Annotated in this window: 199 protein-coding genes and 7 pseudogenes; 69 read left to right on the top strand and 137 right to left on the bottom strand. The window is 68.4% G+C overall.

The genetic code is table 11. The features are described from left to right. Positions 1-216 (bottom strand): annotated as a pseudogene (locus ACXDF8_RS09835) (IS21 family transposase); the annotation flags it as partial. A 79-nt stretch (positions 217-295) separates the two neighbouring features. Beyond that, complete coding sequence (locus ACXDF8_RS09840) at positions 296-1,324, bottom strand: oxidoreductase (protein WP_457223070.1); 1,029 nt, start codon at positions 1,322-1,324, stop codon at positions 296-298. A 53-nt stretch (positions 1,325-1,377) separates the two neighbouring features. Here ACXDF8_RS09840 and ACXDF8_RS09845 point away from each other — a divergent pair, with 53 nt between their 5' ends. Then, on the top strand, positions 1,378-1,803 hold the full coding sequence (locus tag ACXDF8_RS09845; RefSeq protein WP_457223071.1) for a MerR family transcriptional regulator: 426 nt from the start codon (positions 1,378-1,380) through the stop codon (positions 1,801-1,803). A 58-nt stretch (positions 1,804-1,861) separates the two neighbouring features. Here the strand turns inward: ACXDF8_RS09845 and ACXDF8_RS09850 are convergent, their stop codons facing one another. Then, entirely contained in the window at positions 1,862-2,656 is a 795-nt protein-coding gene (locus ACXDF8_RS09850; RefSeq protein ID WP_457223355.1) for a trypsin-like serine peptidase, read from the bottom strand. Between the two features lie 174 nt (positions 2,657-2,830). Between ACXDF8_RS09850 and ACXDF8_RS09855 the strand changes: the two genes are divergently transcribed. From ACXDF8_RS09855 to ACXDF8_RS09865, 3 genes are read left to right on the top strand one after another with little or no spacing between them, the layout of a single operon-like run. Then, positions 2,831-3,805: a proteasome assembly chaperone family protein gene (locus ACXDF8_RS09855; protein WP_457223072.1), complete on the top strand. Its 975-nt coding sequence runs from the start codon at positions 2,831-2,833 to the stop codon at positions 3,803-3,805. Between the two features lie 33 nt (positions 3,806-3,838). After that, complete coding sequence (locus ACXDF8_RS09860) at positions 3,839-4,861, top strand: alpha/beta fold hydrolase (RefSeq protein WP_457223073.1); 1,023 nt, start codon at positions 3,839-3,841, stop codon at positions 4,859-4,861. Between the two features lie 35 nt (positions 4,862-4,896). Further along, positions 4,897-5,583 (top strand): PhzF family protein, encoded by a 687-nt coding sequence (locus tag ACXDF8_RS09865; RefSeq protein WP_457223074.1) that lies wholly within the window; start codon positions 4,897-4,899, stop codon positions 5,581-5,583. Positions 5,584-5,586: 3 nt separating this feature from the next. On the opposite strand, the gene nrdR is transcribed toward ACXDF8_RS09865, so the two are convergent. Together nrdR and ACXDF8_RS09875 are read right to left on the bottom strand one after the other, a co-directional pair. Further along, on the bottom strand, positions 5,587-6,051 hold the full coding sequence (gene nrdR / locus ACXDF8_RS09870; RefSeq protein WP_457223075.1) for a transcriptional regulator NrdR: 465 nt from the start codon (positions 6,049-6,051) through the stop codon (positions 5,587-5,589). Positions 6,052-6,217: 166 nt separating this feature from the next. Continuing rightward, entirely contained in the window at positions 6,218-6,697 is a 480-nt protein-coding gene (locus tag ACXDF8_RS09875) for a LysM peptidoglycan-binding domain-containing protein (RefSeq protein WP_457223076.1), read from the bottom strand. A gap of 261 nt (positions 6,698-6,958) precedes the next feature. Here ACXDF8_RS09875 and lexA point away from each other — a divergent pair, with 261 nt between their 5' ends. After that, positions 6,959-7,651, top strand: coding sequence for a transcriptional repressor LexA (gene lexA / locus ACXDF8_RS09880; protein ID WP_457223077.1), 693 nt, complete (start codon positions 6,959-6,961; stop codon positions 7,649-7,651). A gap of 27 nt (positions 7,652-7,678) precedes the next feature. On the opposite strand, the gene ACXDF8_RS09885 is transcribed toward lexA, so the two are convergent. Continuing rightward, the gene (locus ACXDF8_RS09885; protein WP_457223078.1) at positions 7,679-9,871 is read right to left on the bottom strand and encodes an LGFP repeat-containing protein; all 2,193 of its coding nucleotides are present in this window, start codon (positions 9,869-9,871) and stop codon (positions 7,679-7,681) included. A 355-nt stretch (positions 9,872-10,226) separates the two neighbouring features. Further along, entirely contained in the window at positions 10,227-11,387 is a 1,161-nt protein-coding gene (locus ACXDF8_RS09890) for an acyl-CoA dehydrogenase family protein (protein ID WP_457223079.1), read from the bottom strand. Positions 11,388-11,495: 108 nt separating this feature from the next. On the opposite strand from ACXDF8_RS09890, the gene ACXDF8_RS09895 reads away from it, so the two are divergent. Then, positions 11,496-13,784, top strand: a complete 2,289-nt coding sequence (locus ACXDF8_RS09895) for a molybdopterin guanine dinucleotide-containing S/N-oxide reductase (RefSeq protein ID WP_457223080.1) — start codon at positions 11,496-11,498, stop codon at positions 13,782-13,784. Here the strand turns inward: ACXDF8_RS09895 and hflX are convergent. The 5 genes from hflX to ACXDF8_RS09920 all read right to left on the bottom strand — a co-directional run bounded on the left by hflX (position 13,781) and on the right by ACXDF8_RS09920 (position 18,731). Beyond that, positions 13,781-15,196: a GTPase HflX gene (gene hflX, locus ACXDF8_RS09900; RefSeq protein ID WP_457223081.1), complete on the bottom strand. Its 1,416-nt coding sequence runs from the start codon at positions 15,194-15,196 to the stop codon at positions 13,781-13,783. The genes ACXDF8_RS09895 and hflX overlap by 4 nt on opposite strands. Positions 15,197-15,262: 66 nt before the next feature. After that, positions 15,263-16,132, bottom strand: a complete 870-nt coding sequence (dapF, locus tag ACXDF8_RS09905) for a diaminopimelate epimerase (protein ID WP_457223082.1) — start codon at positions 16,130-16,132, stop codon at positions 15,263-15,265. Between the two features lie 15 nt (positions 16,133-16,147). Further along, a complete protein-coding gene (gene miaA, locus ACXDF8_RS09910) occupies positions 16,148-17,074 on the bottom strand; it encodes a tRNA (adenosine(37)-N6)-dimethylallyltransferase MiaA (protein WP_457223356.1) in 927 nt (308 codons plus the stop codon). Between the two features lie 2 nt (positions 17,075-17,076). Then, on the bottom strand, positions 17,077-17,763 hold the full coding sequence (locus ACXDF8_RS09915) for a class III extradiol ring-cleavage dioxygenase family protein (protein WP_457223083.1): 687 nt from the start codon (positions 17,761-17,763) through the stop codon (positions 17,077-17,079). A gap of 20 nt (positions 17,764-17,783) precedes the next feature. Continuing rightward, a complete protein-coding gene (locus tag ACXDF8_RS09920; RefSeq protein ID WP_457223084.1) occupies positions 17,784-18,731 on the bottom strand; it encodes a DMT family transporter in 948 nt (315 codons plus the stop codon). 216 nt (positions 18,732-18,947) lie between these two features. On the opposite strand from ACXDF8_RS09920, the gene ACXDF8_RS09925 reads away from it, so the two are divergent. Further along, positions 18,948-20,273 carry a DUF349 domain-containing protein gene (locus ACXDF8_RS09925; RefSeq protein WP_457223085.1) on the top strand — a complete coding sequence of 442 codons (1,326 nt, stop codon included), beginning with the start codon at positions 18,948-18,950 and terminating at the stop codon, positions 20,271-20,273. 20 nt (positions 20,274-20,293) lie between these two features. Here ACXDF8_RS09925 and ACXDF8_RS09930 read toward each other — a convergent pair whose 3' ends face one another. Further along, on the bottom strand, positions 20,294-20,911 hold the full coding sequence (locus tag ACXDF8_RS09930) for an Rv2732c family membrane protein (RefSeq protein ID WP_457223086.1): 618 nt from the start codon (positions 20,909-20,911) through the stop codon (positions 20,294-20,296). After that, positions 20,899-22,428, bottom strand: a complete 1,530-nt coding sequence (gene miaB, locus ACXDF8_RS09935) for a tRNA (N6-isopentenyl adenosine(37)-C2)-methylthiotransferase MiaB (RefSeq protein ID WP_457223087.1) — start codon at positions 22,426-22,428, stop codon at positions 20,899-20,901. The genes ACXDF8_RS09930 and miaB overlap by 13 nt, the downstream gene beginning before the upstream one ends. A 118-nt stretch (positions 22,429-22,546) precedes the next feature. On the opposite strand from miaB, the gene ACXDF8_RS09940 reads away from it, so the two are divergent. Genes ACXDF8_RS09940 through ACXDF8_RS09960 form a run of 5 tightly spaced genes read left to right on the top strand, consistent with a single transcriptional unit; the run spans position 22,547 to position 27,028 of the window. Next, positions 22,547-23,275, top strand: coding sequence for an amino acid ABC transporter ATP-binding protein (locus ACXDF8_RS09940; RefSeq protein WP_457223357.1), 729 nt, complete (start codon positions 22,547-22,549; stop codon positions 23,273-23,275). A gap of 18 nt (positions 23,276-23,293) precedes the next feature. Continuing rightward, entirely contained in the window at positions 23,294-24,118 is an 825-nt protein-coding gene (locus ACXDF8_RS09945; RefSeq protein ID WP_457223088.1) for a glutamate ABC transporter substrate-binding protein, read from the top strand. Positions 24,119-24,130: 12 nt separating this feature from the next. Next, on the top strand, positions 24,131-24,811 hold the full coding sequence (locus ACXDF8_RS09950; protein WP_457223089.1) for an amino acid ABC transporter permease: 681 nt from the start codon (positions 24,131-24,133) through the stop codon (positions 24,809-24,811). Positions 24,812-24,870: 59 nt separating this feature from the next. Further along, positions 24,871-25,674 (top strand): amino acid ABC transporter permease, encoded by an 804-nt coding sequence (locus ACXDF8_RS09955; RefSeq protein ID WP_457223358.1) that lies wholly within the window; start codon positions 24,871-24,873, stop codon positions 25,672-25,674. A 52-nt stretch (positions 25,675-25,726) separates the two neighbouring features. Continuing rightward, entirely contained in the window at positions 25,727-27,028 is a 1,302-nt protein-coding gene (locus ACXDF8_RS09960) for a DUF1254 domain-containing protein (RefSeq protein WP_457223090.1), read from the top strand. A 60-nt stretch (positions 27,029-27,088) separates the two neighbouring features. Here the strand turns inward: ACXDF8_RS09960 and recX are convergent, their stop codons facing one another. The 4 genes from recX to ACXDF8_RS09980 form a co-directional block, all read right to left on the bottom strand. After that, entirely contained in the window at positions 27,089-27,619 is a 531-nt protein-coding gene (gene recX / locus ACXDF8_RS09965; protein WP_457223091.1) for a recombination regulator RecX, read from the bottom strand. After that, complete coding sequence (gene recA / locus ACXDF8_RS09970; protein ID WP_457223092.1) at positions 27,576-28,628, bottom strand: recombinase RecA; 1,053 nt, start codon at positions 28,626-28,628, stop codon at positions 27,576-27,578. Before recA ends, recX begins: the two co-directional genes overlap by 44 nt. A gap of 144 nt (positions 28,629-28,772) precedes the next feature. Beyond that, positions 28,773-28,967: a DUF3046 domain-containing protein gene (locus tag ACXDF8_RS09975; protein WP_457223093.1), complete on the bottom strand. Its 195-nt coding sequence runs from the start codon at positions 28,965-28,967 to the stop codon at positions 28,773-28,775. A gap of 9 nt (positions 28,968-28,976) precedes the next feature. Further along, on the bottom strand, positions 28,977-30,149 hold the full coding sequence (locus ACXDF8_RS09980; protein ID WP_457223094.1) for a glycosyltransferase: 1,173 nt from the start codon (positions 30,147-30,149) through the stop codon (positions 28,977-28,979). Positions 30,150-30,191: 42 nt separating this feature from the next. Here ACXDF8_RS09980 and ACXDF8_RS09985 point away from each other — a divergent pair, with 42 nt between their 5' ends. After that, on the top strand, positions 30,192-30,632 hold the full coding sequence (locus tag ACXDF8_RS09985; protein ID WP_457223095.1) for a limonene-1,2-epoxide hydrolase family protein: 441 nt from the start codon (positions 30,192-30,194) through the stop codon (positions 30,630-30,632). A gap of 13 nt (positions 30,633-30,645) precedes the next feature. Here ACXDF8_RS09985 and pspM read toward each other — a convergent pair whose 3' ends face one another. The 5 genes from pspM to pgsA form a co-directional block, all read right to left on the bottom strand. Next, entirely contained in the window at positions 30,646-31,476 is an 831-nt protein-coding gene (pspM, locus tag ACXDF8_RS09990) for a phage shock envelope stress response protein PspM (protein ID WP_457223096.1), read from the bottom strand. A 15-nt stretch (positions 31,477-31,491) separates the two neighbouring features. Then, the gene (gene pspA / locus ACXDF8_RS09995; RefSeq protein WP_457223097.1) at positions 31,492-32,313 is read right to left on the bottom strand and encodes a phage shock protein PspA; all 822 of its coding nucleotides are present in this window, start codon (positions 32,311-32,313) and stop codon (positions 31,492-31,494) included. 109 nt (positions 32,314-32,422) lie between these two features. Beyond that, entirely contained in the window at positions 32,423-32,758 is a 336-nt protein-coding gene (clgR, locus tag ACXDF8_RS10000; RefSeq protein ID WP_457223098.1) for a transcriptional regulator ClgR, read from the bottom strand. Positions 32,759-32,846: 88 nt separating this feature from the next. Further along, positions 32,847-33,335, bottom strand: a complete 489-nt coding sequence (locus ACXDF8_RS10005; RefSeq protein ID WP_457223099.1) for a CinA family protein — start codon at positions 33,333-33,335, stop codon at positions 32,847-32,849. Further along, complete coding sequence (gene pgsA, locus ACXDF8_RS10010; protein ID WP_457223100.1) at positions 33,313-33,918, bottom strand: CDP-diacylglycerol--glycerol-3-phosphate 3-phosphatidyltransferase; 606 nt, start codon at positions 33,916-33,918, stop codon at positions 33,313-33,315. The genes ACXDF8_RS10005 and pgsA overlap by 23 nt, the downstream gene beginning before the upstream one ends. Before the next feature lie 55 nt (positions 33,919-33,973). On the opposite strand from pgsA, the gene ACXDF8_RS10015 reads away from it, so the two are divergent. Both ACXDF8_RS10015 and ACXDF8_RS10020 read left to right on the top strand, forming a co-directional pair. Continuing rightward, a complete protein-coding gene (locus tag ACXDF8_RS10015; protein WP_457223101.1) occupies positions 33,974-34,474 on the top strand; it encodes an amino-acid N-acetyltransferase in 501 nt (166 codons plus the stop codon). 61 nt (positions 34,475-34,535) lie between these two features. Further along, entirely contained in the window at positions 34,536-35,441 is a 906-nt protein-coding gene (locus ACXDF8_RS10020; RefSeq protein WP_457223102.1) for a type IV toxin-antitoxin system AbiEi family antitoxin, read from the top strand. A 58-nt stretch (positions 35,442-35,499) separates the two neighbouring features. Here ACXDF8_RS10020 and ACXDF8_RS10025 read toward each other — a convergent pair whose 3' ends face one another. Then, the gene (locus ACXDF8_RS10025; RefSeq protein ID WP_457223103.1) at positions 35,500-38,028 is read right to left on the bottom strand and encodes an FtsK/SpoIIIE family DNA translocase; all 2,529 of its coding nucleotides are present in this window, start codon (positions 38,026-38,028) and stop codon (positions 35,500-35,502) included. 174 nt (positions 38,029-38,202) lie between these two features. Here ACXDF8_RS10025 and ACXDF8_RS10030 point away from each other — a divergent pair, with 174 nt between their 5' ends. From ACXDF8_RS10030 to ACXDF8_RS10050, 5 genes are read left to right on the top strand one after another with little or no spacing between them, the layout of a single operon-like run. Then, on the top strand, positions 38,203-38,517 hold the full coding sequence (locus tag ACXDF8_RS10030) for a putative quinol monooxygenase (protein ID WP_457223104.1): 315 nt from the start codon (positions 38,203-38,205) through the stop codon (positions 38,515-38,517). 4 nt (positions 38,518-38,521) lie between these two features. After that, entirely contained in the window at positions 38,522-39,337 is an 816-nt protein-coding gene (locus ACXDF8_RS10035) for a mycofactocin-coupled SDR family oxidoreductase (protein ID WP_457223105.1), read from the top strand. A 30-nt stretch (positions 39,338-39,367) separates the two neighbouring features. Then, positions 39,368-39,913, top strand: a complete 546-nt coding sequence (locus tag ACXDF8_RS10040; protein WP_457223106.1) for a dimethylamine monooxygenase subunit DmmA family protein — start codon at positions 39,368-39,370, stop codon at positions 39,911-39,913. Then, positions 39,910-40,833, top strand: coding sequence for a PDR/VanB family oxidoreductase (locus tag ACXDF8_RS10045; protein WP_457223107.1), 924 nt, complete (start codon positions 39,910-39,912; stop codon positions 40,831-40,833). Before ACXDF8_RS10040 ends, ACXDF8_RS10045 begins: the two co-directional genes overlap by 4 nt. Next, positions 40,830-41,816 (top strand): heme-dependent oxidative N-demethylase family protein, encoded by a 987-nt coding sequence (locus tag ACXDF8_RS10050; RefSeq protein WP_457223108.1) that lies wholly within the window; start codon positions 40,830-40,832, stop codon positions 41,814-41,816. The genes ACXDF8_RS10045 and ACXDF8_RS10050 overlap by 4 nt, the downstream gene beginning before the upstream one ends. An 84-nt stretch (positions 41,817-41,900) precedes the next feature. Here ACXDF8_RS10050 and ACXDF8_RS10055 read toward each other — a convergent pair whose 3' ends face one another. The 7 genes from ACXDF8_RS10055 to ACXDF8_RS10085 all read right to left on the bottom strand — a co-directional run bounded on the left by ACXDF8_RS10055 (position 41,901) and on the right by ACXDF8_RS10085 (position 48,486). Then, positions 41,901-43,580, bottom strand: a complete 1,680-nt coding sequence (locus tag ACXDF8_RS10055; RefSeq protein ID WP_457223109.1) for a ribonuclease J — start codon at positions 43,578-43,580, stop codon at positions 41,901-41,903. A gap of 7 nt (positions 43,581-43,587) precedes the next feature. Then, positions 43,588-44,436, bottom strand: a complete 849-nt coding sequence (dapA, locus tag ACXDF8_RS10060) for a 4-hydroxy-tetrahydrodipicolinate synthase (protein ID WP_457223359.1) — start codon at positions 44,434-44,436, stop codon at positions 43,588-43,590. A gap of 78 nt (positions 44,437-44,514) precedes the next feature. Next, entirely contained in the window at positions 44,515-45,291 is a 777-nt protein-coding gene (gene thyX, locus ACXDF8_RS10065; protein ID WP_457223110.1) for an FAD-dependent thymidylate synthase, read from the bottom strand. A 103-nt stretch (positions 45,292-45,394) separates the two neighbouring features. Further along, the gene (locus ACXDF8_RS10070; protein WP_457223111.1) at positions 45,395-46,300 is read right to left on the bottom strand and encodes a MetQ/NlpA family ABC transporter substrate-binding protein; all 906 of its coding nucleotides are present in this window, start codon (positions 46,298-46,300) and stop codon (positions 45,395-45,397) included. Beyond that, a complete protein-coding gene (locus ACXDF8_RS10075) occupies positions 46,297-47,010 on the bottom strand; it encodes a methionine ABC transporter permease (protein ID WP_457223112.1) in 714 nt (237 codons plus the stop codon). Before ACXDF8_RS10075 ends, ACXDF8_RS10070 begins: the two co-directional genes overlap by 4 nt. Beyond that, complete coding sequence (locus ACXDF8_RS10080) at positions 47,007-48,002, bottom strand: methionine ABC transporter ATP-binding protein (protein ID WP_457223113.1); 996 nt, start codon at positions 48,000-48,002, stop codon at positions 47,007-47,009. The genes ACXDF8_RS10075 and ACXDF8_RS10080 overlap by 4 nt, the downstream gene beginning before the upstream one ends. A gap of 61 nt (positions 48,003-48,063) precedes the next feature. Continuing rightward, the gene (locus tag ACXDF8_RS10085) at positions 48,064-48,486 is read right to left on the bottom strand and encodes a hypothetical protein (RefSeq protein ID WP_457223114.1); all 423 of its coding nucleotides are present in this window, start codon (positions 48,484-48,486) and stop codon (positions 48,064-48,066) included. 256 nt (positions 48,487-48,742) lie between these two features. On the opposite strand from ACXDF8_RS10085, the pseudogene ACXDF8_RS10090 reads away from it, so the two are divergent. Beyond that, a pseudogene (locus tag ACXDF8_RS10090) lies at positions 48,743-48,895 on the top strand (LLM class flavin-dependent oxidoreductase); the annotation flags it as partial. 54 nt (positions 48,896-48,949) lie between these two features. After that, entirely contained in the window at positions 48,950-49,534 is a 585-nt protein-coding gene (locus tag ACXDF8_RS10095; RefSeq protein ID WP_457223360.1) for a deaminase, read from the top strand. Here the strand turns inward: ACXDF8_RS10095 and ACXDF8_RS10100 are convergent, their stop codons facing one another. Then, a complete protein-coding gene (locus tag ACXDF8_RS10100; RefSeq protein WP_457223115.1) occupies positions 49,535-50,302 on the bottom strand; it encodes a FadR/GntR family transcriptional regulator in 768 nt (255 codons plus the stop codon). Between the two features lie 85 nt (positions 50,303-50,387). On the opposite strand from ACXDF8_RS10100, the gene ACXDF8_RS10105 reads away from it, so the two are divergent. Then, a complete protein-coding gene (locus tag ACXDF8_RS10105) occupies positions 50,388-51,293 on the top strand; it encodes a proline iminopeptidase-family hydrolase (RefSeq protein ID WP_457223116.1) in 906 nt (301 codons plus the stop codon). Positions 51,294-51,602: 309 nt separating this feature from the next. Beyond that, the gene (locus ACXDF8_RS10110) at positions 51,603-52,736 is read left to right on the top strand and encodes an APC family permease (protein ID WP_457223117.1); all 1,134 of its coding nucleotides are present in this window, start codon (positions 51,603-51,605) and stop codon (positions 52,734-52,736) included. A gap of 167 nt (positions 52,737-52,903) precedes the next feature. Here ACXDF8_RS10110 and ACXDF8_RS10115 read toward each other — a convergent pair whose 3' ends face one another. Genes ACXDF8_RS10115 through ACXDF8_RS10125 form a run of 3 tightly spaced genes read right to left on the bottom strand, consistent with a single transcriptional unit; the run spans position 52,904 to position 55,388 of the window. Beyond that, entirely contained in the window at positions 52,904-54,112 is a 1,209-nt protein-coding gene (locus ACXDF8_RS10115; protein ID WP_457223118.1) for a winged helix-turn-helix domain-containing protein, read from the bottom strand. After that, positions 54,109-54,591 (bottom strand): dihydrofolate reductase, encoded by a 483-nt coding sequence (locus tag ACXDF8_RS10120; protein ID WP_457223119.1) that lies wholly within the window; start codon positions 54,589-54,591, stop codon positions 54,109-54,111. Before ACXDF8_RS10120 ends, ACXDF8_RS10115 begins: the two co-directional genes overlap by 4 nt. After that, positions 54,588-55,388: a thymidylate synthase gene (locus ACXDF8_RS10125; RefSeq protein WP_457223120.1), complete on the bottom strand. Its 801-nt coding sequence runs from the start codon at positions 55,386-55,388 to the stop codon at positions 54,588-54,590. The genes ACXDF8_RS10120 and ACXDF8_RS10125 overlap by 4 nt, the downstream gene beginning before the upstream one ends. A gap of 42 nt (positions 55,389-55,430) precedes the next feature. On the opposite strand from ACXDF8_RS10125, the gene ACXDF8_RS10130 reads away from it, so the two are divergent. Next, positions 55,431-56,171 carry a dienelactone hydrolase family protein gene (locus tag ACXDF8_RS10130; RefSeq protein WP_457223121.1) on the top strand — a complete coding sequence of 247 codons (741 nt, stop codon included), beginning with the start codon at positions 55,431-55,433 and terminating at the stop codon, positions 56,169-56,171. On the opposite strand, the gene ACXDF8_RS10135 is transcribed toward ACXDF8_RS10130, so the two are convergent. From ACXDF8_RS10135 to dapB, 4 genes are read right to left on the bottom strand one after another with little or no spacing between them, the layout of a single operon-like run. After that, complete coding sequence (locus ACXDF8_RS10135) at positions 56,160-56,615, bottom strand: hypothetical protein (RefSeq protein WP_457223122.1); 456 nt, start codon at positions 56,613-56,615, stop codon at positions 56,160-56,162. The genes ACXDF8_RS10130 and ACXDF8_RS10135 overlap by 12 nt on opposite strands. Positions 56,616-56,673: 58 nt before the next feature. Continuing rightward, a complete protein-coding gene (locus ACXDF8_RS10140) occupies positions 56,674-57,126 on the bottom strand; it encodes a flavodoxin family protein (protein WP_457223123.1) in 453 nt (150 codons plus the stop codon). After that, positions 57,123-57,545, bottom strand: coding sequence for a tetratricopeptide repeat protein (locus ACXDF8_RS10145; protein WP_457223361.1), 423 nt, complete (start codon positions 57,543-57,545; stop codon positions 57,123-57,125). Before ACXDF8_RS10145 ends, ACXDF8_RS10140 begins: the two co-directional genes overlap by 4 nt. A 35-nt stretch (positions 57,546-57,580) precedes the next feature. After that, positions 57,581-58,315: a 4-hydroxy-tetrahydrodipicolinate reductase gene (gene dapB, locus ACXDF8_RS10150; RefSeq protein ID WP_457223124.1), complete on the bottom strand. Its 735-nt coding sequence runs from the start codon at positions 58,313-58,315 to the stop codon at positions 57,581-57,583. A gap of 55 nt (positions 58,316-58,370) precedes the next feature. Here dapB and ACXDF8_RS10155 point away from each other — a divergent pair, with 55 nt between their 5' ends. Genes ACXDF8_RS10155 through ACXDF8_RS10165 form a run of 3 tightly spaced genes read left to right on the top strand, consistent with a single transcriptional unit; the run spans position 58,371 to position 60,743 of the window. After that, a complete protein-coding gene (locus ACXDF8_RS10155; RefSeq protein ID WP_457223125.1) occupies positions 58,371-58,619 on the top strand; it encodes a hypothetical protein in 249 nt (82 codons plus the stop codon). Next, a complete protein-coding gene (locus tag ACXDF8_RS10160) occupies positions 58,616-59,347 on the top strand; it encodes a PE-PPE domain-containing protein (RefSeq protein WP_457223126.1) in 732 nt (243 codons plus the stop codon). The genes ACXDF8_RS10155 and ACXDF8_RS10160 overlap by 4 nt, the downstream gene beginning before the upstream one ends. A 58-nt stretch (positions 59,348-59,405) precedes the next feature. Continuing rightward, entirely contained in the window at positions 59,406-60,743 is a 1,338-nt protein-coding gene (locus ACXDF8_RS10165) for an HNH endonuclease signature motif containing protein (RefSeq protein ID WP_457223127.1), read from the top strand. 30 nt (positions 60,744-60,773) lie between these two features. Here the strand turns inward: ACXDF8_RS10165 and aldR are convergent, their stop codons facing one another. Further along, a complete protein-coding gene (aldR, locus tag ACXDF8_RS10170; RefSeq protein ID WP_457223128.1) occupies positions 60,774-61,289 on the bottom strand; it encodes an HTH-type transcriptional regulator AldR in 516 nt (171 codons plus the stop codon). Between the two features lie 94 nt (positions 61,290-61,383). Here aldR and ald point away from each other — a divergent pair, with 94 nt between their 5' ends. After that, positions 61,384-62,499, top strand: coding sequence for an alanine dehydrogenase (ald, locus tag ACXDF8_RS10175; protein WP_457223129.1), 1,116 nt, complete (start codon positions 61,384-61,386; stop codon positions 62,497-62,499). A 112-nt stretch (positions 62,500-62,611) separates the two neighbouring features. Here ald and ACXDF8_RS10180 read toward each other — a convergent pair whose 3' ends face one another. From ACXDF8_RS10180 to rpsO, 7 genes are all read right to left on the bottom strand, one after another. Further along, the gene (locus ACXDF8_RS10180) at positions 62,612-63,412 is read right to left on the bottom strand and encodes a VOC family protein (RefSeq protein ID WP_457223130.1); all 801 of its coding nucleotides are present in this window, start codon (positions 63,410-63,412) and stop codon (positions 62,612-62,614) included. Between the two features lie 68 nt (positions 63,413-63,480). Next, positions 63,481-63,870, bottom strand: a complete 390-nt coding sequence (locus ACXDF8_RS10185; RefSeq protein WP_457223131.1) for a YchJ family protein — start codon at positions 63,868-63,870, stop codon at positions 63,481-63,483. A gap of 9 nt (positions 63,871-63,879) precedes the next feature. Further along, the gene (bla, locus tag ACXDF8_RS10190) at positions 63,880-64,794 is read right to left on the bottom strand and encodes a class A beta-lactamase (protein WP_457223132.1); all 915 of its coding nucleotides are present in this window, start codon (positions 64,792-64,794) and stop codon (positions 63,880-63,882) included. After that, positions 64,791-65,816 (bottom strand): nitronate monooxygenase, encoded by a 1,026-nt coding sequence (locus ACXDF8_RS10195; RefSeq protein ID WP_457223133.1) that lies wholly within the window; start codon positions 65,814-65,816, stop codon positions 64,791-64,793. The genes bla and ACXDF8_RS10195 overlap by 4 nt, the downstream gene beginning before the upstream one ends. Positions 65,817-65,818: 2 nt before the next feature. Then, positions 65,819-67,228 carry a M16 family metallopeptidase gene (locus ACXDF8_RS10200; protein WP_457223134.1) on the bottom strand — a complete coding sequence of 470 codons (1,410 nt, stop codon included), beginning with the start codon at positions 67,226-67,228 and terminating at the stop codon, positions 65,819-65,821. Continuing rightward, entirely contained in the window at positions 67,182-69,446 is a 2,265-nt protein-coding gene (locus tag ACXDF8_RS10205) for a polyribonucleotide nucleotidyltransferase (RefSeq protein ID WP_457223135.1), read from the bottom strand. Before ACXDF8_RS10205 ends, ACXDF8_RS10200 begins: the two co-directional genes overlap by 47 nt. A gap of 290 nt (positions 69,447-69,736) precedes the next feature. Further along, entirely contained in the window at positions 69,737-70,006 is a 270-nt protein-coding gene (gene rpsO, locus ACXDF8_RS10210) for a 30S ribosomal protein S15 (protein WP_059020502.1), read from the bottom strand. Positions 70,007-70,209: 203 nt separating this feature from the next. On the opposite strand from rpsO, the pseudogene ACXDF8_RS10215 reads away from it, so the two are divergent. Both ACXDF8_RS10215 and ACXDF8_RS10220 read left to right on the top strand, forming a co-directional pair. Next, positions 70,210-70,503 (top strand): annotated as a pseudogene (locus tag ACXDF8_RS10215) (ArsR/SmtB family transcription factor); the annotation flags it as partial. 10 nt (positions 70,504-70,513) lie between these two features. After that, a pseudogene (locus tag ACXDF8_RS10220) lies at positions 70,514-70,657 on the top strand (SRPBCC family protein); the annotation flags it as partial. 10 nt (positions 70,658-70,667) lie between these two features. Here the strand turns inward: ACXDF8_RS10220 and ACXDF8_RS10225 are convergent. Beyond that, positions 70,668-71,645: a bifunctional riboflavin kinase/FAD synthetase gene (locus ACXDF8_RS10225; RefSeq protein WP_457223136.1), complete on the bottom strand. Its 978-nt coding sequence runs from the start codon at positions 71,643-71,645 to the stop codon at positions 70,668-70,670. Between the two features lie 80 nt (positions 71,646-71,725). Between ACXDF8_RS10225 and mntR the strand changes: the two genes are divergently transcribed. Continuing rightward, positions 71,726-72,433: a manganese-binding transcriptional regulator MntR gene (gene mntR, locus ACXDF8_RS10230; RefSeq protein ID WP_457223137.1), complete on the top strand. Its 708-nt coding sequence runs from the start codon at positions 71,726-71,728 to the stop codon at positions 72,431-72,433. Positions 72,434-72,526: 93 nt separating this feature from the next. On the opposite strand, the gene ACXDF8_RS10235 is transcribed toward mntR, so the two are convergent. Beyond that, on the bottom strand, positions 72,527-72,715 hold the full coding sequence (locus tag ACXDF8_RS10235) for a hypothetical protein (RefSeq protein ID WP_457223138.1): 189 nt from the start codon (positions 72,713-72,715) through the stop codon (positions 72,527-72,529). 84 nt (positions 72,716-72,799) lie between these two features. Here ACXDF8_RS10235 and ACXDF8_RS10240 point away from each other — a divergent pair, with 84 nt between their 5' ends. Next, positions 72,800-73,171, top strand: a complete 372-nt coding sequence (locus tag ACXDF8_RS10240; RefSeq protein WP_457223139.1) for a DeoR/GlpR family DNA-binding transcription regulator — start codon at positions 72,800-72,802, stop codon at positions 73,169-73,171. Positions 73,172-73,181: 10 nt separating this feature from the next. Here ACXDF8_RS10240 and truB read toward each other — a convergent pair whose 3' ends face one another. Genes truB through ACXDF8_RS10255 form a run of 3 tightly spaced genes read right to left on the bottom strand, consistent with a single transcriptional unit; the run spans position 73,182 to position 75,723 of the window. Next, positions 73,182-74,126, bottom strand: coding sequence for a tRNA pseudouridine(55) synthase TruB (gene truB / locus ACXDF8_RS10245; RefSeq protein ID WP_457223140.1), 945 nt, complete (start codon positions 74,124-74,126; stop codon positions 73,182-73,184). Further along, positions 74,123-74,791: a 4'-phosphopantetheinyl transferase PptT gene (pptT, locus tag ACXDF8_RS10250; protein ID WP_457223141.1), complete on the bottom strand. Its 669-nt coding sequence runs from the start codon at positions 74,789-74,791 to the stop codon at positions 74,123-74,125. Before pptT ends, truB begins: the two co-directional genes overlap by 4 nt. Then, entirely contained in the window at positions 74,788-75,723 is a 936-nt protein-coding gene (locus ACXDF8_RS10255; RefSeq protein WP_457223142.1) for an ACP phosphodiesterase PptH, read from the bottom strand. The genes pptT and ACXDF8_RS10255 overlap by 4 nt, the downstream gene beginning before the upstream one ends. Before the next feature lie 122 nt (positions 75,724-75,845). Between ACXDF8_RS10255 and ACXDF8_RS10260 the strand changes: the two genes are divergently transcribed. Continuing rightward, positions 75,846-77,558: a CocE/NonD family hydrolase gene (locus ACXDF8_RS10260; protein ID WP_457223362.1), complete on the top strand. Its 1,713-nt coding sequence runs from the start codon at positions 75,846-75,848 to the stop codon at positions 77,556-77,558. Here ACXDF8_RS10260 and ACXDF8_RS10265 read toward each other — a convergent pair. Then, positions 77,469-78,014: a DUF1802 family protein gene (locus ACXDF8_RS10265; RefSeq protein ID WP_457223143.1), complete on the bottom strand. Its 546-nt coding sequence runs from the start codon at positions 78,012-78,014 to the stop codon at positions 77,469-77,471. The two genes, ACXDF8_RS10260 and ACXDF8_RS10265, sit on opposite strands and share 90 nt — an antisense overlap. Further along, positions 78,011-78,274 carry a DUF2277 domain-containing protein gene (locus tag ACXDF8_RS10270; RefSeq protein WP_457223144.1) on the bottom strand — a complete coding sequence of 88 codons (264 nt, stop codon included), beginning with the start codon at positions 78,272-78,274 and terminating at the stop codon, positions 78,011-78,013. Before ACXDF8_RS10270 ends, ACXDF8_RS10265 begins: the two co-directional genes overlap by 4 nt. Before the next feature lie 157 nt (positions 78,275-78,431). Between ACXDF8_RS10270 and ACXDF8_RS10275 the strand changes: the two genes are divergently transcribed. The 3 genes from ACXDF8_RS10275 to ACXDF8_RS10285 are packed head-to-tail and all read left to right on the top strand — an operon-like array spanning position 78,432 to position 81,364. Then, positions 78,432-79,115: a TetR/AcrR family transcriptional regulator gene (locus tag ACXDF8_RS10275; RefSeq protein WP_457223145.1), complete on the top strand. Its 684-nt coding sequence runs from the start codon at positions 78,432-78,434 to the stop codon at positions 79,113-79,115. A gap of 60 nt (positions 79,116-79,175) precedes the next feature. Continuing rightward, positions 79,176-80,570, top strand: a complete 1,395-nt coding sequence (locus ACXDF8_RS10280) for a hypothetical protein (protein ID WP_457223146.1) — start codon at positions 79,176-79,178, stop codon at positions 80,568-80,570. 35 nt (positions 80,571-80,605) lie between these two features. Beyond that, on the top strand, positions 80,606-81,364 hold the full coding sequence (locus ACXDF8_RS10285) for an enoyl-CoA hydratase (RefSeq protein WP_457223147.1): 759 nt from the start codon (positions 80,606-80,608) through the stop codon (positions 81,362-81,364). A 32-nt stretch (positions 81,365-81,396) separates the two neighbouring features. On the opposite strand, the gene ACXDF8_RS10290 is transcribed toward ACXDF8_RS10285, so the two are convergent. From ACXDF8_RS10290 to rimP, 9 genes are all read right to left on the bottom strand, one after another. Then, positions 81,397-83,991: a chitinase gene (locus ACXDF8_RS10290; protein ID WP_457223148.1), complete on the bottom strand. Its 2,595-nt coding sequence runs from the start codon at positions 83,989-83,991 to the stop codon at positions 81,397-81,399. A gap of 630 nt (positions 83,992-84,621) precedes the next feature. Continuing rightward, positions 84,622-85,956 carry an MATE family efflux transporter gene (locus ACXDF8_RS10295; RefSeq protein WP_457223149.1) on the bottom strand — a complete coding sequence of 445 codons (1,335 nt, stop codon included), beginning with the start codon at positions 85,954-85,956 and terminating at the stop codon, positions 84,622-84,624. Further along, positions 85,949-86,947, bottom strand: a complete 999-nt coding sequence (locus tag ACXDF8_RS10300) for a DHH family phosphoesterase (protein ID WP_457223150.1) — start codon at positions 86,945-86,947, stop codon at positions 85,949-85,951. The genes ACXDF8_RS10295 and ACXDF8_RS10300 overlap by 8 nt, the downstream gene beginning before the upstream one ends. Next, the gene (rbfA, locus tag ACXDF8_RS10305) at positions 86,922-87,449 is read right to left on the bottom strand and encodes a 30S ribosome-binding factor RbfA (RefSeq protein ID WP_457223151.1); all 528 of its coding nucleotides are present in this window, start codon (positions 87,447-87,449) and stop codon (positions 86,922-86,924) included. The genes ACXDF8_RS10300 and rbfA overlap by 26 nt, the downstream gene beginning before the upstream one ends. A 5-nt stretch (positions 87,450-87,454) precedes the next feature. Beyond that, positions 87,455-90,235 (bottom strand): translation initiation factor IF-2, encoded by a 2,781-nt coding sequence (gene infB / locus ACXDF8_RS10310; RefSeq protein WP_457223152.1) that lies wholly within the window; start codon positions 90,233-90,235, stop codon positions 87,455-87,457. Between the two features lie 81 nt (positions 90,236-90,316). Next, positions 90,317-90,688: a YlxR family protein gene (locus tag ACXDF8_RS10315; protein ID WP_457223363.1), complete on the bottom strand. Its 372-nt coding sequence runs from the start codon at positions 90,686-90,688 to the stop codon at positions 90,317-90,319. 53 nt (positions 90,689-90,741) lie between these two features. After that, complete coding sequence (locus ACXDF8_RS10320; protein ID WP_457223153.1) at positions 90,742-92,127, bottom strand: FAD-dependent oxidoreductase; 1,386 nt, start codon at positions 92,125-92,127, stop codon at positions 90,742-90,744. A 54-nt stretch (positions 92,128-92,181) separates the two neighbouring features. Next, positions 92,182-93,219: a transcription termination factor NusA gene (gene nusA, locus ACXDF8_RS10325; protein WP_457223154.1), complete on the bottom strand. Its 1,038-nt coding sequence runs from the start codon at positions 93,217-93,219 to the stop codon at positions 92,182-92,184. Then, positions 93,216-93,749, bottom strand: a complete 534-nt coding sequence (rimP, locus tag ACXDF8_RS10330; RefSeq protein ID WP_457223364.1) for a ribosome maturation factor RimP — start codon at positions 93,747-93,749, stop codon at positions 93,216-93,218. The genes nusA and rimP overlap by 4 nt, the downstream gene beginning before the upstream one ends. Before the next feature lie 112 nt (positions 93,750-93,861). Between rimP and ACXDF8_RS10335 the strand changes: the two genes are divergently transcribed. Together ACXDF8_RS10335 and ACXDF8_RS10340 are read left to right on the top strand one after the other, a co-directional pair. Continuing rightward, entirely contained in the window at positions 93,862-94,392 is a 531-nt protein-coding gene (locus tag ACXDF8_RS10335; protein WP_457223155.1) for a hypothetical protein, read from the top strand. Beyond that, the gene (locus ACXDF8_RS10340; RefSeq protein ID WP_457223156.1) at positions 94,389-94,889 is read left to right on the top strand and encodes a ferritin-like domain-containing protein; all 501 of its coding nucleotides are present in this window, start codon (positions 94,389-94,391) and stop codon (positions 94,887-94,889) included. The genes ACXDF8_RS10335 and ACXDF8_RS10340 overlap by 4 nt, the downstream gene beginning before the upstream one ends. Here ACXDF8_RS10340 and ACXDF8_RS10345 read toward each other — a convergent pair whose 3' ends face one another. The 3 genes from ACXDF8_RS10345 to ACXDF8_RS10355 all read right to left on the bottom strand — a co-directional run bounded on the left by ACXDF8_RS10345 (position 94,890) and on the right by ACXDF8_RS10355 (position 98,448). Next, positions 94,890-96,635, bottom strand: coding sequence for a proline--tRNA ligase (locus ACXDF8_RS10345; RefSeq protein WP_457223157.1), 1,746 nt, complete (start codon positions 96,633-96,635; stop codon positions 94,890-94,892). Between the two features lie 89 nt (positions 96,636-96,724). After that, positions 96,725-97,405 (bottom strand): VOC family protein, encoded by a 681-nt coding sequence (locus ACXDF8_RS10350; RefSeq protein WP_457223158.1) that lies wholly within the window; start codon positions 97,403-97,405, stop codon positions 96,725-96,727. Then, on the bottom strand, positions 97,402-98,448 hold the full coding sequence (locus ACXDF8_RS10355; RefSeq protein ID WP_457223159.1) for an ABC-2 transporter permease: 1,047 nt from the start codon (positions 98,446-98,448) through the stop codon (positions 97,402-97,404). The genes ACXDF8_RS10350 and ACXDF8_RS10355 overlap by 4 nt, the downstream gene beginning before the upstream one ends. Before the next feature lie 115 nt (positions 98,449-98,563). Between ACXDF8_RS10355 and ACXDF8_RS10360 the strand changes: the two genes are divergently transcribed. Further along, positions 98,564-99,895, top strand: coding sequence for a purine-cytosine permease family protein (locus ACXDF8_RS10360; protein WP_457223365.1), 1,332 nt, complete (start codon positions 98,564-98,566; stop codon positions 99,893-99,895). Between the two features lie 18 nt (positions 99,896-99,913). Here ACXDF8_RS10360 and ACXDF8_RS10365 read toward each other — a convergent pair whose 3' ends face one another. From ACXDF8_RS10365 to mqo, 8 genes are all read right to left on the bottom strand, one after another. Then, entirely contained in the window at positions 99,914-101,407 is a 1,494-nt protein-coding gene (locus tag ACXDF8_RS10365) for an MFS transporter (RefSeq protein ID WP_457223160.1), read from the bottom strand. A gap of 70 nt (positions 101,408-101,477) precedes the next feature. Continuing rightward, positions 101,478-102,998: an MFS transporter gene (locus tag ACXDF8_RS10370; protein WP_457223366.1), complete on the bottom strand. Its 1,521-nt coding sequence runs from the start codon at positions 102,996-102,998 to the stop codon at positions 101,478-101,480. A 102-nt stretch (positions 102,999-103,100) separates the two neighbouring features. Next, positions 103,101-104,312, bottom strand: coding sequence for a uroporphyrinogen-III C-methyltransferase (gene cobA / locus ACXDF8_RS10375; RefSeq protein ID WP_457223161.1), 1,212 nt, complete (start codon positions 104,310-104,312; stop codon positions 103,101-103,103). 2 nt (positions 104,313-104,314) lie between these two features. Continuing rightward, on the bottom strand, positions 104,315-105,682 hold the full coding sequence (locus tag ACXDF8_RS10380) for a cobyrinic acid a,c-diamide synthase CobB (RefSeq protein WP_457223162.1): 1,368 nt from the start codon (positions 105,680-105,682) through the stop codon (positions 104,315-104,317). 2 nt (positions 105,683-105,684) lie between these two features. After that, positions 105,685-106,299: a cob(I)yrinic acid a,c-diamide adenosyltransferase gene (cobO, locus tag ACXDF8_RS10385; RefSeq protein ID WP_457223163.1), complete on the bottom strand. Its 615-nt coding sequence runs from the start codon at positions 106,297-106,299 to the stop codon at positions 105,685-105,687. A 20-nt stretch (positions 106,300-106,319) separates the two neighbouring features. After that, complete coding sequence (locus tag ACXDF8_RS10390) at positions 106,320-108,179, bottom strand: VWA domain-containing protein (RefSeq protein WP_457223164.1); 1,860 nt, start codon at positions 108,177-108,179, stop codon at positions 106,320-106,322. Beyond that, a complete protein-coding gene (locus tag ACXDF8_RS10395; protein WP_457223165.1) occupies positions 108,176-108,649 on the bottom strand; it encodes a GNAT family N-acetyltransferase in 474 nt (157 codons plus the stop codon). The genes ACXDF8_RS10390 and ACXDF8_RS10395 overlap by 4 nt, the downstream gene beginning before the upstream one ends. After that, a complete protein-coding gene (gene mqo, locus ACXDF8_RS10400; RefSeq protein WP_457223166.1) occupies positions 108,646-110,220 on the bottom strand; it encodes a malate dehydrogenase (quinone) in 1,575 nt (524 codons plus the stop codon). Before mqo ends, ACXDF8_RS10395 begins: the two co-directional genes overlap by 4 nt. A gap of 126 nt (positions 110,221-110,346) precedes the next feature. Here mqo and ACXDF8_RS10405 point away from each other — a divergent pair, with 126 nt between their 5' ends. Together ACXDF8_RS10405 and mtr are read left to right on the top strand one after the other, a co-directional pair. Beyond that, positions 110,347-111,372 (top strand): alpha/beta hydrolase, encoded by a 1,026-nt coding sequence (locus ACXDF8_RS10405; protein WP_457223167.1) that lies wholly within the window; start codon positions 110,347-110,349, stop codon positions 111,370-111,372. A gap of 10 nt (positions 111,373-111,382) precedes the next feature. Continuing rightward, a complete protein-coding gene (gene mtr / locus ACXDF8_RS10410) occupies positions 111,383-112,792 on the top strand; it encodes a mycothione reductase (protein ID WP_457223168.1) in 1,410 nt (469 codons plus the stop codon). A gap of 113 nt (positions 112,793-112,905) precedes the next feature. Here the strand turns inward: mtr and ACXDF8_RS10415 are convergent, their stop codons facing one another. From ACXDF8_RS10415 to ACXDF8_RS10435, 5 genes are all read right to left on the bottom strand, one after another. Further along, positions 112,906-113,646, bottom strand: coding sequence for an energy-coupling factor ABC transporter ATP-binding protein (locus ACXDF8_RS10415; protein ID WP_457223169.1), 741 nt, complete (start codon positions 113,644-113,646; stop codon positions 112,906-112,908). Continuing rightward, entirely contained in the window at positions 113,643-114,419 is a 777-nt protein-coding gene (cbiQ, locus tag ACXDF8_RS10420) for a cobalt ECF transporter T component CbiQ (protein ID WP_457223170.1), read from the bottom strand. The genes ACXDF8_RS10415 and cbiQ overlap by 4 nt, the downstream gene beginning before the upstream one ends. A gap of 4 nt (positions 114,420-114,423) precedes the next feature. Further along, entirely contained in the window at positions 114,424-114,771 is a 348-nt protein-coding gene (locus ACXDF8_RS10425; RefSeq protein WP_457223171.1) for a PDGLE domain-containing protein, read from the bottom strand. After that, positions 114,768-115,454, bottom strand: a complete 687-nt coding sequence (locus ACXDF8_RS10430; RefSeq protein WP_457223367.1) for an energy-coupling factor ABC transporter permease — start codon at positions 115,452-115,454, stop codon at positions 114,768-114,770. Before ACXDF8_RS10430 ends, ACXDF8_RS10425 begins: the two co-directional genes overlap by 4 nt. A 139-nt stretch (positions 115,455-115,593) precedes the next feature. Next, positions 115,594-115,926: an ArsR/SmtB family transcription factor gene (locus tag ACXDF8_RS10435; RefSeq protein ID WP_457223172.1), complete on the bottom strand. Its 333-nt coding sequence runs from the start codon at positions 115,924-115,926 to the stop codon at positions 115,594-115,596. Positions 115,927-116,004: 78 nt separating this feature from the next. Here ACXDF8_RS10435 and ACXDF8_RS10440 point away from each other — a divergent pair, with 78 nt between their 5' ends. Beyond that, on the top strand, positions 116,005-116,715 hold the full coding sequence (locus ACXDF8_RS10440) for a zf-HC2 domain-containing protein (protein WP_457223173.1): 711 nt from the start codon (positions 116,005-116,007) through the stop codon (positions 116,713-116,715). A 5-nt stretch (positions 116,716-116,720) separates the two neighbouring features. On the opposite strand, the gene ACXDF8_RS10445 is transcribed toward ACXDF8_RS10440, so the two are convergent. Beyond that, a complete protein-coding gene (locus ACXDF8_RS10445) occupies positions 116,721-117,407 on the bottom strand; it encodes a DUF5134 domain-containing protein (RefSeq protein WP_457223174.1) in 687 nt (228 codons plus the stop codon). A gap of 133 nt (positions 117,408-117,540) precedes the next feature. Between ACXDF8_RS10445 and ACXDF8_RS10450 the strand changes: the two genes are divergently transcribed. Further along, complete coding sequence (locus ACXDF8_RS10450; RefSeq protein WP_457223175.1) at positions 117,541-119,475, top strand: cytochrome c oxidase assembly protein; 1,935 nt, start codon at positions 117,541-117,543, stop codon at positions 119,473-119,475. A gap of 177 nt (positions 119,476-119,652) precedes the next feature. Here ACXDF8_RS10450 and ACXDF8_RS10455 read toward each other — a convergent pair whose 3' ends face one another. Both ACXDF8_RS10455 and ACXDF8_RS10460 read right to left on the bottom strand, forming a co-directional pair. After that, positions 119,653-119,889, bottom strand: a complete 237-nt coding sequence (locus tag ACXDF8_RS10455) for a heavy-metal-associated domain-containing protein (RefSeq protein ID WP_457223176.1) — start codon at positions 119,887-119,889, stop codon at positions 119,653-119,655. 5 nt (positions 119,890-119,894) lie between these two features. After that, positions 119,895-122,183 carry a heavy metal translocating P-type ATPase gene (locus ACXDF8_RS10460; RefSeq protein ID WP_457223177.1) on the bottom strand — a complete coding sequence of 763 codons (2,289 nt, stop codon included), beginning with the start codon at positions 122,181-122,183 and terminating at the stop codon, positions 119,895-119,897. 249 nt (positions 122,184-122,432) lie between these two features. Between ACXDF8_RS10460 and sigC the strand changes: the two genes are divergently transcribed. Together sigC and ACXDF8_RS10470 are read left to right on the top strand one after the other, a co-directional pair. Next, positions 122,433-122,987, top strand: a complete 555-nt coding sequence (gene sigC / locus ACXDF8_RS10465) for an RNA polymerase sigma factor SigC (RefSeq protein WP_457223368.1) — start codon at positions 122,433-122,435, stop codon at positions 122,985-122,987. A gap of 37 nt (positions 122,988-123,024) precedes the next feature. Beyond that, on the top strand, positions 123,025-123,492 hold the full coding sequence (locus tag ACXDF8_RS10470; protein ID WP_457223178.1) for a hypothetical protein: 468 nt from the start codon (positions 123,025-123,027) through the stop codon (positions 123,490-123,492). Here the strand turns inward: ACXDF8_RS10470 and zwf are convergent, their stop codons facing one another. Genes zwf through ACXDF8_RS10500 form a run of 6 tightly spaced genes read right to left on the bottom strand, consistent with a single transcriptional unit; the run spans position 123,493 to position 130,075 of the window. Beyond that, positions 123,493-125,007 carry a glucose-6-phosphate dehydrogenase gene (zwf, locus tag ACXDF8_RS10475; RefSeq protein WP_457223179.1) on the bottom strand — a complete coding sequence of 505 codons (1,515 nt, stop codon included), beginning with the start codon at positions 125,005-125,007 and terminating at the stop codon, positions 123,493-123,495. It lies immediately after the preceding gene. Between the two features lie 54 nt (positions 125,008-125,061). Continuing rightward, the gene (locus ACXDF8_RS10480) at positions 125,062-125,784 is read right to left on the bottom strand and encodes a FadR/GntR family transcriptional regulator (protein WP_457223180.1); all 723 of its coding nucleotides are present in this window, start codon (positions 125,782-125,784) and stop codon (positions 125,062-125,064) included. Positions 125,785-125,794: 10 nt separating this feature from the next. Further along, positions 125,795-126,568: a 3-oxoacyl-ACP reductase gene (locus ACXDF8_RS10485; RefSeq protein ID WP_457223181.1), complete on the bottom strand. Its 774-nt coding sequence runs from the start codon at positions 126,566-126,568 to the stop codon at positions 125,795-125,797. Next, complete coding sequence (locus ACXDF8_RS10490; protein WP_457223182.1) at positions 126,569-127,933, bottom strand: aldehyde dehydrogenase family protein; 1,365 nt, start codon at positions 127,931-127,933, stop codon at positions 126,569-126,571. Next, entirely contained in the window at positions 127,930-128,649 is a 720-nt protein-coding gene (locus ACXDF8_RS10495) for a gamma-glutamyl-gamma-aminobutyrate hydrolase family protein (RefSeq protein WP_457223183.1), read from the bottom strand. The genes ACXDF8_RS10490 and ACXDF8_RS10495 overlap by 4 nt, the downstream gene beginning before the upstream one ends. 40 nt (positions 128,650-128,689) lie before the next feature. Then, entirely contained in the window at positions 128,690-130,075 is a 1,386-nt protein-coding gene (locus tag ACXDF8_RS10500; protein ID WP_457223184.1) for a glutamine synthetase family protein, read from the bottom strand. Positions 130,076-130,278: 203 nt separating this feature from the next. Here ACXDF8_RS10500 and ACXDF8_RS10505 point away from each other — a divergent pair, with 203 nt between their 5' ends. From ACXDF8_RS10505 to ngg, 3 genes are all read left to right on the top strand, one after another. Then, positions 130,279-131,850 carry an amino acid permease gene (locus ACXDF8_RS10505; protein ID WP_457223185.1) on the top strand — a complete coding sequence of 524 codons (1,572 nt, stop codon included), beginning with the start codon at positions 130,279-130,281 and terminating at the stop codon, positions 131,848-131,850. Positions 131,851-132,077: 227 nt separating this feature from the next. Beyond that, entirely contained in the window at positions 132,078-133,886 is a 1,809-nt protein-coding gene (locus ACXDF8_RS10510; RefSeq protein WP_457223186.1) for an N-acetylglutaminylglutamine amidotransferase, read from the top strand. A 29-nt stretch (positions 133,887-133,915) separates the two neighbouring features. Further along, complete coding sequence (ngg, locus tag ACXDF8_RS10515; RefSeq protein WP_457223187.1) at positions 133,916-135,670, top strand: N-acetylglutaminylglutamine synthetase; 1,755 nt, start codon at positions 133,916-133,918, stop codon at positions 135,668-135,670. A 2-nt stretch (positions 135,671-135,672) separates the two neighbouring features. On the opposite strand, the gene ACXDF8_RS10520 is transcribed toward ngg, so the two are convergent. From ACXDF8_RS10520 to ACXDF8_RS10540, 5 genes are all read right to left on the bottom strand, one after another. Further along, on the bottom strand, positions 135,673-136,236 hold the full coding sequence (locus ACXDF8_RS10520; protein WP_457223188.1) for an alpha/beta fold hydrolase: 564 nt from the start codon (positions 136,234-136,236) through the stop codon (positions 135,673-135,675). Positions 136,237-136,300: 64 nt separating this feature from the next. Further along, a complete protein-coding gene (locus tag ACXDF8_RS10525) occupies positions 136,301-136,972 on the bottom strand; it encodes a hypothetical protein (protein ID WP_457223189.1) in 672 nt (223 codons plus the stop codon). Positions 136,973-136,981: 9 nt separating this feature from the next. Next, a complete protein-coding gene (locus ACXDF8_RS10530; protein ID WP_457223190.1) occupies positions 136,982-138,496 on the bottom strand; it encodes a cobyric acid synthase in 1,515 nt (504 codons plus the stop codon). A 25-nt stretch (positions 138,497-138,521) separates the two neighbouring features. Next, positions 138,522-139,379, bottom strand: a complete 858-nt coding sequence (gene map / locus ACXDF8_RS10535; protein WP_457223191.1) for a type I methionyl aminopeptidase — start codon at positions 139,377-139,379, stop codon at positions 138,522-138,524. A 9-nt stretch (positions 139,380-139,388) separates the two neighbouring features. Then, positions 139,389-139,970: a DUF1707 SHOCT-like domain-containing protein gene (locus ACXDF8_RS10540; RefSeq protein ID WP_457223192.1), complete on the bottom strand. Its 582-nt coding sequence runs from the start codon at positions 139,968-139,970 to the stop codon at positions 139,389-139,391. Between the two features lie 63 nt (positions 139,971-140,033). On the opposite strand from ACXDF8_RS10540, the gene ACXDF8_RS10545 reads away from it, so the two are divergent. After that, complete coding sequence (locus ACXDF8_RS10545) at positions 140,034-140,423, top strand: Rieske (2Fe-2S) protein (RefSeq protein ID WP_457223193.1); 390 nt, start codon at positions 140,034-140,036, stop codon at positions 140,421-140,423. A 13-nt stretch (positions 140,424-140,436) separates the two neighbouring features. On the opposite strand, the pseudogene ACXDF8_RS10550 reads toward ACXDF8_RS10545, so the two are convergent. The 7 genes and pseudogenes from ACXDF8_RS10550 to dxr all read right to left on the bottom strand — a co-directional run. Next, positions 140,437-140,535: pseudogene (locus ACXDF8_RS10550) on the bottom strand (nitronate monooxygenase); the annotation flags it as partial. Positions 140,536-140,620: 85 nt separating this feature from the next. After that, positions 140,621-140,875: pseudogene (locus ACXDF8_RS10555) on the bottom strand (class I SAM-dependent methyltransferase); the annotation flags it as partial. Positions 140,876-140,925: 50 nt separating this feature from the next. Next, positions 140,926-142,749, bottom strand: coding sequence for a penicillin-binding transpeptidase domain-containing protein (locus ACXDF8_RS10560; RefSeq protein ID WP_457223194.1), 1,824 nt, complete (start codon positions 142,747-142,749; stop codon positions 140,926-140,928). Between the two features lie 75 nt (positions 142,750-142,824). Next, complete coding sequence (locus ACXDF8_RS10565) at positions 142,825-143,679, bottom strand: GNAT family N-acetyltransferase (RefSeq protein ID WP_457223195.1); 855 nt, start codon at positions 143,677-143,679, stop codon at positions 142,825-142,827. Positions 143,680-143,725: 46 nt separating this feature from the next. Continuing rightward, positions 143,726-144,865 carry a flavodoxin-dependent (E)-4-hydroxy-3-methylbut-2-enyl-diphosphate synthase gene (gene ispG, locus ACXDF8_RS10570; RefSeq protein WP_457223196.1) on the bottom strand — a complete coding sequence of 380 codons (1,140 nt, stop codon included), beginning with the start codon at positions 144,863-144,865 and terminating at the stop codon, positions 143,726-143,728. A 47-nt stretch (positions 144,866-144,912) separates the two neighbouring features. After that, positions 144,913-146,151: a M50 family metallopeptidase gene (locus tag ACXDF8_RS10575; protein WP_457223197.1), complete on the bottom strand. Its 1,239-nt coding sequence runs from the start codon at positions 146,149-146,151 to the stop codon at positions 144,913-144,915. Further along, the gene (gene dxr, locus ACXDF8_RS10580; protein ID WP_457223198.1) at positions 146,148-147,326 is read right to left on the bottom strand and encodes a 1-deoxy-D-xylulose-5-phosphate reductoisomerase; all 1,179 of its coding nucleotides are present in this window, start codon (positions 147,324-147,326) and stop codon (positions 146,148-146,150) included. The genes ACXDF8_RS10575 and dxr overlap by 4 nt, the downstream gene beginning before the upstream one ends. Positions 147,327-147,513: 187 nt before the next feature. Here dxr and ACXDF8_RS10585 point away from each other — a divergent pair, with 187 nt between their 5' ends. From ACXDF8_RS10585 to ACXDF8_RS10610, 6 genes are all read left to right on the top strand, one after another. Next, positions 147,514-148,491 (top strand): iron ABC transporter substrate-binding protein, encoded by a 978-nt coding sequence (locus ACXDF8_RS10585; protein ID WP_457223369.1) that lies wholly within the window; start codon positions 147,514-147,516, stop codon positions 148,489-148,491. Then, the gene (locus ACXDF8_RS10590; protein WP_457223199.1) at positions 148,492-150,066 is read left to right on the top strand and encodes an ABC transporter permease; all 1,575 of its coding nucleotides are present in this window, start codon (positions 148,492-148,494) and stop codon (positions 150,064-150,066) included. It begins immediately after the preceding gene. Beyond that, positions 150,063-151,133 carry an ABC transporter ATP-binding protein gene (locus tag ACXDF8_RS10595; protein WP_457223200.1) on the top strand — a complete coding sequence of 357 codons (1,071 nt, stop codon included), beginning with the start codon at positions 150,063-150,065 and terminating at the stop codon, positions 151,131-151,133. The genes ACXDF8_RS10590 and ACXDF8_RS10595 overlap by 4 nt, the downstream gene beginning before the upstream one ends. Before the next feature lie 13 nt (positions 151,134-151,146). Continuing rightward, positions 151,147-153,612: an AMP-binding protein gene (locus tag ACXDF8_RS10600; protein WP_457223370.1), complete on the top strand. Its 2,466-nt coding sequence runs from the start codon at positions 151,147-151,149 to the stop codon at positions 153,610-153,612. A 100-nt stretch (positions 153,613-153,712) separates the two neighbouring features. Then, the gene (locus ACXDF8_RS10605; RefSeq protein ID WP_457223201.1) at positions 153,713-154,375 is read left to right on the top strand and encodes a fasciclin domain-containing protein; all 663 of its coding nucleotides are present in this window, start codon (positions 153,713-153,715) and stop codon (positions 154,373-154,375) included. Between the two features lie 79 nt (positions 154,376-154,454). After that, positions 154,455-155,060, top strand: a complete 606-nt coding sequence (locus ACXDF8_RS10610; RefSeq protein ID WP_457223202.1) for a fasciclin domain-containing protein — start codon at positions 154,455-154,457, stop codon at positions 155,058-155,060. A gap of 61 nt (positions 155,061-155,121) precedes the next feature. Here the strand turns inward: ACXDF8_RS10610 and ACXDF8_RS10615 are convergent, their stop codons facing one another. Genes ACXDF8_RS10615 through ACXDF8_RS10635 form a run of 5 tightly spaced genes read right to left on the bottom strand, consistent with a single transcriptional unit; the run spans position 155,122 to position 158,025 of the window. Next, the gene (locus ACXDF8_RS10615; protein ID WP_457223203.1) at positions 155,122-155,799 is read right to left on the bottom strand and encodes an energy-coupling factor ABC transporter permease; all 678 of its coding nucleotides are present in this window, start codon (positions 155,797-155,799) and stop codon (positions 155,122-155,124) included. Positions 155,800-155,814: 15 nt separating this feature from the next. Beyond that, entirely contained in the window at positions 155,815-156,147 is a 333-nt protein-coding gene (locus ACXDF8_RS10620) for a nitrile hydratase accessory protein (RefSeq protein WP_457223204.1), read from the bottom strand. Continuing rightward, positions 156,144-156,764, bottom strand: a complete 621-nt coding sequence (gene nthA, locus ACXDF8_RS10625) for a nitrile hydratase subunit alpha (protein ID WP_457223205.1) — start codon at positions 156,762-156,764, stop codon at positions 156,144-156,146. The genes ACXDF8_RS10620 and nthA overlap by 4 nt, the downstream gene beginning before the upstream one ends. Then, positions 156,761-157,504, bottom strand: coding sequence for a nitrile hydratase subunit beta (gene nthB, locus ACXDF8_RS10630; RefSeq protein WP_457223206.1), 744 nt, complete (start codon positions 157,502-157,504; stop codon positions 156,761-156,763). Before nthB ends, nthA begins: the two co-directional genes overlap by 4 nt. Then, on the bottom strand, positions 157,501-158,025 hold the full coding sequence (locus ACXDF8_RS10635; RefSeq protein WP_457223207.1) for a DUF1097 domain-containing protein: 525 nt from the start codon (positions 158,023-158,025) through the stop codon (positions 157,501-157,503). Before ACXDF8_RS10635 ends, nthB begins: the two co-directional genes overlap by 4 nt. A 249-nt stretch (positions 158,026-158,274) precedes the next feature. On the opposite strand from ACXDF8_RS10635, the gene ACXDF8_RS10640 reads away from it, so the two are divergent. Beyond that, a complete protein-coding gene (locus ACXDF8_RS10640; protein WP_457223208.1) occupies positions 158,275-159,282 on the top strand; it encodes a GlxA family transcriptional regulator in 1,008 nt (335 codons plus the stop codon). Here the strand turns inward: ACXDF8_RS10640 and ACXDF8_RS10645 are convergent. Continuing rightward, on the bottom strand, positions 159,232-160,287 hold the full coding sequence (locus ACXDF8_RS10645; protein ID WP_457223209.1) for a GlxA family transcriptional regulator: 1,056 nt from the start codon (positions 160,285-160,287) through the stop codon (positions 159,232-159,234). The genes ACXDF8_RS10640 and ACXDF8_RS10645 overlap by 51 nt on opposite strands. A gap of 81 nt (positions 160,288-160,368) precedes the next feature. Continuing rightward, positions 160,369-161,292 carry an allantoinase PuuE gene (gene puuE / locus ACXDF8_RS10650; RefSeq protein ID WP_457223210.1) on the bottom strand — a complete coding sequence of 308 codons (924 nt, stop codon included), beginning with the start codon at positions 161,290-161,292 and terminating at the stop codon, positions 160,369-160,371. 100 nt (positions 161,293-161,392) lie between these two features. Here puuE and ACXDF8_RS10655 point away from each other — a divergent pair, with 100 nt between their 5' ends. Next, a complete protein-coding gene (locus tag ACXDF8_RS10655; RefSeq protein WP_457223211.1) occupies positions 161,393-162,742 on the top strand; it encodes a cryptochrome/photolyase family protein in 1,350 nt (449 codons plus the stop codon). A 61-nt stretch (positions 162,743-162,803) separates the two neighbouring features. Next, positions 162,804-163,058 carry a DUF2631 domain-containing protein gene (locus tag ACXDF8_RS10660; protein ID WP_457223212.1) on the top strand — a complete coding sequence of 85 codons (255 nt, stop codon included), beginning with the start codon at positions 162,804-162,806 and terminating at the stop codon, positions 163,056-163,058. A 75-nt stretch (positions 163,059-163,133) separates the two neighbouring features. Here the strand turns inward: ACXDF8_RS10660 and rlmN are convergent, their stop codons facing one another. The 6 genes from rlmN to ACXDF8_RS10690 form a co-directional block, all read right to left on the bottom strand. Next, on the bottom strand, positions 163,134-164,225 hold the full coding sequence (rlmN, locus tag ACXDF8_RS10665; protein WP_457223213.1) for a dual-specificity RNA methyltransferase RlmN: 1,092 nt from the start codon (positions 164,223-164,225) through the stop codon (positions 163,134-163,136). A gap of 45 nt (positions 164,226-164,270) precedes the next feature. Then, positions 164,271-165,140 carry a phosphatidate cytidylyltransferase gene (locus tag ACXDF8_RS10670; RefSeq protein WP_457223214.1) on the bottom strand — a complete coding sequence of 290 codons (870 nt, stop codon included), beginning with the start codon at positions 165,138-165,140 and terminating at the stop codon, positions 164,271-164,273. Between the two features lie 23 nt (positions 165,141-165,163). Continuing rightward, positions 165,164-165,721: a ribosome recycling factor gene (gene frr, locus ACXDF8_RS10675; RefSeq protein ID WP_457223215.1), complete on the bottom strand. Its 558-nt coding sequence runs from the start codon at positions 165,719-165,721 to the stop codon at positions 165,164-165,166. A 16-nt stretch (positions 165,722-165,737) separates the two neighbouring features. After that, the gene (gene pyrH, locus ACXDF8_RS10680) at positions 165,738-166,505 is read right to left on the bottom strand and encodes a UMP kinase (RefSeq protein ID WP_457223216.1); all 768 of its coding nucleotides are present in this window, start codon (positions 166,503-166,505) and stop codon (positions 165,738-165,740) included. 123 nt (positions 166,506-166,628) lie between these two features. Continuing rightward, positions 166,629-166,982, bottom strand: coding sequence for a Fe-S protein (locus ACXDF8_RS10685; protein WP_457223217.1), 354 nt, complete (start codon positions 166,980-166,982; stop codon positions 166,629-166,631). 42 nt (positions 166,983-167,024) lie between these two features. Beyond that, positions 167,025-167,705, bottom strand: coding sequence for a class I SAM-dependent methyltransferase (locus ACXDF8_RS10690; RefSeq protein WP_457223218.1), 681 nt, complete (start codon positions 167,703-167,705; stop codon positions 167,025-167,027). 45 nt (positions 167,706-167,750) lie between these two features. Between ACXDF8_RS10690 and ACXDF8_RS10695 the strand changes: the two genes are divergently transcribed. Continuing rightward, positions 167,751-168,170: a MarR family winged helix-turn-helix transcriptional regulator gene (locus tag ACXDF8_RS10695; RefSeq protein ID WP_457223219.1), complete on the top strand. Its 420-nt coding sequence runs from the start codon at positions 167,751-167,753 to the stop codon at positions 168,168-168,170. A gap of 49 nt (positions 168,171-168,219) precedes the next feature. Here the strand turns inward: ACXDF8_RS10695 and ACXDF8_RS10700 are convergent, their stop codons facing one another. The 6 genes from ACXDF8_RS10700 to ACXDF8_RS10725 all read right to left on the bottom strand — a co-directional run bounded on the left by ACXDF8_RS10700 (position 168,220) and on the right by ACXDF8_RS10725 (position 175,199). Next, positions 168,220-168,903 carry a TetR/AcrR family transcriptional regulator gene (locus ACXDF8_RS10700; RefSeq protein ID WP_457223371.1) on the bottom strand — a complete coding sequence of 228 codons (684 nt, stop codon included), beginning with the start codon at positions 168,901-168,903 and terminating at the stop codon, positions 168,220-168,222. A gap of 225 nt (positions 168,904-169,128) precedes the next feature. Then, positions 169,129-171,162 (bottom strand): primary-amine oxidase, encoded by a 2,034-nt coding sequence (locus ACXDF8_RS10705; RefSeq protein ID WP_457223220.1) that lies wholly within the window; start codon positions 171,160-171,162, stop codon positions 169,129-169,131. A 6-nt stretch (positions 171,163-171,168) separates the two neighbouring features. Further along, positions 171,169-172,683, bottom strand: coding sequence for an APC family permease (locus ACXDF8_RS10710; RefSeq protein ID WP_457223221.1), 1,515 nt, complete (start codon positions 172,681-172,683; stop codon positions 171,169-171,171). Between the two features lie 44 nt (positions 172,684-172,727). Next, entirely contained in the window at positions 172,728-173,450 is a 723-nt protein-coding gene (locus ACXDF8_RS10715) for an ABC transporter ATP-binding protein (protein ID WP_457223222.1), read from the bottom strand. A gap of 4 nt (positions 173,451-173,454) precedes the next feature. After that, positions 173,455-174,021, bottom strand: coding sequence for an FtsX-like permease family protein (locus ACXDF8_RS10720; RefSeq protein WP_457223223.1), 567 nt, complete (start codon positions 174,019-174,021; stop codon positions 173,455-173,457). Further along, on the bottom strand, positions 174,021-175,199 hold the full coding sequence (locus ACXDF8_RS10725; protein WP_457223224.1) for an ABC transporter permease: 1,179 nt from the start codon (positions 175,197-175,199) through the stop codon (positions 174,021-174,023). The genes ACXDF8_RS10720 and ACXDF8_RS10725 overlap by 1 nt, the downstream gene beginning before the upstream one ends. A 303-nt stretch (positions 175,200-175,502) precedes the next feature. On the opposite strand from ACXDF8_RS10725, the gene ACXDF8_RS10730 reads away from it, so the two are divergent. Together ACXDF8_RS10730 and ACXDF8_RS10735 are read left to right on the top strand one after the other, a co-directional pair. Then, positions 175,503-182,735 (top strand): non-ribosomal peptide synthetase, encoded by a 7,233-nt coding sequence (locus tag ACXDF8_RS10730; RefSeq protein ID WP_457223225.1) that lies wholly within the window; start codon positions 175,503-175,505, stop codon positions 182,733-182,735. After that, the gene (locus ACXDF8_RS10735; protein WP_457223226.1) at positions 182,732-185,200 is read left to right on the top strand and encodes an FAD-dependent monooxygenase; all 2,469 of its coding nucleotides are present in this window, start codon (positions 182,732-182,734) and stop codon (positions 185,198-185,200) included. Before ACXDF8_RS10730 ends, ACXDF8_RS10735 begins: the two co-directional genes overlap by 4 nt. Here ACXDF8_RS10735 and ACXDF8_RS10740 read toward each other — a convergent pair. The 3 genes from ACXDF8_RS10740 to rpsB form a co-directional block, all read right to left on the bottom strand. Next, the gene (locus ACXDF8_RS10740) at positions 185,135-186,601 is read right to left on the bottom strand and encodes an amidase (protein WP_457223227.1); all 1,467 of its coding nucleotides are present in this window, start codon (positions 186,599-186,601) and stop codon (positions 185,135-185,137) included. The genes ACXDF8_RS10735 and ACXDF8_RS10740 overlap by 66 nt on opposite strands. A gap of 153 nt (positions 186,602-186,754) precedes the next feature. Beyond that, positions 186,755-187,582 carry a translation elongation factor Ts gene (gene tsf / locus ACXDF8_RS10745; RefSeq protein ID WP_457223228.1) on the bottom strand — a complete coding sequence of 276 codons (828 nt, stop codon included), beginning with the start codon at positions 187,580-187,582 and terminating at the stop codon, positions 186,755-186,757. Between the two features lie 21 nt (positions 187,583-187,603). Next, positions 187,604-188,440 carry a 30S ribosomal protein S2 gene (rpsB, locus tag ACXDF8_RS10750; protein WP_457223229.1) on the bottom strand — a complete coding sequence of 279 codons (837 nt, stop codon included), beginning with the start codon at positions 188,438-188,440 and terminating at the stop codon, positions 187,604-187,606. Between the two features lie 355 nt (positions 188,441-188,795). On the opposite strand from rpsB, the pseudogene ACXDF8_RS10755 reads away from it, so the two are divergent. After that, positions 188,796-189,239 (top strand): annotated as a pseudogene (locus ACXDF8_RS10755) (M23 family metallopeptidase); the annotation flags it as partial. A 45-nt stretch (positions 189,240-189,284) separates the two neighbouring features. Continuing rightward, positions 189,285-190,715, top strand: coding sequence for a protein adenylyltransferase SelO (locus ACXDF8_RS10760; protein WP_457223230.1), 1,431 nt, complete (start codon positions 189,285-189,287; stop codon positions 190,713-190,715). Positions 190,716-190,719: 4 nt separating this feature from the next. Here the strand turns inward: ACXDF8_RS10760 and ACXDF8_RS10765 are convergent, their stop codons facing one another. From ACXDF8_RS10765 to ACXDF8_RS10775, 3 genes are all read right to left on the bottom strand, one after another. Beyond that, positions 190,720-191,640 carry a tyrosine recombinase XerC gene (locus ACXDF8_RS10765; protein WP_457223231.1) on the bottom strand — a complete coding sequence of 307 codons (921 nt, stop codon included), beginning with the start codon at positions 191,638-191,640 and terminating at the stop codon, positions 190,720-190,722. Between the two features lie 119 nt (positions 191,641-191,759). Next, on the bottom strand, positions 191,760-191,927 hold the full coding sequence (locus ACXDF8_RS10770; protein WP_457223232.1) for a DUF8730 family Cys-rich protein: 168 nt from the start codon (positions 191,925-191,927) through the stop codon (positions 191,760-191,762). Positions 191,928-191,953: 26 nt separating this feature from the next. Beyond that, positions 191,954-192,208 carry a metal-sensitive transcriptional regulator gene (locus ACXDF8_RS10775; protein ID WP_457223372.1) on the bottom strand — a complete coding sequence of 85 codons (255 nt, stop codon included), beginning with the start codon at positions 192,206-192,208 and terminating at the stop codon, positions 191,954-191,956. A 152-nt stretch (positions 192,209-192,360) separates the two neighbouring features. On the opposite strand from ACXDF8_RS10775, the gene ACXDF8_RS10780 reads away from it, so the two are divergent. Both ACXDF8_RS10780 and ACXDF8_RS10785 read left to right on the top strand, forming a co-directional pair. Continuing rightward, positions 192,361-192,780: an MmpS family transport accessory protein gene (locus ACXDF8_RS10780; protein WP_457223233.1), complete on the top strand. Its 420-nt coding sequence runs from the start codon at positions 192,361-192,363 to the stop codon at positions 192,778-192,780. Next, on the top strand, positions 192,777-195,767 hold the full coding sequence (locus ACXDF8_RS10785; protein ID WP_457223234.1) for an MMPL/RND family transporter: 2,991 nt from the start codon (positions 192,777-192,779) through the stop codon (positions 195,765-195,767). Before ACXDF8_RS10780 ends, ACXDF8_RS10785 begins: the two co-directional genes overlap by 4 nt. Here ACXDF8_RS10785 and ACXDF8_RS10790 read toward each other — a convergent pair. Together ACXDF8_RS10790 and ACXDF8_RS10795 are read right to left on the bottom strand one after the other, a co-directional pair. Then, complete coding sequence (locus ACXDF8_RS10790) at positions 195,764-196,612, bottom strand: siderophore-interacting protein (RefSeq protein WP_457223235.1); 849 nt, start codon at positions 196,610-196,612, stop codon at positions 195,764-195,766. The two genes, ACXDF8_RS10785 and ACXDF8_RS10790, sit on opposite strands and share 4 nt — an antisense overlap. A gap of 73 nt (positions 196,613-196,685) precedes the next feature. Beyond that, on the bottom strand, positions 196,686-196,916 hold the full coding sequence (locus tag ACXDF8_RS10795) for a hypothetical protein (protein ID WP_457223236.1): 231 nt from the start codon (positions 196,914-196,916) through the stop codon (positions 196,686-196,688). Between the two features lie 48 nt (positions 196,917-196,964). Between ACXDF8_RS10795 and ACXDF8_RS10800 the strand changes: the two genes are divergently transcribed. Beyond that, positions 196,965-197,189: a hypothetical protein gene (locus tag ACXDF8_RS10800; protein WP_457223237.1), complete on the top strand. Its 225-nt coding sequence runs from the start codon at positions 196,965-196,967 to the stop codon at positions 197,187-197,189. Next, positions 197,189-198,076: a hypothetical protein gene (locus ACXDF8_RS10805; protein WP_457223238.1), complete on the top strand. Its 888-nt coding sequence runs from the start codon at positions 197,189-197,191 to the stop codon at positions 198,074-198,076. Before ACXDF8_RS10800 ends, ACXDF8_RS10805 begins: the two co-directional genes overlap by 1 nt. On the opposite strand, the gene dprA is transcribed toward ACXDF8_RS10805, so the two are convergent. The 6 genes from dprA to ACXDF8_RS10835 form a co-directional block, all read right to left on the bottom strand. Continuing rightward, positions 198,059-199,189: a DNA-processing protein DprA gene (gene dprA / locus ACXDF8_RS10810; RefSeq protein WP_457223239.1), complete on the bottom strand. Its 1,131-nt coding sequence runs from the start codon at positions 199,187-199,189 to the stop codon at positions 198,059-198,061. The two genes, ACXDF8_RS10805 and dprA, sit on opposite strands and share 18 nt — an antisense overlap. Then, positions 199,186-200,697 carry a YifB family Mg chelatase-like AAA ATPase gene (locus ACXDF8_RS10815; protein WP_457223240.1) on the bottom strand — a complete coding sequence of 504 codons (1,512 nt, stop codon included), beginning with the start codon at positions 200,695-200,697 and terminating at the stop codon, positions 199,186-199,188. Before ACXDF8_RS10815 ends, dprA begins: the two co-directional genes overlap by 4 nt. Further along, on the bottom strand, positions 200,697-201,062 hold the full coding sequence (locus ACXDF8_RS10820; protein WP_457223241.1) for a YraN family protein: 366 nt from the start codon (positions 201,060-201,062) through the stop codon (positions 200,697-200,699). The genes ACXDF8_RS10815 and ACXDF8_RS10820 overlap by 1 nt, the downstream gene beginning before the upstream one ends. A 118-nt stretch (positions 201,063-201,180) precedes the next feature. Next, complete coding sequence (locus tag ACXDF8_RS10825) at positions 201,181-201,954, bottom strand: HAD-IIA family hydrolase (protein ID WP_457223373.1); 774 nt, start codon at positions 201,952-201,954, stop codon at positions 201,181-201,183. A gap of 95 nt (positions 201,955-202,049) precedes the next feature. Then, positions 202,050-202,661, bottom strand: a complete 612-nt coding sequence (locus ACXDF8_RS10830) for a hypothetical protein (protein WP_457223242.1) — start codon at positions 202,659-202,661, stop codon at positions 202,050-202,052. Positions 202,662-202,794: 133 nt separating this feature from the next. Further along, positions 202,795-204,018, bottom strand: a complete 1,224-nt coding sequence (locus ACXDF8_RS10835) for an MFS transporter (RefSeq protein WP_457223243.1) — start codon at positions 204,016-204,018, stop codon at positions 202,795-202,797. 203 nt (positions 204,019-204,221) lie between these two features. Between ACXDF8_RS10835 and ACXDF8_RS10840 the strand changes: the two genes are divergently transcribed. Further along, the gene (locus tag ACXDF8_RS10840) at positions 204,222-205,400 is read left to right on the top strand and encodes an ROK family protein (RefSeq protein ID WP_457223244.1); all 1,179 of its coding nucleotides are present in this window, start codon (positions 204,222-204,224) and stop codon (positions 205,398-205,400) included. 1 nt (position 205,401) lies between these two features. On the opposite strand, the gene ACXDF8_RS10845 is transcribed toward ACXDF8_RS10840, so the two are convergent. The 4 genes from ACXDF8_RS10845 to ACXDF8_RS10860 all read right to left on the bottom strand — a co-directional run. Beyond that, positions 205,402-205,707 carry a DUF2469 domain-containing protein gene (locus ACXDF8_RS10845; protein WP_078020019.1) on the bottom strand — a complete coding sequence of 102 codons (306 nt, stop codon included), beginning with the start codon at positions 205,705-205,707 and terminating at the stop codon, positions 205,402-205,404. A gap of 49 nt (positions 205,708-205,756) precedes the next feature. Beyond that, positions 205,757-206,470 (bottom strand): ribonuclease HII, encoded by a 714-nt coding sequence (locus ACXDF8_RS10850; protein WP_457223245.1) that lies wholly within the window; start codon positions 206,468-206,470, stop codon positions 205,757-205,759. 3 nt (positions 206,471-206,473) lie between these two features. Then, positions 206,474-207,310, bottom strand: coding sequence for a signal peptidase I (gene lepB, locus ACXDF8_RS10855; RefSeq protein WP_457223246.1), 837 nt, complete (start codon positions 207,308-207,310; stop codon positions 206,474-206,476). Continuing rightward, positions 207,307-207,516: hypothetical protein (locus ACXDF8_RS10860; protein ID WP_457223247.1), on the bottom strand; the 210-nt coding region annotated here is incomplete at its 5' end. The genes lepB and ACXDF8_RS10860, both read right to left, overlap by 4 nt.

The raw sequence follows: 207,516 nt of genomic DNA on the forward strand, positions 1-207,516 counted from the left end.
CCTCGGATACGCCGCAAGCAACTCCCGGATCCGCGGCTCAACCTCATCAACGACCGACCCAGCCGATACCCGCTGATACTTCGGCGGCCGATCACTGGCCAACGCCGCCTTCACCGTGTTCCGGGCTACGCCCATCACCCGCGCAACCTCAGAAATCGACAACTGCTCCGACCGGCGCAACCGCCGGATCTCTGCCCAGTCCTCCACGCTCAACACTCGCTTCCTCCCTGGCTCGCCCGAGCCAAGGATCTCCAGGAAGCTGGTCAAAATTCACTTGCCGCGCTCCGGTCAGTATTCAGTTGCCGCCGACAAAGGGCGCGCCCGGTAACGAAGTATCCATGTGGCGGCGGTGGCGTGGTGCCGGAAGATCCGTCGCGGTGATTGCCGCGCTCAGTTGCCAGAGCTGGTGTGCGTGGGTCTGGTCGAGCGCGTAGGGCTTCACGCCTCCCTCGTCCATCGAGCCTGCTGGGCTTGCGATGGGGGCGATATTGCAGTCTTGGAGATAGAGACCGCCGTGCGAGTCGAGCAGCGGCGATGTCGCCGCCCATACGCCAGTCGCGGCTCCCTGCGCCGGTGTCTTGAAGCCCTCCCCGACGACTTTCCCGTCGGCGTCGACCCAGCCGAGTTCGACCTGTTCGGCCCGCGGCAGGTCGCGCTGCAGTCCGGTGATGATCTTCCCCGGATGCAGAGCGAACGCTCGGACCCCGCGATCGCGCGCGACCCGGTCGAGCTGCACAGCAAAGAGCACGTTCGCAGTCTTGGACTGACCATAGGCGGCCCATTTGTCATAGCCGGCGCGAAAGTGGAGGTCATCCCAGCGAATGTCTGACGAGTGATGTCCGGCAGACGAGTAGACGACCACCCGAGCGCATCCGCGCTCCAGCAGGGGGAAGAGCCGGCATACGAGAGCGAAGTGACCGAAATGGTTGACGCTGAGCTGGTAGTCCCAGCCGGGGCCCACCGATCGCTGCGGGGTTGCCATGACCCCGGCGGCGGCGATCAGCATGTCGATTCGATCCACACGGCTGGCGATACTCGCGGCGGTGCGCTCGACACTCCTGAGGTCCGCGAGGTCGAGACCGTCAACGGCGCTCACGCCGTCGATGCCGTTCAAGGCCGCTCCGGCTCTTCGCGCATCGCGCGCCGGCACGAGGACGTAACCGCCGGCCGCAGCGAGGGCTTTGGTCGTCTCCAGTCCGAGGCCTGAGTATCCGCCGGTGACGACCGCGATCCGGCCGCGGAGGTCGACACCTGCCAGAACGTCGGTCGCTGTCGCAGCAGCGGAGAAGCCGGAGTCGATGGGATGTTGTTCGCTGACTGCCATGACTCGGACGCTAGGACCTAGAGTCGGCTCTAGGTCAAGTTAGGAGTGGGGCGATGCAGACAGACGGGTCGGTGACGTACTCGATCGGCGAGGTTGCCTCTGCCGTCGGGATGAGTGTCCACGCGCTGCGGTTCTACGAACATCAGGGGCTTCTGGTCGGTCCGATTCAGCGCACGTCCGGAGGCAGACGCCGCTACACAGGCGCCGATATCGATTGGCTGCGCATCTGCACGCGACTGCGCGAGTCCGGGATGCCGCTGTCGGAACTGCAACGCTTCGCGACCCTGGTGCGCGAAGGACCTGGCAACGAGAACGAACGTCTGGCTGTGCTTGAGGCGCAGCGCGAACGTGTCGACCAGCAAATCCGTGCTCTCGAACACGCGAGGGAGATCATCGCGTGGAAGTCGGACATCTACCGTCAACACATCCGGGATGATGTCGCAACCGGCCTGTGGGATCCGACCGCGGCCAATCGTTGACGCGCTACCCGCCCCGCGTCCACAACCTCATGGCCAGCAGCAGCTAGGACCCAGAGCCTCAGCACTGGCTGTCGAAGTTGGCCGGCGCGGCGTCGCCGGGACCGCCGGCCTCGGCGCGGGCGAGCAGCGCGGCGGTCGCGGAGTCGAACGGGGACGAATAGGAGATGCTGTCCTGGCAGCCGCCGCCGTTGCGGCCGCCGATGACCCCGACGACGCGGGCTCCCTCGATCCACGGGGCGCCGCTGGTGCCGTCGACCAGTCCACCGCAGTGCAGTGCCGGGTAGCCCCCGTCGGTCCCGGCGACGGTGTCGCACCCGATCGGCGGCCCACCCACCCCCATCGGGTAACCGACGATGGTCAGGGGGCTGGAATCGGCCGGCGCTACCCCCAGGGTCAGGGCCGGGCCGGCCACCGACTCGATGGTGCCGCCCGCCGGACGGCTCACCCGGGCGAACGCGTAGTCGGCTTTGGGATCCTGGTGGGCCACCCAGCGGGGGTCGAGGTAGACCGCATCCACCGTCCAGACCGCGTCAGCGCCCGCCTGGCCGTCGAACCCGGGCACGAACGTGGCGGGATACCCTGCGGTCAGGCAGTGCGCCGCGGTCAGGATCAGGTCCCCGGTAGTGGAATGCACGACGGAGGCGGTGCAGGTGTGCATGTCGGCGCCGCCTAGGAAGACCGCACCCACCGTCGGCCGCGGGGCCACCGGCTGGGAGGTGACCGCCACCGCCTGCGACTCGCCTCCCGTGGCGGCCTTGGCCGGCACTTCGGCCGATGTGCGGCAACCAGCCACCAGGACCGTGGCCGCCGCCACGGCCAGGAGCGTCGCACCCGTCCGCATGGGCATGATCATGCCTGACGCCGGCGTCACCGTCCCGCCGGAACTGCTGGCGGGAACGGTGGCCGGGCCGCCGGCGTTGATCAACACGGGCGGTCTTGAGAGCGCCCGACCGATTCTGCGAGACACTGGTTGCTACGGCCGAAGGCCACTACGACGTGACCGGGCACCGCTGAGGAGGCGGAAACGATGACTGACGAGCAGGGACAGCGTTACCAACCCGAGCAGACCGGGATGTACGAGCTGGAATTCCCGGCGCCGCAATTGTCGGCACCGGATGGCCGCGGGCCGGTGTTGATCCACGCACTGGAGGGCTTCTCCGACGCCGGGCATGCCATTCACCTGGCCGCCGAGCACTTGAAGAACAAGCTCGAGACGGAGTTGGTGGCGTCGTTCGCCATCGACGAGCTGTTGGACTACCGCTCGCGGCGCCCGTTGATGACGTTCAAGACCGACCACTTCACCGACTACGACGATCCGCAGCTGAACCTCTACGCCCTGCGCGACAGCGTCGGGACACCGTTTCTGCTGTTAGCCGGCCTGGAACCGGATCTGAAGTGGGAACGGTTCGTCACCGCGGTGCGCCTGCTCGCCGAACGCCTCGACGTCCGGCAGACCATCGGGCTGGGCACCATCCCGATGGCTGTGCCGCACACCCGGCCCGTGACCATGACCGCCCACTCCAACAACCGGGAATTGATTACCGGTCACGCGCCGTGGGTCGGCGAGGTGCAGGTGCCCGGCAGTGTGTCCAACCTGCTGGAATACCGGATGGCTCAGCACGGCCACGAAGTCGTGGGGTTCACCGTGCACGTTCCGCACTACCTGGCGCAGACCGACTATCCGCCGGCCGCCGAAGCTCTGTTGGAGCAGGTGGCCAGGCTGACTTCGCTGCAGATGCCGCTGCGTGCGCTCACCGACGCGGGTGCGGCCATCCGCACCAAGATCGACGAGCAGGTAGAAGGCTCCCCCGAGGTGGCTCAAGTGGTGACCGCCCTGGAGCGCCAGTACGATGCTTTCGTTGCCGCTCAGGAAAATCGGTCGCTGTTGGCACGCGACGAGGATCTTCCCAGCGGTGAGGAATTGGGTGCGGAGTTCGAGAGGTTCCTCGCCCAGCACGCCGAGGACTTCAAAGACGGTTTCAACGAGAACGACGAAACCTAGCGAAGCCCACCGCACCGACTGACGGGGTTGGAGATGCCGCAGCGAAAGCCGAATCTGCAGCCGGTGCGGGAGGTCACGCCTACTCTGCACTTCCGGACCATCCACGGCTACCGTCGGGCATTCCGGGTGGCCGGCTCCGGGCCGACGCTGTTGCTGATCCACGGGATCGGGGACAACTCGACGACGTGGCACTCGGTGCACAGCAAGCTCGCGCAGCGGTTCACCGTGATCGCACCCGACCTGTTGGGCCACGGCCAGTCCGACAAGCCCCGCGCCGACTATTCGGTCGCCGCATACGCCAACGGCATGCGCGATCTGCTCAGCGTGCTCGACATCGACGCCGTCACCGTGGTCGGGCATTCCCTCGGCGGCGGGGTGGCGATGCAGTTCGCCTACCAGTTCCCGCAGCTGGTGCAGCGGCTGATCCTCATCGGGGCCGGCGGGGTCACCAAGGACGTCAACGTCGCGCTACGGCTCGCGTCCCTGCCGCTAGGCGGTGAAGCCCTGGCGCTGCTGCGACTTCCGATGGTGTTGCCGGCCCTGCAGGTCGCCGGCCGCGCACTGGGTACCGTCTTCGGGTCCACGGGTCTGGGCCGTGACCTGCCCGACGCGCTGCGCATCCTGACCGATCTGCCCGAGCCCACCGCGTCCTCGGCGTTCACCCGGACCCTGCGTTCCGTGGTGGACTGGCGCGGCCAGGTCGTGACGATGCTCGATCGATGCTATTTGACCGAATCCGTTCCAGTGCAACTCATCTGGGGCGAACAAGACGCCGTCATACCGGTCAGCCACGCCCGCATGGCCCATTCGGCGATGCCCGGCTCGCAGCTGGAGATCTTCGCCAAATCCGGGCACTTCCCCTTTCACGACGACCCCGACCGGTTCGTCGAGGTCGTAGAACGATTCATCGATTCCACCGCACCGGCCGAATACGACCAGACCGCACTGCGTCATCTGCTCCGAACCGGACTGTCCGAGCGCTCGGTCACCGGTTCGCTCGATACGCGGGTGGCGGTGCTCGACGCGATGGGCACCGACGAGCGCAGCGCCACCTGAGCATCGACCACAGCCTGCCGTCGTAGAGTCAGAACATGACCGTCGATGTGACTGTGTTGCGGGTGTTCACCGATGCACAAGGCGACTTCGGCAATCCGCTCGGCGTCGTCGATGCCGCCGCGGTGCCGCCCAGCGAGCGCCAACGCCTCGCCACCGAATTGGGCTACAGCGAAACGATTTTCGTCGATCTGCCGGACGCCGGCTCGACGACCGCGCACGCCCACATCTTCACTCCCGCCACCGAGCTCCCGTTCGCCGGACACCCGACCGTCGGCGCCGGCTGGTGGCTGCGGGAGCGTGGCACGCCGGTGCACACCCTGCAGGTACCCGCGGGCATCGTCCAGCTCAGCTACTCCGACGATCGCACCGTGGTGCGGGCCCGTGCGGACTGGTCACCGGAGTTCGCGATCCAGGAAATCGCCTCGGTTGACGACCTGCTCGCGGCGGACCCGGCGGACTATCCCGACGACGTGGAGCATTACCTGTGGACGTGGCTCGACCGGGACGCCGGCCAGATCCGGTCCCGGATGTTCGCCAACGACCTGGGTGTTCCCGAGGACGAAGCCACCGGGTCGGCCGCCGCCCGCATCACCGACTATCTCAGCCGCGACCTGACCATCACCCAGGGCAAGGGGTCGCAGCTCTACACGACCTGGAGCCCGGAGGGGTGGGTGCTGGTGGCCGGTCGGGTGGTCAGCGACGGCGTGCGGCAGATCGGCTGACGCTCAGCCCGGCGCGCTCAGCTTGCGGTGGGCACGCAACGCCTCGATCTCGCGCTCGAAATCCTCGGCCGAACTGAACGACCGGTAGACCGACGCGAAGCGCAGATAGGCGACCTCGTCGAGTTCGCGCAGCGGGCCGAGGATGGCCAGGCCCACCTCATGGCTGGGGATCTCAGGCGAACCGGCGGCCCGCACCGCGTCCTCCACCTGCTGGGCCAGCAGGTTCAGGGCGTCGTCGTCGACATCTCGGCCCTGACAGGCCCGGCGCACGCCGCGGATGACCTTCTCCCGGCTGAACGGCTCGGTGACCCCGCTGCGTTTGACGACCGCGAGCACGGCGGTTTCCACCGTGGTGAACCGCCGGCCGCATTCCGGGCACGACCGGCGACGCCGGATGGCCTGGCCCTCGTCCGCTTCCCGGGAATCGACCACGCGGGAATCGGGGTGACGACAGAACGGACAGTGCACGACCGCTCCTTCGCCTCTGACGTGACCCGAAGTCTCGGGCCACCCAGAGCCTACCTGCGCCCCCGCCGGCACGGCCATGACCCGCACAAGACGAGCAGCGCACTCGCCCCGTTCGCCGATGACGCTTGTCCGGCATGCGTTTTCGCCCCGCACGGCGTCGACGCCGTCAGCCAATCGGCGCGATCAGGGTCTGCCCGGCGTCCAACGACGCCGAATCGAGCTTGTTGAGATCGCGGATCTGCTGCATGACCTGCCCGGTCGGCGCGTCGGGTGCGACCCGACCGGCCAGCTCCTGCAGGGTCTCGCCCGCCTGGACCTGGACCACCGCGAGCTGATCCGGCGCCTGCGGCGTCGCCACCGAACCCCCGCTGAAATCCGCGAGCAGGCCGAGCCACAGCGTGATCAGCGCGGCCAGTCCGGCCAGCGCGATGGTGACGGTGGTGCTCACCGACTGGCGGCTGTGCGCAGCTCGCGAGACCTTGACACCGGTTCCCCGGTAGGCCAGCGCCGCCGTCGTGGGGCGATTCGGATGGGGGTGGTAGGCACGCACACCTGCGGGGCGCCGCACGGGTGCCGCCGCCGTGGCGGCCGGACGCCGGCGCGCCGGCGATGACACGAATACCTGCCGCTCGTCGATGACTGTCACGTCCGCTTCCTTCCTCCGGGGCGCCCACTGCTCGCTTGTGTGTTCGAAATATACTCGATCATGCGTTCGATTTCCGAACATGTGAGCGAGCGTGTCCGAAGGATAAATCGGGCCACCGACAAGTTTTGGCGACAGCCATTCGGGGCGGCTGAAACACCGGTCCCGCCCGACAGGCCAGGACCGCACCGGATCCGTTTCCGCCCACGACACGCTCGAACAAATGTTTGATTATCGGCGCTTGCCGGACTACATTCGGCACCCATGAGTGACCGCAGTGAGACCTCGGGTCCCGACGCCAGCCGCCGCGACGGGAACACCGGATTGACCGAGCGGCAGCGCACCATCCTCGAAGTGATCCGCGCGTCCGTGACCAGCCGGGGCTATCCCCCGAGCATTCGGGAGATCGGCGATGCCGTGGGTCTCACCTCGACGTCATCGGTGGCCCACCAGCTGCGCACGCTGGAGCGCAAGGGCTATCTGCGGCGCGACGCCAACCGACCGCGCGCCGTCGACGTGCGCGGCGTCGACGACATGCCGCAGCAGGTGACCACCGATGTGGCCGGCTCCGACACCCTGCCGGAGCCGACGTTCGTGCCGGTGCTGGGCCGCATCGCGGCCGGCGGTCCGATCCTGGCCGAACAAGCCGTCGAGGATGTTTTCCCACTACCTCGCGAGCTGGTCGGCGAGGGGTCGCTGTTCCTGCTGAAAGTGGTCGGTGAGTCGATGATCGACGCGGCCATCTGCGACGGCGACTGGGTGGTGGTCCGGCAGCAGAACGTCGCCGACAACGGCGACATCGTCGCCGCCATGATCGACGGCGAGGCCACGGTGAAGACCTTCAAACGGACCAGCGGCCAGGTGTGGTTGATGCCGCACAACCCGACATTCGACCCCATTCCCGGTAATGACGCCGCCATCCTCGGCAAAGTCGTCACCGTTCTGCGCAAGATCTGACCGCGCAAGATCTGACAGGTCCCGCGCTTACTCCGCTTTGACGAAACCGTTCGCCTGAGCGAGTTCCTCACTGGCGAACCACACCTCGGGGACCGTGTGGTCGTAGAGCGCTGACTCCGGTGTGTAGTACAGCCCCGAATGTGTATTGGCCTTGATCACGTAGCCGTCCGGCGCCTGGTAGGGGTCAGCCAATGGGAGATGGATAGCGGGCCGGGCCGGGCCGGGTGCGCCGTGCACGTCCGACTGCAGGTCCTCGGCTGGCTCGCTGACCGGTTCGACCGGTGGCGCCGGCTGCTCGACGTCGTGCACGCCATCGTCGACGGAGTACACCTCCGGCGGCTCCTCGGCGGCCCGGCGGCGACGCGGCGCACCGAGTTCACCCAGGTTGAGCTTCCACATCGCCTGGGATTCGCCCAGATTGACCACGGCGTGCCGGCCGGTGTCGGTCACCTCATCGGCTTCCAGATCGGTCTCGTGAACCTCGGCGAAGTCCTCCTCGACAACGCCGTCGGCGTCCTCGTGGAGTTCTTCGACCTCGGCGTACTCGTGGTCGACGGAAAGATCGCCGGGCAGGCCAGTGGGCAGGCCAGAGTCGTCGGGCCCGGCAGGGATCCGGGTCGGCGTGGTGTCAATCGCGTCCTGATCGCCGTCGAAGACATCCTCGGGTCCCGGCATCGACTTGTCGTCCTCGTCAGGGCCCGCCCAGCCGAAGCCGGATATCGGCGGGAGCGCGACGCGTCCACCGTCGGGGAGGGTCGCATACCGCGAAGAGGTGGGAGCGTCGTCCACCTCACCGTGCCACTGCTCGTCGCCGTCGTAATCGCCGTCGTAATCGCCGTCGTCATCGAAGTCGTCGTCGATGTCGGCGGCGGCCGCGCGCCGCCGCTGCAGCCACAGCAGGCCGAGCGCAACGACCCCGATCAGCAGGATCACCGGGATGATCACCAGCAGCCACCACCAATGCCAGGTGAAGGCGTCCGCCGATGTCGACGTCGCGGGAGTCGTCTGCGGCCCCGTCGCGCTGGGAACCTCGATTCCCGACAGCGAGCCCGCCAGCTCCGGCGGCTTGGTGGTGAATGTGTTAGTGGCCTTGTTCCAGGAGATCTCGCCACCGCTGAACTTCTGCGTGACAGTGTCGCCGTCGACGCTCTGCTCGCCGGTCGGAACACCGAGCTTGCCGGTCGCCCCGCCCAGCTTGGCCCAGGCGGTGTTGATCGCGCCGCGCACCACGATCGCACCGGTATCGGGTGTCCAGAAGATCACCGGCTTGTCCGCTGCGCTGAACGAGCTGACCCGGCTGTTGGGCGCTCCGCCGTCGGCTTCGGTGCCGATCGGCAGGCCCAGGTCACCAGTGGGTCCGCCGAGCGCGTCGTACTTGGCCAGAATCGCGCCGGTCACCGCATGGGCGCCGGTCGCCGGCGAGTAGAAAACCTTGCCGCCGGCGTAGTCCTGCGCGGCCCCGTCGCTGCCGACCGCATACTGCGCCCCCTGGCGTGCGCCGAGCGGACCGGAGAGCCCGCCCGCGGCACGCCACGCCTGGTTGATCAAAGTGGTCGCATCCGCCGGCACCTCGAGGCCGGCGAGGTCGTTGGCCAGCTCGGGCGGCACGGTGGTGAAGGTCTTGGCGTTGGCGTTGTAGGAGATCTCGCCGCCGGTGAACTTCTGGTTCACCACGTCGCCGTCGTAGGTCTCGTCACCGGTGGGCACGCCCATGGTGCCCGCCGAACCGCCCAGCTTGTCCCACGCCGCGTTGATGGCGCCGCGGACTACCCAGGCGCCGGTGTCCGGCGTCCAGAAGATCGCCGGCTTGTCGCTGGCGCTGAAAGTGCTGACCCGGCTGTCCGGACCGACCAGGCCCGCAACCTCGTCGATCGTCGGGAATCCGAGATCGCTGTCGGCCGGACCGCCCATCGCCTGGTACTTGTCCAGGATCGCCCCGAAGATCAGGTGTGCACCGGTGGCAGGGGTGAAGAAGAATTTGCCGGCGGTGAAGTTCTGGGCGAACCCGTCGCCCACCGGGTAGACGTCGCCGTCCTTGCTTCCCACCGGGGAACCGTCGCCGCCGGCGGCCTGCCACGCCTGGTCAATCGCGTCGCTGGCGTCGCTTTCCGGGGTCGCTATCGCGAGCGGCGCCCACAGCAGCGCTGCCGCAGTCGCCGCGAGGACGCCGAGCGCCATCCGCCCGACGCCTCTGTTGAGACGACTTCCAAGCCAAGTCATGCACTCTCCCCGCCGTTTCGGTCAAGATGCTTCTTCTTATCCTCCGCGTCAACTGTGCGTCAGCAGTTCACGACACGCGGCAGTATCCGAGATAAGCCGCACGTTGGAGGGCAGAAACACCGGGAAAGCCGAGCACACGCGCCGGTATCCGGTTCCACGGACCCCCTGATCGCACTTAGCGGTCAACCAAAAGCCCAGTTCGACGGGGCGCCCGGGCCGCTAAACGCCCAGGCTCACCCGATGGCCTGGGCCGCTAAACGCCCAGGCTCACCCGATGGCCTGGGCCGCTAAACGCCCAGGCTCACCCGATGGCCTGGGCCGCTAAACGCCCAGGCTCACCCGATGGCCTGGGCCGCTAAACGCCCAGGCTGCGGCCAATGATCTCCTTCATGATCTCGGTCGTCCCGCCGTAAATGGTCTGCACCCGGGCGTCCAGGAAAGCTCGCGCCACGTTGTATTCGCGCATGTAGCCATAGCCGCCGTGCAGCTGCAGGCAGCGGTCCACCAGACGCACCTGAGCTTCGGTGGTCCACCACTTGGCCATCGCGGCCTGCTCGGCAGTGAGCTTCTCGTCCAGATGCAGCCGGATGAACTCATCGACCATGATCCGCACGGCCGTCGCCTCGGTGGCCAGCTCGGCCAGCAGGAAGCGGCTGTTCTGGAACGAGCCGATCGGCTTACCGAACGCCTTGCGCTCCTTGGTGTACTGCACGGTCTCCTCGAGCACGGCTTCCATCGCCGAGGCGGCCATGATGGCGATCGAGATGCGCTCCTGCGGCAGGTTCTCCATCAGGTAGATGAAGCCCTTGCCCTCCTCGCCGAGCAGGTTCTCGGCCGGCACCTTCACGTCGGTGAAGGACAGCTCCGCGGTGTCCTGCCCGTCCAGGCCGATCTTGTCCAGATGGCGGCCCCGCTCGAAGCCCTCCATGCCCCGCTCGACGACGAGCAGGGAGAAGCCCAGCGCGCCCTTCTGCGGGTCGGTCTGGGCCACGACGATCACCAGGTCGGCGTTGATGCCGTTGGTGATGAAGGTCTTGGACCCGTTGAGGATGTAGTGGTCACCCTCCTTGACCGCACGGGTCTTGATGCCCTGCAGGTCACTGCCCGTGCCGGGCTCGGTCATCGCGATCGCGGTGATCAGCTCACCGGTGCAGAACTTCGGCAGCCAGCGCTGCTTCTGCTCCTCGGTGGCCAGCCGCAACAGGTACGGGGCGACGACGTCGTTGTGCAGCGAGAAGCCCAGGCCGCTGTAGCGCCCCGCGACGGTCTCCTCCACCACGATGGTGTTGTACCGGAAGTCGGGGTTGCCGCCGCCGCCGTATTCCTCCGGCACCGCCATCCCCAGGAAGCCCTGCTTGCCGGCCTCGAGCCACACCCCGCGGTCGACGATCTTGTCCTTCTCCCACTGGTCGTGGTACGGGGCGACGTGCCGGTCGAGGAATCCCCGGTAGGACTCGCGGAACAGCTCGTGCTCCGGCTCGAACAACGTGCGCTCGTACTTGACCGCGCTGCCCATGATTAGACCCCTCCAAAGTTGGTTGCTCGTCTTTGCCACCACGATAGACCAACCGGATGGTTGGGCGTGCCGGGTACCCCGGGCGCAACCGCCCCTAGACTGCCGAACATGGGCCGCGCCGTGAGCCTCACACACTGGGGTGCATTCACCGCCGACGTCGACGGCGGCGAGATCACCGCGGCCGCCCCCATCCCCGGCGACGCCGACCCCTCCCCCCTGCTCGGCAACATCCCCGGCTCGGTGCGCCACGAGTCGCGGATCACCGGACCGGCGATCCGGCGCGGGTGGCTGCGCGACGGCCCCGGCCCCAGCAGTGCGCGGGGCGCCGACGAATTTGTCGCCGTCGACTGGGACGAGCTGACCGAACGGCTGGCCGACGAACTGCGCCGCGTCGTGGACACTCACGGCAACCAGGCCATCTACGGCGGTTCCTACGGCTGGGCGAGCGCTGGGCGATTCCACCACGCCCAGAGCCAGGTGCATCGGTTCCTGAAAATGCTTGGCGGTTATACCTTTTCGCGCCATTCCTACAGCCTGGGCGCGACGGGGGTGATCATGCCGCGGGTCGTCGGAACACACGACGAGCTGTTCAAGCGCTCGACCGAGTGGAACGTGATCGTCGAGCACACCGAGCTGCTGGTGTGCTTCGGCGGGCTGAACCTGAAGAACACCGGGATCAACCACGGCGGCACCACCGACCACCCCGCGCGCGATGCGCTGCACCGGTTCCGCGCCAAGGGCGGGACCATCATTTCGATCAGTCCGCTGCGCAGCGACGTCGATGGCGACTGCCGGTGGCTGCCGGCCACCCCGGGCACCGACGTGGCGATCATGCTGGCGCTCGCTCACGTCCTGGCCACCGAAGACCTCGCCGACCGCGACTTCCTGGCCACCTATTGCACCGGCTACGAACGTTTCGAGCGCTACCTGCTGGGCCTCGACGACGGGGTGCCCAAGTCGCCGCAGTGGGCCGCGGAGTTCTGCGGCCTGGACGAGGCCACGCTCACCGAGTTGGCCAGGACCATGGCGGCCAAGCGCACCATCGTCACCGTAAGTTGGTCACTGCAACGGCTGCGATTCGGTGAGCAGGCCCCGTGGATGGGACTGACCCTGGCGGCCATGCTCGGCCAGATCGGGCTTCCCGGAGGGGGTTTCGGGCATGGCTACGGCTCGATGAACGAGCCGGGGCTGCCGCCCTTGCGGGTTCGGCTGCCCGCACTGCCGCAGGGACACAACCCGGTGGACACCTTCATCCCAGTCGCGGCGATCAGCGACATGCTGCTGCGTCCCGGTGAGACGTTCACCTACAACGGTCGAACCCTGACCTATCCGGAGATCAGGTGTGTGTACTGGGCGGGCGGTAACCCGTTCCACCACCACCAGAACCTGCCGCGGTTGCGCCGCGCGCTGGCTCGGGTGGATACCGTCGTGGTGCACGATCCGTACTGGACGCCGATGGCCCGGCACGCCGACATCGTCGTGCCCTCCACCACGGCTTTCGAACGCGACGACTACTCCGGATCACGCAACGACCCGCTGCTGGTGGCAATGCCGGCGCTCACGCAGCCGTATGCGCAGTCCCGTGACGACTACACCACCTTCTCTGCACTCGCCGACCGGTTGGGCTTCGGCGACCGATTCACCGAAGGACGGACCGCCCGCCAGTGGCTGGCGCACCTCTATGACACGTGGGCAGCCGAGATCGATTGCGCGGTTCCCGATTTCGACCAGTTCTGGGCCGACGGGTCCGTGCGACTCCCGGTCGAGAGGGGGCTGACCCTGTTGGGCGACTTCCGCGCCGATCCGCAGGCGCACCCGCTGGGCACCCCGAGCGGCAGGATCGAGATCTTCTCCCGCGCCATCGACGAATTCGGTTACCCCGATTGCGCCGGGCACCCGCGCTGGTATGAGCCGGAAGAGTGGCTCGGCGGCCCGCGTGCCGCACGTTTCCGGCTGCACCTGATTGCCAATCAGCCGGCGACCCGGCTGCACGGCCAGCTCGACGGCGGTGCGGTCAGCCGGGCGGCGAAAATTCAAGGGCGTGAACCGATCAGGATCCACCCCGACGACGCCGCAGCGCGTGGGCTCCTCGACGGCGACGTGGTGCGGGTGTTCAACGACCGCGGCGCGTGCTTGGCCGGCGTGGTCGTCGACGACGGGCTTCGCCCCCGGGTGGTGCAGTTGTCGACCGGAGCCTGGTATGACCCACTGGATCCCCGCGACCCGGATTCACTATGTGTGCACGGCAATCCGAATGTCCTGACCGACGATGCCGGCACGTCGTCGCTGGCCCGCGGCTGCACCGGAGCGGCAGTCCTGGTGGAGGTCGAGAAGTTCAGCGGCCCGCTGCCGCCGGTACGCGCTCACCAGCCGCCGGTGATCCGGCGCAGAGACTAGGCGGTCGCGTACTGGCGCAGCCCCGCCGCCAGTGCGGCGGGCACCCGCGCCTTGAGCCTGGTCCCCGCTTCGGTGTGCTCGACGGCGTCGACGTGCCCGTCGCTGTGCAACCGGGCCACCAGATCGCCGCGATCGTACGGGATCGTCACGTCGACGGTGATCTCCCGCGGTTCGACGAGCTCGCCGAGTCGGGCACGCAGACGCGGCAAGCCCTCGCCGGTGTGCGCCGAGACGAACACCGCGCCGGTCAGCGCACGCCGCAACTGCGCCAGTGTCAGTTCGTCGGCGGCGTCGATCTTGTTGACCACCAACAACTCCGGCGCCGGCGGCGCGTGGTGGTCGTTCTGCACCTCACGCAAGACTTGCCGCACCGCTTCGATCTGCGCCATCGGGTTGGAATCCGATCCGTCGACGACGTGCACCAGCAGGTCGGCGTCGACGACCTCCTCCAGGGTCGACCGGAAGGCCTCCACCAGCTGGGTCGGCAGGTGCCGGACGAAGCCGACGGTGTCGGTGAGCACGAACGGCCGGCCGTCGTCGAATTCGCCTCGGCGCGTGGTCGGTTCGAGCGTGGCGAACAGCGCGTTCTGCACCAGCACCCCGGCCCCGGTCAGCGCGTTGAGCAGGCTGGACTTGCCGGCGTTGGTGTAGCCGACGATCGCGATGGATGCAGTGTCGCTGTGCAGTCGGCGACTGCGCTGGGTGTCACGGATCTGCTTCATGTCCTTGATCTCGCGGCGCAGCTTGGACATCCGCTCGCGGATACGGCGCCGGTCGGTCTCGATCTTGGTCTCACCGGGGCCGCGGGTACCGACGCCCCCGCCGCTGCCGCCGGCACCACCGCCCTGCCGAGACATCGACTCGCCCCAGCCGCGCAGCCGGGGCAGCATGTACTCCATCTGGGCGTAGGCGACCTGAGCCTTGCCCTCCCGGCTGGTGGCGTGCTGGGCGAAGATGTCCAGGATCAGCGCGGTCCGGTCGATCACCTTGACCTTGACCACCTTCTCCAGCGCGTTGAGCTGGGCGGGGCTCAGTTCGCCGTCGCAGATCACGGTGTCGGCGCCGGTCGCGATCACGGTCTGACGCAGCTCAGCGGCCTTGCCGGAGCCGATATAGGTCGACGGGTCGGGCTTGTCGCGGCGTTGGATCAGTCCTTCGAGAACCTCCGATCCCGCGGTCTCGGCCAGGGCAGCCAGCTCGGCGAGGCTGGCCTCGGCGTCGGCGGCGCTGCCGTCGGTCCACACGCCGACGAGGACCACGCGTTCCAACCGCAACTGCCGGTATTCGACCTCGGAGACGTCTTCGAGTTCGGTGGACAACCCGGCGACGCGGCGTAGCGCAGCGCGGTCGTCGAGGGCGAGCTCCCCGGCGCTCGGGTCGGCGGAGGGGGTTTTCGAATCAGGTGTCGTCATAGCTGGTACCGATGGTGTCACGGACCTCCAACGTCGCGCAGCCCAATATTGTGCCCGCCGCCCCGGTCAGTGCTGGGCGGCCCACCACGCGTCGGCGACCTCGCCGGCGGCCACCAGCACCGACGGCCCGCGCAGGAAGCTTGTCGTATCGGTGATCTCGACTGCGACCTCGCCGCCGGGGACGCGTACCGCCAGTGTTCCGGTCGTGGTGCCCAGATGAGCTAGGGCGGCAACGGCGGCGGCCACCGTGCCCGTCCCGCAGGACCGGGTCTCACCGACCCCACGCTCGTGCACCCGCATACAGACTCGTCCGTCAACCGGGGCCGTGAGGACCTCGACGTTCACCCCTTGGGGGAACTGGCCGCGGTCGAACTGAACCGGCGCGCCGACGTCGAGGTCGGCCAGGGTCGCCTCGGTCAGCTCGGGATCCAGGCAGGCCAGGTGCGGGTTGCCGACGTCGACACCGACGCCGCGCAGCTGCCGCCCGCCCACGGTGGCGTTGCCGGCGCCGAGCAGGTTGACCTTGCCCATCTCCACGGTGACCTCGGCGGCCAACGCGTCGGCGTGGTGCACGACGACCGGGCGCGGCCCGGCCAGCGATCCGACGACGAACTCGTCGCGGTCCTCAAGCCCGCTGGCCCGCAGGTAGTGGGCGAACACCCGCACACCGTTGCCGCACATCTGGGCGAAGGAGCCGTCGGCGTTGCGGTAGTCCATGTACCAGTCACCGGCCTCGACCCCCTCGGGCAGCCGGTCGAGCACGCCGGCGGCGACGACAGCCCCGGCGGTGGTCACTCGCAGCACGCCGTCGGCGCCCAGACCACGGCGGCGGTCGCACAGCGCGGCGATCGCGCCCGGCGCCAGGTCGATCCGTGCGTGCAGGTCGGGCAGCAGCACGAAATCGTTCTGCGTACCGTGTCCCTTCGAAAAGATCATGCCAACTTCACCAGCTCAGGATACGTCGCTCCACCGGGCGATCACCTGATCGGCGAGACCGCTGACCGACCCGTCGAGCCATTCGACGCGGTGGTCGCGGCGAAACCAGGACCGCTGCCGCCGGACGTAGCGCCGGGTACCGATGAAGGTGAGTTCGCGCGCCTGCGCCAGCTGCTCCTCGCCCCCGCCGGCGTCCAGCGCGTCGATCACCTGCGCGTAGCCGAGCGCGCGGCCGGCAGTCACCCCGTCTCGCAGCCCTCGACTCAGCAGCGTGCGGACCTCCTCGACCAGGCCGGCGGCGAACATGGCGTCCGTGCGCTGCTCCAGGCGTTGATCAAGAACCGTTGTGTCCCAATCCACGCCGACGATGAGTGTGTTCCAGCGCGGTATCCCGATGCGTGGAGCGGACGCGGCGAAGGGCTGTCCGGTCAGTTCGACGACCTCCAGCGCCCGCACGATCCGCCGACCGTCGGTGGCCAGGATGGCCGCGGCGGCGGCTGGGTCGCGGCGGGCCAGTTCCGCGTGCAGGGCGCTCACCCCGACCTCGGCGAGGCGCTGTTCCCAACGGGCCCGCACGTGCGCGTCGGTGGCCGGGAACGACCAGTCGTCGAGCAGCGATTGGATGTAGAGCATCGATCCGCCGACGATGACGGGGACCGCCCCCCGGGCCGCGATCGCCTCGACGTCGGCGGCGGCCGCCTCCTGGTAGCGCGCGACCGTCGCGGTCTCAGCGACCTCGAGCACGTCGAGTTGGTGGTGCGGGACTCCACGGCGCTCGGCGACAGTGAGTTTGGCGGTCCCGATGTCCATGCCGCGGTACTGCTGCATGGCGTCGGCGTTGACGATTTCGACACCGATCTCACCGGTCAACCGCTCGGCGACGTCGAGGGCCAGTTGCGATTTTCCGGTGCCGGTCGGCCCGATGACGGCGATGGGCCGCACGGTCATGGGGTCCAGACACCCACGAAGTAGCCGACGCCGTAGGGGGCGCCGCGCAGCAGCTCGATGGCCGCACCCGGTCCGGGTTCGGCCAGTCCGGCGAGCACCCGGTAGGCCACCCGGCCCACGACGTCATCCGGCAACGCGGTCAGCGCGGCAGTGCGCCCGGACGCCAGCGCGTCGTCGAGGGTGTCCTGGCGTGGCTGCGCGGCGGGGTCGTACCCGCCAGGGGCTGCGGGGGTCAGCGTGTTGGCGCCGTCGGCGACCACCAGTACACCGACCGGGCCGTCGGCGGCATCGACCTCGGCGCGCAGTGCCCGGCCGCGATCCACGGCGGTGGCGGCATCGAGGTCGGCCCGGTGGACGCGGACCTCGGCGTGCGCGGCCGGATTGACCAGCCCCCGCAGCCAGCCGGTGAACAACGCGCACAGCGGCAGTGCGCTCACCTGCTGCTCGGCCGCCGCGGACAGCGTGACCGGGACGTCGACGCCGTATCCGGCGAAGGTGCCCCGGGCACCCGGCCCGATCACCGCGTCGTCGGGGCCGGCCCCGATCGCGATCCAGCGGTCGGGCAGTTCGGCGGCGGCGGCCATCGCGGCGGTACGGAATCCGGCGACCTCCGCCGCGGCGGTGCCGGCCAGCTCGGGCACCAGAACCGGCGCCGACGGGGTCAGGGCGATAGCGGTCAGCACGCCCCACACGGTAGTGGCCGTCAGCCGGGCACCGTGTCGGCGGCGGGCTGGGCGGTGACGGTCGCCTCGCCGCGGGCCAGCGCGGCCGTCGCGACCACCATCACCACCACCGCGGCGATGAGGACGAACCACCCGGTCTCCCCGGGTCGCAGTGTCTCGCCGAGCACGAAGATGCCCAGCACGGAGCCGACGATGGGCTCGGTGACCGTCATCGTCGGCAACGACGCGGCCATCGACCCAGCCCGAAAGGACGACTGCTGCCACGCGGTGGCGGCCACCGCCACCAGCGCCCAGGCGTAGAGCTCAGGGGTGCGCAGCAGCGCCCACAGGCCGTGGTCGATGCGGTCGACGACGCCCTTGGTGAGCACCGCAAACAGCCCCCACAGCGATCCGGCCACCAACGCGAGCAGCACGGCGGCGGCGGGCTTGCCCCGGTCGCTTCGCTCCTGCCCGCCCTGTCCAACTCCCCGGTCGCTTCGCTCCTGCCCGCCGGTCAGCACCCGCGCACCGACCACGCACAGCATCAGCGCCGGCCCCATGATCGCAGCCACCCAGATCCACAACTCGAACCCGGCCCGGGAATGGCCCTCGGTGGGATTGCCGACGGTGACGATGACGGCCACCGACACCGCCAGCAGCACCGCCCACATCCATTGCACCCGGCTGATCCGCCGGTGGGCGAAGTAGGCACTCATCGGCAGCGCGAACAACAGCGAGGTAACCAGCAGCGCCTGGACCAGCAGCACCGAGCCGAAACCGAGTGCCGCGGCCTGGAACCCGAACCCGGCACCGCCGACCAGGCTGCCCAGCCACCAGGTCTTGTCGCGCAGCAGCCGGGTGAACAGCTCCAGGTGGCCCACCGGTTCGTCGGTGACGTCGTGGGCCGACCGCTGCTGGATCACGTCACCGACGGCGATGAAGAATGCGGCGCACAATGCCAGCAGCGCAGCGATGTCCGCACGTGCCATGACCGGTCTCCTCCGCCCTCGAACTGGCCAGCCTGCCTGCCAATCGGTACCGCCTGCAACCTCAGACCGCCGAACCCGGCGGCGCAGCGGACCTCGACCTGGTTCAATACCAACGAGGACGGCCGCCTGCAACATGGCACCGTCGATCATGCAGTGGCGCCGCGTCGCGCGGCAGATGCGCGGATCAGCCGCGCGGAGGGTAGGTGAGGCGACTCCATGACCATCGATGAACCGAACGCCGGCGGCGCGCCGAGGCCGACTCCTCGACCGGGTCCGCCGCGGCCCGTTCCCAAACCCCATCCGCCAGCCGCGGTGGTGTCCGCGGCGCCATCGAGCGACCCGCACCGGTTCGGCCGGGTGGATGACGACGGCACCGTCTGGTTGATCACCTCGGCCGGCGAACGGTCCATCGGCTCATGGCAGGCCGGCGACTACGAGGCGGCCTACGCCCACTTCGGTCGCCGGTTCGAAGACCTGGCCACCGAGGTCACGTTGATGGAGACCCGGCTGGCGTCGGGCACCGGAGACGCCCGCAAGATCAAGGCGGCGGCTGCGACGTTGGCCGAAACCTTGCCCACCGCAAGCGTTCTGGGCGATCTCGATGCACTCGCCGAGCGGCTCGCCGCGATTCGCGATCACGCCGAGGAGACCGCCGCCGCCGACCGTGCGCGCCGCGAGGAGCAGCGCGCCGCGCAGACCGCACGCAAGGAGGCGCTGGCCGTCGAGGCGGAGGAACTGGCCGCCAACTCCACGCAGTGGAAGGCTGCCGGCGACCGGATGCGGGCCATCCTCGACGAGTGGCGCACGATCACCGGTCTGGACCGCAAGACCGACGACGCGCTGTGGAAGCGCTACTCGGCCGCCCGCGAGACGTTCAACCGTCGCCGCGGCTCACACTTCGCCGATCTGGATCGGGAACGCGCCGGCGCCCGGCAGGCCAAAGAGTCGCTCTGCGAGCGCGCCGAGGCGCTGTCGAATTCCACGGACTGGGCGGCGACGTCGGCGGCCTTCCGCGACCTGCTCACCGAGTGGAAGGCGGCGGGCCGGGCCGCCAAGGACGTCGACGACGCGTTGTGGCAGCGGTTCAAGTCGGCCCAGGACACGTTTTTCGCGGCGCGCAACGCCGTCAGCGCCGAACGCGACGCCGAGTTCAACGCCAACGCCGCCGCCAAGGAGGCGCTGCTGACCGAGGCCGAGAAGCTCGACACCGCCAACCTCGAGGCGGCCCGGGCGGCACTGCGGACGATCACCGACAAGTGGGACGCGATCGGCAAGGTTCCGCGCGAGCGGGCCCCGGAGCTGGAGCGCCGGCTGCGGGCGGTGGAGAAGAAGGTGCGCGACGCCGTCGACTCCGGACGCGTCGACCCCGAGGCACAGGCTCGGGCCGAACAGTTCCGGGCCCGCGCCGAGCAGTTCCAACGCCAGGCGGAGAAGGCCGAGGCCGCCGGGCGCACCAAAGACGCCGAACAGGCCAAGGCCAGCGCCGAGCAGTGGCGGCAGTGGGCGGACGCGGCGGCCGAAGCGTTGGGTAAGAAGCGCTAGCCCCCAACGGCGCCGAGAAGCTAGGGCGTCTCTTCGGTAGGTGGTCGCTGCGCGCCGCGTTCGCGGCGGTCCAGGTCTTCCAGCAGCGTGCGGGCCTGCCGCTCGGAGGCCTCCTGGCGGCGCTGCTGCTCGGCCGCGAGCTGAACTGCGGTTCGGGTCCACACCACCCGGGCCCAGTGGAACGTCAGCAGGATGACCGCGACCCAGCCGAGCAACAGGCCGATGCCCGGCCCGGGGTGGCCGTGCGTCGCGGTCTGGCGCGACCAGACCGCCAACAGGCCGATCGCGCTGGCCAGCGCGGAACCCGCCAGCGCGACCCAGGCCAGGGCCCAGCGGCGGGTCAGCAGCGCCAGCATCGAGAACCCGACACCGAAGACCAGGGCCAGCCAGCTGAAGACCCGCGACGGCAGGGCGATGCCGACGCTGAGCGCCTTGTCGTCGCCCATCAGGACGTCGACGCCACGGGCTCCGCCGGTGTGCGGCAGGATCAGCGAGACCAGCAGGATGAACACCAGGATCGCCACGACCATCGCCCGCGCACCGGGCTGGATCTCACCGGCGACCTTGCGCTCGGCGGCCTCGATCTCGGAGCGGTAGGCCTCGCTGCCGTCTTCGTCCAAGCGACTCATCGCGTACATCCCGTCGTCTCCTCGATGGAGGGGCGCCCTACCGGCGGCAACCCCAGCCCGACCGTACGGGGGCGTTGCCCGGCGGCATGGGCGTCACCGGCGCGGGTGCGGCGGTAGCTCAGCAACGGCGCGTCGGCGATCAGATGGTGCGGGGCGGCGCCGGTCACGGTGGTGGTGACGATGTCGCCGGGACGTACCTCGGTGTCCCCGGGCGTGAAGTGCACCAGACGGCCGTCGCGTGCGCGTCCGCTCATCCGGGCCGTGGCCGCGTCCTTGCGGCCCTCACCGGTGGCCACCAACAGTTCGACCTGGGCGCCGATCTGGGCGGTGTTCTCCTCGAAGGAGATCTGCTCCTGCAGTTCGATCAGCCGTTGATACCGTTCCTGCACAACGGCTTTGGGCAGTTGCCCGTCGAGTTCGGCGGCGGGGGTGCCGGGGCGTTTGGAGTACTGGAAGGTGAACGCGGCGCTGAACCGGGACTGGCGCACCACGTCGAGGGTGGCGGCGAAGTCCTCTTCGGTCTCGCCGGGGAAGCCCACGATGATGTCGGTGGTGATCGCGGCGTGCGGCATGGCGGCGCGGACCCGGTCGATGATGCCCAGGTACTTCTCGGCGCGGTAGGACCGGCGCATCGCCTTGAGCATGCGGTCGGAGCCGGACTGCAGCGGCATGTGCAGCGCCGGGCAGACGTTCGGCGTCTGGGCCATCGCCGCGATGACGTCGTCGGTGAACTCCGCCGGATGCGGCGAGGTGAAGCGGACCCGCTCCAGACCGTCGATGTCCCCACAGCTGCGCAGCAGGGCGGCGAACGCGCCGCGATCGCGCGGCGTTCCCGCGTCGGCAGCGAAGGACACCCCGTAGGCGTTGACGTTCTGGCCCAGCAGGGTGATCTCCAGAACACCCTGCTCGACCAGGGAGCGCACCTCGGCGAGGATGTCGTCGGGGCGGCGGTCCACCTCTTTGCCGCGCAGCGACGGGACGATGCAGAACGTGCAGGTGTTGTTACACCCGACCGAGATGGAAACCCATGCCGCATAAGCAGATTCGCGAGCAGCCGGCAGGGTCGAGGGGAATTCCCGCAGCGACTCTTCGATCTCGACCTGGGCCTGCCGGTTGTGGCGGGCCCGCTCCAGCAAGGTGGGCAGCGAACCGATGTTGTGGGTGCCGAACACCACGTCGACCCAGGGCGCCTTGGTCAGCAGGCTCTCGCGGTCCTTCTGGGCCAGGCAGCCGCCGACCGCGATCTGCATGTCGGGATCGGCCTGCTTACGCGGGGCCAGATGGCTGATGTTGCCGTACAGCTTGTTGTCGGCGTTCTCCCGCACCGCGCAGGTGTTGAAGACGACGACATCGGCGTCGGCGCCCTCGGGAGCCCGCCGGTAGCCGGCCGCCTCCAGCAACCCGGCCAGCCGCTCGGAATCGTGGACGTTCATCTGGCAGCCGTAGGTACGGACCTGATAGGTGCGCCCGGCCGCCGAGTCGGGCGTCTCGCCCGCCGGCTGGTCGTGGGTCAGCACCGATGTCACAGCCTCATCGTACGGAGCCGATCGGGTGCTGGAGAAATCGCCGGATCCACCAACGCTGCGCAAACTGAGGGTTACCTGGGTATGGTCTGAACGCATGGGACGCAGCGGCGAGGAGCCGATGATCTCGATCAAGGGCGTCAATAAGCACTTCGGCGACCTGCACGTGCTCAAGGACATCAATCTCGAGGTCGACCGTGGGCAGGTGGTCGTGGTGCTCGGGCCGTCCGGCTCGGGCAAGTCGACCTTGTGCCGCACCATCAATCGGCTGGAGAGCGTGGATTCCGGCACGATCTCGATCGACGGCCAGCAATTGCCTTCGGAGGGACGAAAACTCGCGCAACTACGTTCAGATGTCGGCATGGTGTTCCAGTCGTTCAATCTCTTCGCGCACAAGACGATCGTCGAGAACGTGATGCTGGCGCCGATGAAGGTGCGCAAACTCGGCAAGGACAAGGCACGCGAAAGCGCCATGGCGCTCCTCGAGCGTGTCGGGGTGGCCAACCAGGCCGACAAGTACCCCGCGCAGCTCTCCGGCGGTCAGCAGCAGCGGGTCGCCATAGCCCGTTCGCTGGCGATGAAGCCGAAGGTGATGTTGTTCGACGAACCGACCAGCGCCCTGGACCCGGAGATGATCAACGAGGTGCTGGATGTCATGACCTCGCTGGCCTCCGAGGGCATGACGATGCTGGTGGTCACCCATGAGATGGGCTTCGCCCGCCGGGCCGCCGACCGGGTGGTGTTCATGGCCGACGGGGCGATCGTCGAGGACGCCACGCCCGCCGAGTTCTTCGACAACCCGCGCTCGGACCGCGCCAAAGACTTCCTCGGCAAGATCCTCAACCATTAAGGCGAAAGGAACACCCGCATGCCTTTTCTCTCCCGGCTCTCCTGGCGACATGTCGGCGTCGCACTGCTGGCCGTCGCGCTGCCGCTGTCGGCCACCGCGTGCGGTGGCGGTGGCAGTAGCGGCGACAAGCTGGTCATCGGCACGAAATTCGACCAGCCGGGCCTGGGCCTGAAGAACCCCGACGGCACGATGAGCGGCTTCGACGTCGACGTGGCCAAGTACGTCGCCAAGGAACTCGGCTACCCCGAGGACAAGATCGAGTGGAAGGAATCGCCGTCCGGGCAGCGTGAGACCCTGATCCAGAACGATCAGGTGAAGTACATCGTCGCCACCTACTCGATCACCGACTCCCGCAAGGAGAAGGTCAGCTTCGCCGGGCCGTACCTGGTCACCGGGCAGAGCCTGCTGGTGCGGGCCGACAACACCGACATCACCGGCGCCGATTCGCTGCAGAACAACAAGAAGCTGTGCTCGGTGAGCGGGTCGACGCCGGCACAGCGGATCAAGGACAAATACCCCGGCGTGCAGCTGCAGCAATACGACACCTACTCGGCGTGCGTCGAGGCACTCAAGAACGGGGCGATCGACGCGGTGACCACCGACGAGGTCATCCTGGCCGGCTACGCCGCCCAGACCCCCGGCGCGTTCAAGATCGTCGGGCAGCCGTTCTCCGAGGAGAACTACGGCATCGGGCTGAAGAAGGGTGACACCGAATTGTGCACCAAGATCTCCGATGCCCTGAAGAAGATGGAGTCCGACGGCTCCTGGAAGGCCGCGTTCGACAAGAACCTGGGTCCGGCCGGGATTACCGCTCCCGCGCCGCCCGCGCTCGACGGCTGCTGAGGCCACCGCGACGTGGGGGTGTTCGGCGAGTATCGCGGCCAGATCTTCGAGGCGTTCTGGACGACAGTGCAGCTCACGGTGTTCTCCGCGGTCGGGGCGTTGATACTCGGCACGGTGCTGGCCGCGATGCGGCTGGCACCGGTGCCGATGCTCAACTGGATCGGCACCACCTACGTCAACGTGGTGCGCAATACCCCGCTGACGCTGATCATCCTGTTCTGCTCGTTCGGGCTGGCGCAGACCCTGGGCATCACACTGGTCGACCCGACGTCGCCCACCTCCATCGAGGACAGCAACTTTCGGCTGGCGGTGCTCGGATTGACGGTGTACACCGCCTCGTTCGTGTGTGAGACGGTGCGCGCGGGAGTGAACACCGTACCGCTGGGGCAGGCCGAGGCAGCCCGATCGCTGGGGTTCACCTTCAGCCAAAATCTGCGAATCGTGTTGCTGCCGCAGGCGTTCCGGTCGGTGATCATCCCGTTGGGTTCGGTGCTGATCGCGCTGACCAAGAACACGACGATCGCCTCGGCGATCGGGGTGGCCGAGGCGGCGCTGTTGATGAAGGCGATGATCGAGAACACCGCAGCGCTGATCACGGTGGGCACCATCTTCGCGCTGGGTTTCGTGATCCTGACCCTGCCGCTGGGACTGTTGTTCGGCTGGCTGGGTAAACGACTGGCGGTGGCGCGATAGTGAGTACAGCCACGATTCTGTTCGACGCGCCCGGCCCGCGGGCGCGGATCCGCAATCGGATGATCTCGGCGGCGACGGTCGTGGTGGTCGCCCTGGCGGCCTGGCTGGTGATCACGAAGCTGGCCGCCAAGGGTCAGTTGACGGCGGCCAAGTGGGAGCCATTCCTCACCGCGAACCTCTGGAAAACCTATGTGCTGCCCGGCATTCAGGGCACGCTGACTGCGGCGGCATTGTCGATCGTGTTCGCGCTGATCCTAGGACTTCTGCTCGGGGTGGGCCGGCTGTCGCAGGTCGGGTTGATCCGCTGGCCGTGCGCGGTCTTTGTCGAGTTCTTCCGCGCCGTGCCCGTGCTGATCATGATGATCTTCGCGTACTTCCTCTTCGCGCTGTACGACGTCTTTCCATCCAAGAACCTGGCGCTGGCCGGTGTGGTGACCGGGCTGACGCTGTACAACGGCGCGGTGATCGCCGAGATCGTCCGCGCCGGGGTGGCCTCGTTGCCGCGGGGCCAGAGCGAGGCCGCGGCCGCGCTCGGGCTGCGGTCGGGGCAGACCATGCGGTCGATCCTGTTGCCGCAAGCGATCACGTCGATGCTGCCGGTGCTCGTCTCCCAGCTCGTCGTGGTGCTCAAGGACACCGCGATCGGCTATCAGATCACCTTCGTGGAAATGGTGCGCCAAGGCACGGTGGTCGGTTCGTCCTACGGCAACTACGTCCCGGCGCTCATCGTCATCGCAGCGTTGATGATCAGCGCGAACTTCGCGTTGTCGGTGGCGGCGACGCGCCTGGAGCGCCGGCTGCGCCGGTCCAAGCAGGGGGCCTCTCCGCTGCACGAGCGGGCCGAACTCGAGCCGGGCGACTAGCCCTCGGCCGGGTAGCGTTGACCGATCATTGACGTCGAGGTGAGGACTCCCGATGGGGACGTTGTCGTGCGACCTACGCACACTGGCCTACGAGGCCTATGTCTACTTCTATCCGTTGGTGACCATGGACGTCACTCGGCGACAGACGATCAATCGCAGCGGCCCTGGCACGGGGCCACCCAATCAGTTCCACCACGTTCGGCAGTACCCCGACGCCGAGTTCCGCTCGGTGGTCCGGCCGAACTTCGACACGTTGTACTCCTCGGCGTGGCTCGACCTCACGCACGGCCCGGTGCTCCTGGACATTCCGGACACCGACGATCGCTACTTCATGCTGCCGATGATCGACATGTGGACCGATGTGTTCGCCAATCCCGGCAAGCGGACATCGGGCACCGGCGCGCAGCGGTACGTGATTGCCGGTCCGGGCCCGACTGGAGCGCTGCCGCCGGGCGTGCCGCTGATCACGGCGCCGACCCCCCACGTGTGGATCATCGGACGCACGCAGACCAACGGTCCGGCTGATTACGGCGCGGTGCACATGGTGCAGGACGGCTACCGGCTCACCCCACTGGTGACGCCGTCCACCCCCTTCGTCAAAGACGACGAGTATGACGTCGCCACCGAGCCGGTGCGCGTGGTCAACGGGATGGGCACCGTCGACTACCTCAGCTATGCGGTCGAGCTGCTGGCGACCAATCCCCCACACCCGACCGACTTCTCGATCCTCGCGCGGTTGGCGAACCTGGGTATCACCCCAGGAGAACCCTTTGACGCCCAACGATTTTCCGACGATGAACTCGCGCAGATAGAGGCCGGCAAGCAGGACGCGCTGACGGCCATCAGCTCGGGTCTACCCACCCTGGGCAACATCGTCGATGGCTGGATGGGCCTGACCGAGGGCATGGGCGTGTACGGCAACTCCTATCTGCGGCGAGCGATCGTCACGCTGATTGGCCTCGGCGCCAACCCCGGCGAGGACGCCATCTACCCCATGCTCATCACCGACGCCGACGGCGCGCCCCTGGCGGGCGAGAACGACTACGTCATTCACTTCGACGCCGACAAGCTGCCGCCGGTGGACGCGTTCTGGTCGGTGACCATGTACGACGCCGAGGGCTATCAGGTGGCCAACGAGATCAACCGCTTTGCGATAGGGGACCGAGATCCCCTGCAGTACAACGGGGATGGTTCGGTGGACCTGTACCTGCAACACACCGACCCAGGCCCCGATAGGCACGCCAACTGGCTGCCCACGCCCCTTGGACCACTAGGGGTCACAATGCGGCTCTACGCGCCGCGGCGTGCGGCCATCGACGGAACCTGGCATCCGCCGGCCGTCCGGAAAGCGTGAACGTGGTCCACCGGCGTGACGTTCTGCGACAGCCCGCAGAAGTGGTCGAAGTGCCCCGGCTCAGACCCGCCGACGCTCCCGCTCCGCCGCCAACCCCTCGGTAACCACAGCGGCTGCCATGCTCTGGTGGTAGCCGCGCCGGGCCAACATGCCGACCAGCCTTCGCATCACCTTGGTGTCGTCGGCGTCGGCCAGCGCCTCGCGGCGCAGCTTCTGCTCGACCAGCTGCTCGGCGCGTTCCCGCTCGGCGGCGGCGTCGATGCCGTCGAGCGCCTCTGCGATCACGTCGTCGTCGACACCCTTGTTCCGCAGCTCAGCCGCCAAGGCGCGCTTGCCTTTTCCAGCCCTGGCCCGCCGCGACCGCACCCACTGTTCGGCGAAGTCGGCGTCATCGATCAGACCGACGGTGGCCAGCCGATCGAGCACCGCCGCGATCACCGACTCCGGGTAGCCACGCTTGTCTAGCTGCCCGGCCAGCTCGGATCGAGTCCGCGACCGCACGGTGAGCAGGCGCAGGCACGCCGCATGCGCCTGCTCTTCGCGCGTCTCAGAAGTCGACTGGGGCGGGCAGAACGTCATTGATGAGTTCATCGGTCACCACCGCACCGATCCCGAGCTTCTCCTTGATCTTCTTCTCGATCTCGTTGGCCACATCGGGGTTCTCGATCAAGAAGTTGCGGGCGTTCTCCTTGCCCTGCCCGAGCTGCTCGCCCTCGTAGGTGAACCACGAGCCGGACTTGCGGATGAAGCCCTGCTCGACGCCCATATCGATGAGCGAGCCCTCGCGGCTGATGCCCTTGCCGTAGAGGATGTCGAATTCGGCCTGCTTGAACGGCGGCGACACCTTGTTCTTGACCACCTTGCAGCGGGTGCGGTTACCCACCGCGTCGGTGCCGTCCTTGAGCGTCTCGATCCGCCGCACATCCAGGCGCACCGAGGCGTAGAACTTCAATGCCTTACCGCCCGTTGTCGTCTCGGGCGAGCCGAACATCACGCCGATCTTCTCGCGCAGCTGGTTGATGAAGATGGCCGTGGTACCCGAGTTGTTCAACGCGCCGGTGATCTTGCGCAAGGCTTGGCTCATCAACCGGGCCTGCAGGCCGACGTGGCTGTCGCCCATCTCGCCCTCGATCTCCGCACGCGGCACCAGAGCGGCCACCGAGTCGATGACGATGATGTCGATGGCTCCCGAGCGGATCAGCATGTCGGCGATCTCGAGTGCCTGCTCACCGGTGTCGGGCTGGCTGACCAGCAGCGCATCGGTGTCCACACCCAGCTTCTTGGCGTAATCCGGGTCCAGTGCATGCTCGGCGTCGATGAACGCCGCGATGCCGCCGGCGGCCTGGGCGTTGGCCACCGCGTGCAGGGCGACGGTGGTCTTGCCCGAGGACTCCGGGCCGTAGATCTCGATGATGCGGCCGCGCGGCAGCCCGCCGATGCCGAGCGCGACATCCAGGGCGATGGATCCGGTCGGGATGACCGAGATGGGCTGGCGAACCTCGTCACCGAGGCGCATCACCGAGCCTTTGCCGTGGTTCTTCTCGATTTGCGCGAGCGCCAGCTCGAGGGCCTTCTCGCGATCAGGTGCCTGCGGAGCCATGGTGATACCTCTTCCGGTAGTCGTTGTTGACCGGTTCTCGGTCGGTTAGCCGTGACGCTAGGGCAAGGCTCCGACAAAACGGACGAACGTCGACCACAATAACGAACATGTGTTCGATGACAAGCAGGCGCGCCGTGCGTGTCGCTACCACTGGTCGCGGGGCACGTCGAAGTCCGCACACAGCGCCCGCCACACGTCGCGGGGCTCCATGCCGTCTTCGATGGCCTGCGCGGCGGTGCGCCCACCCAGCTGGGACAGCACATGGTCCACCAGCAGCGAAGCACCACGAACCGCGCCGAACTGCGCCTGGACCAGCTCGTTGAATTCCGTCAGCCGCACGCCACCAACCTACCGAGCCGACCGCACCGCTTCATGGCACACCTGTACCGGATCGTCGACGGCGCGAATGCTGTCCCCCGCACGCCGGGCGGCCTGCCGGTAGGCCGGCGAGGCAAGCACCTCGGCCACCCCGGCGACCAGGACGTCGGCGCTGAGCGGCCGGACCAGCCGCGCACTGCCCTGTCGGACAACACGATTCGCCAGTTCCCACTGGTCTCCGCCGCCCGGGATGACCACCATGGGCACCCCGGCAAGCAGGGTCTTGGACAGCATCCCGTGACCGCCCCCGCAGATCACCAGGCCGGCGTGGGACAGCAGTTCGTCCTGGCGGCCGAGCCCCACCCTCGCCCACGGCGGCACGTCGAGTTCGGCGCCGCCGAGCCGAGAGATCACCAGCCGCGCCCCGGCCGGCAGCGTGTCACCGGGCACCAGATGTTCCAGCGCCAGCTCGGTCACGCCGACGGCACCGGTGCTGGCCGTCGACGGCGCCACCACGATCAGCGGCCCGTCCCCCGGCGGGATCGCCAGCACATCGGCGGTCGGCTCGAAGTGCAACGGGCCGACGACCACCGCCTCGGCGGGCCAGTCGGGTCGCGGCACCTCCAACGCGGGCAGGGTAGCGATCAACCGGCGCAGCGGGCCGGGATCGGGTCCCGGCAGGCCGATCTGTACCCGTGCCGCGGCGCGCTGGCGTTGGCCCAGTTTCCAGGACCGCGCCGTCAAGGCCCTCATGACGGTGTCCCTCAGCCGTCCGCGCAGGCCGGTGCCGGGCGCCAGCCCACTGCCAATCGGCGGCAGGCCTCTCGAGGGCAGGTAGAGCGGATGGGGATCCAGCTCGATCCAGGGGATTCCCAACAGCTCGGCCGCCATGCCGCCGCACGCGGTGATCACGTCGGAGACAACCAGATCCGGTGCGAGTTCGCGCAGTACCGGCACGTTGAGTACGGCCATTCGCGCGGCCCGGTGATGGATCTTGGCACCGGCGTCGGAGTCGTCGTCGGCCTCGGTCACATCCAGGCCGAGCAGTTCGGCCGCCACCACCCCCGCCGCGCGGGCGCTGTCGAGCCATTCGGTGCCGGTGAGCAGCACCGGGTCGTCACCGGCGGCGGCGAATCGCAGGCACAGCGCGATCGCCGGGAACGCATGACCCGGATCGGGGCCGGCCACCACCGCGACGCGCATCGACCTACCCTGTCACAGCCACCGACGCCTACTCTGGCGGATATGACCGAGCAGACCACCAATGTGAGCTCCGACATCGACAACGCGCACACCGTCGAGGTCTTCCTGTCCGCCCTGCAGGCCGAAGACCTCAGCACCGCCGACGCCCAACTCGACGACCAGCTGGTCTACCAGAACGTCGGCTTCCCCACCATCCACGGCCGCGCCCGCACCATGAAGCTGTTCCGCAGAATGCAGGGCAAGGGCCGCTTCGAGGTGAAGGTCCATCGCATCGCGGTCAACGATGCAGTGGTCATGACCGAGCGCACCGACGTGCTGATCGTCGGCCCAGTCCGGCTGAAGTTCTGGGTGTGCGGTGTCTTCGAGGTACACAACGGCCGAATCACGCTGTGGCGCGACTACTTCGACATGTTCGACTTCTCCAAGGCCATCGTCCGCGGCATCCTGGGAGCGGTCGTCCCGGGGCTGCGTCCGACGCTGTGAAATCGGTGGGTATTTAGGCCCTCCGCAACTGGCCGAGTTCGTCGAATGCCTGCGCCCACCCGGTGAGCCGGTCGGTGGCGTCGACGAGTTCGTTGCGGTAGCGCTGCGCCGACATCGGTGAGCTCGACATCGATCCGGTGTTGGCCGCCGACACCAGTCGCGCTGCGGCGGTGACCATTTCGTTGTATTGCCGGACGCCATGGTTGAGCTGTGCGGTGAAGGCGTTAATGGTCGGGGCGAGATAGGACTGCGAGTTCGGCGTTTCGACCGCCGCCCGCTCCATCGAGACCACCTCACCCGCGGTGGCTGCCATGGTGGCCGCCGTCCGGTTGGCGGCCTCGGTCAGCTCGCGGATCTCCTCCGGCGGCAACATGTTCCCGCGCGCCATCACTCCGAGCAGCGAGTGCAGCCCCCGCTCCGATGCACCCAGCGCCGACATCGACGGCCGGGCCGCCGACCCGTGCGGCGGGAGCCGCCGGCCGCTGACCTGGCGCGCCGGCGGCAGCGGCTCGGCCCGCAGCCAGCGGTAGCGCAACAGCAGCAGCGTCGCCGGTGCGGCGGCACCCGCGGCGATCACACCGGTGATGATCAGCCCCCACACCGGAATACTCCAGGTGGCGAGCAAACCGGTGACCGCCACCCAGAACACCGACGCGAAGGCGAAGAACAGGCCCAGCCGCAACGCCCAGCGCCGCTTGCGCAGCAGCCTGGCTCGCGGATCGGCGGCCGCGCTGAGCTTCTGGGCGGCCACGTCGGCGTACTCGCTGACGGTGTCCACACTGCGCTGCAGGGCCGAACGCCACTGCCGCGAGACGAATCCCGGCTTGTCCGGTTTCACCGTCATCGATACGTTCGCCTCCTAGTGCCCGAGGGGCTTCTCGGGCTCGGGGGTGACGGCCGGAGCCGCCGGGGTGGCCGGAGCAGCAGAGACCTCGGTAGCGCCGCCGGCAGGCAGCGCGTCGCCCCGCATCGAGGCACGGATCTGCTCGAGGCGGGAATGACCGGCCATCTGCACGCTGGCCTGCTGGACTTCGAGCATCCGGCCCTGAACGGAGTTCTGGGCCAGCTCCGCCGCACCCATCGCGTTGGCGTAGCGGCGCTCGATCTTGTCGCGCACCTCGTCGAGGCTGGGGGTGTTACCGGGGGCGGCGATATCGCTCATCGAGCGCAGCGAGGCACTGACCTGCTCCTGCATCTTCGCCTGCTCGAGCTGGCTGAGCAGCTTGGTGCGCTCGGCGATCCGCTGCTGCAGCACCATGGCGTTCTGTTCGACCGCCTTCTTGGCCTGCCCCGCCGCCTGCAGCGCCTGGTCGTGCAGACCCTTGAGGTCTTCGACGCTCTGCTCGGCGGTGACCAGCTGCGCGGCAAACGCCTCGGCGGCGTTGTTGTACTCGGTGGCCTTGGCGGCATCCCCGGAGGCCACCGCCTGATCGGCCAACGTCAGCGCCTGACGCACATTGACCTGCAACTTCTCGATGTCGGCGAGCTGGCGGTTGAGCCGCATCTCCAACTGGCGCTGGTTTCCGATGACCTGTGCGGCCTGCTGGGTCAGCGCCTGGTGCTGGCGCTGCGCCTCCTCGATCGCCTGCTGGATCTGCACCTTGGGATCGGCGTACTCGTCGACCTTGGAGCTGAACAGCGCCATCAGGTACTTCCACGCCTTGGTGAACGGATTGGCCATCAGTGGAGCCGCCTTCGTGTCGAGTGCCGCAATTTGGTCGTTGGGGCCCAATTTATCGGTTCACGATGTCCGGCCACAGCCTTGTGGACATGTCGGCCGGTCGACGAGGTCAGGCCACCGCCATGGTGACCGCATGCGGGATGACGACTTTGGTGGAGACATCGATGGGAGTGTCCCCGCTTGGGACCGCGGTCAACGGAGCGGTCCGCTCGTGATCGGCCATCTTCTCGCCGGCGTCGGTCAGCACCCGGGACAGCGGCACCTCGAGTGCGGTGCAGATGGCACTGAGCAACTCACTGGAAGCCTCTTTGCGGCCACGCTCGACCTCGGAGAGATAGCCGAGGCTCACGCGCGCCGAATCGGACACCTCCCGAAGGGTACGTCCCTGCGAGGTGCGGGCGTCGCGCAGCACATCGCCGATCACTTCCCGCAGCAGTACCGCCATCGGGGGCCTCCTCTACTAGTCGCAACCACCTTGTGCAACGCCGACGAAGCCCCGTTTGGTTCCCGCGATCCCCAGACAGGTCAAGCAGTCAAACCCGCGCGGCCAGAGCCCGCACGCGCACGACAGCCTCGCGGACGGCTGCCAGCCGGATGTCCCAGCGCGAGCCGGCGAGGTGCAGTTCGGCCACCTCGGTCCCGCCCGGGCCGGCCAGCCCCAGGAATACCGTCCCCACCGGGTGCCCACCGTGCGGTTCGGGCCCGGCCACCCCGGTCAACCCCACTCCCCAGGTGGCCGCACATCGACTGCGTGCCCCCTCGGCCAGCGCCGCCGCCGTCTCAGCAGCCACCGGGCCGACGCCGTCGAGCACCTCGGGTGCGACGCCGGCCAGGGTGATCTTGGTCTCGACGGTGTAGGTGATCAGGCCGCCTCGCAGGACGGCGCTCGCGCCCGGCACGCCGGCCAGCGTCGCCGCCAGCAGTCCGGCGGTCAGCGACTCGGCGGTCGCGACGGTGTGACCGCGTCCGGCCAGCTGCGCGACCAATGCCCGCGCGGCATCATCGACCAGCGGATCGTCCACGGGAGTCCTTGACCGCCGACACCACGTAGTCGAGCCCGGTGAGCACCGTCAGCACGATCGCGGCCCACATGATCACCCAGGCCACCGTGAGCCAGGCACTAGGCCAGCCGTGCAACGGAAGCACGAACAACCCGATCGCCACCGCTTGCACCAGCGTCTTGACCTTGCCGCCGCGGCTGGCGGGAATCACCCCGCGGCGCAGCACCGCAAACCGCAAGACGGTGATACCGAGCTCGCGGACCAAGATCACCACGGTGACCCACCACGGCAGGTCACCGAGCATCGACAGGCCGATCAACGCGGCCCCGATGAGCATCTTGTCGGCGATCGGGTCGGCGAGCTTGCCGAACTCGGTGACCATCCCGTAAGTGCGGGCCAGCGAGCCGTCGAGCCGATCGGTGAGCACCGCGACCGTGAAGATGATGAATGCCGTTATCCGGCTTGCGGTTTCGTGGCCGTCGCCGGCGAAAAGGAAGAATAGGAAGATGGGGACGAGGACCAGCCGGATCCCGGTCAGCAGATTGGCAACGTTGGCCACCCGCACACGCGGGACCACCGGACCAGTTTGGGGTTGTCCCGACACGGACAACAGAATATCGGTTGGCAGCCCGGCGCCTCGCGCCCGATACTCTGCACCCGTGACCCCTGCCGTCGTCGTCCGCCGAGCCCGCACCTCGGATGTCCCCGACATCAAGCGTTTGGTGGACACCTACGCCGGGCGCATCCTGCTGGAGAAGAACCTGGTCACGCTGTATGAGTCGGTCCAGGAGTTCTGGGTTGCCGACTTCGGCGGCGAGGTGGTGGGCTGCGGGGCGCTGCACGTGCTGTGGGCGGATCTGGGTGAGGTTCGCACTGTCGCCGTCGACCCCAAGGTCAAGGGCCGCGGGATCGGACACGCCATCGTCGACCAGCTCTTGACCGTCGCCCGCGAGCTGCAGCTCGAGCGGCTGTTCGTGCTGACCTTCGAGACCGAGTTCTTCGCCCGGCACGGCTTCACCGAGATCGAGGGCACCCCGGTGACCGCCGAGGTCTACGAGGAGATGTGCCGCTCGTATGACATCGGTGTCGCGGAGTTCCTCGACCTGTCCTACGTCAAGCCCAATATCCTCGGCAACACCCGGATGCTGCTGATCCTCTGACCGCCGATTGAGCGCTCACGTGTCACTCTTGGGCCGCACATGAGACGTAACTGCTCACTCAATGACGCTGTGGATAGCCGTCAACGGGTACCCGAGTCGGCTGGCAGCGTTGGGCAGCGTGACGCGGGTGTTCGTCGGCAGCGAGGCATTGGCATCTGGACGGGTCAACCGTTATCAGCTCACACACACCCATCAGCGGGTCTTCCCCGATGTCTACGCGCCGCACGGAGCCCTGACGCTTCTGGACCGCACCGAAGCGGCGTGGCTGTGGTCGCGGCGGCAAGCGACGGTCACCGGCCGTGCGGCAGCGGCTCTGCATGGAGCGCGATGGGTCGATGCTGACATTCCGATCGAACTCAACTTCAGCAACAATCGCTGTCCACGCGGGATCATCACTCGCCGCGAAACACTGCCGCCCTGCGAACTCACTTCGCGCAGTGGCCTACCCGTCACGACGATCACCCGAACGGCATTCGATCTGGCCCGACGGGGCACCGGCCGCCGCGGGATCGCGGACCTGGACGCGCTGGCCAACGCAACCCGATTCCGGGACAGCGACGTCCTCGAGATCGCCCACGCGCACCCGCATCTGCGAGGTGTCCGGCGACTGCCCGCCATGCTCAACGCCGTCGACGCCGGCGCGCAGTCACCGCAGGAAACATACCTGCGGCTCACTCTGATCAACGCCGGCTTCCCGCGGCCCGCAACACAGATCCCGGTCGTGCGACCATGCGGCCGCCGGTACTTTCTTGACATGGGGTGGCCCGAGATCAAGGTGGCTGTCGAGTACGACGGTGAACATCACCGGACCAGCCGGACCGCCTACACCATCGACGTGGAGCGACAGGACTACCTGATCTCGACGGGCTGGATCCTGGTGCGTGTACTCGCCGACCACCGCCGTGCCGACGTCATCAGCCGCGTGCAGCGCGCGCGGAACACCCGGTCGGGCAGAGCCGCGAGTTGATTGAGCGCTCACGTGTCATTCCCGCCCGCGGTGTGCGGCGTGAGCGCTCAATCAACCGCTAGAACTCCTCGCCGTTGGCGTCCGAACCACCGCGGATCAGCATCAGGGTGCCGGCCAGTTCATCAGGCTTGACCAGCACCTCACGTGCCTTGGACCCCTCGGACGGGCCGACGATGTTGCGGGTCTCCATCAGGTCCATGAGCCGACCGGCCTTGGCGAAGCCGACCCGCAATTTGCGCTGCAGCATCGACGTCGAGCCGAACTGCGAGGACACCACCAGTTCCACCGCCTGCAGGAAGACGTCCATGTCGTCGCCGATGTCGGGGTCGACATCGGAGCGGTCGCCGGACGGCTTGGCGGCGGTGACGCCCTCGGTGTACTCCGGCTCGGCCTGGTCCTTGCAGGCCTGCACGACGGCTTGGATCTCCTCGTCGGTGATGTAGGCACCCTGCAACCGCTGCGGCTTGCTGGCTCCCATCGGCAGGAACAGGCCGTCGCCCATACCGATCAGCTTCTCGGCACCCGGCTGGTCGAGGATGACGCGGCTGTCGGTGAGCGAGGAGGTGGCGAACGCCAGCCTCGACGGCACGTTGGTCTTGATCAGACCGGTGACGACGTCGACCGACGGGCGCTGGGTGGCCAGCACCAGATGAATGCCTGCCGCACGGGCCTTCTGGGTGATGCGCACGATGGCGTCCTCGACGTCACGCGGCGCGGTCATCATCAGATCGGCCAGCTCGTCGACGATCGCGATGATGTAGGGGTACGGCTTGTAGACGCGCTGGCTGCCCAGCGGTGTACTGATCTCGCCGGAGCGCACTTTGGCGTTGAAGTCGTCGATGTGGCGCACCCGGGAGGCCTGCATGTCCTGGTAGCGCTGTTCCATCTCCTCGACCAGCCACGCAAGGGCGGCCGCGGCCTTCTTCGGCTGCGTGATGATCGGCGTGATCAGATGCGGAATGCCTTCATAAGGCGTCAGTTCCACCATCTTGGGGTCGATGAGAATCATCCGCACTTCGTCGGGCGTGGCGCGGGCCAGCAGCGAGACGAGCATCGAGTTGACGAAGCTGGACTTGCCCGAGCCGGTGGAGCCGGCCACCAGCAGATGCGGCATCTTGGCCAGGTTCGCCGAGATGAAGTCGCCTTCGATGTCCTTGCCCAGCCCGATGACCAGCGGATGGTGATCGCGACGGGTGGACGGCGCGGTGAGAACGTCGGCCAGTCGCACCATTTCGCGATCGGTGTTGGGCACCTCGATGCCGACGGCGGACTTGCCCGGAATCGGAGCCAGCATCCGCACACTCTCGGTGGCCACGGCATAGGCGATATTGCGTTGCAACGCAGTGATTTTCTCGACCTTCACCCCGGGGCCGAGTTCGACCTCGTAGCGGGTGACGGTCGGCCCCCTGGTGCAGCCGGTAACGGCGGCGTCGACCTTGAACTGTTGCAGCACCGACGAAATCGCGTCCGACATCTGCTCGTTGGCAGCACTGCGCCGCTTCGGCGGATCGCCGGGGATCAGCAGGTCCAGCGCGGGCAGATGGTAGGGGCCCTCGACGACGCGATCGACGACCTTCTCGAGGACCTTGGTGTCCTGCTTGGGGGCCGGCTCCTCGTCTTTGAGGTCGTCTTCGAGGACCGCCTTCTTGGGGCGGCGCGCCTTGACCGGCTCGGGGGCGGTCGGGGCGTCCTCCTCGATTGGGTAGTTGTCCAGCGGTGTGCCGGCCGGGGTCTGCGCGCCCGGCCAGGCCGGCGCCTCGTCGGCGTAGGAGCGGGGGTCGTCGTAGTAACCGTCGGAGAAGTCGTCGGGTGCGGCCGAATCGATGTCGTCGGGTTCGGCCTCGTCGTAGTCGTCGTCGTATTCGTCGTCGTAGCGCTCACGGGTGCTGAACATCGCGTACAGCGTCTCGGGCACCTCGCGGATGGTGGTGCCGGTCAGCAGCAGCACACCGAACAAGGCGGCGATGATCAGCAGCGGGGTCGCGATCCACGGAGTCAGCCCGTCGGACAACGGTCCGCCGATGGCGAACCCGATGAAGCCGGCGGCGCGTTGGCGGACGGCGGGGTCCTGCGGGGCACCGGACCACAGATGCATGAGTCCCAGCACCGGCAGCGCGATCATGGCACAGCCCAGCACCAGGCGCGGACGGGCGTCGGGGTCGGGTTCGGTGCGCATCAGCATCACGGCGACGACGGCGATCGCCAGCGGGAGCAGCACCACTGCCCCGCCGACCAGGGTGCGCAGCACGGAGTCGATCCACGCCCCGACCGGGCGGGCGGCGTCGAACCAGGATGCGGCGGCGATGACAACCGCGACGGCCAGCAGGCCCAGCGCGATGCCGTCGCGACGATGCCCTGGCTCGATGTCACGGGCTCGGCCGACCGAGCGCGCCGTGGAGCCCGCCCCCTTGGCCACCATCAGCCAGGTGGCCCGCGCCGCGCGTCCGCTGGCGGCCGCTGCGGTGCCGACCGGTGACGAGGTGCGCTTCTTGGCGGGCTTGCGCCGCGGTGCCGGCTTCGCCGACCGCGACGCACCCTTTGACCTGGTCGTTCGCGCGCCAGAGCGAGCGGCCGTCTTGTTCGCCATGCGGGCAAGCCTAGTCGCAACTGCCCCATCTGCACCATCCGCCACACAGGTTACGAATGGGCCGTTGCCGGACTGCGATCAAGTTCCCAAGTCGACCACCGGGACCGCGGTCGTGCGCCAATACAAAGGACGTCTAACGTAAGCCCCGTCACACCCCGAATCAGGAGGCCGCCCATGCCCGTCACCGTCGTCGCCACCTTCACCGTCAAGCCCGAATCCGTGGACGCCGTGCGCGCGGCCTGCACGAAGGCGATCGCCGCGGTTCACGAGGAGCCCGGCTGTGAGCTGTACTCGCTGCACGAGGGCGACAAGACGTTCGTGTTCGTCGAGCAGTGGGCCGACGCCGACGCACTCACCACCCACAGCACCGCCCCGGCTGTGGGCGCGCTGTTCGGCGAGATCGGCGAGCACCTCGACGGCGCCCCGGACATCAAGATGCTCACCCCCGTTCCGGCCGGCGACCCGGCCAAGGGCCAGCTGCGCGCCTGACAACATGGGTGAACTCGACGGCAAGGTCGCCCTGATCACCGGGGCGGCCCGCGGCCAGGGCCGCGCGCACGCGGTGAAGCTGGCATCGGAAGGTGCCAGCATCATCGCGATCGACATCTGCGCCCAGATCGCCAGCGTGCCCTACCCCATGGCCACCCCGGAGGACCTGGCCGCCACGGTCAAACTCGTCGAGGACACCGGCGCGCGCATCGTCGCCCGGGAAGCCGACGTGCGGGACCGGGCCGCGCTCAAGTCCGCGGTGTACCAGGGCATCGAGGAGCTGGGCCGTCTCGACATCGTGATCGCCAACGCGGGGATCGCCCCGATGGCCGACGAGGGCGCCTGGCAGGACGTCATCGACGTCAACCTGACCGGGGTCTACCACACCGTCGACGTGACGATGAAGCCGTTGATCAAGCAGGGCGACGGCGGGGCGATCGTGCTGACCAGTTCGGTGGCCGGACTAGTAGGCATCGGCGCGCCGATCGCCGGCTCGCTGGGCTACACCGTGGCCAAGCACGGGATGGTCGGCCTGATGCGGGCGTATGCGAATTTCCTTGCCGCGTTCAACATCCGGGTCAATTCGGTGCACCCCGCCGGGGTGAACACCCCGATGATCGACAACGAGTTCACCCGCTCGTGGCTCGACGGGCTGGCCCAGCAGAACTTTGGCGGGCCGGACCTGACCAATGCCCTGCCGGTGCAGACGCTGGAACCCGAGGATATCGCCAACGCGGCGTACTTCCTGGTCTCCGAGGCGGGTCGATACATCACTGGTGTCGCGTTGCCGGTGGACGCCGGGTTCGTCAACAAGCGCTGACCTGCTCGCCGCCACTACGATCGGGGGGCGATGAGACCCCCTCTGGACCTAACCAGCGTCCCGACCTGGGCCGTCGAACCCACATGTCCGCCGGCGGATCTGTCCGGCCGCCAGTGGACAGTGCTCGCTATCGGGCCCGCCGCGGGCCGCGTCGCGCAGGGGTGGATCGCCCAGATCGCGGCACACCGGCCGGATTCGCGCCCCCGGCTGCATCTGGTCGCCGACGCCGACGAGGCCTGCGCAGCGTTGGTCACCGACCTGGACCGGGCGAGCGTCGGGTGGCGGCTGCTGCTGGCCGGTCCGGCGCACGCCTGCCTTCGGGTGCGCGCGCGTGCGCTCGAGGTCGGCGCCGCCGACGACGAGATCACCGTTGCCAGTACCGAGGTGGACACCCGCGAGGTGTTCTGCGCGCACTGCCGCAGCACCGTGACCGCCCGGGTCGAGCTGGCCGGGGAGGTCACCTGCCCGGGGTGCCGGCGACAGCTGTTCGTGTACTACCACGTCTCCCGTCGCCTCGGCGCACACCTGGGCTTCGTCACCGGGCCCGACGAGCCGGACCGGACGCCGACACCATGAGCACGCTGGCCCTGGAGGTCGTCGGGATCGACGCCGGTGTGCCCGGCATACGGACGCTGCGGCTGGCCCGGCCCGACCGGGACGTGTTGGCGTCCTTCACCCCGGGCAGTCACATCGTCATCGAATACCCCGGCGGCGCCAACGCCTACTCGCTGACCGGCGAGACGGCCGCACCCCGCGAATACGTGGTGTCGGTGTTGGAATGCGCCGGCGGACGCGGCGGCTCGCGCTGGATCCACCGGGAGTTGGCCGTCGGCGACACCGTCGTCGTGCACGAGCCACGCAGCGCGTTCGCCCCGGTGTTGCGAGCCCGCCGGCACCTGCTGATCGCCGCCGGGATCGGCATCACCCCGATGGTCTCGCACCTGCGCAGCGCCCGCCGCTGGGGCCGCGACGCGGCGCTGCTCTACGTCCACCGGGAGGGTCGCGGCGCCTACGTCGACGAGATCAAGGCGCTGACCGACCACGCCCGCTTCTTCACCGAGCGGGCCGCGTTCCTCGCCGAGCTCTCCCCCACCCTCGTCGACCAGCCGTTCGGCACGCATGTCTACATCTGCGGGCCCGGCCCGTTTATCGACGACGTGGCAGCGGCCGCGGCGGCGCTGGGCTGGCCGCTCAGCCGCATCCATACCGAGCACTTCGGTGGCGAGCTGGAGCCCGGCGATCCGTTCGCGGTCGAATTATTCTCCACCGGAGCGTCTTTCACCGTCGATTCCGGGGTTTCCCTGCTAGCGGCGCTGGAATCGCACGGCCAAGCGGTGCCGAGCATGTGCCGTCAGGGCGTGTGCGGCGAATGCCGAGTGCCGGTGCGTTCGGGGGTGGTGCTGCATCGCGACCTCTACCTGTCCGACGAGGAGCGGGAGACCTCGATGATGGCCTGCGTGTCGCGAGGCACCGGTGCGTTGGTGCTGGACCTGTGACCGGCACGGTGTCAGCGCCGGATCTGGTGGCGTCGTTTCCCTTCCCCTACACCGCCGACGCCTACCGGTACAGCACCAACATCACCCCGGCCGGCGCCGAGGTCAGCACCGCGACCGGCCGGTGGGGCCGGCGGGTGATCGACATCGACAGCGAGTACACCCACGAACTCGCCGAACGCCGGCGCATCCTGGCGACCGACCCGTCGCGGTACGCGGCGCTGCCACACATGCGCATCGCCTGCTGGGACACCATGCTGGCGTTGATGACCGAACTCGCGACGGCCTACCCCGAGACGATGTCACTGAGCCGCGATGGCGACACCTGGCACTGGCGCAACCAATTGCTCGGGCTGGCACAGGATTTCGTACTCGGCGACGAGGCCAGCCTGCCGTGCGAGCCGCTGGCCTACATCGCCGGACAGGTTCAGGACGACATCGTGCTGCTCGACCAGCGCGACGGTGACCTGTTCGCCGACGCCGGTGTGGTCACCTTCGCGGCGGGCTGGTCGTTCGGGTTCGACGTCGGTATGACGTTCCTGGAGATCCACGGACCGGTGCCGCGACTGCGGGAGTCCGGGGTGATCACCCGGGCACGCGAGTTCCTGATGCGGCTGGCGCCCAACGACGTCTACCGGCGCACCAACTGGTCGATGACCGTCGGGCGCAGGCTGGACGTGTCCACCGAGACCTTGCCCGAATGGCTGCCCGACCCGGCGACGCTGGCCGCCGTGGACGACAAGACGTTCGGCCGGCTGATCCACCTGCGGGTCGAGGTCCAGCATCTGATCCGGCTCGCCGAATCGGGGGCGATCTGCTTTCTGATCCGCAGCTACATGCTCCCGCTGTGCGACGTCGCCACCGTCGAAGAATGGCGCGCCCGCACCGCGGCGGTGTTGGCCGAATTGCCCGAGGACATGGCCGAATACAAGGGCCTAAGCGCCTATCGCGACCGCGCGGTGGCCTGGCTGCAGGCGCACGCCTGAGCGCCGCCCCGGTCCGCGAGCAGACGCAAACTTATGCTCTGACGGCGGTTTTCGTATGAGTTTGTGTCTGCTCGCGACGGGGCGTCAGATCTCGATGACGGTCGGCACGATCATCGGCTGGCGGCGGTAGGTCTCCCCCACCCACTTGCCGACGGTGCGCCGCACCGCCTGCGCGATCCGCACCGGATCGGTGACGTTGTTGGCGGCCAGCGATTCCAATTCCGCCTCCACCTTGCGGGTCGCGGGCTCCAGCGCCTTGGGATCCTCGGAGAAGCCGCGCGAATACAGCTGCGGCGCGGCGGCGCGGCGGCCGGTATCCCGGTTCAGCACCACCGTGATCGCGACGAATCCCGAGCTAAGGATCAGTCGTTCGCCCAGCGTGGCGTCACCCACGTCACCGGTGACCAACCCGTCGACGAACATCTTGCCGACCGGTACCGCACCCGCGATGGAGGCCTTGCCCGCCACCAGGTCGACGCTGACACCGCTCTCGGCGAGCACGATCCGGTCCTCGGGCACCCCGCTGCGGACGGCGAGCTTGGCGTTCGCCCGCAGCATGCGCCAGGTGCCGTGCACCGGCATCACGTTGCGCGGCCGTACCCCGTTGTAGAGGAACAACAGCTCCCCGGAGTAGGCGTGGCCTGAAACATGGACGCGCACTTGCTGATTGGTGACTACTCGGGCACCGATCTTGGCCAGGTCGTCGATGACGCCGTAGACCGCCTCTTCGTTGCCCGGGATCAGCGACGAGGACAGGATGATCAGGTCGTCGGCGGTGACGGTGATGCTGCGGTGCTCACCACGCGACATCCGCGACAGCGCTGCCATCGGCTCACCCTGCGTGCCAGTGGTGATCAGCACCACCCGCCCGGGCTCCATCTCCTCGGCCATCGCGATATCGACCACGTCACGGTCCTCGACGTGCAGGAACCCCAGCTCGCGGGCGATCGCCATATTGCGCAGCATCGAGCGGCCCACGAACGACACCCGCCGGCCCAGGGCCACCGCGGCGTCGATGATCTGCTGCACCCGATCGACGTTGGAGGCGAAGCAGGCCACGATGATTCGCTGCCCCTCGGCGTTGCGCATCAGCCGGTGCAGGTTGGGACCGACCTCGCTCTCCGACGGGCCCACCCCGGGGATCTCGGAGTTCGTCGAGTCGCACAGCAGCAGGTCCACCCCGGCGTCGCCGAGCCGCGACATGCCGGGCAGGTCGGTCGGACGCCCGTCCGGCGGCAGTTGGTCGAGCTTGATGTCACCGGTGTGCAGCACGGTGCCGGCACCGGTGTGTACGGCGATCGCCAGGGCATCCGGGATGGAGTGGTTGACCGCGAAGTACTGGCACTCGAACACGCCATGGGTGCTGCGTTGACCCTCGGCCACGTGGACCAGCACCGGGTTGATGCGGTGCTCGCGGCATTTGGCGGCCACCAGAGCCAGGGTGAAACGCGAGCCGACCACCGGGATGTCGGCACGCATCCGCAGCAGGTACGGGATCGCCCCGATGTGATCCTCGTGGGCGTGGGTCAGGACCAGCGCCTCGATGTCGTCGAGCCGATCCTCGATCAGCCGCAGGTCGGGCAGGATCAGGTCGACGCCCGGTTCGTCATGGTTGGGGAACAACACCCCGCAGTCGATGATCAGCAGTCTGCCGAGGTGTTCGAAAACGGTCATGTTGCGGCCGATTTCGTTGATGCCACCCAAAGCGGTGATACGCAGACCGCCCGGGGCCAGCGGGCCCGGAGGTGACAACTCGGAGTTCATCAGCGGGTCACCGCAGGGCACCCACGGCGCGCAGGTCGCCAGCCAACTCGTCGAGCTGTTCGGCGGTGGCCGGCATCTGGGGCAGCCGGGGCTCGCCCACCTCGAAGCCCTGCAGCCGCAGCGCGGCCTTGGACAGCGTGACACCGCCGAGGCGGTTCTGCGCGGCATTCAGCGGCGCCAGCGAGACGCCGATCTTACGCGCGGTGGCGATGTCACCGGAGTTGAAGGCGGTGAGCATCTCGCGCAGCTGGCTGGCCACTACGTGGCCCCACACGCTGATGAACCCGACCGCTCCCATGGCCAGCCACGGCAGGTTGAGCGCGTCGTCGCCCGAGTAGTAGGCCAGGCCGGTCTCGGCGATGATCTGCGCGCCGCCGTGCAGGTCGGCCTTGGCGTCTTTGACGGCGACGATGTTGGGGTGGGTCGCCAGCGCGCGCATGGTGGGCCACTCGATGGGTATGACCGACCGCGGCGGGATGTCGTAGAGGATCACCGGCAGGTCGGTGGCATCGGCCACCGTGGTGAAGTGCGCGACCAGGCCGGACTGCGGCGGGCGCGAGTAGTACGGGGTGACGACCAGCAGGCCGTGCGCCCCCTCCGCTGCGCAGCTCTTGGCCAGGCGCACGCTGTGCGCGGTGTCGTAGGTACCGGCGCCGGCAATGATGCGGGCGCGATCGCCGACGGCTTCGAGGACGGCGCGCAGCAGAACGAGCTTCTCGGAGTCGCTGGTGGTGGGTGACTCCCCGGTGGTGCCGGACAGCACCAGCCCGTCACATCCGGAATCGACCAGATGGGTCGCCAGCCGCGCCGCGGTTACGGTGTCCACCGCGCCGTCCGGCGTGAACGGCGTCACCATCGCGGTCAAAACGGTGCCCAGCCGGGCGCTGGCGTCGAATCCGCTGGTGCTCACGGACGCCTAGATTACCCGCTCGGACTACGCCTCCGTCGCCAACGGGGAGGTCGCGACCTCCGTGCCGTCGGCCAGTTCGGCGATCTCGAAATCGGCGAACACCGCGGGTGCGACCTCGGCGAGCCGGCGCAGGCAGGCGATGGCCACGCGGCGGATCTCCACGTCGGCGTGCTCGCTGGCCCGCATCGCGATGAAGTGGCGCCAGGCCCGGTAGTTCCCAGTCACCACGATGCGGGTCTCGGTGTCGTTGGGCAGCACCGCTCGCGCGGCCTGGCGGGCCTGCTTGCGGCGCAGCACACCCAGCGAAGCCGGGCCAGTGGATCCTGCCGGCTGGTCGGCGAATTTGGCTTCCAGTCGGGCCAGCAGTTCGACGTAGGCGGCCCGGCTGGCGTCAGCGGCATCGAGCAGGATCTGCCGCAACTCGTCGTCGTCCTCCAGGCCGGGCGGCACGACCACCTGGGCCTCGTCTTCGGGGACGTAGCGCTGCGAGAGCTGCGAATAGGAGAAGTGCCGGTGCCGGATCACCTCGTGGGTGCAGGACCAGGAGATGCCGGTGATGTAGAGCGAGACGGACGCGTGTTCGAGCACCGAGAAATGGCCGACGTCGATGATGTGCTTGAGGTAGGCCGCGTTGGTGGCGGTCCGCGGATTGGGCTTGGACCAACTCTGGTAGCAGGCCCGTCCAGCGAACTCCAGCAGCGCCTGCCCGCCGTCGGCGTCGGTGCTCCACGGCACGTCCGGGGGCGCCAAGAACTCGGTCTTGGCGATCAGCTGCACGCGCAACGGCGCGGTCTCGGCCACGAGCCTTACCTTAGTGCGCGAGCCGGACCGGGTGTTTCCCGACCGGACGTTGGTCACCGCCGTGGCGGCACCGATAAGCCGATGCCGCCACGCCCGAGCTGACTTAGAGGGGCAGCAGAATGCCCTTCACGCTCGGATCGGTGGCCAGGAATTGTTGCACCGCGGGATCTTTGAATGTCGCGACGAGCTTCTTGATGTTGTCGGTATCGGCCCAGCGACTGCCGATGGTCAGCTGTCCGGCGAACTCGTCCGGTGCGGGCGGGGCGAAGATCTGTTGCTGCAGCGGCACCTTGGCGGCCAGGTAGTACTCGGTGTAGCCCACCGCGGCGTCCAGATCGGGCAGGGAGCGCGATTGCGCGGCGAAGTCCAGCAGGGTGAACTTCAGGTTCTTGGGATTGCCGACGATGTCCTTCTCGGTGGCGGTCCACTTGTCGACGTTCGGGTTCAGCGTGATCAGACCGGCACGCTGCAGAAGCCACAGGCCCTGGGCCTCGTTGGCCGGATCGGAGTACAGCGAGACGTTCGCGCCGTCGGGCAACTGGGTGACGTCGGTGTACTTGTCCGACCAGATGCCGAAGCCCCAGCGGAAGACGGGGGTGGCCGCCTCCTCGCGGAAGTCCGGGTTGGCTTCGAGCACCTGCCCGAGCCACAGCTTGTGCTGGTAGATGGTGCCGGCCACCTCACCGTCGCTGACCGCGCGGTTGATGGTGTTGCTGTCGGCCAGCCCACGGAACGCCACCTTGATGCCGTGTTTGGGCGCGACGTCGCGGCTGATGAACTCGATCAGCGCCTGCTCGGCGGCGTTGCCCTCATTGGTGGCCACGACCAGGGTGGCACCGGGAATCTCGTTGGCGGACTTCGTGTCTCCGAAGAAGAAGTACCGCCCGGCGACGACGGCGACGATGACGACGGCGAGCCCGGCGGCGAGCCAGATCCATCGAGGGCGCTTGCGCAGCTCGAAGCCGTGGTCGTCGGGACTCTCGACGGTCGTGTCGGTGGTGGTGGTCATGCGTTCACGGTTCCTTTCAGGCGGGCATGGGGGGTGGTGAAGCGGACCAGGGCGTCGCCGACGAGCTGCACCGCCGCCACGGTGACCACCAGGATCACGATGGTGGCGAGCATGACGCCCTGGTCGAAGCGCTGATAGCCGTACGTGACTGCGACATAACCGATTCCGCCCGCGCCGATAGTGCCGGCGATGGCGGAGTATTCGATCATCGCGATGATGTTGATGGTGAGCCCACCGAGGATGGACGGGATCGCCTCGTTGAGCTGGGCGGTGCGGATGATCTGCAGGCGAGATCCGCCCGCCGCCCGGGCCACCTTGACCACCGACGGCGGCACCGAGCGCAGCGAGTTCTCGACGATGCGGGTGAAGAACGCGATGCCGGCCAGTGACATCGGCACCACGGCGGCCGCGATCCCGATGTTGGTGCCGGTGATGAACCGGGTGAAGGGCATGATGGCGGCCATCAGGATGAGGAAGGGTAGCGAACGCCCGACGCTGATGATCCAGCTCAACACCGTGTGCAGCGCCGGGTTTTCGAACAGACCGCCGGGTGCCAGGTTGTGGATCAGCGCACCGAGCGGCACACCGACGGCGACGACGATCGTCATCACAATGCCCACCATGACCAGCGTGTCCACCAACGCCGGGAACAGCAGGCCCGGCAGCTCGCCGACCGGAACCTTGGCGTTGGCCAGCAGGGTCTGGGTCATGCCGCGCCCCGCAGCCGCTGCTCGCCGGTGGACAGACCGTACCGGGCCAGCACGTCGGCGGCCCGCTCCCCCAGGTCAGCCGGGATGCCCAGGGTGGCCGAGCCGACCGTGACTCCGTGCACCTGCTGCACCGATGCGCCCAGCACCGCGATCGGTGCGCCGAGGTCGGCGGAGGCGTGCGCGATCCAGTCCGACGGCACGGCCGGCGAGTCGTAGACCACCTGCCAGACCCGCTGGCCGGGGGCGGCGCCGCTGGCGACGCCCTGCGGCCGCAGCTCCGCCCCGAGTGCGGAGCCCGGATCGGTGAGCAGATCGACCAGCCGACCGGATTCGGCGATGCTGCCGTGCTCCAGCCGGGCCACCGAGTCGGCGATCTTGCGCACGGTGTCCATCTCGTGGGTGATGAAGACGATGGACAGGTCCAGGTCGTCGCGCAGTTCCCGCAACAGCTCCACGACGGAGTCGGTGGTTCTCGGATCCAGGCCGGCGGTGGCCTCGTCCGACAGCAGCACCGAGGGGCGCAATGCCAGTGCGCGGGCAATGCCGACCCGCTGCTTCTGGCCGCCGGAGAGCTGGAACGGGTAATGGTTGGCGCGGTTGGCCAGTCCCACCCGGTCGAGCAGTTCGCCGACCCGCTTTCGGGTTTCGGTCGCCGTCACGCCGAGGTACTCCAGCGGCAATGCGACGTTCTCCGCCGCGGTGCGCCGCTCGAAGAGGCCAGCCGACTGGAACACCGTGCCGATCCGGCGCCGGGCGACCCGCAGCCTCTGCGGCGAGAGCGTGGTCAGGTCTTCCCCGTTGACCACCACCGAACCCGAGGTGGGCAGCGTCAGTAGGTTGATGCACTCGGCCAGGGTGCTCTTGCCGGCACCGCTGGGCCCGACCACCGCGAGGATCTCCGCGGCGTCGACCCGGAAGGTGATGCGGTCCAGGACCACAGTGCGGTTCTCGCCGTGGCCGTAGACCTTCGTCAGCTCGGTGAGCTCGATCATTGAGGGACCCTTCGGATACCGAATCATGGTCAGGCGTAATCGCCGTGGTGCGCCAACACTGTCAGCCGCCGGGAAGCCCGGACAGCGTTGTGCTCACGGTGAGTCGATTGCGGTGATCGCAACCCTGGGCCGGGCGCGCGGAGTCCGGCACCGTTGTCGCACTATGGGTATCGACGAGTCGCTTGCGGCCGAGCCGCACGGTTTCACCCTCGCCAAACGCCGTCGGTGGCCCTACATCGTGGGCGCCTTCGTTGTGATCGCCGGCGCAACATCCTATTTCGTGGTGCAGCGCGGTCACAGCACCACGTCGGCCAACGAGACCGCCGGCGCGACCCTCGACGTCGTCTATCTGGACTCCAGCCCGGCCGAGAAAGCGATCATCGAGTACATCGCCGCCAACGTGGCACCGGACTACAACGTCAAGGTGGGTGCCGTCGGGCTCGGCGACCGCCGCTATGCCGGCACCATTTTCCAGCATCGGCATTGGTTGCAGCAGGTGCTCGACGCCAACCCCAGCTTCCAGGAGCAGGCGGCAACCGGGCCGTTCTTCGACTGGGTCTTCGGCATCTGGTCGGACAAACACCGCACACCACAGCAAATCCCGGACGGTGCGACATGCCCGGGTTGTCATTCGCGTTGGGCAGCACCGAGGCCGAGGCGCAACGACGAACTCAACGAACTGGCCGGCTGGCGCATCTGGCCGGACAGCTGTCGGTCTGGACCGGGTCATCACCCGGCGTCGGCTGGTGGTGGGCGGCCCGGAGCAGATCGCCGACGCGATCGAGGAGTGGTTCGTCGCGGGGGCGGTCGACGGGTTCAACCTAATGCCGGACGTGTTCCCGTCGGGGCTGGAGCCGTTCGTCGACCACGTGGTGCCGATCCTGCGGCGACGCCGGCGGGCTGAGCCTCGCCGCGCGCGGGGCTGCCGATCGGCGTTAGCCTGGGCCATGTCCTCGACGATCGCGCCGCGCCTGCTGGAGGTGATCGACGCCGACATCCTGCCCTTGACCGAACGCGGGGTGGCCGCGGGCAACAAGGTGTTCGGCGCGGCGGTCCTGCGCAAGTCGGACCTGTCGGTAGTGGTGGCCGAGACCAACGGCGAGCTCGAGAATCCGTTGTGGCACGGGGAGATCCACACGCTCAAGCGGTTCTACGAGCTGGCGGGGCGACCGCCGACGACCGAGTTGGTGTTCTTGAGCACCCACGAGCCGTGCACCATGTGCATGTCGGCGATCACCTGGGCGGGGTTCGACAACTTCTACTACTTCTTCAGCCACGAGGATTCGCGGGACAGCTTCGCCATCCCGCACGATCTGAAGATCCTGCAGGAGGTGTTCGGCCTGGCTCCTGGCGGCTACCGGCGCAGCAACGCGTTCTGGACCGCGCACTCGATCGCCGACCTCACCGAGGCCGAGGACGAGCCGCTGCGCACCCGGTTGCGCCAGCAGCAGGACGATATCCGCCGGCGGTACGACGCACTGTCGCGCCGCTATCAGGAAGGCAAGGGCGACAACGCTATTCCGCTGAGCTGATCAGTCCGCCAGCACGCCGGCGCGGCGCATCGCGGTAGTGATCAGGTCGAAGTCGATGGTGCCGTGCTCACGGGCGAGCGCGTCCGCCTCGTCGCCGCGGCCGGCGGCGATCGCGGCGAGCATCTCCTCGTGGTCGTGCAGCGCCCGGACCTCCATGGTGCGCATGGTCGTGGGCTCACCCCATAGGTGGGCGGGCGAACCGATGCTGACCGTCGCCTTCAGGTCGAGCAGCAGCTGCTTGAGGACGTCGTTGTGCGCGGCGTCCATGATCGCCAGGTGGAACCGGCTGTCGGCCTGCTGGGCCGGCAGCCCGGTGCTCGCCTCGCGGTAGGCGTCGAGCCTGGAACGCATCAGTGCCAGGTCGGCCTCGGTGCGTGACTCGGCCGCCGCTCGGGCGACGACACCCTGCAGCCGACACACCGCGTCGCAGCGGTTCTGCAGCTCACCCAGGCGCATGCTCAGCGTCCGACCTACCGCGTCGGTCGAGGACTCCGGCCACTGGTCCAACACGTAGGAGCCGCCACCGCGGCCCCGGCGGGTCTCCAGCAGTCCGCGCTCGACCAGGCGGGCCAGCGCGGCACGCACCGTCATCCGGCCCACGCCCAGTGAGGACGCCAGTTCGCGCTCGACCGGCAGCCGCGCGCCGGGCAGGTACTCGCCGATGGCGATGGCGGTGACCAGCCGATCGGTGATCTCGTCCACCCGGGACGGCGAGTCCAGCTGCTGCCCGAGCAGACCCGGGCCAGCCGGTGTGCCGTCATGCGCCATGGCCCGCGTCCTCCTTCGTCACCGAGATGTTAATTCCTCATCAATGGTCTTGCCATGAGACCTTTACCGGTTCATGCTGATCGACATGGCAGTCCAGACACAATTGGTGCCCTTCGGCGAGTACCAGACCTGGGTACAGATCACGACTCCGCAGACGGCACGCGAGGGCGCCCTATCGCTGTTCGTGCTGCACGGCGGACCCGGAATGGCACACAACTACGTCGCCAACATCGCCGCGCTGGCCGACGAGACCGGGCGAACCGTCATCCACTACGACCAGATCGGTTGCGGCGCAAGCAGTCACCTGCCCGATGCGCCCGCAGACTTCTGGACGCCGGCGTTGTTCGTCGATGAGTTCCACACCGTGCGCTCCGCGCTGGGGATCGAGCGCTACCACCTGCTCGGCCAGTCCTGGGGCGGCATGCTGGGCGCCGAGATCGCGGTGCGGCAACCCGCCGGGCTGGTCTCGCTGTCGATCTGCAACTCGCCGGCGTCGATGGAACTGTGGATGGCCGGCGCGGCCGAACTGCGCGCGCAACTCCCGGCAGAGGTTCGGACCACCCTCGATCGCCACGAGGCCGACAACACCGTCACCGACCCGGAATACCTGGCCGCCGCCGAGGAGTTCTACCGCCGCCACGTGTGCCGGACCGAACCCACCCCGCAGGACTTCCTCGACACCGTCGCCCAGATGGAAGCCGAGCCCACCGTCTACCACACCATGAACGGCCCCAATGAGTTCCACGTGGTCGGCACTCTGCGCAACTGGACCATCATCGACCGGCTGCCGTCGATCACCGCCCCGACGTTGGTGATCGCCGGCGAATTCGACGAGGCGACGCCGGCGACCTGGCAGCCCTACGTCGACCAGATCCCCGGAGCCGTCAGCCACGTCTTCGCAGACACCAGCCACTGCACGCACCTGGAGAAACCCGAGGAGTTCCGCGCCGTCGTCGCCGCGTTCCTCGCCGCGCACGACGCGGACCACTGATCCCCTCAACGACAGGAACTCCCATGGACGTCGCCGCACGGCCCGCCGAGCCCGAGGCCCAGCGCACGCTGGAATCATTCGGCTACAAGCAGGAATTGCATCGCTCGGTGGGCACCGTCGATCTGCTGGTCTACGGGCTGGTGTTCATGGTGCCGATCGCGCCGTGGGCGATCTTCGGCACCGTCTACAACAGCGCCGCGGGGATGGTGCCGCTGGTCTACGTCATCGGCCTGGTCGCCATGGTGTTCACCGCGCTGGCCTACGCCCAGATGGCCAAGTCGTTCCCGTTGGCCGGATCGGTGTTCTCGTATGTGGGCCGTGGCATCTGTGGGCCGTGGCATCCATCCCAATGTCGGCTTCTTCGCCGGCTGGGCGATCTTGCTCGACTACCTGCTGGTGCCGACCCTGCTCTACGTGTTCGCCGCGGAGTCGATGATCGGGCTGTTCCCCGGCACGCCGCGCTGGCTGTGGGCGATCGTGTTCGTGCTCGCCAACACCGTCATCAACCTGCTCGGTGTGGACTCGCTGAAGATGGCCAACCGCGCGTTCCTGGCCGTCGAGCTGGTGTTCGTGGTCATCTTCGTCTACATCGCGATCACCGCCATCGGCGGCGGCACGCTGCCCAACGTCGGCTGGAGCACGACGCCGATCTGGAATCCTGAGACCGTCAGCGCCCCGCTGATCGCCTCGGCGCTGTCCATCGCGGTGCTCAGCTTCCTCGGCTTCGACGGAATTTCCACCCTCGCAGAGGAATCCACCGGCAAGAAGAACCCGGCCGGCAAGGCGATGGTCGGGTCGCTGTTCATCGTGGCGTTCCTGTTCATCGTGCAGACCTGGCTGGCCAGCCTGCTGGCCGGTGGCCGGGAGGCTTTCAGCGACGACGAGGTCGGCAACGCCTTCTTCGAGCTGGTCAAGGCGGCCTCCAACACCGGCTGGATGAACGCCTTCTTCGCGGTCAACGTGCTGGCCGTCGGGTTCGCCAACGCGATGGCCGCCCAGGCCGCCACCAGCCGGCTGCTGTACTCGATGAGCCGCGACCGCCAGCTGCCGAGCTACCTGTCCAAGGTCAGCTCGCGGCAGGTGCCGATGGCGGCGATCCTGACGGTCAGCGCGCTCAGCGTCGTGCTGGTGCTGTTCTTCGTCGGCCAGATCGGGCTGATCTCGTCACTGGTGAACTTCGGCGCGCTGTTCAGCTTCTGCCTGCTGCATGTGTCGGTGGCCTGGTATTACCTGGGACGCAAGAAGTCCACGAATTACCTGCTGCACCTGGTGGTGCCGGCCTTGGGCTTCGTGATCATCGCATACGTGCTGGTCAACGCCGACGCGCTGGCCAAGATCGGCGGTCTGGTGTGGCTGGGTATCGGCGTGGTGGTCTTCATCGTCAACCGGGTGCGCGGGGTCGGTGCGAGCTCGCAGCGTGCGGACGTGCCCGTCGAAAGCTGACAGGCCGCGAGTGGTGACTGAACGGGCCCGCTGTTGAGGGTCCGGTTCAGAGGAGGCATGGAGTGCTGCGGTGCGACATCGCCGGGGTCCTCCGGCCCGACTGTGGGTGCTACGCGCGCGACATCACCAAAAAGCGCGCCCAAGGCCCACAGTCGGCGCGCCGACCCTTACAGCGCGGCGCGCAAAGGCCCGGCCATATCGCCCCGCTCACCCACGCTGACATCGCCGAGCCCCAGCCAGGACGCCATCGTGTGGAGCTCGGTGGCCAGCCGCGGTGCGATCTGCGCAGGGTCCTGGCCGGGTTCGGCAAAGGCCCCGACGACATGTAGGGCGCCGCGGGCGCGTTCGGCCTTGAGGTCGACGCGGCCGACCAGCCGCCCGTCGAGCAGGAAGGGCCACACGTAGTAGCCGAACTTTCGTTGCCGCTCGGGAACGTAGATCTCGATGCGGTAGTGGAAGTCGAACAGCCGCTCCACGCGCGGCCGGAAGAAGATCAGCGGGTCGAACGGGCACAGCAGCGCCGTCCCGCGGTCCACCCGGGGCACCGTCACGTCCGGCGCCAGGTAGGCCGGGGCCGACCAGCCGTCGACCTCGACCTGCTCGAGAAGTCCTTCGGCAACCAACGCGGCCACCGCGGGCTTGCTCTGCTTCGGACTCAGCCGGAAATAGTCCCGCAGATCGGGCTCGGTGGCCACGCCCAGAGCACCCGCGGCCCGCAGCATCAGCTCCCGCACCGCCTCGTCGTCATCGACCTCGCGGGCCAGCACATGCGGCGGTAAGACCTTCTCACTTAGGTCGTAGTGCCGAGCGAACCCGACCCGCGTCGCCGTCGTCAGCGCCCCCGACGACCACAGCGCCTCGGCCACCCACTTGGTATCGCTGCGGTCCCACCACGGCCCCTTGCGGCCGCGCTGCTCGCTGTTGAGATGGGCCTCGATCTGCCCGGCGGTGCTCGGGCCGAGTTCGGCGACGGCGGCAAGGATGTCCTCGGCCAGCCGCGGGTTCTTCTTGACGATCTCGGTGCCCCAGCGGCCGTGGGTGTACTCGCGCATGCGCCAGCGCAGCAGCGGCCAGTCCTCGACGGCCATCAGCGCCGCCTCGTGCGCCCAGTACTCGACGAGCAGGCGCGGCGAGCGGGCGCTGTGGCTCCACGCGGCCTTGTCCAGGACCTCGCGGTCGTAGGGCCCGAGCCGGCTGAACACCGGCGCGTAGTGCGCCCGCACCGCCACTGACACCGAGTCCAGTTGCAACACCTGGATGCGCGAGATCAGCCGGCGCACATGGGCGCGGGTGACGGGCCCGCGCGGCTTGGGTTCGGTCAGGCCCTGGGCGGTGATCGCGATCCGGCGGGCCTGGTCGGCGGTAAGCCGGGTCATGCCCGCAGGTAGCTGTGGAACCGGTAACGCAACCCGGACCTACTGTCCCGCCACGGGGTGGACGTGCCGACCCAGGATTCGTCGAGCATCGGGGCCAGCGCGTCGTCGTCTTCCAGCCGTAGATCGATCTCGACCTCGGTCACCTCGCAGCGAGCGGCCCGTGGCAGTGCCAGGTGATAGATCTCCGAGCCGCCGATCACCCAGGTGTCCTGGTCGGTCAGGGCGTCCTCGAGGTCGCCCACCACCGTCGCGCCATCAGCCATGTAGTCAGCTTGCCGGGTCAGCACGACATTTCTGCGTCCCGGCAGCGGGCGGACCTTGACCGGCAGCGACTCCCAGGTGCGCCGGCCCATCACCACGGTGTGGCCCATGGTGATGTCCTTGAAGCGGGCGAGGTCTTCGGGCAGGTGCCACGGGATGCCGCCGTCGCGGCCGATCACCCCGGACGTCGACTGCGCCCAGATCAGACCAACTGTCATACAGCGACCGGAGCCTTGATCGCCGGGTGCGGGTCGTAGTTGCGGATCTCGATGTCGTCATAGGTGTAGTCGAAGATCGAATCCCGCTGGGCCAGAACGAGTTCCGGATAGGGACGGGGATCGCGGCCGAGCTGCTCGGTGACCTGCTCGACGTGGTTGTCGTAGATGTGGCAGTCACCGCCGGTCCAGACGAACTCCCCCACCGCCAGGCCGGCCTGAGCGGCCATCATGTGGGTGAGCAGTGCGTAGCTGGCGATGTTGAACGGCACGCCCAGGAACAGGTCGGCGCTGCGCTGATAGAGCTGGCAGCTCAGCTTGCCGTCGGCGACGTAGAACTGGAACAGCGCATGGCACGGCGCCAGGGCCATCTGCGGGATCTCGCCGACGTTCCACGCCGAGACGATGATGCGGCGACTGTCCGGGTCGGTGCGCAATAGGTGCAGCGCGTTGCTGATCTGGTCGATGTGCTCACCGGACGGAGTGGGCCAGGAGCGCCATTGCACTCCGTAGACTGGCCCGAGATCGCCTGTCTCAGAGGCCCATTCGTCCCAGATCGTGACGCCGTGCTGGCGCAGCCACTCGACATTGGACTCGCCGCGCAGGAACCACAGCAGCTCGTAGATCACCGCCTTCAGGTGCACCTTCTTGGTGGTGATCAGCGGAAAGCCGACGGACAGGTCATAGCGCAGCTGGTGGCCGAACAAGCTGCGGGTGCCGGTGCCGGTGCGATCGGATTTCGGTGTTCCCTCTGCGAGCACGAGTCGAAGCAGGTCCTCGTATGGCGTGGCGATCGGCACGCCGCTCAGCTTACGTCCGAGCGCACGGGTAGAAACGAAGCCATGCCGACCATCACCGACACCGTCATCACCGCCGACGGACACTGCCCCGTCACCCTGGCCATCCCGGCCGGCGAGGGCCCCTGGCCCGCGGTGGTCATGTATCCCGACGCCGGCGGCACCCGGCCGGTTGCCGTCGACATGGCGGTGCGCCTGTCGGGTCTCGGCTACGTCGTGCTCGTCCCCGACGTGTACTACCGCAGCGGTGACTGGGAACCGTTCTCGATGGCGACGGCGTTCAGCGACCAGGCCGAACGCCAGCGGCTGTTCGGCATGATCCAAAGCGTCACACCGGACGCGATGGAGACCGACGCCCGGGCGTTCTTCGACTACCTGGCGGCCCGGCCGGAGGTCAGCGGGCAGACGTTCGGCACCACCGGTTACTGCATGGGCGGGCGGACGTCGCTGGTGGTGGCCGGGCGGGTGCCGGAGCGGGTGTCCGCCGCGATGTCCTTCCACGGCGGTGGGCTGGCCACCGAGGACGCCGACAGCCCGCATCTGCTGGCCGGCCAGATCCAAGCGGCGGTCTACGTCGGCGGCGCCCAGGACGACGCCTCCTTCACCGCCGAACAGGCTCAGACGCTGGACAAGGCGCTCACCGAGGCCGGCGTCGAGCACACCATCGAGTGGTATCCGGCGGCCCACGGCTTCGCTGTGCCGGACAACGGCCCCTATGACGAAGCCGCCGCGGAGCGGCACTGGGCGGCGATGACAACCTTCTTCGGAGTGCACCTACCGAGATGAGTTCTTCTTGCTGACGTTGCGCAGGCCACGGATCACACCGCGGGTGGCGTACAAGAACACCACGATCGACAGCAGGATCAGGAAGATGAACGTGGGCAACCAGTTGGTCCGGCTGTGCGGGATGTTCCACCAGACCACCGTGAATAGCACCGCGCAGATGAACAGGACGATGTCGCGCCAGTTGCCCTTGTAGCTGGCGGCGACATCGAGCAGCTCGCGGCTCTTCTCGGTGCTGACGATCACATCCTGGATGCGCCGGTCGATGCTGGCCTTGAGCGCGGCCCGCAGCTCGACGTCCTCGGGCGGCAGCTTGTCCAACAGCTCGAGGTCGGACTTGATCATGCCGCGGATGTCCGGGCCCTTCATGGTGCCGGCGGCGATGCCCAACAGCGCACCACCCGCGATCGGGGCGGCCCCCAACGCGATGTCAGCAATTCCCACCATGGCTCCTCCAGCTCCTCTTCCCAGGAGGGTAGTGCGCGGGCCTGCCGGCGGAGGCCGACTACTCCATCAGGACCGCGGCCACCGTCGCACCCAGTTCCCAGCAGGCCTCGATGTCGGCCTTGGCGGGCCTGCCGGAGACGACGACGGTCTCGGCTGCTCGAATCCACCCCAGCCCGGTGGTGATGGCGTCCACGCCGCGGATGGCTCCCTCGGTTCCCTCGTTGCCATGAACGTAGAGGCCGAACGGCCGCCCCCGTGTCGCGTCCAGGCACGGGTAGTAGCAGACGTCGAACGCATGCTTGAGCGCGCCGCTCATGTAACCGAGGTTCGCCGGGGTGCCCAGCAGGTAGCCGTCGGCGTCGAGCACGTCGGCCGGGGCCAGGGTCAGCGCCGGGCGACGCACCACCTCGACGCCATCGATCTCGGGATCGGTCGCGCCGGCCAGCACTGCCTCGAACATCTCCTGGCAGGCCGGCGACGGAGTGTGGTGGACGATCAGCAGGCGTTTCACTGGCGTGTATCCGCATGCAGCTCAACAGCTTTGCGCATGGTCTCCCTAGCGCGGCCGCGGTCGCCGGCGTAGTCGTAGGCCCGCGCCAGCCGGTACCACCGCTGCCAGTTGTCCGGGTCGGCCTCCAGTTCGCGGCGCACGGTGTCGAACAGTGCGTCGGCGGCGTCGCGCTGGATGCGGCCGGCCGGGGTGCGCGGCAGATCGCTCACGTCGAGCTCCATGCCGTCTTCCTTGGCCAGTGCGGCAAGCCGCTGGTGAGCGAACCCGGCCCGCAGGGTGGCGACCATCGCCCACAGCCCGACGATCGGCAGCAGCAACACGCCGAGGCCGAGGGCGATCGCCGCAGGTGTGCCCGTGGCGATCAGCGCGACGGCGGTGCGACCCAGCAGCACGAAGTACACCAGCAGGGCCACACACATGACCCCGATCAGCAGCTGGATGCGCACCGCCCGGTTCACAGGTCGAGCAGCGGTTCGATTCCGATGGTCAGCCCGGGTCGCTCGGCGACCCTGCGCACGGCCAACAGGACGCCGGGCACGAACGACGTGCGGTCGAGGCTGTCGTGCCGGATGGTCAGCGTCTCCCCGAGAGTGCCGAAGAGCACCTCCTGGTGAGCGACCAGGCCGGTGAGCCGAACCGAGTGCACGGGGATGCCGTCGACGTCGGCTCCGCGGGCGCCCGGCAGGCCCGTGCTGGTGGCATCGGGGTTGGGCGGCAGATCTTTTCGCGCCTCGGCGATCAGCCGGGCGGTGCGGGTCGCGGTACCCGAGGGGGCGTCGGCCTTGTGCGGATGGTGTAGTTCGATGACCTCCACCGACTCGAAGTACGGGGCGGCCTTCTGGGCGAAGTGCATGGAGAGCACCGCGCCGATGGCGAAATTCGGAGCGATCAACACACTGCTGCCGGGTCTGTCTGCGATCCAGGCGCGGACCTGGTCGAGACGCTCGTCGGTGAAGCCGGTGGTGCCGACGACGGCGTGGATCCCGTTGGCGATGAGGAACTTCAGGTTTTCCATGACGACGTCGGGGTGGGTGAAGTCGATGACCACCTCGGTGTCGCTGCCGGTGAGCAGCGACAGCTCGTCACCGGCGTCGACCTCCGCGCTCAACGTCAGGTCGGCGGCCTCGCGCACCGCCGCACACATGGTGGTTCCGACCTTGCCTCTGGCTCCCAGGACCCCAACTCGCATGCAGGCAGCCTAATCGGAACCCCCCAGCGTTAGGCTCGCCGAGGGAGGTCGGGGGATGTTCCAACAGGTCGGACTGGCCGCATTGAGCGCCGCGATGATCGCGACGGCACCGTCCAGCAGCGCTGCAACCGTCCTCACGCTCGAAGGCGGATTCGTCGGAATGCAGCACGTTCTGCACTTCACACCGACCCAGTTGCGGGGCAACCTGTGCAGGACGCCCAACCACTGCCGGCCGGTGCACTACTTCGCCCTGCCCGGCGACGAGCAGATCGTGCTGTTCGGTACAGCCAGGGCGGGCAGGTGATCTACGAGGACCTGCGCCGGTGGGCCGCCGACCCGGCCACCGCTCCCGACCCGGCCCGCGTCTCGTGGGTATCCATCGGCAATCCGGAGAACCGCTACGGCGGCAAACGGCCGAAATCCGCGGCCGCACCCGACTGGCTGCCGGCGGACACCGCCTACCCGGGCACCGAAGTCATCCGGCAGTACGACGGCTGGGCCGACTGGCCCGACGATCCACGCAACCTGCTCGCCGTCGCCAACGCGGTGGCCGGAATGTTCAGCGTGCACAGCAACTACCGGCAGGTCGACCTCAATGATCCCGCCAACGTCCACTACACCCCCGAGGTCGACGGCCAGCCGGGCAATGTCACCTACGCGTGGGTGCCCACCAAGACGCTGCCGCTGGTGGCATGGGCCGGCCCGCTGGCCCCCGCGTTGGACAACGCGCTACGGCCGGTGATCGAGAAGGCCTACCACCGGCCCGTCGACATCCCCGATCCGACACCGCCGACGGGTGCGGTCACGCCGGCGGTCACCCCGAGCGCGAAGGCCTTGGCGGTGCGGTCGCCGGTGCGCGCCAAGGCCGCGTCGAAACGGCCCGCGGTGGCGGCGTCGAGCCCCAAGACCACCGGCGGGAACGACTCCGCCCGCCACCGGGTTCAGGCGAGGTCCGCCCGACGAAGCAACTGCGGCGCGGCTATCGGCTGGCCAGATCGCTGTGGCAGAACGTTTTCCACAGTTCCGCGTTGATCCACAACCCGGTTCTCGCGCCCATTCCCTGTCGGCGGGCCGGGGTACTGTGCCAAATATGAGTTCGAACACCAGTTCGATACACGTGGCGCTGGATTCCCTTGAGGTTGCAGTGGACGCGCTGGCGGCGATCGACCTCGAGAGCGTGGACGCGGCGGAACGCTACCGGGTCGTCGCCCGGCTGGAGACCGCGCGACGCCGGCAGAACGCGATCAGCGGTGACCACACCGCCCGGCTCGAGCATGTGCCGGGCTGCCCGCCGGTTCCGATCACCCTGGCTGACGTGTTACGGATCAGCCGCGCCGAGGCCCGCCGCCGCCTGCGTGACGCCGAACAACTCAAGCAGCGGACGACGCTGACCGGCGAACCGCTGCCGCCGCCGCTGCCCGGGACATCCAGGGCCTGGCGTGACGGGCTACTCGACGCCGAGCACCTTCAGGTCATCCAGCGGTTCTTCCGAGACCTGCCCGACCATGTGCCGGCGGCAGAGATCGAGAAAGCCGAGAAATCACTGGCCGAACACGCGGTGACGCTGCGCCCCGATCAGCTGGCCAAGGTCGCCCACCAACTCTCCCTGCTGCTGAACCCCGACGGAAAATTCTCCGACGAAGACCGCGCCCGGCAGCGGGGGTTCCTCTGGTGCGGCGGCCAACGCCCCGACGGCATGAGTGTGGGCAGGCTGATCGCCGACCCGGAACTGCGCGCCATGCTCGACGCCTGGTTCGCCAAATTCGCCGCACCCGGCGTGTGCAACCCCGCCGACCAAAGCCCGACCCTCACCCCGTCCGAGGAAGTTGCCGAACGCGATCGGCGCAGCTACGCCCAGCGTCAGCACGACGCCCTCACCGCCCTGGTTCGTGGACAGCTCGGCGACCCGAAACTCGGCCAGCACAACGGCTTACCAGTCACCGTGATCGTCTCGGCCAACCTTCAAGACATCCAGAACCGAACCGGACAAGCCGTCACCGCCGCCGGCACCCTGGTTCCGATCCCGGACGTCATCCGCATGGCCACCCACGCCTACCACTACCTCGCGCTGTTCGACGGAGTGAACGGCCGCGCACTGTGGCTGGGCCGGACCAAACGCGTCGCGTCGGCCGATCAGCGAATCATCCTGCATAGCAAGGAACGTGGCTGCACGCGGCCCGGCTGCGACGCCCCCGGTTACCGATCCGAAGTCCACCATGTCGACGAATGGGCCACCGGCGGACACACCAACATCGACAAGCTCACCATGGCCTGTCCCGCGGACCACAAATTGCTCGACCAGGGCTGGACGACCCGCAAACTGCCCAACGGCGACACCGAGTGGATCCCACCACCGCAGTTACCGATCATGGCAGGAGTCAACGATTTTCACCATCCCGAACGGATACTGGGCAGCGAAACCGCATGAAAGCCCGGCCATACGGCGGCGAGTGCGGCGCTACAGCGGGGCAGCGCCGCGCAGGTGCTCGAAGATGAGCGAGGTCTGGGTGCCTGCCACGTCGGCGTCGGCATTGAGGTTCTCCACCACGAATGCGCGCAGATCGTCGGTGTCGCGGGCGGCCACGTGAATGATGAAGTCGTCGGCGCCGGCCAGGAAGTAGACGTCCATGACCTGCGGCTTGCGCCGGATCTGCTGAATGAAGTCACGGATCTTGCCGCGGGCATTGGACTGCAGGCGCACCGAGATCATCGCCTGAAGCGACAACCCGATGGCGTCCGGATCGATGTCGGTATAGAAACCACGGATCACTCCGAGGTCCTGCAGCCGCCGCACCCGCCCATGACAGGTCGACGGCGCGATTCCGACCGCGTCGGCCAGCGCACTGTTGGAGATCCGCGCGTCGGCGTGCAGCGCCGCCAGGATGCGCCGGTCCACGACGTCGAGCTCAGCGGCCCGAACATCCTTCGACCCAGCCCCGGAACGCGCCACACTGTTCGTTGATTCTTCGACCATAGTGACATCCTAGTGAATCTTTGTCGTCCCGATTGCCTACCCTTCGAAAGTTCTTCACAATTCTTGTAAGCCACTTCCCGAACAAGGAGCGATCATGCGCGTCGGCATCCCGACCGAGATCAAGAACAACGAGTACCGCGTCGCCATCACCCCGGCCGGCGTGTCCGAACTTGTCCGCCACGGCCACGAGGTGCTGGTCCAGGCCGGCGCCGGCGAAGGGTCGGCCCTGCAGGACGCCGACTTCAAGGCCGCCGGAGCGCAGATCGTCAACGGTGCCGACCAGGTGTGGGCCGAGGCCGACCTGCTGCTCAAGGTCAAAGAGCCCATCGAGGCCGAGTACAGCCGGATGCGCAAGGGCCAGACGCTGTTCACCTATCTGCACCTCGCCGCCTCCAGGCCCTGCACCGACGCGCTGCTGGCGTCCGGAACCACCTCGATCGCCTACGAAACGGTGCAGACCGCAGATGGCGCGCTGCCGCTGCTGGCCCCGATGAGTGAGGTCGCCGGCCGGTTGTCCGCTCAGGTCGGTGCCTACCACCTGATGCGCACCCAAGGTGGTCGCGGCGTGCTGATGGGCGGCGTCCCCGGCGTCGCCCCGGCCCGCGTCGTCGTGATCGGCGGCGGCATGGCCGGCGACAACGCCGCCGCCGTCGCGTGGGGCATGGGCGCGCACGTCACCGTGTTCGACCTCAACGTCAACACGCTGCGCAAGATCGACGCCGAGTACGGCGGTGCCATCGAGACCCGCTACTCCTCGCGCCTGGATCTGGAGGACGCCGTCAAGCAGGCCGATCTGGTCATCGGCGCCGTGCTGGTCCCGGGCGCCAAGGCACCCAAGCTGGTCACCAACGAGACGGTCGCCCAGATGCGGCCGGGCGCGGTCCTGGTGGACATCGCCATCGACCAGGGCGGCTGCTTCGAGGACTCCAAGCCCACCACGCACGACGACCCAACCTTCAAGGTCCACGACGCGGTCTTCTACTGCGTGGCCAACATGCCGGGCGCCGTCCCGCGCACTTCGACCTACGCACTGACCAACGCGACCATGCCCTACGTCCTCAAGCTCGCCGACAAAGGCTGGCAGAACGCCTGCGCGGCGGACCCGGCGCTGGCGAAGGGCCTGTCGACCCACGAAGGGCAGTTGCTCAACGCCGAAGTCGCCCACGACCTCGACCTGCCGTTCACCGATCCGGCGGGCCTGCTCCCCTGACAACGCCGGTGACCTGAAATCCTTGGTGAGCCAACGGCTCACCCGCACACAGCGGACCGGGACAGCTCCTCGAGCGTCCCGGTTCGTTGGCGTAGCGGTTCAGGTATGCGGCTCAGGCCATGCCGGCCGGCGGATGACCCAGGCAAATCAGCGCGCCGAGTGGGTCCTTGATCGCCGCCAGCGTGCCGTACGGCGTGTCCTCGACGGGCATCAGCAACTGCCCGCCGAGTTCTTCGGTCTGCTTCACCGTGGCGGCCACGTCGTCGACGGTGACGTACACCTGCCAGAACGACGGCACCTCGGCGGGCATCAGGCTGGCCGCGTCCATGATTCCCGAGTACGCGCTCTCACCGGCGAAGACCTGACCGTAGCGGTCGGGCCCGACCGCATCGGGGTCACCGCCGGTGCCGATCTCCTCGATGCGTGCGCCGAGTGCGGTGCGGTAGAACGCCAGGGAGGCGTCGTAGTCCTTGCTCTGGCATTCGAACCAGTACGGCGCCCCGTGCACGCCCCACTCGGTGAATCCGTGATGGCCGCCTGGCTGCCAGAAGCCGATGACGGCGCCCGCCGGGTCGACGACGACCATCATCGAGCCCAGATCACCGACCGGCATCGGCGGAACCATGACCGTCGCGCCGGCCGCCTCCGCAGCGGCAACGGTGGCGGTGCCGTCGGCGGTATGCAGGTAGACGCCCCAGATATCGGCCGGGCCGGCCTCGGCCATGCGCGGCGAGAGCCCCGCCACCCGCTTGCCGTGCAGTGTGAAGTTCTGATAGCCGCCGAACTGCGGTTGCGGCGGACCCTCGAGCTGCCAGCCGAAGATCTGGTGATAGAACTCCGCGGCGCGGGCGGGGTCACTGCTCATCAGGTCGAACCAGATGGGCGCCCCGATCGGGGCGGTGTAGTCACTCACGATGGTCCTTTCGCTGGGTTCACGCCGTCCCCCGTACTGACCCGAGCGCTGACCGAAACTCATCGCGGTCAGTCGAACAGCTCTCCGTCGACGTAGAACCAGCGCCGAGCTCGCACGGCGAAGCGGGACCTCTCATGCAGCGCGCCGCTCTGCCGACCGTCGCGGAAGTGGGCCCGGAATTCGACTTCGCCGGTCTCATCGCCCACACCGCCGTGAACGACGTCGACGACGTCGAGTCCGGTCCAGCTCAGCTCACCGTCCGGCGGGGACGCGGCGGGCCGGGTGCTCGGATGCCAAGTCCGCCAGATGTAGTCGGCGTCGCCGACCGCATACGCGCTGTAGCGAGACCGCATCAACTCCTCAGCGGTCGCGGCCTGCCGCTCGCCACGATGCAACGCCAGACAGCACCGGCCGAACAGTTCGCCGGATCCGCACGGGCACGCGTCGGTCGCCTGCATCCTGGGCGCCTAGTCCTGACCGTGCAGCGACGGCATCGCCGCAGCCGTCACCTCCGCGACGAGCTGCCGCAGCGCCGGCGCGTTCGCGTCATTCGACTGCGTGCGGGTCATGATCGCCAGCAGCACGCTTTCTCCGTTAGGCCCGAAGGCAATTCCGACGTCGTTGGTGCTGGCGTAGCCGCCGGAGCCAGTCTTGTCCGCGGTTGTCCACCCCGCCGGCAGGCCCGCTCGCATACTCGAGGTGGTGTTGGCGCGCATCCAATCCAGCAGTTGGGTGCGATGCGGCTCGTCGAGCACGTCGCCGGCGAGCACCCGCAGCACTCCCCCGCCCAGTGCGCGCGGGGTGCTGGTGTCGCGCGGATCAGCGGGCAGTGCGGAGTTCAGCGCGGTTTCCCAGCGATCCAGCCGGCTGCGGTCGTCGCCGATCGACCGGGCGAACGCGGTGATCGCCGGCGGTCCACCGATAATCCGCAACAACAAGTTGGCGGCGGTGTTGTCGCTCACCTGCAGCGCGGCCGCACACAGATCCGACATCGGCATCGTCGCGCCGGCGTTGGGTTCGGTGCGCGGCGAATTGGCCACCAGGTCGGCCGGATCGACCGTCACCGGATCGGAGATCCGCACCTGTCCCATCTGATCCTTCTGCAGCACACACGCCGCCAAGTAGGCCTTGAACGTGGAGCACATGGCGAACGGATCGTTGTCCCGATGCGCCACAGCAACATTCGAGTCGAGGTTGCGCCCGTACAACCCGACGAAGGCATTATGGCGCTTCTCCAACGCGGCGATGCGGTCCGCGAGTGGCGGCATTGGTTCGGCAGGGTCGCTCAACGTCGGATGCGCCGGGGCAGTCGGGTGGCCGCAGGCGGCCAGCGCGCCCAGCGCCACCGCGCCGACCAGAACACCGCGGCGGGACAGGCTCATGCCAGCTCTCCGCTCAACGCGGCCACGATGTCGGCGGCACTGCCGCCGCTGATGGAGCGCCAGGACGTGCCGGCCCACAGATTGGTGCCGTGCGGGTCACCGGCTGCCACGGCAGCAGCGCGGATCGGCCCGGTCAGCTGGTTGACCTCCGGATAGCCCAGCGGGGCCACCCGGTCGTAGCGCGCAGTGAAGTCGTTGGCCAGGCCGCGGGCATAACGGCCGGAAAAGGCGCACGTCACAATCGTTTCGGTGAACTGCTTGTCGGTCAGGGCCCGGCGGTGGGTGGCGTTGGTTCCCGCCTCGTCGCACAGCAGGAACGCGGTGCCGGCCTGCGCGGCGACCGCGCCCGCATCCAGCGCACCGCGCACGTCGGCGGCCGTGGACAGCCCGCCCGCGGCGATCACAGGCACGTCGTGCGCCGAGACGACAGCAGCAAGCAACTCGGCCAGCGGCAGTTCGGGAGACCGATGGCGCGGGTCGAACGTGCCGCGGTGCCAACCCGCCTGCGGCCCCTGCACCACCAGCATGTCCGTGCCGGCGGCCACCGCAATGTCGGCCTCCGCCGGGCTTGTCACCGTCACCGCGGTCGATACACCGCGACCACGCAAGCTGCTCAGCACGTCTGGGGCGGGGCAGCCGAAGGTAAACGACGCCACCTCCGGTGCCAGATCGGCGACCACGTCGAGTTTGGCCTGCCACCCGTCGTCGTCGGGGCGCGGCGTTCCGGGATCGGCGCCATAGTGCTGCGTCAGCGGCGCCAGCTGCTCGCGGTACCGCTCCAGGGCGGCCGGGGTCGCCGCCGACGGTTGCGGCACGAACAGGTTCACCCCGATCGGCGCGCTGGTCCCCGACCGCGCGGCAAGGATGGCGTCGGCGAATTTCTCCGCGCTCAGATAACCGGCCGGCAAAAATCCGAGACCGCCCGCGGCGGACACCGCAGCGGCCAGGGCCGGAGTACTCGGACCGCCTGCCATTGGAGCACCGAGAACAGGTACCGCCACATCACGCAGGCTGAAGGTCACGACTAGCTCCTAATACTCCGAAGTGGCTGCGGCAGTGACCGTTTCGTTCGATGCGGGCCGAGCACCGCAGCGCCGAACGGCTTGGACAACACCTGTCGGGCGACGGCGTTGACGTCCTCGAGGGTGACGTCGTCGATCCGCTGCAGAGTGCTGCTGATGCTGCGGTATTCGCCGTAGTTCAGCTCGCTGCGGCCGATGCGATTCATCCGCGACGAGGAGTCCTCGAGCCCGAGCACCAAACCGCCGCGCATCGAACCCTTGGCGATGCGGCATTCGTCTTCGGTGATGCCGTCGCGGGCCACGTCGGCGAGAACCTCGGTGGTCAACCGCACCACCTCATCGAAGCGCTCCGGCAAGCAGGCCGCATACACCGACAACGCCCCGCTGTCGGAGAACGTGTCAACCGCCGAATACACCGAGTAGGCCAGCCCGCGGCTTTCCCGAATCTGTTGGAACAGACGCGAACTCAGGCCACCGCCCAGTGCGGTGTTCAGCACGGACAATGCCCAGCGGTTTGGCCAGTGCCGGCCGGGGACGCGCACTCCCAGACACAAGTGGGTTTGCTCGGCGTCACGGTTGATCAGCACCAGGCCGGGCTGGCCGGCAAGTCGCCCGGCGCCCTTACGCGGCGGCAGCGGCTTGCGACCCTTGACCAGGTGCCGGCCGAAGTACTGACGGACCAGGGCGACTACCTCGTCATGGTCGATGTTGCCGGCGACGGCCACGACCATGCGCTCGGGGACGTAGCGGCGGACGTGGAAGGAGTGCAGCTGGGAACGGGTCATCCCCGACACCGAGTCGACACTGCCGATCACCGGGCGCCCCACCGGATGATCGCCGAACATCGCGGTCAGGAAGACATCGCCGAGGGCATCCTCGGGATCGTCGTCGCGCATCGCGATCTCTTCGAGCACGACGTCGCGTTCGAGTTCGACATCAGTACCCGCGCACACGCCGTTGAGCACCACGTCGGCGACGAGGTCCACCGCCAGCTCGAGGTCCTCATCGAGCACGTGGGCGTAATAGCAGGTGTGCTCCTTGGCGGTGAACGCATTCAGTTCGCCGCCGACGGCGTCGACCGACTGCGCGATGTCCACCGCGGTGCGCGTCGGAGTCGCCTTGAACAACAGATGTTCCAAGAAGTGCGCGGCTCCGGCCACGGTCGGCCCCTCGTCGCGGGACCCGACATTGACCCAAACCCCGACCGACGCCGACCGCACCGACGGAACGTGCTCGGTAACGACGCGAAGCCCGCCGGGAAGCACGGTGCGCCGCACCGCGGCCGGCGCCTCAGAGGCGCGCCGGCCGCGGCGAAGCGGTGCTGAATTCGTGCCCGGGGCGCTTCGCTCCCGCCCGCCGGAAGGACTAGCTGCTGGCGGTCGCGGCATCGGCATCGGCAGGAGCCGGTGCATCTTCCTCGGGAGCAGCGGCAGCGCCTTCTTCGTCGACGAGCACCAGCGAGATCTTGCCGCGGTTGTCGATGTCGGCGATCTCCACCCGGAGCTTGTCACCGAGCTTGACGACGTCCTCGACCTTGGCGATCCGCTTGCCCCGACCCAGCTTCGAAATGTGCACCAAGCCGTCGCGACCCGGCAGCAGCGAGACGAATGCTCCAAAGTCAGTGGTTTTCACCACCGTTCCGAGGAACCGCTCGCCCGCCTTGGGCAGCTGCGGGTTGGCGATCGCGTTGATCATGTCGATCGCCGCCTGCGCCGACGGGCCGTCGGTGGCGCCGACGAACACCGTGCCGTCGTCCTCGATCGAGATCGAGGCACCGGTCTGCTCGGTGATCGAGTTGATCATCTTGCCCTTGGGCCCGATGACCTCACCGATCTTGTCCACCGGGATCTTGATCGCGGTGACGCGAGGAGCGTAGGGGCTCATCTCGTCGGGCGCGTCGATGGCCTCGGCCATGACCTCGAGGATCGTCAGCCGGGCGTCCTTGGCCTGCGACAGCGCGCCGGCGAGAACCTGGGAGGGGATGCCGTCGAGCTTGGTGTCCAGCTGCAGAGCGGTGACGAAGTCCTTGGTGCCAGCGACCTTGAAGTCCATGTCGCCGAAAGCGTCCTCGGCGCCGAGGATGTCGGTCAGTGCGACGTAGCGGGTTTCCCCGTCGATCTGGTCGGAGACCAGACCCATCGCGATACCGGCGACCGGGGCCTTGAGCGGCACACCGGCGTTCAGCAGCGCCAGGGTGGAGGCACACACCGAGCCCATCGAGGTCGAACCGTTGGAGCCCAACGCCTCCGACACCTGACGGATCGCGTACGGGAACTCCTCGACGCTCGGCAGCACCGGCATCAGGGCCCGCTCGGCGAGCGCGCCGTGACCGATCTCGCGGCGCTTGGGCGAACCGACGCGGCCGGTCTCACCGGTCGAATACGGCGGGAAGTTGTAGTGGTGCATGTAGCGCTTGGAGGTCTCCGGGCCCAGCGAGTCGATCTGCTGGGCCATCTTGACCATGTCGAGGGTGGTGACGCCCAGGATCTGGGTCTCGCCACGCTCGAACAGCGCGCTGCCGTGCGCCCGCGGGATCACGGCGACCTCGGCGGACAGCGCCCGGATGTCGGTGATGCCGCGACCGTCGATGCGGAAGTGGTCGGTCAGGATGCGCTGGCGGACAAGCTTTTTGGTCAGCGAGCGGAACGCCGCGCCGATCTCCTTCTCACGCCCGGCGAAGGCCTCGCCCAGCTGGCCGAGCACCTCGGCCTTGATCTCGTTGGTGCGGTCGTCGCGCTCCTGCTTGCCGGCGATGGTCAGCGCCTGCGCCAGCGAGTCCTTGGCGGCGTGCTCGACAGCGGCGTAGGCGTCCTCGGCGTAGTCCGGAAACACCGGGTAGTCGGCGGTCTCCTTGGCGGCGCGGCTGGCCAGCTCACTCTGCGCGGCGCACAGCGTCGCGATGAACGGCTTGGCGGCCTCCAGGCCCTCGGCCACGACGGCCTCGGTCGGCGCCTGGGCGCCGCCGGCGATCAGGTCGATGACCTTCTCGGTCGCTTCAGCCTCGACCATCATGATCGCGACGTCTTTCTGGTCGCCGTCGCCGACCACGCGGCCCGCGACGACCATGTCGAACACGGCCGTCTCGAGCTGCTCGACGGTCGGGAACGCGACCCACTGGCCCTCAATGAGGGCGACGCGCACGCCGCCGACCGGGCCGGAGAACGGCAGGCCGGAGATCTGGGTGGACGCCGACGCGGCATTGATCGCCAGGACGTCGTAGAGATCCTTGGGATCCAAGCTCAGGATGGTCACCACGACCTGGATCTCGTTGCGCAGGCCCGAGACGAACGACGGACGCAACGGCCGGTCGATGAGGCGGCAGGTCAGGATCGCGTCGGTGGAGGGGCGGCCCTCGCGGCGGAAGAACGAGCCGGGGATACGCCCCGCGGCGTACATCCGCTCCTCGACGTCGATGGTCAGCGGGAAGAAGTCGAAGTGCTCCTTGGGGGCCTTGCTGGCGGTGGTGGCCGACAGGAGCATGGTCTCGTCATCGAGGTAGGCGACGACGGCGCCCGCGGCCTGCTGGGCCAGCCGGCCGGTCTCGAAACGGATGGTGCGGGTGCCGAAGCTCCCGTTGTCAATGACGGCGGTCGCTTCGAACACGCCTTCGTCGATTTCAGCTACAGACATATACGTCCGTTCGGCCTTTCTGAATTCAGCTGTTTCGCGTTGTCACAGATGAACTCAGGTAGCCCTGAGAACGACGAGGCCCGGGCCTGGATACGGCTACGGCCGTCGATCGAAGCGGCCGGGCAATCCCCGAACGTGGGGCCCGGCAGCCACTACCGAAGACCGCCCGATCAGGGAAGCTTCGCTATGACACGCGGGAACGGGACACGCGGATGTGCGTGACCCGCACCCGATGTTCGAGCCGGAAACCGACCCGTAACGCCCCTATGTTACACCGGGGCAGGACGCACTCAGCGACGCAGACCCAGGCGCTCGATCAGCGAGCGGTAGCGCGCGACGTCGACGTCGGCGACGTACTTGAGCAGCCGACGACGGCGACCGACCAGCAGCAGCAGGCCGCGCCGCGAGTGGTGGTCGTGCTTGTGCTGCTTGAGGTGCTCGGTGAGATCCGAGATCCGCTTGGTCAGCAGGGCAACCTGCGCCTCCGGCGAACCGGTGTCGGTCTCGTGCAGGCCGTAGGAGCCCAGGATTTCTTTCTTCTGCTCGGCGGTCAGCGCCACGAAAACATCTCCATCACATCGGTGCCGCGAAAAATCGTGTACGTGGCCGCCGCGGACTGCAGCACACGCCTTACCGAGGGGCGAGTGTATCAGCGGTCGCAGGCTCCCCCGAAATCGCCGAGCGGGCCACTCCTTGACAACATTCAACCGATTGATTGCATGTTGATGGCGTGACCGTGGACTAGGAAGACCGCGCGGACGCCCTGTTCCACGCCCTCGCCGACCGGACCCGGCGCGCCATCATGCGTCGGACGCTGGCCGGCGAGCACTCGGTCTCCACGCTCGCACTCGCCTACGACATGAGCTTCGCCGCAGTACCGAAGCACGTCGCCGTCCTGGAGAAGGCCGGGCTGCTGACCAGGCGGCGAAGTGGGCGCGAGCAGTTGGCCAGCGGCGGCGTCACGGCCGTGCGATCGGTGGCGTCCATGCTCGGCGAACTGGAGCAGATCTGGCGCGGCCGCATCGCACGGATCGACGCACTCATCGCCACCGACGCTCACCCTGACCATCACCGCCGTCGACGAGCCCCGCAGCTTCGCGTTCCTCGACGGGTTCGCCGATGCGGACTTCAACCCGAACCCCGACCTGCCGGTCTCGGAGAACGTCGTCACCGTCGTCGGCGATCAACCAGATCGACGCGCTGCTGGCGTCCTGAGAACGGTCAGCCCTGCGCCGAGAGGATCGCGCGGGCCCGGTCGGTGTCCTTGCCCATGGCTACCACGAGGTCGTCGACCGAGTCGAACTTGAGCTGCCCGCGCAACCGGGCGACGAAGTCGACCGCCACGTGCTGGCCGTAGAGGTCGGCGGCGGTGTCCAGGACGAACGCCTCGACCGTGCGGGTGCGGCCGGAGAACGTCGGGTTAGTGCCGACCGACACGGCAGCCTGGTAGCGCTCCCCCGGAATCACCGAGCCGGTCACCGGGCCGTGACCGAGCACCGTGAACCAGGCGGCATAGACACCGTCGGCGGGAATCGCCGAGTACATCGGCGGTGCGACGTTGGCGGTCGGGAAGCCCAGTACCCGGCCTCGCCCGTCACCGCGCACCACGACGCCTTCGACCCGGTGCGGACGCCCCAGCGCCTCGGCGGCGGCCACGACGTCGCCGGCGTCGACACAGGACCGGATGTAGGTCGAGGAGAAGGTCACCGTCTCGCTGCTGTGGTGCTCGGCAACCAGCGACAGGCTCTCGACGGAAAACCCGAGCCGGTCGCCGGCCTTGCGCAGGGTGTCGACGTTGCCGGCCGCCTTCTTGCCGAAGGTGAAGTTCTCGCCGACGATCACCTCGACGACGTGCAGCCGCTCGACCAGCAGCTCGTGGATGTAGCGGTCGGGGGTGAGCTTCATGAAGTCCGCAGTGAACGGCATCACCAGGAAGACGTCGATGCCGAGTTCCTCGGCCAGCTCCGCCCGGCGTGCCAGCGTGGTCAGCTGGGCGGGATGGCTACCGGGGAACACGACTTCCATCGGGTGGGGGTCGAACGTCATCAGCACCGTGGGCACCCCACGCGACCGGGCAGCCTTGACCGCGCGCGCGATGAGTTCGGCGTGCCCCCGGTGCACGCCGTCGAATACCCCGATGGTCAGCACACACCGACCCCAGTCAGAGGGGATGTCGTCCTGTCCCCGCCACCGCTCCACGACGCCTAGCCTACGGCGCGCCACCTCGGTCGGACAGGCTAGATCCCCAGATCAGGGAATGATTGCCTAAACTTCGGGGTGTGAGTCCTGACGGCACCCCCACCCCCGAGGTAGGGGACCTGACCACGGTCGCCCAGGACTACCTCAAAACGATCTGGACCGCCCAGGAGTGGTCGCACGACAAAGTGAGCACCAAGCTGCTCGCCGAGCGCATCGGCGTGTCGGCCAGCACGGCCTCGGAGTCGATCCGCAAACTCGCCGATCAGGGTCTGGTGCACCACGAGAAGTACGGCGCGGTGACGCTGACCGAGTCCGGCCGGCACGCCGCGCTGGCCGTGGTCCGCCGGCACCGGCTGCTCGAGACGTTCCTCGTCGGCGAACTCGGCTACAGCTGGGACGAGGTGCACGACGAGGCGGAGATCCTCGAGCACGCGGTCAGCGACATGATGCTCGACCGGATCGACGCCAAGCTGGGTTACCCCACGAGGGACCCGCACGGCGACCCAATCCCGACCGCCGACGGCCGCGTTCCCACCCCCCCGGCGCGGCAGTTGTCGGCCTGCGCCGACGGCGACCTGGGCACGGTGGCGCGGATCTCCGACGCAGACCCGGAGATGCTGCGCTACTTCGACACCGTTGGCATCAGCCTGGATTCGCAGCTGCAGGTGCTGGCGCGGCGCGACTTCGCCGGCGTGATCTCGGTATCAGTGGCATCGATCGACGGCACGCAAAGCACCATCGAGTTGGGAAGCCCAGCCGCACAGGCAATCTGGGTCGTCGCGTCTTAGACTCAGACGCCGGTCAACGCCCAGCTGCGGTAGATCGTCCCTGGCCGATGTCGAGGCCATCGTGAAACCCCTTGTGTCAGGAGCGGCTGCGGGTCAGTGCGGCCAGCGCGGCCGGCGCCAGTGGGTGGTGGTGCCTCTTCGCCGCGTACAGCGCGGCCCCAGGGCCGGGTCGAGGACCGGCCGACGCAGGTCGTAACGGGTGGGCAGCTGCCGCAGACAGGCGTCGAACCGGTCGAGGTAGCCCGGATCAGAGAACATGCCGCCCGAATACGACAGCGGCACTGGCGTGTCGTCGGGGAAACCTACTGCGCTGCGTGTGGTTTCGACCAGGCCGACCAATTCGCGGACACCGCCGGCGATTGCGCGGTGGACGCAAACCTCAAGGTGTTCATCACCGGTGAATACGTCCGCGCTAACTCGATGGAAGCCGTCGGACCGCTGTGCGAGCACGCTTTTCAGTCCATCACCGTGGGAACCGCGATCCTCGGTGTGGACGGGTTGTCGGTGACCAGCGGCGCGACGACCTACGACGAGACCGAGGGCCGCGCAGCCAAGGCGATGGCTATCAACGCCGCTCGGGTGATCGTCGCCGTCGACGGATCCAAGGTCGGCAAGGTGACCTTCGCCCGGATCGTCGGCCTGGACCAGATCGACGATCTGGTAACGGATTCGAGCGCCGATTCCGAAGAGCTGGAACGTATCCCGGCAGCCGGGGTGCAGGTGCACACCATCCGGTGAGCCGCGCCCGCTACAGCGTGGCCGGCCGGATCACCACCACCGACTTCGTCCGGGCGCCGTTGTCCTCCAGCAGGGCGATCACCCGTCCGTCGGGGTCCGTCGCGGCATAGACACCTTCGATGACTGCCGCCGTCAACGGACGGCCGTGGCCTGCGTCGACGGCCTGCTCGGCGGTGATGTCGCGGCGCGGGAACGCCAACAGGCACGCGTCATCGAGGGTGTAGCTGAGCCGGGGCGCCTCGGCCAGTTCCTCGAGCGAGCGGGCATGGTCGAGGCCGTAGCCGCCGACCCGGGTCCGGCGCAGCGCGGTCAGGTGGCCACCGACGCCGAGCGCCGCGCCGAGGTCGCGGGCCAGCGCCCGGATGTAGGTGCCCGAGGAGCAGTCGACCTCGACGTCGACATCGATGACACGGTCGCCTCCATCCGGAGCCCGCCGGACGGCCACCACGTCGAACCGGTCGATCCGCACGCTGCGTTCGGCCAGCCGCACCTCCTGGCCCTCGCGCGCCAACTGGTAGGCGCGCTTGCCGTCGATCTTGATCGCGCTTACCGAGGACGGCCGCTGCGAGATCTCGCCGCGCAGGTCGGCGACGCCGGCCTCGATCTGGTCATCGGTGACGGACTCGGCCGAAACATCTTCCAGCACATCACCTTCGGCGTCGTCGGTGGTGGTAGACCGACCTAGCCTGATAGTCGCGGCATACGATTTCGACGTGGCAGTCACCAGGCCGAGGATCTTGGTGGCCCGCTCGATGCCGATCACCAGGACACCGGTGGCCATCGGGTCCAAGGTGCCGGCGTGCCCCACCTTGCGGGTGCCGAAGATGCGCCGGCAGCGGCCCACCACGTCGTGGCTGGTCATGCCCGCGGGTTTGTCGACGACGACAATGCCGGGTTGGGGGCCGGGTTGTCTCTCCGAGTCGCTGCGGTCCCGCCCGCCGAGTTGACCGCTCACAGCACGATCGCCGTCAGCGCCAGACCACCGCCCACCGACCAGCGCCCGGCCAGCTCGGTCAGCGGCGGACCGGACCGCGCCGCCGGGTCGATGAGGATGCGCGAGACGAACGTGCCCGCCACCCCGGTCGCGTCGACGTCGAAGGTGATGTGCGCGTCCTCGAAACCCAGCCAGCGTTGCGTGAGCGGGAACCACGCCTTGTAGGTTGCTTCCTTGGCGCAGAACAGGATTCGGTCCCAATGCAGCCCACCGGGTAGCGCGCCGATCTCGTAGCGTTCGGCGGGCAGGCTGACGGCGTTGAGCACCCCGCCGGGAAGGACTCCATGTGGTTCGGCGTCGATCCCGACCGAGCGGACCGCGGCGCTGCGGCCCACCACCGCGCCGCGGTAGCCCTGGCAATGGGTCAGGCTGCCCACCACGCCGTCGGGCCAGCAGGGTTCACCCTTGTCGCCCTTGAGGATCGGCACCGGCGGCACACCCAGCTGCTGCATGGCCACTCGCGCGCAGTGCCGCACGGTGACGAACTCGTTGCGCCGCTTGGCCACCGACCTGGCGATCAGCGGCTCCTCCTCTGGCAACGGCACCAGATCGGGCGGGTCGTCGTAGGCCTCGGCGAAGACCAGACCGTCGATGTCGGGCAGCACCACCCGCATGAGCTCATTCATCCGCGCCGGCTGCGCAGCCGGTCGCGCAACTTCTCCGACTGCTCCTTCATCTCCTGGGTGATAACGAAATGACCGCCGAAGTCGTTGAGGTATCCCGGCGCGTACTGCGGGTCCGGCAGGATCTGGCGCAACCAGCGATATGGCTTGCGCCGGCGCCACTCCCGCGGATAGCCGACCGACACCTCTTCGAAGCGCACGCCGTCGTACCAGGTGGTGCGCGGAATGTGCAGGTGGCCGTAGACCGAGCACAGCGCGTTGTAGCGGGTGTGCCAGTCGGCCGTCTCGACCGTTCCGCACCACAGCGAAAACTCCGGGAAGAACAGCACGTCGCACGGCTCGCGGCGCAGCGGGAAGTGGTTCACCAACACCGTCGGCGTCATCCAGTCCAGCTCTTCGAGACGGGCCCTGGTGTAGGACAGCCGGTCCCGGCACCACGCGTCGCGGGTCGCATAGGGCTCACTGGAGAGCAGGAACTCGTCGGTGGCCACCACGTTGCGTTCCCGGGCGATGGCCAGCCCCTCGGCCTTGGTGGTCGCCCCCGGCGGCAGGAATGTGTAGTCGTAGAGCAGAAACATCGGCACGATCGTGGCCGGTCCGCCCTGCTCGGTCCACACCGGGAACGGATGCTCGGGGCTCACGATGCCCATCTCGTCGCACATCGTGACCAGATAGTCGTAGCGAGCGCGACCGAACACCTGCGCCGGGTCCTTACCGGTGGTCCACAACTCGTGATTGCCCGGCACCCAGATGACCTTGGCGAACCGGCGGCGCAACAGATCCAGCGACCAGCGGATGTCGTCGGTGCGCTCGGCGACGTCACCGGCGACGATCAGCCAGTCGTCCGGTGTCGAGGGATACAGCGATTCGGTGACCGGCTTGTTGCCGGTGTGACCCGTGTGCAGGTCACTGATCGCCCAGAGCGTGGGGGCCACAACACGCCAGCCTACTGGGCCGCGCGCCGGCGGCGGACACCGTGCGGCCAGCAACGAACGCCGGTGCGCGATCCGCCGCGCAGCGGGCACTCCCTATCCTGGCCGTTGTGCCGAACAGCCGGATGAGACCGTTGACCGACCGTGTCCTGTCCCGTGTGCTGCGACTCTCGGCCCCGACCACCGACTACGCCGTGCACCGCGGTGTCGGCGTCCCGATGCGCGACGGAGTGATGTTGCGCGCCAGCCACTACGCGCCGCTGACCGCGAGCCCGCTGGGCACGCTACTGGTCCGGTGCCCCTACGGCCGCGGATTCCCGTTCGCGCAGATGTACGCCCAGCTCTACGCCGCGCGCGGCTACCACGTGCTGCTGCAAAGCGTGCGGGGAACCTTCGGCTCCGGTGGCGAATTCGTGCCGATGGTCCACGAGGCCGACGACGCCGCCGACACCGTGGTGTGGTTGCGCGAACAGCCGTGGTTCACGGGTTCTTTCGCCACCCTCGGCTTGTCGTACCTGGGGTTCACCCAATGGGCGCTGCTGGCTGACCCGCCCCCGGAACTGGCCGCCGCGGTGATCACCGTCGGCCCGCACGACTTCCATACCTCGTCCTGGGGCACCGGCTCGTTCTCGCTCAGCGATTTCCTCGGCTGGTCGGACATGATGGCCCACCAGGAGCTGCCCAGGCTGCGGACGCTGGCGTTCCAGGCAGGCTCCGCCCGCCGCCTCCAGCGAGGCACCCGCGGATTGCCGCTCGGTGCTGCGGGCCGGCGACTGCTGGGCACCGGCTCGGCCTGGTACGAGTCGTGGGTCGAGCATCCCGAGGCCCACGACCCGTTCTGGGACCCCATGCGGATGACGGCCGCGTTGGAGCGCTGCGAGGTTCCAGTGCTGCTGCTCAGCGGCTGGCAGGATCTGTTCCTCGATCAGACGCTGCAGCAATACCGGCATCTGCGGGACCGCGGTGTGCCGGTGGCGATGACGATCGGGCCGTGGACACACGCCCAGATGATCACCAAGGCGGGCGGTGCCGCGGCCGCCGAGACGCTGAGCTGGCTGGGCACCCACCTGGCCAAGGTGCCCACGCGACCGCGGCGCAGCCCGGTTCGGGTGTTCGTCGCCCATCACGGCTGGGTCGACGTCCAGGACTGGCCGCCGGCCACCGGTGAAGGCCTACTGCACCTGCAGCCGGGAGGTGGGCTGGCCGCCGGTCCCCCGCCGGCCGAGGGACCGCCGTCGACCTTCCGCTACGACCCCGCCGATCCCACCCCCACCATCGGCGGTCGGTTGTTGTCGCAGGCGAGCGGCTACCGGGACGACGCCGAGCTGGCCGAGCGAGCCGATGTGCTCACCTTCACCAGCGGACCGTTGGATTCCGACCTGTTCGTGTTCGGCAGCCCGGTGGTCGAACTCGCGCACACCTGCGACAACCCCCACTTCGATGTGTTCGTCCGGGTCAGCGAGCTGGATTCGCGCGGACGCTCCCGCAATGTCAGCGACGGATACCGCCGGTTCCACGCACCGTCGGGTCCGTTGCGTATCGAGCTCGACGCCGTCGCGCACCGCTTCGCCGAGGGCACCCGGTTGCGGGTCCTCGTCGCCGGCGGCTCCCATCCCCGGTATGCCCGCAACCTCGGCACCGGCGAGCCGGTGGTCAGCGGGCAGCGGATGGTGGCGTCCACCCACACCGTGCACCACGGCGCCGGTGGAATTTCCAAGCTGATCCTGCCCGCCTCGGACCGTCCGCCGTCAGCCGACGGCCAGCCGAACGCGATCGGCCACGGCAGCCAGCGCCGCCGCATCGTGAACCGGCTCGCCCAGTTCGCCCGACGCAGCTAGCTCGACCCAGCTCGTGCAGCCGCCGTAGCCCGGTTCCCGTCCCAGCTGCACCGGCTCGGTGAGCGGGAGTGCCGAGACCACCAGGACGCAGAGCCGGTGGCGGGGCCGGAAGTCCAGGCGGTCGGACCGAACCGACTCCGCGGTCCAGATGTGCAGGTCCTCGATGTCGGCCAGCCCCTGTTCCTGGCGAACTTCCACGGCGGCAACGACTTTCGCTGCGGCACGGATGACGACGTGCTCGTCGGTGCTGTCCGGCGCCGCCGCAGAGAGCAGGTCGCGATGCTCGGGGCGAACTCGCTCGGCGTGGCTGTGTGCGACCGTCGGGAACAATAGGAACTCTTGCGCGGCCACCGCGAACCGCTTCTCGGCGATGCCGCCCTTGCGCAGCAGCACCGTCTGCCTGCCGTCGAGCAGTGCGTGCACCGCGGCGCTCCACTCCTTGAGCGCGGTGGTCATCGCGACAGCCGCGCCTGGACTTCCGGGCGCCGCAGCGGCGGAATCGTTCTCGGTGGCTGGCGACGTGCCGGCAGTGCGGCCAGTAGCCGTGTCGTGGTGGCGGCGACTTCGGTGACCGCGGCCTCGAATGCGGCAGCGGCAGGTTCGGACGGTCTGGTGATCCCGCTCACCTTGCGCACATACTGGCGCGCGGCCGCGGTGATCTCCGCCGGGGTGGCCGCCGGCTCCAGGCCGCGCAGCTCGGTGATATTTCGGCACATGCCATCAGCATGCCCGCGTCCGCCCACAGGTTCACCACGTGGCCTGTCATCAGATTGATACGCGGCACAAATCTGGCTCACAAGTTCGCGTCTTAGTGTCGCCACCAACAGTCGATTGCACCCCCGCTGGGGTAGCAGCGAAGGAAAGGGCGGCGCCGTGGCTTCCAGAATCGCCCTGGCGGCTGCGCGGGATCAGCCGCCCCCGGAGAAACCCGGCCTGCGCCCGGCACCGCAACGGGCCAAACCGAAGCGGGCGATGGGCCGGCCGCCCGGCGCCGACAGCGATGCGCGGCGGCGACTACTGGTGGCCACCGCGATGCGGGTGTTCGCCTGCCGAGGCTTCGAGGGGGCGACGCTGCAGGAGGTCGCCGACGACGCCGGCGTCACCCGCCCGGCCGTGCACTACTACTTCGCCGGCAAGGCCCGGTTGTACGAGGCAGCCCTGGAGCGCGCCCACGAGGTCGTGATCGCACCCTGGTCGCGGCGCTGGTCGAGTGCACCGCCGTCGTCGTTCAGCATGCTCGATCCGCTCCTGGACGAACACACCTGGACCGACGAGTTCCGCTGGGCCAGCGCGTTGCTCGGCAACGCGCTCGCACACCAGCACCGAACGGCCGACATCACCCCCGCGATCGCCGACATCGCGCACGAGGTGGAGCGACTGTGCACAAAAGCCGTGGTGGGCCACACCGCGATAGCGCTGGCCGTGGACACCGAACGCTCGGCCGAGCGGCTGGCCGCCATGATCATCGGCCGCTGGGTGCTCAGCGCCGCGGCGTTGCCGCGGCGAGGCGCTGCATCGTCCGGCCAATACGCGAGTAGATTAGCCACCAGCGTTTGACCAGCGCGTTCCAGCACACGCATCGGAACGTGCTGGTCGCTGGATTTGGCTGGAGGCCCGGTGAGTCGGAGTGCACTGGCGCCGGTGCGGCGCCGGGTTCGCCGATTGCGGCGCACCGCCTCGGTCCTTGCCGTGACCGCTTGCGTGGCGGCGGTGGCGCCAGGCTGCGGGGCGCAGCAGAATCTCGCTCACGTCGCCTCCGAAATCCAGGCTTCCCTGCTGTCGATGCCCGGCGTCACCGACGCCTGGGTCTACCACGAGACCAGTGACGCCCAGGGCATCGTCGTCAACATCTCGGTCGACGTCTCGACGGCAACCGCGGCCGAGATCGCCGCGGTCGCCGGCCGGATCCGCTCCACCAGGGTGCCGCTGATCGCAAATTACCTGCAGAACGTCCAATTCTGGGTCGTACCCAACCGCCCGGCGAGCGTCAGCAGGCACTCTCGTCTGGATCCCGTCCAGGTCGCCGACGACAGCGTGCGCCTGCGCGCCCTGGCCGCGAACCTCGACGGCACGATCGACTGGTTTCGCGGTGACGACCCCGGGATCGATGAGCTGGCCATCACCGGAGGTGATGCCGATGCCGTCGACGTCCTCGACTCGGTGCAGGCGGCGGGCGTCACCGCCACGGTCTCGGTTTCCCCCGAATCGGCCTCGCGCCGCACACCACGGATGCTCGTCGCGTTCCCGCTGCAGCCCGAGCAACAGGCGTCGATTCTCGAGTTTCTCGCCTCGACGCCCGCCGACATCGTCGGCGTGGAGATCGCCGACAACGCCGTTCGTGAGTTGGAGATCGCTGTCTCCAACCCCGCCGGCGTCGTAGAAGATCTTGCCGCCGTCATCGACTCCGCCGCCGCTGTGACCTCGCGTCCGCTATGGGTGCGCTGGTATGGGCTCGGCACCCCCGCGGGACCCCTGGTGTTCGGAGGCAGTGTCGAGATCCAGTCATGTTCGGCCCTTCCGGCGGTAGAGCCGGTATCGCAGCGCCTCGGTGTCGCCGACGATCTGCAGCGGCGCGTGCAGTCGGCGGTGTGCGGCGCGTCGAACCCATCACCGCCGAACACCGGCGACACACAGCCCGCACCGCCGCTGAGCCCAGCCGCCACGGTCACTCTGAGCGCCGCCACGTCGCCCACCCCGGCCAGCACCGATACCGACCTGCCCGCCAGCATCCGCCGGGCCGCTGCCGCAGCTTGCCCCACCCCGCCCGGCCTCATCCCCGCTCGTAGCTGCCCGGCCAGCGGGCCGGTGTCCGGTTCGGCACGCCAGACGGCACCGTCGGCAACCCCGACGCGACCGCTCGCCCTGCCACCGCACCCGACAACCGCCATCTCGGCGGCCAGCATGCCGATGGCCGGGCCGCCGCCGGCCGGTGGTGCCATGCGGCCCGCCCCCGGCGGGCGGACCACGGGGGCAACGGGTTCGACCGGCCAGTCGCGCCGGTCAGCCCGCTAGCACCCCCGCTCTGGGGCTGCCGATACGGTGTCGCTATGACCAGCGACGACATTTTGCTCATCGAGACCACCGACCGAATCCGCACGGTGACGCTGAACCGGCCGAGTTCCCGCAACGCCCTGTCGTCGGCATTGCGCACCAGGCTCTTCGCCGCACTGCGTGACGCCGACGCCGATGCCGGTGTCGACGTGGTCATCGTCACTGGTGCCGATCCGGTGTTCTGCGCGGGGCTGGACCTCAAGGAACTCGGTGACAGCACCGAGCTGCCCGACATCTCGCCCAAGTGGCCGCCGATGACCAAGCCGGTGATCGGCGCGATCAACGGTGCGGCGGTGACCGGCGGACTGGAACTGGCGCTGTACTGCGACATCCTGATCGCCTCGGATCGGGCCCGCTTCGCCGACACCCACGCCCGGGTCGGGTTGCTGCCCACTTGGGGTCTCAGTGTGCGGTTGCCGCAGAAAGTCGGCGTGGGCCTGGCCCGCAGGATGAGCCTGACCGGTGACTACCTGTCGGCCGACGACGCCCTGCGCGCCGGGCTGGTCACCGAGGTGGTCCCGCACGAGCAGCTGCTGGCCGCCGCCCGCGCCGTGGCCACCTCGATCGTCGGCAACAATCAGCACGCCGTGCGCGCGCTGTTGGCCTCCTATCACCGCATCGACGAGGACCAGACCGGATCGGGTCTGTGGATCGAGGCGTCCTCGGCACGCAAGTGGATGGCCCAGACGACCGGTGACGACATCGCGGCGAGCCGCGCGTCAGTCATCGAACGTGGTCGCGCACAGGTGAATTAACCGCATGAATTAGCCAGGCGAATTAGCCTGCGTCACACTGCTTTCGCGGCGTCGAGGATGCTCTGCCACTTCGCCAGGGTGCCGGCGTCCTTGGCGACGATGTTGCCCATCTGCAGCTGCTGCAGGCTCACCCCCTGCAAGGTGTAGGTGTGATTGTTGCCGACGATGGAGATCTGGACAGATCCGGACTTCTCGGTGACGTCGAACTCGGTCGCCTGCATCCAGACGAAGTCCAGCTTGTCCGCGGCCGGATTGAACGTGAGCACCGGGTTGGTGCCCCAACCCCAGGTGATGGTGGTCGTGGTGCCACCGGTCACCGTGGTGCCGCCGGTTCCGGTACTGCCCGTGCCGGTGCTGCCCGTGCCGGTGCCCGTGCCCGTGCCGTAGTTGACGACGTTGATCGTGCCGTAGTCGCTGAACAGCTTGGCGAAGCTGCCCGCGGGGTCACTCAGTCCCGACAGGTACGGCGTGGCCTGGCCCAACGCGCCGGGGTTGTCACGGTTGATCGACCACATCGAGAGCATGCCCAGCCCCTTGGCGCGGGCGAAGTCCTCCAGCGCCTGGGCGTCGGACAGCGTGAACACCTCGCTGACGATGTCATTGACGCCGATCATCGGCGTGACACCGACCTGGCTCCAGCTGAACGTCTGGCCGTACTTGGTGTATAGCGACGTCATCTGGGCATAGGTCGACTCGGCGGACTGGATCGCATAGGCACCCATGGTCTTGGCGCTGGATCCGGTGGTCGGTGCCGCGGACTCGCCATAATCCATCGCCATCACATTGACACCGGCGAGCTTGACGCCCGCCTTGAGTGCCGAATCGACCACGTTGACGCCGTCGGCGGTCAGCCCGCTCGGCAGCACCGGCAGCGTGTACCAGATCTGCACCTCGGGGTGGGCCTGCTGGAACAGTTTAAGCGCTTGGCTATTCAGCGCGATCGAGGCGGCGTCGGCCACAGCGGCGCCTTCGATGTCGAAATCGATGTGGGTGACTCCGTAGGTGGTGACGACCGACGAGTAGGCGTCGGCCAGTGCCTGGGCGCTGAGTCCCTTGGCCGCATAAGCCTGCGCGATGCTGGTCCCGGACGCTCCGCCGAACGAGATCATCACGTCGCCGCCGGCGGCCTTCAACGCCGCGATCGAGGCGTTGATCGCTTTGGCCTGGTCGGTGGTCGAATCGGGTTCCAGCGCAGCCAATCCCGCCCAAGCGAGCTTGCCGTTCTGGTCGGCCTGCATGAAGCCGAGAGTGAATAGCGACGCCCCCGTGGCCTGAGACAGCTGGAGCAGATTCGGCACCGGCCACGCGCCCATGTCGACGTAGGCCGCAAAGAAGCTCGTGCCCCACTGCGCGGTGCCGCCCGGGGTGGACGCGGTGTCGTCGTTGGTGATGGTACCGATCGCCGAGCCGTCGGCAATGGTGGCCCCGGTCGGGTTCGACAGGGTGACGGTGAAGGTTTCGGCGCTCTCCACGGTGGTGTCGCCGAGCACGCCGACGTTGACCACCTGGGAGACCACACCGGGAGCGAAAGTCACTGTGCCGGAACCGGCGACGTAGTCCTGGCCCGCGGTCGCGGTGCCATTCGAGGTCGTGTAGCTCAGGGTGACGGTGCTCGTCGACGCCTTGGACAGCGTCACCGTGAACGCCATGGCGGAGGTCCCGCTGTTACCCTCCGCCAGCGAGGCGTCGGCGATCGACACCGTGGGCGGTTGCACGGGTGCGGCGTCGTCGTTGGCGATCGTCCCGGTCGCGGTGGCGCGGCCGAGGCTGACGCCCGACGGGTTCGACAGGGTCACGGTGAACGTCTCGGCGGACTCGTACGTCGTGTCGCCGAGCACGCCGACGGTGATCACCTGCGAGACCACACCGGGAGCGAAAGTGACTGTGCCCGAACTTGCGACGAAATCCTGACCGGCGGTCGCGGTGCCGCTGGAGGTCGTGTAGCCGACCGTCACGGCCTTGGTCGACGCCTTGGACAGTGTCACGGTGAACGCCGCGCCGGTGGAGCCGCTGTTGCCTTCGGTGACGCTGGTGTCGGCGACCGAGACGCTGGGCAGTGCGGTCTGGGCACCGCTGATCAGCGATTGCCACTTGGCGACGGTGCCGGCGTCCTTGGCGACGATGTTGCTGATCTGCAACTGACCGAGGGTGACTCCTTGCAGCGTGTAGGTGTGGTTGTTGTCGACGATCCCGATCTGCACCGACCCCGACTTCTCGGTCACGGTGAACTGACTGGCCTGCATCCAGCCGAAGTCGAGCTTGTCGGTGGCGGGGTTGAAGGCCAGCACCGGATTGGTGCCCCACGCCCAGGTGATGGTCGTCGTGGTTCCGGTGGCCGCGGTGGTGCCGGCCGACGCGCTCTGGGTCTGCCGACCGGGCAGCAGCCCCGAGATCCGGGTGACGAGGGCCTCGATCTCCCGGCGCACGAGGGCCAACGCCCCGGTGAGCAGCTGGGCCGGCGCGGGCGGGAGGCCGGTGCCGGTTCCCGACGGCGCCAGTCCGAGAATGGACAGGAAGCCCGACACGACGCTCGCCGGGCGCAGCGCCACTGCCGCGGCATGCCGGGCCGGCGCCGAAACGGCTTGCGGGACTGCCGCGGCGGCGACGATCTCGGCCGACGTCTCCACGACCGGTGTCGATGTCGAATCGGACTCTGGCGCACGCGATTCAGCACTGCTAGATACCGCGGCGGGTAGTTTCTTCGGGATGTCGCTGTCCGAGCTGTCGGCCGCGCCGGACGAAGTTGGGTGACCCGCGACCGACCGGGTGCTCGACGTGGTGGCGGATTTCTTCGGAGTACTCGACGCCGCACCGGCTCGCGTCGGCGCTGCCCGGCGCGACGCGCCGACGGAGCGGTGGGCCTTCGCCGAATCGGCGGTACCGGTGGACGGCGATGACGCCGAGCCCGTGTCGGCGCCACTGGGGTCAGCTGCCGCCACGGCAGGGACGCCCGCGACTGCGAGCCCCAATCCCATCGCAAACGCGGCCGAACCGACCCGAAACCCAAAAGCATTCGACATCATGGCCCCCCGTAGCCGATCGACACCCCAGCAAAGAACAGTAATAGCGCACAATCCCGTCACATGCGTGGAAGTCAGGCAAAATTAACACCAATGTCGATGCCTCGCGGCCGGGCGTCTACTCTCGCCCCGGCAGCTGCCTGGGCCTTATCGACGATGCTGCATGACGTTCCGACGGCCGCGGAGCAGCCGGTTGTTGGCCCGGGTCTGCCTTTCGCCACACGCTCGACCGCTTGCTCAGCGGGTCCCCAACACCAGCCACCGTCCGGAGGACGCGCGCCAACCGACGAACACCAACCGCAAGAGCATGAACGTGCTCAATCCCGACCAGATGCCGAGCAGTCCCCAGCCGAACACCAACGACAGCCAGATCAACGGCAGGAATCCGACCACAGCACTGACCAGGGTCGCGGTCCGCATGAACGCGGCATCGCCGGCTCCGAGCAGCACACCGTCGAGGGCGAAGACGATCCCGGCCACCGGCAACTGGGCCACCATGAACCACCACGGCACCCCGATGGCGTCCAGCACCGAGCGATCGTCGGTGAACAACGACGGCAGGACCGAAGCCCCGACGGCGAATACGAAAGCCAGCACCCCGGAGGCAATCAGGGAGAACACCGTCACCCGCCACGCCACCGACTTGGCGTGGCCGGTCTGCCCGGCACCGAGCGCCGCACCGACCAGTGACTGCGCGGCGATCGCCAGCGAATCGAGCACCAGCGCAAGGAAATTCCACAGCTGCAGCACAACCTGGTGAGCGGCCACCGCGGCGGCACCGAACCGGGCGGCGACCGCCGCGGCCGAGACGAAACAGGCCTGGAAGGCCAGGGTGCGCAGAACCAGATCGCGGCCCATCACGACTTGCGCGCGCAACACCGCGGTGTCGGGGCGCAATGGCACCTTCGCCACGAGCAGGGCTCGGCAGAACAACATGGCGGCCAACCATTGGCCGACCAGGTTGGCAATCGCCGAGCCGGCCAGCTCCAGACGCGGCAGACCAAGCCAGCCGTAGACCAGTAGCGGGCACAGCACCGCCGAGAAGCCGAAGCCCACCAACACGTAGCGCAGGGGCCGCACGGTGTCCTGGACGCCGCGCATCCAGCCGTTGCCCGCCGCCGAGATCAGGATGGCCGGAACCCCCAGGATCGCGATGCGCACCCACGGCATCGCGGCGCCGGCGATGTCGGCGCCACCGGATTTGCTTCCCGCGATCGCCGAGACCAGCGGGACCGCGGCGAGTTCGACGCCGGCGACGATCATCGCTCCCATGCCAACCGCCAGCCAGGTGGCCTGCACGCCCTCACCGACCGCCGACGGACGGTCCCCGGCGCCGTAGAACCGCGCCGAGCGCGCCGTGGTGCCGTAGGACAGAAACGTCAGTTGGGAGCTGACCACCGACAGGATCAGGCCGCCGATCGCCAGCCCCGCCAGGCTCAGCGCACCGAGGCGGCCGACGACGGCGATGTCGAAAAGCAGATAGACCGGTTCGGCGGCCAGCACGCCGAGCGCGGGAAACGCCAGCGCCGCGATCCGCCTACCGGTGACGGCGCCGTCGGCGCCCTCAGCCAAGAGCAGCGGTCAGTTCAGCCACCACGTCGTCGATCGGTCCGGCCGTGGAGTAGCCGGCGGCCAGCGTGTGCCCACCGCCGCCGAAGCCGCTGGCGACCGTGGCCAGGTCCAGACTCTTGGCCCGCATCGACACCGACCAGTGCAGCGGCTCGATCTCCTTGAAGACCGCGGCGACCTCGGCCTCGAGGGTGGTGCGCACGATGTCGACGATGCTTTCGACCTCTTCGGAACGGCTCTCCATCCAGTCCTCGTGGGCAACCACCGCGTAGACCAGCCCGCGCCCACCGGCCGCGTTACGCACCAGCTGGGCGCTCGAGAGCACCCGGGACAGCAGCGGCAGCCACACGAACGGATGGGTGTCGAACAACTCGCGGCTGATCGCGGCGTTGTCCACACCGAGTTCCACCAGACGCGCCGCCAGCCGCAACGCCCGCGGCGACGCCCACCGGAACGACCCGGTGTCGATGGTCAGGCCGGCGTACAGGCACACGGCCACGTCCCGGTCGATCGGCTTGGACCAGGCGTCGAGCAGTTCGGCGACCACCATCGTCGTCGAATCCGCTTTCGGATCAACGAGATTGGCGGTCCCGAACAGCGTGTTCGACTTGTGGTGGTCGATGACGAGGACTTCTCGGCCCGCCTCGGCCAGCACCGCCAGGCCACCGAGCCGGTTGAGACTCGGGGCATCGACCGTCACCACCAGGTCGGCGTCGCGGCGCATGGCCTGCGGCGCCACCAGCAGGTGACCTCCGGGCAACATACGCAGCGACTCCGGCAGCGTCGACGGAGTGGCGAAGCTGACCTGCACATCGACGCCGGCCCGCTCCAGGATCAGCGCCAGCGCCAGACCCGCGCCGACGCTGTCGGCGTCGGGATGGACATGGCAGATCACGCTCACCGAACCGGCCGCGCCCAGCACCGCAACGGCGCCGTGCACGTCCACCCGCCTGCTGAGGCGGGTGATCTCAGTCGTCGAGTCGATCGCGGTCACCGGTGTCCTGTGTGTACTGCGCTGCGCTGCCCATGCCGGGGTCGTCGGGCTCCTGCCCAACGGCCCCCTCTTCTCCTACCACACGGTAGGGCTGCGCGTCTCCCGCAGGAGTCGCCCCGGCCCGAATCCGCGCCACATCGGCGTCGGCCGCGCGGGCCCGGGCCAGCAGTTCCTCCATCTTCTGCGCGGTGTCGGGCACCTTGTCCAGAACGAACGACAGCGTCGGGGTGAACCGCACGCCGGTACCGGCGCCGACCTTGCTGCGCAACGTGCCCTTGGCGCGTTCGAGCGCCGCGGCGGCGCCGGCATAGTCCGGCTCCTCGTCGAGGGTGTTGCCGCGCACCGTGTAGTACACGGTGGCGTCGTGAAGGTCACCGGTGACCTTGGTGTCGGTGACCGTCACGAACGCCAGCGGCGGATCCTTGATCTCGAACTCAATCGCCGAGGCGACGATCGTGGCGATGCGCTTGGAGAGTCGCTTCGCCCGAGCAGGGTCAGCCATCTCCCCTAGACCCGCTCTTTCTCGACCAGCTCGTAGGTCTCGATGATGTCGCCCTCCTTGATGTCGGAGTACGTCAGCGTCAGACCGCATTCGTAACCCTCGCGCACCTCGGTGGCGTCGTCCTTCTCCCGCTTGAGCGAGGAGACCGTGAGGTTCTCCGCCACGACGACGTTGTCGCGCAGCAGCCGGGCCTTGGCATTGCGCCGCATGATGCCCGACTGCACGAGGCAACCGGCGATGTTGCCGACCTTCGACGACCGGAAGATCGCCCGGATCTCGGCGCGGCCGAGTTCCTTCTCCTCGTAGATCGGCTTGAGCATGCCCTTGAGGGCCTTCTCGATCTCGTCGATCGCCTGGTAGATCACCGAGTAGTAGCGGATCTCCACGCCTTCGCGGTTGGCCAGTTCGGTGGCCTTGCCCTCGGCGCGGACGTTGAAGCCGATGATGATGGCATCCGAGGCCGACGCCAGGTTGACGTTGGTCTCGGTGACACCGCCGACGCCGCGGTCGATGACGCGCAGCTCGACTTCGTCGTCGATCTGGATGCCCAGCAGGGCCTCCTCGAGCGCCTCGACCGTACCGGCGTTGTCGCCCTTGAGGATCAGGTTCAGCTGGCTGGTTTCCTTCAGCGCCGAATCCAGGTCTTCCAGGCTGATGCGCTTGCGGGCACGGGCGGCCAGTGCGTTGCGCTTGCGCGCGCTGCGCCGGTCGGCGATCTGGCGGGCGATGCGGTCCTCGTCGACGACCAGGAAGTTGTCGCCGGCGCCTGGCACCGAGGTGAAGCCGATGACCTGCACCGGACGCGACGGGTACGCCTCGGTGACGTCCTCGCCGTGCTCGTCGACCATGCGGCGGACACGTCCGTAGGCGTCGCCGGCCACCACCGAGTCACCGACGCGCAGGGTGCCGCGCTGGATGAGCACGGTGGCCACCGGGCCGCGACCGCGGTCGAGGTGTGCCTCGATGGCCACACCCTGGGCCTCCATGTCGGGGTTGGCCCGCAGGTCCAGCGCGGCGTCGGCGGTCAGCAGGACCGCCTCTTCCAGCGCCCCGATATTGGTGCCGTTCTTGGCCGAGATGTCGACGAACATGGTGTCGCCACCGAAGTCCTCAGCAACCAGGCCGTACTCGGTGAGCTGGGCCCGGATCTTGGCCGGGTCGGCGCCTTCCTTGTCGATCTTGTTGACCGCGACCACGATCGGCACGTCGGCCGCCTGGGCGTGGTTGATGGCCTCCACCGTCTGGGGCATGACGCCGTCGTCGGCGGCGACCACCAGGATCGCGATGTCGGTGGCCTTCGCGCCACGGGCACGCATGGCGGTGAACGCCTCGTGGCCCGGGGTGTCGATGAAGGTGATCAGGCGCTCGTTGCCGTCATGTTCGACGGCCACCTGGTAGGCACCGATGTGCTGGGTGATGCCGCCGGCCTCGCCCTCGCGGACGCTGGCCTGCCGGATGGTGTCCAACAGTCTCGTCTTGCCGTGGTCGACGTGACCCATGACGGTGACCACCGGCGGACGGAACTCGAGGTCCTCCTCACCGCCCTCGTCCTCTCCGTAGGACAGGTCGAAGGACTGCAGCAGCTCACGGTCCTCGTCCTCGGGCGAGACGACCTGCACGACGTAGTTCATCTCACTGCCCAGCAGCTCGAGGGTCTCGTCACCCACGGACTGGGTGGCGGTCACCATCTCGCCGAGGTTGAACAGGGCTTGGACCAGTGCCGCCGGGTTGGCGTCGATCTTCTCGGCAAAGTCGCTCAGCGACGCGCCACGGGCCAGCCGGATGGTTTCACCGTTGCCGTGCGGCAACCGAACGCCACCGACGACCGGTGCCTGCATGTTCTCGTATTCGGCGCGTTTCGCCCGCTTCGACTTGCGGCCACGGCGCGGTGCACCGCCGGGACGGCCGAACGCGCCGGCCGCGCCACCGCGCTGACCGGGACGGCCACCACCACCGCCGCCACCGCCACCGGGACGACCGCGGAAACCTCCCGCAGCGGCGCCACCGGCACCGCCGGCGCCGCCGCCACCACCGGGACCGCCGGTGCGGTAGTTACCGCCGCCACCACCACCGGGACGGCCACCGCCGCCGGGACCGGGCCGGGGTCCGCCGCCGGGACGCGGAGCACCAGGACGACCGGGAGCGCCGGGACGGGCACCCGGCGGACGCGGCGGCATGTTGCCGGGTGTTGCGCCACCGGGACGAGGCGCGCCGGGACGCGGACCACCGGCACCGGGGCCGGGCCGGGGAGCCTGTTGCGGACGCGGGATCGGGCGCTCGACCGGCTGGGCCGAGGAGAAGGGGTTGTTGCCGACCCGTGGCGGGCGCGGCAGACCGGGCTTCGGCGCGGCAGGTCCGGGACGGGGCCCGGGTGTCGGCGCGGCGGGCTGGGCCGGAGCGGGGACCGCAGGCGCTGCCGCTGCCGGCGGTGCCACGGGGGCTGCCGGGGCAGGTGGGGCCGGCGGCGGTGCCGCGGGCGCCGGGGCTGCGGGCTTGGGGGCCGGGGCTTGCGGCGGTGTGGTCGCGACCGCGCCGGGCATGGGTGCCGGTTTGGGGACCGCGCCGTTGCCTGAGGGCTTCGAGGGTGCCGGCCGGGCCGCGGGCTTGTCGGCGGACTTTCCGCCGCCGAATGCTTCACGCAGCCGACGAGCGACGGGGGCTTCCACCGTCGACGACGCTGATTTAACGAACTCGCCCTGTTCGCTCAGGCGGGCGAGAACTTCCTTACTCGTGACACCGAGTTCCTTCGCCAACTCGTGTACGCGGGCCTTGCCGGGTGCTGCCACTGCAATCTCCTACTCAAGAGGCAACAGCGGTGGTAGGCCGCGCCTCGGGTTTAGCTACGACGCATGGTCATCGTCGGGACTTCACGGTGTGCTCATGTTCTTCGCTACCTGTTCTTCATGGGCCGGGGTGGACGAGAGGTACTCGACCACCGCGGTGGGGTCCGGTGAACCGGCGATACGCAGCGCTCGAGCAAAAGCTCGCCGCCGAATCGCTGCCTGGAGGCACCGGTCATCGGGGTGCAACCAAGCGCCCCGCCCCGGGAGGTTACCTGCTCGATCAACGGTAACGGCGCATTGACCGTTCCCGCTCGACGCAGCCACCACACGGAGGAGATCGACGGCCAACTCTCGCTTCCGGCACCCGATGCACGTCCGCACCGGTCCTTCGGCACGTCGATGCGCTTCCTCGGCTTTCGGAGTCTCGCGCTGGATCACGGCACAGTCTACCGTCATCGCGGCACCGCTCAGAACCACCCTTGGGCCCTGCGTCACCGGCGCACCGAAGCTCAGTGCATCCGCTCCTGATACTTGGAGTATTCGTCGCGCCCGACTACCCCGGCCGCTTCGGCAGGCAATGCGGCGACTCGGTTTCCCAAGCGCATCGCCTGATCCAGGTTGATGTAGATGCCAGCGCCCTGACGTCCCGTGCTGATGATGCCGGCACCGAAGCTGCGCAACGCCGCGTCGAGGTCGTCGAGCAGATGCTGGGACGCGTCGAAGTTCGCGTAGGCGTCGGGCGCACACTCCGATCCGAGGAACTCGAAGGAACCGCCCCGGACCAACCGCGCCATGTCGTCCGACGCTGTCTCCCGCACGTCGAACGGCTCGCCCGCCGGCACCGCGTACTCGAGGCCGAGGACTCCAGGCGGGCACTGCAGGGTCTTCCACTCGCCGTAATGGTTGAACCGCAGCGCACGGACGCCGCGGTCGTGGGTGTAGAGCCACTGGTATCCCCGCCAGCGTTGCGGGCAGTCGTGCACGCGCACCACCCCGACGACCAGATCCCGGCGTCCGGCCGAGCGGTCGATGTCGGCGGCGAGATCGGCGAGGCCGACGCTGGCGGCCAGATCGTCGGGCCGTCCGGTCGAGATGACCCGTCGGCACGAGACGGCGACATCGCCGCCGGGGGCGGAGACGGTCACCGCAAACCGGCCGTCGCCCGGCCGGGTGATGGCGGTGACGCGGGAGTCGAACAGCCACTGCACCCGAGCGCCCAACGACTCGGCCAGGCGCGACCACAGCACGCCGACCCCGCCGAGCGGATAGAGGAACCGGTCGGCGGCCGCACCCGAGAACCGCGCGGAGCTCAGCCGGGGCAGCGCAGTGGCCAGCACGGCGGCCATGCGCGGAGTGAGGATGCGCTGCGCGGCCCACGTGGCCGGGATCTTGCTCGGTTCGATCCCGAAGACCTTTCGGGCGTGCGGCGCCATGAACTTCTCCGCCAGGTAGGTGCCGTACCGGTCCTTAACCCACTGGTCGAGCGTCTGTTCGGCGCGGGCGGGGGCGGTCATCTTGCGGACGATCAGCGAGGCGGCACCGCGAGCCCGCACCCGCCACGGCAATGAGTCGCGGAATTGGCGCCAGTCGAACGGATAACCGACGACATAGCCGTCACGCAGGATGCCGCTGCGACGGCTGATCTCACATAGCGGCACACCACCGAGCCGATCGGAGAGTTCGGTCCACTCGCGACGCTGGTCGGGGGTCGCCGCGATCAGCCGGTGCCCGCCCAGATCAATCTCGTTTCCGGCAACGTTCGCCGCCCGGGCGAGGCCACCGACGTGTGCGGAACGTTCCACGACGGCCACTGAAGCGCCGGCCTTCGTACAGGCGTCCGCAACAGACAGGCCCGTCGGCCCGGCTCCGATCACCAGCACATCGCGTTCGAACACCGGTTTCCCCCTCTTCGGTGCGACGTTCCCCCCACGAGATCGCCGTTTCTGAGGCTAGTGCTGCTGGCCTGCGCCGTGTGGTGTAACGGGAGGACCACCGTCCGGCTCGGCCGCGTCACTGCGGATGTCAATGCGCCAGCCGGTGAGGCGGGCGGCCAGGCGGGCGTTCTGGCCCTCCTTGCCGATGGCTAGCGACAGCTGGAAGTCGGGCACCACGACTCGGGCCGCGCGGGTGGCGGCGTCGATGACGCTGACCGAGATCACCTTGGCCGGGGACAGGGCGTGGGCGACGAACCGGGCGGGGTCGTCGTCGAAGTCGATAATGTCGATCTTCTCCCCCGACAGCTCGCTCATCACGTTGCGCACCCGCTGGCCCATCGGGCCGATGCAGGCGCCCTTGGCGTTGAGGCCGGGCACCCGCGACTTCACCGCAATCTTGGACCGGTGGCCCGCCTCGCGAGCCACCGCGACGATCTCCACCGAGCCGTCGGCGATCTCAGGCACCTCCAACGAGAACAGTTTGCGGACCAGGTTGGGGTGGGTGCGCGACAGTGTGATCAGCGGTTCCCGGGCGCCACGGCTAACGCCGACGACGTAGCAGCGCACCCTGTCGCCGTGCTCGTAGCTCTCGCCCGGGACTTGCTCGGCGGCGGGAATGACGCCCTCGGCACCCTTGGTCTCGCTGCCCACCCGCACGACCACCAGGCCGCGGGCGTTGGCCCGAGCGTCCCGTTGGATGACCCCGGCGACGATGTCGCCCTCGCGGGCGGAGAACTCGCCGTAGCTGCGCTCGTTCTCGGCGTCGCGGAACCGCTGGAGCATGACCTGGCGAGCCGTCGTTGCCGCCACCCGGCCGAAACCTTCGGGGGTGTCGTCCCATTCGCTGATGACGTTGCCGTCCTCATCGGTCTCACGGGCGATCACCTGCACCGCACCGCTCTTGCGGTCGATCTCGATGCGCGCGTCGGGCTGGTGGCCTTCGGTGTGCCGATAGGCGGTCAGCAGCGCCGACTTGATGGTGTCGAGTAGTTCCTCGACCGAGATACCGCGATCGACCTCGATCGCATGCAGCGCACCCATGTCGATGTTCATGATCCGGCCTCCGTTCCGGCAAGCCCCGCCAGTTCCAGTTCTCGCGGATTGGGTGGTGAAAATTCAACTTGGACAACCGCTTTAGTGATATCGGCAAGCGGTATGCGCTGGACGGACCAGCTGGAGCGGTCGCGGACCACCAGGTCCACCGCGCCCTCGGAGACCTCGCCCAGGCGACCGGTGACGCTGACACCGTCGACGCGTTCGATGTCGACCTTGCGGCCGCGCGCCCTTCGGAAGTGCTTCTCGGCGGTAAGCGGACGATCGACGCCAGGCGAGGTGACCTCGAGAACATAGGCCGTCTCGCCGGTGTCGAGGGCATCCAGGAGAGCTGAGGCGGAGCGGGCCAGCTCGGCGACAGTCTCCAGGTCCAGGGGGACGTCGCCATCGGCGATCACGACGATGCGCGGCGGGTTGGTGCGGCCGTCGATGGTGACGTCTTCGATCTCGTATCCGGCACGCATGAACTCACCATCGAGCAGCTCGATCACCTGCTTCTGGGTTGGTAGCCCCGTAGAACGGCCAGCCAAGGCGAGCTCCTCATCTTGAGTTGTGCTGATCAGCTGCGTGGGATGCAGGGCTCCGGGGAGCCAGGCATCAACGATACGCCAGCGCCGAAGGCCGCAATGGCAGGATGTTGGCGTGCTGAGCCCAGATCCCAGCTCTTTCCCAGGCATCACCCGTCGCCGGGTTCTGCTCGACGGCGCCCGCGGGCTGGTGGCGCTCGCCCTGGTCGGCGCGGCGAGCACCGCGTGCGGCTCGGACGCCCCGCCCGAACCCGACCCCCTGGAGCAGCAAGTGGAGCTTGCCCGCCACGACAGCGAACTTGCCGCCGCGGCAGCCAAGGTTGCCCCGCCCACGCTGGCGCCGGTGTTGACCGAGGTTGCCGCCGAACGGGGCCGACACGCCACCGCGTTGGTCGAGGAGATCGCCCGGGCGGCAGGCAAACCCGTCGCGTCGACGCAGACCACGACGCCGACCACCACCTCCGCCGCGTCGCCACCACCACCGACGATCGACGATGTGGTCGCCGCCCTGCGCAGTTCGGCGGACAGTGCCACCAATTTGGCACCCACCCTGTCCGGCTATCGGGCCGGTCTTGTGGGGTCGATCGCCGCGTCCTGTGCCACCGCCTACACCGTGGCGCTGCCGTCCCGCCGGGGCGCACAGTGACCTCACCGACCTCACCGACTTCGCCGTCGGCCCCGACGACCACGCCCGACCCCAACCGGCCTTCCGACACCGCTGCGGCAGCGCTCTTCGACGCCGTCGGCGCCGAGCACGCCGCGATCTACGGCTACGGCATCGTCTCCGCGCACAGCTCACCCGACGAGAACGACCTGGTGTCCGAGGCCATGGCCCAGCACCGGGAACGGCGCGAGGCGGCCATCGCGATGCTGTCCGGCCGGTCGATGAAGGCGCCGCTGCCCGCCGCGGGCTACCAGTTGCCCTTGGCGGTGGACGATCCCACCACTGCCGCGACGCTCGCGGTGCGGATGGAGAACGACTGCGCGGTGGCCTGGCGTGCGGTGATCGAACAGGCCACCACCGAGCAGGACCGGGCGTTCGGCGTGACCGCCTTGACCGAGGCGGCGACCCTGGCCGCACGTTGGAAGCGGATCCTGCAGGTGGTGCCGGTGACCGTGGCGTTCCCCGGCGGCAGCGAGTAACTAGCTCGCGATCGCCGCCGCCACTTCGGCGACGGCCGACTCGACGCCGAGCTCGCGGGTGTCGTGACCGAACCGGTTACGCAGCTCCACCACGCCGTCGGCCCAGCCCCGTCCGACCACCACGATCCACGGCACCCCGATCAGCTCGGCGTCCTTGAATTTCACGCCCGGCGAGGCGGTGCGGTCGTCAAGCAGCACCTCGATGCCGAGTCGGTCCAGATCGCGGGCCAGCTCCTCAGCACCGGCGCGGGCCTGTGCGTCCTTGTTGGCGATCACCACGTGCACGTCGAACGGCGACACCGACGACGGCCAGCGCAGGCCGAGCCCGTCGTGATGCTGCTCGGCGATCACGGCCACCAGCCGCGACACCCCGACCCCATAGGACCCCATGGTCAACCGCACCGGCTTGCCGTCCTCGCCGAGCACGTCGGCACTGAACGCGTCGGTGTACTTGCGGCCGAGCTGGAAGATGTGACCGATCTCGATGCCGCGGGCCGACACCAGCGGGCCCGCGCCGTCGGGCGACAGATCGCCGTCGCGCACCTCGGCCGCTTCGATGGTGCCGTCGGCGACGAAATCGCGCCCGGCCACCAGACCGACGACATGCTTACCGGTTTCGTCGGCCCCGGTGATCCACGATGTACCGTCGACCACCCGCGGGTCGACGAGGTAGCGAACACCGTTGGCCAGCAAGGCTTTCGGTCCGATATACCCCTTCTTCAGGAACGGGTACCGGGCGAAGTCGGCGTCGTCGAGCATGGCGTACTCGGCCGGGTCGAGGACCGCGCCCAGGCGTTTGTCGTCCACCTCCCGGTCCCCGGGCACCCCGATCGCCAGCAGTTCCCACTCGCCGCCGGGGCTGCGCACTTTGAGCAGCACGTTCTTGAGGGTGTCGGCGGCAGTGATCTCGCGGCCCAGCCCGGCGGAGTTGGCCCACTGCACCAGGCTGGCAATCGTGGGGGTATCGCCGGTGTCGTAAACGGTCGGCTCGGGAAGACCCTCGATCGGCAGCGACTGGGGTACGGCGGTGACCACGGCCTCGACGTTGGCCGCGTACCCGGACTGCAGGCAACGCACGAAGGTGTCCTCGCCCACCTCGCTCTCGGCCAGGAATTCCTCGGAGGCGGAACCGCCCATCGCACCCGACATCGCCGAGACGATGACGTAGCGAATCGCCATGCGGCGGAACATGTTCTGGTAGGCCTCGCGGTGCGCGTGGTAGGCGGTCTCGAGCCCGTCGTCGGCGACGTCGAACGAGTACGAGTCCTTCATGATGAACTCGCGGCCGCGCAGGATGCCCGCCCGCGGGCGGGCCTCGTCGCGGTACTTGGTCTGGATCTGGAACAGCAGCACCGGGAAGTCCTTGTAGGAGCTGTACTCCCCCTTCACCGTCAGGGTGAAGAACTCCTCGTGGGTTGGGCCGAGCATGTAGTCGTTGTCCCGGCGGTCCTTGAGGCGGAACACCCCGTCGCCGTACTCCGTCCACCGGTTGGTGGCCTCATACGGCGCCTTGGGAAGCAGCGCCGGGAACAGGATCTCCTGCCCGCCGATGGCGACCATCTCCTCGCGCACGATCTTCTCGATCTTGCGCAGCACCCGCAGGCCCAGCGGCAGCCAGGTGTACAGCCCGGGCGCCACCGGCCGGACGTAGCCGGCCCGGATCAGAAGTTTGTGGCTGGGGACTTCGGCGTCGGCCGGGTCGTCACGCAGAGTGCGCAAGAACAGCTCGGACATTCGGGTGATCACAGTGGGCCAGCCTAGCGATGAGCGCTTGCGCGAAGAGCCGTCGGGCCTAGCGATGAGCGCTTGCGCGAAGAGCCGTCGGCCCCGTGCCGTTAGTCGCGGCCCTGCCAGGTGCAGATGCAGACCTCATTGCCCTCCGGGTCGGCCAGCACCCAGAAGGCCGGCGCGGCCGAATCCGACAGCAGCCGCCCGCCGGCCGCGAGGGCCGCGTCGATCCGGACGGTGGCTGCGTCGTGGGCGACGTCGACGTCGATGTGGATGCGGTTGCGCTGCGGCCGGGGCGCGTCCATCTGTTGGAACCAGATCGCCGGGCCGCGCCCCTGCGGGTCGATCAGCCCGTCGCTGAGGTCGGAAGGTCCCGTCTCGTCGACGTAACCGGTCACCGCTTTCCAGAACGGCCGGACCGCGGCGATGTCGAGCGCGTCGATGGCGATCTCGACGGCCTGCACGGTGCTCGGCCGCAGCTGCCGCCCGGTCGCGGTCAGCGCCGCCGCGAGCGTGCCGGCCAGGCGGATGTCGGCGGCCGTCACCGCGCCGGCCGCCGCAGACTGCAATCGCAAGACCACCCGGTCGGCCCGCAGATCGACACCCAGGTGACCGTCGCCTTCGCCGCCGACCGACTCCGTCGCCAGCACCGCCACCTCGGCGGCCTGCACCAGCGAGGCCACCGCCACGTCGGCGTAGAGCGCACCGAGTACCAGCCGCCACCCGGCCCGTCCGACGGCGGCCGAAATCTCCCCGCGGCTTGGCAGAGCGCGCTCGTCATCGGTCATGACGCGGTGGGCAGCTTGCCGCGGTGGAAGGCGGCAGCCCCCAGCAGACTCACGGCGACGCCGCCGACGATCCAGCACACCAGCACCACGATGGAGTGGGTGATGGCGTGGCCGTCGAAGTAGACGATCCGGCGGATGGCATCGGTGCCCGCTCCGTTGGGCAGGTAACTGCTGATCGCCCGCCAGAACGGCGGGAGCACCGAAGGCTGGTAGGCGCCGCCGGCCGACGGGTTGCCCAGGATGACGAAGATGATGACGGTCAGGCCGATGCCGATGACCCCGAACAGGATCTGCAACGCGATGGTGACGGTCGCCGCCGAGAGCGTCACCAAGGTCCCGATGCCGGCGATCGGCCAGAAGTGCCCGTTCATGGCGTGCAGCAGGGGCTCGGCCACCAGTGCACCGCCGAAACCGGACGCCAGCGCATAAGGCACCGTCGCACCCAGGCGCCACATCGTCCGCGGAAACGTCGCCGGCCGAGACCCTTTCGCGATGCCGAGCATGGACGCGAACAGATACCCACCGACGACCCAGCCCACGACCAGATAGAACCCGGACAGGCCGCGGGCGTCACCCGGCAACAGCGGGACGACATCGTCGACGGCCACGGTCCGCTGCTGGGCGGCGCCGACCTTAGTGAAGACCTGCTCGAGCGCACCCGACACCGCGGTGCCCCCGCCCGAGGCGACCAACAGCCGGTCCTCGGTGCCGGTCGGGTTGAACAGGTAGACCCCTGAGATCTCGTCGGCGCGCAGCGCCTGGCGTGCGGCGTTCTCGTCGGTCGCGGCCGTGGCCGTCACCGGCTCACCGGGCAGCCCGTTGAGCTTGTCGACGATCTGTCCGACGACCTGGGCGGGCGCCACCACCGCGACCGGGACGTGGTGCGGCGTGGGCGAATGAAAGGCCCCGAGGTAGGACAGGATGAAACCCAGCTGCAGCAGCAGCACGCCGACCCCGAGCGCCAGGGTGCGCGGCGCGACGGCGTCGCGGAACCGGTCCTGCCAGGTCTCGGGCTCTTCGGGGGCGACGTGTTTGTTGACCATTGGGCCCATCTTCCTCTGGCGCAGTTGTGCGATCACCGGCGACTAGGGTGAGCGGGTGACAGCTGAATCATCGCCCACCGGATCGTCATTGGCGGACAAAACATACGCCGGTCGGATGCCCTCGCGGTCCGGGGACATGGCGGTGGAGACGCACGGCATCGCGCCGATCCCGGCGGACAACCGGTACGGAACCGCGCGCCGGCTCTTCACGGTGTGGTTCGCCCCGCAGGTCAACATGACGGTGGTGTTCACCGGCACGCTGGCGGTGATCCTGGGGCTCGGGTTCTGGCTCGGACTGCTGGCGATGGTGATCGGAACGGTGGCCGGTTCGCTGGCCGTCGCCTACCTGTCCACCTGGGGTCCGCGCACCGGCACCGCCCAATTGCCCAACGCGCGCATGGCATTCGGCGGCACGGTGGCCGTCGTGGCGGTGATCCAGTGGCTGTCGTCGATCGCCTGGGACGGCCTGGTCGGATTGTTCGGCGGAGAGGCGCTGACCGAGTTGTTGGGCATCCCGTTCTGGCTGGCGGTGGTGGTCGTGCTGGCTGCCCAAGGGGTCGTCGGCGTGTTCGGGTACGAGGTTATCCACCGCATGCAGGCGGTGATGACGGTGGTGCTCATCGCCACGTTCGCGGTGTTCGCGTGGAAGCTGATCGGCGGGCACGAGGTGGTTTCCGCCCCCACGCTGGCCGGAGCGGATCTGGCCGGAGCGTTCGTGCTGGAGGTCACGATCGCGCTGAGCCTGGCGATCTCGTGGGCCAGCTACGCCTCCGACTACAGCCGCTACCTGCCGGTGGGCACCTCACGCCCGGCGGTATTCGGCTACACCTTCGCCGGGCTGGCGATGGCCTACATCGCGGTGCAGTCCATCGGGGTGGCCGCGGCAGGCACGCTGACCGACCAGACCGCGGCCGGCGTGCGCCAGATCATGGGCGGTGGCGCGCTGGGCGCGGTGGCGCTGCTGGTGATCGCGCTGGGTTCAGTGGCCTCGAACGCGATGAACGACTACAGCGGTTCGCTGGCGCTGCAGACGGTCGGGGTGCGGGTGCGCCGCCCGGTGTCGGCGGTCGTGGTGGTGATCATCGCGTTCGCGTTGATCACCTGGCTGCACTCCGGTGACCTGGCGTCCCGATTCCAGGGCGTGCTGTTGTTCGTCAGCTACTGGATCCCGGCGTTCGTCGCGATCGTCGCCATCGACTGGCGATACCGCAGTGCCGGACGCGACGTGGTCAACCCGGCGCAGGAGCCGACGGCGCACTGCGACGCAGTGGTGGCGCTGGTGACCTTCGTGGTGGCCTTCGCCGCGGCGATACCGTTCATGCACACCAATCTGATCGTCGGACCGGTGGCGAGCGCACTGCACGGCGCTGACTTGGCCTACTTCGTGAATTTCCTTGTCGCAGCAGCCCTGTACGGCGGCTATCGGCTGGTTCGGGCCCGCCGCTGAGCCCGCGCCGCTGAGGGCCTACAGCTCACCGGCCTCGACGGCTTCGCGGGTGTGTTGTGCGGCGGCGATGTCGCGGGTGGAGAAGCCGATGCCCAGGGCAGCCACGCCGACCAGCACTGCGATGCCGGCCACCCACAGCAGCGAATATGTGTAGCCGTAGCCCAGTGCGTCGAGCTGGGCACCGGTCATGTATTTGACCGGTCCCGTCGTCCCGCCGAGGTAGAGGGTGCGCGAGGTCTGCACCGCTTGGATCACCACAAGCACCAGCGGGCCGCCCAGGTTGAACACCATCAGGGTGATGGAGGACACCGGGCCGATCTCCCGCGGACCCACGTTGGCCAGCGTGCACAGCGGCAGGATCACCGAGATGATGCCGATGCCCAGGCCGCCGACGGTGATCGGGACGAACAGGTCGGGGAAGTACGGAATCGAACGGTTGAGCGTCGATCCGTACAGCATCGCGGCCAGCACCAGCAGACCGCCGCCCAAGATGACCCAGCGCGGCGCCACCCTCAGCGCCAGCCGGGTGGCCGCGACGTTGCCCGCCACGAATGCCGCCGCGAACGGCATGAAGCACACGCCGGCGCGCAGCGGTGAATAGCCGAGCACGTCCTGCACCAACAGGCCCATCATCACGCTCAAGGTGAGCATCACCCCGCCGGCGAGGAAGTAGGCGACGAACGAGGCCACCCTGCTGCGGCTGTCGAACACCGAGAACGGCACCAGCGGGTTGTCGGCGCTGCGCTCGACGAACAGGAACGCCACGAAGAACGTCGCGGCGGCCACACCGGCGCCGATCACCCATGGGTCGATCCAGCCGCGGGGCGGGCCCTGGGTGAACACCAGAACGGCGGCGCTGCACGCCAGCGTCGCCAGCAGCGCGCCGGTGACGTCGAGCTTGAGCCGTTCATGGCGGGTTTCCTCCAGCCGGGTCAGCCCGATGCCGATGATCAGCAAGCCGATCGGCACATTCACCAGGAAAGCCAGCCGCCACGACACCACGGTCAGCGCGCCGCCGAGCACCAGGCCGAGCACCGATCCGAGGCCCTGCATCGCCGCCGAGACCGCCATTGCCTGAGTGCGGGCACGACCGACGGCGTAGGTGGTGGCGATAAGCGCCAGTCCGGTCGGCGCGGCCACCGCGGCGCCCATGCCCTGCACGGCGCGCGCCACGATCAGCGTCCACTGTTCGGTGGCCAGCCCGCAGGCCAGCGAGGCGATGGTGAACACCCCGACGCCGGAGAGGAAGGCCCGCTTGTGGCCGATCGCGTCACCGACCCGGCCGCCGAGGAGCAGCAGTCCACCGAAGGTCAGCACGTAGGCGGTGATCACCCAGCTCTTACTGGCGTCGGACAGGCCCAGTTCGGCCTGCATGCGCGGCAACGCGACGATCACGATGGTGCCGTCGAGCGTGGACATCAGTTGCATACCGGTGATGGCCACGATGGCCACGCCGAGCACGCGGGAGGCGAGGGGTCTGACGGCCGGCCGGGAACCGCTCAGACCAGACATGGACAGCTACCCTACCGGTCCGGTTGGGGCGTACTTTCGAGTGAGGGGCGCAGCGAAGCGCGCCGACGAGCTACAGCTCTCCGGCGTCGATCGCGTCCTTGACTTCCTGCGCGTGCGCCACCTGCTGCGCGGTGTAACCGATGAACAGCGCAACGACGCCGACGATTACGGCGACGGCGGCGACCCACAGCAGGCCGTAGGTGTAGCCCTGGTCCAGGGCGTGCAGCTGGGCGGTGTCCATCTTCTTCACCGGGCCGGTGGTGCCGCCGAGATACAGCGTGCGGGAGGTGATCACGGCCTGGATGATCGCCAGCACGACCGGGCCACCGAGGTTCTGCAGCATCAGCGCGATCGCCGAGACCGGCCCGATCTGGTCGAAGCCGACCCCGGCGATGGCCGAGACGGTCAGCGGGACCACGATCATGCCGATGCCCAGGCCACCGACGGTGATGGGGATGACCAGGTTAGGGAAGTACGGGATGCCGCCGTTGAGGGTGGAGCCGTAGATCATGGCGCCCAGCACCAGCACGCCGCCGGCGATCACCAGCAGTCGCGGCGGGAACATCGACACCAGCTGCGAGGACAGTCCGAGGCCGATGCCCAGCGCGATGACGAACGGGATAAAGCCGATCCCGGCCCGCAGCGCGCTGTAGCCCATGATGTCCTGGACGTAGAGCCCGATCAGCACGGTCAGGGTGAACATCACCCCGCCGGCCAGGAACACCGCGGCGAAGGTGGCCAGCCGGTTGCGGTCGCGGAACAGCGTGAACGGCACCACCGGGTTGACCGCACGGCGCTCGACGAAGACGAAGGCGACGAAGGCGAGTACCGCGGCACCGAGCGCGATGAACGTCACCGGCGACATCCAGCCGTTCTCCGGGGCCTGGGCGAAGCCGAAAACCGCCGCGGTACAGCCGACGGTGGCCAGCAGCGCGCCGGCGGCGTCGAGCTTCATCCGTTCGCGCTGGGTCTCCCGCAGGGTCTTGCGGGCCAGGTAGATCATCATCAAGCCGATCGGCACGTTGACCAGGAAGGCCAGCCGCCACGACGCCTCGACCAGCGCCCCGCCGACGACGAGCCCCATCACCGATCCGATACCGGTCATCGCGGCGAACACCGCGGTCGCGGCATTGCGCGCGGGGCCCTTGGGGAACGTGGTCGCGACCAGCGCCAGCCCGGTCGGCGAGGCGATCGCCGCGCCGACACCTTGCAGCAGCCGCGCCACCACCAGCGTCGCCTCGTCCCATGCGATACCGCACAGCACCGAGGCAATGGTGAACAGCGCGACGCCCACGATGAAGGTGCGCTTGCGTCCGATGGTGTCGCCGAGGCGTCCGCCCAGCAGCATCAGACCGCCGAAGGTCAGCACATAGGCGGTGATGACCCAGCTGCGCCCGGCGTCGGACAGGCTTAGTTCGTCTTGAATCTTGGGCAGGGCCACGATCGCGACAGTGCTGTCCATCGTGGCGAGTAGCTGCATACCGCCGATGGCGGTGACCGCGGCCAGGAACCGCCGCGAGGGCAACCAGGTCGGGTAGAACCGGGCCGTCCGCACCAAATCCTTGCGGTCAGCGCCCGATTCGAGGCGCATCGGGACCGCGCGCTCTGAACTGTTGGCGTGGCGACTAGCCGCCCGCTCAGCATCGTTGAGAGCCGTCATACCGAGCTACCCTACAGTAATCTTAAGAGAATTTTAAGCCGCGAATGCCGCCACCGAACCGATGACGATGATTGCCGGCGGGCGAATACCGTCCGCGCGAATTCGTGCCGGCACCTCCGCCAGCGTCGTCCGCACAATACGTTCGGCGGCCGTCGTGCCGTGCTGCACCACCAGTACCGGCGTTTGCGCAGGTCGGCCACCTTTCATCAAAACGTCGGCGAACAATTCGATGCGTTCGACGGCCATCAATAAAACTAACGTCCCCGATAATTGGGCAAGCGCATTCCAATTCACTAACGATTCCGGATGATCGGGCGCCAAATGGCCGCTGACCACTACGAACTCGTGATTCACGGCCCGATGGGTGACGGGAACTCCGGCCATCGCGGGTACCGCTATGGCGCTGGTCACACCCGGCACGACTGTGATCGGGATCCCAGCCTCGACGCACGCGAGGACTTCCTCATATCCCCGGGCGAAAACGAACGGATCGCCGCCCTTGAGGCGCACGACGAAGTGTCCCTGCCGGGCCCGGTCGATCAGGATGTCGTTGATCGCCTCCTGGGCCATGGCTCGGCCGTACGGGATTTTCGCGGCGTCGATGACCTCGACGTGCGGCCCGAGTTCGGCGAGCAGTTCTGGTGGTGCAAGCCGGTCGGCGACGACGACATCGGCGCGGGCCAGCAGCCGGCGGCCCCGCACGGTGATCAGTTCCGGGTCACCGGGCCCCCCGCCGACCAGGGCGACGCTGCCGCGCATCGCCTCGGCGTTCGCATCGGCGGTGATGAGCCCCTGTTGGAACGCCTCGCGGATGGCCGATCGGATGGCCGCCGAGCGGCGATGCTCTCCCCCGGCCAGCACGCCCACCGCGAGGCCGTCGTAGTCGAAGGAGGCGGGAGTGACCGCAGTGCCGTCGCGGGCGATGTCGGCGCGCACACAGAAGATGTGCCGACGCTCGGCCTCGCCGACGATCACGGCGTTGGTGTCGGGTTCATCGGTGGCGGCAATCGCGTACCAGGCGCCGTCGAGGTCGCCGTCGCGGTAGTCCCGCAGTTGCAGCGTGATGCCGGGGGTCTGGGTGCTCAAGACCTCTACGGCCGGGGACGCTGCCCGCGCGATGACGTGCACGTCGGCACCCGCGGAGATGAGCAACGGGAGGCGCCGTTGCGCCACCGTGCCGCCGCCGATGACGACGACCTTCTTGCCGGTCAGTCGCAGGCCGACGAGGTAGGCGTTCTCGGTCACCGTCAGAGCTTAGATAATGAGGCCGCCTGCGCGACAAACCGCGTGACCGAGTGCGGCTGGGCGGCGGGGTGGGTGTGCAGATACGAGGCGTGCACTCCGGCGCGCACGGCACCGTCGCGGACCGTGGTGCCGTCGCCGGATTTGAACGCCCACGCCGGTTCGGTGTCTTCGGTGAATCCGACTGTAGTGCGGTGGAATTCGTGTCCAGTGACCCGATCCCCCACGCTGTACAGGGCGGACTCGGTTACTGCGACGGCGTCGCGATAGCCCAGGGTCAGCCGGGACGTGAACCGGGCCGCGCCGCCCAACACACCACACATGGGGTGGCCGTCCAGGTCGTCCATCAGGTAGGCCAACCCGCCGCATTCGGCCTGCACCGGCGCGCGGCGGGCCAGTTCGCGGATCTGGGCCCGCAGTTCGGCGTTGGCCGCCAGCTCGGCCAGATGTTCCTCCGGGAATCCGCCCGGCAATACCAGCGCCGCCGTGTGGTCGGGCAGCCGGTCGGTGAGTGGGTCGAAGGCGACCAGGTCGGCTCCGGCGGCCCGGAGCAGCTCGGGGTGCTCGGCATAGCCGAAGCTGAATGCCTTGCCGGCTGCCATCGCCACAACGGGACGTCCGCCGGCGGGCTGGCCGATGACGTCGTCGGGCGACCATGCCGGCGCGCTCACCCTGCAGGTGGCCAGCGCGGCGACGGCGGCGAGGTCGACATGGCGGGCGACCAGTTCGGTCATCGCCGCGACGGCCGCTGTGGCCTGACCGCCGTGCTCGACGGCGGTGACCAGCCCCAGGTGCCGGGAGGGCACCGACAGTTCGTCGTGGCGCGGTATCGCGCCGACCACCGGCACCCCGACCGTCTGGCAGGCCTGCCGCAACACCTGCTCATGGCGCGCGGTCCCGACCCGGTTGAGGATCACTGCGCCGATGCGGACTCCGGCGTGCAGGGTGGAAAACCCGTGCAGCACAGCGGCGATGCTCTGACTCTGCCCGCGGGCGTCGACCACCAGCAGGACCGGAACGCCGAGCAGTTCGGCGACTCGGGCGCTCGACCCGCGGGCCGGCATGACCATCTGGTCGTCGATGCGGCCGTCGAAAAGACCCATCACGCCTTCGATCACGGCGATGTCGGCGTCGTCGCTGCCGTGCCGGTAGAGCGGACCGATTAGGTCCTCACCCACCAGTACGGCGTCGAGGTTGCGGCCCGGCCGGCCGGCCGCCAGGGCGTGGTAGCCCGGGTCGATGAAGTCCGGCCCGACCTTGAAGGGCGCGACCCGGTGACCGGATGCGCGCAACGCACCGATCAAACCCGTTGCCACGGTGGTCTTTCCACTCCCGGACGTGGGAGCGGCGATCAACACGGCCGGTGTGCTCATGCTCACCACTCGATGCCGCGCTGGCCCTTGCGGCCGGCGTCCATCGGGTGCTTCACCTTGGTCATCTCGGTGACCAGGTCGGCGGCGTCGAGCAGCTGCTGCGGGGCATCGCGCCCGGTGATGACGACGTGCTGGGCGCCGGGCCGGTTCACCAGGGTGTGCACCACGGCGTCGACGTCGACCCAGCCCCACTTGAGCGGGTAAGTGAACTCGTCGAGCACGTAGAAGTCGTGGCGCGCTTCGGCGATCCGGTCGGCGATCTCGGCCCAGCCTTCGGCGGCCGTCGCCGCGTGATCCTGTTCGGATCCGGATTTACGGCTCCACGACCATCCTGACCCCATCTTGTGCCACTCCACCGCGCCACCGAGACCCTGCTCGGTGTGCAGCCGGCCCAGCGCGGCGAACGCCGACTCCTCGCCCACCTTCCACTTGGCACTCTTGACGAACTGGAAGACGGCGACGCGCATCCCGGCGTTCCACGCCCGCAACGCCATGCCGAAGGCGGCGGTGGACTTTCCCTTGCCCGCGCCCGTGTGCACCGCGAGCACGGGGACGTTGCGGCGCGCGCGGGTAGTCAGGCCGTCGTCGGGAACGGCCAGGGGCTGACCCTGTGGCATGTCGGGATCCCCTCTCGGGTTCAGGCGGCGCGGCGCACGGCCTGCGCCAGATAATCTGCCCGCAGCTGCTGGAGTTGCAGCAGCGGGGCACCCAGATGCTCGGCGAGGTCAGCGGCCAGGCCCAGTTTGATGTAGGACGTCTCACAGTCCACCACCACTGCGGCAGCCTTCTCGGCGACCAGCCGGTGCGCGGCAGACCGGCTGCGCCCCAACGGATCCGGGCCCCCGGTGGCGCGGCCGTCGGTGAGCACGACGACCAGCGGGCGTCGGGCGCGGTCGCGCACCCGTTCGCGGACCACGATGTCGCGGGCGGCCAGCAGTCCTTGCGCCAACGGGGTGGTGCCGCCGGTGTCGAACCGGGTCAGCCGTCGTGCGGCGATGTGCGCGGAGCTGGTGGGCGGCAGCAGGATTCGGGCGCTGTCTTGCCGGAAAGTGATGACGGCGACCTTGTCGCGGCGCTGGTAGGCGTCGCGCAGCAGCGACAGCGCCGCCCCGGACACTGCCGACATCCGATCACGCGCGGCCATCGAACCGGAGGCGTCGACGACGAAGATCACCAGGTTGCCTTCGCGGCCCACCCGCAGCGCCCGCCGGACGTCGTCGGGTAGTGGCCGCAGCCGACCGTTGCCCGCGGCGGCGAGCACCGTGGCGAACAGGTGTAGCCCGTGGCCCTGCTCGGCCACATCGGTGGCGCCGACCACCGCCCCCGAACGGTTGCGGGCCCGTGAGCGACGGCCAGGGTTGCCCTCCCCCACCCCCGGTACGGTCAGCGCCTTGGTGCGAAACGTCGCCGCCGGCGCTGCCGAAGGGCGTGGGATCGACGATGAATTACCTTGTGGCGCAGGTGATCCGGAATCGCCGTTGGCCGACTGTCCACCACCGGACGGTGGGTCGGGCTCAGGTTCGGGCTCTGGCTCGGTGTCTGAGCCGGCCTCGGCGCTGGCCGCGAGGGCCTCGTCGAGTTGCGCGGGGTCGATGCCGGGGTCGTCGAATGGGTCGCGGCGGCGGCGGTGCGGCAGCGCCAGTTCGGCGGCCACCCGGATGTCTTCCTCGGCGACGGTGATCTCCGCGGTGGTCTGGCCGGCCCCGGCGGCCCGCCATGCCGCGTGGGCGACGGCGGTGCGGGCAACCACCAGATCGGCGCGCATCCCGTCCACGTCGAACGCCGCGCACAGCGCCGCGATACGGGTCAGCTGGATATCCGGCAGGACGACGTCGGCGACCCTGGCGCGGGCGTCGGCGATTCGGCAAGCCAGGTCGGTGTCGGCACCTTCGTGGCGCGCGGCGAACCCGGCCGGATCGGCCTCGTAGGCGAGCCGCTGGCGGATCACCTCGGTGCGCACCGGCACGTCGCGCGAGGCCTGGACGTCGACGGTCAGCCCGAATCGGTCGAGTAGCTGCGGACGTAGTTCGCCCTCTTCGGGATTCATGGTGCCGATCAGCACGAAACGGGCTTCGTGGGAGTGCGAGACCCCGTCCCGCTCGATGTGCACGCGGCCCATCGCGGCGGCGTCGAGCATGATGTCGACCAGGTGGTCGTGCAGCAGGTTCACCTCGTCGACGTAGAGCACTCCGCCGTGCGCGCGGGCCAGCAGGCCCGGCGAGAACGCGTGCTCACCGTCGCGCAGCACCTTCTGCAGGTCCAGCGAACCGACCACCCGGTCCTCGGTGGCGCCGATCGGAAGCTCCACCAGCCGCGAACCCGCGTCGACCTGAGCGAGAACGGCAGCCAGCGCCCGGACCGCCGTCGACTTCGCGGTGCCCTTCTCGCCGCGGATCAGAACACCACCGATCTCGGGCCGCACCGCGCAGAGCACCAGGGCCAGCCGCAGCTGGTCGTGGCCGACGATCGCACTGAACGGAAAAGCCGGTGCGCTCACGACTGACCGGTCGGGGACGGTGAAGCGGGCCGCAGCATCGGCACGTGCGGGATGCCGTCCTCGACGAACTCCTCACCGTCGACGGCGAAGCCGTGCCGGGCGTACATCTCGGCCAGATAGGTCTGGGCGTTGATGCGGCAGGCGTCGTTGCCGACGTCGGCCAGCGCGGCCTGCAGCAGTCGCGTGGTGTGACCGTGCCCGCGGGCGGCGCGCTGAGTGCACACCCGCCCGATGCGGAAGGTCTTCTCGCCCCCGGTGTGCTCCTCCATCAGGCGCAGGGTGGCGATCACGGTGTTGTCCGGCTGTTCCAGCCAGAAGTGCCGGGTCTCGGCCAGCAGGTCACGGCCGTCGAGTTCGGGATACGGGCACGCCTGCTCGACGACGAACACCTCCACCCGCAGCTTCAGCAGCTCGTAGAGGGTCGCCGCGTCGAGGTCCTTGGCCCACGACCGGCGCAGCGCGACCGTCACACCACTCCCGCGGGTTCCGGATCACCGGAGTCCGACAAGACCGGGGTGGTGTCGGCACCCGCGGACAGAGCGGCGGCGCCGGCGTCAGCGCCCGGACGGCCGAGTCCCAGCACCTTGGTGCCGTGCTCCCAGACCTCGCTGAACAACTGTGGGTTCTCGGAGAGCTTCACGCCCAGCGAGGGCACCATCTCCTTGAGCTTGGGCTCCCAGCCCCGATAGCGGTCGCCGAAGCAGCTCTGCAGTACCTCGATCATGGCGGGCACGGCGGTCGAGGCGCCCGGCGAGGCGCCGAGCAGGCCCGCGATCGAGCCGTCGGCGGCGGCGAGCACCGTGGTGCCGAACTCGAGCACCCCGAGCTTCTTGGAGTCCCGGCGGATGACCTGCACGCGCTGACCGGCGATGTCCAGCTCCCAGTCGGAATCGACTGCGCTGGGCGCGAATTCGCGCAGAGTATCCACCCGGTCTGCTTCGCTGAGCGCCAGCTGACCGATGAGGTACTTCACCAGGCTCATCTCGGTCAACCCGACACCGATCATGGAGGCGAGGTTATTGGGCTTGATCGACAGCGGCAGGTCGGTGATCTTGCCCTCCTTGAGGAACTTCGGCGACCAGCCGGCGAACGGCCCGAACAGCAGCCACGACCGTCCGTTGATGACACGAGTGTCCAGGTGCGGCACCGACATCGGCGGGGCGCCCAGCGGTGGGGCGCCGTAGACCTTGGCCTGGTGCGCGGCCGCCAGCGCGGCATTGCCGGTGCGCAGCCACTGGCCGCTGACCGGGAAACCGCCGTAGCCCTTGGCCTCGGAGATGCCGGCTTTCTGCAACAGCGGCAGCGCACCGCCACCGGCGCCGACGAAGACGAACTTCGCCGACAGCTTGCGCTTCTGCCCGGTGCGCCGATTGGCGATCTTCACCGTCCAGCTGCCGTCGGACTCCTTGTGAAAGTCGCGCACGTCGTGGCCGAACAGAGTGGTCATGCCGTGCTGGGTGCCGTAACCGAGGAGTTGACGGGTCAACGAGCCGAAATCGACGTCGGTGCCGTCGGTGGTCCAGTTCAGCGCCACCGGCTCGGTGAAGTCGCGGCCCTTGGCCATCAGCGGCAGCCGGCGGGCGAACTCATCGGCGTCGTCGATGTACTCCATCGTCGCGAACAGCGGGTTGCGCACCAGGGTGTCGCGGCGGCGGCGCAGGTAGTCGATGTGGTCGGCGCCGTGCACGAAACTCACGTGCGGGATCGGGTTCAGGAAGTTGCGGACGTCGGGCAGGATGCCGGTCTGGACCGCGTACGCCCAGAACTGGCGGGTGACCTGGAACTGCTCGTTGACGTTGACGGCCTTGGCGATCTCGATGGAGCCGTCGGGCTTCTGCGGGGTGTAGTTGAGCTCGCACAGCGCCGAGTGCCCGGTGCCCGCGTTGTTCCACGGATCGCTGCTCTCCGCGGCTGCCGCGTCGAGGCGCTCGACCAGGGTGATCGACCAGCTCGGTTCGAGTAGCCGCAGCAGCGCCCCCAGCGTGGCGGACATGATTCCCGCACCGACCAGTACGACATCGGTTTTCGTGGTATCTGACACCGGATCGCGTCCTTCACTCGTGGCGGCTGTACTGATACTCAGATTATCCCGACCGGGACCGGACTATTCGCGGGAGTCGGCAGCGCCACACCACCGGCGCCCGAGCCCGAGGTTATGGTGAGTGCCGTGACGGCTGCGCAGACCGACTGGGCTGACGACGTCCTACCCGGCTTCGTGCAGACCACCATGGCGATGGGGCCCGACCCCGACGGCGAGGGTGAGCTGTTCGCCACCCTGGTGCGTCGCGCCGGCGGCGAGCCGGCCGCCCACACCGTGCTGGCAGTGCACGGGTTCACCGACTACTTCTTCAACACCGAGCTGGCCGACCACTTCACCGCCGCCGGGTGCCGGTTCTACGCTCTCGACCAGCACAAATGCGGCCGGTCCTGGCGCGAGGGGCAGACCCCGCACTTCACCACCGATCTGGCGCGCTACGACCGGGAGTTGGAGCGGGCGGTGGCGATCATCGGGACCGAGAATCCACATGCCAGCGTGCTGGTCTACGGGCATTCCGCCGGCGGGCTGATCGTGTCGCTGTGGCTCGACCGCGTACGCAAGCGGCGGGCCACCGCGGCGTTGTCCCTGTCCGGTCTGGTGCTCAACAGCCCGTGGCTGGACCTGCACGGCCCGGCGATCCTGCGCACCCGGCTGACCTCGACGACGATCGGCGCGCTGTCGCGGGTCCGCAAGACCAGCGTGGTCCGCGGCACCGGCAAGGGCGGGTACGGGTTGACGCTGCACCGCGACTACCACGGCGAGTTCGAATACAACCTGCAGTGGAAACCGCTGGGCGGCTTCCCGGTCACTTTGGGCTGGATCAACGCGATCCGGCGCGGGCACGCGACGTTGCACCGCGGACTCGACGTCGGCGTACCCAACCTGATCCTGCGCTCCGATCACAGTGTCACCGAGACTGACGACGCGACGACCATGCAGCGCGGGGACGCCGTGCTCGACGTCAGCCAAATCGCCCGCTGGGCGGGGTGCATCGGCCACCGGACCACGATCGTGCCGGTGCACGACGCCAAGCACGACGTGTTCTTGTCGCTGGCGCAGCCAAGGGCCGCCGCCTACCGTGAACTGGCCAGCTGGTTGGCTGTCCATCTCGAGCAGTTCGAAGCGGCGCCGTCGAATTCAACCGGCCTTGGGTAAGGGGAATTCGTTGCAGCACTTCGACATCGCGATCATCGGAACGGGCTCGGGCAACACCATTCTCGACGAGCGCTACGCCGGGAAGAAGATCGCGATCTGCGAGCAGGGCGTGTTCGGCGGCACCTGCCTCAATGTGGGCTGCATCCCGACCAAGATGTTCGTCTACGCCGCCGAGGTCGCCCAGACTGTCAGGGAGGCAGCACGATTCGGGGTCGACGCGCACATCGACGGGGTGCGCTGGACCGACATCGTCTCGCGGGTCTTCGGCCGCATCGACCCGCTCGCCGCGGGTGGCGAGCACTACCGGCGGTCCTTACCCAATGTGACCGTCTACGACTCGCATACGACGTTCGACGGGCGCGGCGACAACGGCTACCGGCTGCGCACCGAGGGCGGTGAGGATTTCACCGCCGAGCAGGTGGTCATCGCTGCCGGGGCGCGCGCGATGGTGCCCGACGCGATCGCCGGATGCGGGGTGGCCGTGCATACCAGCGACACCATCATGCGCATCCCGGCGGTGCCCGAGCATCTGGTGATCGTCGGCGGCGGCTTCGTCGCGGCGGAGTTCGCGCACGTGTTCTCGTCGCTGGGCAGCCGGGTCACCATCGTCATCCGCGGTGCCGCGATGCTGTCGCACTGCGACGACACGATCTGCGAACGGTTCACCGACATCGCCGGCAAGAAGTGGGAGCTGCGCAGTCACCGCAACATGATCGGCGCGCACCAGGACGGTTCGCAGACCGTCGTTGAACTCGACGACGGCTCGACCGTGCGAGCTGACACGGTGCTGGTGGCCACCGGCCGGATCCCCAACGGCGACCTGCTCAACCTCGAATCGGTGGGCGTGGACGTCGAAGACGGCCGGGTGGTGGTCGACGAGTTCCAGAGGACAACGGCGCGAGGCATTTTCGCGCTCGGCGACGTGAGTTCGCCGTATCAGCTCAAGCACGTCGCCAACCACGAGGCCAGGGTGGTCAAGAACAACCTGCTTGCCGACTGGGACGACACCGAGGCTCTGATGCCCTCGAATCATCGGTTCGTACCGTCGGCGGTGTTCACCGATCCGCAGATCGCCTGCGTCGGATTGAGCGAGAACGAAGCGCGCGCAGCCGGATACGACATCAGGGTCAAGATCCAGGACTACGGCGACGTGGCGTACGGCTGGGCGATGGAGGACACCACCGGCATCGCCAAGATCATCGTCGAGGCCGGCTCCGGGACCATCCTGGGCGCGCACATCATGGGCCACCAGGCGTCGTCGTTGATCCAACCGCTGATCCAGGCGATGAGTTTCGGGCTGACCGGCCAGGACATGGCTCGGGGCCAGTACTGGATCCATCCCGCGTTGCCCGAGGTCATCGAGAACGCATTGCTGTCGTTGTGCGGCGAGCCGCCCTGGCCGCCGGCGCGCCGGCACTGAGGCTCACCCCCCTTCCGCGAGTTGGGGGCACCCCCCGAAGGCTAGCGAGCAGACACAAACTCATACGAATTTGGTCAATTCCATAGAAGTTTGCGTCTGCTCGCGGTCTGAAACTAGCGCGCGGGAACGGTGAAACCCCACGGCAGTTCGAGGCGGTGGGCGGCCAGCAGCTCGCTGTCCGAGAGCACGACGCCGACGCTGTCGTCGGCCACCACCACCCCGCCGTCGAGGATGATCGCCCGGTCGCACAGCTGCGCGGCGTAAGGCAGGTCGTGGGTGACGATGATCATGGTGGCGGGCAGCGTCGCCAGGGTCTGGGCAAGTTCGCGGCGCGCCACCGGATCGAGATTCGCCGACGGCTCGTCGAGCACCAGGATCTCGGGCTCGCAGGCCAGCACGGTGGCCAGGGCGGCCCGCCGGCGCTGTCCGCCGGACAGGTGCGCGGGGCTGCGGTCGCCGAGCTCGGTCATCCCGACCGCGTCCAGTGCGGCATGCACGCGGGCGGTCAGCTCGTCGCCGGTCACCCCGAAGTTGGCCGGCCCGAATGCGACGTCCTGGGCCACGGTCGGCATGAACAACTGGTCGTCGGGGTCCTGGAACACCAGCCCGACCCTCCGCCGGATGTCACGAAGCGATTTGCGGTTCAACGGTATTCCGCTGATCTCGACGGTGCCCGAGGTCGCCGACAGCACCCCGTTGAGATGCAGCATGAGGGTGGTCTTACCCGCCCCGTTCGGACCGAGGATGGCCACCCGCTCGCCGGGGGTGATGGTGAGGTCGACACCGTCGAGTGCGCCGTGTCCGTCGGGATAGCGGTAGTGCAATTGCTCTACCCGGACCGCAGGCGTGCTCACCGCGCCACCCAGGCCGAAGCAGCCACCACCGCGGCCGCGGCAGCGGGGATCAGTGCGCCGGCCCATTGCCCGCCCGAGGCCTTGGGCCCGGCCCCGACGATCGCCAGCTCGGGCACCCTGCCGTCGAACCCCCGCGATGTCATCGCGAGATAGACGCGCTCACCTCGCTCGTAGGACCGCAGGAACAACGCCCCGATGCCCTTGGCGATCGCGCCGGCCTGGTGGAGGGCCCGCGGCGAATCACCCCGGGAAATCCGGGCCATACGCATCCGAGCGACCTCGGCCGAGAGCAGGTCGATGTAGCGGATCATCAGCACGAGCATAGAAGTCACCAGGCCCGGCATCCCGAGCCTGCTCAGCGCCAGGGGCAGCTCCCGGGCCGACGTGGTCGCGGCCACCGTCAGCGACGCGGCCACGCCCAGGGTGCCTTTGACGACGATGCCCCACGCCGCCCACAGTCCCGCCACCGACAACTGCAGGCCCGCGAACTGCACCCGGTCACCCCCCTCGGCAAACGGCAACAGCACCGCCAGCACGATGAACGGCGCCTCGATGAGCATCCGGGGCAGGATCCAGCGCAACGGGATTCGCGCTACCCGCCACACCACCAGCACGATCGCGGCGTATGCGGCGAAGGGCCAGATCATCTCCCGCGGCGTGGCCACCACGGCTAGGACAAAGGCCACCAGTCCGACGACCTTGACCTCCGCGGGGGCGCGGTGCACCACCGAATCCCCGTCCCGGTAGAGGGGATGGGAGTGCCCGGCACCCATGCGCTCAGCCCTTCGAGCGGCGGGTGCGCGCGATCAGCCAGAACGCGCCGCCCGCGATGCCGAGCACCACGACGGCCCCGATGATCCCGGCCAGTCCGCCGGTCGCAGGGTGGCCGAACACCGTGTAATCGGCCAGCGGCGACAGCGACATCGGGTGCGTGCTGGCGTGCTGGGCGATGCAGTTGCCGGTCAACACCTCGCCGTGATCGGTCTGGGTTACCTGGCATCCGCGCAGGGTCGCCGAGTCCAGTCCGTCGGGATTCTTGCTGGCGAAGTAGGACACCACCCCCGCAATGAGCAGGATCGCCACTCCGAAGCCGGCCCAGAACCGCCAGTGCATGCGAAGACTCATACCGGCACCGCCGTCCGGGCCTGGCTGCGGCGCAGCAGGTAGACCAGATCCGGGCGGGAGCGGGCCACGGCGAGCACGGTCAGCGCGGTGATGACTCCTTCCCCGATGCCGATGAGCGCGTGGGTCCCGAGCATGTAGGCGGCCACTGTGCCCAGCGACGTGGGCGCCGCCCCGCCGAGCGCGTATTCGATCACGAAACCCATTGATGCACACATGGTTCCAACGAGCGCGGACACGAATGCCACAACCCCGAGCGTGCTGATCGATGGATCGGTCCGGCGCCGGCGGGCCAGCGTGTAGAGGAGGACGGCCGTCGAGTAACCGGCCGCGACACCGATCAGGGCCATGTTGGTGATGTTCATCCCGAGTGCGGTCACCCCGCCGTCGGCGAACAGCAGCGACTGCACCACCAGCACGATCGTGATGCACAGCACGCCGGTGTATGGGCCGACCAGGATCGCGGCCAGCGCACCGCCGAGCAGGTGTCCGCTGACGCCGGGCAGGATCGGGAAGTTGATCATCTGGACCGCGAAGATGAAGGCCGCAACCAGCCCGGCCAGTGGCACGGTGCGCTCATCGAGTTCGGTGCGCGCCCGCCACCCGCAGAACCCCACCACGGCAAGGGCGAATAGCGCGAAGCACACCGATGTCGGCGCGTTGACCAGGCCGTCACTCATGTGCATGGCCTTCAGTTCGACGCTCAAGCGTGCCTCCTCGCGATGGGCCCGGCACCCCCGGTCCCGGGGACGAGCCTAGTGCGCAGAGGTAATAGGTGTCTACATGTTCAGATAATCGAGTGAGTCATCACAGTGATTCGGTGACTCACTCCGCATGCGCGGCACCGATCCAGTGCAGCAGGTCATGCACGGTGTGATCCTCCAGCCGGTAGCTAACCTGCCGACCGACCCGCGTCGAGGTCACCCAACCCTGTTGGCGCAGCACTCGAAGCGCTTGGGAGACAGCGTTCTCCGACCGCCCGACCGCGGCGGCGAGATCGCCGACGCAGATGCCGGGCGCGCGGTGCAGGCCGAGCAGAATCTCCAGCCGATGCGGGTCGGATAACAGATCGAAACGCTGGGTCCAGCCGGTGATGTCCACATCGGCCAGCGCGGAGGACGCACGCTGGACCTTGACCTCGTCACCTGGCCCGTCCATGCCTAGGAATCTAGCCCAGCGGGCCTGCGGACCTCAGGACGCTGGAACAATCCCGCCCGGATACGCGACTATAGGATCGTGGACTGCGATGTCGCCCGTGAGGCGTTGTCAGCCCGGATCGACGGCGAACGCGAACCCGTTCCCGCTGCCCGGGTCGACGAGCATCTGGCCACCTGCGAGGACTGCCGCTCCTGGCACGCCCGCGCGGTGGACCAGACCCGCCAGCTGCGGCGCCTGGCCGGCCGTTCACAGGTGGCCGCCGTCGCGGCACCCACCCCTCGGCCCGCCGCAGCGGCACACCCGCCGAGATGGCACCGAATCGCGTTGGCAGCGGTCGGCGTCGTGCAACTGGCGCTGGCCGTTGCCCAGGCCTTCGGCGCGAACATCGGCACCTCGGCCGGCGGGCACCACGCGATGATGGGCGGGCACCTGCTCAACGAATCGACGGCGTGGTCACTGGCATTGGGTGCGGTCATGATCGGCGCTGCCGCGCGGCCGACCGCGGCAGCCGGGTTGGCCGGGGTGCTGGTGGTGTTCGCCGTCGTCCTCACCGGCTACGTGGTCAGCGACGCGATGTCCAGGGCGGTGAGCCTCGATCGGATGCTCAGCCACCTGCCCGTCCTTGCCGGGGCGGTGCTGGCCCTGCTGGTGTGGCGCGACGACCGGGCCGGCGGACCACAACCGCGATCGGACACCGCTGCGGCGACCGACGAATTAGTGTTGCCCGACAACGCGTCCCGGGGACGCCGGCGTGGACACCTCTACCCCACCGACGGCTCGGCGGCCTGAGCCTTCTACAGCATGACCCCGAACATGATCGCCATGCCGGCGGCCATCATGGCCTGGCACAGAATCCCCAGCGGGTGGCCATTCCCGCGGGTATGCCCCATCCGCACCGTCAAGTAGCGGTAGAGCCAGAACACCGCGGCCACGGCGAACCCCACGGTGCACACCCAGTTCAGCGTCGCGATGTAGGCGGCCGGCCCGCCGCCGGACCCCGCCGGGAGTGTCGGCGAGTCCATACCACTCATGTCCATGTCACCCATGTCCATGCCCGGCATGTTCATGCCCGCATGCCCGGCATGACCCGACCCACCTGCCGGGGCCGAACCGGATGCGGCGTCCGACGACTGACCGGGCAGCAAGCCCCCGTTCATCACTGCGTACATCCAGGCCATCGCCAGCATCATCAGCGCGTGATAGGCCCCGGCGATCCGATGACCGGCGGCCTGCGGAGTCAGGGTCACGCCGACGAACCAGGCGGTAGCCAGCAGGAAGAACACCATAGGCGCCACGGTCGGCAGGTCCGCACCCCACGGCCAGGCCATCACCGCCATTGCCACCGCCATGACGGCGTGCAACACATGCCCGACGACGTTCGGCCACCGCCGGTGCCCCACGGCCAGCGAGAACAAGCATTCGGCGGCACTGATCACGAACAGGAGGGTCACGACCCACCGCAGTGTGAGATCTCCGATCACCGGTAGTCGCTCCCTTCCTTGCGCACGTCACCAGTAGTCGATCTATCGCACCAGAAAGTTCCCACCACTGCGACTCGACTACGACAAGCAGTCGTAGACTGGGGCCGAGATATGGGGGTGAAAGGCCACGACGATGGAGTCCACCCAGACACGCACCCGGCCGGCCGCCCGGTGGATTCTCGGCGGCTACGCCGTCCTGCTGGCCGCACTGGCCGGCTATGCCCTGGCCTCCGGGGCACGCCGGTTCACCGAGACCGGTGATTCCTTCCCCGGCACCGTCACCAGCCTCACCGAGGTCCTCGGTCACTTCACCGCAATGCTGGCGGCCGCGATCTGCCTGGGGTCGCTGACCTTCGTCGTCGTCACCGCCACACCCGACGATCGCGGTGTGCTCGATCCTTCCTCGTTCCGGGTGCACCTGCTGGCCGAACGACTGGCACTGCTGTGGCTGGCCGCGGCGCTGGTGATGGTGCCGGTTCAGGCGGCCACCGATGCCGGGGTCCCGGTCGCCCACCTGGTCGGGGCGGGTGGGCTGCCCAGCGCGATCGGCGCCTCGGAGATGGCCCGCGGCTGGATCGTGGCCGCCGTCTTCGCCGCCGTCGTGACTGTCGCATTGCGGCTCACCGTCCGGTGGAGTTGGCATGCGGTGCTGTTGATTCCGGCCTTCGTCGGGCTGATCGCGGTGCCGGTCACCGGCAATGCCGGCCAGGGACCCGACCACGACTACGCGACCAGCGCCGTCATCGTGTTCACCCTCGCCGTGGCCGTGCTCACCGGGATGAAGGTGAGCGCCGCGCTGGCGCCACCGGAGCCCGCGCTGCGGCGCCGGCTACTGGTCATCGAGGTGATCGCCGGCGCGGTGGCGCTGGTCTACGGGGCGCTGTTGCTGGTGCTGCTCATCGGCCCTCCCGGCCTGACCGGGTCGGATTACGGCCGCTGGGGCATGGCTGCCGCGGGGGCCCTGCTGGGCTCCTGGCTGCTCGACGTCGCCCGACTACGGACCGGACGCGGCACCGGCGGCCTGGCCGGTGCGCTGGCCGCGATCGGCGTCGTCGGGGCCGTCTCGGCGATGGCGATCCAGACCGCACCGCGGCTGTTGGCCCACGAGTTCACCGCATGGGATGTGTTCCTCGGCTACCAATTGCCGGCCCTGCGCGCCGTGCGATTGCTGACGGTGTGGCGGTTCGACGTCCTTCTCGGTGTGGCCGCGGTAGCCCTCGCCGCGGCCTACGTCGCCGGCGTGCTCCGGCTGCGCCGCCGCGGCGACAGGTGGCCACCCGGCCGGCTGATTGCGTGGTTGTTCGGTTGCTCTGCTCTGCTTTTCGCCACTAGCTCGGGCGTTCGGGCGTACGGCTCGGCGATGTTCAGCGTCCACATGTCCGAGCACATGACGCTGAACATGTTCATCCCGGTGTTCCTGGTGCTGGGCGCCCCGATCACCCTGGCGCTGCGCGCCCTGCCCGCCGCCGGCGCCGACCACCCACCCGGACCACGGGAATGGCTGTTGTGGATGGTGCATTCGCCGGCATCCCGGTTCCTGTCACACCCAGCGACGGCCTTCGTGCTGTTCGTCGGCTCGCTGTACGCGGTGTACTTCACTCCCCTGTTCGACACCCTGGTGCGCTACCACTGGGGTCACGAATTCATGAGCCTGCACTTCTTGATCACCGGATACCTGTTCTTCTGGGGCATCATCGGCATCGACCCCGGCCCGAAGCGACTTCCGTTCATCGGGCGCCTCGGGATGCTGTTCGCGGTGATGCCGTTCCACGCCTTCTTCGGCATCGCGACGATGACGATGGACTCGGTGCTCGGCGGCACGTTCTACCGCTATCTGGACCTGCCCTGGGTGTCGAGCCTGGTCGACGATCAGCACCTCGGCGGCGCGATCGCGTGGGGATCGAGCGAACTGCCGGTCATCGTGGTCGTCGTGGCGCTGGTCGTGCAGTGGGCCAGGCAGGACCGGCGTACCGCCGTCCGCAGCGATCGGCACGCCGACGCGCATTACGACGACGACCTCGACGCCTACAACGCGATGCTGCGGGAGCTGTCGAAGTCCCGCCGGTGACTCAGGGCGTCAGCTCACCTTCGACATCTGCTGCCCGCAGCACGTCTCGGCATGATCGGTGGCCGAGGTGCAACAGGGGCACGCCTTCTCATAGACGATCGCGGCCCCGCATTGACCACACTCGTAACGTTCTCCGGCTATACGCGACATTGTTGTCTCCTCTCGTCGACGGATGGTTCATCCTGACAGCTGACCCGCGCCCACGACGGTGTAATCGCCTTCCTCGGCAAGTGCGGCGCGTACCTGCTCGAGGCTGAGGCCGGAGTCGGCGACGACGCGCACCATCGACGGCCCGTCGGTGCCCAGATCCACCTCGACGGCGCTGACGCCGGGCAGCGCACCCAGCGCGTCGCCGACGGTGCGCACACAGCTCTGGCAGTGCAGGCCGTCGACGGTGAAGGTCTGCTCGGACATGGGATCTACCTTTCGGATGACGGATGCCCGCGGTCGACATTGCGCAACCGCAGGCTGTTGGAGACGACGAAAAATGACGAGAACGCCATGGCCGCACCGGCGATCAGCGGGTTGAGCAGTCCGGCCGCGGCGATCGGGATGGCCGCCACGTTGTAGCCGAACGCCCAGAACAGGTTCACCCTGATCGTGCGCATGGTGGCCTTGGCCAGGTCGAGGGCCTGCGGCACGATGTCCAGGTCGTCGCGGACCAGGATGATGTCGGCAGCGCCGATCGCCACGTCGGTGCCGCGGCCGATGGCCAGGCCCAGATCCGCCGAGGCCAGCGCCGGGCCGTCGTTGATGCCGTCGCCGACCATGGCAACCACCCGCCCCTGGCCACGTAGCTGCTCGATGACGTCGACCTTGCCGTCGGGCAGCACCTCGGCGATCACCTCGTCGATGCCCACCTGGGCGGCCACCGCACCGGCGGCGGCGGCGTTGTCGCCGGTGAGCAGCACGGTGCGCAGTCCCCGTTGGTGCAGGGCAGCCACCGCGTCGGCCGCGGAGTCCTTGACCGCGTCGGCGACAGCGATCGCACCGCATACCTGACCGTCGACAGCAACGAAAACCACTGTCTCCCCGCGGGATTCAGCAGCACAGCGGGCGGATTCCAGTTGGGCGTCCGGCATGGCCTGTCCGGTGACCCAGGACGGCCGGCCCACTATGACGCCGCGGCCCGCGACCACGCCGGTGACGCCACGCCCGGCGTGCGACCGAAAGTCGTCCACCGAACGCCGGTCGTCGGTGGCGGCGACGACCGCGATCGCGACGGCATGTTCGGAGGCGGTCTCCACCGATGCGGCCAGCGCCAGCACCTCCGCGCGCTGCCAGCCCTGCGCGACGGTCACCGCCGTCACTGTGAGGTGGCCGGTGGTCAGGGTGCCGGTCTTGTCGAACACGACAGTGTCCACGGCGCGGATGGCTTCCAGCGCGCGATAGCCCTTGAGGAAGATGCCCAGCTGGGCACCGCGCCCGGAGGCCACCATCATCGCGGTCGGGGTGGCCAGGCCCAGAGCACACGGGCAGGCGATCACCAGGACGGCCAGCGCCGCCGAGAACGCGCGGTCGGCGCCGGCGCCGGCGGCCAGCCACGCCGCCGCGGTCAGCACCGCGATCACGAACACCACGGGCACGAACACCCCGGCGATGCGGTCGGCCAGTCGCTGGGCGTCGGCCTTCTGCGCCTGGGCTTCCTCGACCAGTCGCACCATCCCGGCGAACTGGGTGTCGGCACCGACCGCCGCGGCCTCGACGATGAGCCGCCCGTCGAGCACGACGGTCCCGCCGACGACGCGCCCGCCCGGATGGGCCCGGGCCGGCTTGGCCTCGCCGGTCATCGCGCTCATGTCGACTGCGGCGCTGCCCTCGACCACCAGCCCATCGGCGGCGATGGTCTCGCCGGGCCGGACCACGAAGCGCTGCTGTTCTTTGAGTTCGTCGGCCGGCAACACCATCTCGCTGCCGTCGGCGAGCAACACCGAAACGTTTTTGGCACTCAGCGCCGCCAGCGCCCGCAGCGCGCTACCGGCGCGCGACTTCGCCCGCGCCTCGAAGTAGCGTCCGGCCAGGATGAACACCGTCACGCCGGCCGCGACCTCGAGATAGATCGCGTCGCTGCCCACCAGCGCCTGCCAGATGCCGCGTGTCCGGCGATCGTGGTGGGTGAAGAAGATCGTGGACAACGACCACACCGTGGCAGCGGTGACACCGACCGAGATCAACGTCTCCATCGACGCGGTGCCGTGCCGGGCGTTGCGCAGGGCCACCCGGTGGAACGGCCACGCTGCCCAGGTCACGATCGGCAGGGCCAGCGCCGTCAGCACCCACGCCCAGCCGGTGAAACGAGTGCTCGGCACCACGGCGAACATCACCGACAGATCGGCCAGCGGCACGAACAGCACCGCGGCGATCGCCAGCCGCCGCAGCAAGCTGCGGGCCAGCGCGTCGTCCGGATCGGGCGGTTCGACCGTCGAGGCCGCGCGGGGGGCCGCCTCGTAGCCGGCCTTGCGGACCACCTCGCACAGGTCGTCGGTCGCCACGGAATCGGGGACGTCGACGCTGGCGACGCGGGTGGCGTAGTTCACCGACGCGCGCACGCCGTCGAGTTTGTTGAGTTTGGTCTCGACCCGCGCGGCGCACGCCGCGCACGACATGCCGGACACGTCGAGTTGCACTCGACGGGCGACGCCGGGGTCCGGGACAGGAGCGACGTGCGGCGCGTCCGGGGTGGGACCACCCACGACAGAAGTCGTCATAGTCCTCCTTGGCCCTCCTTGGCTCGGTCGCGGCCGCCGCCACCGGCGCACCGGCGGACAGGGTCCACGTCCCATGGTCGGCTGCGCGGGTCCCCGAGTTCCCGGCGACCCGACATTTCCTGCCGCTGACGGCCGCTGGTGCGGTAGCGGCACCTGCGTCCAAAATACGCCGCTACGGTGTCGACGAACCGACGGCGAAGGGCGCCGACGCCCTGGACGTGTGGCTCACCTCGCGATCCCCTACTCTGACTGACCGTGGGCGAACCCGACGATCAGGTGACTGTGCTGGCCCTGGCTGCCGGTCGCGGCGACCGTGCGGCGCTCGAGGCGTTCATCAGGGCCACTCAGCGCGATGTCTGGCGCACCGTGGCCTTCCTCGGTGATCCCGGTCACGCCGACGATCTGACCCAGGAAACGTTCCTGCGGGCGCTCGGGGCGCTGCCCCGGTTCTCCGGCCGGTCATCGGCACGGACCTGGCTGCTCTCGATCGCGCGCCGGGTGGTCGTCGACCAGATTCGGCGCAACCAGGCCCGCCCTCGCACCGGCTATGGGATCGACCTGGACCAAGTGCTCGACACCCGGCCCAGCGCAGCGCGTTTCGAAGACATCGTCGAGATCCGGATGCTGCTCGACGGGCTGGACGCCGACCGGCGCCACGCCCTGATGCTGACCCAGGTGATCGGGCTCTCCTATGCCGAGGCCGCCGAGGTGTGCGGGTGCCCGGTGGGCACCATCCGCTCCCGGGTGGCGCGGGCCCGCGAAGAGCTGATGGCCGCCGCCCAGCGCGACGATCGGCTGGCCTGACCGGGAACCACCGCACGCGACTCGACGACCATTGAGCATGCCCAACAGCGACATCGAAGTGATGCTGTACCGGATCGGACAGCGTGTTCTCGACGACGTCTGGATCAGCCGGCGGACCACGGTCGTCGCCCTTGGCACGTCGGTAGCGCTGGGCGGCGCCGCGACGGCGGGCTGGCTGACCGACACCCACGGCGTGTGGATCTCACGCGTCGCGGTCGCGCTGTTCGCGCTGATGTCCGCCGTGTCGTCGGTGGCGTTGTGGCGGCGACGATTTCGGTGGTGCTGCGCAGCCGCCTATACCGGCGGGCTGTCGACGGTCGTCGGCCTCGGGGGCATCTGGTGGCACCAGACGGCACCCGCGGCGATCTCCCCGGGACCCTCGGTATGGATGGTGGTCGGTGTGTTGTGCGCCGCCGCGTTGACCGCGGGTTGGCTTCGGCTCATCCTCACGCCACTGGTGGCGTCCCAGCCCGACAGCCGGGCCGGTGCCGCGGCCGCCGTCTGATCAGGCGTCGGCTTTCTTGTCCCGCCAGGCCCGTTCGAAAGGCAGCCGCCAGGCGTTCGGGGCGATGAGTTGGTGGATGGCATTGGGCCCCCAGGTGCCCACCGGGTAGCTCTTGCACGGGGGTGGGTCGTCCAGCAGCCGCGCCGACCGATCCCACAGCGACTCGATGCCCTCGGCGGTGGTGAACAGCGTGTGGTCACCACGCATCGCGTCCAGGATGAGCCGTTCGTAGGCCTCCAGGACGTCGCCGACGGAGTCGGTCTCGCGGGTGGAGAACTGCATCGACAGCTTGTCGAGCTTCATCCCGGGCCCCGGGCGCTTGCCGTAGAACGACAGCGACACCTTGGACTCGTCGGCCAGATCGAAGGTCAGATGGTCCGGGCCCTCGGATCCGACGCCGGAACCAGGCGGGAACATCGTGCGCGGCGCTTCCTTGAAGGCGATCGAGATGATCCGCTGCCCCTCGGCCATCTTCTTGCCGGTCCGCAGATAGATCGGCACTCCTGCCCAGCGCCAGTTGTCGATTCCGACCTTGAGAGCGATGAACGTCTCGGTATCGGAATCCCTTGCTACCCCGACCTCTTCCCGATAACCGGTGTACTGGCCGCGCACGACGTCGGCGGGGTCGATCGGCAGCATCGACCGGAAGACCTTGTTCTTCTCCTCGCTGATCGCCCGGGGTTCCAGGGCGGTCGGCGGCTCCATCACGACGAAAGCCATCACCTGCAACAAGTGCGTGACCACCATGTCCTTGAACGCGCCGGTGCTCTCGTAGAAGTTCGCGCGGGCATCCAGACCGAGCTTCTCGGGGATGTCGATCTGGATGTGGTCGATGAAGTTGCGGTTCCAGATCGGTTCGAAGAGCCCGTTGGCGAAGCGGAACGCCAGGATGTTCTGCGCCGCCTCCTTGCCGAGGAAGTGGTCGATGCGAAAGATCTGCTCTTCGTGGAACGTTTCGTGGACGAAGTCGTTGAGTTTGATGGCGCTGGCCAGGTCGGTACCGAACGGCTTTTCCATCACCACTCGTGAGCGCTCCACCAGGTCGGCGTCCCTGAGCGTGGTGATGACCGACTGGGCGGCTTTGGGCGGCACCGACAGGTAGTGCAGTCGCCGGACGTCGGGACCCAGCAGCGCCTCGGCGGCCAGCACCGCGTCGGCCAGGGCCTGCGGCCCGGCGTTCTGCGGGACGTAGGTGACGCGTTCGGCGAAGTGCGCCCACTGCTCGTCGTTGAGTTTGCGGCTGCCGAACTCCTCGACGGCCGCCTTGGCGATGGCGAGGAACTGCTCGTCGGTGTAGTCCTCCAGCGACGTGGCGACCAACCGGATGTCGGGGGCCAGCGCGGACTCCTCGAGGTAGGCCAGCCCCGGTATCAGCTTGCGTTTGGCCAGGTCACCCGTCGCCCCGAAGAGCACGATGGCGTGGGGCGCGAGGGTCTCGAGGTCACGGCGGTGCGGCCGGGCACCCGCGGCGGGGTAGGCGATGGTCGGCAATTTGTCGGTGGACACACCGGGCATGATCGCACCCCGAGATGACCGGTGCTACTCGTTGCGGATCCGCCTCATCCGGGTTCAGTCCAGGAAGCCGTGCAACAGCACGGCCGATCCGGCGGCGTGGGCCCGCATCGCCACCGAAGCCGCCTCCGGATCGCCGGCCAGGATCGCGATGACGATCGCCTCGTGCTGTTCTTCGGAGTGCGCAATGTTGCGCCGCAGCAGGGGAATCTGATCCAGCAGGGCGTTGAGCCGCATCCGGTTCTCGGCCACCAGCGGCACCAGCGAGGGTGAGCCGGTCACCTCCGCGATCGCCAGGTGCAGCCGCGAGTCCAGCCTGCGATAGTCCTCGGGGGCGGCGTTACGCACGTCGAGCAGCCGGGACCACAGCTCGTCGCGCTCGGCCGCGGTCAGCGTGCGGGTGGCGGCCATCCGCGCCGCCCCGACCTCGAGGATCTCCCGCAACCGCAACGCATCGTCGATCTCGGCCCGGGTGACCCGGACCACTCCCTCGGTCGGCGCCGGAAGCTCCTCGGCCAGGAAGGTGCCGCCGTACCGGCCGCGGCGCGAGACCAGATAGCCGGCGTCGGACAGTGACTTGATCGCCTCCCGCACGGTGTCGCGGCTGACGCCGAGCTTGCCAGCGAGTTCACGCTCGGGCGGCAGCGAATCGCCCGGTGCCAGCACGCCGAGCCGGATGGTCTGCAGCAGCCGTGCGACGGTGTCCTCGAACGCGTTGCCCGGGCGCACCGGTCGCAGCAGGGCTTCGGAGGCCTGCTGCGGTTCAGGTTCGGCCGTCATGGTGAAACCCCTACAGCGGTGTCACGTAGTGGCCGCTGATGCCGCCGTCCACCAGGAAAGTGGACCCGGTGATGAACGACGAATCGTCACTGGCAAGGAACGCCACCGCGGCTGCCAGTTCCTCCGGCTCGGCGAACCGGCCCATCGGCACGTGCACCAGCCGGCGCGCGGCGCGTTCGGGATCCTTGGCGAACAGCTCCTGCAGCAGTGGGGTGTTCACCGGTCCGGGGCACAGCGCGTTGACCCGAATTCCCTGGCGCGCGTACTGAACTCCGAGCTCACGTGACATCGCGAGCACACCGCCCTTGGATGCGGTGTAGGAGATTTGGCTGGTGGCCGAACCCATCACCGCGACGAACGACGCGGTGTTGATGATCGAGCCCTTCTGCGCGGGCACCATGTGCCGCAGCGCCGCCTTGCAGCAGAAGAACACCGACTTGAGGTTGACGTCCTGCACCCGGTCCCACGCGTCGATGCCGGTGTTCTCGATCAGGTCGTCGTCGGGCGGGCTGATGCCCGCGTTGTTGAACGCGATGTCGACGCCGCCATGCACTTCGAAGGCGGTGTCGAACAGGTTGTCCACCGCGGCCTGGTCCGCGACGTCCACCTGCACGAAGGTGACGTTCAGGTCGTCGGCGACGGACTTGCCGGCTCTCTCGTCGAGGTCGCCGATGACGACGATCGCACCTTCGGCGCGCATCCGCTTGACCGCCGCCAGCCCGATGCCGCTCGCGCCGCCGGTGACGACCGCGACCTTGTCCTTGAGCCGCTGTGACAGATCCATCTAGCTCTCCTCTACTGCGAAAAAGACGTTCTTGGTTTCGGTGAAGTGCAAGGGCGCGTCGGGACCGAGCTCGCGGCCGAGCCCGGACTGCTTGAATCCGCCGAACGGGGTGTTGTACCGCACCGACGAATGCGAGTTCACGCTCAGGTTGCCGGCCTCGACGGCTCGGGAGACCCGAAGCGCCCGCGACAGGTTGTCGGTCCAGATCGACCCGGACAGGCCGTATTCGGTGTCGTTGGCCAGCGCGATCGCATCGGCCTCGTCCTCGAACGCCAGCACGGTGACGATTGGGCCGAAGATCTCCTCGGTAACGGTGCGGTCGGTGCGCTCGGGGGTGAGTACCGTCGGCGGGAACCAGAACCCGGGCCCACCGGGCGCGGAGCCGCGGAACGCCACCGGGGCGTCGTCGGGGACGTAGGCGGCCACCGACTCGAAATGCTTGCGCGACACCAGCGGACCCATCTCGGTCTGCCGGTCGGCGGGATCCCCGACGACCAGATTCTTGACCGCGGGCTCGAACATCTCCATGAACTTGTCGAACACGCTGCGCTGCACCAGGATCCGGCTGCGGGCGCAGCAATCTTGGCCGGCGTTGTCGAAGACACCGTAAGGTGCTGTGGCGGCGGCGCGTTCCAGGTCGCAGTCGGCGAAGACGATGTTGGCGCTCTTGCCACCGAGCTCCAGGGTCACCCGCTTGACCTGCGCGGCCGCCCCGGCCATCACCTTGGTACCGACCTCGGTCGAGCCGGTGAATACCAGCTTGCGGATGTCTGGGTGGCTGATGAACCGCTCCCCGACCACCGACCCTTTGCCGGGCAGCACCTGGAACAGACCCTCGGGCAGCCCCGCCTGCAGCGCGAGCTCGCCGAGACGCATCGAGGTCAGCGGCGTCCACTCGGCGGGCTTGAGCACGACCGCATTGCCGGCAGCCAGCGCCGGGGCGAAACCCCACACCGCGATCGGCATCGGGAAGTTCCACGGCGTGATCACGCCGATCACACCCATCGGCTCGTTGAACGTGACGTCGAGCCCACCGGCCACTGGAATCTGCTTGCCCGACAACCTTTCCGGGGTCGCCGAATAGAACTGCAGCACGTCGCGGACGTGGCCGGCTTCCCACTCGGCGGCCCCGATCGGATGCCCGGAATTGGCGACCTCGAGCGCTGCCAGCTCACCGATGTGCGCGTCGACCGCGGCGGCGAAGGACCGCAGCGCGGCCGCCCGCGCGGCGGGCGCCTGGGCGGCCCAGGCCTTCTGCGCGACCTTGGCCCGCGCGACGGCATCGTCGACGCCGGCGACGTCGGTCAGCTCGACCGTGCGCAGCGCCTGTTCGGTCGCCGGATTGACCAGCTCTGTGGTGGTCACTGGCTCACCCTCCCTGTCGTATACACCCGCGCCGCCTCGACCAGGCCGGCGAACAACCGAAGATCGTCCAGGGTCTCCTCGGGATGCCACTGCACGGCCACCACGAAGTCATGGCCGGGCATCTCGACCGCCTCGATCACACTGTCGGAGTCCCAGGCGCTCACCACCAGCCCGTCGCCGAGACGGTCGATGGCCTGATGGTGATAGCACTGGACGTTCGTGTCGGCACCGATCAGGGCGGCCAGCCTGGTTCCCGGCACGGTGCGCACCGTGGAGGTGGAGAACACCGCATTGCCCAGCTGGTGGCGGGCGTGCCCGACAAGGTCGGGCAGATGCTGGTGCAGCGTGCCGCCGAGGGCGACGTTGAGCACCTGTGCGCCACGGCAGATCCCAAGCACCGGCAGATGCCGTCGCAGCGCGGCCGCGATCAGGGCGAACTCCCAGGCGTCGCGATCGCGGGCCGGCTCGTCGGTGCTCGGATGCGGGTCGTGGCCGTAGGCCGCCGGGTCGACGTCCCTGCCGCCGGTGACGATCAGGCCGTCGAGCCCGTCAAGCACCCGGCTCGCGATGTCGGCGTCGACAGGCTGAGGCGGCAGCAGCATTGCGATGCCGCCGGCCAGCGTGACGCCCTCGAGGTAGATACCGGGCAGGAAGCTGGCGTGCACGTCCCACACCCCGGTCTGGGCCTGCTGCAAGTAAGTGGTCAGCCCAATCACCGGGCGGTGCCCGGCCCCGGAACCATTCGCTGGGCGGTGATCACAGTCGTTCAAATCCGCGCACCCTCTCCCAATCGGTCACCGCGGAGTTGAACGCCGCCAGTTCGACGCGGGCGTTGTTCAGGTAGTGCTCGACGACCTCCTCGCCGAACGCCGCGCGGGCCACCGCCGAATCGGCGAACAGCTCGGCGGCCTCGGCGAGTGTGGCCGGAAGGCGTTCCGCGCCACCGGTGTATGCGTTGCCCTCGCAGGCCTCGGGCAGTTCCAGTCCGTTGTCGATGCCGTGCAGTCCGCCGGCCACCAGCGCGGCCACCGCCAGGTACTGGTTGACGTCCCCGCCGGGCGCCCGGCACTCCATCCGCATCGAATGGCCGGTGCCGACTACGCGCAGCGCGCAGGTCCGATTGTCCAGCCCCCAGGCGATCGCGGTCGGGGCGAAGCTGCCCTCGACAAAACGCTTGTAGGAGTTGATGTTCGGTGCGTAGAACAGGGTCAGCTCACGCAGCGTGGCGATCTGGCCGGCGATGAAGCTGCGGAACATCGGCGACATTCCCAGCGGCTCGTCGGGATCGGCGAATACCGCCGACCCGTCAGCCCCACGCAGCGAGATGTGGATGTGGCAGCTGTTGCCTTCGCGCTCGTCGAACTTGGCCATGAACGTCAGGCTCTTACCGTGCTGGTCGGCGATCTCTTTGGCGCCGTTCTTGTAGATCGTGTGGTTGTCACACGTCACCAGCGCGCTGTCGTAGCGGAAGGCGATCTCCTGCTGGCCGAAATTGCATTCGCCCTTGACCCCTTCGCAGTACATCCCGGCGCCGTCCATGCCGAGGCGGATGTCGCGCAGCAGCGGCTCCATTCGGGTGGAGGCGTGAATGGCGTAGTCGACGTTGTAGTCGGTGGCCTTCGACAGGCCCCGATACCCCGCCGCCCAGGCCTCGCGATAGGTCTGGTCGAACACCATGAACTCCAGCTCGGTGCCGACGAAGGCCTCCAGGCCGCGTTCGGCCAGCCGGTCCAGCTGGGTGCGCAAGATGGTGCGGGGCGCAGGTTCCACCAGTCCGCCGCCGACCCATGACAAATCGGCCATCACCAGCGCGGTACCCGGCAGCCAGGGCAGCAGTCGCAGGGTGCTGAAGTCGGGCACCATCACCATGTCGCCGTAGCCGGACTCCCAGCTCGACATCGCGTACCCGCTGACAGTGTTCATGTCGACGTCGACGGCCAGCAGGTAGTTGCAGCATTCGGCGCCGTGCGCGGCAACCTCCTCGACGAACAGCCGGGCCGAAACGCGTTTGCCGGTCAGCCGGCCCTGCATATCGGTGAACGCCACGATCACCGTGTCGATCTCCCCGGCGGCCACCAGGCTTTCCAGCTCGGCTTGGACCAGCAGACCGGGCCGATGGCGTCGCACACCCTCTGGCGTCATGGCTGGCCCCTCTCGATAGCTCCGGGTGAATAGACGGAAAGTCAACCATTGGACGTCGCCGCGGCGACAACCCTGTCGTCCAGATTTACATAAACGTCACTCCAAAGGTAGGACACCAGACCAATAGCACTCTAAAGTCCCTAACCAAAGAGCTGCGGCCGGACCGCGGGCGCTCACTCGTCACGCCCAGAAGGAGACACGCTGTGCCAGAGGGTCATGAACTGCTCGACGAAGACGAACGGCATCTCGCCAGTCTGGGCTACACCCAGGAGCTGCACCGGTCCTGGTCGGGTTTCTCCAACTTCGCCATCTCGTTCTCGATCATCTCGATCCTGGCGGGCTGCTTCACCTCGTTCGGCCTCGGCTGGAACAACGGCGGCCCGGCCGCCATCGCGTGGGGCTGGCCGATCCTATCGGTCTTCATCCTGCTGATCGGGCTGTGCATGTCCGAGCTGGTTTCGGCGTTCCCCACCTCCGGCGGAATCTACTGGTGGGCAGCAAAACTCGGCGGGCCGAAGGCCGGCTTCTACACCGGCTGGCTCAACCTCATCGGACTGATCGCGATCCTGGCGTCGGTGGCCTACGGCTCGGCCACCTTCCTCGACCTGACCTTGGGCACGTTCAGCGAGAGCTGGCTGGCCGGCTACAGCTTGACCCGGACCTTCATCATGTTCCTGGTTATCCTCGTCGTCGTCGCGACCATCAACATCTTCTCCAGCCACCTGCTGGCCGTCATCAACAACATCTCGGTGTGGTGGCACGTCATCGGCGCCGCCGCCGTGATCGTCATCCTGTGGCTCATCCCCGAGCAGCACGCCAGCTTCTCCACGGTGTTCGCCACGACCGTCAACAACACCGGCTTCTTCGGCGGGTCCACCTCCGGGTTCGGCTTCCTGCTGTTCGTTCTGCCCATGTCGGCGATCCTGACCCAGTACACGATCACCGGTTACGACGCCTCCGCCCATCTGTCGGAGGAGACCAAGAGCGCGGCCGACGGTGCCGCCAAGGGCATCTGGCGCTCGATCTTCTACTCCACGATCGGCGGCTGGATCCTGCTATTGACATTCCTGTTCGCCGTCCAGGACGTCGACGGAGTCACCAAGGGCGGTGGCGCGGTGGCCACCATCTTCACTCAGGCGATGGACTCCAAGTGGGTGGTGATTGTGCTGTTGATCTCGACCGCCGGCCAGCTGTTCTGCACCACCGCATGCCAGACCAGTGCCTCGCGCATGTTGTTCGCGTTCAGCCGTGACCGCGCGGTGCCGGGTCATCAGCTGTGGTCGAAGCTCAGCACCAGGAAAGTGCCCGCCAACGCCGTGATGGTGACCGCGGTGATCGCGGCAATCCTGACCCTGCCGGCACTTGTAGAGGTCGACATCAACGGCGCGCCGGTACCGATCGCGTTCTTCGCGGTGGTCTCCATCGGCGTGGTCGGCCTGTACCTGTGCTTCGCCGTCCCGATCTATTTCCGCTGGAAGGCCGGCGACTCGTTCCCGCTGGGCAAGTGGAACCTGCGCGGCCACCACAAGTGGATGGCCCCGCTGGCACTGGCCGAGATCGTCATCACCTCGATCATCGCCATGTTCCCTACCTCCCTCGGCGGCGCGCCGTGGGACCCCAGCTTCGAGTGGAAGTTCGTCAACTACACCCCGCTGGTGGTGGGCGGCGTGCTGATCCTGCTCTACATCTACTGGCACGCGTCGGTGAAGAACTGGTTCACCGGCCCCATCAAGCAGGTCGACGCGACAGGTGAGGAGCTGGAGGGGGTTTCCTGACACAGTCGCCAGACCACACCCCAGGCCCGCCGGGAGGCGGGTCCCGCGCCCCTCGTGCCCCAGGCCGAGGGGCGCGGTCCTTCTGTCTGCCCCGCCGGGCAACGACCGTCGATTATGAGAAGTCCGTGAGATTAGAGGGTCTCTCGCCTGGGTAAACCCCGCACCAGGCGCCGTCGCAGGCAGCGCCCAGGTATCGATGGGCAGAGGACACGGGTAGGTTCGAAGCGATGTGTGGAGCGACTGGTGAAGTCCGACTCGACAACCAGGTACCCGATGTGGCAGCGGTGGCCGCGATGGCAGCCACCATGGCGCCCCGCGGACCCGACGCCGCCGGGGTGTGGTCGCAGGGCCGGGTGGCACTGGGCCACCGCCGACTCAAGATCATCGACTTGTCCGAGGCCGGGGCACAGCCCATGGTGGACTCCGATCTCGGCCTGACGATCGGCTGGAACGGCTGCATCTACAACTACGAGGCCCTGCGCGACGAGTTGGCCGGCCGCGGTTACCGCTTCTTCTCGCACAGCGACACCGAGGTCCTGCTCAAGGCCTATCACCACTGGGGTGACAAGTTCGTCGAGCGCCTGCACGGCATGTTCGCCTTCGCCATCGTCGAGCGCGACAGCGGCCGGGTGCTGCTCGGCCGCGACCGGCTGGGCATCAAACCGCTCTACATCACCGAGGACGCCCAGCGCATCCGCTTCGCCTCCACGCTGCCCGCGCTGCTGGCCGGCGGTGGCGTCGATACCCGCATCGACCCGGTCGCCCTGCACCACTACCTAACCTTCCATTCGGTGGTGCCCGCCCCGCGCACCATTCTGTCCGGCGTCCGCAAGCTGACTCCCGGTTCACTGCTGGCGATCGAACCCGACGGCACCCGCACCGAGACCACCTACTGGTCCCCCGATTTCAGCCGCCGCGCCGATCGTGCCAACTGGAGCGAAACCGATTGGCAGGAAGCCGTTCTGGACGCGTTACGCACCGCCGTCAGGCGCAGGCTGGTGGCCGACGTGCCGGTCGGTTGCCTGCTGTCCGGTGGGGTGGACTCCAGCCTGATCGTCGGGCTACTGGCCGAGGCCGGCCAGAGCGGGCTGTCGACGTTCTCCATCGGCTTCGAATCCGTCGGCGGCGTGAAGGGCGACGAATTCGTCTACTCCGACATCGTGGCGCGGCGGTTCGGCACCGACCACCACCAGATCCGCATCGACACCGCCCGCATGCTGCCCGCCCTCGACGGGGCGATCGGCGCGATGAGCGAGCCGATGGTCAGCCACGACTGCGTCGCGTTCTACCTGCTCAGCCAGGAGGTCGCCAAGCACGTCAAGGTGGTCCAGTCCGGTCAGGGCGCCGACGAGGTGTTCGCCGGCTACCACTGGTACCCGCCGATGGGTGAGCCCGACGCGGCCAGTGTGGATGGCTCCGTCGCCCGCTACCGCGGCGCGTTCTTCGACCGCGACCACGACGGGGTGACCGCCCTACTCGCCAACGACCGCCTCGCCGGCCGGGAGGATCCCAGCCTGGCCTTCGTCGCCGAGCACTTCGCCCGCGCCGGCGCCCAGAGCGGCGTGGACCGCGCGCTGCGCCTGGACACCACCGTGATGCTGGTCGACGACCCGGTCAAACGGGTCGACAACATGACGATGGCGTGGGGCCTGGAAGGCCGAGTACCGTTTTTGGACCACGAGCTGGTCGAACTGGCTGCCACCTGCCCGCCGGAGTACAAGACCGCCCACGGCGGCAAGGGCGTCTTGAAAGAGGCTGCCCGCCATGTCATCCCCGCCGAAGTGATCGACCGGCCGAAAGGCTACTTCCCGGTCCCAGCACTCACCCACCTCGAGGGCCCCTACCTCGAGATGGTCCGTGACGCGCTCTACGCGCCGCAGGCCAAGGAGCGCGGGCTGTTCCGGCCCGAGGCCGTCGAGCGGTTGCTCGCCGACCCCAACGGCCGGCTGACTCCCCTGCGTGGCAACGAGCTCTGGCAGCTCGGCCTGCTCGAACTGTGGTTGCAACGGCACGGCATCACCGGGCCGGCCGCGTGAGCCAGCGACTAGCCGAAGGCGGATCGCCCATGACGACAGACCACACCGAGGCCATCACCCTCGGCCTGCACGACGCGTCGCCGCAACACCTGGTCGAGGAGATGTCCGACGACGCGGTTCTCGAATTGGGTTGGGGACGGCTCATTTTCGGTCAGACCTTCGCCGACCCCGACAAGCTCGCCGCCGTGCTACAACAGGAGGAACGCGGCCGACGCGACATCTGCATCTACGCCCGCGAATCCCATGTGCTGGTGGCCAAGTCACCGGCCGAGCTGTTCATCGACCCCAGCCACACCTACCGGTGGCGCCTGAGCGACAACGACCCCGACGGTCCCCGCCCGGTCGGCTTCTCGGTGCGCCCGCTGCACGACCGGGCCGAGGCGGACGCGATGAACCGGGTCTACGTGCGGTGCGGCATGGTGCCCGCACCCACGGACGTGATCTGGAACAACCACCTGCACGCCGACGCCGTCGAGTATCTCGTCGCGGTCCGCGACGACGACGGCTCGGTGGTCGGCACCGTCACCGGCGTCGACCACAAACGGCTGTTCAACGACCCCGAGGACGGCTCGAGCCTGTGGACCCTGGCCGTCGACCCGACCGCCAGCCTGCCCGGCATCGGCGCGTCGCTGACCCGCACACTGGCCGCGATCTTCCGGGACCGGGGCCGCGCCTACCTCGACCTGTCGGTCGCCTACGACAACGACGCCGCGATCGGGCTCTACGAGAAGCTAGGTTTCCAGCGGGTGCCGGTCCTCGCCGTCAAACGCAAGAACGCCATCAACGAACCGCTGTTCACCCCGCCGTCGGAGACGATTGACGACCTCAACCCCTACGCTCGCATCATCGCCGACGAGGCTACGCGGCGCGGGATCCGCGTCGAGGTGCTCGACGCGGAGACCGGCGAGATACGGCTGTCGCACGGCGGCCGCAGCGTGGTGACCCGGGAATCGTTGAGCGAGTACACCTCCGCGGTCGCGATGAGCCGCTGCGACGACAAGCGCCTCACCCGCCGCATCGTCGCCGAGGCCGGAATCGTGGTCCCCAAGGGCCGGCTGGCCACCTTCGACGCCGAGGACCACGCGTTCCTGGCCGAGGTGGGCGACGTGGTGGTCAAGCCGACCCGCGGCGAACAGGGCAAAGGCATCACCGTCGGAGTCGATGGACCGGACGCACTGGACGCGGCGCTGGCCCGGGCCCGCGAACAACACCCCGAAGTGCTCATCGAACAGCGCGCCACCGGCGATGACCTGCGTCTGGTGGTGATCGACGGCAAGGTGGTGGCCGCGGCCCTGCGCCGGCCCGCCGAGGTGGTGGGCACCGGCACCCACACCGTGCGGGAGCTGATCGAGACGCAGAGCCGGCGCCGTGCGGCGGCCACCGGCGGCGAGTCGCGCATCCCGCTCGACGAAGTCACCGCGGCCACCGTCGCCGAGGCCGGCCTGGCCTTCGACGACGTGCTGGACGAAGGGGTGCGGTTGCGGGTTCGCCGCGCGGCAAACCTGCACCAGGGCGGCACCATTCACGATGTCACCGCGACGGTGCACCCTGAGCTGTGCCGGGTTGCGGTGGTCGCCGCGGCGGCCATCGGAATCCCGGTCACGGGTATCGACCTGCTGGTGCCGGACGTGACCCGCGACGAGTACGTGTTCATCGAAGCCAACGAACGCCCTGGCCTGGCCAACCACGAGCCGCAGCCCACCGCGCAGGCCTTCATCGATTTCCTGTTTCCCGGCCAGCCCGGACTACCCCAGGCGTGGACGCCGGACGAGCCCGTGGGCTGAACTCACCAGGTGCTGGTGCGCAGAACGATCTCGGCGGCCAGTTGGGCGGTCGATTCGGCGGCATTGCGCCGCGCGCCGAATTCCACCACCCGGTAGTCGCCGTAGACGAAGCGCTGGCTGGCCCGCGCCAGGGTCCTGGCAGCCGGGGTGCTGGCCATGGCAGTGGTGTTGATCTCCACCGATGGGCAGTCCTCGTCGCGCACCACGCCGTTCTGGTCGGGCACCCGCGGATGCCCGCGATCGATCACCACCAGACCGGTGAACCGGTCCAAGCGGGTGGCGGCCAGCTCCCACGCGATCTCGGCGCCGGCCCGGTCCCCCACCAACACTCCCCAGCGCACGTCCAGCGCGTCGAGAATGCCCAGCACCGCCTTGGCGTGCAGCCGAGGGTCGGCACCGATGACCACCGTGCGTACCGATGCCGTGTGCAGCCGTTGACAGACACCGTCGTACGCGGCGGGTGCATGCTGGGCCGCACCCAGTACGACGACCGACGGCCCTTTCTCCGGGCCGGTCACACTGACCGGAACGGGGAACCCGTCGACAGTCACCATTGTCGAAGGCATCTGCCAACGCTACTGCGAAAGTGGCGTCCGGTGCGCGTTTTGCTCACGGTCTCTCAGCGCCTACTCAGGTAGCTTGGCGGATCTTCGCCGCCTGCTTACCGAAGACGTCCAGGAACGTCTGCGGCAGCGTCGCTTTGGCGGCGACGCCGGGATCGCGTGTGGGAAAGGCGATTCCGAACGCACCGTAGCGGCCGACGTTCTGGAATGCCATGTAGACGCTACTGGGCGAGCCCCGCAACTGCATGGTCTGTTGATACGCCAGCGCATCGTCGGCCAGGCCGGGTAGCTCGGTGGTGGTGATCGGGATTCCGTCGGTCGTCGGGTCGAAGAACGCCTCGAATTTCTCGCAACGGCGGGCGGCGGCTTCGAGTTTGGCCAGATCCAGCGGTGCGGACAGTACGGTCATCACGATGCGGGCGCCGTCATAGGTGACCGAGTATTTCGTCGCGGCGCCGGGCCCGCGTTCGGCCGATGCGGCGATCACGTTGGTCAGTGCGTTCGCGCAGCCCTCCGGGCGGGAGAGCATCGAGGGTGGACTGCCCGCACCGTCGGGCTGGCCGGGCCGCTCGACGATACGGTCGTATTGCACACCTGTGGGGAAATCGGCTTCCCTCAGCGCAACTTTCGCCAGTGCGGCACCGGGCCAGCTGGCCGTGCCAGCCACCGTGGAGCCGCACCCGACGCCGAGTACCGCGACCGCGCCCAGCGTCGCGACCATCGTTGCGCGAGCCCACATACGTCCAGGCTACCCACGCAGCGCGCTGGTGACGGTGGGCCGCACCGGTGGGCCGCCGCCGATGAGGGCGAACACCGCATCGAGGTCGAGGTGGGCGGCCAGGAGGTCGGCCATCACGTCGAGCTGGCTGTCGCGGCGGGCGGGCACGCTGATGTCGTCGGCAACCCGGAAACCCGACCGGCCCGCGGCGGCGGCAACGGCGGTGAGCCAGCCGCGGCGGAATGCGTCGTTGTCCAGCAGGCCGTGCCAGTGGGTGCCGAACACCGCCCCGCGCACGACACCCTGCACAGCCTGGTCGGCGCCGAACCAGGTGTCCTCGGCGCAGCGCGTCACCCGGCCGTGGTGGATTTCGTATCCGCACAACGGCTGCGTCCAGCGCCGCAGCACCTTCTCGGGGGCGAACTCGATATCGGCGTCGAGCAGGCCCAGCCCGTCGACCACACCGGCGCGGGTTTCCACGGTGTCCTCGATGCGCCGGCACAGCATCTGGAATCCGCCGCAGATGCCGAGCAGCGGACGCCCGCTGGCGGCGTACGACGTGATCGCGTCGGCCAGGCCCCGCTCGCGCAGCCACTGCAGGTCCGCGACGGTCGCCTTGCTGCCGGGGATGACGACGAGGTCGGCGTCGGCGACGTCGGCGGGCTCGCTTGCCCACCGCACCAGCACGCCGGGTTCGCAGGCCAGCGCTTCGACGTCGGTGGAATTCGAGATCCGCGGCAGCCGGATCGCGGCGACCCGCAACCACTGCTCACCGCGTGGCGGGTCCGGCACCCCCACCACCTGGCGGGCCACCACCGACACCGAATCCTCGGTGTCGAGCCACAACTGGTCGCTGTAGGGCAGCACGCCGTAGGTGGGCCGCCCGGCCAGCGCCTGGAGTTGGTCGAGGCCGGGCGCCAGCAGCGCCGGGTCGCCGCGGAACTTGTTGACGATAAAGCCGGCGACAAGCGCCTGGTCCGGTGGGCTGAGCACGGCTACGGTGCCGAACAGGTGGGCCAGCAGTCCACCCCGGTCGATGTCCCCGACGACGACCACTGGCAGGTTCGCCGCCCGGGCCAGACCCATGTTGGCCAGATCGGTTGCGCGCAGATTGATCTCGGCCGGCGAGCCGGCGCCTTCACACAGGACGACGTCGAATTCCTCCCGTAGGGAAGCCAATTCGTCGGCGACCACCCCGGCTAGGTGTGCCCGGTGTTGCATGTAGTCCGCGGCGCTGACCGTGCCGACCGGGTGCCCCCGGACCACCAGCTGCGAAGTGCGGTCGCTGCCGGGTTTGAGCAGCACCGGGTTGAACCGGGTGGACGGTTCGAGCCCGGCCGCCCGGGCCTGCATGCCCTGGGCCCGGCCGATCTCGCCGCCGACCCCTTCCGCGTCCAGGGCAACGACCGAGTTGTTGCTCATGTTCTGCGCCTTGAACGGTGCGACACGAACGCCCCCGCGTGCCAGCAGCCTGCACAGGCCGGCCACCACCATGGACTTGCCGGCGTCGGAGGTGGTGCCGGCGACCAGAAGCGCTCCCCTCACGGTCTCGGGGCGAGCAGACAGAGTCTCACGGCAGGGTCAGGATCTCGGCGCCGTCCTCGGTCACGACCAGGGTGTGCTCGAACTGGGCGGTCCACTTGCGGTCCCGGGTGGCCACCGTCCAGCCATCGTCCCAGATCTCGTAGTCCAGCGCGCCGAGGTTGATCATCGGTTCGATGGTGAAGGTCATGCCCGGCTCGAGCACGGTCTGCACGCTGGGCTGGTCGTAATGCAGTACGACCAGCCCGTTGTGGAACGTCGTACCGATGCCGTGACCGGTGAAGTCGCGAACCACGTTGTAGCCGAACCGGTTTGCGTACGCCTCGATGACCCTGCCGACGACCGAGAGGGCCCGCCCGGGCTTAACCGCCTTGATCGCCCGCATCGTCGCCTCGTGGGTGCGTTCGACCAGCAGGCGGTGCTCCTCGCTGACGTCACCGGCCAGGAATGTGGCATTGGTGTCGCCGTGCACGCCGTTGATGTAGGCGGTCACGTCGATGTTGACGATGTCCCCGTCCTCGATGACAGTGGAGTCCGGGATGCCGTGGCAGATGATCTCGTTGAGCGAGGTGCAGCACGACTTCGGATAGCCCTTGTAATGCAGCGTCGACGGATAGGCGCCATGGTCCACCATGTACTCGTGGGCGATCCGGTCGAGTTGGTCGGTGGTCACCCCCGGCGCGACGGCCTTGCCTGCCTCGGCGAGCGCGCGGGCCGCGATGCGCCCGGCGATCCGCATCTTCTCGATGACCTCGGGCGTCTGGATCCAGGGTTCGCTGCCCTCGGCGACCGTGGACTTGCCGACGTATTCGGGGCGCTCGATCGACTTGGGGACCGGCAGGGTCGGTGATACCACTCCGGGGAGGAGTGCACTGCGTACGGGCATCTTCCCAGCCTAGTGGCGGCGCAGCAGTGGCCGCTTGGGGCCACGGACGTTGACCGACCCCATCACGACGCGACCGGTGAGCACCACGTGCGGGGTGCCCTCCGCCGGGGCGTCCTTACGCCGGTCCCTGGCGCTGCCCGCGTAGACGGTGACGTCGTCGATCGAGGCGCTGGCACCATCGGGCAGCCGCAGTTCCAGCGAGCCGCGCACCAGGTCGAGTTCGATGACGACGACCGGCCCGGCGAAGCGGGCGGCGGTGAGGTCGAGTTCCACCGAGCCGACCCGTCGCACCAAGGCCAGCCTGGTTGGAACGGTCCACTCGCCGTGCCGCTTGAGCGACCCCAGCCAGCCGCGCAGTTCGACCCGGTCGGCCGCCGAGGTGACGATGGCGCCCGGGCCCGGCAGGTCGTCGACCAGCACCTCCAGATCGGCGTGCATCCGGGCTGCCGACACCTGTGCGGAACGCTCCTCGAATTCGCCGATATCGATCAATCCCAGCGCGACGGCGTTGTGCAACCGCCGCAGGGTCCCGTTGCGGTCGGCATCGGACACGCGCAGCGCGGGTGTGTGGTCGAGTCCGGTCATAGCCATTCCACGGTACCTGTTCGCCCTGGCCAGACGTCCCTGTCGGCGGCCCTCGGCTAGCCTGGGCCGATGTTTGCCTTGCCGCGCCGGACCGTCCTGATCGGGGCCGCCGTCGCGCCGATTGCCGCCTGCAACTCCAACACCGGTGAGCTCACCGCGTCGCCGACGACGATGGCGCCGGGTCAGATGCTGGCAGCCACCGCCGACATCCCGGTGGGCTCGGGCAAGGTCGTCGGCGACACCGTGGTCACCCAGCCCACCGCCGGGGTGTTCGAGGGGTTCGTCGCCCGCTGCACGCACGCCGGCTGCAAGCTGCCATCGGTCACCGACGGCACGCTGAACTGCCCATGCCACGGCAGCCAATTCGGTCTCGACGGCGCGGTGCTACGCGGGCCCGCGGTGGCGCCACTGGCTCCGGTCGCGGTAAGAGTCCGGGGCAGCGAGATCGTCGCCGGCTGACTCAGAATCGGGCCGCGGCGGCGGCCGACCGGGCGTCAGAGCTGCCACCGGCGGCGATCAGGGGACGATCGACCTGTTCGGCAATCAGCGGCAGCAGCACCATGGCGGACGCCCTCGGGCGTGCGCGTTTCGATGACGCCAAGGCCACCGGCCTCGGAAACCGCCGCGGCCAGCGTTGCTCTCGCGAGGTAGGTCGGGCAGCCGAGCAGGTACTTCATATAGCGGTCGTAGACCTCTTCGGACTGGACGGCCACGGTTTCGTCCCTGTGCGCCTGCAGCGCCGCTGACCAGCGGTCGAGCGTCGTGGGGTAGTGCGACTGCAGCGATTGGAACCGGGTGACGGTGAAACCGGGCTTGACGGCGTGCGCCCCGACCATTCGCACCGACGGCAGCCGGCCGCCCGGGAAGATCTCGGTCATCATGAACTTGCAGAACCGGGCCATGTCGAAGGTCGAGGATGTTACGGCCTGGCGCCGCGCGACGTCAGCCGCGCCCCGAGCGTTCAGGCCAGGTAGTCGGCGGGCAACTCGCTCAGCATCATCTTGACCATGCGCACGGCGTACTCCGAACTGCCGCCGCCGACGATCAGCGCCGAGAACGCCAGATCGCCGCGGTAGCCGGTGAACCAGGCGTGCGAGCCGCCGTCGAACTCGGCCTCCCCTGTCTTGCCCCGCACGTCACCCATGTCGTTGATGTCCTTGGCGGTGCCGTTGGTCACCACCAGCCGCATCATCGAGCGCAGTCCGTCGAGCATCACCGGGGTGATCGGCGGGTGGTCACCGGTCTGGGTCGTCTGGCTGCCGACGATCAGGTGTGGGTCGGGCGTCTTACCCGCGGCTACCGTGGCCGCGGCCAGGGCCATCCCGAACGGCGTGACGAGCACCTTGCCCTGCCCGAAACCGTCCTCGGTGCGTTCGGCGAGGTTGACCGTCGGGGGGACCGTGCCGGTCACCGTGGTCAGGCCGGCGATGTTGTAGTCCGGGCCGATGCCGTACTGGGAGGCCGCGACCGTCAGCGCCGTGGGGGGCATCCGGCTGGCCAGCTCGGCGAAGGTGGTGTTGCACGAGTTGGCGAAAGCCTTGGACATCGAGACGGTACCGAGATCGAACTTGTTGTAGTTCGGGATCGTGCGCTGGCCGATATCGATCTGCCCGGGGCAGCCCAGCAGCGTGTTGGGGGTCGCCATATCGCGGTCGATGGCGGCGCCGGCGGTGATGATCTTGAATGTCGAGCCGGGTGGATAGAGGCCGGTAGTGGCGGCGGGGCCGTCGGCGTCGGCAGCCGCGTTCTGGGCCACCGCGAGGATCTCTCCGGTCGAGGGTTTGATCACGACCAGCATCGCCTTACGGCCCTGGGTGTCGACCGCGTGCTGGGCGGCGTTCTGCACCGAACGGTCCAGCGTGATCGAGACGGACGGCGCCGGGGTAGGCGCCACCTCGTGCAGAACGTCGACCTCGGCGCCGTTCTGGTTGACGCTGACCACCCGCCAACCGGCTTCGCCGTCGAGCTGATTGATGACTGCCTTCTTGACCTCGCTGATGATCGCCGGCGCGAAGTGGTCGTCGGTGGGCAGCAGATCAGCCTGCGGGGTAACGACGACACCGGGCAGCGCGTCCAGCGCCGGGCCGACCTTGTCGTGATCGGCGGGACGCAGCGTGATGAGGTCCAGCGGAGCGCTCGAGGAGCTGGCCTGCTCGGCCAGCCGCTGTGGGTCCAGGGTGTTGTCGAACTGGCGCAGCTGGTCGGCGACCACCCGCGAGGTCGCCATCAGGTCGGGGCCGGCTTTGGCGGCGTCGAGCTGGTAGCGGTACAGGTTGCCCGGCGCCAGCACGTCGCTGCCGCCGAGTTCGTTGACCGATGCGCGCCGCGGCGGATCCGCCCGCAGCAGGAACCGCTGGTGCTCACCGAGTTTCGGATGCAGTCCCGCAGGGGTCCAGCGCACATGCCAGGCGCCCTCGTCGCGGATCATCTGCAGCACGCCGTCGTAGGTCCAGGTCCGCTTCTTCGGCAGCTGCCAGGTGAAGCGGTAGTTCACGCTGCCGGTGTCCTCGGTGTAGCGCGAGCCGAGGATCTGCGCGTCGAGGTGGGTGGCCTGCAGGCCGGCCCAGGCCTCGTTGAGCGCAGACTGTGCGTCATCTGGCCGGTCGGACAGTTTGGCGGCAGCCGCCGTGTCGCCCTTGGTCAGGTCGGCGAAAAACTGTTCGGCGGCCGGAGTCGGACCGTCCGGGCGCGGGGTGCAGGCGGACAACGTCGCCGATGCCGCCACCACCATCACGGCCGACAGAACGCCTGTGACTCGTGTTGCCAATGAGGTGCAAGTAGCCATTGGGACAGATGTTATGAGTCCGTGACCGCAACGCGACGGAGGCGCACCGCGGACGTGCCGACCAGTCGGGGACGGTCAGTCCAGAAGGACGGTCGCGAACATCCCCACCTCGGCGAAACCCACCCGCGCGTAGGCGGCGCGGGCGACGGTGTTGTAGCTGTTGACGTAGAGGCTGGCGATGCGTCCGCCGTTGACCACCGAGGCCGCTACCGCGGCGGTGCCCGCCGTCCCCAGCCCGTGGCCGCGCCACTCGGGATGCACCCAGACCCCCTGGATCTGGCCGACCACCGGTGACTGCGAACCCACCTCGGCCTTGAACACCACCTGGCCGTGCTCGAAGCGGGCGTAGGCCCGGCCCGCGGCGATCAGGCTGGCGACCCGGCGGCGATACCCTCGGCCGCCGTCGCCGATCCTCGGGTCGATGCCCACCTCACCGATGAACATGTCGATGGCCGCCACCAGGTAGGCGTCGAGCTCGTCGACCCGCACCCTGCGCACGGCGGGATCCGCCGGACACGACGGCTCGATGCCCAGCGCCATCAGCGGCTGGCGGTCACGCACGTCACGCGCCGGACCCCAGGCGTGCTGCAGGCGATCCCACATCGGCAGCACCAAGTCGGAGCGGCCGACCAGTGAGGAACAGCGCCGCGCGGCACTCATCGCCTTGTCGGCGAACGCGTGCAGATCGGACGGAGCGCCGCGCAACGGAATCAGGTTCGCCCCGGCGTAACACAACGATTCCTCGGCCCCACGGCGCGTCCACAACTCGCCGCCGATCGCCTGCGGCTCGACCCCGTGCTCGGCCACCCGGGCGGCCACCATGCACGAGCCCACCGGGTCGTCGGCCAGGACCCTGCCCACGGCTGCCGCGTCGCGCACAACCGAAACCCGGCGCTCGTCGACTAGGCGGAACAGTGGCGGAGCCGACATGGGCGTTACTTTCTGCGGTATGAGAAACCGCTGTGCGGTTACCCCCTCAGCTTACGGTGACGACCGGTGAACCGCTGGCAGATGCATCCGTGCCGCGTTGCTGCTCGGCAAGTCGCATCGCCTCTTCGATCAAGGTCTCCACGATCAGCGCTTCCGGCACGGTCTTGATGACCTCCCCCTTGACGAAGATCTGGCCCTTGCCGTTGCCGGAAGCCACCCCGAGATCGGCCTCCCGGGCCTCACCCGGACCGTTGACGACGCAACCCATCACCGCCACCCGCAGCGGCACGTCGAGGCCGTCGAGCCCGGCGGATACCTCGTTGGCCAGCGTGTAGACGTCGACCTGGGCGCGCCCACACGACGGGCAGGACACGATTTCCAGTCCGCGGGGGCGCAGGTTCAGCGACTCCAGAATCTGGGTGCCGACCTTGACCTCCTCGACCGGCGGCGCCGACAGCGAGACCCGGATGGTGTCGCCGATGCCACGCGAGAGCAGCGCACCGAAGGCGACCGCCGACTTGATGGTGCCCTGAAACGCCGGGCCCGCCTCGGTCACCCCGAGATGCAAGGGATAGTCAGACTTTTCGGCCAGCAGCTCGTAGGCGGCGACCATCACGACGGGGTCATTGTGCTTGACACTGATCTTGAGTTGGGAGAACCCGTGCTCCTCGAACAGCGAGGCCTCCCAGAGCGCGGATTCGACCAGGGCCTCGGGGGTCGCCTTGCCGTACTTCTCCAGGAAACGCTTGTCCAGCGAGCCGGCGTTGACGCCGATGCGGATCGGGATGCCCGCGGCACCCGCGGCTTTGGCCACCTCAGCGACCCTGCCGTCGAACTCCTTGATGTTGCCCGGGTTCACCCGCACCGCCGCACAGCCGGCGTCGATCGCGGCAAAAATGTACTTGGGCTGGAAGTGGATGTCGGCGATCACCGGGATGTTGCTCTTCTTGGCGATCGCCGCCAGCGCGTCGGCGTCTTCCTGACGCGGACAGGCCACCCGCACGATGTCGCAGCCGGCCGCGGTCAGTTCGGCGATCTGCTGCAGAGTCGCGTTGACATCGTGGGTCTTGGTGGTGCACATCGACTGCACCGAGATCGGGTAGTCGCTGCCGACACCGACGTCGCGCACCATGAGTTGGCGGGTCTTACGCCGCGGCGCCAGCACAGGTACCGGCGGGGCAGGCATGCCCAGTCCTATCGAAGTCACTCGTTCATCTCCAAACTTCGGGCTGACTACTGGAACAGTCGAATCGGATTGACCAGGTCGGCGGTCACGGTCAGCAGCATGTAGCCGACTACCACGACGAGGATCACGTAAGTGGCGGGCATCAGCTTCAGGTAGTTGACCGGCGCGGCGGCGACCTTGCCGCGCGCGGACCGGACCAGGTTGCGGAGCTTCTCGAACACGGCGATCGCGATATGGCCGCCGTCGAAGGGCAGCAGCGGCACCAGGTTGATCGCCCCGAGCACGAAATTGAGCTGGGCCAGGAAGAACCAGAACGCCACCCACAGGCCGTGATCGACGGTGTCGCCGCCGATGATGCTGGCGCCGACGACGCTGATCGGTGTCTCCGGGTCCCGTTCGCCGCCACCGATGGCGTGCACCAGCGCACCGACCTTCGTGGGGATGGCAGCCAGCGACTTGCCCAGCTCGACGGCCAGGTCACCGGTGAACACGAAGGTGGCCGGCACGGCGGTCAGCGGGTTGTACTGCGTCGGCGGGAACGTGGCGGCGGCCACCCCGACCGCTCCGACGTTGGTGGGAACGGGTTCGGCGCCCTTGTCCTTGGCAGCGAACCGCTGCGTCGGCGTGACGTCGACGGTGGTGGTGAACTCGCGGGTGGCACCGTTCTCGCTGCGCTGCACGACGAACGGGGTCGGACCGGAGGCCTTGCGGACCGCGGTGACCATCTCGTCGAAATTCTTCACCTCGGTGCCGCCGACCTTGAGCACGACGTCACCCGCCTTGATACCGGCCAGCGCGGCCGGGCCGGGCCCGGTGCAGTCGCCGAGCTTGCCCTTGGTGACTTCCGGTGCGACACATTGGGTTTCGCCGACGACCGCAGTGGTCGGCGCGTGCAGGTTGGGCAGACCCCAGATGACGGCGATCGCGTAGACGAGCACCAGGCCGATCAGGAAGTTCATCGCCGGACCGGCGAAGAGCACCGCGACCCGCTTCCAGGTCTTCTGTCGGTACATCGCATACGGCCGGTCTTCGGGAGCCAGCTCCTCCACCGAGGTCATGCCGGCGATGTCACAGAACCCGCCGAGCGGAACGGCTTTGACGCCGTACTCGGTGTGACCCAGCCGGTTGGGCCGCATGGTCGACCACAGCGTCGGGCCGAACCCGACGAAGTAGCGCCGCACCTTCATCCCGGTGGCACGCGCCACCCACATGTGGCCGCATTCGTGCAGGGCCACCGACAGCAAAATGGCGAGCGCGAACAGCACGATGCCGATAGCGAACATCATCGGTGTGAACTGACCTCCTGTGTGACGGCCGTGCGGGCTCGCTGCCGGGCCCAGCGCTGCGCGTCAAGTACCTCTTCCACGGTAGCCGGTTCGGCGGCCCACTGGTCGGCGGCGTGCAGGACGTCAGCGATTGTTCGCACGATCGCCGGAAACCCGATGCGGCCGGCCAGGAAGGCCTCGGCAGCCTCCTCGTTGGCGGCGTTGTAGACCGCGGGCAGGCAGCCGCCGGCCTGTCCGGCGTGGCGAGCCAGGTCGACAGCCGGGAATACCGCGGCGTCCAGCGGCTCGAAATCCCAGCGGGACGCGGTGCTGAAGTCGCAGGCGGCAGCGGCGCCGGGCACCCGGTCCGGCCAGCCCAGCGCCAGCGAGATCGGCAGCTTCATGTCCGGCGGGCTGGCCTGGGCGATCGTCGAGCCGTCGGCGAACGTCACCATCGAGTGCACGATCGACTGCGGGTGCACAACGACATCGATGCGGTCGTAGGGCACGTCGAACAGCAGGTGCGTCTCGATGAGTTCGAGGCCCTTGTTGACCAGCGACGCCGAGTTCAGGGTGTTCATCGGGCCCATGTTCCAGGTCGGATGGGCACCGGCCTGCTCGGGCGTGACCGACTCCAGGTCGGCGGCCGCCCACCCGCGGAACGGGCCACCGGAGGCGGTCAGCACCAGCCGGGCGACCTCCTCATCGCGCCCCGAGCGCAGGCACTGGGCCAGCGCCGAATGCTCGGAGTCGACGGGCACGATCTGACCGGGGCCGGCGGCTTTGACCACCAACGGCCCCCCGGCGACCAGAGATTCCTTGTTGGCCAGCGCCAGCCGCGCGCCGCTGGCCAGCGCGGCCAGCGTCGGCTCCAACCCGAGTGCCCCGACGAGCGCGTTGAGCACGACGTCGACTCCGGTGGTTTCGGCGGCGGCCTCGACCAGCCGGGTGGCGGCGTCAGCACCGCGGAAGGAAACGTCACCCACTTTGTCGGCGGCGGCCTCGTCGGCGACAGCGATGTTCGCCACGCCGGTCGCCGCGCGCTGCCGGGCCAGCAGGTCGGGGTTGCCCCCGCCGGCTGCCAACCCGACGACCTCGAAGCGGTCCGGGTTCTCGGCGATGACCTCCAGCGCCTGGGTTCCGATCGAACCGGTGCTGCCCAGAATCAGGACCTTCGAGCGGTGGGTGGGGCTCACCGAACCAATTGTGCCGCCTCCGGCGGCTGGGCTGGTCATCGAACCCACGGCGGGTAGGCGGGTAGGCGGGTAGGAAGGGATCGACCGGTGCGCGACCAGGTATATGGTTAGCCAACCCTTGGCACCCAACGGAAGGGCTCGCATGCTCAGCTGCCGAAACGCGCTGCGGACGGCCTCGGCACTCCTGATGGCCCTGCTGCTGGCCCTGGCCGGCACCGCATGCTCGTCGAGCGGCGGTGAGGAACTGCTGGTGTACAACGCCCAGCACGAGTCGCTGACCAAGGAGTGGATCGACGCGTTCACCAAGGCGACCGGCATCAAGGTCACCTACCGCCAGGGCGGCGACACCGAACTGGGCAACCAGCTGATCGCCGAGGGTGCCAAGTCACCTGCCGACGTCTTCCTCACCGAGAACTCCCCCGCGATGGCCGCCGTCGAACGGGCCGGCCTGTTCGCCCCGATCGACGCCACGATCGCCGCCAACGTGCCGCAGCAGTTCCGGCCCGCCAGCAATGCCTGGACCGGCGTGGCGGCTCGCACCACCGTGTTCGTCTACAACCCCGCCAAGCTGTCCGCAGGCCAGCTGCCCACCTCGCTGCTGGACCTGCAGCGCCCGGAGTGGAAGGGCCGCTGGGGCGCGCCGCCGACCAAGGCCGACTTCCAGGCCATCGTCGCCGCGCTGCTTCAGCTGAAGGGTCCGGCGGCCACCGAGCAGTGGCTCGTCGGGATGAAGGCCAATGCCGTCGTCTACTCCGACAACATCGCCACGCTGCGCGCGGTCAACAACGGCGAGGTCGCCGGCGGGGTGATCTATCACTACTACTGGTTCCGCGATCAGGCCAAGACCAAGGAGATGAGCGGCAACACCAAGCTGCACTACTTTGGCGGTCAGGACCCGGGCGCGTTCCTGAGCCTGTCCGGCGGTGGGGTGCTCAAGTCGAGCAAGAAACAGGACCAGGCGCAGCAGTTCCTGGAGTTCATCACCGGCAAAGCCGGCCAGGAGGTCCTGGAGAACGGCACGTCGTTCGAGTACCCGGTGGCCAGCGGCGTGCCCGCCAACCCGGCGCTGGTTCCGTTGACCAAGCTCGACGCGCCCACTGTCGACCCGTCCACCCTCGATGCCAAACAGGTGTCGGACCTGATGACGCAGGCGGGCCTGTTGTAGGTGTCCCTCGTCCGCCAAGCGCCGCCACGACCGACGGAGAACCGACCGGGTTCGCGCCGTCGGCCCGGCCCGCTGTCGGCCACCGTGGTGGCGGCCCTGGTCGCGGTGACGTTCGTCCCGCTGGGCTACGTCGGGTGGGCGTTCGTGACCACCGGGCCGCAGCGGGCCGCCGAGCTGCTGCTGCGGCCTCGCGTCGGCGAATTGCTGGTGAACACTCTCGGACTGGTCCTCGTCACGGTCCCGCTCTGTGTGGCCCTCGGGATCGGGGCGGCCTGGCTCGTCGAACGCACCGACGTCCCGGGCCGGGCGTTGTGGCGGCCTCTTCTGGTGACACCGCTGGCGGTTCCGGCGTTCGTGAACTCCTACGCCTGGGTCGGTCTGGTGCCGAGCCTGCACGGGTTCAGCGGTGCGGTGTTGGTGACGACGCTGTCCTACTTCCCGTTCGCCTACCTGCCTGCGGCCGCCACCCTGCGCCGACTCGACCCGGCCGTCGAGGAGTCGGCGCGCGCGCTGGGCTCGGGCTCGGCCGCGGTATTCGCGCGAATCGTGTTGCCGCAGTTGCGGTTGGCCATCCTCGGCGGCGCGCTGCTGATAGCGGTGCACCTGCTCGCCGAGTACGGTGCGTTCGCCATGCTGCGGTTCGACACCTTCACCACCGCGATCTTCGAGCAGTTCCAGGCGACGTTCGACGGCGCGGCCGGCTCGATGCTCGCCGGCGTGCTGGTGGTGTTATGCCTGGCGCTGCTGGTGGCCGAGGCCGCCGCCCGCGGGCGGGCGCAGTTCGCCCGGGTCGGCTCGGGGGCGCCCAGGCCCGCCACCACCCTTGCGGTCGGTGCCATGCGGATTCCCGCGCTGGCCGGTCTGGTCGCGGTGGCGGTGCTGGCGTTGGGTGTGCCGGCATGGACCATCCTGCGCTGGTTGTGGATCGGTGGTATCGAGGTCTGGGCGCTCGACGACGTCAGCGTCGCGCTGCTCCAGACCATCGGACTGGCCGCCGCGGGTGCGCTGGCCGCCACGCTGCTCGCCTATCCCGTTGCCTGGGTGGCAGTTCGGACCAGCGGCCCGCTGGCCCGCGTCGTCGAAGGCGCCAACTTCCTGACCAGTTCACTGCCCGGAATCGTGACCGCACTGGCCCTGGTGACGGTGGCCATCCGGGTGGCTCCCCCGCTGTACCAGACGGTGACGCTGCTGGTCTCCGCCTACGTCCTGATGTTCATCCCGCGGGCCCTGGTCAGTGTGCGAGCCGGCCTGGCGCAGGTCCCGGTCGGCCTGGAGGAAGCGTCGTCGACGCTCGGCGCACCGCCGGCGGTGACGTTCGCCCGGATCACGATGCGGCTCACCGCCCCCGCGGCCGCCTCCGGTGCGGCGATGGTGTTCGTCGCGGTCGCGACCGAACTGACCGCCACGCTGCTGCTGGCGCCCACCGGTACCCGAACGCTGTCGATGCGGTTCTGGTCGCTGGCCTCCGAGCTGGACTACGCAGCGGCCGCTCCGTATGCGGCCATCATGATCGTGTTGGCCCTGCCGGTCACCATGCTGCTGGTCCGGCAGTCGTCGAAGGTGGCAGCGCTATGAGCATCCAGCCGACCAATCAGCTCCAGACCCGTGCGGTGACAAAGTCATTCAACGGCGTCACGGTCCTGGACAACCTTGACCTCGACATCGCCGCGGGCAGCATCACCACCGTGGTCGGACCGTCCGGCTGCGGAAAGACCACCTTGCTGCGGATCATCGCCGGGTTCGAGACACCGGACTGCGGCACGGTCACCCTGGCCGGACGGCAGGTCGCCGGACCGGACGGCAGCGTTGCCCCCCATCGGCGCGGCATCGGCTACGTCGCGCAGGACGGCGCGCTGTTCCCCCACCTGACCGTCGGGCAGAACGTCGCCTACGGCCTCAAGGGCGGGCTGCGCAAGCACGAGGTGCGTGAGCGGGTTTACGAGTTGCTGCGCACGGTGTCGCTGGCCGAAGCGTTGGCCTCGCGGCGCCCGAGCGAGCTCTCCGGCGGCCAGCAGCAGCGGGTGGCACTGGCCCGTGCGCTGGCCCGCAAACCGCCCCTCATGCTGCTCGACGAACCGTTCAGCTCGCTGGACACCGGTTTGCGTGCGGCCACCAGAAAGGCGGTGGCACAAACCCTTTGCGAGGCCGGAGTGACCACTCTGCTGGTCACTCACGACCAGGAGGAGGCGCTGTCGATCGCCGATCAGGTGGCCGTCATGAGCGGGGGACGGTTCACCCAGGTGGGCACGCCGCAGGCCGTGTATCTGCGCCCCACCACCCGGTTCACCGCCGAGTTCCTCGGTGATTGCGTGTTCCTGCCCTGCACGGTGAGCGACGGCGTCGCCGACTGCATGCTGGGCCGGCTACCCGCCGGGGCGGTCGCCGACGGGACGGCGACGATGTTGCTGCGGCCCGAGCAGCTGCAGGCGAGCGTGGTGGCCGACGACGTCGCCGACGCCGGACTGGGCACGGTGATCGGCGCCGAGTTCCTCGGCCCGGATGTCCTGCTGACCATCGAGCCTGCGGGTGCCGGTGCCCCGATCACGGTGCGCCAGCACAGCTTCGGCTGCCCCGAGGTCCATGCCAAGGTCAATATCGAACTGCTCGGCACGCCGGTCATCTTCGAGGACAGCGGTGCGTGAACTGATCCTCCGGATGGTCGCCTACGGTGACCGTCCCGCCGTGCTGACCGATGCTGAGACCCTGACCCACCGCGAGCTCGCCGACCGCGCAGCGGCGGTGGGCGAGGTGCTCGGCGACGGCCGCAAGCTCGTACTGCTGGAGACGAGCAACACCGTACCCGGCCTGGTGGCCTACCTCGGTGCGCTGAGCGCCGGCCATGTCGTGATGCCGGTGCCACCGACGGCAGACCACACCGCGCTGCTGGCCACCTACGATCCCGACGTGGTCGTCGAGGCGACCGGAGCCATGCGACACCGGGCGACAGCACCCCGCCACGACCTGCACCCCGATCTGACGCTGCTGCTGAGCACGTCGGGCAGTACTGGCTCCCCCAAGCTGGTTCGCCTGTCCGCGGACAATCTGCGGTCCAACACCGCCGCGATCGCCGAGTATCTGGGGATCACCGAAAATGACCGTGCCGCAACCACATTGCCCATGTCGTACTGCTACGGGCTGTCGGTGGTGCACAGCCACCTGTGGCAAGGCGCCGCGTTGGTGCTCACCGAGCGATCGGTGGCCGACGACGAGTTCTGGGCGCTATTCACTCGCCACGGCGCGACCAGCTTCGCCGGCGTGCCGTACACGTTCGAACTTCTCGACCGGATCGGCCTGGATACCCTCGAGCTGCCGACGCTGCGCTGCATCACCCAGGCCGGCGGACGCCTGAACCCGGAGTCGGTTCGCCGCTACGCGAGACTGGGAGCGCAACGCGGTTTCGACCTCGTGGTGATGTACGGCGCCACCGAGGCCACCGCCCGAATGGCGTATCTGCCGCCCGAACTCGCCGAGACCCACCCCGACGCGATCGGCCGGCCGATACCGGGAGGCCGCTTCACGCTGGCGCCGCTGGAGGGCTTCACCGATCCGGACGTCGGCGAGCTGGTCTACCACGGGCCCAATGTCATGATGGGCTACGCCCATTCGCTCGCCGACCTGGCCGCGGGTCCCGCCGTGGGGGCACTGCACACCGGCGACGTCGCCCGCCACCTCGGCGACAACATCTATCAGGTCGTCGGCCGGCTCGACCGGTTCGTCAAGCTCTACGGGTTGCGTATCGACCTGCAGCGGGTGGAGTCCGCCGTCGAGAAGCCCGGCGCCCAGACCATGTGCACCGCAGCCGACGGCCGGCTCGTGGTCGCCGCCGCGGGCCGCGTCGACGCCGGCGAACTGCGGCGGCGGGCCGCCGCGGCGGCCGGGCTGCCCGCGGCTGCGGTACGCGCGGTGGCACTGCCGGAGCTGCCGGTGTTGCCGTCGGGAAAACCCGACTACTCCACCCTGCGCACCCTGGTCGCCGACCGGGAGCCGCCCGCTCCCGGCGGGGTGCGCGCATTGTTCGCCGACGTGCTGCATGTCCACGAGCACACGCTGACGCCGTGCAGCACCTTCGTCAGCCTGGGCGGTAACTCGCTGTCCTATGTGGTTCTGTCGATCCGGCTCGAACGGCTGGTGGGCCGCCTGCCGTCGGATTGGCAGAACCGCACCATCGCCGAGTTGGAGTCGCTCGGCCGGCCTTCCGGCCCGCGCTGGGGTGCGCTGCTGGAGACCAGCGTGGCGTTGCGGGCGGCGGCCATCGTGCTGATCGTGGGCTCGCACGCGGGACTGTTCGAGCTGTGGGGCGGTGCTCACATCCTGCTGGCCGTCGCCGGTTACAACTTCGGCAGGTTCTGCCTGGCAAGCCCGTCGCGGCGCCAGCGGGTGCGGCACCTGGTCGACACGATCGCGTGGATCGCCGTCCCGTCGATCGCCTGGATCGCCTTCGCACTCGTGGTTACCGATGACTATGCGCCGACGAATCTGGTGCTGCTGCAGAAAGTTCTGGGCCCGGATGACAGCATGACCGCGGGCCGACTGTGGTTCGTCGAGGTAGTGGTGTGGATTCTGGTGGCGCTGACCGCAATCTGCTGGCTGCCCCTGTCTGATCGGCTGGAACGCCGCTACCCGTTCGGGTTCGCGGCGGCGTTTCTGGCGATCGGCCTGGCCGTGCGTTACGACCTGCCCGGGTTCGGCCTGGGTCACGAGGCGTGGTTCACGGTACTGGCGTTCTGGTTCTTCGCCGCCGGGTGGGCCGCGGCCAAGGCCACCGCGCTGTGGCAGCGGGGGGTGGTGAGCGCCGTGCTGCTCGTCGCGGTGACGGGATACTTCGGCAACGGCCACCGTGAGGCCCTCGTCGGTGCCGGCATCATGCTGCTGATCTGGGTGCCCGCGCTGCCGTTTCCCGCCGCGCTGACGCGCGCCGCGGGGGTGGTCGCCGATGCCTCGTTGTTCATCTATCTGACCCACTTCCAGGTCTATCCCTTGTTCGGCCATCCCCTGGCCGGTGTTCTCGCCTCGGTCGTGGTCGGCGTCGGGGTGGCTCGCGCCGTCTCGGTCCTCCGCAGCCGGCCCGGCCCGCGGGCCGGGCTCCGCCGCCGGCCCACCCCAGTTGTGACGCGTTTGTGACCTGGCCGGTCCCGGACCAGTCCATCCGGGCCCGCACGCCGAATCCCTTGTGCAATCCCGATCAAGACGCGGTCGGTCCACGACAGACAAGGGAGTCACCATGGGAGTTCACCGCACAGCACTGACGGCAACCGGAGTTGCCCTGGCCGCCGTTGTGCTTTCGGCGTGTTCGTCGACCAGCACCACCGCAAGTTCGGAGACCTCGTCGACGCAGGCGAGCGCCACGTCGTCGGCGATGACCACCACGTCTGCCGCGGCGGCTCCGGCCGGTGACCTCGTCGGTGCGGGTTGCGCGGCGTACGCCGAAAAGGTACCCACCGGCCCCGGCTCGGTCTCCGGCATGGCGATGGCCCCGGTGACGGTGGCGGCCGCCAACAACCCCATGCTGACCACCCTGACGTCGGCCCTCTCGGGCCAGCTCAACCCGGACGTCAACCTGGTCAAGACCCTCGACGGCGGCCAGTTCACGGTCTTCGCACCCACCGACGAGGCCTTCGCGAAAATCGATTCCGCCACCATAGACAAGCTCAAGACCGATTCCGATCTACTGACCTCGATCCTGACCTACCACGTGGTTCCCGGTCAGGCCGCTCCCGCGCAGGTCGCCGGAGAGCACAAGACCGTTCAGGGTGCGAGCCTGACCGTCACCGGATCCGGCGACGGCCTCAAGGTCAACGGCGCCGGCGTGGTGTGCGGCGGCGTCAAGACCGCCAACGCGACGGTGTACATGATCGACACCGTGCTGATGCCGCCGGCCCAGTAGTCCCGAGCCAATACCCTCACGCGCCAAAACCCTTTGTCGCAACCAATTTTCGCACACACTCTCCCGAGAGGAATACACAATGATCACGAGGAAGCACCAGAAGGTAAGTGCGATGGCCGGACTCGCCGCGGCCGCGGCCCTCGGCATGTCGCTGGCGGTCAGCCCCACCGCCGTAGCCGACGACCACGGCTCCAGCCTGGTCGGACCCGGCTGCGCGGCCTACGCCGAACAGGTACCGACCGGTCCCGGCTCGGTCGCGGGGATGGCGATGTCGCCGGTGGCGGTGGCAGCGTCTAACAACCCGCTGCTGACGACGCTCACCGCCGCGGTGTCGGGCAAGCTCAACCCGAACGTCAACCTGGTGGACACCCTCAATGGCGGTGAATTCACCGTGTTCGCTCCCACCGACGCTGCGTTCGCGAAGATCGATCCGGCGACCATCGAGGCGCTGAAGACCAACTCGGATTTGCTGACCTCGATCCTGACCTATCACGTGGTGCCCGGTCAGGCGAGCCCCGCCCAGGTGGTCGGCACGCACAAAACCGTGCAGGGCGCGGATCTGACGGTCACCGGTTCCGGGAACCACCTTCAGGTCAACGGGGCCAACGTCGTGTGCGGCGGCGTCAAGACCGCCAATGCCACGGTGTATCTCATCGACACCGTGCTCATGCCGCCGGCCCAGTAGCCGGCACGCACGAAAGGCCGCGTCCTGGTGCAGGAGGCGGCCTTTCGGCGTCAGCGGGTCGTCAGGCGGGGTTGAACAGTCGCGGCTCCAGCCACGCACCGTTGCGCACGCGTTGCCCGGCCTTGGCTGCCGCCAGGACGGCGAGGTCGGCCAGCGGCTCCAGGACGATCACCGACATGTAGGCAACCCCGAAGGTCGCGACGCTGGCGATCGTGTGGGCGGAGAAGCCTTCACCGTAGATCGCCCAGAACGTCACCCAGGACACGATTCCGGCCTGGTAGGTGGTGGACAGCGTCAGCGCCTGGCGGTAGGTCAGGTCGACGTAGCGGGTCTGCGGCGCGATGATCCTGCCCGCGACGTACCGCAGCGCGAACAGCGGCACCAACAAGGTGGTGACGTTCATGCCGTATTGCGGAAGGTCGAAGGGGGCGAAGAACATTCCCTGGACCAGCAGGCCAAGGGCGAGCCCGACCGCCGCCGGGGCGGCCCCGAACAGCAGGAACAACGTGGAGCCGAGGATCAGGTGCACTTCGGAGACACCCACCGCCACGTGGGGGAACACCTGGAAGAAGACGAACACCAGCGCCGTCGACGCCGTCGCACCGACCATCAGCGATGCCGCACCCCGTTCCTTGACATGCTTGACCGCCACGCTCAGCAGGTATGCGCCGGCACCGCCGGCGGTGAGGTAACTCAGGACGATCTTGGGTCCTTCGACGATTCCCGGCTCGATGTGCATTGTGGATCCTTTCGGTCAGTGGTCGTGTTCGGCGGCGTGGATGGCACGGTTGCCACGGTCGGCGTGGTCACCGTCGTCGGTCAGCACGGGCGCGGTCAGCAAATGGTGTTGTTCGACGACATGATCGAGGGCTGCCAGCCAGTGGTCGTAGTACTGCCAATCACCGCGCGCGTTGTCCGGGGCGGCTTCCCAGGCTCCGATCGTGTCGATGAGACTCTGCTGGAATTCACTCCACGGATAGTGGCCGAATTCCGACAGTGCCAGGGCCAGCCCGAAGGCCCGGCGCTGCCATTCCTGGTCGAATGACGGAGCGGCCTGGTCGGTGGTGCAGGTTGCGTGCAGTTTCATGCCGGCTGCCCCGCTTTCGCCACGCCCATCATCGATTCGGTGGTGACCAGATCCATCAGCTGTTCGTCGGTGAAACCCTCCGTGCCACTGGGACGCTCGGGGATCACGAACCAACGGGAGTGACCGCTGGAGTCCCAGACCTTGATCTCGGTATCCTCGGGCAGCTCGACTCCGACCTCGGCGAGCACGGTACGCGGTTCCCGCGCCGCTCGCGATCGGAACACCGGGTCCTTGTACCAGTACGGGGGCAGGCCAAGCACCGGCCACGGGAAGCACGAGCACAGCGTGCAGATCACCAGATTGTGGATTCCCGGAGCGTTGGCGACGGCTTGCAGATGCTCGCCTTCGGCTCCCGCCATCCCCTCGGGCAGATCCAACTCGGCGAGCGCGGCGGGTGTGTCGGCGACGACGCGGGCGGCGAAATCCGGGTCGGTCCAGGCCTTCACGACGATCTTCTTGCCGTTCAGCGGTGTCATCTCGGACTCGAAGTACGCCAGCACCTTGTCCACCGTCTGGCCGGTGATGACGCCCTTCTCGATCAGCAGGCGCTCCAGTGCGGCGACCCGGTCCGCGCTGGAGCGCTCCCGGTCGGCCGGGTAGGCGAATTGTTCACTCACTGATCCTCCTCGACGGGTTGGAGATAGGCCTCGAACAGCTCGGCGTAGAGGGTGTTAGCGCCGGGCTCGGCACGCACCCCCCACAGCTCGGCCGGTGTGAATTCGACGATGTAGATCGGCATCGGGTCGCCGATGCCGTCACCGGTGTGGACGAAGTAGCCGTAATCGCCCTCGAACACCCGCTGCACCGTCCCAGTCCGGCCCCGCAGATAGCCGGGCAACCTGGTGTGCGCACCGGCTGGGACGTCGGTAATACGAACCTGTTCACCGACCGAGAACGTCGGATGTGCCACGTCGCGGCGCGGGCTGTCGCCACGCCGTAGGTAGTCGATCACCTGGTCGTCGATCGCGGGGTCACCGCCTTCGCTGCCATCACGGCTGGGCTCGGCCGCGCCGAGGCGGGCCGCGATCTCCTCCTCGGACAGATAGCCCTTGTCGAGGAAGAACTGGGTGATCCCACCGAGCCACTTCTCGTAGTAGCGGAACTTGAAGTAGTCGAACGGATTCATGGCCTCGGCACCCGTTCGCAACGACGCCCATGTCCACTCGTCGGAGAAGTTCGTGGGCACCTGCGCGATCGGATACGCCGGCAGTGCCTCACCGAGGTGGTTGCTCAACCCCATCATGGCAACGTGGATCCCGAAGATCCGCTTCTCCCATTCTTCGACGAAGACCCGCGTCTCGAGCGTCAGCGGCTCGGGCAGTCCCTCGAGTCCGCCGAGGTAGTGCTGCAACTTCATGCCGTCGCACCTTCCGTATCGGGACGGCCCGCCGGGGCCGTCCTGGTTATGACATTGGCGAGGTATTCCGAGACGATCCCGAACGTCGCACCGAGCACACATGCGCACGCGGCGACCAGGCCCGGGTGCGAAATACTGGTCGCGGTGATCAGCTGTCCAGTTCCCGCGACCGTGGAGACCGTCGAGGCGAACCCCACCACCACCGCCGGCGTGGTGGACAGCAGCCCGATCCAGGACGCCTGCACCATGAGCGCGCTGCCCACGCCCACGGCGATCGACGTGGCGGTCAGTGAGCCGCCGAGCAGATAGGCCGCATACAGGCTGGCGCAGGCGATGACGACCCCCACCAGGTTCGACAGCACCGAACGCAACCAGCCGGCCGGGCCCCCGCCGACGAAGAAGAACGACCCCCACGCCAGGAACACCACCCAGATCGGAACGGTGATCACGGTGGCCGTGAACGCCACCGCGATCCCGCCGAGCACACCGATGCTCAACGTCAGCGCAGTCCGTGAATCCATACCCTTGCACCTCCTGTGTCCGCGGCTGGCCGCGGCCGGTCTCCGGCGTTGATATTCGAACGACACTGGCCAACGTTGACCGGATGGTGTTTCCTCTTGGTAAATCATGGTTTTCGAACACGCACGGATGTGGACACGTCGCGCGCAGAACAAGCCATCACCTCGCGGGGGCGGACCGACACGGACAGATCGGGCGAAATTCCGGACATCGCCGCGCGCCGGCCGGCCGAGCACCGCGACGCTCTGGGAATGCGTCGTCCCACTCAGCGTGCCGCCCGGCCGGTGGTGGTGCTGGTGTCCGACGGCGTTCGGATGTTCGACCTCACCGGCGCGCTGGAAGTATTCGAGGTGGCAGCCAATCTCGGCTGCGAATACTCCGTCGCACTGCACTCCTGCGGAGATTCCCGCACGGTCGGGTGTTCCTCGGGCGTTTCGCTCGACGTGGCCCCAGTGGCCGAGCTGACGGAATGCCCTGACACACTGCTGATTCCGGGCGCCGAGAGCTTCGTCGCCGTCGGTGTCCCGGCCGCTCTGCGGCATCTGGTCCGCACGCGGGCGTCAGCCGCGCGACGCATCGCCTCGGTCGGCACCGGCACGTTCGCGCTCGCCGCGGCGGGTCTGCTCGACGGTTGCCGGGCCACCACCCACTGGCGACATCTGGACACCTTGGCCGCTGAGCACCCGTCGACGATCGTGGACCGCGAATCGGTGTACACCCGCGACGGCGAGCTATGGACGTCGGCAGGAGGCGCGGCGGGTGTCGATCTGGCGCTGGCATTGGTCGCCGACGATTACGGCAGCGACGTCGCGGCCGCGATCGCCAAGGACCTGGTGGTGCTCAGCCGGCGTCTGGAGGGTCATCCGCAGATCTCGGTGGCCGCCCGGACCCCGCGGCCCAAACATCCCGGGCTGGAGCGGTTGACGGCCACGGTGAACGCCGACCCGGCCGGCGACTACGAACTAGACACTGTGGCAGCGCAACTCGGTCTGAGCCCTCGGCATCTGGCCCGGTTGTTCAAGTCGCAGGTCGGGGTGACGCTGCGCCAGTATGTCCACGAGGTGCGGCTGGAGAACGCCGTCGGCCTGGTGCTGGCCGGAGAGTCGTTCCACGCCGCCGCCCGCCGCAGTGGTCTGCGGTACGGGGCGCGGGTGCGGGATCATCTGGCGACGTACCGGGCACGCACCACCCGGAATCCACCTCGGGTTCTAGGCGCCGATACCGGTGGTGCGGAAGCGGTTTCGGTATACGCCGGGTGACACCCCGAGGTTGCGCCGGAAGGTGCGCCGCATCGTGTCGGGGGTCCCGAATCCCGCCATCCGTGCCACGGTGTCCTGGCTGTGGTCAGCCGTCGCCAGCAGGACCTTGGCGGCTTCCAGACGGGCCGCCTCGACGAACCGGGCCGGGGTCATCCCGACCTGGTCACGAAACATCCGCACCAGATGTCGCTCACTGACCGCGGCGCGCACCGCCATCGCCGCGATCGAGTGGTCGGCGCCCGGATCGGCGATCACCGCATCGGTGATCTCGCGCAACCCACCCGACGCCGGCGGTGCCGAGTCGGCCCACACGCTGAACTGAGCCTGCCCGCCGGGCCGTTGCAGGAACACCACCATCCACCGCGCCACCCGGCGCGCCACAGCGGGGCCGTAGTCGCTTTCGACCATGGCAAGCGCCAAGTCGATGCCTGCGGTGATGCCGGCACCGGTGACGAAGGGACCGTCCTGGACGAACAGCGAGTCCGGGTCGACCTGCACCCCCGGATACCGGCGGGCCAAGGTTTGGCAGTGCGCCCAGTGCGTGGTGGCCCGACGGCCCTCCAGCATCCCGAGATTGGCGAGGATGAACGCCCCGGTGCACACCGAGGCGACCCGGCGGGCCCGGGGCGCCAGCCGGCGCACCATCTCCACGGCATCCGGGACGGTGTCGGGGGTCGGTTCTTCGGGGATGTCGTGGACACCCGGCGTGAACGCGAAATCGGCGGGCACCCCACCGGGCACCACCAGCGTGTCGATCGTCGCGGGCGCCTCGGCCAGCGACACGTCCACGTCCAGTTTCGCGTAGGCGGTCGTGCCCACGCGCGCACCCGTTGGCGAGGCCAGCAGGACCGTGTAGTTCGCGCCGAAGTCGTTGGCGCGCGCGAAGATTTCCAGCGGCGCGGCTACGTCTTGCAAGGTCACCTTGTCGTAGAGCGCGAACACGACGATCCGGGGCGCACGGGCGCCCGAGCCGCTCGCCTGCTGGCCCCGCGAATCGTCGGCCACGGTCCTAGGTGCCGCCCTTCGGTGATCGTCGTGCCGCCGAATGTAATGGACTGCTGTTACCTCGACATTGCGCCGCGGCGATTATCGAGCCGGCGGTGGGAACCGCTCGATCCAGTGCCGGGCGATGTCCACCCGGCGGGTGATCCACACCTTGTCGTGGGACTGCACGTGGTCCAGGAAGCGTTCCAGCGCGGCGGTGCGGCCCGGGCGCCCGGCCAGCCGGCAGTGCAGTCCGATCGACAGCATCTTCGGGGCACCCGCGGCGCCCTCGGCGTACAACACGTCGAAAGCGTCACGCAGGTGGGCGAAAAACTGCTCCCCAGAAGGGAACCCGCCAGGGATGACGAAGCGCATGTCATTGGTGTCCAGCGCGTACGGGACCACCAGGTGGTCAGTGCCGTCGACTCGTGTCCAGTACGGCAGGTCGTCGGCATAGGAGTCGGAGTCGTAGAGAAAGCCGCCGTGCTCGACCACCAGTTGGCGGGTCTGCGGCGAGTCACGGCCGGTGTACCAGCCCACCGGCGCCGAGCCCGTCAGCTCGGTGAGCACCCGCACCGCCTCGGCCAGGTGCGCGCGCTCGACGTCCGGCTCGACCGTCTGGTAGCTGATCCAGCGCAGGCCGTGACAGGCGATCTCGTCACGACGAGCGGCGAAGGCCGCGACCGCCTCGGGGTTGCGGGCCAGCGCCATCGCGACGCCGAAGACGGTCAGCGGCAGGCCCCTCCGGTCGAAGACCCGCAGCACTCGCCACAGGCCGGCCCGGGAGCCGTACTCGTAGAGCGATTCCATGCTCATGTGACGGTTCGGGAATGGTTGGGCACCAGAGATTTCCGATAGGAAGATCTCCGATGCCGGGTCACCGTGCAGGACGGTGTTCTCGGCACCTTCCTCGTAGTTGAGGACGAACTGTACGGCGATGTTGGCCTCACCGGGCCACTGCGGATTCGGCGGGTGGGGCCCATAGCCGACCATGTCGCGGGGATACTGCACGGGGCCGTCGGTCATGGCTGCATTCTGGCAGGCGCCGGCCGTGCCGGCCCGGCACGCGGCATCGCGCCCGCTTTCCCCGGGGTCGGACTCGCCCGCGACAAGGCAGCATGGAACCATGCCGTCCACACTGCTGTGGTTTCGCCGCGATCTGCGGCTGACCGACCTGCCGCCGCTGCTGGAGGCCGCCGCCGGCGGTGCCGAGGTGCTGGCGTGCTTCGTGCTGGATCCACGGCTGGAGAAATCCGCCGGCCCGCGCCGGCTGCAGTACCTCGGCGACGCGCTGCGTGCGGTGTCCGGTGCACTCGACGGCCGGTTGCTGATCACCAGGGGGCGCCCGGAAGAGCGGATTCCCGCACTGTGCCGGGCCGTCGACGCGCAGGCCGTGCATGTCTCGGCCGATTTCAGCCCGTTCGGCGTGCGGCGCGACGAGGCGGTGGCCGCTGCGTTGGCCGACGCCGCCGTGACGTTGCAGCCCACCGGCTCGCCGTATCTGGTGTCGCCGGGCCGGGTCACGAAGGACGACGGGACGCCGTACAAGGTGTTCACGCCGTATCTGGCCAGGTGGCGCGAGCTCGGCTGGCGGGCGCCCGCGGCATCGGCCAAGGCGGCGGTGAACTGGATCGACCCGGCGGACCTACCCGCGTCGATCACGCGGGTGGACCCGCCCGACCCGGGGGCGACGCTCGACATCGACGCCGGCGAGCCGGCGGCATTGCGCCAGTGGGCCGACTTCGTCGAGTCCGGCTTGGCCGACTACGCCGAGGACCGCAACCGTCCCGACAAGCCCGGGACCAGCCGGATGTCGGCTCACCTCAAGTTCGGTGCCATCCACCCCCGCACCATGGCGGCCGATTTGAATTTCCGTGCCTCCGGGCCCGACGCCTATCTGCGGGAGCTCGCCTTCCGCGACTTCTATGCCGACGTGCTGCGGGAGTGGCCGGACAGCGCGTGGTGGAACTGGAATCGCCGCTACGACGCGATCGAGGTCGACACCGACGAGGCCGCCACCGCGGCCTTCGAGGCTTGGAAACAGGGCCGCACCGGATTTCCAATCGTCGACGCCGGCATGCGCCAGCTGCGCGAGACCGGCTTCATGCACAACAGGGTGCGGATGATCGTCGCCTCGTTCCTGGTCAAGGATCTGCATTTGCCCTGGCAGTGGGGCGCGCGCTGGTTCCTCGACCAGCTGGTCGACGGTGATGTGGCGAACAACCAGCACGGCTGGCAGTGGTGCGCGGGGTCGGGGACCGACGCGGCGCCGTATTTCCGGGTGTTCAACCCGACGGCGCAGGGCGAGAAGTTCGACCCCGACGGTCATTACGTGCGGCGGTGGGTGGCGGAGCTGGCCGATGTCGCCGACGTGCACAAGCTCAAGGGTGGCCGGCCGGCGGGGTACCCCGATCCCGTCGTCGATCACGCCGCCGAGCGCGTCGAAGCGCTGCGACGCTACGGCCGGATCGGCTGAGCCCACGCCGGGCCGATGTGCCAGAATGACCCGAGTTGCCGATCTTTCGACAGGAGCCGCAATGGTGAGTACCGAGGTGGAGCGTTACACGGAAGTCGACCCCGCCGACGTGCCTTCTGCTGCCTGGGGTTGGAGCAAGATCAACTACCGCACCTGGTACGCGGCCGGCATCTTCGTCGTGGTGTTCCTGCTGGCGATGCTGCGGGGCAACCACGTGGGCCACGTCGAGGACTACGTGCTGATCGTCTTCGCGGTCCTGGTTGCCGGCGTGATCATCCGCGACTGGTGGGGCCGCCGCCGCGGCTGGCTGCGCTAGCCGGTTCTGCGCCGACTTCGACGTTTTGTCGCGATTTGCTCGCACTTCTTCTGCGAATCGTCGGGTTCGGCGAAATCAACTACTGGCCGCAAGCTGGCCGCACGCCGCCGCGATCTCACGCCCGCGGGTGTCGCGCACCGTGCACGAGACTCCTGCCGCGCGTACGCGGCGCACGAAGTCACGTTCGACGGGCTTGGGGCTGGCATCCCATTCGCTTCCCGGTGTCGGGTTGAGCGGAATCAGATTCACGTGCACCAGCGGCCCAAGCGCCCGGTGCAGCTTCTTACCCAGCAGATCGGCCCGCCACCCCTGGTCGTTGACGTCGCGAATCAGCGCGTACTCGATGGACACCCGGCGACCGGTCGAGTCCGCGTAGTATCGGGCGGCCTCGAGGACCTCGCTGACCTTCCAGCGGTTGTTGACCGGCACCAGCGTGTCGCGCAGCTCGTCGTCGGGGGTGTGCAGCGACAACGCCAGCGTGACGCCCAGGTGCTCGTCGGCCAGTTTGCGGATCGCCGGCGCCAGCCCGACCGTCGACACCGTCACCGACCGGGCCGATATCCCGAACCCCTCCGGCGGGGCTGCGGTGATCCGCCGGACCGCGGCGAGCACCCGTCCGTAGTTGGCTAGCGGCTCACCCATCCCCATGAACACCACATTCGAGAGGCGATCACCGAAGCCGTCGCGCAAGGTGACCGCCGCGGCACGCACCTGTTCGAGAATCTCGGCTGTGCTCAGATTCCGGGTCAGACCGCCCTGCCCGGTGGCGCAGAACGGGCAGGCCATCCCGCAGCCGGCCTGCGACGAGATGCACACCGTGTTGCGATTCGGGTAGCGCATCAGCACCGATTCGAAGGTCGTCCCGTCGTGCGCGCGCCATAGCGTCTTGCGGGTCTCCCCGGCATCGCAGTCGATCTCGCGCGCCACCGACAGCAGCTTCGGGAACAGCGCGTCGGCGACGGCGTCGCGCACCGCCACGGGCAGATCGGTCATCTGTTGCGGATCGGCGAGCAACCGACCGTAGTACTGCTGCGCGAGTTGCTTGGCCCGGAACGCGGGCAGGCCGAGCGCGGCCACCGCGGCCGCACGGCCCTCGGCGTCGAGGTCAGCAAGATGGCGCGGCGGCAGCGCGCGCCGGGGTGCCTCGAAGACGAGTTCCTGTTTCATCACGTCCAGTATCGCTGACCACAGGCTCGACCGGACCCGACCAGCTCAGGCCAGCAGCGTCAGCACGATCCAGCCGGCGACGGCCGAGGGCAGCATCGCGTCGATGCGGTCCATGATGCCGCCGTGGCCCGGCAGCAGTGTGCCCATGTCCTTGATGCCCATGTCCCTCTTGACCTGCGATTCGACCAGATCACCCAGGACGCCGGTAATCACCAGCATCAGCCCGAGGGGCAGGCCCACCCAGGCCGGCTTGTGCAGCAGGAATGTCACCGACAACACAGCAGCGGTGATGCCGAACAGCAACGAACCACCCAGGCCCTCCCAAGATTTCTTCGGGCTGATAGCCGGGGCCAGCAGATGCTTGCCGAACAGCACGCCGGCGATGTAACCGCCGATGTCGGCGAAGACGACGGTCGCGATGACGGTGAACACCCGGGCTCCGCCGTTGTCCTGGAAGATCAACAGTGCGGTGAAACTCGCGAACAGCGGTACCCAGGTGGCCAGCAGCACCGTCGCGGCGATGTCGTGAAGGTAGTTGACGGGCTGCTCGCGCAGGCCCTGACCGAGCAGGCGCCACACCATCGACACCACGATGGTTCCGCCGTAGGCGCCGAGGGTGCCGGCCACACCCCAGGGCCAGGCCAGCCAGATCATCGCCTGGCCACCGAGCAGAAGCGGCACGACGGGCAGTGCGTAGCCGTGCTCGCGCAACCGGCGCACCACCTCGTGGGTGGCGATCGCGATGGCGGTCGCGAGCAGCGGGAACCACCATTTCGGCGCGAACAACAGGCTGCCAATCGCCATTGCGCCCAAGACGGCGCCGACGGCGATCGCGGCGGGCAGATCGCGACCGGCTCGTGAGGTCTTCTTCTCCGCCGCCCGGAAGTCGGGAGCGCCGGACTCGGTATCTGCCACGGGCGATGGTTGCTGAGCGGTCGTCAGACCTCCAGCAGCTCGCCTTCTTTGTGCTTGACCAATTCGTCGATCTGAGCGGTGTACTGGTGGGTGGACTTGTCGAGGTCCTTCTCCGCCCGGCTGACGTCGTCCTCGCCGGCGTCGCCGTCCTTCTTGATTCGGGCCAGCTCCTCCATCGCCTTGCGTCGGATGTTGCGGACCGAAACCTTGGCGTCCTCGCCCTTGGCCTTGGCCTGCTTGACCAGGTCGCGGCGGCGCTCCTCGGTGAGCTGCGGGATCGACACGCGGATGATGTTGCCGTCGTTGGTGGGGTTCACGCCCAGATCGGAGTTGCGGATCGCATCCTCGATCGCCTTGAGCTGCGAAGCCTCGTAGGGCTTGATGACCACCATCCGCGCCTCGGGGACGTTGATGCTCGACAGCTGCGTGATCGGGGTCGCCGAACCGTAGTAGTCCACCACGACGCGCGCGAACATGCCGGGGTTGGCCCGGCCGGTACGGATGGACGACAAATCGTCGCGGGCGACCGCGACAGCCTTCTCCATCTTCTCTTCGGCGTCGAAGAGCGCCTCGTCAATCATGTGCTTGGGTCCTCCCTCAGGTGGTGACCAATGTCCCGATCTTCTCACCTGCGACTGCCCGGGCGATATTCCCGTTCGTCAGCAGGTTGAAAACCAGGATCGGCATGCCGTTGTCCATGCACAGGCTGAATGCCGTGGCGTCGGCAACTCGCAGTCCGCGGTCGATGACCTCGCGGTGGGTGACCTCGGTGAGCATCTCGGCGTCCGGGTTCTCCCGCGGATCGTCGGTGAAGATGCCGTCCACCGCCTTGGCCATCAACACCACGTCGGCGCCGATCTCCAGGGCACGCTGCGCGGCGGTGGTGTCGGTGGAGAAGTACGGCAGCCCCATGCCGGCGCCGAAGATGACCACCCGGCCTTTCTCCAGATGCCGGACGGCGCGCAACGGAATGTAGGGCTCGGCGACCTGGCCCATGGTGATGGCGGTCTGCACTCTGGTGACTATGCCTTCCTTCTCCAGGAAGTCTTGCAGCGCAAGGCTATTCATCACGGTGCCCAGCATGCCCATATAGTCCGAACGGGTGCGCTCCATGCCCCGCTGCTGCAGCTGGGCGCCGCGGAAGAAGTTCCCACCGCCGATCACGACGGCGACCTGCACACCGCTGCGCACCACCTCGGCGATCTGGCGCGCCACCTGGGCGACGACGTCGGGATCCAGGCCCACCGACCCGCCACCGAACATCTCGCCACCGAGCTTCAACAACACCCGCGAATAGTTTCCGCGCAGATCCGCAGCGGGCGTCGCCGACGGCTCATCCCCGTTGGGACCGGATGACTCCCCCATCAGACTCCTCGGATTAGTCAGACTCCTGGCATGAGAGTGCCATCCCGGCGACGTTCGGGACGGCACTTCCATCCTGCCTCATCGCCGCGGCCGGCGATTTCCCGGGTTGGAGCGCATTCGTGCTCACCACAGCACGGCGATCCCGGCGGCAGTCAGAGACAACAGCCCCACCGCGGCGAACACCGGGCGAGCGACGGGCTCGCCGGTGCGCCGCTGGCGGGCATTGCCGATCCCCAGCAGACCGCCGATGATCACCAGGATGGCGAGCTTGACGCCGATCTTCGGATAGTTCAGGACGACGCCGGCCGGCCATGGGGCGGCCAGGGCGAGCCCGCTGATCAGCGAGACGAGCAGCCCGTAGTCCATGACCCGGGTGGTGCGGAACCGGCGGGCGGCCGCCTCGGCCACCCAGGCCCCGAACGTGGTGGCGAAGCCGACGATGTGGACCAGTACAACTACGTTGCGTAGTAGTTCCATGGCGGTGAGCGTACGACATGCCGCGCCGCCGCGCCGACGGCTTCAGCCCAGGTGAGCGGACAACAGCCAGGCCGGCATCGACTTGCGGCCGCCGGGCTCGTCACGGATGTCGCGTCCGGCTAGAGCTTCCAGCATGGGCGAGTCGGCGGGGACGTTGGCGTGGATGCGCGCCGGCCGGATCTCGTCGATCACCCAGTACGGTTCGACCGCGGCACGCAACTCGTCGGCGGTGACCGGGTTCGCCGGGCCGGCGGCCGGGATGCCCGCCGAGTCGAAGACCAGCACGTAGTAAGACGCCCCGGGTGCCGCCGCACGCACGATCGAGCGCAGATAGCCTTCGCGAGCCTCAATCGGCATCGAGTGGAACAGCGTGGAGTCGACGATGGTGCCGAACCGCCCGTCGTAGCCGCCGAAGTCACTGATGTCGGCGACGTCGAAAGTGACGTTGGACAGGCCGCGACGGGCTGCCTCGGCGCGGGCCAGTTCGATGGCGGTCGGCGAAAGATCCAGACCGACGGCGGTGACGCCACGCTCGGCCAGATACAGCGACACCGCCGCCTCGCCGCAGCCGGCGTCCAGGACGTCGCCGTGGAACTTGCCCTGCTCAATCAGCGCCGCGATCTCAGGTTGCGGCTCGCCGATACTCCACGGCGGGCGGGCACCCTGGAACCCCGGTGCGTCGCCACGGTAGACCGATTCAAAGAGATCTGCGGGGGTAGTCATGGTCCATGGTTATCAACACAATTGATATATCTCAACATAATTGACATGTCTGCTTCCGGTGACGAACCCCTGGGCTACCTGTTGTACCGGGTCACCACGGCCCTGCGAGCCGAGGTGTGCACCACGGCGCTGGGATCCGCGGACCTGTCGTTCCCGCAATACATCTGCATGCGCCTGCTGTCGAAGTCGCCACAGCGGTCCAACGCCGAACTGGCCCGCGACACCGGCGTCTCCCCGCAGGCGACGAACATGGTGCTGCGCAGCCTCGAGGAACGCGGACTGGCGACCCGGCCGGCCAGCGTCGCCTCGGGGCGCTCATTGCCGGCGAAACTCACCCGCGCCGGGGCAACATTGCTGGCGAGCACCGAGGACGGGGTACGTGCCGCCGAACAGCGTTTGATGGCGGACCTCAGTGCCGACCAACGGCGCGAGTTCCGCCGCATCCTCACCGCGCTCGCGTTCTGACAGGCCACGCCTGCGCCGACCCAGAATGATTGGCGGCATCATATTTCGATCAATTGGCGTCCGCGGATTCGGCGAACGAGACGACCGGCGGCCCCGCTGGTTGCCAGGTGTCCATCGCCAGACCCATCTGCTCGTCGTCGAGTGCAGGCACGACCAGGCGGTGATGATCGCCGCTATTGCGGACACTGTCCAACAGCAGGCCAACATAGCGCCGCCACAGATCCGACTGGACGTCGCCGGCGAACTCGCTGACCGTGCCGGCCAGCAGGCCGAAGATCGGCATGTCGGTCGCGGATATCTCCAGCCGCAGATCGCCGGAGAGCTTGGCCCGCTCGACCAACTCCTTGAGCGCAGGCGACAGCCGCTCCTGGGCCGCCTTGACCCGGACGCCGCCGTAGGCCTTGCTGAACGCGATCTCGCGCAGACCTCGGTCGATTGCGGTCAACTCACACATGGCCTCGACGAACCCGGCGAATCCCCGCCACGGGTCCGGATCACGCAGACCCGCCTCCGCCAGGTCGGTGAGCTGATCGAGGCCGTCGACGAAGATCGCCTCCAAGAGCTCGTCCTTGGACCGGAACCTGCGGTACACGGTTCCCACTCCGACGCCCGCGTGATGGGCGACGTCGTTGAGGTTGGGCTCCAACCCCTTTTCAGCGAACAGGCTGCGAGCCGCCGCGAGCACCCGCCGCCGATTGCGTTCGGCATCACTGCGAAGCGGGCGGCCGATCATAGGGGATCCTGTCACGCCGGCAAGTCTAGCGATTGCACCATAGAAGACGGATTTGGACGATCCACCGCTCGTGCCGGCGTAGCGATCAGGGGCTGGCGATCGTCCCGCCGCTGCGACGGTGGTTCGGTCGCCCCGCCCACACGCCCGCCCGCCCCACAATCGAAATCCGCCCCCGGCATCATGCCGGGGGCGGCTCTCCGCTCGGGCAGCGCCCGAGGATCGCGCTCAGTCGACTCTGATCTCGCTGTGCTCGGTGGTCTGCCAACCACCCGCGATGTCGCCGTGGTGGCTGTGGCAGCCCTTCGGCGGTGACGGGGGCAGATCCAGCGCCGGGTTGCCATCGAAGAACCCGACCGGCTTCATCTTGAATCCGGTGTAGTGGCAGGGCATCACCGGCCAATCCTCCGGGCATACGATGTGATGCGCGCCGACGGTGTACCACAACACGATGTCGGTGTTCTCCAACGGTGCGTCGTCGGCGATGTACTCGGGCAGGCCCTGGGCCTCAGCGCACTGGTACATGTAGTCGCCGGCGGCGAACTTCTCCGCCGGGTCGTACTTGGTCACCCACAGGTTGTGTTGGACGAACCGGGCCCGGTCGTAGATGTAGGAGCCCTCCTGCACCATCACCGGAACCGGGTCACGCGGCATCAGCTTGTAGCCCACCTGGGCGCCAAGCTCGTTGACCTTGTTCGGATTGGTGACTTTCCAGTACCGGCCGGTCGACCAGTTCCAGTCCCGCGCCCCCTGCGCCTCCGAGGCCACCAGGGTGTCCTTGGCGATCCAGGCGTTGTGGTGCGGATTCAGGTCGGCCTCGGGCTCGACGACCGAATCCACCTCGTAGACACTGTTCTTCGGCCCGTCGATGCTCATGTCCAGGCGGAAGTTGAAGAAGTGCTGATGGTTGGGCCCGTAGATGCCGGGCGCGACCAGCTTGCCCCACCGCGGCACCTCCCCCTCGGGAATGGAGCCCGTCGTCAACACACCGGAGAGCTTGACCTCCATCTCGATCGACGCGTCGTTGTAGAGGTACCAGAAGAACCCATACTCGTAGTTGCCGACCGTGCAGATCATCGAGATCACCAACCGACGCGACCGGCGCACCTCCACCTCGCCGGTCCGAAAATCGGTGTGCTTCCAGGAGATCCCGTAGTCCTCCTCGTGCATGCAGATCGCGTTGGGGATGATGACCGCGTTGCCGTCCGAGTCGTGCACGGTGCCGTCGAAGTAGAAGATCTCGCCCAGGCAGTCACAGCCCAGGGTGAGCGGGTTCGCCGAGAACCCCATCCCGACCTCGCCCATGTCGAACACGTTCTTGTTCCAGTGCGTCGGCGAGGTGTCCCCGTAGGGCACCACCATCTCCGAGAGCGCGGCCCGGTACATGATGGGCCGCACGGTGCCGCGATCGTTGTACGTGATCTCATGCAGGGTCAACCCCTCGCGAGGGTTGAACCCCACCCGTAGAGACCACTTCTGCCACTGGACCTTCCAGCCGTCGACGGTGAAGCTCGGCCCGTCGGGCTGGGTGATCTCGATGGTCTTGACGTCGTCGCGGAACTGGCTGAACGCCGGCCGGTTGTCCTCGTCGAACATGTACTGCGCGGAGTAGTTGCCGGCCTTCGGGGGCAGCGGTACCACGCCGTGGTCTTCGACATCGAGGACCTTCATCGCGTCGAGGTCGAAGGTGACGATCATGCCCTCGACCGGCCGGGCGTAGCCGTGCTCGGAGGGCGCGGCCCGCATGAACGTCAACGGCCGGCAGATCAGCGGCGAGTTGTCGTAGTGGTCCTGGGCCCCGTAATAGCCGGCGGGCCACGGGTCGATCATCGCGAGGTCGAAATCGGTGATCCCGCGCTTGCGCATAGCCTCCTGCCACCGCGGGTCGGCGCGGACCACCTCTTCCACGCCGGTCATGTGTTCGACCAGATACGAGGGGAACCGGCCCGGGATCGCCTTCCACGATTCGACCACCCGGGCACCGATGTCGACCACCGACTCGTAGATCATCTTCGCCGCGCCGTCGTACATCGTGATGAACGCGCGCCGGGGCACATCGCTTATCGACTCGAAGCTCAATTGCGCGTTCTTGTCCGGTTCGGCGAGCTGGATCATCACGAATTTCAGTGTGGGAGTAGCGTACTGCGACTCCTTGACGACGGCCGCTGCTGCCTCGATCTCGGCTCCCGACAGCGGGTCGAGGGGGTAGCAGGCGCGGTCTCCGGTCGTTCCCGTGCCCAGTACGGTGCTGTCCATAGTCATTGTGAGTTAAACCGCCTCAGGGGTTTCGGATTTCTTGAGGTCCAGCACGGCCAGGTGGGCCAGTGCGTCTTCGGAGGTCATCTTGCGGGCCGAACGCCGGCCGAAGATGTAGACGACGACACCGAGGGCGAACATGCCCGCGGCGATGCTCCCGGTCCACATCATCCAGGTGCTGTCCGGCACGTCGGCGATCCACGACTTGGCGAACGAGTAGTAGATGCCGCCGATGGTGCCCAGCGAGCCGATCACAATTGCGATCCACACCCCGGCCATGCCGCCCGGGATACGCCAGAACTGTTCGGAGGCATACCGATCGGCGTACTTCTTGCGCGCGATGACGACCGGGATCAGGAAGAAGAACCCGGAGATCAGCCACGCGATCGACAGACCACCCTGCAGGAACACGGTGACGTTGGCCATGCTGCTCTGGGAGTAGAGGCCCACGATGAGCAGCGACGACAGCACACCCTGGATCAGCACGGCGGTGACCGGGTTGCGGGTACGCGGGTTGAGGTGGGTGAAGATTCGCGGCAGGTGGCGCTCCAGACCGGAGACGAAGATCAGCCGCGAGTAGGTGACCTGGTAGCTCATCAACGCCACGAACACGATGATGGCCAGCACGACAGCCGCCACTTCCATCACGCCCTTGGGTGCGGCGGTACCGAGCATCCCGATGACACCGGTGACCGGATTGACCTGGTCGGCCGGCAGCACCATGATCGTGCCCAGCGTGGTGAGCAGGTAGATCAGGATCAGGGCGATCGATCCGTAGACGACCATCTTCGGTCCACTCTTGCGCACCGAGAGGAACTCCGCGCCCATGTTGTAGGGCGTCTCCACGCCGACCAGGTAGAGCAGCACGGTGCCGTAGAGGAACCCGGCGCCGGCGAAGTCGGGCACCATCGCGGCGTGCGCGGTGAACTCCTGCGCCGACCCGTTCCGGAACGCATAGATGACACCCGAGATGAAGATGACGGCGGTCAGCACCCAGTACACGACGAAGACGGTGTTCATGATGCGTTGGTTAGCCGCCAGTTTGGCCAGCGCCAAACCGATGACGGCCCACAGCAACGCCACCTGCAGGATGATGCTCAGCGTCAGGCCCAGTTCGGCGTGGAACGCCAGCAGCAGGAACTGCAGGATGATCGCCGGCGACGAAGCCGAGTTGAGCACCACCGGAATCCACGACAGGTAGCCGCCGATGAAGCCCCAGGTCTCCCCCATGGTGCGGGTCGCCCAGATGTAGACGCCGCCCTCACCGGGCCACAGGTTGCCCAGTTCGGCAACGGCCATACCCGCAGGGATGAGGAACGTGAGGATGCCGAGAATCCACATGGGGATGGCGGTCCAGCCGCCGGCCGCCATGATGGACGAGCCGGTGATCCAGCAGATGATGAAGACGTAGGTGGCCGTGAGGCCGAACGTCGTCATCACCTTGGGCAGCACCTGTTCGGGGACGAGCTCGGTAGTCAGAAGCTTGTCGCGTTGGCCAGACGCCGGAGCCTCGAGTTCTTGCGTCATACGTGTACTCCCAATCCAGTTCAGGTCAGGTGATTCGGCTTGGATCAGTTGACGATTTGTCCGTCTCGCATACGGACGACACGGCTCGCTTCGTCGGCCACCGTGGGATCATGGGTGCTCGCGACGACCGTGACGCCCAGCGTCGAACACAGATCGCGCAGCATGCGGACCACCGTCTCACCGGTGCGGTGGTCAAGGTTCGCGGTCGGCTCGTCGGCGAGCACGAGGGTCGGGTTGCTGATCAGCGACCGCGCGATCGCGGTGCGCTGCTGTTCACCGCCGGACATCTTGGTCGGCTGGTGGTGGACCCGGTGGGACAGGCCGACCAGGTCGAGCAGTTCCAAGGCGCGCGCACGCAGCGACTTGCGATCGTATGGCTCGAACATCAGTGGTAGTTCGACGTTTTCGACCGCCGACAGGAACGGGATCAGGTTATAGCTCTGGAAGATGAAGCCGATGGTGTCGTGGCGCAGGGCGGCGAACTGGCTTTCGGTCAGCTTGGCGGTGTCTCGCCCGGCGATGGCCACCGACCCCTTGGTGGGCCGGTCCAGGCCGCCGATGATGTTCAGCAGCGTCGACTTTCCGCTGCCGCTCGGGCCCATCAGGCAGACGAATTCGCCCGGCATCACGGTCAGGTCGGCGGCGATGAGCGCCTTGACCACCTCGTCGCCGAGCTTGTGCAGTTTCCACACGTCGCTGATCTCGATCACCGGCGCCGGCTCGGGCGCCTGGGTGGCCTGCGGCGTGGCGTCTTCGACTGCGGTCACGGGTCTAACCTCCGGTCGACAGGGAGCGAATTGGTGGACGCGACGCCGCGTTCCACGTGGGGATGATGCTGGTGGCCAACGCGGCGAAGATGCTCACCACGATCGCGATCACCGCGCCGAGCCCGAGCCCGGCCGTCGACACCCCGGTGGGAACCAGTCCCAGCGCGGCGAGTACCACCGCGGCCACGACTGCCAGGACCACACCGAGCAGCGCTCCGAGCGTGGCACCGACCGTGGGTTCGACGAGCAGGGCAGCGATCACCGGCCGGCGGGGGACACCGGTGGCGCCGAGCACACCGAGTTCACGGGTGCGATGGGCGATGGTGCGGGTGGTGGCCACCGCCACCTCCACCACGCCGACCAGCAGCACGGTGATGGCGATCAGGATGACGGCCCGGCCTATCTCGGCGGCGTGGCCCAGCGAGGCGGATTGCTCTCGGATTCCCGCCGACATCGCGAAGACGATGACGACCAGGAACGCACCGGTAGCCGTGGTGACGATCGGCAACACGATCTCGCGCACGCGCCGCCTCGCGGCCAGCCAGCCGTAGGACAGTCCATAGGTGATCATCAGCGGGCTCCGAGCAGATCGACCGGCCGCTGCTGCAGCAGCCGGTGCACGGGGATGAGGGCGCCGACGATGGCCATCGCGGGCAGGAAACCGGCGACCATGCCGGCGGCCTGCAGCCAGGCGATCGGGGTCGCAATGCCGGGAATCACCAGTGCCACCGCGATTCCGGCAGCCGCCACCCCGAGCACGTAGGCGGCAACGAATACCACCGCGGACTCGACGAGGAAGAAGTAGAGCACTTCGTCGGCCAGCCCGATGCTCGACATGATGCCGAACTCGCGGCGGCGTTCCTGGACCGCGGCCAGGAACGACGACACCGCGATGATGAAGCCGAGCACCAGGCCGATGATCGAGATGATGCCGAGCGTCGAACCGGTGACCTTGCCAGAGAACAGCGCCGAAAACTTCTGGTCGAAGGTAAGCGGGCCCGAGCCGCCGACGGTGTCGTAGATCAGCCCGGCGCCACCGGGATCGGGCTTGACCGAGGGATCCGATGTCGACGGCAGCCCGACGGCACCGCCGAACACCTCACCCAGCGTGCGGCTCTTCTCCTGCCCGGCCGGCGCGTAGACCGTCCACCAGCCGTGCTCGCCGACCACCGACTGTGCAAGCCTGGTGGCGACCGTGATCGACTGGCCGGCGCCGCGGATCTGCACACTGAGATCCTGGCCGCCGACCACGATCCGGTCGCCGTCGTGCACGCCCAGGCGCTCGGCGATACCTGAGCCCAAAACTGCTTGCCCAGGCGAGATTTCGTCGGTGCCGCGCAAGGACACCGCAACGCCGTTGACATCGGTGGTCCCCGACAGCGTCTTGACGGCACGCCAGCCCTCGGGGCCGGCGATGGCCGGGGCGTCGCCGTCGGCGATCAGCGCCTGGGTGGCACCGTCGTAGTGCACCCCGGCGGCGGGCACCGCCCACAACTGGGCGCCGCCGAGGACGTCGGTCACCGAATCGGCACCGGTGATCGCGAAGCTCGACGAGATGGTGCGCACCACCATCACACACGTGATCGCCAGTGCGATACCGAGAACGGACAGGACGAAGCGCTCGGGCCTGCGGCGGATATTCGCCCAGGCGAACCGAAGAAGACACACGATGGTGTTGTTCCCCGATGAGGTGGCGATCGCCGATGGCCGCGAAATCACCGTGGACTCAGTGGTTTCCACACCGAACATATTCAGCGCGGCCTGTTTCGCGAATCAGAGCGCAATGATGTCCGCCGGGTTAAGTCAGCACCGGTGTTGTTAATTCGACGTGTCCCCAACCGACGACCCCGCCCACCGGCCACACCGCCGTCCGCCCGCACGGCTATCTCCGCGCCCGGTCGGTGACAGCGAAGAGTCAAAAAGGTAGCCCCCAATTTCTACTCGGTCCCGCTTAGGCTCCGCTTTTTGAGGGCTGTGTCGCTGTGTCGCTTCGGCGGCGCGGGCAGCCCAGCCTGGAAGCAAGCGACAGCACACAAGCCACATCACATAGGGGTGATCGAACGCGTGGACATCGCGCAGGACCGCAGCATCCATCGATGGCGTCGCCAGCTCACCGCCTACCAGCGTGATCTGTGGATGGTCGTCGACCTCTTCCCCGGGGTGCCCTGCTACATCTCGGGACTGCAGGCGCACCTGGTCGGCGACATCGACATCGATCTGCTCATCGCGTGCTACCGACGGGCCTGGCAACGCCACGACGGGATGCGGGTGCGCTTCGGCGTCGCCGACGGAGTGCCCTACCAGGAGTTCGCCACCGAACTGCCGCCGATCGAGCATCACGACCTGTCCGCGCACGCCGACCCGGAAGCGGCGGCACGCGCGGTGATAGGCGCGTCGATGTGCTCACCGATCGACCTGCGGGACGGACGGGTGCCGCTCCAGCTGACCCTGCTGCGGGAGAGCGCCACGTCCTACCGGGTATTGCTGCGCTCGCACCATGTCGCCACCGACGCCACCGGGCTGTTCATCCTCGCCGCCCACATCCTCGCGGAATACAACATCGTCACGACGACCGGTGAACCTGCCGACGTCGCGGGGTCGTCGTTCCTGGAATGCATCGACCGGGCACACGAATACCGCCAGTCCGAGCAATGGCAGGCCGACCGCGACTTTCTGCTCGCCCAGGCCGGTGACACCCCGGCAGTCCTGTTCGACCGTCCCAGCCGCGAGCCCGCGCCGGTGGCGCGGTACCGCTGCGAGCTGCCCCGTTCGTACGCCGACCGGGTGCGCGCCGCAGGCCTGCCGTTCTTCCCCTACCTGTGCACCATCGTGGGCACCTACCTGAGCCATGTGCTGCGCAGCGACGACATCACCATCGGCATTCCGCTGAACAACCGCATCGGCGCCGAAACGGGGGTCGCGGGCGGACATCTGGCCAACACGCTCCCGTTGCGCGTCGAGTTCGGCGATCAGCGCCACCTCACCGATGTGGTGGCCGACGTCAAGCGCCGCGTCCAGGACACCAAAGCGCGGCAGCGCTTCGCACTGGGCGACCTGATGACCGAGTTGCGGCGTAGCGGCGGCGACGTAGGACCGCTGTTCGACGTCACGGTCAACTACCTGCGACTGCCGCAGGTCGCCGCGTTGTCCCCGATCGTCGAGAGCGTCGACGGCCTCCCCCAGGGCACCGACCTGCTCACTCTGGCCGTGCACGTGCACGAGTTCGACGCGGACGGCCCGATGGAACTGATCTTCGACTACGCCACCGACGTCTTCGACGAGGACTATCCAATCGAGGCCGTCGAGGCGGCGCTCAAGACCCTCTTCGACGCCGGCCTCGCAGCACTGGACAGCGATCCGCGGACACTGCCGATGGTGACGGCCGAAGACCACGACACCCTCGTCGACCGGAATCGGCAGACCACGCCCCCCTGCGACCGGTCCGCCGGCGTGATCGGCCGGATCGCCGAGCAGATCGCCCAGAACCCCCACCTGCCGGCCGTGCTCAGCCTCGGTGGCGCCCCGCTGACCTACGCCCAGCTCGGCGCTCGGGTCGCCGGATTGACCGCCGCCCTCGGCGAGCGCGGCATCGGCAGCGGAGACCGCGTCGGCGTGGTCCTGCAACGCAGCCCCGACCTGGTGGTGGCGATCCTGGCGGTAATGCATGCCGGAGCGGCCTACGTGCCGGTGGACCCGCGGCATCCGGTCGAGCGAGTCACCCAGGTGCTGCGCGACGCCGATGTCTCAGCGGTGATCGCCGACGGCGCCCTGGGCGCCGACCTCGGCCAATTCACGGTCCTGGGACCGGCTTCCGGCACCGCCCAGCCGGCCGGCCGACTCGACGGGGACAGCCCGCACGGCCGCGAACTCGCCTACGTCATGTACACCTCCGGATCTACGGGGCAGCCCAAAGGTGTCGGCGTCGAACACCATTCGTTGATCAATCGGCTGGAATGGATGCAGCGCAACTATCCGATCGGTCCCGGGGACGTCATCATGCACAAGACGTCGATCTCCTTCGACGTCTCGGTTTGGGAGCTGTTCTGGTGGGCAATGCACGGCGCCGCCGTCGGACTACCACCGCCGGGCGCCGAACGGGATCCGCGCGAGATCCTCGATACCGTGTCGCAGCTCGGTGTCACGGTCATGCATTTCGTGCCGTCGATGTTGACACCCTTCCTCGACCTGCTCGAGGAACGCCCCGATGCGGTCACGCGGGCGGCCGGCCTTCGGGTGGTGTTCTGTAGCGGTGAGTCGCTGCGCCCGCAACAGGTAGTCCGCTTCAACCGGGCATTCGCCCATCTCGGCGACCGCGCGCCACGGCTGGTCAATCTGTACGGCCCCACCGAGGCCACCGTGGACGTCTCGTCGTTCGACTGCCCGCGCGACCCGCTGCGGGCCCCGCGCCGGGTGCCCATCGGCCGACCCATCGACAACATCCGGCTGTATGTCCTGGGCCGAACCGGCCACCCCCAGCCGACCGGCGTACCCGGCGAGCTCTGCGTCGCCGGCGCCGGCCTGGCCCGCGGATACCTCGGCCGGCCCGATCTGGCCGCGCAGCGATTCGTCGCCGACCCGTTCCACCCCGGTGAACGGATGTACCGCACCGGCGATCTCGCCCGGCGACTCGCCGACGGTCAACTCGACTACCTCGGCCGCATCGATCGTCAGGTCAAGGTGCGGGGTCACCGCGTCGAGCCGGCCGAGGTCGAGAACGCCATCACCGCCGTTCCCGGGGTCAGCGACGCCGTCGTCGTCACCGCCGAAACCGACACGCGGGCACCACATTTGATGGCCTTCTACGTCTGCCCTGGAACCGGCCCGTTCGTCGACGCCGGCTCCCTGCGGGCCCACCTGGCAGACCACCTGCCCGACTTCATGGTCCCGGCCCGCTTGCACCGGGTGGCCGCCATCCCACTGACCGTCAGCGGGAAACCCGACCGGGCCGCCCTGTTCGACAGCTGGTCCGACACCGCGCCGGCCGTCGTGACGCAGCCGCACGACGACGTCCAGGCCGCGCTGGTCGCGGTGTGGCAGCAGGTTCTCGACGTCGAGCAGGTCGGCATCGGCGACAACTTCTTCGACCTCGGCGGTGACTCCATCCTGACGCTGCGCGTCCGGGCGCTGGCCGAAGCCCGCGGAATCCTGGTGGACACCCGCGACATCGCGCGCTACCCCACCGTGGCCGAGCTGGCCAGACACGTCACAACCGGTTTCGATCCGGTGCCCGCCGTTCGGCCGTTCGAACTGGTGGCCGGAGCGGACCGACCGCGGCTGACCGGCCTGGCGGATGCCTACCCGCTGACCCGCCTGCAGCTCGGCATGCTGTTCCACAGCCTCGAGCGGGCCGGGTCGTCGGTGTATCACGACGTGTTCCGCTACAGCCTGCGGATGCCGTGGCACGAGCAGGCCTGGCGTACGGCGTTGAATCTCGCGGTGGCGCGACATCCGGTGCTACGCATGTCGTTCGACCTTGCCGGTTTCAGCGAACCGCTGGCGCTCGTTCACCCCGGGGCAGCAGCGCACTGCGACATCGTGGACCTGCGTGACGCCGATCCCGCACGGGCCGATACCGTGCTGCGTCACCACGTGGACTCCCACCGGCGTGGCGGCTACCTGCTGGACCGGGCCGGGCTCTACCACTTCGGGATCTTCCTGCTGGCCGACCGCATCGACGTGGTGTTCGCCTTCCACCATGCGATCCTCGACGGCTGGAGCGTCTCCACTGTGCTTGCCGAGATCCTGCAGGACTACCGCCATCTCGGCGGCGCCGATGTCCCCGCCGTCACCGGTGCCGATCTACCTTCGTTCGCCGAACATGTTCGCGCCGAACAGCGTTCACTCACCGGCCACGCCGACCGCGACCACTGGACTCAAACGCTTGCCGACGCACCGGCCATCCGGATCCCCGGCATGCGCAGCCACGTGACACCGGCCCAGGACATCTACGAGACCACACCCGCACGAGACGAGCGGATCCGCCACACGCTGGCCATCCCCGCGCCGCTGGCCGCGCGCATCACCCGGGTCGCGGCCACCGAACACGTTCCGGTCAAGTCGCTCTACCTGGCCGCGCACCTGATCGCCGTCGGCCTGTTCGCGGGCCGCACCGACGTCACCACCGGTGTGGTGACCCATACCCGGCCTCAGCGCAGCCACGCCGATCGGGTCGCCGGGCTGTTCCTCAACACCGTCGCGCTGCGCGTCGACACCGCGGCGATGACCTGGCGATCGGTGGTGCACGCCGCTTTCGAGCGGGAGCGGGCCAACGCGGCGCATGCCGGCTACCCGCTGGCCGAAATCCAGCGCGCCACCGACCACGCCGTCGAGGTGGCCTTCAACTACGTCGACTTCAGCAGGGTCAGCTCGCTGCTCGCCGCCGCCGACGTCGAACTCCTCGACATCGAGATCAACGAAGACACCAACTTCGCCGTGTTGGCCACGGTGTCGCGCGATCCCCGCGACGGCACCGTCGCGCTGCGGCTCGACGGCGACCCGGCGCTGTACACGGCCGAACAGCTCGACCAGATCGCGGCCGCATACCTGTTCGCGCTGCAACGGATCTGCAGCGATCCCGATGCCGAAGTCGCATTCAGCGCACCGCCAGCCACCGTGGTCGAGATCGCCACGGTCCAGACGGTGACGGCGCGGTTCGCCGAGCAGGCCCGGACTCGCCCCGACGAGGTAGCTCTGCGAGCCGGAGCGTCCAGCCTGACCTACGCCGAACTGGATGCCATGGCCGATCGCGTCGCGGCGGGGTTGCTTCGCCACGGAACACGCTCGGGCGATCTGGTCGCGTTGAGCACCGGGCGGGGCCCCGCACAGATCGCTGCGGTACTGGGCATCGCCCGGGCCGGCGCGGCCTGTGTACCGATCGACATGACCTATCCGCCGGCGCACCGCGCGGCGATGCTCGACCAGGCGGCCCCGGCCGTCGTCCTCACCGACGGGCCGGCACCGACCGGCCGGCGGCCGCATCTGGCGCTGCCCGACCTGTTGGGCACCCCCGCCGGATCCGTTGCGCTGCCCACCGTTAGAGCTACGGAGCCCGCCTACGTGTTGTTCACCTCGGGCTCCACCGGGACGCCCAAGGGCGTGGTGATGTCTCATCGGGCGCTGGGCAATCTGGTCGACTGGCAGTTGTCAGTTCCCAGCGGATGGTGCGAGCCGGCCGGCCGGGCGCCCTCGACCCTGCAGTTCGCCCCGCTCTCGTTCGACGTGGCGTTCCAGGAGATCTACACCACGTTGTGCGGTGGCGGCACGCTGGTGCTGATCTCCGAGGACCAGCGTCTGGATTTGCCTGCGCTGCTGGATGTTCTGGATGCGACCGGCACCCAACGGGTGTTCCTGCCGTACGTGGCGCTGCAGCCGCTCGCGGAGGCTGCAGTGGCGCGCGGGTCGGTGCCGGCCTGCCTCCGCGTCATCGTGTCCTCCGGCGAGCAGCTGCGCGTCACCGACGAGATCCGCCGGTTCTGCGCGGCGATCGACGACGTGATCCTGGAAAACCAGTACGGCCCCACCGAAACACACGTCGTGTCCCACGAGACGATGACCGGTGACCCGCGGCAGTTCCCGGCGCTGCCGCCGGTGGGCACCTCGATCCACAACGTCAGCGTGTTGGTCCTCGACGCCCGGCAACGCCCGGTCCCCGACGGGGTGCCCGGTGAGATCTGGATCGCCGGCGCCGCGGTGGCCGACGGTTATCTGGGCCGCGCCGACCTCACCGATGCTGCATTCCAACAGATTCCACCAGCCGGTGGGTTGCCGGCATACCGGACCGGGGATTTGGGGCGGCGGCTCCCCGACGGACGGATCGTGCTCGACGGTCGCCTCGACACCCAGACCAAGGTACGCGGGCACCGCGTCGACCCGATGGAGGTCGAGGTGGCCTTGCGGCGGGCGGCCGCCGGACTGCCCGTCGCAGAGGTCGCCGTCGTCGCCCGCTCGACGTCGGCTTCCTCGAGTGCGGCGACACAACTCGTCGCATTCCTGGTCGGCAATCCCGCCGGGGACGTGTCCCAGCGACTCCGAAAGACACTGCACGACAAGCTGCCCGGCCACCTGGTACCAGCACGCTTCGAATGGATCGACGCACTGCCCTGCACACCCAGCGGCAAGCGGGCCGACGCAGTGTTGTCCACGATGGCGCTGCCGGCGCCGGTGACGTGTGCAGTCGAACCCCGAGATGCCCATGAAGCGGTGATCGCCGGGCTGGTCGCGGACCTGCTGGCGGTACCGCACGTGAGTGTGCTCGACGACTTCGTCAGCCTCGGCGGTGATTCGGTGTCGGCGGTGCGGCTGATCGTCGGGATCGAGCAGCGGTTCGGGGTGAGTGTGCCGATGTCGATGCTCGCCGCCGGCGCGACCGTGGCCGACCTGGCCAAGCGGGTGCGACACCGCGGGGCGGTGGCGCTCGACCCGGTCGTCCCGCTCAAACCGGCCGGTGAGCGCCCGCCGCTGTTCCTGGTTCACCCGATCGGCGGGACGGTGCTCTGCTACGCCGACCTGGCAAGCCACCTGCCCGCCGATCAACCGCTGTACGCATTGCAGGCGGCCGGCATCGAACCGGGCACCACTGCAACTGATTCCGTGCCGCGGATGGCCGCCGACTATCTGCGAGCCATCCGCCGGATCCAGCCCCGGGGGCCCTACCACATCGGCGGCTGGTCACTGGGTGGGCTGATCGCCTTCGAGATGGCACGCCAGCTGTCCGAAGCGGGTGACGAACTCGGATCGGTGCTCCTACTGGACACCATGACCCTGCGCGCCGGGACACCCGCCGAAGTTCCCGCCGAGCAACTCTATTCGTTCTTCTTTGCCGAACTTCTCTGGGGCACGGCGGGTTCTGTCACCACACTCCCCGCCATTCCGTCGAGTGTCGACTCCGACGAGGCGGCTTTGGACTACATCCTCGCCGCGGCCGTCGAGCACGGTGCGCTGCCCGGGGTCGGTTCGCGGCCACTGCTTCGCCGGCTGTTCGGCACCTTCCGCGCCTGCTGGCGGGCCGCGGCGGACTATCGGCCGACTGCCTGTGCGCTGGACGTGACACTACTGCGGGCCAGCGAACCGCTGCCACCGACGCTGCGGCATGCCCACGACGCGGCGGGGTCGCGCTACGGCGAGGCGGCCAACGGCTGGGAGCGCTACGTCGAGGGCCGATTGGAGGTGCGCGACGTCCCCGGCGACCACCTGAGCATGGTCACCGAGCCGCACGTGGCCGTGCTGGCGACCGCCCTTGCGGCCATCGTCGACGAATCCAGCCGCTCGCTGGAGATGACGTCATGACCCGCTCGGCGCTCGTCGTCGGCGCCGGCATCGGCGGGTTGACCGCCGCGGCCGCGTTCCGGCGGGCCGGTATCGTGGTGACGCTGTGCGAGCGGGCGCCGCAGTTGCGGGCGGCCGGCTTCGGCCTGGCGGTGCAGAGCAACGCGATGAATGCGCTGCGCACCCTGGATCTCGGCATCGACGAGGCCTTGCTGCGCGCTGGGCGCCGGGTCAGCACGTTCAGCTTCCGCACTGCCGGCGGCGCGGTGCTGCGCCGCATCGAGGTGGATGCGCTCGACGCCAGGCTGGGCGCTCCGTCGGTGGTGTTGGCCCGCAGGGATCTTCACGATGTCCTGCTCGACGCCGCAGGCCCGGGACTGCGTGTGCTGACCGGAGCCGAGGCCGTCGGGTTCGACCAGAACGCCGACGGTGTGGCACTGCGGCTGGCCGACGGCCGCCGGCTCGAGGCCGACATCCTGATCGGCGCCGACGGCATCAATTCGGTGATCCGCTCGCAACTGCATGGCGCCGAGGAACCACGCCGGGCCGATTTCGTGTGTTGGCTGGCTCTGGCCCGAATCACCCCCGACCTGATGGCCGAAGGCGAGTCCATCCACTTCTGGAGCCCGGGCATGCGGTTCGGCGTGCATGACTGCGGCCGCGGCACGATCTACTGGTGGGCAACCACGCGTGCCTACACCGACATGCCGCTCGGCAAGGCCGCACTGCTTCGCCGGCTCGACGGCTGGAACTCGGACGTAGTCGACATCGTCTCCGCCACAGCAGAATCGGAGATCATCACGGTGCCCGCCGTGGATCGCGCATCCTTGACCGGTTGGGGCCGGGGCCGGGTAACGCTGCTCGGTGACGCAGCCCACCCGATGCTGCCCAGCCTCGGCCAGGGCGCCAACTCCGCTATCGAGGATGCCGTCGTCCTCGCCCACCTGCTGGCCGGCGACACCGATCCAGAGCGCGCGCTGGACGCCTACGAACGACGCCGGTTGCCGCGCACGACCGACCTGGTCGACGGGTCACGGTCGCTGGCCCGCATCGAGGAGAGCACCAACCCGCTGGTGCTCGGCGCTCGAAGCCGGCTGATCCGGCACGCGAGCACGCGCACGGTGATGAACTTCATGGCCAAGCCGATGACCTGGCCTGGGCTCGGTGACGACCAGGGAGCGAGCGCACTGCCCCGCCCGCTGTCGGCGCTGGAGCGCTGGCACTGGACGGCCGATCGAGTGTCCCCGCTGAACATCTGCGTCCGGGTGCGCGTCACCGGCGCACTCCAGCGGCCCGTGCTGCGCAACGCGCTGGGCGCCTTGGTGCTTCGGCATCCGATGTTGCGCGCGACGATCAGCGGCGGCTCGTTCCGTCCCGCACAACCGCAACCGATCCCGCTGCGGGTGGTCGAAGGCGGTCGTTGGACAAGCGAAGCCGAGCGCGAGCTTCAGCAGCCCTTTGCCACCGGCGGCCCACTGTTTCGGGTCACCCTCGTCACCGCCGGACCGGATGTCTACGACCTCGTACTCACCTCGACCTACGCGGTCGCCGACGGGGTTGCCATGGTGACACTGGCCCGCCAGCTCCTGGAGCTGGCCGGTGACGGTACCCGACCGGCCGACTGGCAACCGGAGATATGCGCCCCGCCACCACCAGAGATGCTGATGCCCAGGCGATTTCGCGGCGTGTCGGGCAAGTGCGCGGCGTTGACTCGGATGATCGCCGACGCGGCGGCGCAACGCGGCGGTCCGCCGTTGGTACGCATCGCCGCCACCACTGCGGTGCCACCCGCCCGGCGCCGCAGCCGATTGGCGCACCGTAGCGTCACCGGCACCGACTTCCACGCGCTGCGTCAGCGCTGGCAAGACAGCGGGCCGACACCCGAAGCCGTCCTGGTCACCGCTTTGGCGATGGCCGCATCCGTCGACACTGGCTGTGCGCGAGCGCGTTTCGCGGTCAGCGTATCGGTTCCGTTCCGCTCGCACCTGGTGCGCGAACCCGAACCCGAAGCGACGGGAAGCTACCAGGCGATGGTGGCCATCCCGGTCACCTGTGTCCCCGGCGAAACGGTGTGGGACGCGGCGCCGCGGTCGGATGCCCTGCTGCAGAAGGCCGTCGGCGGGCGTCACCATCTGGCGAACCTGCCGCTACTCGGATTGCTGGCGCGGATCACCCCGCTGTTCACTGACCGCGTCATCGGCGCGCTGGACGCGGCCGGGCCGGGCAACCTGTGCACGAGCCTGGTCGACGCCGCGGACATGCCCGACCACATCGGGGGCCTGACGGTATCGGGAACCCAGGTGGTGTCCGGGATTTCGGTCAGCGGCTATCTCATCCTTTCTGCGACCGTGGGCCGTGCGGACCTGTCGTTGAACCTCGGCTACGTCGACGGGATCATCACCGAGGAGCGCGCCGAAGCGCTACTCGATGGGGTCGTCGCCGCCCTTAGCGCCAGTGAGGTTGTCCGACAACGGTTGCTGTCCTGACACGTCGATGCGCGGCCACGGCGTGGCCGCCTCGAGTTCGTAGGACAGCTCCAGCAGCCGGCGCTCGTGCCCGATCGGCGCGGACAGCATCATCCCGACCGGCATACCGGATGCCGAGCGGGCCAGCGGCAACGAGATGGCCGGCTCACCGGTGGCGTTCTGCAACGGCGTGAACGCGACCCAGTCCATCAGCCGGTCGATGATCTGCCGGTAGTCGGCGGTCGGGTCGAGGATGCCGATGCGCGGTGTTTCCTGCGCCAGCGTCGGGGTGAGCAGGATGTCGTAAGTCCGGTAGAACCGGTCGGTGACGCGGCGCAGGCGGCTCAGTCGCGCGATGGCGACCGGCAGCCGGTGCAGGTTGCGGCTGGCGTGGCGGTCCAGTCCCAGCGTCAGATTGTCCAATTTGGTGCGGTCGAAGGAGTCCCCGAACGTCCGCTGCCCGGTGCGCACCATGGTCATCGCCAGCAACGACCAGTACAGCAGGAAGTCGTCGACGAAGTAGCGCGGTATCGGGTTGTGGTCGAGGTACTCGACCTGGTGGCCGAGTCCGGCGAGCAACTCGGCGCTCTGCAGGGTCAGTTCGCGGATACTCGGGTCGGCCGCACGGTTGAGCGACTGGGTGACCACCGCGATCCGCAGCCGCTGACGGCCGGGACCGGTGACAGCGCCGATCGGCGGAAGCCGCCGATTTCGCCAGATGTGTTCTGCCTCGCGGTAGAACGCGGCGGTATCGCGCACCGACCGGGTCAGCACCCCGTCGTTGACGATGCGGACGGGCATCTGACGGGTCATCTTGTCCAGCGGCAGCCGGCCCCGCGACGGCTTGAGTCCGACCAGCCCGTTGCAGGCGGCAGGGATGCGGATCGATCCGCCGCCGTCGTTGGCGTGGGCGATGGGCACCACCCCGGCGGCGACGAACGCCCCCGAACCCGACGACGAGGCTCCCGCGGTGTAGTCGGTGTCCCAGGGGTTGCGGACCGCGCCGAGACGCGGATGCTCGGCCGACGCGCTGAACCCGAATTCGGAGAGCTGCGTCTTGCCCAGCGGGATTAGGCCGGTGGCCAGGAAGAAGCGGGCGAAGTCGCCGTGGCCGGCTTGCGGGCGGGGGTCCCATGCGTCAGTGCCCTGCATGGTCGGCATGCCCTCGACGTCGACGTTGTCCTTGATGAAGGTGGGGACGCCGTCGAAGTAGCCGCCGGCCGGCGCCTGTGCCCGGGCCCTGGCCTGGGCGAAGGTCTCGTAGGCCACTCCGTTGAGGATGGGGTTGACCGCCTCGGTCCGCGCGATGGCGGCCTCGACGAGTTCGGAGCGGGAGACCTTGCCGGTGCGGATCGCGTCGACCAGCCCCACCGCGTCGAGGGTTCCCAGGGCGTCGTCGCCGAAGGCGTGCACATGCTGCATCCACCCGACGCTAGCAGGCACGTGTTCAATAGCGGCCCGGTGAGCCGCCGGCTCACCGGGCGCCCTGAAGACGGCAAAACCCCGCGCCTCCGGGATCGCCGGATGTGGCGCGGGGTTTTCCGGTGGACGGTTGGTGCGCCGCCCAAGTTTGGATTACTGCTGGCCGACCTCGAAGCGGACGAAGCGCGTCACGGTCACGCCAGCCTCGTCGAGCAGGGCCTTGACGCTCTTCTTGTTGTCGGACACCGACGGCTGCTCGAGCAGCACGACGTCCTTGAAGAAGCCGGTGAGGCGTCCCTCGACGATCTTGGGCAGCGCCTGCTCGGGCTTGCCCTCGGCCTTGGCGGTCTCCTCGGCGATCCGGCGCTCGTTGGCGACGATGTCCTCCGGGACCTCGTCACGGGTCAGGTACTTGGCCTTCAGCGCGGCGATCTGCAGGGCGGCCGAATGCGCCGCATCCTTGTCTTCCCCGGTGAACTCGACGAGCACACCCACGGCCGGCGGCAGGTCGGCCGCCCGCTTGTGCAGGTAGGCCTCGACGTTGCCGTCGAAGTAGGCCACCCGGCGCAGCTCGAGCTTCTCGCCGATCTTGGCCGAGAGCGCAGCGATCGCCTCTTCGACAGTCTTCGTCCCCGATCCCGAAGAAATGGGAGCGGCCTTGAGGGCCTCCACGTCGGCGGCCTTGGACTCCAGCGCCGCGTTGACGACATCGTCGGCCAGCTTCTGGAACTCGGCGTTCTTGGCGACGAAGTCGGTCTCGGAGTTGAGCTCGATCAGCGCGCCGTCCTTGGCGGCAACCAGGCCTTCGGCGGTGGCGCGCTCAGCGCGCTTGCCGACGTCCTTGGCGCCCTTGATGCGCAGCGCCTCGACGGCCTTGTCGAAGTCGCCGTCGCTGTCGGCCAGGGCGTTCTTGCAGTCGAGCATGCCCGCACCGGTGAGCTCCCGAAGCCGCTTGACGTCGGCAGCGGTGTAGTTAGCCATGAAAGCCTTCCTCTGAAAAACTCAAGAAGCGTCAGTGGTGGATTCGGTGGCGACCGGCCCCGCTTCGCTGGGGGCCGACGCGGTTGCGCTGGCGAGCAGTTCCTGCTCCCACTCGGCCAGCGGCTCGGCCGCAGCCCCGGAACTGGAGTCAGCCTTGTCGCTGCCGGCACCGGAACGGGCCTTCAGGCCCTCGGCAACGGCGGAGGCGACGACCTTGGTCAGCAGCGCCGCCGAACGGATGGCGTCGTCGTTACCCGGGATCGGGTAGTTGACCTGATCGGGGTCGCAGTTGGTGTCCAGGATCGCGATGACCGGGATACCGAGCTTGATGGCCTCGCTGACCGCCAGATGCTCCTTGTTGGTGTCGACGACCCAGATGGCCGAGGGCACCTTCTGCATGTCCCGGATACCGCCGAGGCTGCGCTCGAGCTTGTTCTTCTCGCGGGTCAGCATCAGGATTTCCTTCTTGGTGCGACCCTCGAAGCCACCGGTCTGCTCCATCGACTCGAGTTCCTTGAGCCGCTGGAGACGCTTGTGGACCGTGGAGAAGTTGGTGAGCATGCCGCCGAGCCAGCGCTGGTTCACGTACGGCATGCCGACGCGGGTCGCCTCTTCGGCGATCGATTCCTGCGCCTGCTTCTTGGTGCCGACGAACATGATGGACCCGCCGTGGGCGACGGTCTCCTTGACGAACTCGTACGCCTGGTCGATGTAGGTCAGCGTCTGCTGCAGGTCGATGATGTAGATGCCGTTGCGGTCGGTGAAGATGAACCGCTTCATCTTGGGATTCCAGCGTCGGGTCTGATGCCCGAAGTGGGTGCCGCTGTCGAGCAGCTGCTTCATGGTTACAACAGCCATGGTTGTGCCCAGCCTTCATTGTCGGTTGTCGTCCGGCTTCGGGTGAGGCCGGACCCTGGCGCCTGCGCACACACCGACCCGTCCGGATACCTCCAGTCGGGACCAACCGGCATGCGCGGCAAGTGTCGACACGGCGAACTTGCCATCAGGCGCGCGAAGTCAACCCGCTTGCACGAGTTGCGTAGGGAAGTTTACACCGCCGGCGGGGGTGCTCTGTCCACAGCACCGCGCCGGTCCACAGACCGGGCCGGACCGCCTTACTTGCCCCGGCGAAACCCGCTGAACTGGTGCGATGCGTCCACTCCTGGTTGTGCCGCTGGTGTCCTTGTTCGCCATGGTGGTGTTCGGCGGCTCGGCTCGGGCCGACCCGGAGCGGTTGAGCTGGCCGCTGCGGCCGCCGCCGACGGTGACCCGAGTCTTCGACGCGCCCGCACCGGACTGGCAGCGCGGGCATCGGGGGGTGGACCTGGCCGGCGTGCCCGGCCAGCCGGTGTACGCCGCGGCCGCGGCGACCGTGGTGTTCGCCGGCCAGTTGGCCGGGCGGCCGGTGGTGTCGCTGGCCCATCCCGGCGGTTTGCGTACCAGCTACGAGCCGGTCGAGGCGGCGGTGCGGGTGGGCCAGCGCCTCGACGCCTCGACGGTGCTGGGCCGGCTGCTCGCCGGCCATTCGGGCTGCCCGGTGGCGGCCTGCCTGCACTGGGGTGCGATGTGGGGGCCGGCGGCACGGGCCGACTACGTCGATCCGACCGGCCTGCTGGCCGGCACGCCCATCCGCCTCAAGCCACTGGCGGGGTTGGGCTGAGCGGGTGAGCTGAGCGAGCCAGGGTACGTACGCTGGTTAGCAATGAGCATTGCGCCCGACGCGACCGTCGTTCTCGGCCACCGATTCGCCGCCGAGCTGCCCGAACTCGCCGTGCGGTGGCACGCCGAAGCCGCTCCAGAGCCACGGCTGCTCGTGCTCAACGAACCACTAGCCGCCGGCCTGGATCTCGATCCCGGTTGGCTGCGCAGCCCCGAGGGGATCGGTCTGCTCGTCGGGACCCGGGTGCCGGCCGACGCGCAGCCGGTCGCGCAAGGGTATGCCGGCCACCAGTTCGGCGGTTGGGTGCCCCGCCTGGGCGACGGGCGCGCCCTGCTGCTTGGCGAACTGACCGACCGCCGGGGGCGGCTGCACGATCTGCACCTGAAGGGCTCGGGGCGCACCCCGTTCGCCCGCGGCGGCGACGGACTGGCAGCCGTCGGCCCGATGCTGCGCGAATACCTCGTCAGCGAGGCGATGTTCGCGCTGGGCATTCCGACCACCCGCGCGCTGTCCGTTGTCGCCACTGGTAGCCGCGTGCGGCGGGAAACCCTGCTGGACGGCGCCGTCCTCGCCCGCGTCGCCGCCAGCCATCTGCGCGTCGGCAGCTTCCAATACGTCGGCGCCGCCGGTGATCTCGCGCTGCTGCGCCGCCTCGCCGACCACGCGATCGATCGGCACTACCCCGCCGCCGCGCAGGCGGACAATCCGTATCTGGCCCTGCTCGACGCTGTCGTGGCCGCCCAGGCGCAGCTCGTCGCGCAGTGGATGCTGGTCGGATTCGTCCACGGCGTGATGAACACCGACAACATGACGATCTCGGGCGAGACCATCGACTACGGGCCGTGCGCATTCATGGACGCCTTCGACCCGCAGACGGTGTTCAGCTCCATCGACTCCTGGGGCCGCTACGCCTACGGCAACCAGCCGTCGGTCGCCGCGTGGAACCTCGCCCGCTTTGCCGAAGCGCTGCTGCCGCTGATCGCCGACGATCAGGACCGGGCGGTCGCGCTGGCGACCGCGGCGGTGCAGAACTTCCCGCAGCGCTACACCACGGCCTGGTCGACGGGTATGCGGCGCAAACTCGGACTCGGCGACGATGTCGCCGACGCCGTCGCCGAACAGCTGATCGACGATATGGTCGGGCTGCTGGCCAGTGAGCGCATCGACTACACCACCTTCTTCCGCCGGCTGGCGCGCGGCGAGTTCGATCCCGCCGTGGCGCCCTGGGCCGCCCGCTGGCGCGAGCTCGGCCCGAACACCGGTGCGATGCAGCGCGTCAATCCCGTCTACATCCCACGCAATCACCTCCTCGAGGAGGCGCTAGCCGCCGCGGTGACCGGTGACATGGAGCCGTTCCACCGGTTACTCGCAGCGATCAGCTCCCCCTACAACGAGCGGCCAGAATTCGAGCGCTACACCGAACCGGCACCCGAAGACTTCGGACGGTGTTTCCAGACCTTCTGCGGCACCTGATCTTTCAGGCGCGCGGATGGGCCTGATCGTGCACAGCCCGCAGCCGGGCGACTGTCACATGGGTGTAAAGCTGTGTGGTCGCCAATGTCGAATGGCCCAGGATCTCCTGGACGATGCGCAGGTCCGCGCCCCCTTCCAGGAGATGGGTTGCCGCGCTGTGCCGCAAGCCGTGCGGGCCGATGTCCGGCGCGCCGTCCACCGCCGACATGGTCTGGTGCACGACGGTGCGGGCCTGGCGGGGGTCGAGTCGACGACCTCTGGGGCCCAACAGCAGCGCGGGCCCGGAGTCTTCGTTGACCAGTTCCGGCCTGCCGTCGGCCAGCCACGCGGTCAGCGCAGCCAGCGCCGGTGCGCCGAACGGGACGGTGCGCTGTTTGTTGCCCTTGCCCAGTACGCGCAGCAGCCGACGTCCGGTGTCGACGTCGTCGACATCGAGGCCACACAGCTCGCTGACGCGAATTCCGGTCGCGTAGAGCAGTTCGACGATGAGCCGGTCGCGCAGCGCCAGCGGGTCGCCCTGCTCGGCACCGAGGTCGGCGGCGGCCATGGCTGCCAGGGCCTGGTCCTGGCGTAACACCGCAGGCAAAGTCCGGCGGGCCTTGGGCAACTGCAGGCGCACCGCCGGGTCCTCGGCCAGCAGGCCCCGCCGGGTGGCCCAGGCCGTGAACGTCTTGACTGCCGAAGTCCGGCGGGCCAGTGTCGTGCGGGCCGCGCCGCCCGCGGCCTGCGCCGCCAGCCAGGAGCGCAGCAAGGGCAGGCTCAGGCCGGTCAGGCCGGTGCCGGGGGCGCGTTCGTCGAGGAAGGCGAACAGCGAACGCAGGTCGGCGAGGTAGGCCCGACGGGTGTGCTCGGATCGATCCCGCTCCAGGGCGAGGTACTCGGCGTATTCGTCGAGGATCGCCGGGTGGTCGCCGCGCTCATGCACTCCCCTACGTTCGCACCGATGCCCGGCATTGGAGCCGACCGACGCGGGGCTGTGTCCGTGCTGTTACCAGTTCCCGGCCCGGCTCACCACGTCGCGGGCCCGCTCGGCGCGCCTCGGCGTCACTTCTTGCGCTTGAACGGATTCCAGCGCGAGGGCGCAGCCTCGGCGGCGGCGTGGCCCGGGCACCACTGCCCGGCAGGCACGCTGCGGCGCACGGCGTCGACGTGCATGCCACAGCCCGCCCAGGTGGTCTTCCCACACACCCGACAGTTGACAGCCCGACACATGGTGATTCCTTTCGACAACGGCCGGCTCACGCCAGGCTCAAGAACAACTTCTCCAACTCTTCGATCGTCAGCTTCGGCGCGCCGGATCCCGCCCCGCCCGAGGCGTCGAGGCACTCACGCAGGCCCGTCGCGATGATCGTGAATCCCGCGCGGTTCAGCGCCTTGGACACCGCGGCGAGCTGGGTGACGACGTCGCGGCAGTCGCGGCCGTCCTCGATCATCCCGATCACGCCGCCGAGTTGACCGTGGACTCGTCGCAGCCGGTTCAGGGTCGCCGACATGGCGGCGTCACAGCCGAGCGACTCGATGCCCGAATTCGTACTCACCACTTCTGTATACCATACCCCCTATGGTATATCTAGTTGATCGGAGCGATACCCGCACCGGTCCGACGGAACACTCAACAGGGGAGATGCCACCGATGCTCGGCTTCATGAAACGGTTCTGGGTGGCGGCCGTCATCGCCGTCGCCCTGATCGCCGCGATCGCCGTGGTCGGCCGACTGCGCACGTTCTTCGACTCCGACCAGCCCTACATCAGCGCACCACTGCCTGCCGACACCATCAAACCGATCAACACCAAGCGAGTGACCTACGAGATCGTGGGGCCCGCAGAGGCATCCGGCCGCGTCAGCTACCTCGACGTCAACGGAAGGACGATCGAGGCCAGCTTCACCGAGTTGCCGTGGTCGGTCACGGTGAGCACCACCGACCCCGGGGTGCTGGCCAATGTGGTTGCACAGGGCGACACCGCTGCTCTGGGATGCCGGATCCTCGTCAATGACAATCTCGTCGCCGAGGATTACGCCGAGGGCCGCGACGCCCAGGCCTTCTGTCTGGACAAAGCCGCATGAGCGAGCACAGCACGAGCGTGGGCACGGCTGGCCACCCATTCCTGCACCGCACCGTCCGTACGCTCGCGGTTCCGATCATCCTTGTGTGGGTGGCATTCACCGCCGCGGTGAATCTTCTTGTCCCGCAGGTGGAAAAAGTCGGCATGGCAAACGCCGTGTCGATGTCCCCGCAGGACGCACCGGCGGTGATCGCGGCCAAACGAATGGGACAGAAGTTCGGCGAATCCACCTCGGACAGCATCGCCATGGTCGTGCTCGTCGGCGATCAACCCCTCGGCGAGGCGGCACACCGCTACTACGCCACGCTGGTGCAGAAGTTCACCGCCGACACCAAGCACGTGGAACACGTCCACGACTTCTGGGGCGACATGATCACCGCTGCGGGCGTGCAGAGCACCGACGGCAAGGCCGCCTACGTGCAGCTCAACCTCGCCGGGGATCAGGGCAGTACCGAGGGCAACCACTCGGTGGACGCCGTACGCACGATCATTCACGACACTCCGCCGCCCGCAGGTCTGCGCGCATACGTGACCGGCCCGGCGCCGCTGACCACCGATTCACTGGAGGCCAGCGACCGGGGCATGATCAAGATGACGGTCGTCACGATGATCGTCATCACCATCATGCTGGCCCTGGTCTACCGGTCAGCGAGCACCGTGTTGCTCATTCTCGCGATCGTGGGCATCGAGATGGGTGCCGCCCGCGGGGCGGTGGCGGTGGTGGGCCACCTCGGACTGATGGACTTCTCGACCTTCTCGGTCCCGCTGATGACAGCGCTGTCGATCGCCGCCGGCACCGACTACGCGATCTTCCTGATCGGCCGCTACCACGAGGCCCGCCAGAACGGCGAGGATCCGGAATCCGCCTACTACAGCGCGTTTCACGGCGTCGGCCACGTCATCCTGGGCTCGGGGCTGACCATCGCGGGCGCCATGCTGACCCTGCGCCTGACTCGGCTGTCCTACTTCAACTCCCTGGCCTATCCCTCGTCGATGGCCCTGATCATCGTCGTCGCGGCCGCGATGACCGTCGCTCCCGCCGTCTTGGTCGTGGGAAGCCGCTTCGGTCTGCTGGAACCCAAACGGATGATGAAAACCAAGGGATGGCGCCGAATCGGAACCGCGACCGTCCGTTGGCCCAAGCCGATTCTCGCCGCGGCCACCAGCGTCGTCCTGCTCGGCCTGATAGCCATGATCGGATACAAGACCAGCTACGACGACCGCCGTTACATCCCCGCCGACGTGCCAGCCAACATCGGCTATACCGCGGCCGAAAAGCACTTCAGCACAGCCCGACTCAACCCAGACATCATGACCGTCGAGTCCGACCACGACATGCGCAACCCCACCGACATGATCGTGCTCGACCGGATCGCCAAGGCGCTGTTCCGAATCAAGGGCATCGCGATGGTGCAGAGCATCACTCGCCCGCTGGGTTCGCCCATCGCGCACAGCTCCATCCCGTACCAGGTCAGCATGTCCTCGGTCCCGATCACCCAGAATCTGCAGTTCCTCAAGGAACGCGTCGGTGACATCAGCACGATGTCCGACGACATGGGCACGATGATTGCCTCGATGACGCAGATGCAGGCGCTGATGGTGAAGTTCTCCGCGGCCATGCACACCACCGTCGGTGCGGGCACCGGGATGGTGGACTCCGCGCACCGCAGTGTCGCCGACATGAACACCATGAAGGCCACCCTCGACCAGATGCGCGACAACATCGCGAACTTCGACGACGAGGTACGGCCGCTGCGCAACTACTTCTATTGGGAGCCGAACTGTTTCAACATCCCCGCTTGCTGGGCTGTGCGCTCGGCGTTCGACGCGATGGATGGCGTGAATACGTTCAGCGACAATATGGCGGCATTGCAGACCGACATGACCGCGATGGTCGATCGCATGGACTCGATGGTCAACGGCATGAGTGACATCGACGCACTGGTCCCCCAGATGGTCGCTCAGTTCCCGCCGATCATCGCGACGGCCACCACGATGCGTAACACCCTGCAGACCATCCACAGCAGTTTCGACGGGCTCATCACGCAGATGCAGCGGATGACCGACACCGCGACAGCGATGGGTGAGGCATTCGACGCGTCCAAGAGCGACGACTACTTCTACCTGCCGCCAGAAGTGTTCGCCAATCCCGATTTCCAGAAGGGGCTCAAACTGTTCCTCTCCCCCGATGGCAAGGCGGCCCGGCTCATCATCACCCACGACGTGAATCCTGCTTCCGAGCAGGGAATCTCGGTTGTCGACGACGAACTCACCGCCGCGCACGAGGCCGTCAAGGGCACCGCCCTCGCCAGCGCGGACATCTATCTGACCGGCACCGCGGCCACCTACCGCGACGTCGCGTCCGGCGCCAAGTACGACACCATGATCGCCGCCTTCGCCGCTCTGACGCTGATCTTCATCGTCATGCTGATCATCACCCGAGCCCTGGTGGCCTCGATGGTGATCGTGGGTACGGTCGTGATCTCGCTGGGTGCCGCGTTCGGTCTGTCGGTGTTCATCTTCGAACGGATCGTCGGCATCGAACTCAACTGGATCGTGTTGGCGTTCGCGGTGATCATCCTGATGGCGGTGGGCAGCGACTACAACCTGCTGCTGGTGTCGCGGTTCAAGGAGGAGATCGGTGCCGGTATCAACACCGGCATCATCCGGTCGATGGGCAGCACCGGCACCGTGGTCACCGCCGCTGGGCTGGTGTTCGCCTTCACCATGGGCTCGATGATCTCCGGTGACCTGCTCAACGTCGGCCAGGGCGGTATGACCATCGGCATCGGGCTGCTGCTCGACACGCTGATCGTGCGGTCGTTGATGACGCCGTCGATCGCGGCGATCCTCGGCCCGTGGTTCTGGTGGCCGCTCAAGGTTCGCCAACGTCCGGCCTACAGCGAGCGCATGCACGCGATTTCACCCAAGCCGGAAAGCAGCGAGCCCGAAGGCGGCGACGACACCGAGGTGCCGGCCCCGGCCTAGTCCTGGCCGGCTTCGGCCTCGGCGAGCTCGCGCTTCCATTGGCGGAACGTCTCCTCGGTGCGGCCGCGCCGCCAGTAGCCCGAGATCGACGCCCACTTCGCGTCGATGCCGCGTTCCTTGCGGATGTAAGGCCGCAGGTTCTGCATGACGGCCTGGGCTTCGCCGTGGATGAACACCTGTACCTGCCCCGGCAACCACAGCGCGGTGGTGACGGCCTCGATCAACGGGGCGTTGTCGCCGGCGCGATCCTCGCCGACCAGGTCGGCGCGCCCGCCACGGTAGATCCAGGAGATCTCCACCGATGCCGGCGCGGCCAGCTCGATCTCGTCCTCGGGCCCGGCGACCTCGATGAACACCTTGCCGACAGCGTTGGGCGGCAACGCTTCCAGCGCGGCGCTGATGGCGGGGAGCCCGGCCTCGTCCCCGGCGAACAGGTGCCAGTCGGCGGCCGGGTCGGGCGAGTACGCCCCGCCCGGACCCATCAGGTGCAGGGTGTCACCAGGTTGGGCAGCCGCCGCCCACGGGCCCGCGACACCGTGCTCACCGTGCACCACAAAGTCGACGGTGATCTGTCGTGCCTCGGGATCGGCCCGCCGCACCGTGTATGTGCGCACCGTCGGCTGGTGTTCGGCCGGCAGATCGTTGAAGCTGTCCAGCGTCAGCGGCTGCGGCAGCGCCGCGACGTCGATGTCCTCGCGGACGAAGACGAGCTTGACGTAGGAATCGGTGAACTCTCCCGGACAGAACGTGTCGAAACCGGTGCCCCCGAGCACCACCCGCACCATGTGCGGGGCGAGCTGTTCGGTACTGACGACCTGAAATGTGTGCAGTGGTCGACCCGCCACATCGCCTCCCGACAAAGATTGTTAGCCAACCTTGTCGACTATACGGTTCGGGCGGATGCCCCGGTCGGCTCCGTCATTCGACGAGACAGCGGCCCGGTCGGAGACTCCGAGTTTTCATAGAGGTGCTGGACGTGCGCGCGTACGGTGGTGGCGCCAGGTGCAGGCGCTTGGCGATGTCGGGCACCGAGAGGCCCTCGGCGATGAACGTGCTGACCTCGGCCTCGCGTGGGGAGAGCAGGGTGGCGTCGCCGCGGGAGCGTTGCCGCACCTCGTTGACCAGCCCACTAGCCACCGGGGTGGGCACGTACCCCTTGCCGTTGGAGCAGCTGATCAGCAGCGCTACCGCGGGCCGGTGCTCACGGATGGCCTCCAGCGCGGCAGGCCCGTGGCGCTGGCCCGCCTCGGTATGGCCACGGTGATGGCCATCGCCACCCAGGTCGGCCTGCGGCCCAAGTGGCCGCAGTTCAGCTGGGTGCCCTACGCCTACGGAGTCGTCGCGGTGGTCGCCGTCGCGCTGCTAGCCTCACCTACAAGATCATCTCCGTCGACGGCGCCTACGTCCCGTTGCTGGTGTTGATGCTGCTGCCCATCATGGTGGTGCTCGACGTCTCTTGGCCGCGGGCAACGGTTGCGCTGGCGGTGATCGCCGGGACCTTCGCCGTCGAGATCTATACCGACCCAGTGATGCGGGCCCAGATCGGTTTCGCCCCAATGACGTTGGCGACCGCGATCTTCGTGGTCCTGTGCTGCACAGTGTCGCTGGCGGTGTATGCCCAGGGCCGAAAGCTCGACGAGATCGCCCGGTTGAGTGCGTCGCGTCAGGCGCTGCTGGTCGACATCACGACCGCCTCCGACGAACAGCAGCGCACGGTCTCCGAGTTCCTGCACGACGGTCCACTGCAGTCGGTGTTGATGGCCCGGCAGGACATCACCTCGGTGCTCAAACGCAATCCCGATGACGCGTTGGAGCGGGCGCTGGCCGGCCTGCGGGAAGCCACCGACCAGATGCGCCAGGCCCACGTTCGAGCTGCACCCGGCCGTGCTCGCCGGTGCGGGTCTGGCTCGCGCGGTCGCGCAGTTGGCCGATGCGAACTCCGAGCGCTCGGGTATCGACATCAGTACCGACATCGACTATCCGCAGACCGCCCCGGCCGACCCGATCGTCTTCGCCGTGGCCCGCGAGTTGTTGTCCAACGTCGTGCGGCATTCCCGCGCGACCAGGGCCGGTGTGACGCTGCGGGCCGACGGCGGCGTCTGTCGTCTCGACGTGGTCGACGTGGTCGACGTGGTCGACGACGGGATCGGCATCTCCCCGATGCCGCCGCCGACCGGCTGTGTCAGGGACACATCGAGCTGGCATCCCAACGGGCCCGCATCGAAGCCGCCGGCGGCACCCTGCGAATACTGGACGTCCCCCACGGCGCCCACGTCCGCGTCACCGTCCCGTTAACCCGCCCGGCATAGCCGCCAGCAGCCGTCCTCGCGGCGGACCAAACCGGCCATCTCCAGCATCGCCAACGGACCCAGCACGGCGGTGGGCGGCAGTCCGGATGCCACCGCAATCTCGTCGGCGCTGCGCACCCCACGGCCCGGCAGCGCCTCGTACACCTGCCGCTCGGCCTCGGACAGGCGGTCCAGCAGGCTCACCGGGTGTTCCTCCTCGACTGCCAATTCCCCTGGTCTGCCGACCAATTCGACGACGTCCTCGGCCCGGGCCACCAGCTCGGCGCCGCTGCGCAGCAGGGTATGACACCCCGCGGATGCTGTCGATGTCACCGGGCCGGGTACCGCGCCGACCACCCGGCCCAGGGCCCTTGCCCAGGCGGCGGTGTTGGCCGCACCGCTGCGCACACCCGCCTCGACCACGACCGTGGCCGACGCCAACGCCGCCACCAGGCGGTTGCGCGTCAGGAACCGGTGCCGCGCGGGCCGCACCGCCGGCGGATATTCGGTCAGCAGCAGGCCGGTAGCACCGACCCGATGCAACAGGGCCGAATGGCCTGCCGGGTAGAGGATGTCGATGCCACCGGCCAGCACGGCGACGGTGGTACCGTCCGCCGACAGTGCCGCCCGGTGCGCAACGCCGTCGATTCCGTAAGCACCGCCGGAGACGACCGCGACATCGTCTTCGGCCAGACCCGCGGCCAGATCGGCGGCGACGTGCTGGCCGTAACCGGTAGCCGCGCGGGTGCCGACAACGGCGGCGGCCCGGTGGGCGATCTCGTCGAGCCGTGCGGGCCCGATCGCCCAGAGCACCAGCGGTGGGTGCCCCTGCGGTTTGTCGCGCAGGGCCGATCCGCCGAAGGCCACCAGCGCCAACGTGGGCCACTCGTCGTCGTCTGGTGTGATCAGCCGTCCACCGCGGCGCTGCAGCATCGCTAGATCGTCTGCTGCCGAATCGATCTCGCGGCGAGCGGCGGTCCGTTCGGCCAACGTGGCACTGACCTCGGCCCTGCGGATACGCTGGGCCGCTTCCACCGGCCCGACACTGCCGACCAGCGCGGCCAGTTCCGCGCACGGTGGCTCCGCCACCCGGGACAGATACGCCCAGGCGTGTACCGTTGCCTCGTCGCTCACGGCCGCTCCTCTCCCTGCCGAAAGCTCAGTGCCACAGCGACGTCGTCGAGACTCGGTGTGGTGCGGCCGGCAAGGTCCGCCAGCGTCCAGGCCACCCGCAATGATCGGTCGACGCCGCGAATACTCAGCACACCGCGTTCCAATGCGGTTTTCAGCGGGGCCATCGCGGTGGCGCCCAGTCGGAACTTACGACGCAGCAGGGAACCGGCCACCTCGGCGTTGGTAGCGAACCCGTACTGTCGCCACCGCTCGGCGGCGGCCGAACGGGCACCCGCGACGCGCTCCCGCACGGCCGCGGTGTTCTCTGCCGCCTCGGCGGCGAACGCCCCGGCCCGCACCATGTGCATCTGCACCCGAAGGTCGACCCGATCCATCAACGGTCCCGACAACTTGCCCAGATAGCGGCGCTTGTCCAGCGAGGTGCACACACAGTGCTTCGGATCTGTCTGCGCGCAGGCACACGGGTTGGCGGCCAACACCAACTGGAAACGCGCCGGATAGCGCGCCACGCCGTCACGACGCGCAAGTCGAATCTCGCCGTCCTCCAACGGCGTTCGCAAGGACTCCAGGACGCTGACCCGGATCTCGGCGCACTCGTCGAGGAAGAGCACACCCCGGTGCGCGCGGCTGACCGCTCCGGGCCGTGCCATGCCCGATCCACCGCCAACCAGGGCCGCCACACTCGAGGAATGATGCGGGGCGATGAACGGCGGGCGAGTGATCAACGGGGTGGTCTCCGACAACAGCCCGACGACCGAGTGGATGGCGGTGACCTCCAGCGCCTCACTGTCGTTGAGTGCGGGCAGTAGACCCGGAAGTCGTTGGGCCAGCATTGTTTTCCCGACACCTGGCGGACCGGTCAGCATCAGGTGATGCGCCCCGGCGGCGGCGACCTCGACGGCGAATCGGGCGTGGGTCTGCCCGACCACGTCGGCCAGGTCGGCCACCGCCTCGGGCGCCGGAGCCGGTGGATCGACGCGTTCGTCGAGGCGTCCCGAACCCTTGAGCCAGCCCTGCAATTGCCGCAGCGTCCGCACGCCGAATACCTCGATCCCGTCAACAAGACTGGCCTCGGCGAGGTTGGCCACCGGCACCACGACGGAGGGCCAGCCCTGCCGCTTGGCGGCGAGCACGGCGGGCAGCACGCCGCGTACCGGCCGCACTCGGCCGTCCAGCGCAAGCTCTCCGAGCAGCACCGCCTTGTCGAGGCGATCCCACGGTGTCTTGCGACTTGCCGAAAGCACCGCCGCGGCGATCGCGATGTCATACAGCGAGCCGGTCTTCGGCAGGGTGGCCGGCGACAGCGCCAGCGTCAAGCGCGACTGTGGCCATTCGTTGCCGCAGTTGGTGATCGCCGCCCGCACCCGGTCGCGGGACTCGCGCAAGGCGGCGTCGGGCAGTCCGACCAAGTACACACCGGGCAGCCCGGAGCTGATGTCGGTCTCGATCTCGACGATCTCGCCGTCCAGGCCGCGAACGGCGACCGAGTACGCCCGTCCCAGTGCCATCAGCCGACTCCCCGCAGATGGGTGATCTCCGGCGTGCGCTGCCGGCCGACGCGCACCCCGATCACGTCGATGCGGATCGCCGCCCAGCGCTGGTCCTGTTCGGCCAGCCAGATCCCGGCCAGCCGGCGGATGCGCCGTACCTTGGTCGGGGTGACGGCCTGCTCCCATCCGCCGTAGCCGTCACCGGTGCGAGTCTTCACCTCGACGAACACCACCGTGCGTTCGCCCTCGGCGGCGATCACGTCGAGTTCGCCGTAGCGGCACCGCCAGTTACGGGCCACGATCCGCACCCCGAGCGATCGCAAGTGCTCGACGGCCAGTTCTTCCCCGAGCGCCCCCAACTGGTTGCGCGTCAACGTCGTCATGACAGCAGCTTCGGCGCAACGGCCGACAGTCACCGACGGACGACCACCCGTGGCGACCAGGACACGCCGGGTTGTCCCCACACCCACGCTCATCCCCAGCGCGAGCGCGCCTGAGCCCTCAGATCAGGTCGACGGCCTCGGCGATCGACGGCAGGATCCGGGCCGGCCGGAACGGGTAGCGTTCGACATCCTCGACGGTCGTCGAACCGGTCAACACCAGGATGGTCTCCAACCCGGCCTCGATACCCGCGACGACGTCGGTGTCCATCCGGTCTCCGACCATCACGGTGCTCTCCGAATGCGCCTCGATGCGGTTGAGTGCGCTGCGGAACATCATCGGGTTGGGCTTTCCGACGAAGTACGGTTCCCGGCCGGTGGCCTTGGTGATCATCGCGGCGACCGATCCGGTCGCGGGCATCGGCCCCTCCGCCGACGGCCCGGTGACGTCGGGATTGGTGGCGATGAACCGGGCACCCTTGCCGATCAACCGGATCGCCTTGGTGATGGCCTCGAAGGAGTAGGTGCGCGTCTCCCCGAGCACCACGAAATCCGGACCGGTGTCGGTCAGCGTGTACCCCGCTTCGTGCAGCGCGGTCGTCAGGCCCGCTTCGCCGATGACGTAGGCCGACCCGCCGGGCAGCTGGTCCACAAGGAAGGCCGCGGTAGCCAACGCCGAGGTCCAGATCGCCGACTCGGGCACGTCGAGCCCGGACCGCGACAGGCGTGCCGCGAGGTCGCGTGGGGTGTAGATCGAGTTGTTGGTCAACACGAGGAACCGTCGCTGCTTGTCGATGAGCCGGGCCAGGAACTCCGCGGCCCCGGGGAGCGCGTGTTCCTCACGCACCAGCACACCGTCCATGTCGGTCAGCCAGCATTGCGGCGTAGAGCGCACGATCCTCCCTTCGACGACGGCAGTGCTGTCGTTGGCCCCAGTGTTCCCCGTCGACGCGGCCAGAACACGGTGTTCGGCATGGTCGAGCACGGCAGTCATGAAGCGATCTCCGCAGCCGGCCGATGACGCACGACCGCGGCCGCACCCTCGGCGCCCCGTGTCAGGCTGGACACCGGTTCCGCGCCGTCCTCGTCAACAACATTCGAACACGACTCTGCCCCAGCAGATTCTGAACCGTGCAGGGTCATCCAAGCGACGCCGCCCCGGCCGTCGCAGTGGGCGACGACGAGGGTGTCTCGGGCCAGCATCTGGTCGATGAGGGATCCGACGGACTGCTCGGGTTCGGCGAGCACGACGATCGGCTGAGCGCCGCGCTCGCTCAGCCCGGTGACGTCGCCCCGCAATGCGTCCTGCGTAGCACCCGGCGAGAGCAGCGTCTGCAGCAGCATTCGGTCATTGGCCTGATCCCGATGCACCGCACCGACTCTGCTGCGCACCCACATTCCCACGACAAGACCCTCGATGTGCTCCACGACGGCGGGCAGCGCCCGCCGGTCGACGTGCAGCCGCGCCGACAGGCAGCTTCGGTAGGAAGCTCGCGCTTCGGCCATGGTGTTCGCTCCCCCGCTGCATCCGCTGGGAACACCGCGGTAGGTGATCTCGGGCTGGTTCTCGGGGTCGTAGCGGAAGATCACCTGATCGGTCATCTCGACTCGTCTCCCTCCTGATCGGTGTCGGTATCGGTGCCGACCAAGACCGTAAGGCGCTGTAGGGCAGGAAGATTCAGCTCGATATGCAGAGGTTCACGCGACCGCCACAGCAATGCTCTCATCGTTCTGATCATGCGCCGGCCACCTTGGCCGTGTGCCGCTGCAGCGCCACCGAGGCGGTGAGCACCGCCAGACCGATGACCGCGAGCCCGGCACCCGCGGCTGCCGGCGCGGTGTAGCCGTATCCGGCGGCGATCACCAGCCCACCGATCCAGGCTCCCGACGCGTTGGCGATGTTCAGTGCCGAGTGGTTGAGCGCCGCGGCCAGCGTCTGAGCTTCGGCGGCGACGTCCATCAGCCGGGTCTGCAGGGCCGGCGCGATCGCCGCTCCGCTGGCGCCGATGCCGAACAGCAGCAGCATCGCGGTGACGGGATTGTGGGCGGCGCCGACGAACAGCGCCAGTACGACCGCCAACGACGCGATCGACACGTACAGACCCCGGATCACCGAGCGGTCGGCCATCCGGCCGCCGGCGAGGTTGCCCACGACCATGCCGACACCGAAGACCATCAGCCCCAACGGGACCCAGGAACGGGACACCCCGGCTACATCGGTCAGCGTGGTCGCGATGTAGGTGTAGACCGCAAACATGCCGCCGAAGCCGACCATTCCGATCAGCAGCGCCAACCACACCTGTGGGCGTTTCAGGGCGCCCAGTTCGGTGCGGGTGCTAGTCGCATGGTTGGGACCAAGTTCGGGCAACCACATCCAGATGGCACCCAGGGTGACCAGTCCGACGACAACCACCAGGACGAACGCGCTACGCCAGCCGAGGAGCTGACCTAGCCAGGACGCCAGGGGCACGCCCACGACGGTGGCGACGGTCAGCCCGGTCATTACCTGCGCGACGGCCTTGGCGCGCTGCGCGGGCCCGAGCAATTGCGCGGCCACCAGGGCGGCGACGCCGAAGAACGCGCCGTGCGGTAGGCCGGCCAGGAACCGTGCCGCCATCAGCACGGAATAGCTGGGCGCCAGCGCGGTGGCGACGTTGCCCATGGCGAACACGGCCATCAGAGTCATCAGCACGGCCTTGCGGTTGAACTTCGCGGTCAGCGCCGCGATGACCGGCGCCCCGACCACCACACCAAGGGCGTAGGCCGAGATGACGTGGCCGGCAACCGGCTCACTGATGTGCAGGCTTGCGGCGATTTCGGGCAGCAAACCCATCGAGACGAACTCGTTGGTGCCGATACCGAACCCCCCGAGCGCCAGGGCGAGGATGCCCAGCCGCGAGCGCGTCGGGGACAGTGCCGGCGTAGCGGTCGCAGCTGGTGGTCGGGATGTGACGGTCACAGGAGCATCGACTTTCTGTGCGGTGGCAGGCGGTCACCGGAATTCGGCGGCCTCGGTTGCTGCCGCAGTGCAGCGCTCGAACCTTCTCCTCGACACTAGCCCGACTTCGACCGTTCTTCCAACAGACTTAGGTCTCAAAAAAGACAAAGTGATGGGTCTCTCTTTTACTATCAAGGATGGATAGATCTTGGTTCAATGGAAAGATGCCCGTCACCAGGCGTTCCGCCGCGCCCGCTACGACAGGGGAAGTCTTCGCGCTGATCCGCGACGGCGTCGCCACCACGCGTGCCGACATCCGGATGATGACCGGACTGTCCCGGACCGCGGTCGGAGCCCGGGTGGCCGCCCTGGCCCGGCGCGGACTGGTCTCGGAGGGTGAAGAGGCCCCGTCTACCGGCGGGCGTCCCCCGGCCCTCGTTCGCTTCAACGCCGAGGCCGGCGTGGTGCTCTCGGCGGCGATCGGGCGCAGCCGCACCCGGCTGGCGGTGTGCAACCTGGCCGGCGACATCCAGGCGCTGACTGACATGGACTCCGAAATCCGCATCGGTCCCGATGATCTGATGCCCGATCTCGTCAAGCGCCTCGAAGTGCTGCTCGACGAGAGCGGCCGGACTCCCGTCGACGTGCTGGGGGTCGGGGTGTCACTGCCCGGCACGGTGGATCAACAACGCGGCTGCAGCCTGGCCGCTCCGGTCATGAGCGGCTGGGACGGCGTGCCGCTGGAACCATACTTCCGCAAGCTCACCGAGGCGCCGATCGTCCTCGACAACGACACCAACGTGCTGGCCCTCTCGGAGCGGCGCAGTCCGCTGAAGGACTACGACGACCTTCTGCTCATCAAGGCGTCGACCGGGTTGGGTGCCGGCATCGTGTCCGGAGGTGTGCTGCAGCGCGGCGCGCTCGGTGCCGCCGGCGAGTTCGGCCACAACAAGACCGCGGCGGCGCAAGGGCTGGCCTGCCGCTGCGGTGACACCGGTTGTCTGGAGGCGATCGCCGGCGGCTGGGCGCTGGTGCGCACGCTGCAGGAGCAGGGCCGCCAGGTCAACCACATCCGGGACGTCGTCGAACTGGCCAACCACGGCGACGGCGAGGTGCGCCGCCTGCTGCGCGAGAGCGGCCGTCACGTGGGCGAGGTGATCGCCGCGGCGGTGAACCTGCTCAATCCCGCCGTGCTCGTCATCGGCGGCGACATGTCCGGCGCCTACGACGTGTTCGTCGCCGGGCTGCGCGAGACGCTGTACGGCAATGCCACCGCGCTGGCCACCCGCCACCTGCAGGTCGTACCGTCCACCTACGGCGACAAAGCCGGCAACGTCGGCAGCGCAGCGCTGGTTCTCGACCGCATTTTGTCGGCCGACGCCATCGACGCCGCGCTGCGCTGACTCACTCGGGCAGGCGCAGTTCCGGCTTCTCGACCTCTTCGATGTTCACGTCCTTGAACGTGATGACCCGCACCTGCTTGACGAAGCGGGCGGGCCGGTACATGTCCCAGACCCAGGCATCGGCCAGGCGAAGCTCGAAATAGACCTCGCCATCGGTGTTGCGCGGCACCAGTTCGACACTGTTGGCCAGGTAGAAGCGGCGCTCGGTCTCCACGACGTAGCTGAACTGCCCCACGATGTCCTTGTATTCGCGGTACAGCGAGAGTTCCATCTCGGTTTCGTACTTCTCGAGATCTTCCGCACTCATCTGTTCAGCGGTCCTCTTCGTCGCATCGTGGTCTGGCCTCCATCTTGACTCACACTCCGTCGTCGCGTCGCGGCGGTGGGCACTCGACCACCACCTCGGTACCACCGGCGCCGGCGACCCGTCGCACATTGATGAAGGAATAGCGGTGCTGGCTGGACGGGCCGAGCCTGGACAGGGCCGCGCTGTGCGCGGCGGTGCTGTACCCCTTGTGCTCGGCGAAACCGTAACCGGGATGGTCGGCATCCATCGCGACCATCAGTCGATCCCGGCTGACCTTGGCCAACACGCTCGCCGCCGCGATACAGGCCGCGGCGGCGTCGCCACCGACCACGGGCAGCGACGGCATCGGCAGACCCGGCACCCGGAAACCGTCGGAAAGCACGTACCCCGGACGCAGCGACAAGCCCGCCACCGCACGCCGCATTCCTTCGATGTTCGCCACGTGCACACCGCGCCGGTCGACCTCGGGCGCCGGGATGAAGACCACGTGATAAGCCAGCGCGTAGCGCTTGATCAGCGGAAACAGCTCCTCGCGGGTCTTCTCGTTGAGCTTCTTCGAATCGTCGAGGGCGGCCAGGCTCTCGAATCGGTTCGGGCCGAGCACACACGCGGCGACCACCAGCGGACCCGCGCACGCTCCGCGGCCCACCTCGTCGACACCGGCCACCGGGCCCAACCCACTGCGATACAGCGCCGACTCCAGCGTGCGCAGCCCCGACGATTTGCGGATCACCGTACGCGGCGGCCACGTCATCGCGGCCATCGATCAGCCCTGCTGCGGGTCGAACGAGGACACCCCACCCCAGCGCGACGGCGGCCATGCGATGAAGCGAGCCTTACCGATGACGTTGCCCACCGGGACGGTGCCGGCGGTGGGATCGCCGGTGCACAGAATGCCCTTCTGGGCATCGGCCGGCGTGCTGGTGCAATGCGCGCGCGAATCCGCCGAATGCGTGCGGTTATCGCCCATCACCCACAGCCTGCCCTCGGGCACCTTCACCGGGCCGAACTCATTTCCCAGACACGGATACACCAACGGGTCGGCCATCATGGTCTGCGCGTTGAGGTACGGCTCCTTGAGCGGCTTGCCGTCGACGGTGAGTCCAGTGTCGGCGCGGCACTGGACCGTCTGACCGCCGACCGCGATCACGCGCTTGACCAGATCATTCTCATCCGGAGGCACGAAGCCGACGACGGAGAGCACGTTCTCGACGGTACGGAGGGCCGGATTGTCCGACCGGATCGATTTGTAGCCGACGTTCCAGTTCGGCGGTCCCTTGAAGACGACGACATCGCCAGGGCGGGGTGAACCGAACCGGTAGGTGATCTTGTCCACCATGATCCGGTCACCCACGCAGCCGGCACAGCCGTGCAGCGTGGGTTCCATCGACTCCGAGGGGATCAGATACGGCCGCGCGACGAATGTCAGCATCACGTAGTAGAGAACTAACGCGATGCCGATGAGGATGGCGCCTTCGCGCAGCGCGGATCGCTTCTTCTCGCCCTGTTCGGGGGCCGAATCGGCGGTAGGGGTCGCTCGGGGCTCCGTTGTGGTGGAGTTGTCCGGCGTGGCGTCGCCCGGAGCCGGGTTGTCGTCGGTCACGGGATCAGAGTAGCCAGCGAAACTGACCGGCCCGCACGCTCACCGGACGCGACGCGCACGAAGCTCAGCGCTTCTCTACGCCCCATGTCGAAGCTCAGCGCTTCTCTACGCCCCATGTCGAAGCTCAGCGCTTCTCTACGCCCCATGTCGAAGCTCAGCGCTTCTCTACGCCCCATGTCGAAGCTCAGCGCTTCTCTACGCCCCAT

This window comes from Mycolicibacterium sp. CBM1, from assembly GCF_054073305.1.

Coding starts and splice junctions, on each gene's coding strand:
- ACXDF8_RS09980 (WP_457223094.1), bottom strand. CDS start 30,149: ATGCGCGTCGCGGTGGTGGCCGGCCCCGATCCGGGTCATGCGTTCCCG.
- ACXDF8_RS10520 (WP_457223188.1), bottom strand. CDS start 136,236: ATGCCTTCGACAATGGTGACTGTCGACGGGTTCCCCGTTCCGGTCAGT.
- ACXDF8_RS10110 (WP_457223117.1), top strand. CDS start 51,603: ATGTGGGCCGTGGCATCTGTGGGCCGTGGCATCCATCCCAATGTCGGC.
- cobO (WP_457223163.1), bottom strand. CDS start 106,299: ATGCCACAGGGTCAGCCCCTGGCCGTTCCCGACGACGGCCTGACTACC.
- ACXDF8_RS10460 (WP_457223177.1), bottom strand. CDS start 122,183: ATGACGACTTCTGTCGTGGGTGGTCCCACCCCGGACGCGCCGCACGTC.
- ald (WP_457223129.1), top strand. CDS start 61,384: ATGCGCGTCGGCATCCCGACCGAGATCAAGAACAACGAGTACCGCGTC.
- ACXDF8_RS09960 (WP_457223090.1), top strand. CDS start 25,727: ATGGGGACGTTGTCGTGCGACCTACGCACACTGGCCTACGAGGCCTAT.
- ACXDF8_RS09885 (WP_457223078.1), bottom strand. CDS start 9,871: ATGACTTGGCTTGGAAGTCGTCTCAACAGAGGCGTCGGGCGGATGGCG.
- ACXDF8_RS10350 (WP_457223158.1), bottom strand. CDS start 97,405: ATGACCGATGACGAGCGCGCTCTGCCAAGCCGCGGGGAGATTTCGGCC.
- ACXDF8_RS10450 (WP_457223175.1), top strand. CDS start 117,541: ATGGAGTCCACCCAGACACGCACCCGGCCGGCCGCCCGGTGGATTCTC.
- ACXDF8_RS10480 (WP_457223180.1), bottom strand. CDS start 125,784: ATGACGGCCGAACCTGAACCGCAGCAGGCCTCCGAAGCCCTGCTGCGA.
- hflX (WP_457223081.1), bottom strand. CDS start 15,196: ATGACGACACCTGATTCGAAAACCCCCTCCGCCGACCCGAGCGCCGGG.
- ACXDF8_RS10695 (WP_457223219.1), top strand. CDS start 167,751: ATGTCTGCTTCCGGTGACGAACCCCTGGGCTACCTGTTGTACCGGGTC.
- ACXDF8_RS10785 (WP_457223234.1), top strand. CDS start 192,777: ATGAGCGAGCACAGCACGAGCGTGGGCACGGCTGGCCACCCATTCCTG.
- ACXDF8_RS09920 (WP_457223084.1), bottom strand. CDS start 18,731: ATGGCACGTGCGGACATCGCTGCGCTGCTGGCATTGTGCGCCGCATTC.
- ACXDF8_RS10620 (WP_457223204.1), bottom strand. CDS start 156,147: ATGAAACTGCACGCAACCTGCACCACCGACCAGGCCGCTCCGTCATTC.
- ACXDF8_RS10540 (WP_457223192.1), bottom strand. CDS start 139,970: ATGGCTATGACCGGACTCGACCACACACCCGCGCTGCGCGTGTCCGAT.
- ACXDF8_RS10585 (WP_457223369.1), top strand. CDS start 147,514: ATGGCCCTGCTGCTGGCCCTGGCCGGCACCGCATGCTCGTCGAGCGGC.
- ACXDF8_RS10545 (WP_457223193.1), top strand. CDS start 140,034: ATGTTTGCCTTGCCGCGCCGGACCGTCCTGATCGGGGCCGCCGTCGCG.
- clgR (WP_457223098.1), bottom strand. CDS start 32,758: ATGGCGGTACTGCTGCGGGAAGTGATCGGCGATGTGCTGCGCGACGCC.
- ACXDF8_RS09845 (WP_457223071.1), top strand. CDS start 1,378: ATGCAGACAGACGGGTCGGTGACGTACTCGATCGGCGAGGTTGCCTCT.
- ACXDF8_RS10850 (WP_457223245.1), bottom strand. CDS start 206,470: ATGGCCGCGATGACGTGGCCGCCGCGTACGGTGATCCGCAAATCGTCG.
- ACXDF8_RS10595 (WP_457223200.1), top strand. CDS start 150,063: ATGAGCATCCAGCCGACCAATCAGCTCCAGACCCGTGCGGTGACAAAG.
- tsf (WP_457223228.1), bottom strand. CDS start 187,582: ATGGCTAACTACACCGCTGCCGACGTCAAGCGGCTTCGGGAGCTCACC.
- ACXDF8_RS10565 (WP_457223195.1), bottom strand. CDS start 143,679: ATGTCGGCTCCGCCACTGTTCCGCCTAGTCGACGAGCGCCGGGTTTCG.
- ACXDF8_RS10605 (WP_457223201.1), top strand. CDS start 153,713: ATGGGAGTTCACCGCACAGCACTGACGGCAACCGGAGTTGCCCTGGCC.
- ACXDF8_RS10660 (WP_457223212.1), top strand. CDS start 162,804: ATGGTGAGTACCGAGGTGGAGCGTTACACGGAAGTCGACCCCGCCGAC.
- ACXDF8_RS10740 (WP_457223227.1), bottom strand. CDS start 186,601: ATGCAGCATGTGCACGCCTTCGGCGACGACGCCCTGGGAACCCTCGAC.
- recX (WP_457223091.1), bottom strand. CDS start 27,619: ATGAACTCATCAATGACGTTCTGCCCGCCCCAGTCGACTTCTGAGACG.
- ACXDF8_RS09890 (WP_457223079.1), bottom strand. CDS start 11,387: ATGGGCAGCGCGGTCAAGTACGAGCGCACGTTGTTCGAGCCGGAGCAC.
- ACXDF8_RS10100 (WP_457223115.1), bottom strand. CDS start 50,302: ATGGCGCATGACGGCACACCGGCTGGCCCGGGTCTGCTCGGGCAGCAG.
- ACXDF8_RS10360 (WP_457223365.1), top strand. CDS start 98,564: ATGCCCTCGCGGTCCGGGGACATGGCGGTGGAGACGCACGGCATCGCG.
- ACXDF8_RS10020 (WP_457223102.1), top strand. CDS start 34,536: ATGACGCTGTGGATAGCCGTCAACGGGTACCCGAGTCGGCTGGCAGCG.
- dapF (WP_457223082.1), bottom strand. CDS start 16,132: ATGATCTTTTCGAAGGGACACGGTACGCAGAACGATTTCGTGCTGCTG.
- recA (WP_457223092.1), bottom strand. CDS start 28,628: ATGGCTCCGCAGGCACCTGATCGCGAGAAGGCCCTCGAGCTGGCGCTC.
- pspM (WP_457223096.1), bottom strand. CDS start 31,476: ATGACGGTGAAACCGGACAAGCCGGGATTCGTCTCGCGGCAGTGGCGT.
- ACXDF8_RS09840 (WP_457223070.1), bottom strand. CDS start 1,324: ATGGCAGTCAGCGAACAACATCCCATCGACTCCGGCTTCTCCGCTGCT.
- ngg (WP_457223187.1), top strand. CDS start 133,916: ATGACGACAGACCACACCGAGGCCATCACCCTCGGCCTGCACGACGCG.
- ACXDF8_RS10070 (WP_457223111.1), bottom strand. CDS start 46,300: ATGACCACCACCACCGACACGACCGTCGAGAGTCCCGACGACCACGGC.
- ACXDF8_RS10725 (WP_457223224.1), bottom strand. CDS start 175,199: ATGTTCGGTGTGGAAACCACTGAGTCCACGGTGATTTCGCGGCCATCG.
- zwf (WP_457223179.1), bottom strand. CDS start 125,007: ATGCCCGGTGTGTCCACCGACAAATTGCCGACCATCGCCTACCCCGCC.
- map (WP_457223191.1), bottom strand. CDS start 139,379: ATGCCCGTACGCAGTGCACTCCTCCCCGGAGTGGTATCACCGACCCTG.
- ACXDF8_RS10820 (WP_457223241.1), bottom strand. CDS start 201,062: ATGACGACGTTGACGCGCAACCAGTTGGGGGCGCTCGGGGAAGAACTG.
- ACXDF8_RS10705 (WP_457223220.1), bottom strand. CDS start 171,162: ATGACTATGGACAGCACCGTACTGGGCACGGGAACGACCGGAGACCGC.
- ACXDF8_RS10840 (WP_457223244.1), top strand. CDS start 204,222: ATGCCCGTCACCAGGCGTTCCGCCGCGCCCGCTACGACAGGGGAAGTC.
- ispG (WP_457223196.1), bottom strand. CDS start 144,865: ATGCCTGCCCCGCCGGTACCTGTGCTGGCGCCGCGGCGTAAGACCCGC.
- ACXDF8_RS10690 (WP_457223218.1), bottom strand. CDS start 167,705: ATGACTACCCCCGCAGATCTCTTTGAATCGGTCTACCGTGGCGACGCA.
- ACXDF8_RS09925 (WP_457223085.1), top strand. CDS start 18,948: ATGACCATCGATGAACCGAACGCCGGCGGCGCGCCGAGGCCGACTCCT.
- rpsB (WP_457223229.1), bottom strand. CDS start 188,440: ATGGCTGTTGTAACCATGAAGCAGCTGCTCGACAGCGGCACCCACTTC.
- ACXDF8_RS10115 (WP_457223118.1), bottom strand. CDS start 54,112: ATGACCCGGCTTACCGCCGACCAGGCCCGCCGGATCGCGATCACCGCC.
- ACXDF8_RS10105 (WP_457223116.1), top strand. CDS start 50,388: ATGGCAGTCCAGACACAATTGGTGCCCTTCGGCGAGTACCAGACCTGG.
- ACXDF8_RS10155 (WP_457223125.1), top strand. CDS start 58,371: ATGTTCCAACAGGTCGGACTGGCCGCATTGAGCGCCGCGATGATCGCG.
- ACXDF8_RS09860 (WP_457223073.1), top strand. CDS start 3,839: ATGCCGCAGCGAAAGCCGAATCTGCAGCCGGTGCGGGAGGTCACGCCT.
- ACXDF8_RS10815 (WP_457223240.1), bottom strand. CDS start 200,697: ATGGCACTGGGACGGGCGTACTCGGTCGCCGTTCGCGGCCTGGACGGC.
- ACXDF8_RS10560 (WP_457223194.1), bottom strand. CDS start 142,749: ATGGCTACTTGCACCTCATTGGCAACACGAGTCACAGGCGTTCTGTCG.
- ACXDF8_RS10640 (WP_457223208.1), top strand. CDS start 158,275: ATGCGTCGTCCCACTCAGCGTGCCGCCCGGCCGGTGGTGGTGCTGGTG.
- aldR (WP_457223128.1), bottom strand. CDS start 61,289: ATGGTCGAAGAATCAACGAACAGTGTGGCGCGTTCCGGGGCTGGGTCG.
- ACXDF8_RS10080 (WP_457223113.1), bottom strand. CDS start 48,002: ATGATCGAGCTCACCGAGCTGACGAAGGTCTACGGCCACGGCGAGAAC.
- ACXDF8_RS10635 (WP_457223207.1), bottom strand. CDS start 158,025: ATGGATTCACGGACTGCGCTGACGTTGAGCATCGGTGTGCTCGGCGGG.
- ACXDF8_RS10120 (WP_457223119.1), bottom strand. CDS start 54,591: ATGACAGTTGGTCTGATCTGGGCGCAGTCGACGTCCGGGGTGATCGGC.
- ACXDF8_RS09865 (WP_457223074.1), top strand. CDS start 4,897: ATGACCGTCGATGTGACTGTGTTGCGGGTGTTCACCGATGCACAAGGC.
- ACXDF8_RS09945 (WP_457223088.1), top strand. CDS start 23,294: ATGCCTTTTCTCTCCCGGCTCTCCTGGCGACATGTCGGCGTCGCACTG.
- ACXDF8_RS10805 (WP_457223238.1), top strand. CDS start 197,189: ATGCTGCTGCCCATCATGGTGGTGCTCGACGTCTCTTGGCCGCGGGCA.
- ACXDF8_RS10075 (WP_457223112.1), bottom strand. CDS start 47,010: ATGACCCAGACCCTGCTGGCCAACGCCAAGGTTCCGGTCGGCGAGCTG.
- ACXDF8_RS10510 (WP_457223186.1), top strand. CDS start 132,078: ATGTGTGGAGCGACTGGTGAAGTCCGACTCGACAACCAGGTACCCGAT.
- ACXDF8_RS10265 (WP_457223143.1), bottom strand. CDS start 78,014: ATGACCACCGCGCTCAAGGAGTGGAGCGCCGCGGTGCACGCACTGCTC.
- ACXDF8_RS10830 (WP_457223242.1), bottom strand. CDS start 202,661: ATGACCGATCAGGTGATCTTCCGCTACGACCCCGAGAACCAGCCCGAG.
- ACXDF8_RS10485 (WP_457223181.1), bottom strand. CDS start 126,568: ATGGATCTGTCACAGCGGCTCAAGGACAAGGTCGCGGTCGTCACCGGC.
- lexA (WP_457223077.1), top strand. CDS start 6,959: ATGAGTGACCGCAGTGAGACCTCGGGTCCCGACGCCAGCCGCCGCGAC.
- ACXDF8_RS10205 (WP_457223135.1), bottom strand. CDS start 69,446: ATGTCTGTAGCTGAAATCGACGAAGGCGTGTTCGAAGCGACCGCCGTC.
- ACXDF8_RS10365 (WP_457223160.1), bottom strand. CDS start 101,407: ATGTCTGGTCTGAGCGGTTCCCGGCCGGCCGTCAGACCCCTCGCCTCC.
- ACXDF8_RS10780 (WP_457223233.1), top strand. CDS start 192,361: ATGAAACGGTTCTGGGTGGCGGCCGTCATCGCCGTCGCCCTGATCGCC.
- ACXDF8_RS10760 (WP_457223230.1), top strand. CDS start 189,285: ATGAGCATTGCGCCCGACGCGACCGTCGTTCTCGGCCACCGATTCGCC.
- ACXDF8_RS10040 (WP_457223106.1), top strand. CDS start 39,368: ATGAGACCCCCTCTGGACCTAACCAGCGTCCCGACCTGGGCCGTCGAA.
- ACXDF8_RS10130 (WP_457223121.1), top strand. CDS start 55,431: ATGCCGACCATCACCGACACCGTCATCACCGCCGACGGACACTGCCCC.
- ACXDF8_RS10145 (WP_457223361.1), bottom strand. CDS start 57,545: ATGTGTGTGGCCCTGCTGGTGTACTTCGTGCTGCTGGGTCGCACCGCC.
- frr (WP_457223215.1), bottom strand. CDS start 165,721: ATGATTGACGAGGCGCTCTTCGACGCCGAAGAGAAGATGGAGAAGGCT.
- ACXDF8_RS09855 (WP_457223072.1), top strand. CDS start 2,831: ATGACTGACGAGCAGGGACAGCGTTACCAACCCGAGCAGACCGGGATG.
- ACXDF8_RS10285 (WP_457223147.1), top strand. CDS start 80,606: ATGACCAGCGACGACATTTTGCTCATCGAGACCACCGACCGAATCCGC.
- ACXDF8_RS10315 (WP_457223363.1), bottom strand. CDS start 90,688: ATGACGGTAGACTGTGCCGTGATCCAGCGCGAGACTCCGAAAGCCGAG.
- ACXDF8_RS10470 (WP_457223178.1), top strand. CDS start 123,025: ATGCCCAACAGCGACATCGAAGTGATGCTGTACCGGATCGGACAGCGT.
- ACXDF8_RS10455 (WP_457223176.1), bottom strand. CDS start 119,889: ATGTCCGAGCAGACCTTCACCGTCGACGGCCTGCACTGCCAGAGCTGT.
- dapB (WP_457223124.1), bottom strand. CDS start 58,315: ATGCGAGTTGGGGTCCTGGGAGCCAGAGGCAAGGTCGGAACCACCATG.
- ACXDF8_RS10135 (WP_457223122.1), bottom strand. CDS start 56,615: ATGGTGGGAATTGCTGACATCGCGTTGGGGGCCGCCCCGATCGCGGGT.
- ACXDF8_RS10025 (WP_457223103.1), bottom strand. CDS start 38,028: ATGGCGAACAAGACGGCCGCTCGCTCTGGCGCGCGAACGACCAGGTCA.
- rbfA (WP_457223151.1), bottom strand. CDS start 87,449: ATGGCTGACCCTGCTCGGGCGAAGCGACTCTCCAAGCGCATCGCCACG.
- ACXDF8_RS10430 (WP_457223367.1), bottom strand. CDS start 115,454: ATGCACATGAGTGACGGCCTGGTCAACGCGCCGACATCGGTGTGCTTC.
- ACXDF8_RS10575 (WP_457223197.1), bottom strand. CDS start 146,151: ATGATGTTCGCTATCGGCATCGTGCTGTTCGCGCTCGCCATTTTGCTG.
- ACXDF8_RS10775 (WP_457223372.1), bottom strand. CDS start 192,208: ATGTCGGCGACCCTGAACCGGCTGCGACGAGTCCACGGTCAACTCGGC.
- ACXDF8_RS10525 (WP_457223189.1), bottom strand. CDS start 136,972: ATGTGGGCTCGCGCAACGATGGTCGCGACGCTGGGCGCGGTCGCGGTA.
- ACXDF8_RS09850 (WP_457223355.1), bottom strand. CDS start 2,656: ATGATCATGCCCATGCGGACGGGTGCGACGCTCCTGGCCGTGGCGGCG.
- ACXDF8_RS10425 (WP_457223171.1), bottom strand. CDS start 114,771: ATGAGTCTTCGCATGCACTGGCGGTTCTGGGCCGGCTTCGGAGTGGCG.
- cbiQ (WP_457223170.1), bottom strand. CDS start 114,419: ATGGGTGCCGGGCACTCCCATCCCCTCTACCGGGACGGGGATTCGGTG.
- ACXDF8_RS09940 (WP_457223357.1), top strand. CDS start 22,547: ATGATCTCGATCAAGGGCGTCAATAAGCACTTCGGCGACCTGCACGTG.
- ACXDF8_RS10030 (WP_457223104.1), top strand. CDS start 38,203: ATGCCCGTCACCGTCGTCGCCACCTTCACCGTCAAGCCCGAATCCGTG.
- ACXDF8_RS10355 (WP_457223159.1), bottom strand. CDS start 98,448: ATGGTCAACAAACACGTCGCCCCCGAAGAGCCCGAGACCTGGCAGGAC.
- ACXDF8_RS10055 (WP_457223109.1), bottom strand. CDS start 43,580: ATGAACTCCGAGTTGTCACCTCCGGGCCCGCTGGCCCCGGGCGGTCTG.
- pspA (WP_457223097.1), bottom strand. CDS start 32,313: ATGGCCAATCCGTTCACCAAGGCGTGGAAGTACCTGATGGCGCTGTTC.
- ACXDF8_RS10845 (WP_078020019.1), bottom strand. CDS start 205,707: ATGAGTGCGGAAGATCTCGAGAAGTACGAAACCGAGATGGAACTCTCG.
- ACXDF8_RS10380 (WP_457223162.1), bottom strand. CDS start 105,682: ATGAGCACACCGGCCGTGTTGATCGCCGCTCCCACGTCCGGGAGTGGA.
- dapA (WP_457223359.1), bottom strand. CDS start 44,436: ATGGTGACGCCGTTCACGCCGGACGGCGCGGTGGACACCGTAACCGCG.
- nthB (WP_457223206.1), bottom strand. CDS start 157,504: ATGAAGTTGCAGCACTACCTCGGCGGACTCGAGGGACTGCCCGAGCCG.
- ACXDF8_RS10610 (WP_457223202.1), top strand. CDS start 154,455: ATGATCACGAGGAAGCACCAGAAGGTAAGTGCGATGGCCGGACTCGCC.
- ACXDF8_RS10185 (WP_457223131.1), bottom strand. CDS start 63,870: ATGCAGGCGACCGACGCGTGCCCGTGCGGATCCGGCGAACTGTTCGGC.
- ACXDF8_RS10770 (WP_457223232.1), bottom strand. CDS start 191,927: ATGTGTCGGGCTGTCAACTGTCGGGTGTGTGGGAAGACCACCTGGGCG.
- pyrH (WP_457223216.1), bottom strand. CDS start 166,505: ATGGGGGAGTCATCCGGTCCCAACGGGGATGAGCCGTCGGCGACGCCC.
- ACXDF8_RS09985 (WP_457223095.1), top strand. CDS start 30,192: ATGACCGAGCAGACCACCAATGTGAGCTCCGACATCGACAACGCGCAC.
- ACXDF8_RS10045 (WP_457223107.1), top strand. CDS start 39,910: ATGAGCACGCTGGCCCTGGAGGTCGTCGGGATCGACGCCGGTGTGCCC.
- ACXDF8_RS10270 (WP_457223144.1), bottom strand. CDS start 78,274: ATGTGCCGAAATATCACCGAGCTGCGCGGCCTGGAGCCGGCGGCCACC.
- ACXDF8_RS10085 (WP_457223114.1), bottom strand. CDS start 48,486: ATGCCGATGCTGGAAAATGGTGCCGGCATAGCGGCGGTCGCCGAGCCC.
- ACXDF8_RS10685 (WP_457223217.1), bottom strand. CDS start 166,982: ATGGAACTACTACGCAACGTAGTTGTACTGGTCCACATCGTCGGCTTC.
- ACXDF8_RS10035 (WP_457223105.1), top strand. CDS start 38,522: ATGGGTGAACTCGACGGCAAGGTCGCCCTGATCACCGGGGCGGCCCGC.
- ACXDF8_RS10710 (WP_457223221.1), bottom strand. CDS start 172,683: ATGACGCAAGAACTCGAGGCTCCGGCGTCTGGCCAACGCGACAAGCTT.
- ACXDF8_RS10435 (WP_457223172.1), bottom strand. CDS start 115,926: ATGGACGGGCCAGGTGACGAGGTCAAGGTCCAGCGTGCGTCCTCCGCG.
- ACXDF8_RS10500 (WP_457223184.1), bottom strand. CDS start 130,075: ATGACGCCAGAGGGTGTGCGACGCCATCGGCCCGGTCTGCTGGTCCAA.
- ACXDF8_RS10700 (WP_457223371.1), bottom strand. CDS start 168,903: ATGATCGGCCGCCCGCTTCGCAGTGATGCCGAACGCAATCGGCGGCGG.
- ACXDF8_RS10165 (WP_457223127.1), top strand. CDS start 59,406: ATGAGTTCGAACACCAGTTCGATACACGTGGCGCTGGATTCCCTTGAG.
- pptT (WP_457223141.1), bottom strand. CDS start 74,791: ATGAATGAGCTCATGCGGGTGGTGCTGCCCGACATCGACGGTCTGGTC.
- ACXDF8_RS09895 (WP_457223080.1), top strand. CDS start 11,496: ATGGGCCGCGCCGTGAGCCTCACACACTGGGGTGCATTCACCGCCGAC.
- ACXDF8_RS10600 (WP_457223370.1), top strand. CDS start 151,147: ATGGTCGCCTACGGTGACCGTCCCGCCGTGCTGACCGATGCTGAGACC.
- puuE (WP_457223210.1), bottom strand. CDS start 161,292: ATGACCGACGGCCCCGTGCAGTATCCCCGCGACATGGTCGGCTATGGG.
- ACXDF8_RS10655 (WP_457223211.1), top strand. CDS start 161,393: ATGCCGTCCACACTGCTGTGGTTTCGCCGCGATCTGCGGCTGACCGAC.
- ACXDF8_RS10200 (WP_457223134.1), bottom strand. CDS start 67,228: ATGCACCGGCTCCTGCCGATGCCGATGCCGCGACCGCCAGCAGCTAGT.
- ACXDF8_RS09955 (WP_457223358.1), top strand. CDS start 24,871: ATGATCTCGGCGGCGACGGTCGTGGTGGTCGCCCTGGCGGCCTGGCTG.
- ACXDF8_RS10260 (WP_457223362.1), top strand. CDS start 75,846: ATGAGACCGTTGACCGACCGTGTCCTGTCCCGTGTGCTGCGACTCTCG.
- ACXDF8_RS10370 (WP_457223366.1), bottom strand. CDS start 102,998: ATGCGCCTCGAATCGGGCGCTGACCGCAAGGATTTGGTGCGGACGGCC.
- ACXDF8_RS10720 (WP_457223223.1), bottom strand. CDS start 174,021: ATGATCACCTATGGACTGTCCTACGGCTGGCTGGCCGCGAGGCGGCGC.
- nusA (WP_457223154.1), bottom strand. CDS start 93,219: ATGAACATCGACATGGGTGCGCTGCATGCGATCGAGGTCGATCGCGGT.
- rlmN (WP_457223213.1), bottom strand. CDS start 164,225: ATGAAACAGGAACTCGTCTTCGAGGCACCCCGGCGCGCGCTGCCGCCG.
- ACXDF8_RS10615 (WP_457223203.1), bottom strand. CDS start 155,799: ATGCACATCGAGCCGGGAATCGTCGAAGGACCCAAGATCGTCCTGAGT.
- ACXDF8_RS10735 (WP_457223226.1), top strand. CDS start 182,732: ATGACCCGCTCGGCGCTCGTCGTCGGCGCCGGCATCGGCGGGTTGACC.
- ACXDF8_RS09930 (WP_457223086.1), bottom strand. CDS start 20,911: ATGTACGCGATGAGTCGCTTGGACGAAGACGGCAGCGAGGCCTACCGC.
- bla (WP_457223132.1), bottom strand. CDS start 64,794: ATGAGCCTGTCCCGCCGCGGTGTTCTGGTCGGCGCGGTGGCGCTGGGC.
- ACXDF8_RS10095 (WP_457223360.1), top strand. CDS start 48,950: ATGTCCTCGACGATCGCGCCGCGCCTGCTGGAGGTGATCGACGCCGAC.